Annotated in this window: 209 protein-coding genes, 1 pseudogene and 1 riboswitch (2 of these 211 only partly in view); of the genes and pseudogenes, 108 read left to right on the top strand and 102 right to left on the bottom strand. The window is 60.2% G+C overall.

Annotated elements, in window-relative coordinates:
• Both BJ928_RS10065 and BJ928_RS10060 read right to left on the bottom strand, forming a co-directional pair.
• On the bottom strand, positions 1-94 hold the 5' end (the start) of the coding sequence (locus BJ928_RS10065; RefSeq protein WP_047631905.1) for a choline dehydrogenase. It extends 1523 nt beyond the left edge of the window; only the first 94 of its 1617 coding nucleotides appear in the window; its start codon is at positions 92-94; the stop codon falls past the left edge of the window.
• Positions 95-307: 213 nt separating this feature from the next.
• On the bottom strand, positions 308-1507 hold the full coding sequence (locus BJ928_RS10060; RefSeq protein ID WP_183079386.1) for a LysR family transcriptional regulator: 1200 nt from the start codon (positions 1505-1507) through the stop codon (positions 308-310).
• A gap of 141 nt (positions 1508-1648) precedes the next feature.
• Between BJ928_RS10060 and BJ928_RS10055 the strand changes: the two genes are divergently transcribed.
• The 5 genes from BJ928_RS10055 (at position 1649) to BJ928_RS10035 (ending at position 6908) form a co-directional block, all read left to right on the top strand.
• Positions 1649-3163, top strand: coding sequence for an aromatic amino acid lyase (locus tag BJ928_RS10055; RefSeq protein ID WP_047631637.1), 1515 nt, complete (start codon positions 1649-1651; stop codon positions 3161-3163).
• 9 nt (positions 3164-3172) lie between these two features.
• Positions 3173-4546: a UbiD family decarboxylase gene (locus BJ928_RS10050; RefSeq protein ID WP_245432271.1), complete on the top strand. Its 1374-nt coding sequence runs from the start codon at positions 3173-3175 to the stop codon at positions 4544-4546.
• Between the two features lie 11 nt (positions 4547-4557).
• A complete protein-coding gene (locus BJ928_RS10045; protein WP_047631639.1) occupies positions 4558-5127 on the top strand; it encodes a UbiX family flavin prenyltransferase in 570 nt (189 codons plus the stop codon).
• Between the two features lie 306 nt (positions 5128-5433).
• Complete coding sequence (locus BJ928_RS38520) at positions 5434-5631, top strand: hypothetical protein (RefSeq protein ID WP_147413897.1); 198 nt, start codon at positions 5434-5436, stop codon at positions 5629-5631.
• The gene (locus BJ928_RS10035; protein WP_047631641.1) at positions 5628-6908 is read left to right on the top strand and encodes a lipoprotein-releasing ABC transporter permease subunit; all 1281 of its coding nucleotides are present in this window, start codon (positions 5628-5630) and stop codon (positions 6906-6908) included. The genes BJ928_RS38520 and BJ928_RS10035 overlap by 4 nt, the downstream gene beginning before the upstream one ends.
• A gap of 102 nt (positions 6909-7010) precedes the next feature.
• Here the strand turns inward: BJ928_RS10035 and BJ928_RS10030 are convergent, their stop codons facing one another.
• Positions 7011-7784 carry a FadR/GntR family transcriptional regulator gene (locus tag BJ928_RS10030; protein ID WP_047631642.1) on the bottom strand — a complete coding sequence of 258 codons (774 nt, stop codon included), beginning with the start codon at positions 7782-7784 and terminating at the stop codon, positions 7011-7013.
• Positions 7785-8079: 295 nt separating this feature from the next.
• On the opposite strand from BJ928_RS10030, the gene BJ928_RS10020 reads away from it, so the two are divergent.
• The 7 genes from BJ928_RS10020 (at position 8080) to BJ928_RS09990 (ending at position 16178) form a co-directional block, all read left to right on the top strand.
• Positions 8080-9060, top strand: coding sequence for a substrate-binding domain-containing protein (locus tag BJ928_RS10020; RefSeq protein WP_047631644.1), 981 nt, complete (start codon positions 8080-8082; stop codon positions 9058-9060).
• Positions 9061-9132: 72 nt separating this feature from the next.
• Positions 9133-10662 carry a sugar ABC transporter ATP-binding protein gene (locus tag BJ928_RS10015; protein WP_047631645.1) on the top strand — a complete coding sequence of 510 codons (1530 nt, stop codon included), beginning with the start codon at positions 9133-9135 and terminating at the stop codon, positions 10660-10662.
• Between the two features lie 11 nt (positions 10663-10673).
• A complete protein-coding gene (locus BJ928_RS10010) occupies positions 10674-11678 on the top strand; it encodes an ABC transporter permease (RefSeq protein ID WP_047631646.1) in 1005 nt (334 codons plus the stop codon).
• Between the two features lie 8 nt (positions 11679-11686).
• Positions 11687-12577 carry an aldose 1-epimerase gene (locus tag BJ928_RS10005; protein ID WP_047631647.1) on the top strand — a complete coding sequence of 297 codons (891 nt, stop codon included), beginning with the start codon at positions 11687-11689 and terminating at the stop codon, positions 12575-12577.
• Between the two features lie 21 nt (positions 12578-12598).
• Positions 12599-14224, top strand: coding sequence for a GMC family oxidoreductase N-terminal domain-containing protein (locus BJ928_RS10000; protein WP_047631648.1), 1626 nt, complete (start codon positions 12599-12601; stop codon positions 14222-14224).
• A 19-nt stretch (positions 14225-14243) separates the two neighbouring features.
• On the top strand, positions 14244-15392 hold the full coding sequence (gene dgoD, locus BJ928_RS09995; protein ID WP_047631906.1) for a galactonate dehydratase: 1149 nt from the start codon (positions 14244-14246) through the stop codon (positions 15390-15392).
• Between the two features lie 9 nt (positions 15393-15401).
• Positions 15402-16178, top strand: a complete 777-nt coding sequence (locus BJ928_RS09990) for an SDR family oxidoreductase (protein ID WP_047631649.1) — start codon at positions 15402-15404, stop codon at positions 16176-16178.
• A gap of 130 nt (positions 16179-16308) precedes the next feature.
• On the opposite strand, the gene BJ928_RS09985 is transcribed toward BJ928_RS09990, so the two are convergent.
• Positions 16309-17334 carry a LacI family DNA-binding transcriptional regulator gene (locus BJ928_RS09985; RefSeq protein WP_245432270.1) on the bottom strand — a complete coding sequence of 342 codons (1026 nt, stop codon included), beginning with the start codon at positions 17332-17334 and terminating at the stop codon, positions 16309-16311.
• A 156-nt stretch (positions 17335-17490) separates the two neighbouring features.
• Here BJ928_RS09985 and BJ928_RS09980 point away from each other — a divergent pair, with 156 nt between their 5' ends.
• The 4 genes from BJ928_RS09980 to BJ928_RS09965 all read left to right on the top strand — a co-directional run bounded on the left by BJ928_RS09980 (position 17491) and on the right by BJ928_RS09965 (position 23460).
• The gene (locus BJ928_RS09980; protein WP_047631650.1) at positions 17491-20232 is read left to right on the top strand and encodes a glycoside hydrolase family 2; all 2742 of its coding nucleotides are present in this window, start codon (positions 17491-17493) and stop codon (positions 20230-20232) included.
• Between the two features lie 131 nt (positions 20233-20363).
• Positions 20364-21623 carry an extracellular solute-binding protein gene (locus tag BJ928_RS09975; protein WP_047631651.1) on the top strand — a complete coding sequence of 420 codons (1260 nt, stop codon included), beginning with the start codon at positions 20364-20366 and terminating at the stop codon, positions 21621-21623.
• Positions 21624-21688: 65 nt separating this feature from the next.
• Complete coding sequence (locus BJ928_RS09970) at positions 21689-22582, top strand: sugar ABC transporter permease (RefSeq protein WP_047631652.1); 894 nt, start codon at positions 21689-21691, stop codon at positions 22580-22582.
• A gap of 140 nt (positions 22583-22722) precedes the next feature.
• A complete protein-coding gene (locus BJ928_RS09965) occupies positions 22723-23460 on the top strand; it encodes a carbohydrate ABC transporter permease (protein ID WP_245432279.1) in 738 nt (245 codons plus the stop codon).
• A 636-nt stretch (positions 23461-24096) separates the two neighbouring features.
• Here the strand turns inward: BJ928_RS09965 and BJ928_RS09960 are convergent.
• The 5 genes and pseudogenes from BJ928_RS09960 to BJ928_RS09940 form a co-directional block, all read right to left on the bottom strand.
• A pseudogene (locus tag BJ928_RS09960) lies at positions 24097-24240 on the bottom strand (bifunctional methylenetetrahydrofolate dehydrogenase/methenyltetrahydrofolate cyclohydrolase); the annotation flags it as partial.
• Between the two features lie 3 nt (positions 24241-24243).
• A complete protein-coding gene (purU, locus tag BJ928_RS09955; protein ID WP_047631654.1) occupies positions 24244-25128 on the bottom strand; it encodes a formyltetrahydrofolate deformylase in 885 nt (294 codons plus the stop codon).
• A gap of 40 nt (positions 25129-25168) precedes the next feature.
• Positions 25169-26098: an electron transfer flavoprotein subunit alpha/FixB family protein gene (locus BJ928_RS09950; protein WP_047631655.1), complete on the bottom strand. Its 930-nt coding sequence runs from the start codon at positions 26096-26098 to the stop codon at positions 25169-25171.
• Between the two features lie 24 nt (positions 26099-26122).
• Positions 26123-26872 carry an electron transfer flavoprotein subunit beta/FixA family protein gene (locus BJ928_RS09945; RefSeq protein WP_047631656.1) on the bottom strand — a complete coding sequence of 250 codons (750 nt, stop codon included), beginning with the start codon at positions 26870-26872 and terminating at the stop codon, positions 26123-26125.
• A gap of 25 nt (positions 26873-26897) precedes the next feature.
• Positions 26898-29339, bottom strand: a complete 2442-nt coding sequence (locus BJ928_RS09940; RefSeq protein WP_047631657.1) for an FAD-dependent oxidoreductase — start codon at positions 29337-29339, stop codon at positions 26898-26900.
• Positions 29340-29431: 92 nt separating this feature from the next.
• Between BJ928_RS09940 and BJ928_RS09935 the strand changes: the two genes are divergently transcribed.
• Complete coding sequence (locus BJ928_RS09935; RefSeq protein ID WP_047631658.1) at positions 29432-30373, top strand: LysR substrate-binding domain-containing protein; 942 nt, start codon at positions 29432-29434, stop codon at positions 30371-30373.
• Here BJ928_RS09935 and BJ928_RS09930 read toward each other — a convergent pair.
• The 8 genes from BJ928_RS09930 to BJ928_RS09895 all read right to left on the bottom strand — a co-directional run bounded on the left by BJ928_RS09930 (position 30370) and on the right by BJ928_RS09895 (position 37551).
• The gene (locus BJ928_RS09930) at positions 30370-31653 is read right to left on the bottom strand and encodes an FAD-binding oxidoreductase (protein WP_047631659.1); all 1284 of its coding nucleotides are present in this window, start codon (positions 31651-31653) and stop codon (positions 30370-30372) included. The two genes, BJ928_RS09935 and BJ928_RS09930, sit on opposite strands and share 4 nt — an antisense overlap.
• A gap of 29 nt (positions 31654-31682) precedes the next feature.
• On the bottom strand, positions 31683-32828 hold the full coding sequence (locus tag BJ928_RS09925; protein WP_047631660.1) for an aldo/keto reductase: 1146 nt from the start codon (positions 32826-32828) through the stop codon (positions 31683-31685).
• 29 nt (positions 32829-32857) lie between these two features.
• On the bottom strand, positions 32858-33592 hold the full coding sequence (locus tag BJ928_RS09920; protein WP_047631661.1) for an aspartate/glutamate racemase family protein: 735 nt from the start codon (positions 33590-33592) through the stop codon (positions 32858-32860).
• A gap of 65 nt (positions 33593-33657) precedes the next feature.
• Entirely contained in the window at positions 33658-34497 is an 840-nt protein-coding gene (locus tag BJ928_RS09915; protein WP_047631662.1) for a transporter substrate-binding domain-containing protein, read from the bottom strand.
• Positions 34498-34521: 24 nt separating this feature from the next.
• Entirely contained in the window at positions 34522-35184 is a 663-nt protein-coding gene (locus BJ928_RS09910; protein WP_047631663.1) for an amino acid ABC transporter permease, read from the bottom strand.
• Positions 35184-35828: an amino acid ABC transporter permease gene (locus BJ928_RS09905; RefSeq protein ID WP_047631664.1), complete on the bottom strand. Its 645-nt coding sequence runs from the start codon at positions 35826-35828 to the stop codon at positions 35184-35186. The genes BJ928_RS09910 and BJ928_RS09905 overlap by 1 nt, the downstream gene beginning before the upstream one ends.
• A complete protein-coding gene (locus BJ928_RS09900) occupies positions 35825-36589 on the bottom strand; it encodes an amino acid ABC transporter ATP-binding protein (RefSeq protein WP_047631909.1) in 765 nt (254 codons plus the stop codon). The genes BJ928_RS09905 and BJ928_RS09900 overlap by 4 nt, the downstream gene beginning before the upstream one ends.
• Positions 36590-36912: 323 nt before the next feature.
• On the bottom strand, positions 36913-37551 hold the full coding sequence (locus BJ928_RS09895; RefSeq protein ID WP_348628202.1) for a sulfatase/phosphatase domain-containing protein: 639 nt from the start codon (positions 37549-37551) through the stop codon (positions 36913-36915).
• A gap of 120 nt (positions 37552-37671) precedes the next feature.
• Positions 37672-37785: riboswitch (guanidine-I (ykkC/yxkD leader) on the top strand.
• A 74-nt stretch (positions 37786-37859) separates the two neighbouring features.
• On the opposite strand from BJ928_RS09895, the gene BJ928_RS09890 reads away from it, so the two are divergent.
• From BJ928_RS09890 to BJ928_RS39725, 8 genes are read left to right on the top strand one after another with little or no spacing between them, the layout of a single operon-like run.
• Positions 37860-38933, top strand: a complete 1074-nt coding sequence (locus BJ928_RS09890; RefSeq protein WP_047631665.1) for a putative urea ABC transporter substrate-binding protein — start codon at positions 37860-37862, stop codon at positions 38931-38933.
• 57 nt (positions 38934-38990) lie between these two features.
• The gene (locus BJ928_RS09885) at positions 38991-39809 is read left to right on the top strand and encodes an ABC transporter permease (RefSeq protein ID WP_047631666.1); all 819 of its coding nucleotides are present in this window, start codon (positions 38991-38993) and stop codon (positions 39807-39809) included.
• The gene (locus BJ928_RS09880) at positions 39806-40627 is read left to right on the top strand and encodes an ABC transporter ATP-binding protein (protein ID WP_047631667.1); all 822 of its coding nucleotides are present in this window, start codon (positions 39806-39808) and stop codon (positions 40625-40627) included. Before BJ928_RS09885 ends, BJ928_RS09880 begins: the two co-directional genes overlap by 4 nt.
• 2 nt (positions 40628-40629) lie before the next feature.
• Positions 40630-41448 (top strand): urea amidolyase associated protein UAAP1, encoded by an 819-nt coding sequence (locus BJ928_RS09875; RefSeq protein WP_047631668.1) that lies wholly within the window; start codon positions 40630-40632, stop codon positions 41446-41448.
• A 15-nt stretch (positions 41449-41463) separates the two neighbouring features.
• Positions 41464-42114, top strand: a complete 651-nt coding sequence (locus BJ928_RS09870) for an urea amidolyase associated protein UAAP2 (protein WP_047631669.1) — start codon at positions 41464-41466, stop codon at positions 42112-42114.
• 1 nt (position 42115) lies between these two features.
• Positions 42116-45652: an urea carboxylase gene (gene uca, locus BJ928_RS09865; RefSeq protein WP_047631670.1), complete on the top strand. Its 3537-nt coding sequence runs from the start codon at positions 42116-42118 to the stop codon at positions 45650-45652.
• Positions 45652-47463 carry an allophanate hydrolase gene (atzF, locus tag BJ928_RS09860; RefSeq protein ID WP_047631671.1) on the top strand — a complete coding sequence of 604 codons (1812 nt, stop codon included), beginning with the start codon at positions 45652-45654 and terminating at the stop codon, positions 47461-47463. Before uca ends, atzF begins: the two co-directional genes overlap by 1 nt.
• A 12-nt stretch (positions 47464-47475) precedes the next feature.
• On the top strand, positions 47476-47604 hold the full coding sequence (locus tag BJ928_RS39725) for a hypothetical protein (protein ID WP_281024120.1): 129 nt from the start codon (positions 47476-47478) through the stop codon (positions 47602-47604).
• Positions 47605-47896: 292 nt separating this feature from the next.
• Here BJ928_RS39725 and BJ928_RS09855 read toward each other — a convergent pair whose 3' ends face one another.
• Positions 47897-49951 carry a bifunctional aldolase/short-chain dehydrogenase gene (locus tag BJ928_RS09855; protein ID WP_047631672.1) on the bottom strand — a complete coding sequence of 685 codons (2055 nt, stop codon included), beginning with the start codon at positions 49949-49951 and terminating at the stop codon, positions 47897-47899.
• Between the two features lie 226 nt (positions 49952-50177).
• Between BJ928_RS09855 and BJ928_RS09850 the strand changes: the two genes are divergently transcribed.
• Positions 50178-51158: a sugar-binding transcriptional regulator gene (locus BJ928_RS09850; protein WP_047631673.1), complete on the top strand. Its 981-nt coding sequence runs from the start codon at positions 50178-50180 to the stop codon at positions 51156-51158.
• A gap of 33 nt (positions 51159-51191) precedes the next feature.
• On the opposite strand, the gene BJ928_RS09845 is transcribed toward BJ928_RS09850, so the two are convergent.
• The 5 genes from BJ928_RS09845 to BJ928_RS09825 form a co-directional block, all read right to left on the bottom strand.
• On the bottom strand, positions 51192-52136 hold the full coding sequence (locus BJ928_RS09845) for a sugar kinase (RefSeq protein ID WP_047631674.1): 945 nt from the start codon (positions 52134-52136) through the stop codon (positions 51192-51194).
• A gap of 70 nt (positions 52137-52206) precedes the next feature.
• Positions 52207-53238, bottom strand: coding sequence for an ABC transporter permease (locus tag BJ928_RS09840; RefSeq protein WP_047631675.1), 1032 nt, complete (start codon positions 53236-53238; stop codon positions 52207-52209).
• Positions 53235-54803 carry a sugar ABC transporter ATP-binding protein gene (locus BJ928_RS09835; RefSeq protein ID WP_047631676.1) on the bottom strand — a complete coding sequence of 523 codons (1569 nt, stop codon included), beginning with the start codon at positions 54801-54803 and terminating at the stop codon, positions 53235-53237. Before BJ928_RS09835 ends, BJ928_RS09840 begins: the two co-directional genes overlap by 4 nt.
• A gap of 92 nt (positions 54804-54895) precedes the next feature.
• Complete coding sequence (locus tag BJ928_RS09830) at positions 54896-55894, bottom strand: autoinducer 2 ABC transporter substrate-binding protein (protein WP_047631677.1); 999 nt, start codon at positions 55892-55894, stop codon at positions 54896-54898.
• Positions 55895-55984: 90 nt separating this feature from the next.
• The gene (locus tag BJ928_RS09825; RefSeq protein ID WP_245432278.1) at positions 55985-56929 is read right to left on the bottom strand and encodes an ABC transporter permease; all 945 of its coding nucleotides are present in this window, start codon (positions 56927-56929) and stop codon (positions 55985-55987) included.
• Positions 56930-57275: 346 nt separating this feature from the next.
• On the opposite strand from BJ928_RS09825, the gene BJ928_RS39720 reads away from it, so the two are divergent.
• Complete coding sequence (locus tag BJ928_RS39720; protein ID WP_281024119.1) at positions 57276-57401, top strand: hypothetical protein; 126 nt, start codon at positions 57276-57278, stop codon at positions 57399-57401.
• Positions 57402-57762: 361 nt separating this feature from the next.
• On the opposite strand, the gene BJ928_RS09815 is transcribed toward BJ928_RS39720, so the two are convergent.
• A complete protein-coding gene (locus BJ928_RS09815; protein WP_281024124.1) occupies positions 57763-58719 on the bottom strand; it encodes a LysR substrate-binding domain-containing protein in 957 nt (318 codons plus the stop codon).
• A gap of 113 nt (positions 58720-58832) precedes the next feature.
• Between BJ928_RS09815 and BJ928_RS09810 the strand changes: the two genes are divergently transcribed.
• Genes BJ928_RS09810 through BJ928_RS09800 form a run of 3 tightly spaced genes read left to right on the top strand, consistent with a single transcriptional unit; the run spans position 58833 to position 62329 of the window.
• Entirely contained in the window at positions 58833-60035 is a 1203-nt protein-coding gene (locus tag BJ928_RS09810) for a mandelate racemase/muconate lactonizing enzyme family protein (RefSeq protein WP_047631680.1), read from the top strand.
• Between the two features lie 18 nt (positions 60036-60053).
• Entirely contained in the window at positions 60054-61307 is a 1254-nt protein-coding gene (locus BJ928_RS09805) for an aromatic ring-hydroxylating dioxygenase subunit alpha (RefSeq protein WP_052227707.1), read from the top strand.
• A complete protein-coding gene (locus BJ928_RS09800; RefSeq protein ID WP_047631681.1) occupies positions 61304-62329 on the top strand; it encodes an Ldh family oxidoreductase in 1026 nt (341 codons plus the stop codon). Before BJ928_RS09805 ends, BJ928_RS09800 begins: the two co-directional genes overlap by 4 nt.
• Positions 62330-62622: 293 nt before the next feature.
• On the opposite strand, the gene BJ928_RS09795 is transcribed toward BJ928_RS09800, so the two are convergent.
• Positions 62623-63471, bottom strand: coding sequence for a helix-turn-helix transcriptional regulator (locus BJ928_RS09795; protein ID WP_047631682.1), 849 nt, complete (start codon positions 63469-63471; stop codon positions 62623-62625).
• A gap of 164 nt (positions 63472-63635) precedes the next feature.
• On the opposite strand from BJ928_RS09795, the gene BJ928_RS09790 reads away from it, so the two are divergent.
• Both BJ928_RS09790 and BJ928_RS09785 read left to right on the top strand, forming a co-directional pair.
• Positions 63636-64691: a fatty acid desaturase gene (locus tag BJ928_RS09790; protein WP_082011868.1), complete on the top strand. Its 1056-nt coding sequence runs from the start codon at positions 63636-63638 to the stop codon at positions 64689-64691.
• Entirely contained in the window at positions 64657-65460 is an 804-nt protein-coding gene (locus tag BJ928_RS09785; RefSeq protein WP_047631683.1) for a PhnD/SsuA/transferrin family substrate-binding protein, read from the top strand. Before BJ928_RS09790 ends, BJ928_RS09785 begins: the two co-directional genes overlap by 35 nt.
• A gap of 25 nt (positions 65461-65485) precedes the next feature.
• Here BJ928_RS09785 and BJ928_RS38780 read toward each other — a convergent pair whose 3' ends face one another.
• Positions 65486-65638 (bottom strand): hypothetical protein, encoded by a 153-nt coding sequence (locus BJ928_RS38780; protein WP_156151442.1) that lies wholly within the window; start codon positions 65636-65638, stop codon positions 65486-65488.
• 285 nt (positions 65639-65923) lie between these two features.
• Complete coding sequence (locus BJ928_RS09775) at positions 65924-66652, bottom strand: GntR family transcriptional regulator (RefSeq protein ID WP_047631685.1); 729 nt, start codon at positions 66650-66652, stop codon at positions 65924-65926.
• A 185-nt stretch (positions 66653-66837) separates the two neighbouring features.
• Here BJ928_RS09775 and BJ928_RS09770 point away from each other — a divergent pair, with 185 nt between their 5' ends.
• From BJ928_RS09770 to BJ928_RS09750, 5 genes are all read left to right on the top strand, one after another.
• Complete coding sequence (locus BJ928_RS09770; protein WP_047631686.1) at positions 66838-67824, top strand: ABC transporter substrate-binding protein; 987 nt, start codon at positions 66838-66840, stop codon at positions 67822-67824.
• 88 nt (positions 67825-67912) lie between these two features.
• Positions 67913-68692, top strand: coding sequence for an ABC transporter ATP-binding protein (locus tag BJ928_RS09765; RefSeq protein WP_047631687.1), 780 nt, complete (start codon positions 67913-67915; stop codon positions 68690-68692).
• 7 nt (positions 68693-68699) lie between these two features.
• A complete protein-coding gene (locus BJ928_RS09760; protein WP_047631914.1) occupies positions 68700-69623 on the top strand; it encodes an ABC transporter permease in 924 nt (307 codons plus the stop codon).
• Positions 69624-69644: 21 nt separating this feature from the next.
• Positions 69645-70892, top strand: coding sequence for a kynureninase (gene kynU / locus BJ928_RS09755; RefSeq protein WP_047631688.1), 1248 nt, complete (start codon positions 69645-69647; stop codon positions 70890-70892).
• Positions 70893-70927: 35 nt separating this feature from the next.
• A complete protein-coding gene (locus BJ928_RS09750; RefSeq protein WP_047631689.1) occupies positions 70928-71758 on the top strand; it encodes an alpha/beta hydrolase in 831 nt (276 codons plus the stop codon).
• Between the two features lie 64 nt (positions 71759-71822).
• On the opposite strand, the gene BJ928_RS09745 is transcribed toward BJ928_RS09750, so the two are convergent.
• The 3 genes from BJ928_RS09745 to uxuA form a co-directional block, all read right to left on the bottom strand.
• On the bottom strand, positions 71823-72254 hold the full coding sequence (locus tag BJ928_RS09745; protein ID WP_047631690.1) for a glyoxalase/bleomycin resistance/extradiol dioxygenase family protein: 432 nt from the start codon (positions 72252-72254) through the stop codon (positions 71823-71825).
• Between the two features lie 138 nt (positions 72255-72392).
• Positions 72393-74483 carry a bifunctional diguanylate cyclase/phosphodiesterase gene (locus BJ928_RS09740; RefSeq protein WP_047631691.1) on the bottom strand — a complete coding sequence of 697 codons (2091 nt, stop codon included), beginning with the start codon at positions 74481-74483 and terminating at the stop codon, positions 72393-72395.
• Positions 74484-74667: 184 nt separating this feature from the next.
• Positions 74668-75846: a mannonate dehydratase gene (gene uxuA / locus BJ928_RS09735; protein ID WP_047631692.1), complete on the bottom strand. Its 1179-nt coding sequence runs from the start codon at positions 75844-75846 to the stop codon at positions 74668-74670.
• A 117-nt stretch (positions 75847-75963) separates the two neighbouring features.
• Here uxuA and BJ928_RS09730 point away from each other — a divergent pair, with 117 nt between their 5' ends.
• The 3 genes from BJ928_RS09730 to BJ928_RS09720 all read left to right on the top strand — a co-directional run bounded on the left by BJ928_RS09730 (position 75964) and on the right by BJ928_RS09720 (position 82595).
• Positions 75964-76662: an FCD domain-containing protein gene (locus BJ928_RS09730; RefSeq protein ID WP_245432269.1), complete on the top strand. Its 699-nt coding sequence runs from the start codon at positions 75964-75966 to the stop codon at positions 76660-76662.
• Between the two features lie 28 nt (positions 76663-76690).
• Positions 76691-79159 carry a glycoside hydrolase family 2 protein gene (locus BJ928_RS09725; RefSeq protein WP_047631694.1) on the top strand — a complete coding sequence of 823 codons (2469 nt, stop codon included), beginning with the start codon at positions 76691-76693 and terminating at the stop codon, positions 79157-79159.
• A gap of 175 nt (positions 79160-79334) precedes the next feature.
• Positions 79335-82595, top strand: coding sequence for a cellobiose phosphorylase (locus BJ928_RS09720; protein WP_047631695.1), 3261 nt, complete (start codon positions 79335-79337; stop codon positions 82593-82595).
• 62 nt (positions 82596-82657) lie between these two features.
• Here the strand turns inward: BJ928_RS09720 and BJ928_RS09715 are convergent, their stop codons facing one another.
• Both BJ928_RS09715 and BJ928_RS09710 read right to left on the bottom strand, forming a co-directional pair.
• A complete protein-coding gene (locus BJ928_RS09715; RefSeq protein ID WP_047631696.1) occupies positions 82658-83716 on the bottom strand; it encodes a GSCFA domain-containing protein in 1059 nt (352 codons plus the stop codon).
• Positions 83716-84567, bottom strand: coding sequence for a WcbI family polysaccharide biosynthesis putative acetyltransferase (locus tag BJ928_RS09710; protein ID WP_047631697.1), 852 nt, complete (start codon positions 84565-84567; stop codon positions 83716-83718). Before BJ928_RS09710 ends, BJ928_RS09715 begins: the two co-directional genes overlap by 1 nt.
• 295 nt (positions 84568-84862) lie before the next feature.
• Here BJ928_RS09710 and BJ928_RS09705 point away from each other — a divergent pair, with 295 nt between their 5' ends.
• Both BJ928_RS09705 and BJ928_RS09700 read left to right on the top strand, forming a co-directional pair.
• The gene (locus tag BJ928_RS09705; RefSeq protein ID WP_047631698.1) at positions 84863-85519 is read left to right on the top strand and encodes a DUF2161 family putative PD-(D/E)XK-type phosphodiesterase; all 657 of its coding nucleotides are present in this window, start codon (positions 84863-84865) and stop codon (positions 85517-85519) included.
• Positions 85520-85781: 262 nt separating this feature from the next.
• Positions 85782-87281: a DegQ family serine endoprotease gene (locus BJ928_RS09700; protein ID WP_047631699.1), complete on the top strand. Its 1500-nt coding sequence runs from the start codon at positions 85782-85784 to the stop codon at positions 87279-87281.
• Between the two features lie 161 nt (positions 87282-87442).
• On the opposite strand, the gene BJ928_RS09695 is transcribed toward BJ928_RS09700, so the two are convergent.
• Together BJ928_RS09695 and BJ928_RS09690 are read right to left on the bottom strand one after the other, a co-directional pair.
• Positions 87443-88381 (bottom strand): sugar kinase, encoded by a 939-nt coding sequence (locus BJ928_RS09695; protein WP_047631700.1) that lies wholly within the window; start codon positions 88379-88381, stop codon positions 87443-87445.
• A gap of 3 nt (positions 88382-88384) precedes the next feature.
• A complete protein-coding gene (locus BJ928_RS09690; RefSeq protein ID WP_047631701.1) occupies positions 88385-89404 on the bottom strand; it encodes an SPFH domain-containing protein in 1020 nt (339 codons plus the stop codon).
• A gap of 122 nt (positions 89405-89526) precedes the next feature.
• Here BJ928_RS09690 and BJ928_RS09685 point away from each other — a divergent pair, with 122 nt between their 5' ends.
• The 5 genes from BJ928_RS09685 to BJ928_RS09665 all read left to right on the top strand — a co-directional run bounded on the left by BJ928_RS09685 (position 89527) and on the right by BJ928_RS09665 (position 94778).
• The gene (locus BJ928_RS09685) at positions 89527-90222 is read left to right on the top strand and encodes an NUDIX domain-containing protein (protein ID WP_047631915.1); all 696 of its coding nucleotides are present in this window, start codon (positions 89527-89529) and stop codon (positions 90220-90222) included.
• 188 nt (positions 90223-90410) lie between these two features.
• A complete protein-coding gene (locus BJ928_RS09680) occupies positions 90411-91040 on the top strand; it encodes a DnaJ domain-containing protein (protein ID WP_047631702.1) in 630 nt (209 codons plus the stop codon).
• Positions 91041-91272: 232 nt separating this feature from the next.
• Entirely contained in the window at positions 91273-92763 is a 1491-nt protein-coding gene (locus BJ928_RS09675; RefSeq protein ID WP_047631916.1) for a lipopolysaccharide biosynthesis protein, read from the top strand.
• 88 nt (positions 92764-92851) lie between these two features.
• The gene (locus BJ928_RS09670; RefSeq protein WP_047631703.1) at positions 92852-93667 is read left to right on the top strand and encodes a hypothetical protein; all 816 of its coding nucleotides are present in this window, start codon (positions 92852-92854) and stop codon (positions 93665-93667) included.
• A 40-nt stretch (positions 93668-93707) separates the two neighbouring features.
• Positions 93708-94778 (top strand): acyltransferase, encoded by a 1071-nt coding sequence (locus BJ928_RS09665; RefSeq protein WP_047631704.1) that lies wholly within the window; start codon positions 93708-93710, stop codon positions 94776-94778.
• 13 nt (positions 94779-94791) lie between these two features.
• Here BJ928_RS09665 and BJ928_RS09660 read toward each other — a convergent pair whose 3' ends face one another.
• Positions 94792-96120 (bottom strand): PLP-dependent aminotransferase family protein, encoded by a 1329-nt coding sequence (locus BJ928_RS09660; RefSeq protein WP_047631705.1) that lies wholly within the window; start codon positions 96118-96120, stop codon positions 94792-94794.
• 100 nt (positions 96121-96220) lie between these two features.
• Here BJ928_RS09660 and BJ928_RS09655 point away from each other — a divergent pair, with 100 nt between their 5' ends.
• The 5 genes from BJ928_RS09655 (at position 96221) to BJ928_RS09635 (ending at position 101120) form a co-directional block, all read left to right on the top strand.
• Positions 96221-97198: an ABC transporter substrate-binding protein gene (locus BJ928_RS09655; protein WP_047631917.1), complete on the top strand. Its 978-nt coding sequence runs from the start codon at positions 96221-96223 to the stop codon at positions 97196-97198.
• Positions 97199-97243: 45 nt separating this feature from the next.
• On the top strand, positions 97244-98134 hold the full coding sequence (locus BJ928_RS09650; protein ID WP_047631918.1) for an ABC transporter substrate-binding protein: 891 nt from the start codon (positions 97244-97246) through the stop codon (positions 98132-98134).
• Positions 98131-99075, top strand: a complete 945-nt coding sequence (locus BJ928_RS09645; protein WP_047631706.1) for an amino acid ABC transporter permease — start codon at positions 98131-98133, stop codon at positions 99073-99075. The genes BJ928_RS09650 and BJ928_RS09645 overlap by 4 nt, the downstream gene beginning before the upstream one ends.
• Entirely contained in the window at positions 99072-99863 is a 792-nt protein-coding gene (locus tag BJ928_RS09640) for an amino acid ABC transporter ATP-binding protein (protein WP_245432268.1), read from the top strand. The genes BJ928_RS09645 and BJ928_RS09640 overlap by 4 nt, the downstream gene beginning before the upstream one ends.
• Positions 99864-99938: 75 nt before the next feature.
• A complete protein-coding gene (locus BJ928_RS09635; RefSeq protein WP_047631707.1) occupies positions 99939-101120 on the top strand; it encodes a M20 aminoacylase family protein in 1182 nt (393 codons plus the stop codon).
• Positions 101121-101292: 172 nt separating this feature from the next.
• On the opposite strand, the gene BJ928_RS38775 is transcribed toward BJ928_RS09635, so the two are convergent.
• Positions 101293-101469: a hypothetical protein gene (locus BJ928_RS38775; protein ID WP_183079385.1), complete on the bottom strand. Its 177-nt coding sequence runs from the start codon at positions 101467-101469 to the stop codon at positions 101293-101295.
• A 138-nt stretch (positions 101470-101607) separates the two neighbouring features.
• Positions 101608-102648, bottom strand: coding sequence for a LysR substrate-binding domain-containing protein (locus BJ928_RS09625; RefSeq protein ID WP_245432267.1), 1041 nt, complete (start codon positions 102646-102648; stop codon positions 101608-101610).
• A gap of 341 nt (positions 102649-102989) precedes the next feature.
• Here BJ928_RS09625 and katG point away from each other — a divergent pair, with 341 nt between their 5' ends.
• A complete protein-coding gene (gene katG, locus BJ928_RS09620; protein WP_047631709.1) occupies positions 102990-105188 on the top strand; it encodes a catalase/peroxidase HPI in 2199 nt (732 codons plus the stop codon).
• A gap of 92 nt (positions 105189-105280) precedes the next feature.
• Here the strand turns inward: katG and BJ928_RS09615 are convergent, their stop codons facing one another.
• The 8 genes from BJ928_RS09615 to BJ928_RS09580 form a co-directional block, all read right to left on the bottom strand.
• Positions 105281-106141 carry a hypothetical protein gene (locus BJ928_RS09615; RefSeq protein ID WP_047631710.1) on the bottom strand — a complete coding sequence of 287 codons (861 nt, stop codon included), beginning with the start codon at positions 106139-106141 and terminating at the stop codon, positions 105281-105283.
• Positions 106142-106266: 125 nt separating this feature from the next.
• Complete coding sequence (locus BJ928_RS09610) at positions 106267-106785, bottom strand: DUF992 domain-containing protein (RefSeq protein WP_047631711.1); 519 nt, start codon at positions 106783-106785, stop codon at positions 106267-106269.
• 91 nt (positions 106786-106876) lie between these two features.
• On the bottom strand, positions 106877-107125 hold the full coding sequence (locus tag BJ928_RS09605) for a BON domain-containing protein (RefSeq protein ID WP_052227710.1): 249 nt from the start codon (positions 107123-107125) through the stop codon (positions 106877-106879).
• 48 nt (positions 107126-107173) lie between these two features.
• A complete protein-coding gene (locus BJ928_RS09600) occupies positions 107174-107353 on the bottom strand; it encodes a CsbD family protein (protein WP_047631712.1) in 180 nt (59 codons plus the stop codon).
• Positions 107354-107544: 191 nt separating this feature from the next.
• On the bottom strand, positions 107545-109047 hold the full coding sequence (locus BJ928_RS09595; RefSeq protein WP_047631713.1) for a helix-turn-helix transcriptional regulator: 1503 nt from the start codon (positions 109045-109047) through the stop codon (positions 107545-107547).
• Between the two features lie 111 nt (positions 109048-109158).
• The gene (locus BJ928_RS09590; protein ID WP_047631714.1) at positions 109159-110166 is read right to left on the bottom strand and encodes an aldo/keto reductase; all 1008 of its coding nucleotides are present in this window, start codon (positions 110164-110166) and stop codon (positions 109159-109161) included.
• Positions 110167-110415: 249 nt separating this feature from the next.
• A complete protein-coding gene (locus BJ928_RS09585; RefSeq protein ID WP_047631715.1) occupies positions 110416-111309 on the bottom strand; it encodes a LysR family transcriptional regulator in 894 nt (297 codons plus the stop codon).
• Positions 111310-111563: 254 nt separating this feature from the next.
• A complete protein-coding gene (locus BJ928_RS09580) occupies positions 111564-112553 on the bottom strand; it encodes an aldo/keto reductase (RefSeq protein WP_047631716.1) in 990 nt (329 codons plus the stop codon).
• A gap of 329 nt (positions 112554-112882) precedes the next feature.
• On the opposite strand from BJ928_RS09580, the gene BJ928_RS39320 reads away from it, so the two are divergent.
• On the top strand, positions 112883-113086 hold the full coding sequence (locus BJ928_RS39320; protein ID WP_047631717.1) for a transposase: 204 nt from the start codon (positions 112883-112885) through the stop codon (positions 113084-113086).
• 273 nt (positions 113087-113359) lie between these two features.
• On the opposite strand, the gene BJ928_RS09565 is transcribed toward BJ928_RS39320, so the two are convergent.
• A complete protein-coding gene (locus BJ928_RS09565; RefSeq protein WP_047631719.1) occupies positions 113360-113812 on the bottom strand; it encodes an Lrp/AsnC family transcriptional regulator in 453 nt (150 codons plus the stop codon).
• An 81-nt stretch (positions 113813-113893) separates the two neighbouring features.
• Between BJ928_RS09565 and BJ928_RS09560 the strand changes: the two genes are divergently transcribed.
• A complete protein-coding gene (locus BJ928_RS09560; protein WP_047631720.1) occupies positions 113894-114511 on the top strand; it encodes a LysE family translocator in 618 nt (205 codons plus the stop codon).
• 459 nt (positions 114512-114970) lie between these two features.
• Here the strand turns inward: BJ928_RS09560 and BJ928_RS09550 are convergent, their stop codons facing one another.
• A complete protein-coding gene (locus tag BJ928_RS09550; RefSeq protein ID WP_052227711.1) occupies positions 114971-115906 on the bottom strand; it encodes an alpha/beta fold hydrolase in 936 nt (311 codons plus the stop codon).
• A 61-nt stretch (positions 115907-115967) separates the two neighbouring features.
• Here BJ928_RS09550 and BJ928_RS09545 point away from each other — a divergent pair, with 61 nt between their 5' ends.
• Positions 115968-116588, top strand: a complete 621-nt coding sequence (locus BJ928_RS09545; RefSeq protein ID WP_120296496.1) for a TetR/AcrR family transcriptional regulator — start codon at positions 115968-115970, stop codon at positions 116586-116588.
• Here BJ928_RS09545 and BJ928_RS09540 read toward each other — a convergent pair.
• The 6 genes from BJ928_RS09540 to BJ928_RS09515 all read right to left on the bottom strand — a co-directional run bounded on the left by BJ928_RS09540 (position 116581) and on the right by BJ928_RS09515 (position 121562).
• Complete coding sequence (locus tag BJ928_RS09540) at positions 116581-117159, bottom strand: hypothetical protein (protein WP_047631722.1); 579 nt, start codon at positions 117157-117159, stop codon at positions 116581-116583. The genes BJ928_RS09545 and BJ928_RS09540 overlap by 8 nt on opposite strands.
• A gap of 252 nt (positions 117160-117411) precedes the next feature.
• Complete coding sequence (locus tag BJ928_RS09535; RefSeq protein ID WP_047631723.1) at positions 117412-117762, bottom strand: ribbon-helix-helix domain-containing protein; 351 nt, start codon at positions 117760-117762, stop codon at positions 117412-117414.
• Positions 117763-117782: 20 nt separating this feature from the next.
• Complete coding sequence (locus tag BJ928_RS09530) at positions 117783-118379, bottom strand: DJ-1/PfpI family protein (protein ID WP_047631724.1); 597 nt, start codon at positions 118377-118379, stop codon at positions 117783-117785.
• A gap of 94 nt (positions 118380-118473) precedes the next feature.
• Positions 118474-118866, bottom strand: coding sequence for a DUF779 domain-containing protein (locus tag BJ928_RS09525; protein WP_047631725.1), 393 nt, complete (start codon positions 118864-118866; stop codon positions 118474-118476).
• Between the two features lie 80 nt (positions 118867-118946).
• The gene (adh, locus tag BJ928_RS09520) at positions 118947-120455 is read right to left on the bottom strand and encodes an aldehyde dehydrogenase (protein ID WP_047631726.1); all 1509 of its coding nucleotides are present in this window, start codon (positions 120453-120455) and stop codon (positions 118947-118949) included.
• A gap of 156 nt (positions 120456-120611) precedes the next feature.
• Positions 120612-121562: a helix-turn-helix domain-containing protein gene (locus BJ928_RS09515; RefSeq protein ID WP_047631727.1), complete on the bottom strand. Its 951-nt coding sequence runs from the start codon at positions 121560-121562 to the stop codon at positions 120612-120614.
• A gap of 393 nt (positions 121563-121955) precedes the next feature.
• Between BJ928_RS09515 and BJ928_RS09505 the strand changes: the two genes are divergently transcribed.
• From BJ928_RS09505 to BJ928_RS09490, 4 genes are all read left to right on the top strand, one after another.
• On the top strand, positions 121956-122849 hold the full coding sequence (locus BJ928_RS09505) for a phosphatase PAP2 family protein (RefSeq protein WP_245432265.1): 894 nt from the start codon (positions 121956-121958) through the stop codon (positions 122847-122849).
• Between the two features lie 171 nt (positions 122850-123020).
• On the top strand, positions 123021-123275 hold the full coding sequence (locus BJ928_RS09500) for a hypothetical protein (RefSeq protein WP_047631729.1): 255 nt from the start codon (positions 123021-123023) through the stop codon (positions 123273-123275).
• 228 nt (positions 123276-123503) lie between these two features.
• Positions 123504-123923: a thiol-disulfide oxidoreductase DCC family protein gene (locus BJ928_RS09495; RefSeq protein ID WP_047631924.1), complete on the top strand. Its 420-nt coding sequence runs from the start codon at positions 123504-123506 to the stop codon at positions 123921-123923.
• Entirely contained in the window at positions 123881-125545 is a 1665-nt protein-coding gene (locus tag BJ928_RS09490; protein ID WP_052227712.1) for an SDR family oxidoreductase, read from the top strand. The genes BJ928_RS09495 and BJ928_RS09490 overlap by 43 nt, the downstream gene beginning before the upstream one ends.
• A 76-nt stretch (positions 125546-125621) precedes the next feature.
• Here BJ928_RS09490 and leuA read toward each other — a convergent pair whose 3' ends face one another.
• A complete protein-coding gene (gene leuA, locus BJ928_RS09485) occupies positions 125622-127295 on the bottom strand; it encodes a 2-isopropylmalate synthase (protein ID WP_047631730.1) in 1674 nt (557 codons plus the stop codon).
• Between the two features lie 295 nt (positions 127296-127590).
• On the opposite strand from leuA, the gene BJ928_RS09480 reads away from it, so the two are divergent.
• The gene (locus BJ928_RS09480; protein ID WP_052227713.1) at positions 127591-128400 is read left to right on the top strand and encodes a helix-turn-helix transcriptional regulator; all 810 of its coding nucleotides are present in this window, start codon (positions 127591-127593) and stop codon (positions 128398-128400) included.
• A 14-nt stretch (positions 128401-128414) separates the two neighbouring features.
• Here BJ928_RS09480 and BJ928_RS09475 read toward each other — a convergent pair whose 3' ends face one another.
• The 4 genes from BJ928_RS09475 to BJ928_RS09460 all read right to left on the bottom strand — a co-directional run bounded on the left by BJ928_RS09475 (position 128415) and on the right by BJ928_RS09460 (position 132575).
• Positions 128415-128972 carry a GNAT family protein gene (locus tag BJ928_RS09475; protein ID WP_047631731.1) on the bottom strand — a complete coding sequence of 186 codons (558 nt, stop codon included), beginning with the start codon at positions 128970-128972 and terminating at the stop codon, positions 128415-128417.
• A gap of 2 nt (positions 128973-128974) precedes the next feature.
• Entirely contained in the window at positions 128975-130048 is a 1074-nt protein-coding gene (locus tag BJ928_RS09470) for a serine hydrolase (protein ID WP_082011869.1), read from the bottom strand.
• A 130-nt stretch (positions 130049-130178) separates the two neighbouring features.
• Positions 130179-130751, bottom strand: coding sequence for a hypothetical protein (locus BJ928_RS09465; RefSeq protein ID WP_047631733.1), 573 nt, complete (start codon positions 130749-130751; stop codon positions 130179-130181).
• Between the two features lie 21 nt (positions 130752-130772).
• Positions 130773-132575 carry a diguanylate cyclase gene (locus BJ928_RS09460; protein ID WP_047631734.1) on the bottom strand — a complete coding sequence of 601 codons (1803 nt, stop codon included), beginning with the start codon at positions 132573-132575 and terminating at the stop codon, positions 130773-130775.
• Between the two features lie 739 nt (positions 132576-133314).
• On the opposite strand from BJ928_RS09460, the gene BJ928_RS09455 reads away from it, so the two are divergent.
• Genes BJ928_RS09455 through BJ928_RS09445 form a run of 3 tightly spaced genes read left to right on the top strand, consistent with a single transcriptional unit; the run spans position 133315 to position 136558 of the window.
• Positions 133315-134823, top strand: coding sequence for a DUF4173 domain-containing protein (locus BJ928_RS09455; protein ID WP_052227714.1), 1509 nt, complete (start codon positions 133315-133317; stop codon positions 134821-134823).
• A gap of 17 nt (positions 134824-134840) precedes the next feature.
• On the top strand, positions 134841-135545 hold the full coding sequence (locus BJ928_RS09450; RefSeq protein WP_047631927.1) for a response regulator: 705 nt from the start codon (positions 134841-134843) through the stop codon (positions 135543-135545).
• Positions 135545-136558, top strand: a complete 1014-nt coding sequence (locus BJ928_RS09445; RefSeq protein WP_047631928.1) for a HAMP domain-containing sensor histidine kinase — start codon at positions 135545-135547, stop codon at positions 136556-136558. Before BJ928_RS09450 ends, BJ928_RS09445 begins: the two co-directional genes overlap by 1 nt.
• 85 nt (positions 136559-136643) lie before the next feature.
• Here the strand turns inward: BJ928_RS09445 and BJ928_RS09440 are convergent, their stop codons facing one another.
• From BJ928_RS09440 to BJ928_RS09430, 3 genes are all read right to left on the bottom strand, one after another.
• Positions 136644-140039, bottom strand: coding sequence for an acyl-[ACP]--phospholipid O-acyltransferase (locus tag BJ928_RS09440; protein ID WP_047631735.1), 3396 nt, complete (start codon positions 140037-140039; stop codon positions 136644-136646).
• A 90-nt stretch (positions 140040-140129) separates the two neighbouring features.
• Positions 140130-140411, bottom strand: coding sequence for a YiaA/YiaB family inner membrane protein (locus tag BJ928_RS09435; RefSeq protein ID WP_047631736.1), 282 nt, complete (start codon positions 140409-140411; stop codon positions 140130-140132).
• Positions 140412-140448: 37 nt separating this feature from the next.
• Positions 140449-141138 (bottom strand): PspA/IM30 family protein, encoded by a 690-nt coding sequence (locus BJ928_RS09430; RefSeq protein WP_047631737.1) that lies wholly within the window; start codon positions 141136-141138, stop codon positions 140449-140451.
• A 111-nt stretch (positions 141139-141249) separates the two neighbouring features.
• Here BJ928_RS09430 and BJ928_RS09425 point away from each other — a divergent pair, with 111 nt between their 5' ends.
• Positions 141250-141858 (top strand): TetR/AcrR family transcriptional regulator, encoded by a 609-nt coding sequence (locus BJ928_RS09425; RefSeq protein ID WP_047631738.1) that lies wholly within the window; start codon positions 141250-141252, stop codon positions 141856-141858.
• 31 nt (positions 141859-141889) lie between these two features.
• Here the strand turns inward: BJ928_RS09425 and BJ928_RS09420 are convergent, their stop codons facing one another.
• Positions 141890-142774, bottom strand: coding sequence for an alpha/beta hydrolase (locus tag BJ928_RS09420; RefSeq protein WP_245432264.1), 885 nt, complete (start codon positions 142772-142774; stop codon positions 141890-141892).
• Positions 142775-142922: 148 nt separating this feature from the next.
• Between BJ928_RS09420 and BJ928_RS09415 the strand changes: the two genes are divergently transcribed.
• Entirely contained in the window at positions 142923-143294 is a 372-nt protein-coding gene (locus BJ928_RS09415; protein WP_047631739.1) for a helix-turn-helix domain-containing protein, read from the top strand.
• A gap of 35 nt (positions 143295-143329) precedes the next feature.
• Here BJ928_RS09415 and BJ928_RS09410 read toward each other — a convergent pair whose 3' ends face one another.
• A complete protein-coding gene (locus BJ928_RS09410; RefSeq protein WP_245432277.1) occupies positions 143330-143980 on the bottom strand; it encodes a polysaccharide deacetylase family protein in 651 nt (216 codons plus the stop codon).
• On the opposite strand from BJ928_RS09410, the gene BJ928_RS39315 reads away from it, so the two are divergent.
• Complete coding sequence (locus tag BJ928_RS39315; protein WP_245432281.1) at positions 143903-144337, top strand: hypothetical protein; 435 nt, start codon at positions 143903-143905, stop codon at positions 144335-144337. The genes BJ928_RS09410 and BJ928_RS39315 overlap by 78 nt on opposite strands.
• Before the next feature lie 69 nt (positions 144338-144406).
• Here BJ928_RS39315 and minE read toward each other — a convergent pair whose 3' ends face one another.
• The 4 genes from minE to BJ928_RS09385 all read right to left on the bottom strand — a co-directional run bounded on the left by minE (position 144407) and on the right by BJ928_RS09385 (position 146972).
• The gene (gene minE, locus BJ928_RS09405; protein WP_047631740.1) at positions 144407-144667 is read right to left on the bottom strand and encodes a cell division topological specificity factor MinE; all 261 of its coding nucleotides are present in this window, start codon (positions 144665-144667) and stop codon (positions 144407-144409) included.
• The gene (minD, locus tag BJ928_RS09400; RefSeq protein ID WP_047631741.1) at positions 144664-145479 is read right to left on the bottom strand and encodes a septum site-determining protein MinD; all 816 of its coding nucleotides are present in this window, start codon (positions 145477-145479) and stop codon (positions 144664-144666) included. Before minD ends, minE begins: the two co-directional genes overlap by 4 nt.
• A 29-nt stretch (positions 145480-145508) precedes the next feature.
• Positions 145509-146240, bottom strand: coding sequence for a septum site-determining protein MinC (gene minC / locus BJ928_RS09395; protein ID WP_047631742.1), 732 nt, complete (start codon positions 146238-146240; stop codon positions 145509-145511).
• Positions 146241-146555: 315 nt separating this feature from the next.
• A complete protein-coding gene (locus tag BJ928_RS09385) occupies positions 146556-146972 on the bottom strand; it encodes an organic hydroperoxide resistance protein (RefSeq protein ID WP_047631743.1) in 417 nt (138 codons plus the stop codon).
• A gap of 217 nt (positions 146973-147189) precedes the next feature.
• Here BJ928_RS09385 and BJ928_RS09380 point away from each other — a divergent pair, with 217 nt between their 5' ends.
• The gene (locus BJ928_RS09380) at positions 147190-147378 is read left to right on the top strand and encodes a hypothetical protein (RefSeq protein WP_047631744.1); all 189 of its coding nucleotides are present in this window, start codon (positions 147190-147192) and stop codon (positions 147376-147378) included.
• Between the two features lie 53 nt (positions 147379-147431).
• Here BJ928_RS09380 and BJ928_RS09375 read toward each other — a convergent pair whose 3' ends face one another.
• The 3 genes from BJ928_RS09375 to BJ928_RS09365 form a co-directional block, all read right to left on the bottom strand.
• Positions 147432-148754: a HAMP domain-containing sensor histidine kinase gene (locus tag BJ928_RS09375; RefSeq protein ID WP_052227715.1), complete on the bottom strand. Its 1323-nt coding sequence runs from the start codon at positions 148752-148754 to the stop codon at positions 147432-147434.
• On the bottom strand, positions 148751-149491 hold the full coding sequence (locus BJ928_RS09370; RefSeq protein WP_047631745.1) for a response regulator: 741 nt from the start codon (positions 149489-149491) through the stop codon (positions 148751-148753). Before BJ928_RS09370 ends, BJ928_RS09375 begins: the two co-directional genes overlap by 4 nt.
• 113 nt (positions 149492-149604) lie before the next feature.
• The gene (locus BJ928_RS09365) at positions 149605-150657 is read right to left on the bottom strand and encodes an alpha/beta hydrolase (protein ID WP_047631746.1); all 1053 of its coding nucleotides are present in this window, start codon (positions 150655-150657) and stop codon (positions 149605-149607) included.
• A gap of 359 nt (positions 150658-151016) precedes the next feature.
• On the opposite strand from BJ928_RS09365, the gene BJ928_RS09360 reads away from it, so the two are divergent.
• Entirely contained in the window at positions 151017-152789 is a 1773-nt protein-coding gene (locus tag BJ928_RS09360) for a cytochrome c biogenesis protein DipZ (RefSeq protein WP_047631747.1), read from the top strand.
• A gap of 50 nt (positions 152790-152839) precedes the next feature.
• Positions 152840-153598 carry an alpha/beta hydrolase gene (locus tag BJ928_RS09355; RefSeq protein ID WP_047631748.1) on the top strand — a complete coding sequence of 253 codons (759 nt, stop codon included), beginning with the start codon at positions 152840-152842 and terminating at the stop codon, positions 153596-153598.
• A gap of 45 nt (positions 153599-153643) precedes the next feature.
• On the opposite strand, the gene BJ928_RS09350 is transcribed toward BJ928_RS09355, so the two are convergent.
• Both BJ928_RS09350 and BJ928_RS09345 read right to left on the bottom strand, forming a co-directional pair.
• Positions 153644-154261: a class I SAM-dependent methyltransferase gene (locus BJ928_RS09350; protein ID WP_047631749.1), complete on the bottom strand. Its 618-nt coding sequence runs from the start codon at positions 154259-154261 to the stop codon at positions 153644-153646.
• Between the two features lie 120 nt (positions 154262-154381).
• Complete coding sequence (locus BJ928_RS09345) at positions 154382-155278, bottom strand: LysR family transcriptional regulator (protein WP_047631750.1); 897 nt, start codon at positions 155276-155278, stop codon at positions 154382-154384.
• A gap of 94 nt (positions 155279-155372) precedes the next feature.
• On the opposite strand from BJ928_RS09345, the gene BJ928_RS09340 reads away from it, so the two are divergent.
• Both BJ928_RS09340 and BJ928_RS09335 read left to right on the top strand, forming a co-directional pair.
• Positions 155373-156788 (top strand): aldehyde dehydrogenase family protein, encoded by a 1416-nt coding sequence (locus BJ928_RS09340; RefSeq protein ID WP_047631932.1) that lies wholly within the window; start codon positions 155373-155375, stop codon positions 156786-156788.
• Between the two features lie 174 nt (positions 156789-156962).
• A complete protein-coding gene (locus BJ928_RS09335) occupies positions 156963-157457 on the top strand; it encodes a cytochrome b/b6 domain-containing protein (protein WP_047631751.1) in 495 nt (164 codons plus the stop codon).
• Positions 157458-157477: 20 nt separating this feature from the next.
• On the opposite strand, the gene solA is transcribed toward BJ928_RS09335, so the two are convergent.
• From solA to BJ928_RS09305, 6 genes are all read right to left on the bottom strand, one after another.
• Positions 157478-158623, bottom strand: a complete 1146-nt coding sequence (gene solA / locus BJ928_RS09330) for an N-methyl-L-tryptophan oxidase (RefSeq protein ID WP_047631752.1) — start codon at positions 158621-158623, stop codon at positions 157478-157480.
• A gap of 2 nt (positions 158624-158625) precedes the next feature.
• Positions 158626-160131, bottom strand: a complete 1506-nt coding sequence (hutH, locus tag BJ928_RS09325; protein WP_047631753.1) for a histidine ammonia-lyase — start codon at positions 160129-160131, stop codon at positions 158626-158628.
• Positions 160128-160904, bottom strand: coding sequence for an ATP-binding cassette domain-containing protein (locus tag BJ928_RS09320; RefSeq protein WP_047631754.1), 777 nt, complete (start codon positions 160902-160904; stop codon positions 160128-160130). Before BJ928_RS09320 ends, hutH begins: the two co-directional genes overlap by 4 nt.
• Positions 160905-160926: 22 nt before the next feature.
• Positions 160927-161631: an ABC transporter permease subunit gene (locus BJ928_RS09315; protein ID WP_047631755.1), complete on the bottom strand. Its 705-nt coding sequence runs from the start codon at positions 161629-161631 to the stop codon at positions 160927-160929.
• A gap of 10 nt (positions 161632-161641) precedes the next feature.
• Positions 161642-162367, bottom strand: a complete 726-nt coding sequence (locus tag BJ928_RS09310; protein WP_047631756.1) for an ABC transporter permease subunit — start codon at positions 162365-162367, stop codon at positions 161642-161644.
• 101 nt (positions 162368-162468) lie between these two features.
• On the bottom strand, positions 162469-163308 hold the full coding sequence (locus tag BJ928_RS09305) for a transporter substrate-binding domain-containing protein (protein WP_047631757.1): 840 nt from the start codon (positions 163306-163308) through the stop codon (positions 162469-162471).
• Between the two features lie 193 nt (positions 163309-163501).
• Between BJ928_RS09305 and hutC the strand changes: the two genes are divergently transcribed.
• On the top strand, positions 163502-164257 hold the full coding sequence (hutC, locus tag BJ928_RS09300; RefSeq protein WP_047631758.1) for a histidine utilization repressor: 756 nt from the start codon (positions 163502-163504) through the stop codon (positions 164255-164257).
• A gap of 80 nt (positions 164258-164337) precedes the next feature.
• On the opposite strand, the gene BJ928_RS09295 is transcribed toward hutC, so the two are convergent.
• Entirely contained in the window at positions 164338-164688 is a 351-nt protein-coding gene (locus BJ928_RS09295; RefSeq protein ID WP_047631759.1) for a hypothetical protein, read from the bottom strand.
• 262 nt (positions 164689-164950) lie between these two features.
• Between BJ928_RS09295 and BJ928_RS09290 the strand changes: the two genes are divergently transcribed.
• Positions 164951-165208, top strand: a complete 258-nt coding sequence (locus BJ928_RS09290) for a hypothetical protein (RefSeq protein ID WP_047631760.1) — start codon at positions 164951-164953, stop codon at positions 165206-165208.
• Positions 165209-165263: 55 nt separating this feature from the next.
• Here the strand turns inward: BJ928_RS09290 and BJ928_RS09285 are convergent, their stop codons facing one another.
• A complete protein-coding gene (locus tag BJ928_RS09285) occupies positions 165264-165701 on the bottom strand; it encodes an Lrp/AsnC family transcriptional regulator (RefSeq protein WP_047631933.1) in 438 nt (145 codons plus the stop codon).
• 140 nt (positions 165702-165841) lie between these two features.
• Between BJ928_RS09285 and BJ928_RS09280 the strand changes: the two genes are divergently transcribed.
• Complete coding sequence (locus tag BJ928_RS09280; RefSeq protein ID WP_047631761.1) at positions 165842-166891, top strand: ornithine cyclodeaminase; 1050 nt, start codon at positions 165842-165844, stop codon at positions 166889-166891.
• Between the two features lie 62 nt (positions 166892-166953).
• Here BJ928_RS09280 and BJ928_RS09275 read toward each other — a convergent pair whose 3' ends face one another.
• Entirely contained in the window at positions 166954-168273 is a 1320-nt protein-coding gene (locus BJ928_RS09275; RefSeq protein WP_047631762.1) for an MFS transporter, read from the bottom strand.
• Positions 168274-168510: 237 nt separating this feature from the next.
• Between BJ928_RS09275 and BJ928_RS09270 the strand changes: the two genes are divergently transcribed.
• Entirely contained in the window at positions 168511-169395 is an 885-nt protein-coding gene (locus tag BJ928_RS09270; protein WP_120296490.1) for a LysR substrate-binding domain-containing protein, read from the top strand.
• A 280-nt stretch (positions 169396-169675) separates the two neighbouring features.
• The gene (locus BJ928_RS09265) at positions 169676-171472 is read left to right on the top strand and encodes a PAS domain-containing sensor histidine kinase (RefSeq protein ID WP_047631934.1); all 1797 of its coding nucleotides are present in this window, start codon (positions 169676-169678) and stop codon (positions 171470-171472) included.
• A 33-nt stretch (positions 171473-171505) separates the two neighbouring features.
• Here the strand turns inward: BJ928_RS09265 and BJ928_RS09260 are convergent, their stop codons facing one another.
• Positions 171506-171970 (bottom strand): Lrp/AsnC family transcriptional regulator, encoded by a 465-nt coding sequence (locus BJ928_RS09260; protein WP_047631764.1) that lies wholly within the window; start codon positions 171968-171970, stop codon positions 171506-171508.
• A gap of 124 nt (positions 171971-172094) precedes the next feature.
• On the opposite strand from BJ928_RS09260, the gene alr reads away from it, so the two are divergent.
• On the top strand, positions 172095-173228 hold the full coding sequence (gene alr, locus BJ928_RS09255; protein ID WP_047631935.1) for an alanine racemase: 1134 nt from the start codon (positions 172095-172097) through the stop codon (positions 173226-173228).
• Positions 173229-173258: 30 nt separating this feature from the next.
• Positions 173259-174509 (top strand): D-amino acid dehydrogenase, encoded by a 1251-nt coding sequence (locus BJ928_RS09250; RefSeq protein WP_047631765.1) that lies wholly within the window; start codon positions 173259-173261, stop codon positions 174507-174509.
• A gap of 60 nt (positions 174510-174569) precedes the next feature.
• On the opposite strand, the gene BJ928_RS09245 is transcribed toward BJ928_RS09250, so the two are convergent.
• Positions 174570-175766 carry an MFS transporter gene (locus BJ928_RS09245; protein WP_047631766.1) on the bottom strand — a complete coding sequence of 399 codons (1197 nt, stop codon included), beginning with the start codon at positions 175764-175766 and terminating at the stop codon, positions 174570-174572.
• A 121-nt stretch (positions 175767-175887) separates the two neighbouring features.
• Between BJ928_RS09245 and BJ928_RS09240 the strand changes: the two genes are divergently transcribed.
• The 6 genes from BJ928_RS09240 to BJ928_RS09215 all read left to right on the top strand — a co-directional run bounded on the left by BJ928_RS09240 (position 175888) and on the right by BJ928_RS09215 (position 181176).
• On the top strand, positions 175888-176724 hold the full coding sequence (locus tag BJ928_RS09240; protein ID WP_047631767.1) for a helix-turn-helix transcriptional regulator: 837 nt from the start codon (positions 175888-175890) through the stop codon (positions 176722-176724).
• Between the two features lie 63 nt (positions 176725-176787).
• The gene (cobF, locus tag BJ928_RS09235) at positions 176788-177564 is read left to right on the top strand and encodes a precorrin-6A synthase (deacetylating) (RefSeq protein ID WP_047631768.1); all 777 of its coding nucleotides are present in this window, start codon (positions 176788-176790) and stop codon (positions 177562-177564) included.
• 57 nt (positions 177565-177621) lie between these two features.
• The gene (cobG, locus tag BJ928_RS09230; protein WP_052227716.1) at positions 177622-179046 is read left to right on the top strand and encodes a precorrin-3B synthase; all 1425 of its coding nucleotides are present in this window, start codon (positions 177622-177624) and stop codon (positions 179044-179046) included.
• A gap of 2 nt (positions 179047-179048) precedes the next feature.
• Positions 179049-179681, top strand: a complete 633-nt coding sequence (locus tag BJ928_RS09225) for a precorrin-8X methylmutase (RefSeq protein WP_047631769.1) — start codon at positions 179049-179051, stop codon at positions 179679-179681.
• Positions 179678-180415, top strand: coding sequence for a precorrin-2 C(20)-methyltransferase (locus BJ928_RS09220; protein WP_047631770.1), 738 nt, complete (start codon positions 179678-179680; stop codon positions 180413-180415). The genes BJ928_RS09225 and BJ928_RS09220 overlap by 4 nt, the downstream gene beginning before the upstream one ends.
• Positions 180412-181176, top strand: coding sequence for a precorrin-3B C(17)-methyltransferase (locus BJ928_RS09215; protein ID WP_047631771.1), 765 nt, complete (start codon positions 180412-180414; stop codon positions 181174-181176). Before BJ928_RS09220 ends, BJ928_RS09215 begins: the two co-directional genes overlap by 4 nt.
• Here BJ928_RS09215 and BJ928_RS09210 read toward each other — a convergent pair.
• Positions 181140-181910, bottom strand: a complete 771-nt coding sequence (locus BJ928_RS09210) for a cobalt-precorrin-6A reductase (protein ID WP_047631937.1) — start codon at positions 181908-181910, stop codon at positions 181140-181142. The genes BJ928_RS09215 and BJ928_RS09210 overlap by 37 nt on opposite strands.
• Between BJ928_RS09210 and BJ928_RS09205 the strand changes: the two genes are divergently transcribed.
• From BJ928_RS09205 to nikR, 3 genes are all read left to right on the top strand, one after another.
• Positions 181894-183135, top strand: coding sequence for a bifunctional cobalt-precorrin-7 (C(5))-methyltransferase/cobalt-precorrin-6B (C(15))-methyltransferase (locus BJ928_RS09205; RefSeq protein ID WP_047631772.1), 1242 nt, complete (start codon positions 181894-181896; stop codon positions 183133-183135). The genes BJ928_RS09210 and BJ928_RS09205 overlap by 17 nt on opposite strands.
• 19 nt (positions 183136-183154) lie before the next feature.
• The gene (gene cobM, locus BJ928_RS09200) at positions 183155-183913 is read left to right on the top strand and encodes a precorrin-4 C(11)-methyltransferase (protein WP_047631773.1); all 759 of its coding nucleotides are present in this window, start codon (positions 183155-183157) and stop codon (positions 183911-183913) included.
• A gap of 77 nt (positions 183914-183990) precedes the next feature.
• The gene (nikR, locus tag BJ928_RS09195; RefSeq protein WP_047631774.1) at positions 183991-184428 is read left to right on the top strand and encodes a nickel-responsive transcriptional regulator NikR; all 438 of its coding nucleotides are present in this window, start codon (positions 183991-183993) and stop codon (positions 184426-184428) included.
• Positions 184429-184460: 32 nt separating this feature from the next.
• Here nikR and BJ928_RS09190 read toward each other — a convergent pair whose 3' ends face one another.
• Both BJ928_RS09190 and BJ928_RS09185 read right to left on the bottom strand, forming a co-directional pair.
• Entirely contained in the window at positions 184461-185273 is an 813-nt protein-coding gene (locus BJ928_RS09190; protein WP_047631775.1) for a TIM barrel protein, read from the bottom strand.
• 158 nt (positions 185274-185431) lie between these two features.
• On the bottom strand, positions 185432-186460 hold the full coding sequence (locus BJ928_RS09185; RefSeq protein WP_047631776.1) for a LacI family DNA-binding transcriptional regulator: 1029 nt from the start codon (positions 186458-186460) through the stop codon (positions 185432-185434).
• A 150-nt stretch (positions 186461-186610) separates the two neighbouring features.
• On the opposite strand from BJ928_RS09185, the gene BJ928_RS09180 reads away from it, so the two are divergent.
• The 5 genes from BJ928_RS09180 to BJ928_RS09160 all read left to right on the top strand — a co-directional run bounded on the left by BJ928_RS09180 (position 186611) and on the right by BJ928_RS09160 (position 190924).
• Positions 186611-187699: a fatty acid desaturase family protein gene (locus BJ928_RS09180; RefSeq protein WP_047631777.1), complete on the top strand. Its 1089-nt coding sequence runs from the start codon at positions 186611-186613 to the stop codon at positions 187697-187699.
• 26 nt (positions 187700-187725) lie between these two features.
• Positions 187726-188037 (top strand): MocE family 2Fe-2S type ferredoxin, encoded by a 312-nt coding sequence (locus BJ928_RS09175; RefSeq protein ID WP_047631778.1) that lies wholly within the window; start codon positions 187726-187728, stop codon positions 188035-188037.
• A gap of 10 nt (positions 188038-188047) precedes the next feature.
• Positions 188048-189274 (top strand): FAD-dependent oxidoreductase, encoded by a 1227-nt coding sequence (locus tag BJ928_RS09170; protein WP_047631779.1) that lies wholly within the window; start codon positions 188048-188050, stop codon positions 189272-189274.
• A 71-nt stretch (positions 189275-189345) separates the two neighbouring features.
• Complete coding sequence (locus BJ928_RS09165; protein WP_047631780.1) at positions 189346-189906, top strand: NADPH-dependent FMN reductase; 561 nt, start codon at positions 189346-189348, stop codon at positions 189904-189906.
• Between the two features lie 121 nt (positions 189907-190027).
• A complete protein-coding gene (locus tag BJ928_RS09160) occupies positions 190028-190924 on the top strand; it encodes a DMT family transporter (RefSeq protein ID WP_047631781.1) in 897 nt (298 codons plus the stop codon).
• Here the strand turns inward: BJ928_RS09160 and BJ928_RS09155 are convergent.
• The 8 genes from BJ928_RS09155 to BJ928_RS09120 form a co-directional block, all read right to left on the bottom strand.
• Positions 190921-193269: a polysaccharide biosynthesis tyrosine autokinase gene (locus BJ928_RS09155; RefSeq protein ID WP_047631938.1), complete on the bottom strand. Its 2349-nt coding sequence runs from the start codon at positions 193267-193269 to the stop codon at positions 190921-190923. The two genes, BJ928_RS09160 and BJ928_RS09155, sit on opposite strands and share 4 nt — an antisense overlap.
• Positions 193270-193352: 83 nt before the next feature.
• Positions 193353-194258: a UTP--glucose-1-phosphate uridylyltransferase gene (locus BJ928_RS09150; RefSeq protein WP_047631782.1), complete on the bottom strand. Its 906-nt coding sequence runs from the start codon at positions 194256-194258 to the stop codon at positions 193353-193355.
• A gap of 4 nt (positions 194259-194262) precedes the next feature.
• Complete coding sequence (locus tag BJ928_RS09145; protein ID WP_047631783.1) at positions 194263-195288, bottom strand: glycosyltransferase family 2 protein; 1026 nt, start codon at positions 195286-195288, stop codon at positions 194263-194265.
• Complete coding sequence (locus BJ928_RS09140) at positions 195285-196223, bottom strand: glycosyltransferase family 2 protein (RefSeq protein ID WP_047631784.1); 939 nt, start codon at positions 196221-196223, stop codon at positions 195285-195287. Before BJ928_RS09140 ends, BJ928_RS09145 begins: the two co-directional genes overlap by 4 nt.
• Positions 196220-197194: a glycosyltransferase family 2 protein gene (locus BJ928_RS09135; protein WP_281024118.1), complete on the bottom strand. Its 975-nt coding sequence runs from the start codon at positions 197192-197194 to the stop codon at positions 196220-196222. Before BJ928_RS09135 ends, BJ928_RS09140 begins: the two co-directional genes overlap by 4 nt.
• A gap of 20 nt (positions 197195-197214) precedes the next feature.
• A complete protein-coding gene (locus BJ928_RS09130) occupies positions 197215-198423 on the bottom strand; it encodes a hypothetical protein (RefSeq protein WP_047631786.1) in 1209 nt (402 codons plus the stop codon).
• Positions 198424-198529: 106 nt separating this feature from the next.
• Complete coding sequence (locus tag BJ928_RS09125) at positions 198530-199333, bottom strand: glycoside hydrolase family 16 protein (RefSeq protein WP_047631787.1); 804 nt, start codon at positions 199331-199333, stop codon at positions 198530-198532.
• 4 nt (positions 199334-199337) lie between these two features.
• A complete protein-coding gene (locus BJ928_RS09120) occupies positions 199338-200492 on the bottom strand; it encodes an acyltransferase (protein WP_245432263.1) in 1155 nt (384 codons plus the stop codon).
• Between the two features lie 648 nt (positions 200493-201140).
• On the opposite strand from BJ928_RS09120, the gene BJ928_RS09115 reads away from it, so the two are divergent.
• Together BJ928_RS09115 and BJ928_RS09110 are read left to right on the top strand one after the other, a co-directional pair.
• A complete protein-coding gene (locus tag BJ928_RS09115; protein WP_047631788.1) occupies positions 201141-202100 on the top strand; it encodes a glycosyltransferase family 2 protein in 960 nt (319 codons plus the stop codon).
• A gap of 86 nt (positions 202101-202186) precedes the next feature.
• Complete coding sequence (locus BJ928_RS09110; protein ID WP_047631940.1) at positions 202187-203131, top strand: polysaccharide pyruvyl transferase family protein; 945 nt, start codon at positions 202187-202189, stop codon at positions 203129-203131.
• 12 nt (positions 203132-203143) lie between these two features.
• Here BJ928_RS09110 and BJ928_RS09105 read toward each other — a convergent pair whose 3' ends face one another.
• Both BJ928_RS09105 and BJ928_RS09100 read right to left on the bottom strand, forming a co-directional pair.
• Entirely contained in the window at positions 203144-204154 is a 1011-nt protein-coding gene (locus tag BJ928_RS09105; protein ID WP_047631941.1) for a glycosyltransferase family 2 protein, read from the bottom strand.
• Positions 204155-204244: 90 nt separating this feature from the next.
• Entirely contained in the window at positions 204245-204535 is a 291-nt protein-coding gene (locus BJ928_RS09100) for an exopolysaccharide production repressor protein (RefSeq protein WP_047631789.1), read from the bottom strand.
• Positions 204536-205265: 730 nt separating this feature from the next.
• Here BJ928_RS09100 and BJ928_RS09095 point away from each other — a divergent pair.
• The 4 genes from BJ928_RS09095 (at position 205266) to BJ928_RS09080 (ending at position 209605) form a co-directional block, all read left to right on the top strand.
• The gene (locus tag BJ928_RS09095; protein WP_047631790.1) at positions 205266-205946 is read left to right on the top strand and encodes a sugar transferase; all 681 of its coding nucleotides are present in this window, start codon (positions 205266-205268) and stop codon (positions 205944-205946) included.
• 85 nt (positions 205947-206031) lie between these two features.
• Positions 206032-207306, top strand: a complete 1275-nt coding sequence (locus BJ928_RS09090; protein ID WP_047631791.1) for a polysaccharide biosynthesis/export family protein — start codon at positions 206032-206034, stop codon at positions 207304-207306.
• Between the two features lie 8 nt (positions 207307-207314).
• Positions 207315-208607 (top strand): O-antigen ligase, encoded by a 1293-nt coding sequence (locus BJ928_RS09085; RefSeq protein WP_047631792.1) that lies wholly within the window; start codon positions 207315-207317, stop codon positions 208605-208607.
• Positions 208604-209605 (top strand): acyltransferase, encoded by a 1002-nt coding sequence (locus BJ928_RS09080; RefSeq protein ID WP_047631793.1) that lies wholly within the window; start codon positions 208604-208606, stop codon positions 209603-209605. Before BJ928_RS09085 ends, BJ928_RS09080 begins: the two co-directional genes overlap by 4 nt.
• A gap of 28 nt (positions 209606-209633) precedes the next feature.
• Here the strand turns inward: BJ928_RS09080 and BJ928_RS09075 are convergent, their stop codons facing one another.
• The 4 genes from BJ928_RS09075 to BJ928_RS09060 all read right to left on the bottom strand — a co-directional run bounded on the left by BJ928_RS09075 (position 209634) and on the right by BJ928_RS09060 (position 214472).
• A complete protein-coding gene (locus tag BJ928_RS09075) occupies positions 209634-210605 on the bottom strand; it encodes an ABC transporter permease (RefSeq protein ID WP_047631794.1) in 972 nt (323 codons plus the stop codon).
• Between the two features lie 34 nt (positions 210606-210639).
• Complete coding sequence (locus BJ928_RS09070; protein WP_047631795.1) at positions 210640-212190, bottom strand: sugar ABC transporter ATP-binding protein; 1551 nt, start codon at positions 212188-212190, stop codon at positions 210640-210642.
• Positions 212191-212285: 95 nt separating this feature from the next.
• Entirely contained in the window at positions 212286-213275 is a 990-nt protein-coding gene (locus BJ928_RS09065; protein WP_047631796.1) for an ABC transporter substrate-binding protein, read from the bottom strand.
• A 177-nt stretch (positions 213276-213452) separates the two neighbouring features.
• Positions 213453-214472, bottom strand: a complete 1020-nt coding sequence (locus BJ928_RS09060; RefSeq protein WP_047631797.1) for an aldo/keto reductase — start codon at positions 214470-214472, stop codon at positions 213453-213455.
• A gap of 303 nt (positions 214473-214775) precedes the next feature.
• Between BJ928_RS09060 and BJ928_RS09055 the strand changes: the two genes are divergently transcribed.
• Positions 214776-215687, top strand: a complete 912-nt coding sequence (locus tag BJ928_RS09055) for a GntR family transcriptional regulator (RefSeq protein ID WP_047631798.1) — start codon at positions 214776-214778, stop codon at positions 215685-215687.
• A gap of 28 nt (positions 215688-215715) precedes the next feature.
• On the opposite strand, the gene BJ928_RS09050 is transcribed toward BJ928_RS09055, so the two are convergent.
• Entirely contained in the window at positions 215716-217959 is a 2244-nt protein-coding gene (locus tag BJ928_RS09050) for a glycoside hydrolase family 2 TIM barrel-domain containing protein (protein WP_047631799.1), read from the bottom strand.
• Between the two features lie 194 nt (positions 217960-218153).
• Positions 218154-219023 carry an AraC family transcriptional regulator gene (locus tag BJ928_RS09045; RefSeq protein WP_348628203.1) on the bottom strand — a complete coding sequence of 290 codons (870 nt, stop codon included), beginning with the start codon at positions 219021-219023 and terminating at the stop codon, positions 218154-218156.
• 245 nt (positions 219024-219268) lie between these two features.
• Between BJ928_RS09045 and BJ928_RS09040 the strand changes: the two genes are divergently transcribed.
• The 8 genes from BJ928_RS09040 to BJ928_RS09005 all read left to right on the top strand — a co-directional run.
• A complete protein-coding gene (locus tag BJ928_RS09040; RefSeq protein WP_047631942.1) occupies positions 219269-220735 on the top strand; it encodes an alpha-glucosidase/alpha-galactosidase in 1467 nt (488 codons plus the stop codon).
• 136 nt (positions 220736-220871) lie between these two features.
• The gene (locus BJ928_RS09035; RefSeq protein WP_047631801.1) at positions 220872-222956 is read left to right on the top strand and encodes an ABC transporter substrate-binding protein; all 2085 of its coding nucleotides are present in this window, start codon (positions 220872-220874) and stop codon (positions 222954-222956) included.
• A 156-nt stretch (positions 222957-223112) separates the two neighbouring features.
• The gene (locus BJ928_RS09030) at positions 223113-224123 is read left to right on the top strand and encodes an ABC transporter permease (RefSeq protein WP_047631802.1); all 1011 of its coding nucleotides are present in this window, start codon (positions 223113-223115) and stop codon (positions 224121-224123) included.
• Positions 224123-225250: an ABC transporter permease gene (locus BJ928_RS09025; RefSeq protein ID WP_047631803.1), complete on the top strand. Its 1128-nt coding sequence runs from the start codon at positions 224123-224125 to the stop codon at positions 225248-225250. The genes BJ928_RS09030 and BJ928_RS09025 overlap by 1 nt, the downstream gene beginning before the upstream one ends.
• Positions 225251-225263: 13 nt before the next feature.
• The gene (locus tag BJ928_RS09020) at positions 225264-226934 is read left to right on the top strand and encodes an ABC transporter ATP-binding protein (protein WP_047631804.1); all 1671 of its coding nucleotides are present in this window, start codon (positions 225264-225266) and stop codon (positions 226932-226934) included.
• Positions 226935-226952: 18 nt separating this feature from the next.
• On the top strand, positions 226953-228323 hold the full coding sequence (locus tag BJ928_RS09015) for an alpha-glucosidase/alpha-galactosidase (RefSeq protein ID WP_047631805.1): 1371 nt from the start codon (positions 226953-226955) through the stop codon (positions 228321-228323).
• Positions 228324-228502: 179 nt separating this feature from the next.
• A complete protein-coding gene (locus BJ928_RS09010; protein WP_047631806.1) occupies positions 228503-229645 on the top strand; it encodes a fumarylacetoacetate hydrolase family protein in 1143 nt (380 codons plus the stop codon).
• A 357-nt stretch (positions 229646-230002) separates the two neighbouring features.
• Positions 230003-230686: the 5' portion of a YncE family protein gene (locus BJ928_RS09005; protein WP_147413896.1), read on the top strand. It continues 345 nt past the right edge of the window; 684 of the gene's 1029 nt are visible here — the first part of the coding sequence; its start codon is at positions 230003-230005; its stop codon lies beyond the right edge, outside the window.

Below are 230686 nucleotides of genomic sequence, written 5' to 3'. Positions count from 1 at the left end.
AGGCAACGCTGTATTTACCGCCTTCCGATAGCCGACTTGCGAGCACGCATCCCGCCGACCCTGCGCCGACAATCAGATAATCAAACTCGTCCATTTCCGAACGCCTCTCCCCTTCACTGGTTGTCGAAATGCTATCAGCGAGCGGCATGGCCATCAGCATCCATTTTCAACCGAAGAACGTACCAGTCTAACAAGACCAATGCCGATCGATATCGTTGAAAAATCGATTGTTCTGTCGACGTGAAATCCTGATTCAGTCCTTTGGTGTTTGACGAAATCAACTAATCCTTTTTGCTCTCGAACGGTGCTAAGCCGATAGTGTCAAGGAATGGGCAAGCTGCATTGCAATCCTCTTTGCCGCCTGTGTCCGTCGCCATACCAGGTGGAACCGTACCTGCGGATTTCCCGGCAACCGGGCGACGCTGATTTCGCGCACGAACGAAGGCACGGTATCCATGGGAAGTATCGATAAATAGCCATGATCGCTGACCAGTCGGATGATGATCGATAGCGCGTCGACCTCGACCAGCGACGAGATTCCGCCGTTCGCGCTGTTATCCATCAACGGCCCCAGCGCCTCGCTGATCTGTTGCCGCAATCCACTGCGCACGCTGGGGACAGCCACCAGATTATCGGAGAGCATGGACTCGAGCGAGACGGCTGCGGCCATGGTTTCGGACGGTGCGACCAGCACCAGTTCCGCGGCGAAAATCTCCAGACTTTCGAACTGCTTGTGACGGGTAGCAATATCGATGAGCACGACATCGAAACGCCCGGACTTCAGCCCTTCCAGCAGATCTTCCGCAGTCGTGCTGCTGACAAGAAGATCCGGTCGAGCGTCATCAGCTCGCCATTCCGCGACCAATCTTGCCAGTCGCGCGGCAAGGCGGCCTTCGTGACTGATCGGGATGATCGTACCGAGCTTGACTGTCCTGCTCTCTTGCGCAAACCGCATCTTGGCCGGCGCCGTCAGCTCCGCGATCAGGGCGACCAGGGCAAGCCCTGCCTCGTTCAAGGCCGCCCCTTGCGCCGTCGGGATGCAGCCTTCGCTCGCCCTTACCAGCAAGCGGCAGCCAAGCACTGTTTCCAGATGCAGCATTTGACGCGACAGGTTCGGCTGGCCGATCTCCAGCTCACGCGCCGCTCGCCGGACACTGCCGACGCGGACGACATGGTTGAAATGGGAGAGAGCGCCGACGGAGATCGTGCTGCCGGCCGCCCAGATCAGCACTTCATTGCCACCGACGACAATTTTCGGCTCTGCAATACAAGCAATGGCCCCAAGCCTCTCGACGAAGGTTGCCATTGAACGACCAAAGGTCTCGCCAGCCAATGTAAAGGACAGCGCCCCCTCGACACGCAGGGCCAATTTTAGCGCAAGCGTTGCCTCGAACCGCTCGAAGGCTGCAGCGACAGTCGAGACCGGACGCCCGAGCAAGCGGGCAGCGCCGCGAACGGATCCCTCCTGCATAACTGCAAGCGTCATGGCCAGGGTGGCGATATTCATCCGTTTCGCATCCCATAGCGATATCGGCGCTGCGATGTCGCCGCGCATCCAGTGTCCATATTTTAGCATATCGTCTGGATCGGACATCCGCAATAAAGTTGCCCGAGAAGATCGGCAACGGCGGAAAGGCGGAAGAGCAGAATGCAGTTGAATGGGACGGCACCATCCACGGTCACTCTCGGCGACATGCCGCTGACATTACGGGAGGTCGAAGCGATCGCGAGACAGCGCGCAACCGTCGATCTCTCGCAACAGGGACGCGCGGCGGTCGCTTCGGCGCGGGCCGTTGTCGACAGGCTGGTCGAGAGCGGCACACCTGCCTACGGGATTACAACGGGAGTCGGCAGCCAGAAGGACTTCGGCATCAGCACGGAAGCCATTGCCCGCTACAACAATCTGATGATCACGGCTCATGCGACGCTTGCGCCTGGACGCGATGCGCCGCCGGAGGTCATCCGCGCCGCGCTTGCGATCCAGCTTTCGCTTTTTGCACGCGGGCGCTCCGGTGTCCGCCTCGAATTGGTCGAAAGCCTGCTTGCGCGGCTGCAGACCGACGATCTGCCAGGGGCGCGGCTTGGATCATCGGTCGGTGCATCGGATATCGTCGCAATGAGCCAGCTTGCAGCGCCGCTGATCGGCAATACGGCAATCGGCAACGGCGGCGGAGGTCCCTCGCCTGTCGGAAGCCTGGCCGCCAAGGAGGCCGTATCGCTGCTCAATTCCAATAGCCTGATGCTGGCCGAAGCGAGCCTTGCGATCATGGAGGCAAGAGCGCTTCTCGATGCGGCGACGGCCGCAGGCGCGATGTCGATGGAGGGCTTTCGTGGCAATGTTCAATCATGGAGCGCTCGTGTGGATGCCGCACGCGGACAAGCCGGTCAAACCCGCGTCGGCGTCGCTCTGCGCGCGTCGCTCGCCAACAGCCGGCTGTGGCAGAAAGGCGAGGCCCGCTTCCTGCAGGACCCCCTCAGTTTCCGCTGCATCCCGCAGATCCACGGCGCGGCCGAGGCGGCTTTCGATTTCGCATACGGCATCTTTGAAACCGAGCTGTCGGCGGCCTGCGACAATCCACTCATCGACGCCGCGTCCGGCGATTTCATCTCCCATGGCAACATGGAAACGACAGCCTGCGCGCTTGCCATGGACACGTTGCGTCAGGCGCTCGCCAAGGTGATCGAGGCATCCGGCCAGCGCATCCACAAGATACAGTGGCCGGGGTTCACCGGATTGCCGACCAGCCTTGCCGTCGAACCGGGCGCGATCGGCGGCGTCCAGTTCCTCAATTTAGGCCACATCGCCGGCGCGAATGTCGGCGCAGTCCGTCAGGCGGCCCATCCCGCAATGCTGAACTATTCCGGCCAACTCGACGATGGCGTCGAGGATGTCGCCGGCAATGCGCCGCAATCCGTTGCGGAAACGGTGCGAATGCTGGTGCCCGCCTGGAATGTGGTGGCCATCGAGATGGCCTGCGCGGTCTGGGCGATCCATCGGCGCGCGCTGCCGATCCAAACGCTCGGTGACGGCGTGCGGCCGCTGGTCGAGCAGCTCCTGCCCATGCTTCCGATCGGGACCGAGGGCCAGCGGGTCTTCGATCTGGCTCCGATCGTCAATGTGGTGAAATCCGCCTTCGGCATCAGCCGATCGGTATTCGACTAGGAGATGACAGTGTCCAACCCTTCATCCGATCAGAGCTTCCGCACCGCCCTGCAATATCTGGAGACATCTGGCCAGTTGCACCGGATCGAACGACCCGTCGACGCCCGCTTCGAAATCGGCGCCGTGCTGGCATTGCGGGATCGCGGCCCGGCCCAATTGTTTTCCAATGTCATTGGCCACACTTTGCCGGTGGTCGGCAACATCATGAACTCCCGGGAAAGGGTCGCGGGGCTTCTCGGCGTCGAAAAGGCGGATCTCCAAAAGATGATTCTGAAGGCGCTTGCCTCGCCTATCTCCCCGGTGATGGTTGAAAATGCTCCCTTGCACGAAGTCGTGCATAAGGACCCCATCGATCTCGCCCGCCTTTTGCCCGTTCCGACCTGGTTCGAGCACGAAAGCGGGGCCTATATCACCGCCGGCGTTATCGTCGCCAAAGATCCGGAAACCGGTCACCGCAATGTTTCCATCGCGCGGCTTCGGCTCGACGGTGGCGGGCGCATCATGGTCGGGATCGCCAAGAACCACCATCTCAATCTTCTGGCGGAAAAAGCCCGGGAACTCGGGCAGAAACTGCCGATCGCCGTCGCCATCGGCAATCATCCCGCCGTGCTGCTTGGTTCGCAAATGTACCTCGGCCTCGGCGATGATGAATATGATGTCGTTGGCGGTATGCTCGGTGAGCCGTTGCAACTGACGCGCTGCCTTACGGTGCCTCTAGAAGTCCCGGCGGGAGCGGAAATCGTCCTCGAGGGAGAGATCGATGCCGGCGATCTGATCGAGGAAGGCTCAGTCTCGGAGTTCCACGGCTTTTACGTCAGCTATGGCCCGGGAACGGGCGGCAGGATCACCTGCGTCACCCACCGCCGCGATGCCGTCTATCAAGCGATCCTGCCGGGCTATGCTTCCGAACACTGCCTGCTTGGAGCTATTGCGATCGAGGCGGTCTGCTGCCAGGCGCTGAAGCGGGTCATCCCCGCGGTGCGCCGGGTTCTGGTGACGGACGGCGGCATGGGGCGACTGCATGCGATCATCGTCATGCATCGGCCACGCCTCGGCGAGGGCAAGCGGGCGATCATCCTGGCGATGGGGCAGATCAATCTTTTGAAACACGTTATCGTCGTCGAAGACGATATCGATCCGGAAGATCCCGCTCAGGTCGAATGGTCGATTGCCGCTCGGTTCCGGGGCGACGAGGATCTGGTCGTCCTGCCGGGCATGAAGGCCGATCGCTGCGATCCCGTCCATGAAAATCTGACGATCACCAAGATCGGCATGGTTGCCTGCACCCGACCTGGCGACGGCGAGCGCGGGACATTGTCGGAATTCTGCCGACCGCCCGAAGACGTGATGCGCCATGTGCGTGCGCATATTGAAGACTATTGAGGACAGATCATATGACCGGCGCCAAACGCATCATCGTCGCCATTACCGGGGCCTCCGGCTTCGACTATGGAATCAGGATCCTCGAAATGTTGCGTTCCGAATCCATCGAGACGCATCTCGTCATATCCCGGGCAGCCATGACCGCCATGTCGCATGAAACCGACATGACCGTCGCAAAAGTGAAGCAACTTGCCGACCATTGCCATGACAATCGCGACATCGGTGCGCCGATTGCAAGCGGTTCCTTCCGCACGGTCGGCATGATCGTTGCCCCTTGTTCGGCGAAGAGCCTGGCGGAAATTACCATGGGAACCGGTGGTAATCTCGTCACCCGAGCGGCCGATGTCGTACTGAAGGAACGTCGCCGCCTCGTCGTATTGTTTCGCGAGACGCCGCTGCATCTCGGCCATTGCCGCAATATGCTGCAGCTCACCGAGATGGGCGGCATAGTCATGCCGCCGATGCCGGCCTTCTATCCGAAACCGCAAACCATCGAAGACATCGTCTCCTATACCGCCGCCCGCGTCCTCGACCTGTTCGATCTCGACATCATCGCCACCGGACGATGGAAAGGTGGATAAGGATTGCCTGCAAAGAAGACTCGACGGCGATCGACGCGATGGTGGCAGCGGGCCCAGCGGACCAATGTTCCTTTTGAGTGATGACTGTTCGGAGGAGTGATTCTAATTATGTCGCTCTTGGTTTGAACTGAACAGCAGTCTCGTGATCGGTTCAGAGGGAGTGAAAGGCAGATTGATGACCTCTGGATGCAGCTCGCGCAGTACCGCAATGTTCACGTAATGCATCGCCGCCAACCTTTCCCAGTGAAGATACATGTTGCCGCCGCCGCTCCAGTTCGCGACCATTCAGCTTGCACGACCGCGGGAATGCGGGCTGGCGTTCGTTTGCCGATCTGCATTGGGGGATTGCCGCTGACGTCAGTATTGATTGCGCCGCAGGCGCTTGCGAGACCGATTGACGATAAGGCTCGGCCAGTTTTGGAGAATGCCGATCAGCTTGTGGTGAATACCTTCGACGACCTCCCGCTCGACAATCCGGCCGGCATTACCGGAGCCGCCGCATGAGCGTAGCCGTCTCGAGAAGGGGCGCCCGGCCGTTTTCGGCCTTCGAGCGCATGGTCGCGTGGCGCTATCTTCGCTCCAGGCGCAAGGAAACGATGATCTCGGTCATCTCGATCATCTCATTCATCGGCATCATGCTGGGTGTAGCGACGCTGATCATCGTCATGGCGGTGATGAACGGCTTTCGTGCCGAACTCCTCGACCGCCTCCTCGGCATCAACGGCCATCTGATCGTGCAGCCGATCGAAAGCGGTCTTGACGACTACGAGGAGATTGCCGCGCGCTTCAACCAGATTGCCGGCGTGCGCTATGCGATCCCGCTGACCGAGGGGCAGGTGCTTGCAAGCGGCCAGGCCGGTGCGGGAACCGGCGCGCTGGTGCGCGGTGTGCGCGAAAAAGACATCGTCAAGCTGGCGCAGGTCTCCGGCAATGTCCGCCAGGGTACGCTCGAGGGCTTCGATGCATCGAAAGGAGCGGCCATCGGCAAGCGGATGGCCGACAAACTCGGACTCTCGGTCGGCGATGGCATCCAACTGATCGCGCCCGAGGGCGACGTAACCCCATTCGGTGTCACGCCGCGCCAGAAGACCTATCCAGTGGTAGCAATCTTCGAGGTCGGCATGTCGCAATATGACAGTTCGATCATCTATCTGCCGCTCAGCGAAGCTCAGTTCTATTTCAATTCCGAAGGCACCGTGCAATCTATCGAGGTCTCCGTCGATGACCCGGATGCCGTGGACCAGGTGCGCCCGGCCGTCGAGGACGCGGCGATGCGACCCGTGTTGCTGACCGACTGGCGCCAGCGCAACCAGACCTTCTTCTCGGCTCTGCAGGTCCAGCGGAACGTCATGTTCATGATCCTGATGCTGATCGTGCTGGTCGCCGCGCTCAACATCATTTCGGGACTGTTCATGCTGGTCAAGGAGAAGGGCTCCGACATTGCAATCCTGCGCACGATGGGCGCCACCAGCGGCGCGGTCATGCGCATCTTCTTCATGACCGGGGTGGCGATCGGCGTCGCCGGCACGATCGCGGGCGTCGTGCTCGGCGTCATCGTGTGCATGAATGTCGAACTGATCCGCCAGTTCTTTTCGTGGCTGTCGGGGACGACGCTGTTCAATCCCGAACTCTATTTCCTGAGCCAGTTACCGGCGCGCATGGACATCGCCGAGACCGTGTCGGTCGTCCTGATCGCACTGGTCCTTTCTTCCCTCGCCACGCTCCTTCCGGCCTGGCGCGCAGCCAGGCTCGACCCTGTCGATGCGCTGAGATTCGAATGATGGCGGCGAACGCGGTTCTGTAACTCAAGCAGGTCGAGCGCTCCTGCGAGAACGCATTCGGCAAGCCTGTCTCCGCTCGGCCGGGGCGCCGCCATGCCAGCCTCACTGCACGTCCGCTTTCGATCTCCTGAGCGCTTCGTTGATCTCGCTACGCGCAACGCCGATCAATTGTTCCATCGCGAACTTGGCGTCCTCGGGGCGCCGCATCCGGATAGCCTCGAGAACGTCGTGATGTTTCGTGATCGCTTGTTCGTGCGACTGACTGGCGCGGTTGGTCAGCCGAAAGCTCGCCAAAAGGGCAGCCCTGATGGCCGTTGCGAACTGGCGATAGACCCAGTTGCCACTGGCATCAATGATCGCCGTATGAAACTCAAGGTCGGCCCGGCTCCATGCCTCGTTGTCGCGGGAGTTGGCTTCGACCATATCCTCGAATGCCTTGGAGATCTGATAGAGCTGACGTGCGGTTGCCTTCGCTGCGGCCTGCGCCGCCGCCGCGGGTTCGAGTAACTGCCTGGCATCGATCAAGGAGGCATAGAAATTCTCATCGGCCCCGACCGAGAGTATCGCGTCGAGCACCAGCGGATCCAGATAATTCCAGTTTTCTCTGGGGAGTACGGATGTTCCTGCCCGGGTCCGCGATCGAACCATGCCCAGTGCGGACAGATATTGCATTGCCTCCCGCAGGCTGGTGCGGCTGACCTCGAACTCCGCCGTGAGTTCCGCCTCGTTCGGCAGTGTCGAGCCTTCGGCCAGTTCACCCGAGACGATCTTGTGAACAAATCTCTGGAGAAGGCTCTCACGAACGCTCCGCTTGCCATGTTCGGCAATCGGAGCGCCGTCCAGGGTCAAAATCCGCCCCGCCTTTGCTTTCGTCATCCCTTTTCCTTCCCCACGATCACCGCCTAGCAGCCTTTTTCGATCCACGAACCTGCAGCTCAGACTTGAGACGATCATCCCGTGCGCCGGAAACAAATCACATGCATGCGGTGGACTCTTCCGTCTCCTTCCATTCGCTAGCACAGAAGTCGGTCGGTTTCCATATTTTTGAAAAAATAAATCGTATTTATATTGACATTAATATGATCAAGAATAAGGTTGGACTACAGTGGATGAGAACGGCCCCTGAGCCCTTCACCGCTATTTCGATCATTCAATGAGGAGGGAGGAGCGTATGAAGCTCATCAAGGTTGCCGCCATGCTGACAATGTCGGCCGTCGCCGTAGCGCAGGCGTCAAGTGGCTTTGCTCAGGACAAGGCTCTAAAGATCGGGGCGATCTATATGGATGCCCAGGGTTTCTACGCGGGTGTCCGCAAAGGCATCGAAACCGGCGCGAAAGATGCGGGCGACAAGCTGGATCTGATCGAAACCAACGCCCAGGGCGACGTCAGCAAGGAATCGTCGTTCATCGACTCCCTGATCTCCGCCGGAGTAAAGGCGATCATCGTCTCGCCGGTATCGGCCGATGGTTCCTACCGCGCCATTCGCCGTGCGCATGATGCCGGCATTCCGGTGATCTGCTACAACACCTGCCTGAACGATGCCGACATGAAGTCCTACGTCTCTGCCTATGCGGTCGGGGACCCCTATGAATTCGGTCATAAGCTCGGCGATGCGGCCGGCGACTACTTCCTCGCGGAAAAGAAAACTGCTCCGAAAATTGCCATCCTGAACTGCGAATTCGTCGAGGTTTGCGTGACGCGCCGCAAGGGCTTCGAGGACGCGTTGAAGGCGAAGGTTCCCGGCGCAACGATCGTTGCCAACCAGGAAGGCGCCATCCTCGACAAGGCGGTTTCGGTTGCCAGCACCATTCTCTCCGCCAACCCGGATATTGACGCCTTCTTCGGCGAGGCCGGGGGCGCGACCCTCGGCGCGGCGCGCGCGGTCAAGAGCCAGGGCAAGACCGGCAAGGTCGTGGTGTTCGGCGGCGACATGACCACGGAAATCGCTCAGGAACTCTCCGACTTCAGCATCGTCAAGGCGGTCGTCGACATTTCCGGCCAGGGCCTCGGCAAGCTGGCTTTGGCGCAGGCCGTCAAGGCAATCGATGGTCAGGCGCCGTCCGACATCAAGGTTCCCTACAATATCGATCTTTACAAATCGTCCGACGACGCAAAGGCCTGGCTGAAGGCTCATGCCGACGGTCTACCCTGATTAAGCTCGTCCCGATCTTCGCAAAAGATGCCGCCGGCTGTCCGGCGGCAATATTCAATCTGGAACGTGCCAATGATGTCTGCCAACCACTCCGCCCCTGCGGCATCCGCAAGGATCGTCGCTTCCGTCAAGGGTTGCACGCGCCAATATCCGGGCGTCCTTGCGCTGGATAATGCGACGTTCGAGGTCGCGGCCGGCGAGGTGAGAGCGCTTCTCGGCAAGAACGGCGCCGGTAAATCAACGATGATCCGCCTCTTGACCGGCGCTGAAATCCCGGACAGCGGAACCGTGTCCATCGATGGCATCGAGCTTGGGCAGACTGGATCGGTGCGTGCTCAGGAAGCCTTTGAAAACGGTGTCCGTGTCGTCTACCAGGAACTGAGCCTTGTGCCGGGAATGACCCTTGCCGAAAATCTGTTTCTCGGCCGGTGGCCCCGTCAGGGCGGCGTGATCCAATATGCCAAGATGGAAGCGCAGGCCGCAGAAGCCATGGCGCGGCTCGGGCTTGATCTCCCCACCAACAGGCTGGTCATGAGCCTGAGCCCCGCCGAACGCCAGTTGCTTGAGATCGCCCGCGTCCTCATCGGCAAGCCAAAGCTCGTCATCCTCGACGAGCCGACTAGCTCGCTTGCCGCGGCCGAGGCGGAGAAAGTCATGAATGCGGTAACGCGCATTGCCTCCGAGGGCATCGCGGTTATCTATGTCAGCCATCGCATGAACGAGATCCGCCAGATCGCGCATTCCGCAACCGTGATGCGTGACGGCCGCATCATCGACACGGTCGATGTCAAGGGTGCCGAGACGCGCGAGATCGTTCGGCTGATGTTGGGTTCCGAGGCCTCGCAGGTCGCTTTGCTGGAGACAAATTCCCGCGAAAGGATGGCCCTGGAAGTCAAAGATCTGGCCGTCCTCCCCAAGCTCCGATCGATATCGTTCAAGCTTCGCGAAGGGGAAGTGCTCGGGATCGCCGGCTTGCTCGGATCAGGACGAACGGAACTCCTTCAGGCCATCATGGGAATTCGCTCTTTCTCGCGTGGAGAAATGCAGGTCGACGGATCGGCGGTGAAAACGCCGCGATACAGGCAGATGGTCAGCCGCGGCTTCGGCTATACGCCCGAGAGCCGCAAGGAGGAGGGCATCGTCCCGCTGCTTGGCGTCGACGAAAACGCCTTGGCGACGAATTTCGCCGCCGTCAGCCGCAACGGCATATTATCTACCCGCCTCATGGCAGAGGCAGCGCGGCGCGTCATCGATCGACTGCACGTGAAGACGGCGCGCACCGATACGCCGATTGGCACGCTTTCCGGCGGCAACCAGCAGAAGGTCGTCATCGGCCGCTGGGTGCATGCCGACAGTCGCGTGCTCTTGCTCGACGAGCCGACGCGTGGCGTCGACGTCGAGGCAAAAGCGCAGATCTACGCGATCATTCGGCAACTGGCGGCCGAAGGCCGCAGCATCATTTTCGTTTCAAGTGAAATAGAGGAATTGCCCCTCGTCTGCGACCGGGTCCTTGTCTTGAGGGACGGCACGCTGCAGGAGGAATTCCATTCCCCCAATATCGATCAGGACGCTGTAATGGCCGCCTGTATTACCGGACATTGACGGAGGTTCCGATGGCAATCGACCAGGCTGCAAAATCCGCAGCCGCCAAGGCGGACAAAGGCGGTATCAGTTTCTTCCAGCACATGAACGAGCTCAGCCTGTTCGTGGCAATCATCGTGCTCTACGTCGTGTTCACCTCGACGGCGGGCGGCTTCATGTCGTTCAACAACCAGATCAATATCCTGCGCGATGCGGCGACGATCGGGATCGCTGCCTGGGCGGCAACCCTGATCATCATTGCCGGCGAAATCGACGTCAGTGTCGGTCCGATGGTTGCCTTCATCTCTGTCGTCCTTGCCGATCTCCTGCAATGGGGTGTTCCAACGCCCCTCGCCTTTGCGCTTGCCATCGTGGTCGGCGCGCTTCTGGGCTCAATTCCGGGAATTCTGAGGGCTTATTTCGACGTGCCCTCCTTTGTCGGTACGCTCGGACTTTGGAGTGCGCTGCGCGGCATCGCTCTCTTCGTCACGGACGCGCTTCCCGTATCGATCGGCCGTAACGATCTCCTGGACGCGCTCGATCAGTCGATCTTCGGGGTACCGCCAGCCGCAATCATCATGCTCGTCCTGTTTGCCGTATTTGCCTTCGTCAGCAGGAAGACGGCTTTCGGCCGGTCAGTTTTTGCGATCGGCGGCAATGCGCAGGCGGCATTCCTGAGCGGCATCAACGTATCGCGGATTCGCGTTGCGCTCTTTGCGATCGCCGGAGCAATGGCAGCGATCTCGGGTATCCTCCTCGTATCTCGGCTGGGGTCCGGCAACGCCACCGCCGCAACCGGCCTTGAGTTCGACGTCATCGCGGCTGTTGTCGTCGGTGGGACGTCGCTGTCGGGTGGGCGAGGATCGATGCTCGGCACCCTGCTTGGCGTGCTCGTCATCACCCTGATCGGCAATGGCCTGGTTCTGCTCGGCATCAATCCGTTCTTCCAGCAGGTGGTGCGGGGCCTGATCATCGTCGTTGCGGTGCTCGCCAATATCCAGGCGATCAAGCGCAGCGCGTCACGCAACAAGGGATAAGCTAGTCGATGCCGGTGATTGAACTCAAGGATGGTGACTTCACGCTCCGCGTCTCGACGGCCGGCGGCCTGATCCTCGGATATTGGTGGAACAGAGGTGCCGACAGGGTGGCGCTTCTCAGACCCGCGCCGAATGACGACGCCGATGCGCTGTCGTCCGGTTGCTATCCCCTCGTCCCATTCGGCAACCGGGTCAGGGACAACCGGTTCACCTTCGAGGGACGTTCGTATCACTTTACCGCAAACACCGAGTGGGACCCGCACTATCTCCACGGTGAAGGATGGAACTCGCAGTGGTCGCTGGAGCGGCACAGCGACAGCGAGATTGAACTCAGCCTCGTGCATCGAGGCGGCCATACGCCCTACGAATACCGGGCGCGTCAGCAGTTCCGTCTCGAGGACAACGCGCTTGAGATGGAACTGCTGGTCGAGAACCTCGCAGATCACGCCCTCCCCTTCGGCCTTGGATGGCATCCCTATTTTCCGATGACGCCGCAAACGACCCTCACCGCCCCGGCGCAAAGGTTCTGGACCGAGGTCGAGGGTTGGCTTCCAGGTCACGCCGAGGATATCCCCGACGATCTGAATTTCAGCAAGCCCTCCAGCCTGCCTTGCCGTTGGGTCAACAATGGCTTTGAAGGCTGGTCCGGAGAGGCGCTGATCTCCTGGCCGGAGCGCAAGGCAGCGCTCGAATTGAGCGCCGACCCGCTGTTCAGGCATGCCTTCATCTTCGTGTCGGACTCGGGATTCGATCCCAATTTCAAACGCGATTATTTCTGCTTCGAACCGATGTCTCACCTCGCCAACGGCCATAATCTGCCAGGTCTCGGTGATTTGAAGGTCCTTCAGCCGGGTGATCGGCTCTCAGGCCGTATCCGTCTTCGTCCGCAGGCAATCTGACTTTTTTCACGGAGCATTCCAATGTCCGACAACGGTCGGTTCGACTTTATTATCGTTGGAGGCGGCAGTTCGGCATGCGTGGTCGCTGCGCGGCTGGTCACCGAAGGCAAGGCACGTGTGCTGCTGCTTGAGCGTGGCCCTGCAAAGGCAAATCCGATCATGCATTTTCCAGCGGGCTATATGAAGTTCCTGGCAAAGGACACCTATCTTGCGATGCACAAGACCAAGCCCCAGCCTCAGTTGGATGGCCGCGGGCCGATCGTCCCCCAGGGCAAGGTCCTGGGTGGCGGCAGCACGGTCAATGCCATGGTCTACATGCGAGGGCAGGCGGCTGATTTCGACCGTTGGAACGAGTTGATCTCCCCACCCGGGTCCAATGACGGCGCCTGGTCCTATCGGGACATGCTTCCCTATTTCAAGGCACAGGAAGACAACGATCACCTCGCCGGCGAATTTCACGGCGTCGGCGGCCCGTTGAAGATTTCCCATCTCGGCCATACCAGCCCGATGACACGTACCTATGTGAAGACGCTGCAGGGCATGGGCATCCCCTATAATCCCGACTTCAACGGTGCGCGCCAATTCGGCGTCGGTTTCATGCAGCACACCATCGATTGGAAGACGCATCGCCGCTCGAGCGCCGTCGACGCGTTTCTCGCGCCCGTCATGAACAATCCGTTGTTGACGATAGAGACCGGCGCTGTCGTCACCGGCCTGAAGATGGACGGTGATCGGGTCACGGGCGTCGACTATCTGAAGAACGGTCAGTCGCGCTCGGCATCGGCGGGAATTGACGTCATTCTTGCGGCCGGCGCCTATCAGACGCCGAAGCTCATGATGGTATCAGGCATTGGCCCCGAGGACGAACTCGGCAGGCACGGGATCAAAACGAAGGTCGCATTGCCGGGCGTCGGCAAAAATCTGCAGGATCACTATGAATGCCCGGTCGTTGCGACGACCAGGGGATCGTTCGGCTATTACGGGCAGGATCGTGGCTGGCCGATGATCAAAGCGGGATTGCAATATCTCCTGTTCAAGTCAGGTCCGGTTTCGACGACGGGCGTGGAAACCTGTGCCTTCTACGATCCGGACGGGAACAATGACCAGCCGACGATCCAGATGTTCTGCGTGCCCACCGTCTATCTCGATCGCGATGTCATGGGGACGGAGCCCGGCGATGGCGTCACGATCAATTCGCTTCTCCTTCGGCCGAAAGCCAGAGGCACCGTTACTCTGACATCTGCCGATCCTCTCGCCGATCCGATCATCGACACCCAGATTTTTGGTCATCCCGATGACCTGCGCCTGACAATGGCCGGGTTTCGTTTTGCGCGCACCGTCCTGGCGGCGGCCCCGATGCGGGATCTCATCGACAAGGAGATTTTTCCCGGCGCCGACGTCGTCAGCGAAGAGGCGATCGCGGCACATTGCAAGCGGACGGTCAAGACCGGCTACCATCCGGTCGGAACCTGCAAGATGGGACGGGACAGCGATCCGGAAGCGGTGCTCGATCTCGACCTGAAGATCCGGGGCACGCGTGGCCTGCGCGTCGTCGATGCCTCCCTGATGCCGACAATCGTAAGCGGAAACACCAACGCCGCCGTGCTCGCGGCGGCGGGAAAAGCCGCCGACCTCATTCTTGCATGATACGGGATTCGATATCGCGATGAAAATCACCAAGCTGACGACCTACATCGTTCCGCCGCGCTGGATGTTCCTGAAGATCGAGACCGACGAAGGCATCACCGGCTGGGGCGAGCCCGTGGTCGAGGGTCGCGCGCTGACCGTGCAGGCGGCCGTCCACGAGCTGGAAGACTATCTGATCGGCAAGGACCCGTTCCTGATCGAGGACCATTGGACCGTCATGTACCGCGCCGGCTTCTATCGCGGCGGCGCCATCCACATGTCGGCGCTCGCCGGCATCGACCAGGCGCTCTGGGACATCAAGGGCAAGGCGCTTGGACAGCCGATCCATTCGCTGCTCGGCGGCCAGGTGCGCAACAAGATCAAGGTCTATTCCTGGATCGGCGGCGACCGTCCCTCCGACGTCGCCCGTAATGCGCAGGACGTCGTCGATCGCGGTTTCAAGGCGCTCAAGATGAATGGAGCCGAAGAGCTTCAGATCGTCGATACCTATGAGAAGGTCGAGGCCATCATTGCCAATGTCGCGGCGGTGCGAGAGGCCGTCGGGCCGCATGTGGGAATCGGTGCCGATTTCCACGGCCGCGTCCATCGGCCGATGGCCAAGGTTCTCGCCAAGGAGCTCGAGCCCTACAAGCTGCTCTTCATCGAGGAGCCGGTATTGTCGGAAAACCGCGAGGCGCTGAAGGAAATCGCCAACCATTGCTCGACGCCGATCGCCTTGGGTGAGCGCCTCTATTCGCGCTGGGACTTCAAGTCGGTACTGTCGGACGGTTATGTCGACATTCTCCAGCCCGATCTGTCCCATGCCGGCGGCATTACCGAATGCCGCAAGATCGCGGCCATGGCCGAAGCCTATGACGTGGCGCTCGCCCCGCATTGCCCGCTTGGGCCGATCGCCCTTGCCGCCTGCCTGCAAGTCGATGCCGTCAGCTACAATGCTTTCATCCAGGAGCAGAGCCTCGGCATCCACTACAACAAGGGCAACGACATCCTCGACTATATCTCCAACAAGGAGGTGTTCCACTATGCCGACGGCTTCGTCTCGATCCCGCAGGGTCCGGGCCTCGGCATCGAGGTCGACGAGACCTATGTTATCGAGCGCGCCAAGGAAGGCCATCGCTGGCGCAACCCCGTCTGGCGCCACGAGGATGGCAGCGTTGCCGAGTGGTAGGAGATTGTCATGGTGAACCGTCTTTCCAACAAGCGTATCCTCGTAACCGGCGCGGCGCAGGGCATCGGCCTTGCGATCGCCAAAGCCTGTGTTGCCGAAGGCGCCAGCCTTCTTCTCATCGATGTTGATGGCGAAAGACTGGCCCGCGAAGCCGAGGCGCTGAGGACCGGGGGCGCCAAGGTCTGCCATCAGGCCGTCGATATTGTCGACGCAGCGCAGGTCGCATCCGCCGTTCGCCTCGCGGGCGACGAGCTTGGCCCCCTGAATGCCTTGATCAACAACGCCGGCGTGAATGTCTTTGCCGAGCCGCTGGCGACCTCAGAGGCGGAATGGCAGCGTTGCTTCGACATCAATCTCAAGGGCGCGTGGAACTGCTGCAAGGCGGTCCTCCCCGGTCTCATCGAGCAAGGCGGCGGCGCCATTCTCAACATCGCCTCGACCCATGCGTTCACCATCATTCCCCACACATTTCCCTATCCGCTTGCCAAGCATGCCCTGCTCGGCATGACGAAATCGCTTGGCCTCGAATACGCGGCCAAGGGCGTCAGGGTGAACGCGCTTGCACCAGGCTATGTCGCAACACAGAAAGTCATCGACTACTGGAACAGCTTTCCCGATCCGGAGGCCGCAAAGGCGGAAACGATGAGGTTGCATCCCGGCGGGCGCATTGCGTCGCCGGAGGAGATCGCGCTTGCCGCCGTCTTCATGATTTCCGACGAATGCCCGTTCATGAATGCCACCTGCCTGACGATCGACGGCGGATTGAGCGTGCAGCAACATCCCTGAACAGCCAGCTTGGTCCAATCCTGTGGTTGGGTACGCGCTACTGACTGCTGCCGGAGCCGACCACGACTGAAGCCGGAGCGCGCTCCGGCTTCCCATCATTCACATTCGCTGTCAGATTACGATGCGCCTCTTAACGTGGTGGAGCAATCGAACCGCGTCGGATCAACTGGCACTCCATTTTCAACCGCACCGGCTGCTTTTTAGGCTGCGCCACCTTTTCCATAAGCTCGGCGACCGCCCAACGACCCATCTCCTCATGCGGCAGCTTCAATGTTGTAAGAGGCGGCAGGATTTTTCGGGCGAGGCTTTCATCGTCAAAGCCGACGACGGAAATATCGTCGGGGATTTTCAGCCCGCGCATTCTGATCGCATCATAAGCACCCATCGCCACGCGGTCGGAAAAGCAGAACACCGCCGTCGGCGGCGACGGCAGATCGAGAAGCTGCAACATTTTTTTCCGACCGAGATCGAGCGACCAGGCTTCCGAAAGGATTAATTCCGGATCGACGGCGATATCGTAGGTCGTCAGCGCCTGGCGATAACCGCTCAGGCGGTCCCGAGCCGCCTCCAGTCTCTGTCTGCCTGCATCGATCATGGCGATGCGGCGATGGCCGGCCTTGATCAAGGCCTCTGTTGCCGCATAGCCACCGGCATGATCGCCCGGAATGATTGACGAGAACTCGGCGCGCTGCTGGTGGCAGTTCAGCAGGACGGTCGGATGGTTGCCGAGCTTCGAGGGTAGCACGGGCACGAGCTGGGTAATGAGCGTCGCGTAGATTACGCCGACAATCTGGCGCCGTCCGAGATAATCCAGGATGGATTCAGCAAATTCGATCTGTCCGCCGGTGACGACGGTAAGAGCCGCCAGCCCCTGCTCTTCCGCAGCGCTTCGAACGCCCTCGATCAGTGGCGCGGCATGCTGCGAGGCCATGAGATCATCGATCAGGAGCACGATGATCCCACCGATCGGATCGTTGGCCGGCACGGTCTTCTGGTAGCCAAGTTCCTCGGCGACCGCCAACACCCGCTCGCGTACCTTCTCCGAAACTCTCTTGCCGGGTGCCTCATTCAACACCAGGGAAACCGTCGCATGCGAGACGCCGACCTGCGAGGCGATATCGGACATGGTCGGTCGTTTCGTCGTCTTGTCGTTCACTCAGTTTCTTTCTCGGACTCAAGGGTAGCCAGCACGCACGTTAGAAAATCTGACGGACAATGTGAAGCTGCGGCCCTTGCGGAAGTTATGTTTATAAGTTACGAAACTTATATGTAACTTACTTTGTGACTTAATCCAACCAGAAAGCTTGCGGCTATGACCATCGCTTCCCGCCGTTTCGCCGACACTCATTCCGGGCCGCGTGCGCGCCTGTCTCTCGACGGAACCTGGGACTTTCAGCTGGAAGGAAAAACCCCGACGACGATTGCCGTGCCCGCCCCCTGGCAAGCGCATTTTCCGGATCTGCGGGCAGCAGCCGGTGTCGCAACCTATTCCCGCGGCTTCACTGTGCCGCAGGAGTGGCTCAGCCGTCAGGTTATCGTGCATTTCGGCGCCGTGAACTATTTCGCTGAAGTCTCGATCAACGGCCGCGCTCTCGGTTCTCACGAAGGCGGCTTTCTGCCGTTTGAATTTGTCATTCCCGCCGATCTGCTCACCGGCGAATTACGCCTGGAGGTGAAGGTTACGCTGCCGAGCGCCGATGCCCGGGCCTTCCCGGATTTTCCGTTCGACGAGATCCCGCACGGCAAGCAGAGCTGGTACGGAATGCTTGGCGGCATCTGGCAATCGGTCTGGCTCGAATGCCGCAGCGAGGCGCATATCGCCCATCAGGCTATTCGCGCCGATCTCGCAACGGGGGACGTCGCCATCGATGTCGAACTGGCGGCAGCTTTTACCGGTGCCTTGAAGATCACGCTTCTCGATCGCAATGGTGCGGTGGCAGCTTCGACCGAACTTGCCCTCAACGATGAGGCTCGGACCTCGGCAAGGCTCAAAGTCGCCAATGTGGAGGCATGGTCGCTCGACGAGCCCGCGCTGTATCGGGCCGTTGCCGAGCTGTCCGAGGGTGGCGCCGTTATCGATGCCGCTGAGCAGAATTTCGGCTTTCGCACCTTCGAGGCAAGGGATGGAAAGTTCTTCCTGAACGGGCAGCCATTCTACATGCGCGGCGCGCTGGACCAGGATTATTATCCCGAAGGCATCTACACACCACCGTCTCTGGAGTTTCTGGAGGACCAGGCACGCAAGGCAAAGGAACTCGGCCTCAACCTCCTGCGCTGCCACATCAAGGTTCCCGATCCGCGCTACCATGATGTGGCGGACCGGTTCGGCCTGCTGGTCTGGACGGAAATTCCGAATATCCAGACCTTCACCGAAAAGTCGGCGAAGCGCCTGCTCGATACGATGGAAGGCATCCTGCGGCGCGACGGCAACCATCCCTCCATCGTGATCTGGACGATCATCAACGAGGATTGGGGAACACGCCTTGTCGAAAGCGCCGACCAGCGGGCCTGGCTGGAAAACGCCTATCACTGGCTGAAGAAGAAGGACCCGACGCGGCTGGTCGTTGACAATTCCGCCTGCATTCCGAACTTCCATGTCGTCTCCGACATCGACGACTACCACTATTACGCCTCGGTTCCGGAAATGGCGCGCGAGTGGACTGACTGGGTATCGTCTTTCGCCGCGCGGCCGGACTGGTCCTATTCGCCGAACGGCGATGCGAAGCGGCGCGGCGACGAGCCGCTCGTCGTCTCCGAATTCGGTGTCTGGGGCCTGCCGCATCCCGAAAAACTCAAGAAGGACGGCAAGGAACCATTCTGGTTCATCAATGGCCTTGAATGGGATAGCGACGGCGCGACCTATCCGCATGGGGTCGAGCAGCGCTTCCGCACCTATCAGTTCGATAAGGTCTTTCCGTCCTTTAGCTCCTTCATCGAAGATGCGCAGTGGCATCAGTTCAATGCCCTCAAGTTCGAAATCGAGGAGATGCGCCGCCATGCCTCGATCCAGGGCTATGTCATCACCGAGCTGACCGATCTGCACTGGGAAGCGAATGGCCTGATGGACATGCAGCGCAATACGCGCGCCTATCACCACCGTTTCCACGAGATCAATACCGATGTCGTCATCGTCCCACGCATGCAGCGCTATGCGGTCTGGGCAGGCGACACGGCGAGCGTGGAACTCGAAATCTCGACCGGCGGCAAGGCGCTCCCAGCGGCCGAACTGAGCTGGAGCATCGATGGTGCGACCGCCGGAAGAATGGCGATCCCGGCTGCCAACGCAACATCGGTGCATCATCTGCCGGCACTCTCTCTGTCCTTTGAGCCGGTCATGGCCGGCAGACAGATCAGCATTCAGTTTACGCTGAGCGCTGGCGGCCAGGAGATTGCGCGCAACAGCCTCGACGTCAGCGTCTACCATCGCCGCTCCAAGCCGACGCTTTCCGTGTTCTCGGCGGAACCCGAAATCGCAGAATATCTGACCGTGCTCGGCTATGCGATTGTCGAAGCAGACAAAGCGGATGTGCGGGTTGCATCTTCCCTGAACCAGGCCGATATCGACTCCATGGAGCATGGCGCCCATTATGTGTCGCTCGCCGATGCGCCGCCGCTGCCGTTCGGCAACCTGCGCAACGACCAGCCGAACTGGAATTACCCGACCGGCGGCGACCGTGGGCAATCCATGCCACAGATGCGTGTCACCGAACGCAACGGCACCATCTGGAAAGGCAATTGGGTGACCGGCTTCAGCTGGCTGAAACGCTCGGGAAAATTCGAGCGCCTGCCGGGCGGCCCATTGACCGACCTCTCGTTCGTCGGCGTCAACCCGAACCGCGTCATCACCGGCTTTCGGCCGATCCATTTCGATGGCCTGGTCCACGCAGGCACAATGGTCGGTTGGGTCCACAAGCCATGTGCAACGATTGCCGAACGGCAGGTCGGCGCTGGTCGGATCGTCGCCACGACCTTCGGCCTGATGCGCGAGCCGGCTGGTGTCGATCCGGTGGCGGCAACTCTGCTTGATTGCATCATCGAGACGGCAGCGGAATAGGCAGTGGCGCGATAGCTACGACTGTTAGCGGCAAGGGATATCACGCGGCTCGTTGGCTGCGGCGCAGGGCATAAGGCCACCACGTAACGGGCGGCCCGGGAGGAAAACAAAAAAAGCCTGGAGGAGAGAGAATGCGTAATCTGTTGAGAACATCAATTGCGGCACTAGCCCTCATGACTGCCTTTCCGGCATTCGCGGTCGAAAATGTCGTCTGGTGGGACTTTCTGTCCGGAGGCGATGGCGTGCGCATGAAGGCGCTCATCCAGCGCTTCAACGATGAGCACAAAGACAAGATCCAGATCACGGGCACGACGCTCGAATGGGGTATCCCCTACTACACCAAGCTACAGACATCCGCAGCCGTCGGCCAGGGACCTGATATCGCCACCTACCACCTGTCGCGTCTGGCAGGCGCGGTCGCGGCCAAGACCATCTCGCCGATCGATCCGAAGGAACTCGAGGCCGTCGGACTGAAGGACAGTGACTATCCGCCGAACGCAATCGCGGCCTCGACGGTCGATAATGTGCGCTATGCCGTCCCCTTCGACGTGCACGGAGAAGTGCTCTACTACAACAAGACTATACTGAAAGAGCTGGGCGCATTGGGCACCGACGGCAAGCCGACGGGCATCGACACCCTGGAAGGCTGGCGCGCGGTACTAGCCAAGGTCAAGGACGCGGGCAAGAACGGCGTCGTCATCTCCTCGTCCAACGGCGACCTGCGCGATATCTACACCCTGTTCGGCCAGCAGGGCGGTCAGCTGACCACAGACGGCAAATTCCTGCAGGGCGATAATTTCGACAAGATGGAGAAAGCCTACAACGAAGTCACCGATTGGGTGAAGCAAGGCTGGGCGCAGCCCTATATCGACACAGAAACCATCACCCCCACCTTCATCGCCGGACAGTCCGCGTTCTTTCTGAACGGCAATTGGGAACTGCCGACCATGGAAACGGAGGTCGCCAAGGGCAACGGCTTCGATTATGGCATGGTCAACATTCCGGCCTGGATGGGTAAGCCAGCCAACTGGTCGGACTCGCATTCCTTCGTGATCCCCAACAATGTCGGCAAGACCATAACCCCGGAAAAGCGCGCCGCGGTTCTCGAGGTCATCCGGTGGATGAATGTGAACTCGTTGGAATGGGCCGCTGCCGGTCACATCCCGGCCTATCTGCCGGTTAGCACCTCGACCGCCTACAAGGCGCTCAAGCCGCAGGCGGATTATGCCGCCATGGCGCTCAACGCCTTCTACATGCCGAAGACGCCATTGACGGGTGCGGCCTCGAAATTCGACGACGACTGGCAGAACATGGCCTCCGGCCCGCTCAACGGCGACGGCGATGTGAAGGAAACGCTCGAGAAGTTTCGCGATCATATGAACTCTCAGTGACGTTTTCTTCAGCAGCCCCGAGGCTCCTCCCTGCCCCGGAGCTGCGCTAATCAGAGAGGTGACGGATGGCCGCAGTCAGCAACAGGAAACAGGACAATCTGGTTGCCGCGCTACTGGTCGCCCCGGCGGTCATCGCGTTTCTGGTGATCTTCGCCTACCCGACATGGCGGATGGTGGCGATGAGCCTGACCAATGCGCCGCTGATTGGCCCCGGCGAATGGGTTGGCTTCGACAATTACACACGCCAGCTCTCCTCCCCCCAATTTCAGAGGGCGCTTCTGAACACGCTCTATTTCATCGTCCTGACCGTCGTGCCCGGCACGTTTCTCGCGCTGTTCATCGCGATGGGCATCAACCGCCTGAGCGGGCGCATACAGATGCTGGTGCTCGCGTGCTTTTTCCTGCCCTCTATCCTGCCGGTTTCGGTGGTGACGCAGATCTGGACCTGGATCGCGAACATGCAATACGGCGTCATCCAGACTGTCATCGGGCTGTTTACGGGCGGCCGGCCGCTTCCGGTGCTGCGGTCGCCAAACTATTTTATGCTATCCGTTGCCATCGTCACGATCTGGTGGACTATCGGCTTCAACATTCTTCTGTTCCTTGCGGCGCTGCGCAGCATCTCGCCTGACGTCTACGAAGCGGCCGCGCTCGACAATGCCAACCGCTGGCGGGTGTTTTCGAGAATAACCTGGCCGCTGATCTGGCCTGTCACGGCGCTGGTTCTGACGCTGCAGCTGATTGCGCAGTTCAAGATCTTCGCGCAGCCCTACCTGCTCGGCTATTTCGCCCATACACCGGCGGATGCGCAGTCCGTGGTCATGAGTGTCATCTACGATCTGGCCTTCAAGCAGAACAAGGGTGGCGAGGGTGCAGCCGTCGCGACCATCCTGTTCGTCATCATTCTCATCGCCTCGGTCCTCCAATATCAATTCCTGCGGGCGCGAGGCGAAAAATGAGCGTTCTCACCACAGGCGCGCAAACGGAACTGACCGCGGCAAAGAGCCATGTCGCCTCACAAGGCTGGGGCGGGCGGGCATTGACTGCGCTGACGACGTTCGGCGCCCTCGTCTGGTTCTTTCCGCTCTACTGGGCGGTGATGACGTCGATCAAATCGGACACCGAAGTGGTAAGCCGCTCGCCCGGGCTTTTCCCGAAGGCACCGACGCTCGAACCCTATCGCTACGTGATCGAGCATTCGAGGATCGTGCAATGGTATATGAACTCGGTCGGCACCTCGGCGATCATCGCAGTTCTCGTGCTCGTAATGAGCGTGGGATGCGCCTATGCGCTCAGCCAAATCCAGTTTCCGGGCCGCCGCGTGATCTATGGAGCGTTGATCGCCTCGGTGATGGTGCCGGCGGAGGCGCTCATCATCAACCATTTCGTCTTGATGAACACATTTGGGCTCATCAACACCTGGGGCGGCATCGTGCTGCCACAGCTGGTAGTGCCATCGGTCATCATCATCCTCAAACAATTCTTCGACCAGATCCCAAAGGAATTCCGTGAGGCGGCGATGCTCGACAATGCCGGGCACTTGAGAACGCTCTGGAAGATCTACGTGCCGATGAACTGGGGGGTGATCACTGCGCTTGGCATAACCACCTTCATCGCGGCATGGAACAATTTCCTTTGGCCATTCCTAGTCGCAACGTCGGACAGCACGATCACCATCCCCGTCGGCATCACCCAGGTAAAGGACGTGTTCGGCGTGCGCTTTGCCAAGGATATGGCCGCCGCTGTCCTGGCTGGCCTCCCCGTCGCCGTTCTCTACCTTCTTTTTCAAAAGCAGATTACCCGCGCCATCATGCTTTCCGCCGGCATAAAGGGATAGCCGCCTCTTACCGTCCGCCCACTTACGCTCTTGACGGAATTCGAACCTGCACCTCTCATAACTCTACCGAGATAAGCCGTTCTAGTTTTGGCCTTATCCGTCTAGTCAATTCAGGCGCAGATATAACCCTTGGGGCAATTTAGCTCTCAGCCCGCGACATTGCGACCCTCCCATTATACCCATAGCAAGCTAAGGGCTTCGCTTTCAGAACCAGTCTTGGGCGAAAACGGTGGTTCCGTCTGGCCTATCGTTGCTCAATCTTCAACGATCCCCCGCCTCGATCAGTGTCTGTACAGCGGAATCGAAGTGCGCGGCCATTGCCTGTGAATCGGCACGCGGTTAAGGAGCAAGTCGGCATTACAAGCTATTGAAATTTTTAGGATTGACGGGGTCACTTGGCGCCGCCGGTTCGCACCGCGACAATGAACGGATCGCGCTGGACTATTTCTTTGTCCTGCTCACTTGATGACTTGGTTCGTGCCTAGAAAGGCTTGCGATAGCGATCACGCACCTCCTTGTAGACGTATCTACATACAGCACTGATAAGATCTATGCTTAGCTTTTGAACCAGTTCAAACGTTCGACCCATTCCGCGCGATGTCGGCCGGCTGTTTCACGGCGATGCTGGGCGTTACGGCTGGCCGGATCGTCGCCGACGATGACGACCGCAAGCCCGGTCTTTACGCCGGTCTCGGCCTCAAGCCCTGCCGCCGCAACCTTCACAGCTTCGATCACCGAAGCTGCCGCCTTCTTTCCGTCGATCACTGTTGCAAGCGCCATCTCTCACCCCATGCGCTCGGAGGCGTAGGAACCCGGGCTTGCCGGGAAGACGACGGTTCGGTTGCCGTTGAGGAAGGTGCGGAAGTGGATATGGGCATGGATGGCGCGAGCGAGAACCTGGCTCTCCACGTCGCGGCCGATCGAGACATAGTCGTCGGCCGACTGCGCATGCGTGATGCGCGCCGTGTCCTGCTCGATGATCGGACCCTCGTCGAGATCGGCCGTGACGTAATGCGCCGTCGCCCCGATCAGCTTCACGCCGCGCTCATAGGCCTGCTTGTAGGGGTTCGCCCCCTTGAAGGACGGCAGGAAGGAATGATGGATGTTGATGATCCGGCCCGACATCTTCCGGCACATCGCATCCGACAGCACCTGCATGTAGCGGGCGAGCACCACCAGTTCGGTGCCGGTCTGCTCGACCAGTTCCAGAAGCTGGGCTTCGGCCTGCGGCTTGTTCTCCTTCGTCACCTTGATGTGGTGGAAGGGGATGTCGTGATTGACCACCACTTTCTGATAGTCGAAATGGTTGGAGACGACGCCGACGATGTCGATCGGCAGGGCGCCGATCTTCCAGCGATAGAGCAGGTCGTTGAGGCAATGGCCGAAGCGCGAGACCATCAACAGCACCTTCATGCGCTTTCTGCTGTCGTGGAATTCGGCGACCATCGCAAACTTGTCGGCGATCGGCTTGAAGCCTTCGATGAGCGCCGCCTCGCCGACGCCTTCCTCGGAGATGAAGGAAACGCGCATGAAGAACATGCCGGTGTCGAGATCGTCGAACTGGCTGGAATCGACGATGTTGCAGCCTTGTTCGGCCAGATAGTTCGATATCGCCGCGACGATCCCGCGTGTCGACCGGCACGCAACTGTCAATACATAGCTCGTCATGGCAATTCACCGCTGATGGTCGTCGAAACTGGGCCGCAATCTACGATGCCTTTTGCAGTTCCGGCAGGGCTTCGAAGAGGTCAGCGACGAGGCCGTAGTCGGCGATCTGGAAGATCGGGGCTTCCTCGTCCTTGTTGATGGCGACGATGACCTTACTGTCCTTCATGCCGGCCAGATGCTGGATGGCACCGGAAATGCCGCAGGCGATGTAGAGCTGCGGCGCAACCACCTTGCCCGTCTGGCCCACCTGCCAGTCGTTCGGCGCATAGCCGGCATCCACCGCTGCGCGCGATGCACCGACGGCTGCCCCGAGCTTGTCGGCGACGGGAAGGATGACCTCGCGGAACTTTTCCGCCGAGCCAAGCGCACGGCCGCCAGAGATGATGATCTTCGCAGAGGTCAGCTCCGGACGGTCGGAGGACGACAGCGCATCGCCGACGAAGCTTGAAAGACCGGGGTTGGCAGCAGCGGAAACGCTCTCGATCGCGGCATTGCCGCTTGCGTCCGCAGCGGCAAACGACGCCGTGCGCACGGTGATGACCTTCTTGGCGTCGGTCGACTGCACCGTCTGGATGGCATTGCCGGCATAGATCGGCCGCTTGAAGGTATCGGCAGAAACCACTTCGATGATTTCCGAGACCTGGGCGACGTCGAGCAGGGCGGCCACGCGCGGCAGCACGTTCTTGCCGACCGAGGTGGCGGCACCGATGATGGTGTCATAGGAACCAGCCAGCGATACGATCAGGGCTGCCAGCGGTTCGGCGAGATTGTTGGCGAGGCTCGCATCCTCGGCCACCAGCACCTTGGAGACGCCGGAAAGCTTGGCCGCCTGTTCGGCTGCAGCTTTTGCGCCAGCGCCTGCGACGAGGATATGGACCTCGCCGCCGATCTTGACTGCTGCCGTCAGCGTCTTGGCGGTCTGGTCGGAAAGGTGGGCATTGTCGTGATCAGCCAGAAGAAGAATGGCCATGATGAAGTCTCCTTTTCCTGGACCTTAGAGGACGCCTGCTTCGTTTTTCAGCTTGTCGACCAACTCGGCGACCGACTTGACCTTGACGCCTGCCTTGCGGCCGGATGGCTCCTCGGTCTTCAACACCTTCAGGCGCGGCTCGGTCGACACGCCGAAATCGGCCGGCGACTTCTTGTCGAGCGGCTTCTTCTTGGCCTTCATGATGTTCGGCAGCGAGGCATAGCGCGGCTCGTTGAGGCGCAGGTCCGAGGTGACGACGGCCGGGAGCTTGACCTCGATCGTCTGCAGTCCGCCATCGACTTCGCGGGTGACCTTGGCCTTGCCGTCACCGATCTCGATCTTCGAGGCGAAGGTGGCCTGTGCCGTGCCGAGCAGGGCCGCCAGCATCTGGCCGGTCTGGTTCGAGTCGTCATCGATCGCCTGCTTGCCGACGATGATGAGGCCGGGCTGTTCGGCGTCCGCGACGCCTTTCAGGATCTTGGCGACGGCGAGCGGTTCGACTTGATCGTCGGTCTCGACCAGGATGGCGCGATCCGCGCCCATGGCAAGCGCCGTGCGCAGCGTTTCCTCGGCCTTGGCAGGTCCGATCGAAACGACCACCACTTCCTCGGCCTTGCCGGCTTCCTTCAGACGCAGCGCCTCCTCGACCGAAATCTCGTCGAACGGGTTCATCGACATCTTCACGTTCGAAAGCTCAACGCCAGAACCATCCGGCTTCACGCGGATCTTTACGTTGTAGTCAACGACCCGCTTAACGGGAACCAGTATCTTCATGGGATTCCTCCTGGATTTGGGTTGATCACATACGGCCGCGCAGGGCATCGGGATCATACGGCGATTCAGCAATCACGCGTGCTTTGCGCATCTCACCCAGGATAAGAACTTCCAACTCCGTCCCCGGTTCTCCGAGCTCGACAGGAAGGAGTGCGAAGGCAATATCGCACCCAAGCGTATAGGCATAGCCGCCTGACGTGATGCGGCCGACCAGCTTGCCTGCTTGATAGACGCCCTCATGGATGAACGAACTGACGCCGTCCGTATCGATGGAAATCGTAACCGATCGTTGCTTTACGCCCTCTTGCCTCTGACCCAGCAGGGCTTGCCGACCGATGAACTCGCCCTTGTCCAACCGCACGAAGCGATCAAGGCTGCTTTCCCATGCTGTGAGTTCCGGATTCATGTCGCGATACATGGCGCGATAGGATTTCTCCAGGCGCAGGGATTCCAGTGCCTGAAGGCCGATCAAGCGCATGCCATGGGCGGCGCCTGCCGAAAGCAGCGCTTCAAGAAGATGACGCTGGTAGCAGAGCGGATGATAGAGCTCCCATCCAAGCTCGCCTTCGTAGTTGACGCGCAGCAGCCGCACGTCGCTCGCCAGGCCGACGGTCGCCGAACGCACGCTGAACCAGGGAAAAGCCTTGTTGGACAGATCAAACTCCGTCAGTCCTTGTAGCACCTCGCGCGCCTTCGGCCCGACAATGGTGAAGCAGCCGCGCTCGTTCGTCACATTTCGCAACTGAACCGTCCCGTCCTTCGGGAGCAGCTTTGAAAGATCATCGAAGTTCCAGCGCTCGGCTCGCGGCGTCGAGATCAGATAGAATGTGCCGTCCTCCAGACGGGAGACGATATATTCTGCCTGAACGCCACCGGTTTTCGTCAGATGATGGCTGAGATTGACGCGGCCGGGCTTCGGTAGCCGGTTGGCGAGAATTCCGTCGAGCCAGGCTTCGGCCCCTTCGCCGGAAACCTCGAACTTCGTCATCGGCGTCATTTCGACAAGACCGACGGCGTTGCGCACCGCATGGACTTCTTCGCCGACATATTTGCCTTTTTCCGTCCAGCGCCAGCTATACTGATCCTTCGCCTCGACGCCTTCAGGCGCGAACCAGTTAGGCATCTCCCAGCCGTTGAGCACGCCCCAAACGGCGCCGTGCTTGCTCAAGAGATCGTAGGAGGGCGCGGTCTTCTGCGGTCGAGCCGCCGGCATATCCTGACCCGGATAATGCGGCTCGGCATGGGTTCCCCAGCTTTCGCGGACCTTTTGACGCGTCCACTCCTTGTTGGCATAGTCGCCAAAGCGGCGCGGATCTAGCTCGGACGTATCGAGGCTGTTTGCGCCCTCGACGATGCGCTCGGACAGGTAATAGCCGATAGCGCCGCCCCAGAGGATGCCGCCGGGCACGCCTTCGGCAATCCAGATATTCTCCAGCCCCCAGGCCGGCCCGACGAGCGGCAATTCATCGGCCGTCATCTGGAAGGGCCCACGGACATTTGCCTTGATGCCGACCCTGCCCAAAGCAGGCACAAGCTCCATGGCACGCTCCCAATTCCACGAAACGGAATCGAAATCCTCCTCCAGCAGATCGGCACCGAACCACTCTGGGACCCCGTTCTCGGCAAAGAGCTTCAGGCGCTCGGTCTTCTCATAGGGACCAAACATCAGACCATCGCCTTCCTCGCGCAAATAGCCCTCGAAAGCCTCGTCGCGAAGGATAGGCATCTCAGGCAATCCCTGGCGCTTACGCTCCACGACTTCCGGAACCGCATCGGTGATCCAGTATTGATGAACGATCGGGATTGCCGGAATTTCGAGGCCGAGCATGGCGCCGGTCTGGCGGGCGTAGTTGCCGGTTGCCGAAATCACATGTTCGCAAATGATCTCGCCATTGTTGGTGAGGATTTTCCATTCGCCACCCGGCAGACGTTCAAAGCCGCGAACTTCGGTGTTGAGATAGATCTTGGCACCACGGTCGCGAGCACCTTTCGCCATCGCCTGAGTGACGTCGGCCGGCGCAATGTGGCCGTCATCAGGGTGATAAAGCGCGGCCAACATCTCATGATTGTTTTCGAGCAACGGCCAAAGCTTTCGAGCCTCTTGTGGCGTCACCAGTTCGGCGCGGATACCCTGAACGGCGGCGACGCTCATATAGCTCTTGTACTCGTCCAGCCGGTCGCGCGTATTGGCGATGCGCAGCTGCCCGCATTTATGCCAACCCACATGCTGGCCAGTCTCCGCTTCCAGACCTTCATAGATCTCGATCGTCTTGGCAATCATCCGGCCGATATTGATGCTGCGCGCATAGGAAGGAATGAGGCCGGCGGCATGCCATGTCGACCCTGCGGTCAGTTGCGTGCGTTCCAGCAGTGCGACATCCGTCCAGCCACGTTTGGTGAGTCCATAGAGGATGGCGGCACCGACACAACCACCACCGATAACGACGGCGCGAGCATGAGTTTGCATTAGGATTTCCCAAGTTGATTTCCGACGAGACTAACGGCGGCAACGGCGGTTGTGATGTTGCAAAAAAATGCAAAGGGTCATAACTTCAAATTATGCATAGACTTCGATCGCTCGTACCCTCAGCCAATTATCTCTTCGTCTTCGAAGCTGCCGCACGGCGGCGAAGTTTCACGGCGGCTGCCGAGGAGCTGAATGTGAGCCAGCCGGCCGTCAGCAAGACGATCAAACTGTTGGAGGAAGCGACAGGGCTGAAATTGTTTCACCGAGAACATACTCGGCTGGAACTGACGGCCGAGGGACTGAGGTTCTATCGCGAGACCCAGCAGGCCTTCGACCATCTCCATATGGTTCTGACTTCCTTACGCAAGAAGCATTCAAACGATACCGTCAGGGTGTCGTTCTCGGCGTCCTTCGTGCAGCTCTGGCTTCTTCCGCGGCTCAAGGATTTCAAGGCGAGATACCCCGATATTTCGCTGCGCATCGAGGAGAGCAGCCGCGACGATCAGGATCTGAACGAGGAAAACATAGATCTTTCAGCGCGGCTTGGCGCCGGCAAGTGGCCGGGCATACATGCATGGCATTTCGTGACGGAAGAGGTCATTCCGGTATGCAGCGCCGAATATCTCAGGGAATACGGCCCGATCAGCGATGCCGCTGATCTGCTCAACCACCGACTTCTGCACTTCGAGGAAAAACATCGCGTCCGGCTCGGCTGGCATGAATGGCTGGCCCAGCATTCCGTTCCAGCTGGCCGCATCAACCAGGACTTCATCTTCACCGATGCCCTCAGCTCGATCGAGGCGGCCGTTTTCGGACAGGGTATCGCGCTCGGCTGGAAGCATCTTGTTCATGATCATGTCCAGGCCGGCCGGTTGGTCTATCCGCTCGATGCAGTCTATCGCTCCGGCCAAGTGATCCATCTCATCATGCCTGCCCAGCGCCCCGCGAAACCCGGCGCCATGCTCTTTCGCGATTGGCTGCTCGAACAGGGAGCTGATGCTCCCGTCTTCGAGGTGGGCACCACACCTGCCTAGAGCCTTTCGCCGGCGAAATGCGCGATCTGGGCACCGACTTCATAGTAAGCCTCCTTGAGGCTCCGTAAGGACGGCTGCTCAGTATCGGTCACGGGAAGCGGAAGATCGTCTTCGCTCAGCTCTCCAAGAATATGGCCCGCCAGCGTCCGTCCGAAAACCGTGCCCGGCGCTATGCCGCGGCCATTGTAGCCGGAAAAGCCGATGACGTTGCGTTCGAAGCGATGGAACCGCGGCAGGGCGTTGTCCGTCATGCCGATCTTGCCATACCATTCATGCTCGAACTCAACCGGCCCCAATTGTGGAAACAGCCGCGCCAGCGACCGCTTCGCCCAGCCGACATGCACCGCTTGGCCGGTGTTGCGCAAGGCGCCGACGCTGCCGAAAACGAGACGACCCGCGCTGTCCATGCGAAAGGAGGACAATATTTCCTTGGTGTCCCACACGCCTTCCCGACCAGGAAGGATGGAACTGCGCAGATCGGGCGGCAGCGGCCGGGTGGCGAGATTGAAATACGGAAGATGCACCTGCTCGCGGCGAACCTTTGCCCAAGGTCCCTTGCTATAGGCGTCGGTCGCGACGACGACCCATTCAGCACTCACGAATCCGCCGGGAGTCGAGACCTTCCAGCCAGTTCCGTCGCGCGTACATGAGACAACGGGCGACCCTGTGTGCAACGTGGCTCCGGCGCGCACCGCCGCGTGCGCGAGCCCCCGCACATAGGCGAGCGGCTGTAGCGTCCCCGCCCGCCGATCAAGGAGCGCACCCGCATAGACCTTCGTACCGATGCGGGCCGCCGTCTCATTCGCATCCAGCAGTTCGACCGGCGCTCCGCGCTTCTGCCATTGCCGCGCGCGCTCCGTAATTTCAGTCAAGCCGGATTTGCCGACCGCGCAGTGCAGAGTGCCGTTGCGCTCAAGTTCACACGCGATGCCGTGCTTGTCGATGATCGACATGACGACTTGCGGGCCATTGCCGAGAAGCTGGAGGAGCCGCTCGCCATAGACATCGCCAAGCTCGCCCGGCAAGTCGTCGGGCATCACCCACATGCCGGCGTTGATGAGGCCGACATTGCGGCCCGATCCGCCAAAGCCGACTTCAGCACCCTCGAGCACCACGACGCTTCGGCCGGCCTCGGCAAGATGCAGGGCCGCCGAAAGTCCGGTGAAACCGCCGCCGACAATCACCACGTCTGCAGCGAATTGGCCGGCCAAGGGAAATGTCGAAGGGGGCGCGATCGCCGTTCTTTCCCAAAGACCATGGGAGCGTGGATCATTCAACATAACATGGCTCCTTCCAACCAGTCGCCCATTCAATCGAGAGTCTTGTTCTTCGGTTGGCCGAATGCATAGTCGGTGACCTTGGGCAGCAGGATCTCCCTGCGATAGTTTGGCGGCTTGTCGCCGACAGATGCACCGGCATTCAGGATCGCGGCCTGATAGTCGTCGGCGAACAGCGCATAGGGATAGGGCGCATCGATGGCGGTGACGCGATCGAGTTCCGCGCGGAATTCAGCCGGGATCTCAAACTCGAGCGCGGCGAGATTGTCGTCGAGTTGCGAAAGCCGGCTGGCGCCGACGATCGCCGCAGCGACCCCCGGACGGTTGACGCACCAGTTAAGCGCCACCTGCGCCATGCTGCGCCCCATCTCGTCGGCGACCCTTTCCAGCACGGTGAGGATGCGCGTATTGCGCTCGGTGAACAGTCCGAGGCCGCCGCCTGATGTGTCCTGCGAAAGCCGTCCCCCTTCAGTCGCGCCGGGGCGATATTTTCCGGATAGGAGCCCCATGGCAAGCGGGCTCCAGGCGGTGATGCCAAGACCGAGCGTCTCAGCGAACGGCACGAATTCGTGCTCGATGCTCCGCTCCACCAGCGAATAGGGCAATTGCAGGCAGATCGGCTGGGTGAGCGTGTGCGCTTCCGCCCATGTCTGGGCACGGGCTGCGTACCAGCCGGGCACGTCCGAAAGCCCGGCATAGCGGATCTTGCCGGCACGCACGAGGTCGTCGAAGGTCCGCATGACTTCTTCAGCCGGCGTCATGCGATCCCACGTATGGAGAAGATAGAGATCGATATAGTCGGTCTTCAAACGCTTCAGCGACGCATCGACGGCCTGCATCATTGCCTTGCGGCCGTTTCCGCCGGCATTCGGGTTACCAGGAGACAGGCTGTTGGAGAACTTTGTGGCAATCACGACTTCATCACGCAAGCCCGCTTCTGCCACGAAGCTGCCGACAAGCTTTTCGCTCAAGCCGCCGGCATAGGAATTGGCCGTGTCGATGAAGTTGCCGCCCGCTGCGATATAGCGCTCGAAAATCGACCGCGCCGTCTCTTCATCCGCGCCCCAGCTTCCACCGATGCCGCGAATGCCGCCGTTGCCGAACGTCATTGTGCCCAGGGCCAGACGGCTGACACGCAGCCCCGAGCGTCCAAGCAGATAATATTGATCGACAGACATGGCTGCTCTCCCGGTCGAAGCTGCCCGCGTCACATGCTGCCGGCATAGGGCCGACGAGCGATGCTCTGCTGGACGTAGTTGATCATGGTGATGAAGTCGAAGACGGGGCGGCCCGTCGCGGCCTGGACGGCATGCGCATAGGGCGGCAGATCGCTGCACTCCAGAAGTATGGATCGGACATGAGGATGTTCCTCCACCAGACGGCGGGCAACACGCGTCACCTCGCGCTCAATCTCGGCCGAATCCAGCGTTCCCTTTTCTTCGAGGATAGCCTGGCGAAATTCCGTCTGATCCTCCATGCCGGCGATCGCAAGTGAAATGCCGTCCGGCACATTGCAGGCCGCAAAATGTCGGGGCGTCAGCCGCGATGCATTGGCTGTGATGACGCCGACGCTACCGCCGCAAAGCGCGTGCATGAAGGGAATTTGCATCAGGCTCGACAGGAAGACCGGGATGTCGAGCGCCGCTGCCACCTCCTCCTGAAAATAGGCCATGAAACCGCAGGCACCGGTAATGGCCTTGACGCCGCGGCTTTGCAATTCCAGGGCAGCTTCCACGAACGCCTCCTTCAGGGCGGGATCTCGCTGGTTCAAGAGCCGGTCGATCGACGCCCCGCGTACCTCCTGAAACCGGACCGGATAAGTGTAGGTGGTGGCATTGCCGACATTTCCTGGAACGCAGGGATAGGCGGCATCGAGGATCAGAATGCCGATCTGCTCTCCATACCATGACTGCGTCCTGCGTGTGACCGTATAGACCGTCATCGCCATCTCTCCCAATGAATGTTCGCGCGAAGCGGGAGAGATAGCCTCTCCCGCCCGGCAAAACTTTACTGCACCAGACGCGGAGCACCGGTTTCGGCTGCCGTTCCGTCGAGACCGTAGGATTTGAGGATCTTGACGATCGTTCCGTCCTTATGCATCGCCTCGATATTGCTATCGAGCGCCTCGCCGAATTCCTTTGCCTTCAATGAATATGGAAAGGCAGCCTGCGCCGCTTCCTTGGTCGCCTTCACGCGCGGATCGGCGGCGGCAACGGCGACCTTGACATCCTTCAACGCGCCCTTCTGCGCAGCAACGACGCCCGTCGAATAGCCGTCCACGGCGACATCGATGCGTCCGGCGAACAGATCCTGCTGCATGTTGACGGAATTCGGATAGAGCTTCAGCGACGCACCGAGCAAGGTCTTCAGATCGGCAACCCAGAGATAACCCTGGACCGTACCGACCTTCTTGCCTTCAAGATCGGATACATTCTTGAAGCCTTGCTTGGAGTAGATCGCCATCTGGTCGGTATAAAGCGGCGCGGACAGGTTCATCGCCTTGGCCCGCTCCGCGGTGCGATACCAGTCGCCTGTGGTGATATCCGCCTGGCCGGACAGAACATATTGAATTGCGGCAGCCGGATCGACCGCGACCGCCTTGACCTGCAGGCACTCACGCTTGGCGAATTCGGCGGCAATATCGCCGTCGATCCCCTTCATGTTGCCGCTATCATCCATGTAGGAATGTGGCGCATAGGTCGTTACCGCGACCGTCAGCGTACCCGGTTCGATAGTGCTGAATTTATGCTTCGGCGTGCAATCGGCGGCAAAGGTCATCTGGGCCGACAAGAACAATCCAGCAATGCCGGACACGAGGAGGAAAGCCTTGGACTTCAATGCAGGCATGCCGGAATTCCTTTCAGTGGAAAGTTAGCGTTGAGCATAGAGGCCGGCACGCTTCTCGACATAGCTGACGAGACATGCGGCCGGTATCGAAATGCAGGCGTAAAGAGCGCCTGCGCAAAGCAGAACCGGAAAATAGCGGAAGGTGTTGGAGCCAATTTCGTAAGCCCTGCTCACAAGCTCGGGTAAGGTAATCGTGAAGCACAGCGAAGTACCCTGGAAGATCAGGATCGAGAAACCGAGAAGCGCCGGCAGCGCCACACGCAAACCCTGCGGCAGCAAGACATAACGCAGCTCGTCGGTACGGTTGAGACCGAGCGCTTCGGCGGCCTCGCGTTGGCCCTGCGGGATCGATAGCAGGCTTGCTCGAATGATCTCGCTGGTATAGGCGCCCGTATTCCAGGCAAGCGCGATCACCGCCGCCGCGAAGGATTCGATCGTCAAGCCTGCGCTGGGCAGTCCGAAATAGATGAATTGCAGAAGTACCAGCGCCGGTGCTCCGCGCCCGATTTCGACAAGCAAAAGCGAAGCGATCCGCAGTGTCCTGTTGCGCGCCAACACACCCAGCGCCAACAAAAGTCCGAAGGGAATACCAAGCAGAAGGCTAAGCGCGGTAACCTGAAGGCTGATTGAAAGACCACCGAGAAGGTCAGGCGTCCAGGAGGCAATTTCTTCAAAGGTCGGAAACATCAGCGCGCCACCTTGGATCGGAGATGAGCGTCGGTCAGCCGTGACAACCAGGCCACCGGCAAGCTGAGGAAGATGTAGAAAAGTCCGACGACGGCGAATATTTCCAGACCTCGAAACGTCAGTTGCGAAAGCTGGTTGCCCTGGTAGACGAGTTCCGTCACCCCGATCGTCGAGGCAACTGCCGTCTCCTTCATCAGACCAATCAGATAGCTTGCTGCCGACGGCAGGGCCACCCTGAATGCCTGTGGCGCCACGACATCCCTCATCGTGTACCACCGGCCAAGGTCGAGAGCAGTCGAGGCCTCCCATTGGCCGTGATGAATCGAGCTTAGGGCGCCGCGGTAGATTTCGGCCATGTTCGCTGCAGCGATTAGGCCAAGACCGGACAGGGCAGCAACAAAGGGATTGATCGGGAAATAGCTCATTCCGAGGCCGAAGAAGATGATGAACAACCACAGGATCGGCGGAATGGCGCGGATGATCTGTATGACGGCCGCGGCCAGGAGACGCGCGGCAAGAAATCGGCTTCGGCGTGCCGCCAAGAGCGGCACGGCAAGCACGGCACCGATGGCGAAGGAGCCGATCGTCAAGGCGACCGTCCAGGCGAGCCCCCGAAAGAACATGAAAAAGTCGGCAGCACTCATCGATCATGCACCGCGCGAAGGAAGCGACGCGTCCGCTCGTGCTGCGGATTGCGCATGACCTCAGTCGATGGGCCCTTTTCCACGATTTGCCCGTCCGCCATGATCATCACCGTGTCGGACACGTTTTCGGCAAACCCCATCTCGTGGGTCACGACGATCATCGTCATGCCGCTTTCGGCCAGCTCCCGCATGACCGCCAGCACCTCTAGCCCAAGCTCCGGGTCGAGCGCGGATGTCGGCTCGTCGAACAACATGACCTCGGGATCGAGCGCCAGGGCTCGGGCGATGGCGATTCGCTGCTGTTGCCCTCCCGAGCAGCGACCGGGAAACTGCGCTGCCTTTTCGGCAAGTCCGACGCGGTTCAATAGTTGCATCGAGCGCTCGTCTGCTTCAGCCCTGCTGCGGCCAAGCACCCGTTCCTGCGCAAGGCTGACATTGCGCAACACCGACATATGCGGAAAGAGATTGAACGATTGAAAAACCATTCCAACACGCCGACGCAAGCTCGAAAGCTCGCTGCGAGATACCGGTTGCGCCGCGTTGATCGTCGTTGGGCCTATGGTAATGGTACCGCCGGATGGCGGCTCGAGATAATTGATGCAGCGAAGAAGCGTGCTCTTTCCCGAACCGCTGGGGCCAATGATTGCAAGAACTTCACCTGAACCGACTTCAAGATCGATCTGGTCCAGAACAATATGCGTTCCATAGTGCTTGCTGAGCGAGTGCAGACCGATAAGGGTCTTGCCGGACGTGGCTTTCATATAATTCCGAACCTCTCGCGTGAAGTGGATATGAAAATCCAAGTTCTCGCTCTTGCCGACGATGCCGTCAGTGCCATTCGACCTCCGAGAAGACGCACACACCCACGCGAGCGCATCCTGCCTTACGACGACGTGATGTTTGCTTTTCGGCTGCTTCGCTTTTTGAAGCAGCTCCGTTCCCATCTTTATTTGCCTAAACTTAGCATCGTGTCGCGGCGACGGGACTGCAAAAAAAATGCATGGCAATATAACTTGAGGTTATGAGGTGCGATCGGAGTGTCGGTGGTCAATTTTACAACCGCGACCAGGGCCTGCGAGATCCCTTATTCTATATCCCCGATCGGTCGTTCCCGATCCCTGGCATCGATCAAATCAGATGCGCGAAGGCGGTACTGGCGAGGATATCTTGGTTTGGCATCGCATATCTCGGGCTTTTGTCCGTCTTCGATCCGGTCAATCCAATCGAGGAGCCGAGCCTTCAAATCATCTGCAACCTCCCGAAACGACGTTAAGCCGATGAGGTTCACCATTTCGTAGGGGTCGTTGTCCAGATCGTAGAGATAGCTTTCCCTATAGATATTCGAGCTCGGAAGATCTTCGTTGTATTGGGATGTCACTCCATACTTCCAGCGATGGGTACGAAGAGCCCGGCCGGTCTCCGTTTCTGAGATCTGAAAAAATACGTCCCGCCGCCATGGCGCCCGATGATCGCGGATGACAGGCATGATCGAGCTACCCGCCATTTCTGCCGGCACCGGAATTCCCACCGCATCGAGTAATGTGGGAGCGACGTCGACTGTGCTGAAAAGCGCGCGCACCTGCCCCCCGGCGACAAAGCCCGGCCCGGTTATCATGGTGGGAACACGAACGGCACTATACCTATCCGGGATCGCTCCGCGTGGTAGCTCCGCGGACTTTTCCTTCCGGCCGGATGGACATTTGCGTGATGATCCACGCGCCACCGAAGCGTATAATTTTTATGCAACTATATTGGCTGCTGATTTTATCAGCAATTCATCTCCCCAACTACTTTAACAAAATCAATGCATTAGGATTTGGCACGCCGCTTGCTTCGATATCAGCGAGTTGGTGGCTAGGGTTCCGGCGCTTCGTTGAAAGCGTGGCTGGTCCGAGAGCTACCACCGGATGGGGGAGAAATCCCACCGGATGCACGGCGGGATAAAAGCCCGGGAGACCTCGTAAGCCAAGGGATTGGCGGCGCGATGGTCTTTGCCGATCCCTTTTTGACAAAAGCAAAAGGGGAATTTCAATGCAGACTTTTTCGAAAATCCTTTCCGTCACAGCCCTGTCGGTGTCGCTGGCCCTGGGGCTCGGCTCCGTCGCCAGCGCCGCGCCGAAGACCAGCTTCAAGGTCGCCTGGTCGATCTATGTCGGCTGGATGCCGTGGGGCTACGCCGCCGATCATGGCATCGTCAAGAAATGGGCCGACAAATACGGCATCAACATCGAGGTCACCCAGTTCAACGACTATGTCGAGTCGATGAACCAATATACGGCCGGCGCCTTCGATGCGGTGACGCTGACCAATATGGACGGCCTGTCGATCCCGGCCGCCGGCGGAGTTGACACGACGGCGGTCATCGTCGGTGACTTCTCCAATGGCAACGATGCCGTCATCCTCAAGGACAAGGCCAACCTCGCCGATATCAAGGGCCAGAACGTCAACCTCGTCGAATATTCCGTCTCGCATTATCTGCTCGCTCGCGCGCTCGACAGCATCAAGCTCACTGAGCGCGACGTGAAGGTCGTCAACACCTCTGACGCCGATATGGTTGCGGCCTACAAGACGCCTGATGTTTCCGCCGTCGTCACCTGGAACCCGCTGGTTTCGACCATTCTCGAAGACCCAACGGCAAAGAAGGTTTTCGACAGTTCGCAGGTGCCGGGCGAAATCATCGACCTGATGGTCGCCAACAGTAATGTGTTGAAGGACAACCCGAATTTCGGCAAGGCGCTCGCCGGCATCTGGTATGAAACGGCCGCGCTGATGAAGGCCGACACGCCGGAAGGCAAGGCGGCGCGCGAGGCCATGGGCAAGGCGTCGGGCACCGACCTCAAGGGCTTCGAAGCGCAGCTCGCGGCAACGCGGCTTTTCGACAAGCCCGCCGACGCGCTCACCTTCACCACCTCGCCGAACCTGCCGAAGACCATGGATCTGGTGCGCAACTTCCTCTTCCAGAAGGGACTGCTCGGCAATGGCGCGGCTTCCGCCGATGTCATCGGCATCGAGATGCCCGACGGCAAGGTGCTTGGCGACAGCAAGAACATCAAGCTTCGCTTCACCGACGCCTACATGAAACCCGCCGCCGACGGCTTGCTCTGAGCCTTCTTGAACGGCGGCGCGCCAGCGCCGCCAGCCATTCCTTCCGCGGAGCCTTTCATGCGTTGGATCAATACCAAGCCAAGTCCCGGTGCGCAGCTTGCCTTGACACTTCTGCCTTTTGCGCTGCTGATCATCGCCTATGCGATCGGCTCTGCCGCAAGGCTTGCCGAAAATGCCAATGACAAGCTGCTTCCCAATTTCGCGGGCTTTGCCGACGCCATCAACCGCCTGGCCTTCATCGCCGATCCGCGTACGGGAGACTACCTGCTGTGGTCGGATACCGGGGCAAGCCTGGTGCGACTGCTTTCCGGCCTTGGCATATCGACGGCGATCGCGCTTTGCCTCGGCATGCTGATCGGCATGCTGCCTTATCTGAGAGCCCTTCTGTCACCCTTCGTCGCCGTCATTTCCATGGTGCCGCCGCTGGCACTGCTGCCGATCCTCTTCATCGTCATGGGTCTTGGGGAAACCTCGAAGATCGCGCTGATCGTCATCGGCGTCGCGCCGACGATGGTTCGGGATCTGGCCCTGAAGGCGCTGGAACTGCCGCGCGAACAGATCGTCAAGGCCGAGACGCTCGGCGGCTCCTCCTGGCAGATCGCCCTTCGTGTCGTGCTGCCGCAGATCCTGCCGCGGCTCATTACCTGCCTCAGGCTGCAGCTCGGCCCGGCCTGGCTGTTCCTGATCGCCGCCGAGGCGATCTCTTCCGACGCGGGCCTCGGCTACCGTATCTTCCTCGTGCGCCGCTATCTCTCGATGGACGTGATCTTTCCCTATGTCGTCTGGATCACGCTGCTCGCCGTGCTGATGAATTATCTGCTCGATCGCGTCCGCATCGTCGTCTTCCCCTGGTCCGAACTGGAGAAGCAGGCATGAGCGAGCTCAAGATAGAAAAGGTCTGGAAGGAATATGGCGACCAGATCGTGCTCGAGGATGTCTCGCTGACCGTCGCTTCGCGCGCCTTCGTCGCGCTGGTCGGTCCCTCCGGCTGCGGCAAGTCCACCTTCCTGCGCATGCTGCTCGGGCAGGAACAACCGACGCGGGGCACGATCCTTCTCGATGGCACGCCCCTTCCCTCCGAACCGTGTGCCGACCGTGGCGTGGTCTTCCAGCGCTATTCGGTCTTTCCGCATCTGACAGCACTCGGCAACGTGCTACTCGGCAAGGAGCTTGCCGCCTCGCGCTACAAGGCACGGCTCTTCGGCCAGGCTCGCCGTAACGCCATCGATGAGGCACGCACGCTTCTCGCCGAAGTCGGCCTTGCCGGCGCGGAGACCAAATACCCGGCCCAGCTTTCGGGCGGCATGCAGCAGCGCCTGGCATTGGCGCAGGCGCTCATCATGCGCCCCAAGGTGCTGCTGCTCGACGAACCTTTCGGTGCGCTCGATCCGGGCATCCGCGCGGAAATCCATACTTTGATGAAGCGCCTCTGGCATGAGACGCAGATGACCGTGGTCATGGTGACCCATGACATGCGCGAGGCCTTCACGCTTGCGACCCGCGTCGTCGCCTTCGAACGTCGACGCGATCGACCTGAAGAAAAAGAGCGCTACGGCGCCACCATCACCAAGGACATCTCCATCTGGCCGCCGCGCATCGCCGGCGCGACCTCGATCTTTGGCCCCGACCGGGACGGCCCGGTCTCTTCCCTGGGGCACAGCCGGGACGACCTGGCACCGTCGGGAAACTTTTAGCCATGCAGCACATCAGACGTTCGCCGGAAGAAATCGCCGCCAATCGCGCGCGATATCAAGACCATCAAAGGAAGGGGCTGGAGTTCGCACCCAAGGCATTGCCGACGCCAAGCCCGCTTCCCGCCAGGGAGATCGACCCCGCCCTTGTCGTCCACCAGGAGACCCTGCCCGGCGGCTGGTACTGGTCGACACGTGTCACGAAGGGAGAAACGCTGCGCATCGCGCAAGAACAAGGGTTCTCCAGCATCGCGCTCGTCGCCTGGAACGAGACCGACCAGAGCGAACGGCTGAACCTCGTCGATACCGTCAAGATGCAATGGACGACGGCGCTGTCGAAGGGCCGCGTGATCTTCTCTGACATGGGCCGCGTCATGTTCTCGGTGACGGAAGATTCTTCCGGCGCTCATGATTGCCTGATGGGCGGCTCTACCGCCGCCTCGACCCTCGCAAAATATGGCGAAGGCAAGCGCAACACCCGCGACAACCTCGTGCTGCTTGCCACCAAGGCCGGGATGGACCGGCGTGACATTCCTGCTGCGTTTTCGCTTTTTGCCCCTGTCCGCGTCGACGCGGACGGCAAGTTCGCATGGCGGCAGGAGCTTCTGCATGATGGCGACTATGTCCACCTTCGCGCCGAGATGGATATGATCGTCGGCTTTTCCAATTGCCCGCACCCGCTCGATCCAAATCCGCATTACGCGCCGAATCCGGTCGTCATCAGCCGCCTGGCTTCCCGGCCCATCGTGTCCGACGATCTCTGCCGGACTGCCACCGCCGAAGCCGTGCGCGGCTTCGAAAACAACGCCTTTGCCAACCTTTGAGCCGGGAGAACGATCATGAGCGATTTCATCCAGACCGCGCCTTCCCGCACGCTCGATAAGGCTTTGCAGGATCATTTCATCGCCGCCGAGGCGCCGTTTTCGACCATCGTGCGCAAGGGCCAGACGCTGCGCATCGAGGACAGCTACGGCCAGCAGGCGATCGACACGCTGTTCTACAATGCCGGCGATTATTCCGAGCGCTATTCCAACCAGGACACGATGCGCGAACAGGGCGCCGCCTACATCACCACGGGCACCCGGATCATCTCCAACGAGGGGCGCGTCATGCTGACCATGACAGCCGACAGCTGTGGTCGGCATGATACCTCGGCCGGCGCCTGCTCCTGCGAGAGCAACACGGTGCGTTTCGGCCATGGCACGAAGTATCTTCACGCCTGCCGCGACAATTTCGTGCTCGAAGTCTCCAGGCACGGCATGGGCAAACGCGACGTCGTGCCCAACATCAACTTCTTCATGAACGTGCCGATCGAACCATCAGGCGAAATGACGATCGTCGACGGCATCTCCGCTCCCGGCGATTATGTCGAGCTGAAGGCCGAGATGGACGTACTCCTCGTCATCTCCAATTGCCCGCAGATCAACAATCCCTGCAACGGCTTCGATCCGACGCCGATCCGCGTACTCGTATGGGACGGTGAGGCTTGAGATGTTCAAGAAGATATTGATCGCCAATCGCGGCGAGATCGCGGTGCGGATCATCGGAACGCTGCGGCGCATGGGCATTGCCTCTGTTGCGGTTTACTCCGATGCGGACCGCTTCTCCAAGGCCTCCCTGATCGCCGACGAAGCCATAAGGCTCGGCCCGGCGCCGGCTCTCGAAAGCTACCTCAATGTCGACGCCGTCATTGCCGCCTGCAAGGCAACGGGTGCCGAGGCCGTACATCCCGGCTACGGCTTCCTTTCGGAAAACATCGGTTTTGCCGAACGGCTGGCAAGGGAAGGCATCGTTTTCATCGGGCCAACGCCTGATAATATCGCCGCCTTCGGGCTGAAGCACACGGCGCGCGAGCTGGCGCGCAGCAGCGGAGTACCGCTGCTTCCCGGCAGCGATCTGGTCGAGACAAGCGAGGCAGCGCTCACCGCGGCCGCCGAAATTGGCTACCCGGTCATGCTGAAATCGACGGCCGGAGGCGGCGGTATCGGCATGCAGCTCTGCGAGGATACTGATAGTCTCCAGGCTGCCTTCGACAGCGTGCAGCGCACCGCCAGGGCGAGCTTCGGCGATGCCCGTGTCTATCTGGAACGCTTCGTCGCCAGGGCGCGGCATGTCGAGGTGCAGATCTTCGGCGACGGCAAGGGCCGCGTGATCGCGCTCGGCGAGCGCGACTGCTCGCTGCAGCGCCGGAACCAGAAGGTGATCGAGGAGACACCCGCGCCCGGCCTATCGCCCTCCGTGCGCGAGCGCCTGCATGGCGCAGCGATCGCGCTTGGCACCTCCGCGCACTATCGCTCGGCCGGTACGGTCGAATTCCTCTATGATCCCGCACGCGAGGAGTTCTACTTCCTCGAGGTCAATACGAGGCTCCAGGTCGAGCATCCCGTCACGGAGGCCGTCTACGGTATCGATCTCGTCGAATGGATGATCCGTCAGGCCGCCGGAGAAGAGGTGATATCAGGCAATGAACGGCTTGTTCCGAAGGGAGCGGCGATCGAGGCGCGCGTCTACGCCGAAATGCCACATGCGGGCTTCCGGCCGAGCGCCGGTCTTTTGACGGAGGTCGTCTTTCCGCAAGACGCGCGCGTCGACGGTTGGATCGAGACGGGCACGGAGGTCACGCCCTTGTACGACCCGATGCTCGCCAAGGTGATCGTCGCTGCCGAAGACCGGCCGGCCGCGATCGAGAAACTCAAAACCGCGCTTTCGCAAAGCTCCATCTCCGGCATCGAAACCAACCTCAACTATCTGAAGGCGATCGCCGGATCGGATCTGCTTGCGAGCGGCAAAGTGGCGACGACAGCACTCAAGGATTTTGCCTTCGTGCCCGATGTGATCGAGGTGGTGGCGCCCGGCGCACAGTCGAGCATCCAGGAGCTCCCCGGCAGGCTGGGACTCTGGCATGTCGGTGTGCCGCCCAGCGGCCCGATGGACGAGCGCTCGTTCCGCCATGCAAACAGGCTGGTCGGCAACGCCGACGAGACTGCCGCACTGGAGCTGACGGTCTCGGGACCGATCCTCAAGATCTTCTCCGACGTGACGATCGCGCTTGCGGGCGCTCGTATGCCGATGACCCTCGATGGCGTTCCGTTACCCCATGATGAAGCCATCATCGCCAAGGCAGGGCAGACGCTTGCCATTGGCGCCATAGACGGCCCGGGCCAGCGCTCCTATCTCGCCGTTGCCGGCGGCTTTGCTGCACCGATCATGCTCGGCTCCAGGGCGACCTTCGGCCTCGGCCAGTTCGGAGGTCATGCGACGGGCACGCTGCAGACCGGCCACGTCTTGCGGCTGGCACGTGCGGCTCAGTTGCAGGCCAGGCCGGCGGCAATGCCTGCCGCCCTCACCCGGATCTGGGAGGTCGGCGTCGTCTACGGACCGCATGGCGCGCCGGACTTCTTTCTGGACGACGATATCGAGACCTTGTTCGCAGCCGAGTACGAGGTGCATTTCAACAGCGCCCGCACCGGTGTGCGCCTGATCGGGCCTACACCCAAATGGGCACGCAGCGACGGCGGCGAGGCCGGCCTTCACCCCTCCAACCTTCACGACAACGCCTATGCGATCGGCGCGATCGATTTTACGGGCGACATGCCGATCATTCTCGGTCCCGACGGACCGAGCCTCGGCGGCTTCGTCTGCCCGGCCGTCATTGCGCGCGACGAGCAGTGGAAAATGGGGCAGTTCAAGCCGGGCGACAAGATCCGCTTTCACCCCATGGCGCGCCGTGAGGACGCCATCGCCGGCCCGACGGTTCGCCGCGCGCCAAAAGAGACCGGATCGGCGATCGTCGGCCAGAACCGGGACGGACCGGTGCCCGTGGTCTATCGCCGGCAGGGCGATGATAATCTGCTGATCGAATACGGGCCGATGACGCTCGACATCGCGCTGCGTTTGCGTGTCCATCTGTTGATGCAGGCGATCGTCGATGCCCGCCTACCCGGCATCATCGACCTGACGCCCGGCATCCGCTCGCTGCAGATCCACTATGACGGGACGACGCTGACGCGAAACCGCTTGCTTGGCCTTCTGACCGAGATCGAGGCGAGCCTGCCAACGGCAGATCAGGTAACGGTCCCAAGCCGGATCGTACACCTGCCGCTCTCCTGGAACGATCCGCAGGCCGAGCTTGCCATGCGCAAATATCAGGAACTCGTACGCCCGAACGCGCCATGGTGCCCTTCCAATATCGAGTTCATCCGCCGCATCAACGGCCTGCCCGATGAGCAGGCCGTCCGCGACATCGTCTTTGACGCCAATTATCTCGTGCTCGGCCTTGGCGATGTCTATCTCGGTGCGCCTGTCGCAACGCCGATCGACCCGCGCCATCGGCTGGTGACGACGAAATACAATCCGGCGCGCACCTGGACACCGGAAAACGCCGTGGGGATCGGCGGCGCCTATATGTGCATCTACGGCATGGAGGGACCGGGCGGCTACCAGCTCTTCGGCCGCACGATCCAGGTGTGGAACAGCTGGCGTCAGACGCCGGCCTTCGCCAAGGGCAAGCCCTGGCTTCTCAACTTCTTCGACCAGATCCGCTTCTTCCCCGTCAGTCACGAGGAGCTGACCGAAGCGCGCGCCGCCTTCCCGCACGGCGGTTATCCGGTCAGGATCGAGGAAGCGGAGTTTTCCTATTCGGCTTACGAGGCGCAGCTTGCCGGCGAGGCTGGCGCAATAGGCGCCTTCAAGTCGAAGCAGCAGGCGGCTTTCGAAGCCGAGCGGCAACGCTGGAAGGAACTCGGGCTCGACAGCTTTTCCGTTGACGAAGGCTCAGTGCCCGGTCTTGGTGGAGACATCCCCGAAGGCTGCTTCGGCATCGAAAGCGCGGTGCCCGGCAATGTCTGGAAAATACTCGTCGAGGAAGGCCAGCCGGTTGCAGCCGGCGATACTTTGGCCATCATCGAGTCGATGAAAATGGAAATCAACGTCACCGCGCACGCGCCCGGACGGGTCCGCGATCTGCGCGCTGGACCGGGACGCAACGTCAAGGCCGGCGACGTGCTCGTCATTCTGGAGGAAATCTGATGCTGCCCACCATTCTCGATCTCACCTCGGTCAAGGACGCCTACAAGGCAGGCCTCTCGCCGCTCGACCTGGTGGAGGAGATCATCGAACGATGCAACGCATCCGACGATCCGGCTGTATTCATCACCCTGACATCTCCCGAGGCCCTGCGGCAGGCCGCCCGGGATTTGCTGGCAAAGGCACCCGAGCCCAACAGCCTGCCGCTCTGGGGCATACCTTTCGCAGTCAAGGACAATATCGATGTTGCGGGCCTGCCGACGACAGCTGGTTGCCCCGCCTTTGCCTATCATCCCGAGGCAGATGCGGCGGTGGTCGCGCGCCTCAGAGCAGCCGGCGCGATCGTCATCGGCAAGACCAATCTCGACCAGTTCGCAACCGGCCTCAATGGCACGCGCTCGCCCCACGGCGCACCGCGCTCGGTTTTCGATCGCGCCTATGTCTCCGGCGGCTCCAGTTCCGGTTCGGCGGTTGCCGTGGCCGCCGGTCTTGCGAGCTTCTCGCTCGGGACCGACACGGCGGGCTCCGGCCGGGTACCGGCTGCCTTCAACAATCTCGTCGGCATCAAGCCGACGCCAGGGCTCGTTCCCAATGTCGGCGTGGTGCCGGCCTGCCGCAGCGTCGACGTCGTCACCGTCTTTGCGGCAACCGTTGGCGATGGCGTTGCCGTCCGCAGGATCATGGATGGGTACGATGCCCGCGACCCGTTCTCAAGGCGGGCGCAGCCCGCCCATCTGCCGTCGACGCGCCTGCGCATTGGCGTGCTCGAAAGCTCTGAGCGCGAGTTCTACGGCAACAGCCAAGTCGAGGCCCTCTACGACGCCGCCATCGACAGGGCGAGATCGCTTGGCGCAGAGATCGTGCCCTTCGATTATGCCCCTTTCCGGCAGGCGGCCGAACTGCTCTACAGCGGCCCCTGGGTTGCCGAGCGTCTGGCGGCGGTCAAGGATTTCCTCACCACCAATGCCGGCGATTTCGATCCGACGGTCAGAACCATCATCGAAGGGGCAAGAGGCTATGACGCGGTCGCTGCCTTCGAAGGCAGGTACAAGCTGGAGGCATTGCGGCAAAGGACAAGAACGGAATGGCAGAAGGTCGATTTCTTGATGCTGCCGACATCGCCCACGACCTATACGGTCGAGGAAATGCGGGCCGATCCGATCGTCAGGAACAGCCATTTCGGTCGCTATACGAATTTCGCCAACCTGCTTGATTGCGCGGCAATCGCCGTTCCCGCCGGCTTCGATGCCGAAGGCCATCTGCCCGCCGGTGTGATGCTGGTCGGACCGGCTTTCACCGATGACGCGCTGGCACCCTTTGCCGACGCCATGCATCGAACACTCGGCGCCGGAATGGGCAAGGACCGCACCGCCGCCCTGCCCGAGGCAAGCCGCGTCGAGCCCTTGGCCGACGACATGCTCCCGATCGTCGTCGTTGGCGCACACCTGACCGATATGCCCTTAAATCACGAATTGACGGGCGTCGGCGGATACAGGCTGAGGACCTGCCGGACCGACAAAAGCTACCGCCTCTTTGCGCTCCCTGGCACAGTCCCACCCAAGCCGGGACTGCTGCGCGATCCCGGCTTTACCGGCAATGGCGTCGAAGTCGAAGTCTGGGCCTTGCCGCCCACCGCATTTGCCAATTTCGTTCAAAAAATTCCGGCACCGCTCGGCGTCGGCAAGATCATGCTCGATGACGGCGATTGCATCACCGGATTTTTATGCGAAGCCCATGCGGTCGTGGGCGCACCAGACATCACCGAATTCGGTGGCTGGCGCCATTTTGTCCTTTCCCGCAATTCAGCCATCTGAAAAGGAGAAAAAATGGGGCTTCTGTCAAAGGCAATGAAGCTGGTTCGCCAAGGTCTGATCGCCAGAACCGGCGCCATCGGCATAGATTATTCCACCAAACGCGATTTTCCACCGAAGGTAACCCAAGCCGATAGTTCTTGACGCTTTTGAGATCCGCTCAGTGGCGAGTAGCGGCCCGCATCGTGTCAGATCGAGGTCGCCGGCAAGCTCGTGGAGGTCGATCATGCAAAGGACGGCAGATAAGACCCAGGTACAAACTGCTATCATATTGACTTTTATGCAATTTTGTCTCGTTGGAATTGAATAAATCGCCTAGGCTGGTGACCGCTTTGCCACCAGGAAGCAATGCCACTGTATTCCCAGAGCAAAGCCAGGCTGACGGATGAGTTTGCGGGGCCTCGCGGTTATGTCGACGCGAAGCCCCGTATGGCTATCAGCGCATCATCGCCGCCACATTGCCACCGTCGACTGTGATCACCGCGCCGGTGGATGTGCGCGCGTGAACGAGATGAAGCACGGCCTCGGCCACGTCCTCCGACAGAACTTCCCGCTTCAGAAGATTGCCGCGCATATAGACTTCCGGCGTCACGCCGCGCGCCCGGGCACGCTCCTCCACCATTTCATCCGTCATCAGGCCGGTTCGTATGCGGTCCGGATTGACGGCATTGACAGTGATGCCATCGGCGGCATGCTCCAGCGCATATTGCCGCATCAGCGCCATGAGAGCTGATTTCGACGTACCGTAGGGACCAAAATCGGGACCAGGATTGACGGCCTGCTTGCTCACATTGAAGACGAGCGATCCACCGGTGCCTTGCCGCTGCATGACCCCGATCGCCGCGCGAGCGATGTAATGGTGGCTCCAGAAGTTCAGGTCGAAGGCAGCCCTGAAGAGGGCATCGTCCACCGCCGTCAAGGCTCCCTGGAAGGCAGCCCCGGCATTGGAGACCAGGATATCGATGCCGCCGAATTCCTCGGCAATCCGCGCGATCGCCTGCTCGGCAGCGGCGGGATCGGTCAGATTACAAGAGATGGCAAGACCACCCAATCGCTTGGCTTCGGCCGCCACACGCTCCGCATCGATGTCGATCAGCGCGATTTCCGCGCCCTGGCTCTTCAACATTTCTGCAATCGCAAGACCAAGGCCACCTGCTCCACCAGTCACGGCCGCCACCTGGCGTGTCAGCGGCTTCTCCGTCTGTTTGGTGAGCTTCACCTGCTCCAGCGACCAGTATTCGATATCGAAGAGATCTTCTTCGGACAGCGCCGCGAACCGACCGATGCCTTCGGCACCGCGAATGACTTCGATGGTCGCCTCGGCGACATCGGCGCAGATGCGCGCCGATTTCTGCGTGGCGCCCGCTGCAAAGAGGCCGATACCCTCGACATAGAAGACGCGCGGCATCGGGTCGAGCATCTTCTTGCCACCGCCGACACGCGCATTGTTGCGCTCGAAATAGGCCTTGTAGTCGGCGGCATAGGACGCCACGGCCTCCTTCACCTGCTTCGCCCAGAGATCGACCCCATTCGCCTTCGGCGCGGGCAACGCCACCCCGTAACGCTTGATGTGGATGACATGCTCCGGTGTCGCATTGCCGCGACGGACGAGAGCGGCCGCATTCGGCGCACCACAGAAATCGAGGATGTCATCGCTCGAGCGGTGTTCGATGACGAAGCGGCGTGGGCGCCCTTCTCCCGTACCAGGCAGAGCAATCGCGCCACGCAATATCGGCGCGATATCGGCGATGGAGGCAAGCCCTGCAGGCAGTTCGGCGCTTGCATTGCCAAACGGCCGCGGGCGTCCTTGGGCAATGCGCTTCTCGGCGCGATCGATGGCTGCGATCATGTTTTCATAGGCTTCGCGCGGATCGTCCGACCAGGTGAAGATACCGTGCTTGAGCAGGATCATGCCCGGTGCATCCGGACGCTCGGAAAATGCCTTCAGACACGCCTTGGAAAGGTCGAAACCCGGCATGACATAGGGAACGACGATCATTTCCGGAAAGAGTTCGCGAATGATGTCTTCGCCGCGCGGCTGGTTGGTCAGCGCCACGATGGCATTGGCATGGGTATGATCGACATGCTTGAAAGGCAGGATCGCGTGCAGAATCGCCTCGACCGACGGATTTGGCGAGGCCGGGTCCAGCAGCAGGCGGCGCTGCAGCATGACCATGTCATCGTCCGAGAGAGATGCGTAATTCACCATGGCTTTGAGCGGCGCCAGGTGTAGTGCCGGCAGACCAGCCGGCTCAATCTTGCCCATGTCCCATCCGCTGCCCTTCACGCAAAGTACTTCGACCGGGCTGCCGTCATGATCGATCAGCGTGGTCTTCACCGACGTATTGCCGCCGCCATGCAGAACGAGCTTCGGCTCCGACCCGAGCAGTCGGGTCGTATAGGTACGGATCGCCACGTCGCGACTGACGCCAGCATGTTCGTAAGCGCCAACAATCGAGGCGAAATCCGCTTCGGACCATTTTGATTTCATCTGCCATTTCCCCAGCTGACAGTCTGCGGCCGATGGCGGCAGACATGAAGATGCGTTCACGGAAACCCTCAGTTTTCCGTGCTATAACAAAGACTTCCGGAGGTTCCCCCTCGCGTGATATACAATTGACACCATCAATTGACATTCGTCAACACGATTAAGCGACTTGTTGATTAAAAGCATTTTCTGTGCAACTCAGGCACATCACTGACATCAGGAATTGAATATGACTTCGGACGATCTGACGCCGTCTACACGTGCCATTCCCGCCGAATTCGATGACGCTGTCGTCTGGGCCGCCTGGCTCTATTACGAGAACCAGCTCACGCAGAACGAGATTGCCGCGATGATCGGCGTCTCGCGCGCCACGATCGTCAATTACCTGCAGGAGGCGCGGCAGCGGGGCGTCGTCAGGATTCTGATGAATTCGGAGATCCTCGCGCGCACCAGCATCGCGCGAAAACTGGCCGCCAAGTTCGGACTTGCGGAGGCACTGGTCATTCCGACGGAGAAATCCGCAACGCCGGATGCGAACCTCAAGTCGCTAGGCGCCGGCGGGGCGCGCTTGATAGAGCGTATGGTCGCTCCGGGCGAAACCATCTGTGTTTCCTGGGGACGGACGGTGCTTGCGATCGCCGATGCGATTGCCCTTCCCCGGCCGGTCGAGGGATTGACCGTGGTTCAGGTCACGGGCTCGTCGAGCGGCAAGCGAGAGTTTTCAGCTGAACTCTGCACTTCGATCATGGCACGCAACATGGGCGCAACCAGCATCAACATGCTTGCGCCGACCGTGTTGAGCACAGCAGCGCTTCGCGATGCCCTCATGGGAGAACCGGTGCTCAAGCGGCAATTCGAACTGATCGGCCAGGCCGACATGATCGTATACGGCGTCGGCGGACTTGCCGCTGAAAGCACGATGCGCATCGCCGACGTCACCACCGACGAGGAAATCGACGCCTATGCGCGGGAGGGCGCGGTCGCCGTCCTAATTTGTCGCTTTCTCGATCGCGACGGCAAGCAGATCGTTCGCGATTTTGATCGTCGCATCATCGGTATCGAGCTCGATGAATTGCGCAGCGTTCCGCGCAGACTATGCGTGGCAGGCGGAATCCAGAAAGTGGAAGCGATCCGCGCCGTCCTAGCGGGCGGTTATGCAACCCATCTCGTCACCGATGCGCAGGTCGCGGAACGCTTGCTTGCTGATTGAGGAAAGGGGCGGCCAGAATGCCCGCCCCTTTCCTTACTGCCTGATCGGCGCGCTGTTCATGAACGCGAGCGTCTCTTCAAACGACCGGATACCGGCATCGGAACCGAGGCCGGTCGCCACGAGAGCCGCGGATGCCTGGGCAAAGTTCAGCGACGTTTTCAAATCCATCTTGTGGTGCAGGGCCGTAATGAAGCCTGCATCGAATGCGTCGCCGCAACCCGTCGTATCGACGACATCGATCTGAAACGCCGGCTGCCGTACGATTTCGCCGCACGCTTCGGCGAAGCAGACACCATCCCCGCCAAGCGTGAATACGCAATATTTGACGCCGCGCTGCAGGAAGAAGCGGCTGGCGCCCTCGACGTCGGAAGCGCCAGAGATCTGGCGCGCCTCTTCGATCGACGGCATGAAGTAATCGATATAGGGAAAGAGCGGCGCAATGAGATCGAGCGTTCCGTCATTGGCTCCGAGAAGATCGAAGGTGGTGGTGCGTCCCTGCGCCTTAGCCGCGGCAAGCAGCCTGCGGCTCGGCTCCCCATCGAGCTTCGCCAGCAATCCCGTCCCGCCGAGATGAACGATCGGAGGCGCGAGCACGGCATCGAGAACGCTGTCTGCAATCTCGAAATGATCGGAAGCGCCACGCGCGTGCAGCGCCGGGCGATCGCCATTTCGCCGAATATTCAAAATGGTCGAGGACGTCGGCACCCCTTTCAGCCGTTGCATCTGCGCGGTATCGACACCGAAACGCTGAAGCGTCGCGAGCACGAAATCCGCCTTCTCGTCGTCGCCGACAGCGCCGACAGCGAGACAATTCAAGCCGAGCTTGGCAAGATCGACCACCGTTCCGCCGGCCGTACCCGCAACGGTCAACCTGATCTCGTCGATGAACTCGACGTTGCCACCGGGCGGAATGGCATCGACCGGCCGCCCGAGTACATCCAGAATGTAAAGCCCGATGACCGACACGTCATGAGACATAGAGAACCTCCCCTAAACAGGCCCATACTACGCTATTTCCACAGTGGGAAACGGCGGAACAGGCGCCCCACTAGCTACGATTGCGCAAGGCGAATATCCCGCCTGCAAGCAGAATGAAAATGCCGACGATGGCAAGCTGCAGCGTGCTTGGAATTCCAACGAAGATCAGCACGTTGCTGACGAGCGTTATGAGGAGCACGCCGAGCAGCGTTCCGATCACCGAGCCCGAGCCGCCCGTGATGCGCGCGCCTCCCAGAACCACCGCCGCGATGATCTCGAGCTCCATGCCCGCTAGATCGAACGGGTTGGCAAGACGGTTGCTTGACACATGGACGACACCGGCGATCCCCGCCAGCAACCCGGCATAGGCAAAGACGAAGATTCGCACGCGGAAGAGATTGATGCCGAGCCGCTCGGCGATCGATGGATTTCCACCGACGGCGAAGATGGCCCGGCCCATCAAGGTCCGTTCGAGAATGAACCATGTCACGACAGCCGCAATTACCAGCACCAGCACGGAGGCGGGCAATACCGATACGACGCCGTTCGACGCGTGATGGGTGAAAAGCGAGGCTTTGCCAAAGGCATCCATCGCCGATGGAATGTTCATGAAGAGCGCAGTGCCGACAAACGTCAGCAGGAAGCTGCGGATGACGTATTGCGTACCGATAGTAACGATCAGAGACGGAGCCTGCAGCGTCTGCACGAGAACCCCATTGAGCGCGCCAAAGGCAGCACCGCCGACAGCGGCGAGGATCAATACGATCGTCATCGGCATATCGGGGAACCAGTTCGTGATCAGCATCGTCAGCGCGTACATCACAAAAGCGGCGATCGCCGTAAACGAGACATCGATACCACCAGAGGCCAACACGACGAGCACGCCCATGGCAAACAACCCTCTCACCACGGAGGCGCGCAGGATGTCGACAATGTTGCTCATCTGCAGAAAGTCGGGATTGGCGGCAATCACGACGAGGCAGGTGACGATGGTCAATAGCAGAGTGAAAAGCTCCGGCCGGCGCCCGAACAAATCCCACAGGCGAGGTGCAATACCGTTACGTTGCTTTTTGAAAGTCGTCGCGGATGCGATATCGCTCATTGCGCGATCTCCTTCGAAGTGCTGGCCATGGAGCGATAGACGACATCCTCTGTCAGCCCGTCAGCTTCAAGCGTGGCAACGATGCGGCCCTGGCGCATGACAGCGATGCGATCACAGTTCTGCAGAAGCTCCGGCAGATCGTCGCTGATGATGATGACCCCCATGCCGTCATCGGCAAGGCGCTGAATGATGCGGAAGATCGTGTCCTTCGATCCGACATCGACGCCGACGGTCGGCCCGTGTAGGATGAGCAGTTGCGGATTGATGGTAAGCCATCGCCCGATCAGCACTCGCTGCTGGTTGCCGCCGGAAAGCGACTGAACCGGGATTGCCACATCCGGCGCCACGATCTGCAGATCGGCAACGCTGGTTTCAGCAACGCGCCGCGCCTTGCGGCGGCTGATCATGCCTAGGGCGTTCCGCAGGCGATCGAGGATCGGCAGCGTGATGTTGTCCTGTATCGGCTTCTCGAGGAACAGCCCTTCGGTCAACCTATCCTCGGGCACATAGCCGATGCCGTGTCGGATCGCCTCGGCGGCCGACCGGGGAGCTATTTCCCGGCCGTTCAGGCGGATTGTGCCGTGGCCGGCCGGCCTGATACCTGCGAGGGCGAGAGCAAGTTCATTGCGGCCGGAATCCAGCAGGCCGGTAACGCCCAGTATCTCGCCCTTTCTCAAGCTCAGCGAGATATCATGGAAAGTGCCATCGTCTTCGAGCTTCTCGACCTCGAGCATCACGTCGCCGAGCTTCGGGTCCGTTCTATACCGCGTTTCGCTGATCTCGCGACCCGTCATCCACCGGCTGAATTCCGCCTTGCTGTGACTGGCAACATCGAGTTCCGCGACCTTCAAGCCGTCCCGCATGATGATTGCACGGCCTCCGAGCGATTTGCATTCGTCGAGCTTATGGGTGACGAACAGCACAGCCACCCCGCTGCTGCGCAGCCGCTCGACGACGCCAAGCAAATTCTCCACCTCCTGTCGCGTGAGCGATGTCGTCGGCTCGTCCATGATGACGAGTCGCGCTTCCGAAGCGACCGCTCGGGCAATCGCGATCAACTGACGCGTGGCGAGCGGCAGCCTATCGGTCCTGCAGGTTAGGAAGGCGCAATCCGTCGGCAAATGCACCTCGGCAAGCGCGCGGCGCGCCGTCTCATGGAGCGCTACCATATCCAATCTGCGTGCGAGGCGGCCGGATGCCGCGACGAGTTGCTCGGTGAAGGCGACGTTCTCGGCGACGGAGAGATTGGGCAGAAGCGAGAGATCCTGATAGACGGTCTCGATGCCGGCACGCAACGCCCCGATCGCACCCAAGTCGCCGGCACGCTCGCCCGCCGGCTGGCCATCGATCAGAATCTGACCCTCGTCCGCAAGCTGGGCGCCTGAAAGTATCTTGATCAGCGTACTCTTGCCGCAGCCATTTTCGCCCATCAGATGATAGATGTGTCCGGCCTCGATGACGAGGCTGACTTCCTTCAGAGCCTTGACGCCACCGAAGGATTTCCTGACGTTTCTAATCTCCAGAAATGGCGGCGGAGCTGCAGAAGAGGCATTGGTCGTAAGCATGGCGAATTCCTGGAACCCGAAGGTATTTGTCTTCCGAGGTGGCGGTGGTGCGCGCATCCCCGGAAGACGGCCTCAACGAGTTATGCTCGTGATCAGAAGGGGAAGTTCTTGTAGTTGGACTTGTCTACATCAACCCAGGCCTGGCCCTGCATGATGATGCCCTTGCCGGGTCCCTTAATGACGGTCATCTTCTCGTAGCCCGGAACGCCGAGATTGACGCCATCCTTGATCTCTTCGCCCTTGAGGACCATGTCGGCGACCTTGTTCATGACGTAGCCGGCGTCCTTCGGATCCCAGAAGAAGATCTGGTTGACGGCACCGCTTTCCAGATAAGGTCCCGTGTCCTTCGGAAGGCCAAGACCGTAAACGCAGGTCTTGCCCTGCAGCCCCGCTTCTTCCACGGCACGGCCGATACCGATGACGTCGATGGCGGAAGAACCCTGGAAGCCCTTGATATCGGGATACTTCCGCAGGATTTCCTTGGCTTTTTCATAGGCGCGGTTGGCATCGTTGAAGGATTCGTTCTTCGCCGCCACCAGCTCCATGCCCGGATATTTCTTGGCGTTCTCGGCGCCGGCATCGACCCATTGATTATGGGTCAGGCTACCCAATGAACCGACGAAAGAAGTCCACTTGCCCGTCTTGCCCATGCATTCGGCAAGCTTTTCGTTGATGCGCGCGCCGAACGCCTTGTTGTCGAAAGCCTCGATATCGACATCCGTGTTGACCAGGCTGTCACCCTCATGGGTGATGACCTTGATGCCTCGCTGGGAAGCACGACGCAACACGCCTTCCAGCGCCGAAGGGTCCATCGGAACGACGGCAATTGCCGAGACATTCTTGGCGACAAGGTCTTCGATCAGGCGCGTCTGCTGTGCGGCATCCGCCTTTGCCGGGCCGATCTGGCTGGCGCTGACGTTGGGATTGTCCTTGCCATAGGCCGTCACGCCCTCGTTCATGCGGATGAACCAGTTTTCGCCGGTAACCTTGACTACCGTGACGATGGACGGCTTGTCCTTGGCGATGGCCGCTCCGGCGACTACCGCGCCAGCAAGCATGGTGCAGGCGATCAGTTTGGAAAATGTGCTCATATTTTTCCTCCGTTGATATAAGCAGATTGTTTTTTGGTGATGGATGATTTCGGCAGTGCGGGATTGCGGCACTGAAAGCAGGCAACCTTGCTATCGGCGCCTTGGCTGCAGCCAGTAACCGAGATGCACGCGCGCCGAGGCCAGCAAAGCCAGAAGCAGGACGCCCCATGCGAGATCGCGAAAGAAATTCGAGATATTCATGAAGTTGAAGAGGCTCGAAAGGATCTGAAGAGCCGTTGCAGCCAGCAGCACGCAGATGACCTTTCCATATCCCCCTTCCGGTTTCACGCCGCCGAGAACGGCAATCAGAATGGCAATCAGGACATAGGAGCCGCCGTAGTCCCATTTGACCGAGGAATTGCGCGCGGCAATGATAATGCCGGCAACCGAAGCAAGAACGCCGCAGAGCGTGTAGGTAACAAGCAGCATGCGCTTCTCATTGATGCCGCCATAGCGCGCGGCCTTGGCATTGCTGCCAAGCAGCATCAGCTTCACGCCGAAGGGCGTATATTTCAGCAAGAATGCGAGAGCAGCCGCTATAGCCAGAAACAGCGCAAAGCACATTGGAATGCCGAGGATCGGCATGTTGCCGAAATTATCGAGCGGTTCGATATAGCCTATGCCGATCGCCGAACCATTGGTCAGAAACACGGCAACGCCGGTGAACAAAAGCTGGGTTCCCAATGTGGCAATCAGCGGCGTCAGGCGCGCATACGCAATGACGATGCCGTTCATCAAACCGCCGATGAAGCCGACGGCAAGCGCGAGGCCGGCAAAGACCCACGAAAACAGAAGCGGCGCATCGGCGACCGGAATGAAATGACGGATCAGCAGGAAAGCGATGATGCCAGCCAGATTTGCCAGGGCAATTCCAGAGAGATCGATACCGCCATTGCCGGAAATCATCGCAAGCATGACACCCAGCGCCAGAAGTCCAAGCTCGGGCACCTGCGCCGCCATGGATTGCAGATTATAGCTATCCATAAAATTGGCGCCGGCCAGCAAGCCGCCGGCAGCAAGCACGGCACAATTGATCAGCGCTAGAAAGAGCGTTTGCCGATCCAAACGATGCAAGGACACGTCTTTTTCCTCCTACCCCAAGGCGTTTTTTCGCGCCTCCAACGGGTCCGCTACCCCTTAGCAGACTGGCCGCTTGAATATTGCCACCCGTTATTGACATTTGTCAGAATGGACTGTCGCTTGTCAATATGTTTCGTCGGACAGCGGCCAAAACTTTATGGATGCGGATAGAAAACCGGCTAACTGGTCGAGGCGAATGCGCGGGACGATGCTCACATTGTTGATGGCCACCGAGAATTACCCCTTGCATTCTTTCCGGGGCTGCTTGGTAATGAGCTGTTATCGCAAACAGGAGGAATCGATGGCCAAGGGTCAAGTTAAAACCAACAAAGAGGTCCGCAAACCCAAGAAGGACAAGGCCGCGCCTGCTGCCGCACCTACTCTTGGTGCCAAGGCGGTCGAGTCTAGCAAGCAGAAAAAGCCATGAACTTCAGCCTTCCCGATATCGCTTCGGGGAGGCCGAAACCCATGAGCCTCGCCGTGGCGAGTGCGGATAGATGTCACCTCTTCCCGAGCTCGTTGCCTTTCGGCGAATTGTCATGGCGTAGGGCAACGCCACCCCCAGCTAGGGGAACGACTGGCCTCTAGAAATTCACGGAGGTTCAAATGGCTATCATATACCTCGCCGACATTGCCCCATCAGACTATGAAGCGATTTGGCGATTAATTCCCAATGAATTGCCTGAAAGCTGTGAAAGTCTCGCAGGGCTGTGGCGCTTTGCGGAGGAGAAAGTCGACCTCGATTGGTCAGCGTCCGCCCATTCCTTTAACGAGGATTCCGCCAACACTCATTCTTTTGCCGCAACGCTTACCAGTTTGAGAGAGGAGTAAATCGTGCGCTGGTTTCGCGCCGCCTCCTCGAGCCACTTCGTCAGCGCGGCAATCTTCGGCAACTGACCTCGAATTTTGGGGAACACCAGATAGTAGGAGATGCCGCGATCCAAGACGACATTGAAAGGCCGCACGAGAACACCGTCACGGAGGCTCTCCTGTATCAGGTTGACGTCACCTAGCGCCACTCCTTGACCCCGCGTCGCGGCCGAAAGCGCAAGCTCCAGCGTATCAAATATCTGACCTCGATGTGAATGAACTCCTTGCACCCCTGCCGCGTCCAACCATAGCCGCCAACCATTCAGCGGATAGCAATGCAGAAGGGGTTTTTCTCGCAGGATGTCGGGCTCGGCAAGTTGGTGAGCGAGGGCGGGCGAACTTACTGGCGTCAGCAACTCCGGAAACAAAAGTATCGACTCTACATCTGGCCAGTCACCATTACCTTGCACGATGGCGGCATCGATATCGCTCGACTCGAAGCTCGGTTCCCAGGCGTCGTATGTCGTGAGGCGAACATCCACATCCGGCAACGCCGATTGTAGTGAAGGAAGGAGTGGCAAAAACCAACGGGTCGCCAAGGTCGGTGGCATTCGAAGAGTTAACACTTGTCCGGAATTTCGCAGGTTGCCGCAAGCCCTGGCGATCCGCGTGAAGGCGTCTTCAACCACCGGCAACAGAGATTCTGCCTCAGGCGTCAACCGCAGACCGCGCTTGTGACGGATGAAAAGCTGAACGCCGAGATTGTCTTCAAGCTGTTGGATTTGCCTACTTATCGCGCTCTGCGTGACGAATAGTTCAGTGGCGGTCCGACTGAAGGTTCCACAGCGCGCCGCTGTCATAAAAACCTCCAGCGCATGTAGCGGCGGCAGTCTCCGACTGAAGGACAGACTCTCCAACACATGAGTATTAAGCATGGATCTCATGAGAATAATCCTCTTTTAAAAAGTAAAATCAGTGTCTTAATTTGATGGCAGAAGAGCATTCATGCTTGGAGAGCACTCTAGATGCACTGCAGGAAATCGTCATCATGAAAATCAGGGCCATTCGAGCAACACCCATCAATCTTGTCCTCGAAGCACCCTATGTCTGGGTTTTCGGCGAGCTTCCCGGCTTTTCGACAACGATCGTCGAGGTCGAAACCGAAGACGGCCTGGTTGGCTATGGAGAGGCGCCAACGCCGCAGGCGGCGACAGTCATTCGTGACCAACTTGCCCCGACGCTCATTGGTCGCGACGCCTTCGATATCGCCGGTGCGGAATATGCGTGTTTGCCATTCTGGCGCGGCGTTCAGAGTATCAATGATCCGCTCCGCATCACGTCCTTCGGAGCTATTGAAACAGCACTTTGGGATCTGAGAGGCAAAGCCTGGAATATGCCGCTTTACCAAGTGCTGGGCGGGGCTGTGCGCAAGGATATTCCCTTTACTGACTATTTCTCGCTGCGCTCGCAAGGTCCTCTTCTGCCTGACGGACGCAGATTGCGCGGAGAGCGGACACCCGAGGAGATCCTCGACTATTGCATCTATCTCCATGAGACCTTCGGCACGACCTATTTCGAGGGCAAGTTCTCAACGACAGACACCCGCATCTCGTTGCGTATGCTCGAGCTCATCCGCAAGCATTTCGGCGAAGACGTGATGCTACGCATCGACTCCAACCACGCCTACTCGCTTTCGACTGCCCGGCGCCTCGTACGGCCGCTCGAAGAACTCGGCGTGCGCAACTGGGAGGACCCGGTCGCAACTATCGAAGAAATGGTGGAATTGCGCCGGCATTGCTCCATTCCCTTTTCAACACACAACATCGACATTGCCCGGGCGATCGCCCTGAAGGTGCCGGATGCGATCTGTGGCAATCCGACCGTCGTCGGCGGGATTGGCCGGCTCACGCGTTTCGTCGGCGCCTGCGAGCATGCCGGCATCGACTTCTGGTGCTACAGCGGCGATTCAGGTGTCGGCAGTGCGGTTTACCTGCACCTTTGCGCGGCGCTCGGCTGGATCCGTGAGCCAAACCAGTCGCTCTTCCGGATGCAGACCGCTGACGTAATAGAAGAAGGACCGTTCGTACCCCGCAACAATGTTGTTCGAGTACCGGAAGGCCCTGGTCTCGGCGTCACCTTGTCGGAAGAAAGACTGGAATGGTGCCACCGTCACTTCTTGGAACACGGTCCCATGAACAAATATCACGACCCGGAGCAACCTGGCACCTTCCGACGCTTACCGCTCAATTGACCCGCTGGACCTGTCGCCATGAAACAAAACACTATAGATCACGCCCACCGGCTCTTGACCGCCCGTAAGCCGGACTGGAGTCTCGACCAGCCCTTCTATGTCGACAGCGATTTTTTCGACATGGAGATGGAATTATTTTTCAACCGGCAGTGGCTTTTTGCAGCCATGACCTGCGAAATTCCGACGCCTGGGGATTGGGTGCGCGTCGATATCGGCCGCGAATCCATCATCCTGCTGCGCACGAAAGACGGCGAGATCGCAGCCTATCACAATACCTGCCGTCACCGTGGCTCGCGCATCTGTCTCGCCGAAAGTGGGCATGCGACGCGCCTTGTTTGTCCCTATCATCAATGGTCCTACGAGTTAAACGGGAGACTCCTGCGCACGCGCCTCATGGGCGATGCGTTCGAAAAGGATGGCTTCAGCCTGGCACCCGTCGCAGTCGGCGTCGTTGGCGGCTATATTTTCCTGAACCTCTCGGAAAACCCGCCATCATTCGAACCGTTCCGTGCATTGGTGGAAGCGTATTTGTTGCCGCATGGCCTCGATAACGCCAAGGTCGCACACACCCAAACTCTGGTGGAAAAAGCAAATTGGAAGCTCGTGATAGAGAACAATCGCGAGTGCTATCATTGCGCCGGATCACATCCAGAGCTGATGCATATCATCACCGAGTTTGATGATCCGAACGACCCCAATGTCAGCCCGGAATACAAAGCACTCCTGAAGAAGAAGGACGCGGAGTGGGATTTGCTTGGTCTGCCGCATGCCCATACCGAGAACAACCTGCAATACCGCGCCGTGCGTCTGCCCTTCACCGGGGGCATGCTCTCCATGACGATGGACGGAAAACCCGGCTGCACCAAGCTTCTCGGGGACCTGACCAACGCCGATCTTGGTTCGGTTCGTCTTCTTCATCTTCCCAACACCTGGAACCACATTCTCGCCGACCATGCCGTCACCTTCCGTGTGTTTCCGATCAATGCCGAGGAGACCCTGGTGACCACGAAATGGCTCGTCCACAAGGACGCAATTGAAGGCGTCGACTACGATGTCTCGAGATTGATCGAAGTGTGGTCGGAGACCAATCAACAGGATCGGAAGCTCGCCGAGAACAATCACCTTGGCATTCGCGGACGCGCCTATCGCTCCGGGCCTTACTCAGATGTCATCGAAGGCGGTACACGCGATTTCGTGCGGTGGTATTCGGAGCAGTTGCTCACCGCCCTCGATCCAATTGTGACAGATCAAGCAATGGAGCAGTCAGCATGACCGATACCGTCAACGTCTCCCTTTCCGAGATTGAGGCGCTTGCCATCGCGGTCTTGAAGGCGGCGAATGTGAGCGACGCCAATGCAGCGTCGGTCGCCCGCTCCATCGTATCAGCTGAACGCGACGGCCAGCAAATTGTCGGCCTCTCCTACCTGCCATTTTACTGTGAGCACGCTGCTTGCGGTAAAGTCGACGGCCATGCGGTCCCGGTGCTTACCCGACCTGCACCGACGGCCGTCGCAGTCGATGCAGCGACAGGCTTTGCGCACCCCGCCATCGACCTTGGCCTCGGACCGTTGGCAGAGGCCGCTCTACAGTCGGGTATTGCCATACTAACCGTTGGAAACTCATACGCCTGCGGCTCGCTCGGCTACTTCGTTGAGATGCTTGCCGAGCAAAACCTGATCGCCTTCATGACAGCAAACGCGTCACCCTCCATTGCGCCACATGGCGGAAAGGTTCCATTCTTCGGCACGAACCCGATTGCCTTTGCCGCCCCTCGCGCTGGCGGCCCTCCCCTTGTGATAGATCAGTCTTCGAGCGTCGTTGCAAAAGTCGCGATCATAGAAGCACACCGTCGCGGCGCTGATCTGCCGAGCGGCTGGGCCCTCGACAGAGATGGTCAGCCGACCACCTCGGCAGCGGCAGCAATGGATGGGAGCCTGATGGCGATAGGAGGCTACAAGGGCGTCGGTTTGGCGTTGATGGTGGATCTCCTGTCCGCAGGACTGAGTGGGAGCCACTTTTCCCACGAAGCTTCGTCCTTCGGCGATTGCGAGGGCGGCCCACCGCGCACCGGTCAGTGCATCGTCGCCATTAGCCCAGAACGGCTTGGGATCGGGGACTTCGCAGCACGCAGCGACAGCCTGCTGACCGCGCTCGGGCGTGAACCGGGCGCACAGCTTCCCGGCGCACGGCGGCTCGCGGCCCGAAGGCGCAATGGCACGCGGATCGAGGTTGATCGCGAGCTTTGGGCCATGCTCGAAGCGCTCGCAAACGGGACGCGAAAGGTTATGGAATGACAGTGCATCAGCGCTATGATTTCCATAAACCAATGTAATTGTTCAATTTTTAACAATCACATTTAGTGGTGCCGACTATTGGGATAGTGCGACAATCCCATACGTGGCCATCGCCCATGATCATCCGCTTGCTCGATCATCCGCTTGCTCGATCAGCCGCCTTGCCGACGTAACGAGCAGCGGTCCGGCACACATCCCGAATGTCGAGTTTGCCGTCACCTGTCGGGATGCCGCATCAACTCCTCATGCCGGAGAAGGAAGCGCCGGCGAAGAGGCATGCTTTGAGCACAAAGCTAACGGTCCGAGACGCGGGCAAGAGCCTTTACAAATTCCGCCGCCTCGTGGGGATGGATTCGGGTTGTCCTTATCAAGCCATCGAAATGAAGCTGCATCTTACGGATCGCATCGGTGTTATTGAGAATGAGGTACATACTTCCAACGAAGATCGCCGCTCGCAGTGAGCCGAATATCGTATAGGGGACCGAGAATTTTTCTTTTTCATCAAATAGAAAAAGACGAAAAGACGGATAAAGTTCGTGAATGAGATTGGCCATGTGGCCAAGCTGCCGTTGTCGCGTGTTCCCGTCGAGCCCGCTCCACATGCCGTGTCCGTGGGCAAGGGCTTCAAGCGTTTGCATCGGCATACAGACTTCCATATCGGTCCCGGGTTGACGGTTGTAATCAAGCCGAAACAATGTCTCGTTTGACTGGCCCGCAATGCTTTGATGCGCGCTTCTGGCCTCATAGGCGATAATCTCGGGAGTACGCAGAAGGTCAGGAATGCGCGCCGGCACGTAGCGCACCTTTGAGCCCGCCGCCTCGGCATGCCATTGCATCAACAGGGTCGTATTGGCTTGGCCCTCCACCCGCTCCTCTATCTCGAAACTCGGATGCAGTTCGCCGATCAGGCCCTCGTCGTGAGACAGGCCGAGTAGCCAGTCCAACGACACCGAATAGCGCTCGGCGATGTTGAGCAGGGTCTCAATGCGGGGTAGCCGAACCGATTTTTCCGACAGGAGTTGCGAGAGCGCGGAACGATCAATACCGACTTCCTTGGAAAAGGTCGACTGATTGTCACCGCTTCGCTGCAGGAGCTGAACAAGCCGGTCGCGAAATAGCCGGGTGAGAATCCTCTTGTCCACAATAGTCTCGTTCCGTGATAATTATCACCACTTTATCTAAACGGTTCGCATAATCAACACTCTGTCTGCAAAGTCACGTTGCTCCGCCCCTGGCCGAATGACAGGATGGTTCCGGAAAGGGGCCTGATTTCAATATATTAGCGGGGCCGTAGAGACGATTGGACATGACAACTTTTCCTTCCGACGGGGCGACAGGGCGGTTCCCGCGCAGCAAAAGAAAGCGGTTCGCAATTGAATGGCCGACGCTGTTTATGTTGATCGCCTGTTACGCTACCTGGTTCGCGGCCGGTGTCTATCTTTACCCCTCGACTCCGATTGTGGCGCTCGTTGTTCTCGGCGTGGCGATCGCTTTGCATTCATCGCTTCAACATGAGGTGCTGCATGGACATCCCACTCGTTTCGCGCGCGTGAATGAAGCTCTCGTCTTTCTGCCGCTCGGCCTCGTTTACCCCTATCGAAGCTACAAGAAGTTGCACTTGCAGCATCACGCCGACGAGCGGCTGACTGATCCCTACGACGACCCGGAGAGCTTCTACAAGGCGACCGACGACTGGAGAACCCATCCTGTCGTCCTGAGGAAGCTGCTGAGCTGGAACAATACCCTGCTGGGTCGTGTCACTCTAGGGCCGCCGCTCATGGTCATCGGATTTACGATGGCGCAATGGAGAGCGATCGCCGGCGGCGACAGAAAGGTCGCCTCTGCCTGGCTGCTCCACGCCGCGGGCCTCCTGCCAACGGTGCTGATAATCGAATTTGCCTTTGGCATTCCACTCTGGCTTTACGCCTTGACATCAGCCTATCTCGGCATATCCCTCATCTCGGTTCGCTCGTTTTGCGAACACCAGTGGTCGGAACGCGCCGACGGACGGACGATCATCGTGGAGACATCCATCCTCGCACCACTTTTTCTCTACAACAATCTCCATTTTGTCCACCACAAGCTGCCGAATGCCCCTTGGTACAGATTGCCGATGCTATATCGGCAGCGGCGCGAGGAGTGGCGCCTTATGAACGAAGGATATGTCTTTCGCAGCTACCTCGACATCTTCAAGGCTTTCCTGTTTCGTTCTAAAGAACCAGTTGTTCATCCGGGCCTGAGGCTGGGCAACACCCATCTAGTCACGACAGTCATGAAAACGAGCCCCGGCCTTCCACCCCTTAGCGAGATCTCTTCACCGGAGCAGCATGATGACATTGATCGCCGCCCTGCCGATGTATGACTGGCCCGAAGTCCGGCACGAGACGGATGCACGCTGGCGCGTCATGCGCGAGCAACTAAGTAAGAACGGCATGGAGGCGCCGGAGCGGCTGGTGCGACGGAACGACGAAATGCCACCGGTCCCGGGCGGCATCCGGGATAAGGATGGCACGGTGATCGCGCCTGATCCGGCAACGCTGCCGCCGGGTGAACTGGATCTCGCCGTCCTGTGGCGCCACCCCACGTTGCTCCTGGCGGAGACTTGCTGGGGGCCGATGGGACTTGGCCTTAGCCAGCACGTCAGCGTCATCGGGCAAAGCAGCTATGACGCCGTCCTTGGCGGAAGCGGCGTATATTACCGAAGCGCCATTATCGCCCGGAGACGCGAGGGTGGACAAATCGCGCCCTCGGTCGACGGCTCCGCTATGCTCCCGATTTCCCGCCTGGCGGGCCAACGCTTTGCCTACAACGAGAGACAGTCGCTTTCCGGCTATCTCTCACTGAGGGATGACCTGCAAGCAGCCAGTGAGACGTTGGCGATTTTTTCGGAGCATATCGAGACCAATGCGCATCGTGCGTCGATCAAGGCAGTCGCCGAGGGCGTCGCCGACATCGCGGCGATCGACTGCCGGTCATTGATGCTAGCGCAGCGTTTTGATCGGGAAGCGCAGGAGGTGGAGATTATCGGCTGGACGGCGTCTCGCAAGGGAATACCCTATGTTCGCGCCGCGTCCCTCCCGGCAGGCACGAGGCTCGCTTACCAGGGGTTGGAAGGGATGGGAAGTTGGTAACTGTGGCCATCGATCTGCCGGCGGCTTACAACGTTTCCCGGAATGGCTTGCTGTCATAACCCTTGTCGGCAATCAGCGTCCGCATCAGCCTCGATTTCGACCGCTGCGCCTTGTCGGCATCGCGATAGTCGGACACGATCTTGCTGTACCTCGCGCAGTCGTTGATATCGACTTTCAACGTCCCTGCTTTGATCAAGGCGGGCGCGAGGATGATCGAACGACACGCCGAACCGAAAGCCGACTGACTTGAACCGCGACGAATAAACAGAAGCGCCATTGCTTGATGGCGAACAGGGCTTTAGCCGGTCGGTCAGCCGCCACAGGAAGCGAGTGTTCGTCTCGTCCTGCCAGCCTAGCCAATTCTCATTCATCCGACGCGAGATCGGCATCCAATACCAGCGACAGGCCGCTATCACGGGCAATCTCGAGTAGGCGGAAGCCCTCGTGGATCTGGCTGGAAGCATTACGCCATTTCATCCTCCGAGCGGATATAAACCTGCAACGTATAGCCGACATGTTCGGTCATCAACTCTCTGGCGCGCTCGAGATCGCGATCGAGGGCTGCCTCCATCAGAGCCGTGTGATGCTCGATCGCCATGGCGTCCTGCAAGGCAGCAACGGCCTTTTCATAACCCATCGAGAGACCGGCTGCAGCGCGCTGTGTCGGCGCCAGGCCGAGAAAGCGATGGTGCCGGCGAAGCTGGTCCGAGATGGTGGATTGAAAACGCTGCAGCCAGTTCGATGTCGCCGCACTGACAAGCGCGGCATGAAACGCGCTGTGCTTCTCGTCCCAATCGTCAGCCATTTCCTCCGAGGCGGAATCGGCAACGATCTTGCAGCGTGACAGACGATAATGCGCGGTGACAACGGCCGACTCCCAATCCGGCCCGCCCTTCTCGATCGATTCCATCAGGAGCGGCAGCTCCACCACCATGCGCGCCCGCGTCAGATCCTCCAACTCGGCGCGCGATACGGGAGCGACCGCAAAGCCGCGATTGCTGATCGCGGTGACAAGTTTTTCTGCCTCCAGCCGCGACAATGCCTCACGCAAGGGCGTCCAGCCGACACCATAGCTGTCGCGAAGGGCGCTGAGCCGCAGGGATGCGCCCGGCCTAAGCTTGGTATTGAGGATGTCGCGTCGCAACAGCCAGTAAGCTGCCTCCGTCTTGCTTAGGGCATCCTTGTCCTGCATGGTCCTCGTCCCGATCCTCCCCAGATCCAGATTATATATAAAATCATCCTGTCGGGAAATTATATATTATATATGCCCATCGTGAATATCATATATCGCAAATTGACAGGCTTGCAGCAGTCGCTATGATCCCTCCCCAAGAGAGCCGACGGAACACGGCTCCTTGTCACATCCGGGAGGAAAATATGCTGAGATCTACGTCCAAATGGCTGTCCGGCCTCGCTGTCGCCGGCGCCTTCATGGCCAGCGTCGCCACGGCATCGGCCGAGCCCATCAAGATCGCGATCGCCAACTTCGGCGAGCATCCGCAGCTCAACGCTTCAATCGCCGGCTTCAAGAAGGCTCTCGCCGACAACGGCTTCGTCGAAGGCAAGGATGTCGTCTATTCCGAAAGCAATACGAGCTTCGATGCATCGCTCGTGCCGCAGATGATCGCCAAGCTGCAGTCCGAACATCCGAAGCTGATGTACACGGTGACGACGCCCGTGTCGCAGATCGCCAAGAAGGCGCTCGCCGGCTCCGGCATCCCGATCGTCTTTACCGCCGTCACCGATCCGGTTGCCGCCAAGCTCGTTCCCTCGTGGGATGCGGGTGGCGATGGCATCACCGGCTCTAGCGACCTGCAGGACATCTCCGCCATCCTGACCTTCACCAAGAAGCTGCTTCCGAATGCCAAGCGCATCGGCGTGCCCTACAATCCGGGCGAAGCCAATGACGTCGCCCTGATCGACAAGGTCAAGGCCGCCGCTCCGGCAGCCGGTTTCGAAGTGGTTCCAGTCGGCGTCGATAACGTCAACGACATCCAGCAGCGCATCGCATCGCTCGCCGGCAAGGCAGACGTGATCTACACGCCCGCTTCCAACCTCTTGCAGCCGGCAATCCCGGCCGTTGCCGCCGCCGCCCGCCAGGCGCAGATCCCGATCGTCAACTCCGACGACGCGGCTGTCCGCAACGGCGTCGTGCCGGCAAGCTTTGCCGTCAACTACGAGCAGGTCGGCGAAAATGCCGGCAAGATCGCCGCGGAAATCCTCAAGGGTGCCGATCCGAAGACGATCAAGCCCTCGGTTCCCGCCTATAAGGATCACGCACCGCTGATCAACAAGACCGTGCTGAAGGCTTTCGGCGCCGAAGTTCCGGCTTCGCTCGCCGATTGCAATTGCTTCACGAAGTGATAGGCGGCATCTTCTAGGGATCAATCCGATCCATGGCGGCGTCACAGACGCCGCCATCTCATAACCCTACACTTCAGGGGAGGCACGGATGCTTGACATCAAATCCGCGCGCAAGGTTTTCTACAAAGGCCAGCCCGACGAAAAGATCGCGCTCAATGGCCTGACGCTCTCCCTCAAGGCTGGCGAATTCGGCGTCGTCATCGGCTCCAACGGCGCCGGCAAGAGCAGCATGCTGAATGCAATTTCGGGCGCTCTCAGCCTCGATTCAGGCCAGGTCCTCATCAACGGCAACGACGTCACCAACATGCCGGTCCACAAGCGAGCCGCGCGTCTGGCCCGCGTGTTTCAGGACCCGATGAAGGGCACCGCCGCCAGCATGACGGTCGGCGAAAACATGCTTCTGGCGGAACTGCGCGGCAAGAGCCGCGGATTTCGTCCCGGCCTGAATGCCGCTCGTCTCGCCGCCTACAAGGAACGCCTCGCCGTTCTCGGGCTCGGCCTCGAAAACCGGCTGGATACCAAGGTTGAACTGCTTTCGGGCGGTCAGCGCCAGTCGCTATCGCTTATCATGGCAGTCGGCGGCTCGCCCGACGTGCTTTTGTTGGATGAACATACCGCCGCACTCGATCCGCGCACCGCCGATATCGTCATGCAGGCAACCGTGCGCACCGTCCAGGCGCTGAAGCTGACGACATTGATGGTGACGCACAACATGCAGCACGCCGTCGATTTCGGCGACAGTATCATCATGCTCGACGCCGGCCGCGTCCATCTCGAAATTACCGGGGATGGCAAACGGCGCATCACCGTGCCCGAGCTCATCGGCCACTTCGCCGTCAAGACCGACCGAATGCTGCTGGTGAGCTGACATCATGATGGATTTCATTCAGACAACCGCTTCGAGCTTCATCTCGCTCATCCCAGTCACTCTGGCGCAGAGCTTCATCCTAAGCTTCGTCGTTCTCGGGATCATGATCCCCTTCCGGATGCTGAGTTTTCCGGACCTGACGAGCGAGGGCGCTTTTCCGCTCGGCGGCTGCGTCTGCGGCATATTGCTGGCCGCCGGCGTCGCGCCGCCGCTCGCGATTGCCGTCGCCTTCGTCGTCGGCCTTGCGGCTGGCTGCTGCACCGCCATCATCCACCTGCGTTTCCGCATTCATACGCTGCTCGCCGGCATTCTGATGTCGACCATGCTCTATAGCGTCAATCTCGGCATCATGGGCAAATCGAACCTCTCGGTCTTCGGCTCGCCAACGGTATTCGACTGGGTGCCCTTCACCGAGGCAGGCTTCCCGGCAAGCAAGATCGTCGTTGCCGGCCTGCTCGCCGTCATCGTCCTGATCGCCCTCAATCTCTATTTCAAGACGGAAAAGGGCACGGCCATGCGTGCCGTCGGCTCCAATCCCGACATGGCCGAGGCGCAGGGCATCAATGTCTGGGCAGCCACGATCGGCGGCGTCGGCATCGCCAGCGCCTTTTCCGCCGCCGGCGGCGCGCTCATGGTTCAGTCGCAGGGCTTTGCCGACGTCAACATGGGCATCGGCATCCTGATCAACGGCCTTGCCGCGCTCATGATCGGAGAAGCCTTCACCGGTAAGCAGACCGTGCTCCGGCAGTTACTGGCGCCCTTCGTCGGCTCCATCATCTATTACCAGCTCGTATCGCTCTGCCTTGCCGCCGGTATGCCACCGCCGAATCTGAAGCTCGCAACCGGCCTGTTCGTGCTCATCATGCTGGCGCTGCCTAGCATCCGCCGCAGCCGCGGCGGGGCGGCCACCAGAGAAACCATTCGCGAATAAGATTTAAGAGGCAACGACATTATGGATAGCCTACCCGATCTCGCCGCCGTCGAGGCCATGGACGAGGCCGACCCGATGCGCGCCTTTCGCAGCCGCTTCGCCCTGCCCGCCGGCGTCATCTATCTCGATGGCAATTCGCTTGGTGCCGCCTCGCACGAGGTCTTTGCCGAAGTGCGCCAGGCCGCCATGGAGGAATGGGGCAATGGCCTGATCCGCAGCTGGAACAGCGCCGGCTGGTTTCATTTGCCGCTCGAGCTCGGCGATCGCATCGGCCGGCTGATTGGCGCAGCCGAGGGCCAGACCGTTGTCACCGACTCGACCTCGATCAATATCTACAAGACCCTGCACGCCGCGCTGGCAATGCGTCCCGACCGCAACGTCATCGTCGCGGAAGGCGATAGCTTCCCGACCGATCTCTACATGGCGGAAGGGGTTGTCTCGACCCGGCCGGGCGTCACCCTCCGCCTCGAGGGACGCGATGCCGGCACCATCGAAGAGCTGATCGATGACAACGTCGCCGTGGTCCTCATCAATCACGTCAACTACAAGAGCGGCGAACTGCGCGACATGGCGGCGCTGACGAAGCGCATCCAGGCGGCGGGTGCCCTCGTCATCTGGGATCTGTGCCACAGCGCCGGCGCCCTGCCCGTCGATCTCGACGGCGCGGGTGCTGATTTCGCCGTCGGCTGCACTTACAAATATCTGAATGGCGGTCCGGGTGCGCCGGCCTTCATCTATGCGGCAAAGCGCCATCACGCATCGATCGTCCAGCCGCTCAGCGGCTGGTGGAGCCATGCCCGCCCCTTTGCCTTCGAGCGGAGTTTCGATGGCGACGCCGGAATCAAGCGCTTCCTCTGCGGGACGCAGCCGATCCTGTCGCTGCGGGCGCTGAAGGGCGCCTTATCGATCTGGGACGAAGTCGACATGAACGCGCTGCGCCGGAAGAGCATCGCGCTTACCGATCTCTTCATCCGGCTGGTCGAAGCGAAATGCGGCCAATATGGCGTCGAACTGGAGACCACGCGCGACAGCGAGAAGCGGGGCAGCCAGGTCTCTTTCATCCATAGCAATGCCTATGAGGTCATGCAGGCGCTGATCGAGCGCGGTGTCATCGGCGATTTCCGCGCCCCCTCGACATTGCGCTTCGGCTTCACGCCACTCTATGTCTCCTACCGCGATGCCTGGCGGGCGGCTACAGTATTGGAAGAGATCCTCAGCAGCGGATCGTGGAAGGAAGCACGCTTTGCGGTGCGTTCTGCAGTGACCTGACATCGAATATCGGCAGTCGGAAACGGGAGGCGGACATGAGCTATTTCAAGGTCACCGATTGGGAGAGCGCCTATACGAACGGCGCCTATATCGTCGACGGCGACCGATGGCCGGCAGCCTGGGTCGAGCCCGCAAAGTCCTTCCGCGACGGCCTGACGGCGGCCGGACGCGCAAGGCTCGATCTCGCCTACGGCCCAGCGGAGCGCAATCGCCTCGATCTCTTTCTGCCCGAAGGTCAACCGAAAGGATTGGTGGTTTTCGTCCATGGCGGCTATTGGCTGCAGCTGGACAAGAGCTACTGGTCTCACCTTGCCGCCGGCTCGATCGCCGCCGGCTATGCCGTCGCAATCCCCTCCTACACGCTTTGCCCGGACAATCGCATAGGTGGGATCGGCAAGGAGATCGCGGCAGCGATTACCACAGCCGCCGGGCTGGTCGATGGCCCCATTGTGCTGACGGGGCATTCTGCCGGCGGCCAGCTCGTCGCCCGCATGATGACGACGACAACGCCGCTTGGCGAACCGGTCATCAAGCGCATCCGCCATGTGCTTGCGATTTCCGGGGTGCATGATCTGCGCCCGATTATGAAGCGCAAGATGAACAAGGAGCTTCGGATCGACGATGCCGAGGCAGGGGCCGAAAGTCCGGCGTTGCTGGAGCCAATCGCCGCCATCGGTCTCACCTGCTGGGTCGGCGGCGCCGAGCGAGCCGAATTTATTCGTCAAAATGCTCTGCTCGCCAATATCTGGACCGGTCTCGGCGTCGCGACGGAGGCGGTGGTCGAGCCCGACAAGCATCATTATACGGTGTTGGACGGCCTTATGGATGCCGGCCATTCCCTGACCCGAACCCTGCTCGCGGAATAGAAATCCCGAAATCATATCGAGGTGATGTCCTCGGCGCATTCTCCGCACCGAGGACACGACGGCGTCAGCCGTTGACGGGCGCGTTCATGGCCCAGGTAACGCCGAAGGGATCGCGCATCTGGCCCCAGCGATCGCCCCAGAACATCACCTGCGGTTCGACGACGACTTCCAGGCCCGCGTCGACGGCGCGTTTCCACCACGCATCGAAATCTTCGACAACAAGCTGCATCACGAAGGACTGCGGCTTTTCCAGTGCATGTCCATATTCGGGATAGGCGTCGCCAAGCATGACCGAGCTGCCGTTGATATAAAGATGGATGTGCATCGTCCGGCCCTTTTCATCGACCGGGAACATGAAAGCCTCTTCTGCCCCAAACGCACGCTTGTAGAATTCCGCCGCCTTCACAGCACCATCGACCGTAAGATAGGCCACTACGCCGCCGCGCACCGGCACGCGGGGTTGCTGGGACTGCGTTTGATCTGCTGCATCACTCATATTCGTCTCCTTGAGAACGGTTTTCGCATTGCGCCTTGTCGGGGGCTGACCCAAGGACGCGGATAGATAGCGCGATCCGACAACAGGAGTCGATTTTTCTGAATTATTTTTTTGCCGCGCAAATCGGCCGTTTCAAGCTCAGGCGTGCGCCGACTTTCGGGCGCGCGAAGTCCGGACGGAAGGGATTTCGCAGAGAATTCGCGCCAGAGCATCCTCCTGCGACATTGGACGTCCAAGCAGGAAGCCCTGCACCTCGTGATAGCCCTCGGCCCGCAATTTCGCCAATTGCGCCTCCGTCTCGATGCCTTCGGCCAAGGTTACGGCATTGAAGCCGGAGGCAATGCCGACCACAGCCCGGACGATTGCGAGGTTACCTGGATCGGCATCCATGCCGGCAACGAAGCTACGGTCGAGCTTGATCTTGTCGAAGGAGAAGGAGCGCAGATAGCTGAGCGAGGAATAGCCCGTGCCGAAATCATCGATCGCGATGCGGATGCCAAGCTCCTTTAAGGCACGCAACAGCGAGAGGCTTTGCTCGACCTCGGAAAGCAGGATGGATTCCGTGACCTCGATCTCCAAGCGCCCAGGGCAAAGGCCCGTCTCCTCCAGCGCCGAGACGACGGTGGCAAGCAGGGCCGCATGACGAAACTGATAGACCGAGAGGTTGATGGCAACCCTCAGGTTTCCAGGCCATTGCGTGGCAGTCCGGCAAGCTTCCCGCAGCACCCAGTCGCCGATCGGCACGATCATCCCCGTTTCCTCGGCAACGGGGATGAATTCCGCCGGCGAAATGAGCCCACGCTTGGGATGGCGCCAGCGGATCAGCGCCTCGAAGCCGGAAAGAGCATCCTTGTCCAGCCGGATGATCGGCTGATAGTGGAGCTCGAACTCATTGTTCTGCAGCGCCTCCCGCAGCTCCAATGTGAGCTGGTAGCGCCGTTCCGCCTCCAGCCGCATTTCCCTCTGATAGAAACGATAGGTCGACCGGCCGCTGCCCTTGGCCGCGTAAAGCGCAAGATCCGCATCGCGCATCAGGACATCGGCATCGGTCCCGTGTTCGGGCGCCATGGCAATGCCGATGCTGCAGGTCACATGTTCCCGCACGCCATCGAGATCGAAAGGCGCCGACAGCGAAAGCAGCAGCAGATCGGCGAAGCGCTGCGCCCGCCCTTGATCCGTCATCCGCAGAACCAGCGCGAACTCGTCGCCGCCGAGGCGCGCGACCAGATCGCTCTTCTCCGCGAGCTGCTGAAGACGCTCGGCGACCTGCCGCAGGAGCATGTCGCCCGCCGCATGGCCCTTGCTGTCGTTGATATGCTTGAAGTGATCGACATCGATGTAGAGCAGCGCGATCGGCCTTTCCGGCGTCGCGGCCGCCACCTGCCGCACGATACTCTCGGAAAAGAACGCCCGGTTCGGCAGGCCGGTCAGGGAATCATGCATGGCGAGATGCGCGAGCCTCGCCTCGACGCTGCGCTCCTCGGTGACATCCTGGGAAATACCGAGAAGATAGCGCAACGCTTGCCCCGACGGTGCGGGAAGCGCCCGCTTCGCCGTCTTCAGGATGCGTGTGGCTCCATCCACCGTATGGATGGTTTCCTCGAAGTAGACGGTTGCCTCCGTCTCGAAGGCAAGCTTGTCCTGTTCTCGGAAAATCGCCGTCTGCTCGTCGGAAAATATGGCCCTGTCGGACATGCCGATGACATCCTTGGCCGCCTGCCCGACGATGCCGCCACACGCCTCGTTGAACAGGATATAGCGGCCATCCCGCTCCATGTCCTTGACGAAGACACCGACGGGGAGATTGTCGACGATGCTGTCGAGCAATGATTGAGTGGCGTCGACCTGTCGCTGCGCGGCATTGACCTCGGTACGGTCCTGCACGATCGCCAGGATCGCCACCTTGCCGTCGAAGCGGATCTCGCGCCCATAGGTCAGAACCTCGAATGTCCCGCCGTCGGCCTTCAGGTGTGTCCAACGTTGCGCCGTCTCCATGTCGGTGCGGTGCTGTACTGCATCCAGCATGCGCTCCCGCTCCCCGGATGGCCTGATGTCGAGCACGGTCATCTCCGCAAAGGCGGCATGGCTATAGCCGTAGAGATCGCGTGCGGCGTCGTTGACGATCAGAAATCGCAACGTCTGCGGATCATAGACCCACATCGGCGACGGATGCGTCTTGAATAGCGACCGAAAATCATCGTTCGGGGCGTCGAGCCAAACGGAATGCATAGGAAGGTCGACCTTGCCAATTCGAGTTCAAAGACCTGAGAATTGGACAGTAATAGACGAAAAAGCTAAATAAAATCAAAATTATAACAAGACTAAACTTTAGGCAAAAGCCTACCGCGTGTGCAACGGCAGGCTTTATTCCTGATACCAGGTATCGCCAAAATCACGAGATGCGCGCCGAAATTCAAAACCCCGCTTTGCCGATCGCGTGAATGATGCCATGAAGCTCGCCAAGCCCCTTCAGCCGCCCGATGAGGGAATAGCCGGGGTTGGTCGGCTTGTTGATATCATCACCGATAAGATGCCCATGATCCGGCCGCATCGGGATCAGATGATCCTCGCGGCCCTCTCCGCGGCGACGCGCCTCCTCGGCCAGCAGCACGCGAAGAATGGCAAACATGTCGCTGCGCCCCTCCAGATGGGAAGCCTCCACGAAGGAACCATCGGCTTCGATCGCAACATCGCGCAGATGCGCGAAATTGATGCGCGCGGCGAATTCGCGGGCTATCGCCAGCACGTCATTGTCGGCACGCGAACCAAGCGATCCCACGCAGAGCGTCAGGCCGTTGGCAGGATCATCGACACAGCCAAGGATGCGGCGCAGATCCGCTGCCGTCGACACCACGCGCGGCAGGCCGAAAAGCGAAATTGGGGGATCGTCGGGGTGGATCGCAAGGCGGGCGCCAAGTTCAGCCGCCACCGGCACGACCTCCTGCAGGAAAGCATCGAGATTGGCTTGAAGATCGTCAGCCGCCATGCCGTCGAAGAGCGCGATTGCCGAACGGATGGCTTCACGGCCATAACTGTCCTCACCGCCGGGAAGGCCGGCGATGATATTGTTCTCCAGGGTCTGCACGGCTTCCGGCGTAAACCCCTTCAGCCGCTCCTCGGCGCGCCGCACCAACTCCGGCGCATAATTTCCTTCGGCGCCCCTCCTGCCCAGTACGAAGACGTCATAGGCAACGAACTCAACCATATCGAACCGCAGGGCAAGAGCGGTGGTCGGCATTGCAAAGCGCAGATCGGTGCGCGTCCAGTCCACGACCGGCATGAAATTGTAGCAAATCGTCCTGATGCCGGAGCGTGCCAGATTGGCGAGGCTATCCTTCCAGACGCCGATCGCCGCCTTTGCCCCGGCGCCGCCAAGCTTGATGGCGTTGGGAACAGGGATCGATTCGCAGACGCTCCAGCGCAGTCCGGCCGCCTCGATCAGCGCCTTTCGCGCCTCGATTTCGGCCGGCGTCCAGACGCGCGAATGCGAAACTTCGTGAAGCGCGGTGACGATGCCAGTCGCTCCCGCCTGGCGGGCATGCGAGAGTGGAACGAGATCCTTCGGGCCAAACCAGCGCCAGCAGCTTTCCATGCGACATCCCTCCATTTGTCGGTCAAAATACCGCCGAAAGGGGAAAAGTCTATGATGTTGTGTCGCTTGACACCCTTTATTGACCAACAATATGATTTCACCAACGGAGGAATGCCGGTGGCGGAGACTGCTGACATCGAGGATAAAGGGTCCGCAGTCGATCACGTCGTCGACGCGCTGCGGCGGTTGATGCGCGAGCGCAATCTCGGTCTTGGAGACGCCCTGCCTTCGGAAGCCGAGCTTGCCTCCATGTTCGGCGCCAGCCGCAACACGGTGCGCGAGGCGATCCGCATCCTGAAGGCCTATGGCATTGTCGAAAGCCGCCAGAAGGTCGGCGCGGTGATTACCGACCGTCGCCAGCAGGCGCTGATGGATCTCTTCTCCTTCGCCATCGACATATCGGCGGAAAGCTTTCTCGACATTCAGGGGTTTCGTCGCCTGATCGAGGTCAATCTCAGCGACCTTCTGTTCGAAACCATCGATAATGCCGCCATCGGCAAGCTCCATGCGATTAACGATCGGATGAGAGACGCGCCGGAACTGGCTGAGGCTGCCGAACTCGATTTCACATTTCACGCCACCCTTGTCGGCTTTGCCCGCAATCAGACCCTGTCACAAGTCTATGGCATTCTGCAGCCATTGTTGCAGCGGCTGATGGAGGCAGGCAAGCGCTCTCGCGAAGCGGTGGACAGCGCCTATGATGAACATCGCACCATCATCGAAGCGTTGGAACAACGGGATCGAATCGCCTACGCCTATCACATGAACCGCCACCTGCAGGCAGGCCTGCAATTCATCGCGCCAAAGGCTGTTTGAGGCATCCATTTCATAACGGACACATGACATGAAAAGACAGACGCTCGACACCGGCTGGACCATCTCGCGGCTGCGCGCACCCTCCAGCGCTCCTTCGCTCCCCAATTCGATCCCCGCCACAGTCCCGGGCAACGTTCATCTCGATCTGATGGCCGCGCAGTTGATCACCGACCCCTATCTCGACGTCAACGAGATCTCGCAGGACTGGATCGGCCGCTCCGCCTGGCGCTATCGCCTGCCATTCGACTGGGACGGCGAGGACGCCGAACGCATCGATCTCTCATGCCTCGGCCTCGATACGGCGGCGCGCCTGGAGCTGAACGGCACGGTGCTTGGCGAAACGCGCAACATGCATCGCAGCTATCGCTTCGACATTGCCGATCACCTGAAAAATGGCCGCAACGAACTGATCGTCGATTTCCAATCGGCCTACGAGCATGGCGAGGACGTGCGCAAGCAGCTCGGCAGCGCCGCCGATATCCCGCAGAATTACCCTGGCCCGAGCAATCTTATCCGCAAGATGGCCTGCAATTTCGGCTGGGACTGGGGTCCGACCGTCGTCACCTCGGGTGTCTGGAAACCGATCGTCATCGAGAGCTGGTCGAAGGCGCGCCTCGGAGCCATCCGCCCGGAAATCACGCTGCAGGGCAGTCAGGGCGTTGCCCGTCTGCATGTCGAGGTCGAATGGGCGGAGACGGGCACGGACAGCGTAGCGCTCGTCTTGTCCATCGGCGGCAAGCGCGCTGAGGTTCGCGTCGCGCAAGGGGAGACCCATGCCCTGATCGAATGCCGCATCGACAATCCCCAGGTCTGGTGGCCGTACGGCATGGGCGGCCAGCCGCTTTACGATCTCGATCTGCAGCTGCTCGGCTCGGATGGAGCAGCACTCGATGGCTGGAAGCGCCGCGTCGGTTTCCGTTCCGTGCGGCTCGATACGACGCCGGACGAGATCGGCTCCGCCTTCACCCTCGTCGTCAACGACGTGCCGGTCTTTGCCCGCGGCGCAAACTGGATTCCGGACGATTGCTTCCTGCCGCGTGTCACACGCGAACGCTACCGGGAACGGATTGCCCAGGCCCGCGACGCCAATATGAACATGCTGCGCGTCTGGGGCGGTGGCATTTATGAGACCGATACCTTCTACGAGGAATGCGATGCCGCCGGCATCATGGTCTGGCAGGATTTCCTGTTTGCCTGCGCCACCTATCCCGAAGAAGAGCCCGTCTACAGCGAGATCGAGGCAGAAGCGCGCGAAGCGATCGCCAGGCTCATGCCCTATGCCTCGCTTGTCATCTGGAACGGTAACAACGAAAACATCTGGGGCTATTTCGACTGGGGCTGGCAGGATGTGCTCGGCAACCGCCCCTGGGGCGCCGGCTATTATCTCGACCTCCTGCCGAAGCTGGTGGCCGAGATCGATCCGACCCGCCCTTATTGGCCCGGCAGCCCCTATTCCGGCTCGATGGAGATCGCGCCGAACGCCGACGAACATGGCTGCAGACATATTTGGGATGTCTGGAACGAGGTGGGATACGAGACCTACCGCAATTATTTCCCGCGCTTCTGCTCGGAATTCGGATGGCAGGCGCCACCGACCTTTGCAACGCTCGCTCAGTCTGTGCGCGAAAAGGACCGCGCGCCGGCCTCTCCTGCAGTCCTGCATCACCAGAAGGCAACCGGCGGCAACGACAAGCTGCTGCAAGGGTTGGAAGGCTGGTTTCCTCACCCGCAAAATTTTGACGACTGGCTCTTCGTCACCCAACTCAACCAGGCACGCGCGATCAGCTACGGCATCGATCACATGCGCTCGCATCGGCCGACCTGCATGGGCACCATCGTCTGGCAGCTCAACGATTGCTGGCCCGTCACCTCCTGGGCGGCCGTCGATGGCGCCGGCCGGAAGAAGCCGCTATGGTATGCCCTGAAGCATAGCTATGCGCCGCATCTTCTCACCATCCAGCCGCGCGGCGATGGCCTGGCTGCGGTCGCCGTCAACGACGCAACCCTGTTCTGGCGCGTGCCCTTCACCGTCGAACGCTTCGATTTCAACGGCACGCTGCTTGCCCGCCACCACGTCTGGCGCATCCTGTGCGATCGCTTCGAGAACACCGATATCGAGATCCCGGCGGAGGTTGCGACCCCTGGCGACCCACGCCGGGAATTCCTTCGCGCTCGCCTCGGGGATGCCGAAGCCTGGTGGTTCTTCGAGAAGGATATGAAGCTGCAATATCCGAAGCCGCGCTTCGACATCGAGAGCGCCCATACACCGGATGGGATCACCGTCACCATCACTGCCCAGTCACTTCTGCGCGACGTCTGCCTGTTCGTCGACCGCATCAGCCCGAATGCCGAGGTCGACGACATGCTCGTCAATCTCGCACCCGGCGAAAGCAGGAGTTTCAAGGTGAAAGGCATCTCCAAGGACGCCTTCGACGACGCCGACCTGTCGACCGTCCTGCGGACGGCCAATCAGATTGCCGAGCCTCCGCATCACTGAAACTGGAGATCCCTTCGATCAGTATATCCGGCGCATCGCGCCGGATATGTCCCGATATCGTCCGCACGCCATCGCCGGTGATCGCACGCGCGAATAGGAAAATGCCTCCTATGATCTGGCACCGCCTTGTGATCTAGTGCCCTCATCCGACCCATGAATCAGCGAGACCACGCTTATGCCCTCGGAAACCAATCGCAGCTTTCAAACGCCTCGTCGCGAAGAACTTGGCCTTGTCACCCTTGGCAACACAGCCGGTCTTTCAGCGTCGGTTCTTCCGAACGGTACGCTGTTTTCGATCGATTTTGCCGACCAGCAGGGCGGCATCATGATCAATCAGGTGCTCGGGTCGCCTGTTTACGGCGGCATCGGCCGGCTCTATCTGCGCGTCGGCGGTGCCACGCCGGCAACGGCTGAAATCGTCGGTCCAAAGGCTGCGGTAGAGTTCGCGCATGGCAAGGGTGGGTTTTCCTGGAGCGGAGGGACGGCTGGCGTCCGGCACACGGTCAGCCTGCGGCTGCATCCGAGCCAGACCGCATGGTTCTGGCAGGTGTCGCTGGAAAACAGCACCAATGCAGCCCTTTCCGCCGATCTCGTTCTTGTTCAGGATGTCGGCATCGGCGACCGCGGCTTCCTCATGAACAGCGAAGCCTATGCCTCGCAATATATCGATCATCACATTGGCGACCATGTCGCCTTCGGCCCTGTTATTATGAACCGGCAGAACCTAAAGCAGGGCGGCGGACGAAATCCGTGGCTCGCACAGGGCTGCCTTGAAGGTACCGCGGCTTACGCCACCGATGCCATTCAGCTCCTCGTGCCGTCCAAAGGCAATGATGGCGTCATGGTGCCGGATTTCGGCACCAGCCTGCCGAGCACGCGCCGCCAGCACGAAGTCGCCTGCCCGGCAATCCAGTCGAAGCCGCTTTCACTTGAACCCGGCGCATCGGGCACGACGACCTTCTTCGGCCTCTTCATCGCCGATCATCCGGCTGCCTCCAGCGATGCCGACCTTGCCCACCTCGACGACTTGCCGAGGCTACAGGACGAGTTGGCAATTGGCACGATATCAGCCGCGCCGTCGGCGCGCAGCCTTATGCAGGATGCGCCGCTTGCCGAGAGTGACGGCCTGGACCAAGCCGCGATCGATGCGCTCTATCCCAAACGCATGCTGGAAGAACATGTCGACGGGAAGCTGATTTCCTTCTTCGTGTCGGATGGGCAACACAACAGGCATATCGTGCTGCGCGAAAAAGAGCGGCTTGTGGCGCGCCGTCACGGCGCAATCGTCCGCAGCGGGCAGAACATGCTGCTCGACGACCAGACGCTCGCCGCTACCTGCTGGATGCAGGGCATATTCGCCGCACAGCTGACCATCGGCAATACGTCCTTCCACAAGCTCTTCTCGGTTTCCCGCGATCCGTACAATCTGACGCGGTCGAGCGGCTTGCGCATCCTTGTCGACCTCGGCGATGGCTGGCGCCTGCTTGGCGTACCCGCCGCCTTCGAGATGGGCTTGAGCGATACGCGCTGGATCTACAAGCTTCCCGGCCGAACCATCACGGTATCGGCAATCGCCTCCGGCGATGACCCGGCCATGCAATGGAGCGTTTCGGTCGACGGCGATGCCTGCCGTTTCGTCGTGTTCGGCCACATCGTGCTCGGCGAGCGCGACTATGAGGCCATGGCGAACATAGCGATCGATACGGCCGCCAAGCGCATCTCCTTCCGCCCGCAGCCGTCCTGGCTCTGGGATCGCTATCCGAAGGCCGGCTATCACCTCGTCACCTCGACGCCGGATGCATTCGAGGCCATTGGCGGCGACGAACTACTTTATAGCGACGACACGAGCCGCAACGGCCCGTTCATCGCCCTGAGATCGCACCCGACGAAGGCCCTGCGCTTTGCCGTGACGGGATCGATGACCGATCCGGACGCCGCAGAAGCGCTTGCCGCGCGCTACAGCGCCGGTGTCGAAAGCGACGAGATGCTGGCGCCGGCGCATCGCTTCTGGAGCCACGTGACGCGCAATGCGCGCATCGAAGGCGATGGTCGCGATGTGGTGGCTCAGGCCGTCATGCTGCCCTGGATCGCGCATGACGCCATCGTCCACCTGAGCGTGCCGCACGGGCTCGAACAATATACAGGTGCTGCCTGGGGAACGCGCGACGTCTGCCAGGGGCCGATCGAATTCCTGCTCGCCTACGAGCATGACGAAGAAGTCCGACAGATACTCTCCACGCTCTTTTCGGAACAGTACCGCGATCGCGGCGACTGGCCGCAATGGTTCATGCTGGAGCCCTACGCCAATATCCGCGCCGGCGAAGCACATGGCGATATCGTCGTCTGGCCGCTGAAGGCGCTCTGCGACTATATCGAGGCGACTGGCGACATCACCCTCCTCGCCGAAACGGTGCCCTGGCGCGCCGACGACACCATGCAGTTGACCTCCGAGCACGCCACGATCTCCGATCACGTCGAAAAGCTGCTGGACACCGTGCGCAGCCGCTTCGTGCCCGGCACAAGCCTCATCCGCTACGGTGAAGGCGACTGGAACGACAGCCTGCAACCGGCCGATCCGCATCTGCGCGACTGGATGGTGAGCAGCTGGACCGTATCCCTGCTTTACGAACAGCTGGTGCGCTATGCCGGCATCCTGACGCTTGCCAGCCGCAATGAGGAAGCGCAGTCGCTGCAGGCGACCGCGGTCGCCATGCGCGCCGATTTCAACCGTCTGCTGATGCGCGACGGCATCGTCGCCGGCTATGGCGTCTTCGATCCGAGCCATGACGGCGTGGAATTGCTGCTGCATCCCGAAGATACCAGGACCGGCCTGCACTATTCGCTGATTGCCATGACGCAACCGATGATCGGCGGCCTATTCACGCCCGATCAGCGCCACGCCCACATGAAGCTCATCCGCGAAAACCTGCTCTTCCCGGATGGTGTGCGGCTGATGGAAAAGCCGGCGACCTATTCCGGCGGCCCCGAAAAGCTCTTCCGACGTGCCGAATCCTCGTCCTTCTTCGGCCGCGAGATCGGGCTCATGTATGTGCATGCGCATCTGCGCTATTGCGAAGCCCTCGCGCTCGACGATGATGCCGAGGCTGTATGGGCGGCCCTGGCGCTTGCCAACCCGATCGCCGTCAGCGGCCGGGTGGAACACGCGTCGCTGCGCCAGCGCAACACCTATTTCAGCAGCAGCGATGCCGCCTTCGCCGACCGTTATGAGGCTTCGTCGGAATGGGCGCGCGTCAAGGCGGGCGATATCGCCGTCGACGGTGGCTGGCGCATCTATTCCAGCGGTCCCGGCCTCTACACCAAGAGCCTGATCGGCAACGTCTTCGGCTTCAAGCGGCAGTTCGGTCAACGCATCCGCAAACCGCTGCTGCCGGCCTCGATCGGCGCTTGTGAGGCCAAGCTGGATTTCAAGGCCTGAACCAATCTCGATAGCAAGAGGGCCACATATTCGGCCCTTTTTCCCGCCACAGGCTATCGGCGCTAGGCACGGATTGCGTCGATTGCTTCCTCGTCGCAGATGATATCCCGACGTGTCGGCTCGATCGTCATGGCTGGCGCCTCGGCGTCCCGCCGGGTCGCCGCCGATAGATCGGATGTGTAGTTCTTAACGAAACAGCGCATCGCATGGGCGACGCCGCGCGAATTCACCTCGCGATAGTCGGCCTCGTAATAAAGGCCACCGGCATAACTCCCCGTGATGATTTCGTAGGACGGGAAATAATCGACCCATTCGAACCGCGAAACGACCTGATCCGCTACCACCCGCAGGACCGATTTGCTGTAGGTCGTCGATACCAGCACGCTTCTATTCTCGTAGGTGGCAATAAGTGGAACCGGAGAAACGGTCAGCAGCAGCTTGATGCGTGGATTCTTATCTTTGAGCTTCCCAAGGAAAGTCAGGAGATCGGCTTCGACGTCGGCAACACTAAAGTTGACGAATTCATGCCGCTCGGGATCGAAGGAACCAGCTACAACGCCAGGTGCGAGCGGAAACACCGAACCATCAACCTTGGAGCGCCATGCTTCGGTAAGACCAAGCGTGAAGACCAGCACATCAGCCTGCGTGAAGACCGAACGAACACCGGCGAGATGAAGGCTTCGCGCCTCCGCCACTGCTTGGGCCGACTCAAATCCATCCGGCTCGATCTGCGGCCGATAGGGATCGACATAACGTCCATCCGCCCGAAGCCAGGCCCGTTCCACCGGCTCTCTTCCTTCGAAAGCTTCTTCGAACAGCTGGAGCAATTGTCGGGCGGTGTAAAGATTGCCGTAGCGCCCGGAAAAAACACCGAAATTCCGGCGGACGCGCTCACTTTCCGGCAACCCTTCACCATTCTCGGGAACGAAGTAGTGAAAGCCTATGTGCTGGAGCTGCCGCGAAATGTGCTGAGCGAAGCAGCTTCCTGCCGTCGCGATCCTGGTTGCCCTGTCAAGATGGAATTTCGGATTGACCACCGGATCGAAAAGATGCGTCTCGATCCGCGCCACGGATCGCCGCCAAAGCTGGTAGCTCTCGATGTCGGCATAGGGATTTGTCATCAGGCTGCCTCCGCCACGACTGCTTTGACATTTTCATAGCGTGCATGAACCGCCCCTTCGACGAGAATGGAGCGGGGCGGGCGCCGCGAATAGACGGCGAAGCTGAACTCGATGAACTGCTCCAGAGAGATGAGGCGGTAGTCATTCGGCAGCTTGAAAAGATACGAACCACGGGCTCCAAACGCCTCGGCGATCTCCGGATAGACCGGATAGCATGGTCCGTTCACGAGATTATCGGCCGGCATGATCTCGCTATCGGTAGGATCGACCCCCAGCCGCGTCAGGAAGGCTCGGGCAATGTCATGGATGCAATGAATCTTTGGATGGTTCACGGAATACATGAAGGCATCACCACGAGACCATTGCGTAAACGAGGACGCGATATCTAGGCCATGGTCCGCAAAGTGCGCCAGAAGCTGCGTCCGCTCTTGTTCCCAGCGTCCAAAAAAGCCGCAGCCCTCGAAGACATCGCGCCGGAAAAGCTTGCGGGTTGCCTCCACGCCGAGCCCGGCTTCGTATGCCGCCAGAACGATCATGGAATGATAGGAACCCATCGGTCCTTCGAGCGGACCATCAGAAAAGGCGTAGCAGATATCCGGATGGTAGGCGTCGAAATTGATCGAGGGAATGAAATCGAGATTTTGGGCGCCGCTGAAATCGAGAGCGATATTGCGGAACTGCGGATGAAGGACGACCCTGAAATAGTGGGGCAGCTGTTCTTTATATTTTTCGATGTTCTTCCTGAATGCCCATATGTCCATGGCATCGATATGGAAACGTGGTCCAAGAAGCTTCAGGGAATTCGCAAGACCGAATGTCTGACAATTCGAGACCACAAGCCATGTTTCCATCCGAAAACCACCCCAACAAGCTACACGGTTACATCGTGCTATCACATTGAAATACTGCAGAATTACGCGGCCGGAATCTTCCCGGCACTGGGGCAAGGCAACGCGGCCATTGTTTTACGGCAGGTCTGGCTTGTCTATATCGATGGCGTCAGGCTTGCGCGAATTGCGGCAGGAAAGGCATCTGCATCGCGGGATCCTCCGGCCTCCGGCACGCCCTTGCATCAACAACGCTATCGACGTTCTGGTTAACCGAATCGGCTAATCTCCTTCGGATGTGCAAGGCACGGAGGCAGATTTGGAAACGGCGCTCTATCACCCGATCAAGGCGTTTCTTGAAGCGGCCGGCTATGCGGTCAAAGGCGAGATCGGCGGCTGCGACCTTGTCGGACTGACCGACGCCGAGCCCCCCGTGGTCGTCATCTGCGAACTCAAAATGACCTTCAACCTCGAGCTGATCCTGCAGGCCGTCGATCGCGCCGCCGCCAGCGACGAGGTCTGGATCGCCGCCCGTGTCTCGGCAAAAGGCAAGGGGCGCGAAGGCGACCGTCGTTTCCGCGATCTTTGCCGCAGGCTGGGCTTCGGCATGTTGACGGTATCGGACAACGATCTCGTCGATATCGCCGTCAGCCCCGTTTCCCCGATGCCGCGCAAGAATGTGCGGCGCAGATCACGCCTTGTTGAAGAACATCGGCGGCGCAAGGGCGATCCGGCCCTTGGCGGCAGCACGCGCAAGCCGATCATGACTGCCTATCGCCAGCAGGCCCTTGCCTGCGCTGCCGCCATCGAAAACGGCGTTCAGCGCCCGAAGGACATGCGCGCAGAAGCGCCAAAGGCTCCGCAAATTCTGAGGGATAACGTCTATGGCTGGTTCGAGCGCATCGACCGGGGCATCTACGCCCTGACGGAGCTTGGAGCGGAAGCGCTCAAGCGGTGGCCGATACCGCAGAGCTGAATATGGAAAAATTCCGGCTGAACAACATTAAATTCATGTAATATCTTAACATTTTGCAATAAAAACATGATCGATATTTAATTTGTAAAAGTCGATTGGCGGATCATATTACCAACAAGCGCCAATTCAGTTTTATACTTCGCCTCTAGCAGTAAAGACGAAGCTCAAAGCCTCCCGGAGCAATTGACGCGGACCATTCGACACCTGTCCTGGACATGGACAGGGCGCCATAACGTCAACGATCTCGTAAGGGACTTCTGTCATGCCATCTCTCCTCCGCAAACATCGTACCGCAGCCATTGTCGGCGCCGCCATTATCGTCGGCGCAGGCGCGCTGCCCTTCGCTTTCAGCACATCGGCGTCCGTAGCTTCTGCTGCCGAACCGGCCGGCATCATCGCGCCCGGCGGCTCCTTCGCACCGATCGTCGATGCCGATAAGCCGGCCGTCGTCACCGTCACCACGACCATGAAGGCGACCGACACCAGCGCCGACAGCAACTCGCCGATGGACGAGCAGTTCCGCCAGTTCTTCGAAAATCAGGGCATCCCCTTCCCCAAGCAGATGCCGCGCCAGCAGCAGAGCCAGCGCGCCATGGCGCTCGGCTCCGGCTTCATCATCAGCCCGGACGGCATCATCGTCACCAACAACCATGTCATTCAGAACGCGATCGACATCAAGGTAACGCTGGATGACGGCACCGAGCTTCCGGCCAAGCTGCTGGGCGCCGACGCCAAGTCGGACCTTGCCGTCCTGAAGATCAAAGCGCCGAAGCCGCTCGCAACCATCGCCTGGGGCGATTCCGACAAGCTGAAGCTCGGCGACCAGATCCTCGCGATCGGCAATCCCTTCGGCATCGGCACCACCGTTACCGCCGGCATCGTCTCGGCTCGCGGCCGCGATCTGCACAGCGGTCCCTATGACGATTTCATCCAGATCGATGCGCCGATCAACCACGGCAATTCCGGCGGTCCGCTGGTCGATCGTGAAGGCAATGTCGTCGGCATCAACACTGCCATCTACTCGCCGAATGGCGGCAGCGTCGGCGTCGGCTTCGCCATTCCTTCCGACGAAGCCAAGGCGATCGTCGCCAAACTGGAAAAGAACGGCTCGATCGATCACGGCTATCTCGGCGTCGCCATCCAGCCGGTGACCCCCGATGTTGCCAATGCCATGGGGCTCTCGGAGGCACAAGGTGCGCTCGTCGCTAGTGTCAACGACGATACGCCGGCTGCCCGTGCCGGCATCAAGAGCGGCGACATCGTCACCGCTGTCGGCAACGAGACGGTCAAGACGCCGAAGGACCTGTCGCGGCTGGTCGCCGATCTCTCACCCGGCGACAAGCGTGCGGTCACGCTGTGGCGCGATGGCAAGAGCATGGACGTCAATGTCACCATCGGCGGCAATGACGACAGCAAGCAGGCCGCCAACGATAGTGGCGACGGCAAGGTCCAGCCGTCCAACCAGCCGAGCATCGGTGTCGGCCTTGCCAACCTCACGCCGGATGTCCGTCAGCAGCTGAACCTGCCGCGTGGCGTCGAGGGCGCTGTCGTTGCCAGCGTCAACCCGGACAAGACGGCTGCCGCAGCCGGCATACAGACCGGCGACATCATCGTCTCGGTCAACGATCAGCCGGTGCGTAACGCTCACGAAGTGCAGACGGCAGTCGCACAGGCCGGTAAGGATGGTCGCAAGTCCGTCCTGCTGCTGATCGAGCGCAATGGCGACAAGACCTTCGTCGCCGTGCCGTTCTCTGCCGCCTAAGAGCATGTCGCGCAAAAGTGCGCAGCGGTTTTGCGAGAACGACATGCGCAAAATCAAGAGCTTAGAGCGCAAGGAGCGAATCTGAAAGATCGCGACGCGCTTTAAGAGACTGAAACGTCCTGCAATCGGCCCGTTTCCGGAAAGGAAGCGGGCCGATTGTCTTATGTCACCAGCAATCCCTGCCGCTCTGCAAGCCCGATGCTTGCGAGCGTCCCGGCATTGAACGGCAGAAAGTCCGCCTCGATGCCGTCGCTGAAGATGACACCATGCTCGGCCATCTCGGAGACGACCGTCATCGGCATTTGCGGCCCAATCTCTCCCGAAACCAGCGAAACGCCGGTCGTGCGGCTCGGAAAGGGCTCCCGTACGAAATAGTGCAGGAATTCGGCATCCCAGCGAAATGAGGCGTCGGCAATCCCCGCCGGTAGCTCGACGCCGCAGCTTACGGCCGCTCCCGCCCAACCCGCATAAAGGCTCTTCAGCCATCCCGTCGATCCCATGCCCGTCGACACGATGATGCCGCTCGACGATTGCCGTTCGTGCCGCTCGCCGACCCGCAGATCGTAGCGAGCCGAAACATGGCTGCGCGGACCGATGAAGAGATCATTGACGGCATAAAGCACCTCGCCGGTATTGAGCGAAGCCTTGGCCATGCTGACGCGCTTGAGCGGCCGGCGCTGCGCCAGAGCTTCCGGCAGGAGCCTGCGGATATCGGCCACCTGAAACGGCAGCAACACGCCGTCCCAGCGCTTCGGATCGGGGTTGACCCCGAGCACATTCTGACCGTCGAGATATTTCAGCGTATTGGCGACCAAGCCGTCCTGCCCCAGCACGACGACGAGATCATCGACGCCGAAGATGAAGTTTGCGAGATAACGCCGGTTGAGCGTCTGCACCCTCGCGACGGAGCGCAGGCCGGCCTCGACATCGCGCACCGCCGCCCGGTAGTGCTGCTGTTCCGCCAGATAGTCGCCGAAATCAGCACCCAGATGTTCGACATAGAACTGCGCCTGCTGAACCGTGTTGAAACGCGCCACCAGCTCGTCGAGACGGGTATCGCGGACGATCAGCACGATCTTTCTGTCTTCAGTGCCCGGCATGGCTTATCCCCTTGTCTGCGGCTGCAGCATTTCGCGCAGGAGATCGGGGGTAACGTTGAGCTGGCCGATCTTGGTGGCGTTGTCGGCGAGATCGCGGAAGGCGAGCGCCATCAACTGGCCGGGGTCCATGCCGACCGAGGCGAGCGCCTGCAGCATCTTGGGATCGGCATCGCCGAACGACTTCATCATGGCGGCCAGACCATAGGCCTTGGCGTCGGCTTCCTCGCGGGCGTTGCCCGAAGCGAGGGCGACAAGCGCCTTGTTCTGCTCTTCGAGCGCGATCTTGCCGGTCATCTCCTCGCGACGGATCTGCAGTTGCCGCTCCTGCACCGAGCGTTCCGCATCCATCTGCGCCTCGCGAACCTGGCGCTTCTTGTTCTCGACGGCGATTTCCGTCGCCAACTCGTTCTCCTTGATGGTCCGCTCCTGTTCCACGCTTGCGTTACGGCGCGCATAAATCGCCTCGTCGGCGCCGCGCAGCAGGGCTTCTCGCGCACCGGCCTCCAGCGCCTTGGCGGTCTCAGGCTTCGGCTTCACCGCCAGGATCGACAGGCTCAGGAGTTCGAGACCCAGTGCCTGCAGCACCGGATGATCATGCAGCGCGGCGGCAACGCGGCCCACGAGCAGTTCGCCGGCAGCCAGCACGTCCTTTAGCGACAACGCCTGCACTTCCGCGCGCATGACGACCTGAACCTGATCGATCAATCGCTGCGACAGTTTCTGTGGATCTTCCGAGCCATAGACCCCTTTGGCGTTGAGCGAGAAGTCGAGCAGCTCCGCAGTCCGCTTCGGCTCGGCGATGCGATAGGTGATCTGCCCCTGAACGGTCACCTCCTGGAAGTCCGAGGTCACCTCGGGAAAAATGAACGGCTCATTGACGCTCGCCGTCGGCACCACGACCAGCGAGGTCGACGGCGCGAAGTACCAGAACGAGAGCCCGGCTCCCTCCCGCTGCGGCCGGCCGCTCTGATACTGAATCACATATTGGGTCGGTTGAGCCTTGATGAAACGAAATCCGAACATGACTGCCTCCTGAAAGTGGCGTTGCAAACTGCGATGACGCGAACAAACACCACTTATTGTATTTTGTCAACTAAGTTAGTTGAAACTTTACACTAAGGGACGTCTGCGGTATGTTCGAGGGCATGAACAAACCGGAAAACCTTCATCAAAGACCGATCGTTTCGGTCGATCTCGCAATTTTCGCGCTGGCGCCGGATGGACTGGAGGTTCTCCTGGCACAACGCGGCACGGAACCGTTTGCAGGAAGCTGGGCCTTGCCCGGCGGCTGGATTCACGTCGAGGAGGACGAAGACCTCGAAGCCGCGGCGCAGCGCGTCCTGAGCGAGAAGACGGGTGTCGCAGCCCCTTATTTCGAGCAGGTCGGCGTTTTCGGGAATGCGGCGCGCGATCCGCGCGGCTGGAGCCTGAGCGTGACCTATATGGCATTGATCGCGCAGGATGCCGTCATCCTGCAGCATGGCGGCAATGTCACCGACGCCGCCTGGCATCCGATCGATAGTGAAACGGCAGCAAAGCCTCTTGCCTTCGATCATGCTGCCATTCTGAAGGCAGCGGTTACGAGATTGCGCAACAAGGTCGAATATACGACCCTGCCGGTGCATCTGCTGCCGGAGGCATTCACACTCAGCGAATTGCAGGCCGTCTACGAGCGGCTTCTCGGTCGCATGCTTGATAAATCGGCCTTTCGCAAACGTATCGCCGAAGTCGATTTCATCGAGCCGATCGCCGGTGAAATGCGCCGCGCCAGCAATCGCCCGGCCCAGCTCTACCGGCTGAAACAGGCACGCTCGACAGTCTTCTTCGACCGGACGATCTGAAGCAGCACATTTCCGCGCAAGAGGCAGTTCGTCTTTGACATGGAACTCTTTTTGTCCAAACTCTGCCTTTGTGATGGTACAAATAGCGCGGAACCCGATTGAAACAGGCAGACGGGACGTTTAAACCGCGCCGGCAATATCGGCGGCAAGGGCCTTAGAAACAGGAATGAGCGGCGGCAGGAGTTGGAGTGACTGATCCATACGATATTCTCGGCGTTGCGCGCGATGCGGGCGAAGAGCAGATCAAGGCGGCCTATCGCAAGCGCGCGAAGGCGGCCCACCCGGATTCCGGCGGCGATAGCGATGCTTTCGCCCGATTGCAGAAGGCCTATCAGCTGCTTCTCGATCCAGTGCGCCGCAAGGTGTTCGACGACACCGGCTACGATGTCGAACTGACCGATGCCGTCGACCTGCAGGCGCTGGTCGCAATCGAAAAGCTCATCACCGAGATGGTGCTGGACGAACGCGAGCCGGGCAGCTTCGATCCGGTCGCCAAGATGCGTGCAAGCCTGCTGGAGGAAATCCGCAAGGCGAATTTCAGCAAGAGCGAGCTCGAACGTCACTCGAACCGCATCGGCCTTCACCTCGACCGGCTGGGCAAGCGCCCCGGCAAGGACGTGGTCGGCCATATGCTGCGCGCCCGCATCAAGGCGATCGCCACCGCAATCAGCGAAACGGAAGCCAAGATCGGTGCCAGCGAACGCGCCTGTGACATGCTCGAGGGTTACCTTTACGAACTGGACGAGCCGCAGGATGAAGCGGATGCAGCTCCCGAAATCGAGTGGGACGAGCCACGGGTCCGCTCGGCCGCGCAATAGCAGCGGCGCGTTGCGCGCCGTCCTCCGCGTTCAGATTTCGCGTTTGCCTTGATCGCGAGATCACTTTCGGCAACGCTATGTTGCAATGCAACAATCGTCCCTAGACAAATCGAGGTGCTGGCCTAGATCAAGCATCCGACACGCTGTCTTGTTCCATCGAATGATGGCGAGGCGGCAATGACGGACGCCGGAATTCCGGTGCCGATGACGGTCTATATGGCGAGGTATGCGTTTGCTGGTTTCCAAAGCGGATGAAATCGTCTTTGAACATCTGAGCGAAAACCGATCGCGGGCCGCATTGAGGGGTGCCTTCTGGTCGGCGCTGGATACGCTGATCCCGACGGCGCTCAACAGCCTGGTTTTCGTTGTCACGTCGCGTTTTCTGCTACCGCAGGATTTCGGTCTGGTCGCACTCGCCTTCGCCATCGTCAGTTTCGCCGCCGGCTTCGGGCCGACGGCATTCGGCGAGGCGCTGATCCAGCAGAAATCCATTCGACGCAGCCATCTCGATACCGTCTTCTGGCTGTCCTTCGTCTCCGCGGCCATTCTTTATGCCGCGCTATTTCTGCTTTCGCCGTTTCTCGCCCATTGGGTCGGACATGACGACATCGTCAAGCTGCTGCTGATTATCGGCCTCAAGATCTTCTTCGACATGATGATTATCGTCCCCAACGCCCTCATCGGCCGGACGATGTCGTTTCATCTGGCGGCGGCCCGCACCGCGATCGCCACCTTCGTCTCGGCCGCCATCTGCCTTTCGCTGATTTTCGCCGGTTTCGGGCTTTGGGCGCTTGCGATCGCCCAGATCGCCGCGCCGGCCGCCGCCTGCATTGCAGCTTTCTGGGGCGCAAAATGGCTGCCCGGTTTCAGGGTCAAGCTCTCAAGCCTGCGCGAACTGTTGCATTACGGCGCCTTCGCCTCGGGCAACCGCTTTCTCCAGACTATGAATCTCGACCAGTTGATCATCGGCACGCTGGTCAGCCCGGCCGCTCTCGGCATCTATAATTTCGCGCGGCGGCTCTACGAAATGCTCAACAACGTCGTGGCGGGCGGCCTGAATTCGGTGAGCCACGTCCTGCTCTCCTCCCTGCAGCACGACAAGGACAAGGTGCGGGAAGCTTTTCTCATGGCGACCTTCGGCTGCTCGCTGGTGTCCTTCCCGGCCTTTATGGGACTGGCAGCGGTCGCAGACGACGCCATTCCGCTGATCTTCGGCCCACACTGGGCGGCCGCCATCTGGCCGGTTCGCTTCTTCTGCGTGATCGGCCTGATGGCTGGCATCGGCGTGATCCAGGCATCGCTGATCACCAGTCAGGGCAGGTCCGACTGGTGGTTCTATTATCAGCTGGTGCGCAACGTCGTCTCGATCCTCACCGTTTTCATTCTCCACAAATATGGCGTGTCGACCGTCGTCTTCGGGCTCATGGTCGGAGTGCTGCTGCTTTGGCCGGTGACGCTTTGGATGGTCTCGCGATTGATCGGTCTCAGCATTTCGGAATATTTCGGTCAGTTCCTGCGACCGATCGCGGCCTATCTCGGCATGCTTGTCGTCGTTCTGGCAGCCTCGTCAGCCTTGTACGACCGCCCCCTCGCGGTGCGTCTGATCTGCGAAGTGCTGGTCGGTGGCCTCACCTATTCGGGCCTCATCCTTCTCTTGTGCCGGGAAAGGGTCCTCTTCCTCGTGCGGACGACACTGCAAGGTCGCCGCGCCAGGACACAGTAGAGCCGTCGCGACCACCGGACTGGAGCGGCACCCATACGGGTCCCTTCGACCGTCGCGATGGCAATAGCAAATGTCGGAAAGGTGCCTCATGACACTGGTTACGTTCATCATACCCGTTCGCCATCAGGCCAATTCCAAGGATTGGCCATCGCTGAAACGACGGCTTGCACAGACGATCGCCTCGATCTCCGGGCAATCCAACAGCAACTGGCGGGGTGTGGTCGTCGCCAATGAAGGCGCCGATCTGCCCGAGATGCCGCCGAATTTTACGGCGGAGCGCGTGACCTTCCCGCCGAACCAGCTGCACGACATCGATGGCGCCGACCGCGAGAAGGTCTATGACGCCTTCCGCCTGGACAAAGGCCGCCGCGTGCTGAGCGGCATGCTTGCAGCGCGCGATACCCGCTTCTTCATGATCGTCGACGACGACGACTTCGTCAGCTCGAACATCGTCGATTTTGCCGCTGGAAATAGCGATGCGAACGGCTGGAAGATCGACCGGGGCTATCTCTGGAACGAAGGCGGCCGGCTGCTTTTGCATCACAACGATTTCGCCAATTTCTGCGGCACGTCACTGATCATCCGCTCCGACCTCTACCGACTACCGACAGCCTTCGAGAATGCCGAGGTCGATTACATCAAATCCATGCTCGGCAGCCACGTGCGCATCGGCAAGCTGCTGGCCGACGCCGGCTCACCGCTCGGATCGCTGCCCTTTCGCGGGGCGATCTACCGCGTCGGCCATGCCGGAGCGCACAGCAAGTCCTCCAATCTGATCAGGACCCATTTCCTCAACCGATCGGTGCTGACAAGCCCCCGCCAGTTCCTGGGCAACCTTTCGCGGGTGCGTCCGCTCGATCGAAACTTGAGAAACGAATTCTTCGGCGCGCGCGCAGCCGGATAGCGCGGGCTCATCCCTTCCGCTCAACGAGAGGCTTCGATCAATGCCGGCTGATGCAACGAGACATAGATATGCCGCGCTGGATGCGATGCGCGGCCTGGCGGCATTGGCCGTCGTCGTCTATCACCTCGACAGGCCCTATGCGCCCTCAGCCTATATCGCCGTCGATTTCTTCTTCGTGCTCAGCGGCTTCGTCATCGCCAGGGCCTACGGAGAGAAGCTCGCGAACGGCATGACGGTGCTCGCCTTCATGACGGCGCGCTACGTGCGCCTCTATCCGCTATTTCTGATCGGCAGCGTCTACGGCCTAGTGCAATTGCTCCTGCATTGGCAGGCATCCGGTGTCGGACGGACCGATCTTGCAGCAAGCATCGTCTCGACTGTCTTCATGCTGCCCTCACCGAGTTTTCTCACACGATCGGCCGGCGACATATGGGCGCTCTACCCGCTGAATGGCCCCGCATGGTCGCTGTTTTGGGAATTGCTTGCCAATCTGGTCTTCGCGCTCGTGCTCTTCAGGCTGAAAACGCGGAGCCTCATCCTCATCGCCGCGGCTTCGCTTGTCATGCTGATCGGCTCGGTCTTCTACCACAAATCGCTCGATCTCGGCTGGGAATGGCGTTCCGTGGATGGCGGCTTTGCCCGCGTCTTCTTCTCCTTCACGCTCGGAATGATTATCTATCGGCTGCGAAACACCACCGCGCTTGGGAGGACCGTGAACAGCTATGCGGCCCTGCTGCCGATCGCGGCGATCCTGACCTTGCTGTTTCTCCCCACCTATTCGCTGAAATATGCGCTTGTCTTCTGCATCCTGATCTCGCCGCTCATCGTCCTTGCCGGCACGATGCTGGAGCTGCCGGCCAAACTACAGAAGCTCGGCATCTTTCTCGGTTATCTCTCCTACCCGATCTATATGTGCCATCGCGGCTTTACCGAGGTCTACGGGCATCTGATGCGCAATGTTCACTTGCCGCATCCCATCTATATCGGGATCTATCTCGTCGCGATTTCAATCATCGCGCTTATCTCGGCCAAGCTTGCCGAAGTCGTGGTTCGCTATGCCGGCTCCTCGAAAAGCGGCGCCAAAGGCATCGAGGCTAGCCAACGCGGCTAGCCGGTTCAGATGGTCACGTGTGGACGGCGGCAAGGGCGATCGCGTCCGCGACCTCCTCAAGCCGATCCGAGAGGTTGGCTGTGGCGACGCGCAAATGGGTACTGGGCAGGATCGAGAATTTGGCGCCCGGATGCACCGCAATGCCCCGCGCAGCCAGGGTCACCATCGCAAAGGGTTCCGACGAGACCGGCACCCAGGCGCACAAACCCTCTCCATGTCGCGCGTTGACGCCGCGCTCGCCGAGCGCATCGATGAGGCCCGCCCGGCGCTCCCGATAGGTCCTGCGGGCGTGATCGAGGCAGGCTTCCGTCTCGGGGTCGCGCAGCAGCCAGGCGGCTGCGGCCTGCAGGATTCGGCTCGTCCAGCCGGCGCTGAAACTACGGTAGGACTGGATCTGGTCGACGATCGCTCGCGAGCTCGACAAGACCGCCAAGCGCAGGTCCGGCCCATGCGTTTTCGAAAACGACAGGATATGGATGACGCGATCGGGAAAGAGATGCCCCATCGAATGGCGCGGCGCCGTCGAGATATCGGCGACGCCATCGTCCTCCACGATCAACGTATCCTTGTCGCGAAGGATTTCAGCCATGTGTGCCATGCGCGCCGCGCTGACGCTTTGACCCGTGACGGAATGGATACGAGGCTGGAAGATGAAGGCGACCGGGCGGTATTTCAGCGCGTCCTCCAGCGAAGACGGCAACGGCCCTTCCTCGTCGCATTTCACCGGTATAATGCGGGCACCGCGATCCTCCAGAATATCCAGAAGTCGCATGCCTGTCGGGTCTTCTATCGCGACGGCAGCGCCCGGCATGACCAGGGCATTGATCAGGGTGTAAACGGCATTATAGCCGCCATTGGTCGCTAGAAACGCCTCCGGCTCATAGGGCCAGCTCTTCCTGACCTCTCCCTCCAGCTCCGGCAGGATACGGCTGCGCTCGTAGCTGTTGAGATTTTCAGCCGATGCACCATAGACCATCGCCGCCTCAAGCCTTGGCAGAAGCTGCACATCGGGAACGGCGGCTGTCAGGTTCAGCGCGTCACCACCATAGTCACCGACACTTGCAAGCCGCGCCGGCTTGGCGATGAAGCGATCCCCGCTGACCCATGTGCCATTCCTCCCGCGCCCGCTGATGATCTTCTGGCGTCGAAGCTCACTCCATGCCTCGGATAGCGTTGCCGGGCTCACACCAAGCACAAAGGCAAGATCGCGGATCGGCGGCAGCTTGGTGCCGACCGGCAGGGCGCCGGCGCGAATGAGCGCGCTCGTTTCAAGCGCAATGCCGCGGATGGTTCGATCGCTCAATTTTGAGGCAAACCATTTCGCATCCCGATCTTCGCTCATTTTCGCACCATTTTTAATGTTCAATAACGTAATAACATTTGATCGACCCATATTGAACATTTAGTCGTTGAGAAAACAAGTTTTCCCGCGAGTGAATTTCATGCCTCTTACTCTTCGACTTGCTCTCCGTGACTGGGACTATATGACGCCATTGGTCCTGGGCGACGTCTCTTCTCCTAAGCTCGACATCAAGGTGGATCGCGTCGGTACGCTGATCTCCCATGTCGGCAAGAGCGGCGCCTATGATGCTGCCGAAACCTCGTTCAGCCGTTACACGCAGATGCGCATCGATGGTGACGAGAGCGTGGTCGGCATACCGAACTTTATCATGCGCGGCTTCCGCCATCGCTGCGTCATTACCACCAAGGACAGCCCGATCACGAGCTTCGCCCAGCTTGCCGGCAAGCGCATCGGGGTCACCGGCTGGCGCGACTCCGGCAACACTTGGACGCGGGCAGCACTCCGGCGCGAAGGCGTCGGCGTCGAGGATGCCATGTGGTATGCCGGCCGCCTCACGGAGGCCCATCCGATCACCGATCGCCTCGACGGCTTCGGCCGCCCCGGCCGCATCGAGGCGGCTCCCGGCGAAAGACCGATGATGGATCTGCTGAAGGAGGGGCTGCTCGACGCGATCTTCACGCCCTTCATGCCGGACGGCTATTTCGCCGGCAATTCCGGTTTTCGCCAGGTGCTTTCGGATTTCCGCGGCGCCGAACATCGCTATTTTGCCGATGTGGGCTATGTACCGGGTATGCACCTGATCGGATTGAAGGCGGAGTTCGTCGCCGAGCATCCCTGGGTCATGGCCGAACTCAGCGCCCTCATCGATGAATCGCAGCGCATGTGGCTCAGCAAGCGGCGCAAATATGCCGACACCACGCCCTTCATGCTCGACGAGCTGTTGAAATCGGCCTCCGAATTACCCGAAGGTTGGGACGCGAGCGGCTTTGCCGCCAACCGCAAGATGATCGGTGATTTCGCTTCGGAATTGCATGTGCAGGGCATCCTGCCGCGGCTGATGACGCCGGAAGAGCTGTTTCCATTCGACGTCGACGGCAGCCGGACGACCGCTGCCTGACCATCGCTTCAAATCAGAGACACAAAGCCAAAAAGGGGAATGAACATGTCGCTGAAGAAAATGACCTATGTTGCCATGGCAAGCCTGATGATGTCGGGCGCCGCCTTCGCTGAGGATGCTAGCCTGCCGAAACTGTCGGTCAACAAGGACCTGCAGGCCAAGCTGCCGGAAGCTCTTCGCACATCGGGCAAGATGATCTCCGTCAACAACGGCTCCTTCCCTCCCTATGAAATCGTCACCGGCACCAAGCTGACCGGTGCCAGCGCCGATCTGACCGACGCGATCGGCGAGGTGCTTGGCGTGAAGATCGAGCATGAAAGCGTCAGCGGCCTGCCCGCCATCCTCGCTGGCATCAATTCGGGCCGCTACCAGTTCGCCTTCGGACCGATCGGCGATTTCAAGAGCCGCGAGGAAGCCAACGACTTCGTCGACTGGGTGCAGGAATTCGTCGTGTTCGCCGTCCAGAAGGGCAACCCGAAGGGCATTACCTCGCTCGACAGCGCCTGCGGCCAGCGCATTGCCGTCATGGCCGGCGGCTCGGCCGAAAAGGTCATCCAGGTTCAGGCCGAAAAGTGCAAGACCGACGGCAAGGGCGCGATCGAGGTCCAGTCCTTCACCGACCAGCCAAGCTCGATCCTCGCTGTCCGTTCCAAGCGTTCCGACGCCTTCTTCTCCTCGCAGGCCCCGCTCACCTATTTTGTATCCCAGGCGAACGGCCAGCTGGAGCTGACCGGCGTCGGCCAGAAGAACGGCTTTGAAGATCTCTATCAGGGCGCCGTCGTGCCGAAGGGCTCGCCGCTCGGACCTATTCTCAAGGATGCCGTCAAGGTTCTTATGGACAACGGCACCTATGCCGCCATCATGAAGAAATGGGGCCTTGAGAACAACATGATCAAGGAACCGGGTATCAATCTTGGCGGGATGTTGCCGAAATGAGCACGAATGCCAAAGATATCGCATCGCCATCCGGCGATGCGTCGGAACGGGATGTGGCGAATGCCCACACACCGTTCCCGAAGGGCCGTGTGGCGGCCTGGGTCATTACGCTTGCGATCGCGGCCTATTGGGCGTGGTCGGTCGCCCACAATGAAAACTTCGGCTGGCACGTCGTCGGGCAGTATTTCTTCGATCCCGTCGTCATCAGCGGCCTTTATGTTTCGCTTGGCCTCACCGTCGTCGCCATGGCGCTCGGCATCGTGTTCGGCCTTTTGCTCGCAATCGCCAGGCTGTCGAAGGACACGCTGGCAAGCACGCTCGCGTCCCTGTTCATCTGGTTCTTCCGCGGCACGCCGCTGCTTGTGCAACTGATCTTCTGGTACAATCTCTCGACGCTCTTCCCGACGCTATCGATCGGCATCCCCTTCGGCCCGACCTTTATCAGCTGGGACACGAATTCCGTCATCAGCCCGATGACGGCAGCAATCGCCGGCTTGGCGCTTAACGAAGCTGCTTATATGGCCGAGATCATTCGCGGCGGCCTGCTTTCCGTCGACAAGGGCCAGTTCGAAACCGCCGAGGCCTTTGGCATGACGCGCATCCGCGCTCTGCGCCGCATCATCATCCCGCAGGCCATGCGCTCCATCGTGCCGCCGACGGGCAACCAGCTCATCAGCATGATCAAGGCGACCTCCCTCGTCAGCGTCATCGCCATGGCCGATCTGCTTTATTCGGTGCAGTCGATCTACAACCGCACCTTCGAAGTCGTCCCGATGCTGCTCGTCGCCGTCATCTGGTATCTGCTGATCACCTCGGTGCTGAACATCGGCCAGAGCTATATCGAGCGCTATTATAGCCGCGCTGACCGCCGCACCGGCACCACGAAGGCAGCAAAGGACAGCGCGCCGGCGCTCGTGCCTGCACAGGAGACGGGACAATGAACGCTCCTGTGAACTCAATCGTCAATGTGAGCCCGCTGGTGCAGGCCCGCAACGTCCACAAGTCCTTCGAAAATCTCGAAGTGCTGAAGGGTATCGACCTCGATGTGACGCCGGGCGAGGTGGTCGTCATCCTCGGCCCCTCCGGTTCCGGCAAATCGACCTTCCTACGCTGCATCAACCATCTGGAATCGATCAATCGCGGCTCGATCGAAGTCGATGGCGAGCAGATCGGCTACCGGCTGGACAAAGGTAGATTGGTAAAACTATCCAATCATGCGATCGCGTTGCAACGGCGCAAGATCGGCATGGTGTTCCAGCAGTTCAACCTCTATCCGCATATGACGGCGCTGCAGAATGTCATCGAGGCACCGATCGGTATCCATGGCGAAAGCCGCCGCCAAGCGACCGATAACGCAATGGCATTGCTCGACCGTGTCGGGCTTTCGGCCAAGGCCAACAACTACCCAAGGCAGCTTTCCGGCGGCCAGCAGCAGCGTGTGGCGATTGCAAGAGCGCTCGCGATCAAGCCGAAGCTGATGCTGTTCGACGAGCCGACCTCCGCGCTCGATCCGGAATTGGTCGGCGAGGTGCTGTCGACCATGCGCGATCTCGCCAGCCAAGGCCTGACGATGATCGTCGTCACCCACGAGATCGGCTTTGCCCGCGAAGCGGCCGACCGCGTCGTCTTCATGGATGGCGGCAAGATCGTCGAGCAGGGCAAGCCCGAGGATGTGATCGGCAATCCCCAGCATCCTCGCACCAGAAGCTTCCTGTCGCGCTTCATCTAGCGCGACAGCTCCATCATCAGTGCAGCCTGCACGCTCTATGGCGGATGGCGGCTCAAGCGAACCATTGGAATAGCCATGACCCTCGACAACGATTTCGCCCGCCTTTCGGACTTCGAGCCGATGAAGGCCGAACTGACCGGCATCCGCCAGCATCTGCACGCCAATCCCGAACTTTCCTTCGAGGAGGCGGAAACCGCGCGTTTCGTCGCCGAGAAGCTGGAGGGCTGGGGTTATGATGTCACGCGCAATGTCGGCGGGCACGGTGTCGTCGCGCGCATGACTGTTGGAGCCGGCAAGAAGAGCATCGCGATCCGCGCCGACATGGACGCCCTGCCGATCACCGAGCAGACCGGCGCCTCATACGCCAGCAAGACGCCTGGCAAGATGCATGCCTGCGGCCACGACGGCCATACGACCATTTTGCTCGGGGCCGCCGAATATCTCGCCCGTACCCGCCGCTTCAACGGCACTGTGAACCTGATCTTCCAGCCGGCCGAAGAGGCGGGTGCCGTCAGCGGTGCCCCCGCCATGATCAAGGATGGCCTCTTCGAACGCTTTCCCTTCGACGTCATTTACGGGCTGCACAATCACCCCGGTGCTGCGGAAGGCACCTGGCTGTTGCGCTCCGGCCCGCTGATGGCGGCAGCCGATACCGTCGAGATTACCATCACGGGCAAGGGCGGCCATGCGTCGCGCCCGCATCTGACCATCGATCCAGTTGTTGTCGCCTGCAATCTCGTCGTCAGCCTGCAGACGATCGTTGCCCGCAGCATCGACCCGACGCAGACGGCCGTGGTGACAGTCGGCGCCATCCATGCCGGCGAGGCTTCGAACGTCATTCCGGAAAGCGCGAAGATGTTGCTCACGGTCCGCTCCTTCGATCCGAAGGTGCGCGAGCTGCTCGAGGCCCGCATCCGCAAGCTGACGGAATCGATCGCAGACGGCTATGGCGCAAGCGTCGACATCGACTATACCTACGGCCACCCTGTTGTCGTCAACTCCGAGAAGGAAACGGAATTTGCCCGCATGGTGGCTGAAGAACTGGTCGGCGCCGACAAGGTCACCACCTGCGGCCTGATCCCCGGAAGCGAGGATTTCTCCCACTATCTCGAGCACAAGCCCGGGAGCTTCCTTCGTCTCGGCAATGGCGTGAATTCGGCCATCCTCCACAGCGCCAAATATGATTTCGCCGACGAAAGCCTCACCACCGGCGCCGCCATGTGGGCACGGCTGACCGAGCGCTATCTCGACGCCTGAGGCAACTCCACAAGGTTGCCTCTCCAGCAGACAGCCAAGCAACCGACAGCCCGGGCGATGAGCCGGGGCTGATCCGTTAGTGGCTTATGATGGGAGGAGCAGAGTACCCTTATCGACCTCGCCAAAGTCTCGTCATCAAATGAGCTCGGCGCGATCCGGTCTCCGCAAATGATTACTTGTCGAGGGATGCCAGCTTGTCGGATGCGACAGGCGCCGTCTTCGTGGCTGCCTCCGAAGACACCCCGGCCTCCGCCTGCGCGCCCTGGGCCTGCACCAGCCGCCATTCATTTTCCAGGCGATCAATCACGTAAGTAGGAATTTCATTTCTTACGTTTTCAAACTCTTGCATCACGACCTCCATTGTCATGCGGTATTGGCATGACATGGAAGAGTTTCTTTGTAAATCAAGGCATTAAACTATTTAAACGATTAAAATTTTTTCAATCGTTTGAAATATATCCGCCTGTGGAAAAAGCTGCAGACAGCGTTAATTAGAACGCGCGGAACTATCCGCCGAGGGCAGAACATCGGCCGCACCGGACGAAACACCCTTGCCTAACGGCGCTCCGACTATCCGCCGTGGGCGACTGCCGAGTTCCAGATCCTGTGCGCGCCAGATTGAATCGTGCTGCTCGCGCATCGCGTCCGCGGCCTCGCGCACCACCTCGGAAATCTGCAGGAGTTGCTTTGCGAGAGGGCTCGTTCTGCGCCAGATCATGCCGATCGTCCGCGACGGCTGCGGGCTTTGGAAGCGCACTGTCGAGACCGGGGCCGAACGGGTTTCCACCGCCACGGCCATCTCCGGTATCAAGGTGACGCCTATGCCGGCGCTGACCATCTGCACCAGTGTCGACAGGGAGCTGCCATCCATCAGTTCGCGCGGCAGTGCCGATTGTATGTTGCAGAAGGAAAGCGCCAGATCGCGGAAACAATGGCCCTCCTCCAGCAACAACAGGCGCATCTCGCGAAGCGCCTCGCGGTTGGGAACCGGCTTGCCCTCGTCCTCGCTTGGTCGCACCAGGACGAAATTTTCCGCAAACAGCGGCACTTCTGTCAGAGACGCCTCGGAGATGGGCAGAGCGACGATTGCCGTATCCAACCTCCCCTCCTCCAGCTCGTCGACAAGTTTCGAGGTCAGGGTCTCGCGCACGTGAATATCGAGCCCCTCGTAGATGCGTGTGAGATTGCCGATGATGCTCGGCAGCAGGTAGGGAGCGACCGTGGGGATGATGCCGATGCGCAGCCGGCCGACGGGCTGATTGTGCGATGCACGGGCGAGATCGCCCAACTCGTCGACGGAACGCAGGATATCGCGGACACGGACCGCGAAGGCCTCACCGAAATTGGTCAGCCGCACCTGCCGCGCACCTCGCTCGAAGAGCTCGGTACCGAGCTGCTCCTCCAGTTCCTTGATCTGCATCGACAGGGCCGGCTGGGAGATCGCGCATAAATCGGCGGCGCGCCCGAAATGGCCGTGTTTCGCCAAGGCCTCGAAATAGCGCAGCTGTTTGAGTGTGATGTTTGTCATAAGTTTATCTTATCGCAGCAATCAGGAAATCCAACTTAAATTAATGAAAGGCCTTAGCTATAGTGCCGCCGCAGAGATGAGATGCGGCCGCCAGTCATACGAAGCTCATATTGCGAGCGTTGACTGCGTTCGGTTCATCGATGTGCGGGGCGTTGTAAGGCAGAGAACCCAAGCTTTGCCTGTTTCCACGCTCTCGTTTCGTGCGAGGCCAGAACAACGAGAGATTCATGCGTCTGACATGTCGCCGCCATGCCCGCCTTCAAGCCGGACCATTTCCCGGAGGGCTGGCAAAACTCCATCTCCGGTCGTCACAATTCAAATCATCGTAAGGGAGAAAAATTATGGATAACAAAGTCGAGAGCACCGGCAAGTGTCCGTTTCCGCACGGAAACACCAGCGTTTCGGCCCGTTCGAACCGCGACTGGTGGCCGAACCAGCTGAATCTCAAGATTCTTCACCAGAATTCAGCACTGTCCAGCCCGCTGGGCGCGGCATTCAATTACGCCGAAGAGTTCAAGAAGCTCGATCTGGAGGCCCTGAAGAAGGACCTCACCGCCCTTATGACGGATTCGCAGGAGTGGTGGCCGGCCGACTTCGGCCATTACGGCCCGCTCTTCATCCGCATGGCCTGGCACAGCGCCGGCACCTATCGCACCGGCGACGGCCGCGGCGGCGCCTCCTCCGGCACGCAGCGTTTCGCACCGCTCAACAGCTGGCCGGATAACGTCAACCTCGACAAGGCCCGTCGCCTGCTGTGGCCGATCAAGCAGAAGTACGGCAACAGCATTTCCTGGGCCGACCTTCTGATTCTCACCGGCAATGTCGCGCTAGAATCCATGGGCTTCAAGACCTTCGGCTTCGGCGGCGGCCGCGAAGACATCTGGGAGCCGGAAGAAGACATCTACTGGGGTGCGGAAGACACCTGGCTCGGCGACAAGCGCTATACCGGCGACCGCAACCTGGAAAACCCGCTCGCAGCCGTGCAGATGGGCCTGATCTACGTCAATCCGGAGGGCCCGAACGGCAATCCTGACCCGCTTGCCGCGGCACGTGACATCCGCGAAACCTTCGCCCGCATGGCGATGAACGACGAAGAAACCGTCGCCCTCATCGCCGGCGGCCACACCTTCGGCAAGACGCACGGTGCTGGCGATGCCGCCAACGTCGGCCCCGAGCCGGAAGCAGCCGGCATCGAAGAACAGGGCCTCGGCTGGAAGAACAGCTTCCGCAGCGGCAAGGGCGGCGATGCGATCGGCAGCGGTCTCGAAGTCACCTGGACCTCGACGCCGACCAAGTGGAGCAACAACTTCTTCTGGAACCTGTTCGGCTACGACTGGGAACTGACGAAGAGCCCGGCCGGCGCGCATCAGTGGACCCCGAAGCATGGTGCAGGCGCCAACTCGGTGCCCGACGCGCATGACAAGTCCAAGCGTCACGCTCCGTCGATGCTGACGACCGACCTCGCCCTGCGTTTCGATCCGGCTTACGAGAAGATTTCTCGCCGCTTCTTCGAAAACCCGGACGAATTCGCCGATGCCTTTGCCCGCGCATGGTTCAAGCTGACCCATCGCGACATGGGTCCGCGCGTGCGCTATCTCGGCCCGGAAGTGCCGAGCGAAGAGCTCATCTGGCAAGACCCGATCCCGTCTGCCAGTCATGCGTCGATCGATGCCAACGATGTTGCCGCACTCAAGGGCGAGATCGCCGCATCGGGCCTGACGATCCCGCAGCTGGTATCGACTGCCTGGGCTTCTGCCTCCACTTTCCGCGGCTCGGACAAGCGCGGCGGCGCAAACGGCGCCCGCATCCGCCTTACGCCACAGAAGGATTGGGAAGCCAACCAGCCGGCCCAGCTTGCCTCCGTTCTGCAGAAGCTCGAAGGCATCCAGAAGAAGTTCAACGATGCCCAGACCGGCGGCAAGTCGGTATCGCTTGCCGATCTGATCGTTCTCGGCGGTTCCGTCGCTATCGAACAGGCTGCGAAGAAGGCCGGCCGTGACGTCGTCGTGCCCTTCGCTCCCGGCCGTACCGATGCGACGCAGGAACAGACCGATGTCGAAGCCTTTGCCGTTCTCGAGCCGATCGTCGACGGCTTCCGCAACTATCAGCGGCAGGCCTACACAGTCTCTTCGGAAGAGCTGCTGATCGACAGGGCCCAGCTGCTGACGCTGACGGCACCGGAAATGACCGCCCTCATCGGCGGCCTGCGTGTGCTGAACGCCAATGTCGGCCAGAGCCAGCACGGCGTCTTCACCAAGCGCCCGGAAAGCCTGACGAACGACTTCTTCGTGAACCTGCTCGACATGGGCACGGAGTGGAAGGCGGTCTCCGACGCCAAGGACGTCTTCGAAGGTCGTGACCGCGCAACCGGCGACGTGAAGTGGACCGCAACGCGGGCCGATCTCGTCTTCGGCTCGAACTCGCAGCTGCGCGCGATCGCCGAAGTCTACGGCCAGGCCGACGCCGAGAAGACGTTCGTTCAGGACTTCGTTGCCGCCTGGACGAAGGTCATGAACGCAGACCGCTTCGACATCGCTTGATGTAACCAAGCAAAGCGCCCGGACGCGATCTGTTTCAGATCGCGTCCGGGCGCACCGTCTTGTCTGCTCTTAGAACATGCTCTCTTAGCGACCTAGTATTGGTTGCGATTGGCAGAAGCCCCGAGAGCCGCACCAATACAAGACGCAACAATCGCCAGGACGAGAGAAATGCACGCAACGAATGCGCCAACGGAAATGACCTTCGCGGTGACCGAGGCGGCCTGAAGCGCCTTGGCCTTGGCAGCATCGACAGCCTGGTGGTATTGCAGTTCGTATTGAGCAACTTCATTCTTTGCCTGGTCAGCCGGAATATTCTGTGCGCGAGCCAATGCATCGGCGGCGCGAGCGCGCGCTTCGTCAGCCTTCGAGGGATCTCCGGTCAGGACGGCCTGAACCGAGACAACAGCCGCCTGACGCAGCTCCTGCGGATCATTGCCGCTATTGCGGATCTGTTGCGTGATCGTATCGATTGGATTGGATATCTTGCCGATAGCTGGCATAGCCGCCGCTTGCGCCGTCTTGCCCGCTCCCGACAACAGTTCCGTCACCCCGTTGAATGCACCGCCGACGACAGCCCCCGCGGATGTGGTCAGCAGATAAACGACGAGAAGGGTCGAGACGGCCCAAGCTGCAGCACCATGCAGGATTCCGATCGCAGTCGATATTGATCCGGAAAGACGGCTTGCGGCGTAGCCGCCCACGAAGGAAGCAAGCAGACCTGAGCCGATGAACCAGGCAGCCCCGGAGAGTGAGGCAGCGAGCCCAGGCGCATTCTGGCCGCTGGCCGGGTCGGCGATTGCAGCGCCGATACCGACACCTAAGAGATTGAGCACAATCTGGACGCCGAGAGCAGTGGCGCTTGCGGCAAGGATGGCACTCAAGGATGCCTGCCGCAAAGGCACGGCATCCGGGAAGGACGAAAAGCCATTGTTGTAGCTAACGGATTCACTCATGGAACTAACCTCATGACAGGTTTACACGAGCCGGCCGCATATCGCTGACCAGCCGACGTGGAATGAAAGCACCTAGGATGGGCGGCAGCGACACTTACAGATGGCAATGTCGCTGCCTGTTGATCTCAACGGGTAGACTGCAATTGCAGACGCGAGACGCCGGCCGCCACATTCAGGCCAGTGCCCGCCTCCGCACTCAGAGGCTGGAGAGCGAAGTTTTTGGAATTACCACCGACGAGAACGTTTGCTCCAAGCCCGAGACCGACAGAGGCACCCGCCGACGCTCCGACATAAGTACCCGCCAGAGCGCCGTCGCCAATGCGTGTGGGCGCAGTGTTGACAACGACCCAGCTCAGATAGGTCTTGCGGGTGATGCCGATGTCGATGCCGAGCTTGCCGATCGAGCCCGTATAGCGCTCGACTTTGCCCGTTCGCTGCTTGAACGTACAGCTGACTGCCTTGTTCGAGCCGATGATCATACCGACGCCGCCCGCAACTTCGCAGGAAAGCGTTCCGAGGCGCTCCTTGGGCTCGGATGCAACCTGCCCGGACTGCTTCTTCGGATGATGTTGGCTATTGGCGGCGAAAGCCGCGGGAGCAAAAGCCGCAGCGACGATCGCAGCCGCAATGATAGTGTTTTTCATGATGTCTCCTTCGGTCGTCTCAGCACCGTCCCAAGGCGGTCGGCGCCAGAGCGGCCACACGTCAATCTCGCCCTACTTGGACGGTTCGAGATCAACTTGGACAAACGATATTGTTGATGATCCGAGTTCCGGCATATTCGCCGGCAATCGAGATGGCGCGTTGCCGAGCCTGATCAGAGGCCGCACTCCCGGACAGGACGATTGCGCCTTCGGTGACGCTGACATCGATACGGCAATCCTCCAGCCCCTCCGCATAAGCGATCAGGCAGCGGATCGCCGCGCAGGTTGCGTAGCGATCCGACGATGTCGTCAGCGATGAGAACCTGGCCAGGAAAAGCATTGGAAGCCTCGACAAATCGCAGGGTTGGGTTTCGCGCGCCCTTTGGCGTCAGCGAAGCGCGTTCTTGATGGCGTCCTTGGCCTTGCCGACTTGCGTCTGGATCTTGCCTTCGATCTTTTCGGCCGCACCTTCCGCTCTGAGCCGATCGTTTCCCGTCAGCTTTCCCGCAGCCTCCTTGAGGGAGCCGCTTGCTTCCTTGACTGCGCCTTTGACACGGTTCTTGTCCATTTCTTATCTCCTTGAGTTTTCAAAAGAGCAGGCGCCGGCGGTTCACCGGGGCCATGAACAATGAAATAGGGCGGTAACGCATGGCGCGCAGAGCAGAAAGTACTATTGATGCTAGTAGAAAATAGCCTTTTTGAGGCTGTCCGACGCGTTGATCCATGGATGAAGGCAACCGTAAGCGGATTGGCGGCAACTCATTTCGATTTCCTCCCCCGAGAGACCGCAGAGATACCCGTGAAACCGCGTTCCCTTGCCCAGATCACCGCGGCCGAGCGCCGGTTGACGCCGATCTTCGCATAGAGCGATGCGACATGGTTGCGGATCGTGTTTTTGGAAAGATGCAGCGTATCGCTCATTTCTGCATCGCTTTGGCCACGGCAGATCAAGGCGAGAATTTCCCTTTCGCGGTCGCTGAGATCGAGAAGCTGCGCCGACGGCACCTTGCCGTTGGAAACCTGTCGCAGGGTCGCGAGACGATCGACGATGGAACGGCTGAACCACGAGGTATCGGCCATCACGCTTTCTATGGCTTCGATCAGCTCCGTCTCACTTCGCCGGCGCTCCGTGACATCCTGCACCGACCAGATGACGCATTGCTGATCGCCGATCTCCACACGCTCGGCGGAGACGAGGCAATCCGCAAGACCGGCGTCCTTCTGCCGCATCCGCATCGCCTCGTCGCGAAGCGGCATATTATCCGTCAACTTCCGTTCCATCGCCCGCCGGGCGGCAAGATCGTCCCAAAGGCGCAACTCGCCTGCCGTCTTGCCGATCACTTCCTCAAGACTGTAGCCGGAGAGTTGGACAAAGGCGTCGTTGACCTCGGTGAAGACGAAATCGCCCAGGCGGGATATCGCTGCCGGCGCCGGCGAGAGCCGGAATGACTTGGAGAAGCGCTCCTCGCTCTGGCGCAATGCGTTCTGCGCCTTTCGCCGCGCATCGAGATCGGCAAAGGTGAACAGCATGCAAGGCTCCTCACCGACAGCGATCGGCTCGCCGGCGATGATGGCAAGCCGATCGCCGCCATCAGGCAGCGGGATCAGCGTCTCGCGCTGACGGATCAACCGACCGTCCGCGAGCTTTGCGAGCGCATCCGCGCCCGTATCGCAATTTGCAAACAGACCCATCTCGTCGACTGTCTTGCCGATGACCTCTTCCTTGGCATAGTTGGTCATCTCGACGAAGCCCTGGTTCACCCGGATAAAGCGGAGATCGTCGAGCCGGCAGATCAGGCCCGGGGCAGGATTGGCGTTGAACGCCCGCTCGAAACGTTCCTCCGCCTCGAAAAGCGGCGTCTCGTCGCGAATGATGAGGGCAAGCACGTCCGGGCGCGCTCCGGCATCGGCGATGACGAGGCTGCGAACTGTGTGAACCCAGACAAGATCGAGATCAGCCGCGGGCGATATCTCGACCGTCACCTCGTCAACCGTCTCTCCCTTCAGCAGACGCTCGCCGGGATATTGGCCCTCTTCCAGCGGATGGTTGTTGCGGTACCGCAGCGTGAAAGCCTGCCTATAGCCGGTGGTGTCGCCGCCCAGTTCCTCGATGGCGGAAACCCTGTGCATCTGCAATGCGGCATCGTTCGCCCAGGAAATCGTGCCTTCAGGGTCAAGCAGGATGATGCCGTCGCTCAATCCGGCAACAAGTTCGCGCAATACGTTCCGATTGACATTCGGTGGCTGCGGCTCCCCGCTCATGCAATACCTCATGCAGACAACTGGCACCTTAGATAGGGGTGCCAGTCGATAAGGGAAGCTATTGCGAGTGTCGACAAGTGCCGGCACCGGCAGCCACTCGCAAGCAACGGCTCAATCGACGCAGCACAGTGGCGCCGCATTCTGCAGCGGCAACGGCAGGGCAACGACCGGATTAGGGATCGTGAGCGCGTCGAGGGTCGCCGTCTGCTCCGGCGAAAGCCGGACCTGAAGCGCATCGATGTCCTCATTTAGCTGCTCCAGCGTGCGAACGCCGATAATCGTCGAGGATACTCCGAGGCGCGCCATTGCCCAGGCAAGGGCTACGCGTGCAGTCGTTGTTCCGAGCTCTTCGGCGACGCGGAACAAGGCATCGACGATCTCAAGATCCTGTGCGTCGGGCCTTTGCGCCAATTGCGCCGCATGTCCCGTCCCGATGCCTGCATTGTTGGCACGGGTATATTGGCCGCTGATCAGACCGCCGCTCAACGGCGAATGCGAGACCACACCGAGCCCCAGTCCGCGCGCCAGGGGGATGAGCTCGATTTCGAACAACCGGGCGGCCAGCGAATATTCTATCTGCAAGCCGATGAACGGAGCCCAGCCGTTGGACTGCGTCAGCAGATGCGCATGCGCCACCTTCCAGGCCGGCGTATCGGAAATGCCGAAATAACGCAGCTTCCCCGACTGAACGAGATCGTGGAGCGCCTCGAGCATTTCTTCCAGAGGCGCCCTTATATCCCAATTGTCCAGCCAATAGAGATCGAGATAATCGGTGCGCAACCGTCGGAGAGCCTGCTCGAAACCGGCAATGATGGCTTTACGGCCGAGCGCTTCGCCATGTCTCTCGACATTGAATTTGGCGGCGATGACAAGACGATCGCGTCTGATCGAATTCTTCGCGACATAGCTGCCGACAACCGTCTGGCCACCCGCTTTGGCGGCTCCATTACCGGTATCGAGATAATTGCCACCGAGTTCGAGATAGCGCGCCAGGACGGCATCGGGCTGATTTTCATGCGACTGTCGGCGGAAACCCTCGTCGAGAGTCATGGTGCCAAGCGCAAGCGGACTGACGCGCAACGCCGAGCGGCCGAGTGCGGCATAATCTTCAAGATGCATGCATTATCCCCCAGCCGGCCTGCAAGCCGCTACATAACTTTACACGCTATGTAAGAGCATCAAGGAAGGAATTAAGCGGCAATTTGCAATTTTACAATTCGGAAATCCGGATAATCGGCAACGGATGGATCAATTTTCCGCCGATATGGCCATGGAGGCATCGGTTCGCTGCCGCTGCGGTGCGTACTGACCATATGATAGCATCATTCATGACCTTAGCTGCCTCCTGCCTAGCCTTCACCGGTGCAGTCAACCACGATACCGCAAAGCATCGACCAGCAGCGAGAACGCCGCCGAAGGTTGCCGTCGGCTCGGATAGTAGAGATGATAGCCGGAAAACGGCGCGCACCAGTCTTCCAGCACGCAGACCAGCCGCCCCTCCGCCACATCGGCGGCCACATGGTCTTCCATGACGAAGCCAAGACCCAATCCCGCCTTCACGGCCCGCAGGATCATGCCGACATTGTTGACGGTGAGTTGCCCTTCCACCCTGGCGCGAAGCTCCCGCCCATCCTTCTCCAGCTCCCATGCATAGAGGCCACCGGAACTTAGCAAACGCAGATTGATGCAATTGTGCTCGGCAAGCTCGTTTGGCGTTTGCGGCGCGGGATGTCGGGCAAGATAGGCCGGAGAACCGACGATGACCATGCGCACATCGGGACTGATCCTGACCGCGATCATATCCTTGGCAAGCGCCTCACCGAGCCGGACGCCCGCATCGAAACGATCGGCGACGATGTCGCGCAAGCCGGAATCGATGCTGAGTTCGATATGAATGTCCGGGTATTGTGGCAGGAGCCTTTCAAGAGCAGGCCAGAGAATGGTGGCAGCCGCATGCTCCGAGCTGGTGATGCGGATGGTTCCCGCGGGCTTTTCGCGCAGCTCGCGCAAGGAGGCAAGCTCGCTGTCGATGCTTTCAAGCGCCGGGCGGAGAGTGGCGAGCAGCCTTTCACCCGCTTCGGTCGGCGCCACATTGCGGGTGGTGCGCGTCAGCAGGCGCACGCCGAGACGCGCTTCCAGACGCCGGACCGTATGGCTGAGGGATGATTGTGACGTACCGAGCTTGGCCGCAGCACGCGTAAAATTCCTCTCTTCCGCCACGACGGCAAAGGCGTTGAGATCGACCAGTTCCTCGCGCTGCATTCATGAACCCCGGATATAATTAGGTGCCGATTATATTGTATGGCCCCAATCATGCGGCAAGCCGAAGCATCATCAAATAGGACGAAGAAGATTTATCCTGGAGGGTCTGGCACTCATTCAAGACGGCGGCGGTCGGCTCATCGAGCAATTCATCCACGCCATCCGACTACGCATGGGAACGCCGGTGAGAGGGGTCACATCGGCAAATCCAGATCGGCGTATGGCCGCCAATCGACGGCCACACGATTGCCTTGTCAGCGGCCCGTGGCCTTCAGCAATTGTTCCGGATAGCGCTCGCCTTCGATTGCGATCTCCGCCGCGGCGCGCTGGATCTCCGCAAGGTCGGCAGGGCTCAGCTCGACATCGGCGGCGCCAAGATTTTCTTCCAGGCGATGCAGCTTGGTCGTGCCGGGGATCGGGACGATCCAAGGCTTCTGCGCCAGGAGCCACGCAAGCGCGATCTGAGCAGTCGTCACCTGCTTTTGGACCGCAATCTGCTTCAGAAGGTCGATGAGCGCCTGGTTCTTCTCCATCGCCTCCGGCGTGAAACGTGGCAGGATGCGGCGGAAATCATTCTCGCTGATCTTCGTGTCCTTGCCCATCGCGCCGGTCAGGAAGCCCTTGCCAAGCGGGCTGTAGGCGACGAGGGCGATGCCCAATTCCTCGCAGGCCTGCAGGATGCCGTTGGTTTCAGGTCCACGCGTCCAGAGGGAATATTCGTTCTGCAATGCCGTCACCGGCTGCACCGCATGGGCACGGCGCACGGTCTGCGCACCGGGCTCGGAAAGGCCGAAATGCCGCACCTTGCCGGCGGCGATCAGATCCTTGACCGCACCGGCCACATCCTCGATCGGCACCTCCGGGTCGACACGATGCTGATAGAAAAGGTCGATGACCTCGATGCCCAGCCGCTTCAGCGAGGCATCCGCAACGGCGCGGATATTCTCGGGGCGGCTGTCGAAGCCGTTGGACTTGCCGTTTTCGATCCTGAAGCCGAATTTCGTAGCGATCACCACCTGGTCGCGGACGGGCCTCAGAGCCTCGCCGACGATTTCCTCATTGGTAAAGGGGCCATAGATTTCCGCAGTGTCGAAGAAGGTCACGCCACGTTCGACGGCATCGCGCACGAGCTTGATACTGTCATCCTTGCTCAGTGCATAACCGTAGCCGAAGTTCAGCCCCATGCAGCCGAAGCCCAAGGCCGAAACTTCAAGGCCGTTCTTTCCAAGTACACGCTTCTTCATTGCATCTCTCCTGCTATCACAAGCGTTTCGGGTTCGATGCGCATAAGGTATGGCCACCGGCACCTAACGATTAGACGGCATAATCGGCATGAAGCTATATTTGACATTCATAAATGGACCATGCGTATTTCGCACCGATCTGAGAATCCATGAAACATGTTCTAAAGTCATCGAAACGACCCAAGCACAGATGGAGTGAAATCCCTCACAAAGGAGTTTTAGGGCATGCGTGAAACCGGGTTGAGCGTTCCGCCCGCTTGGACCGCATCAAACTGAATAGCTCCAGAGATTTGTAGACGGCTTCTTTCATGAATTGAGGCAAGAAGAGCATTAAGAGTAAGTCGAATTTCAGCGAAGATTTTAAGCGCGACGCTGTGCGTCAGATCACGGAGCGCGGCTATCCGATTGCAGAGATTTCGCAGCGGCTCAGGGTCAACCAGCACTCGCTCCACGAGTGGAAGAAGAAGTTTGCTGCGCCGAACGCTAAGGGCAATGACGAGACCGAGGAGCGCGGCATCTTAAGGGAAGCTTGACGCCGACGGCGCTCCCTGTGGAATCAGAGAATGCCGCATTCGGTTGCCAAAATCCTGACATGCCTGGAGGAAGGCGTGCGTCCGACCTTTGAACTCACTTTATTAGAGACCTCCCAAGTTGGGCCCTTCGAAGCGTTCTTGTTCTCGAAGGACAACATATGGCCAAGGCTGAAACTCCTCGGCGAGACCGTTGGGTACGAGGAGAGAATTGTGCTCCTTGTCGATTTCGTTGGATTTAAGGTTCATGGGGATCGGACTGTTTCCGCAAGAGCCCTAAAGCGGCAGTGACCTGCTTGGCACAACCGTTTTCATCACCAGGGTGGATGTCAATCGCTGCACGCTCGGCAGTTTCGACAGCCTTTCATCGTAGAACTGCTGAAAAGCCGGAAGATCAACGGTCACGACATGAAGCATGAAGTCCGGGTCACCGAATAGCCGGACGGCCTGCACAACCTCGGGAAGCCTTGGAACAGCCTTCTCGAACGCGGCCACGCTCTCGCTGTCGGTCTTGGCAAGGGTGACGAAGATGACGGCTGCAAAGCCCAATCCCACGGCACTTGGCTCGACCACCGCGCGATAGCCGGTGATGATGCCTGCATCTTCCATGGCCCGAACCCGTCGATGGGCCGGGGAGAGAGAGATTCCGACACGCTCTCCTAATTCTGTGAGAGATTGTCTCCCATCTCGCTGCAATTCAGCAAGGATTTTTCGATCTGTTTCATCCATGCAGAAGATGTTGCCTCAAAATGCTGTTCGTTGGCAAGAGATAGGAAACACCTTGCGAGCGATCAGCGCTAACTTGTCGATATGGACACCAACACGCTCTTGCTCTTTTCGATTACCGTTCTGCCGCTGGTCTGCACTCCCGGCCCGGACATTTTTTTTGTTGCCTCGCAGGCTTTATCCGGGGGCCTCAACGCAGGTCTTCGCGCCACGACCGGAGTAATTCTGGGCTACTGTGTTCATTCTTTGCTCGTCGCCCTTGGGCTTGCCGCCGTGGTCGCAGCATCGCCGGTCTTGTTCGAGGTGATCCGTTGGCTCGGCATCACTTATCTCGTCTATATCGCCTACAAGCTCATACGCGCGGCGTTGAAGCGGGGACGAATTTCTGTCGCACATGGACCGGTCAAAGATCAGCTCACCAAGGGCTTTTTGACCTCGCTGCTCAACCCCAAGGGCATGATGGTCTACATCGCGATCCTACCCCAATTCATGGACCACAAGAGCGGCAATGCCACCGCTCAAGCGGTGGTCTTGTCGGTCGTGTTCATGTTTTGGTGCACGGTTGTCTACTCAGCGGTCACCATGGCCTTGAGCCGCATCGGCGGAAGGGAGTTGAACGATGGTCGCCGCAGGCTTGTCGACGGCATGGCCGGAGGAATGATCCTTGGTGCCGCAAGCTTCATGGCGCTTGCACAACACTAGACGTCAAGGTGACAAGGTAGCGAAAGCGGCTTCGTCCCGCTCATCTATTATCGGGGGCAATTCTGAAACGACGAAAACCACACCTGAGGCCGCTTTCCGCCTGTGCCAACGACTCCATGGCCCCCTCACTGGTAATTCTCAACAGTGCCATCCGAAAACACGGCTTTGGTCACCAACAAAGAAGCCTTACCAACACCAGTCGAGGCTGGTCCGTAGAGACGATCATAAGGCTCACCGGAAATGAATGGATGTCCTCCCAGAGGTAATAGCTGTCACTCTCAGCGGTTTTCCCTGGGGCTATTTTGATGTCCAGCTTTGACAAGCCATCTACGACCTTTTCGCCAAACACGTCGGTTAACTGCCACACGGAAATAGGGGGCAAATCGGGACAAAATTCAACAGCGACATCTTTGAATAAATTCCTACTCTCAACTCGCTGCCATTCCTGAATCTACTAGGTCATTCTATTTGAGTTTCCATAATCTTGGCTGACGACCAAGGATTGAGACCTTCCCGAAGCCAGGAAAGCGTATCGGTCCAGAAGCTGCTTTTAAAACTATCGTGAAACAGGCCAAAATGGCCGATCGCATCCCGGCCGAAATCAGCCGGGTGAAGCAAAACCGATTGGCGTTGCGCGCCCGTATAATAGCCCAGCGTACGGCGAATGGCCGGCACAGTGCCGAGTTCATCGTCCGAAACGGCAACGGCGAGGATCGTCGCCTTGACGGCGGCCATGCGCCGCAACGCTTCCGCCCGCTCGCTCTTTGGATGACTGCGCTCGAACCGCGGTCCGCGAAAGCTCCATTCGTTTGCGACGCCTTTCGGCAGGTCCTCCAGCCAACCAAGCCGGCGGCCTGGGAAATAGCCGCAGAACGCCGTCAGCGCCGGCATGGCGACATGCCATTTCAGGAACAGGGTGGCCCGCCTGCTCGGCATATAATCACCCCACCAGGCATATTGGGCACCAACCGTCAGCATTCTATCGATCATCGGTGCGTGTTCGGCCAAGCCAGGCAGGAAGCCGCCGACGCTATGGCCAACCACCATCAGCGGATCGCTGCGACGATGACTGATTAGCCATTGGAGCGCGGCATCGAAATCGCGCTCGCCCCAATCCCGCCAGCGATAGCCAGCTCCCCGCAACTTAACCGGACGCGACTGGCCAATCCCCCGGTAGTCGAAGGTCAGGACATCAAAGCCATGCCGGACCAGGAATTGCGCGTAGCGATGATAATAGCGCGCAAGAACGCCTGTCGCCGGATTGACGATCACGCTGCCATGCGGCTTGGCCGTCTCCGCCGTCCAGATATGACCGCCGAGGATCACACCATCCCGACAGGGAATGGAAATCGGCAGGCTGCTCGTATTCGGGATCGTAAGTGCTCGCTCGCTCATGGCCGCCAAGATGAAGCCATTCCCGCGTTGTGTATATTCACTACCCGGTATACATTTAGCCATGAGAGACAGTGCACAGTCGACACGCGAACGCATTCTTCAGGCCGCCGGGAAACTCTTCCATCGCGACGGTATCCGCGCGATCAGCGTCGACGCCATCGCCGAAAGGGCGGGCGTTACCAAGCGCACTCTCTACTATCACTTCCGCAGCAAGGACGATCTGATCGCCGCCCACCTGCAAGCGCGCGACGAGCCGAATCTTGTGGTCTTCAAGCGCTGGTTCGCGGAGACGGACGGCGATACCGCCGAGAAGGTCGCCGGCATCTTCCGTCAGCTGGCGCAATCGGCGCGCAACGCCAAATGGAAAGGTTGCGGCTTCCTGCGCACCTCAGTCGAACTCATCAACCTTCCCGGTCATCCGGCACTGGTAGCGGCACGCGCCCATAAGAGGCGCGTCGAGGACTGGCTGGGCTCGATCTTCTCGGAGGCAGGAGCGGGATGCGATGCCCTGCCGCTCGCACGCCAGATCATGCTGCTCCTCGACGGCTCCTTTGCCGTCGTTTTGCTCCATCGCGATCCCAGCTACATGGACGCTGCGGCGGATGCGGCAGCCGATCTCGTCAGAAACCGCCTCACCAGTTCAGGCAGGCTTGCCGCAATGGCCGCAGACCAAGTTAATTGAACGAAAGCAGGCCATAGAGATTAGCGGCTGCCGAGTCGATCTCGACAGCCTGATCCGATCCGGTGGCATTCGTCTCGTCCTTTGCCTTCTTCGTCTGCCTTTCGAGGGCCTGCGTTACCTTGTCGTTACTGTCGCCATCTCCAGCGCTCTCAATGACGTCTTCGATCGACAGGCCAAGCTTGTCGAGACCGAGCTGCCTCTCAAGCGCGTGAAGCGCACCCGTTCCGCCCGATTGTACCTTAATCTCACCAAAGGCCTTTTTCATCGCAGCAACAAAGTCACTCATGGAGGAGTAGTTGTTGCGTTCGACGCCGAGAGCCCTACCGGTACGCACGATGAGGTCGAGCTTCTGCTTCGCGATACTGTCGCTGCTCATGCTGAACATGGCCTCGGAAACATTAGATTGCGCCTGTGTCGGCTGCTTGGAAACGGCCACTTTATTCGCCTGACCGGTCGCGACCGCGATGAGACTATCAGCGGCGGATTGAGGCTGCTGCGATACCGTCGCCCCCTTATTCAGCTGCTGGAGAATGGCTAAAGCCGCCGAGGGCACATTTGAAATCGAAGTCATCGCTTATCCCCCACGCGCCTCGGCCTCTCCCTCATGGAAGCCTGACGCAAAGCTCTATGCCTCATGCGATAGTCGATGACTCAACTACTACCTGAAGTTAGTTAAAGCTTGAATAACCCAGGATATGCGCCAACGCAGAATGGGCTCCATAAGTTGTATTTTACTATAAAAATGATGCTCTATGCTGCCAACGACAGAGACCCGAATACCCGGCGAACGCTCTTCGATACCGGTACTGCCTTGCCGACACGATCAATGATACTTCAGACGCTCTCGGCCAAGAATGGCCGGAGCGTCAACGCCGGCGATGGGCTGGGAGAGGTCGCTCGAGATATCGCCGGCAAGCTGCAGGTCGAGATAGCGCGCGCAGCAGACCCGCAGGAACGAGGTGAAATTGCCGAGATCGTGGCCGGCGTCGATCGATTCGTGGTGCAGCTTGGTAATCAGCTGCACCACGTTCATGCCGTCGCGCCGTGCGATCTCTTCCAGCTTCGACCAGAAGAAATTTTCCAGCCTGACGCTGGTCACCATGCCGTCGATGCGCAGGGAGCGCGTCGTGCTTTCCCATAGTTTCGCATCGGCCTTGATGAACAATTCGCACATGCGCGTCCCCTCTTTCAGTTTCAGGCGGCGTTTGCTTCCGACAACGCTTTGGCGTCGAGCACGGCCATGAATTGACGCAGCCACGACGGATGTGCCGGCCAGGCCGGTGCCGTGACAAGATTGCCGTCGGCGACAGCGTCGTTGATAGCGATATTGGCATAGATGCCACCGGCAAGTTCCACTTCGGGACGGCAGGCGGGATAGGCCGAGCAGGTGCGTCCCTTGAGAACGCCGGCCGCCGCCAGCAGTTGCGCGCCGTGACAAATTGCGGCGACAGGCTTGCCCGTCTCGAAGAAGTGCTGAACCGCCTTGATGACCTCGGGATTCAGGCGCAGATATTCCGGCGCGCGGCCGCCCGGAATGACGAGCGCGTCGTAGTCTTCGGCGCGGATGCTGGCGAAAGTGGCATTGAGCGCGAAATTGTGGCCACGCTTCTCGGAATAGGTCTGGTCGCCTTCGAAATCATGGATGGCCGTTGCCACCGTTTCGCCGGCATTCTTGCCGGGGCAGACGGCATGGACCGTATAGCCGCAGGCAAGCAGCGTCTGGAACGGCACCATGGTCTCGTAGTCCTCGGTGAAATCACCTGTAATCATCAGAATCTTTGCTGCTGGCATCGTCTTCCTCCCTTGGAACCAACGGATGGCACTTTAGCAAAGCACCTGAGGTCACGGGTATTAGGCGAATACTACACGCCATTTATGACCCTGCTTACGGCTTTGGCGACGGCCGGATATCCGGGATTGCACAGGCCTCACCGCCGCCGAACAGCCGAGAACGGGTCAGGAAGCGCTTCTCTCTCCCGTTGTCGAGGGAGAACATGCCGCCACGACCCGGCACGACGTCGATGATAAGCTGCGTGTGCTTCCAGGCTTCGAACTGGCTGCCGCTGATATAGACGGGCACGCCGCCGATTTCGCCAAGCTTGACGTCGTTATCGCCGATCATGAATTCGTTGGCCGGATAGCACATCGGAGAGGAGCCGTCGCAGCACCCGCCCGACTGATGAAACAGAATATCGGGGTGGTCCTGCTGTATCTCGCGGATAAGTTCGAGCGCCTTGTCGGTCGCGAGCACCCGAGGCTCCGATCCACCGTCATCCATGATGATCCTCCATCACCGTCCGAAAATGCTTGAAGGCTCCCGGCCGCAACCGGGAGCCTTGTTGGCTTCGTTGGGAGAACTCAGAAGAAGCCGAGCGCCTTCGGGCTATAGCTGACCAGCATGTTCTTCGTCTGCTGATAGTGATCGAGCATCATCTTGTGATTCTCGCGTCCAACGCCGGATTGCTTGTAGCCGCCGAAAGCCGCATGGGCCGGATAGGCGTGATAGCAATTCGTCCAGACACGACCGGCCTGGATCTCGCGGCCGAAGCGATAGGCGCGGTTGCCGTCACGGGTCCACACGCCGGCGCCAAGCCCATAGAGCGTGTCATTGGCGATTTCGAGCGCTTCCTTCTCGTCCTTGAAGGTCGTCACGGAAACGACCGGGCCGAAGATCTCCTCCTGGAAGATGCGCATCTTGTTGTGGCCCTTGAAGATGGTCGGCTTGATATAGTAACCGCTCGACAGCTCGCCGCCGAGATCGGCGCGCGCGCCGCCCGTCAGTACTTCCGCGCCTTCCTGCCTGCCGATATCGAGATAGGAAAGGATCTTCTCCATCTGCTCGCTCGATGCCTGGGCACCGATCATGGTTGCGGAATCGAGCGGATTACCTTGCCTGATGGCTTCGACGCGCTTGACGGCCCGCTCCATGAAGCGATCGTAGACCGATTCCTGGATCAGCGCGCGACTGGGGCATGTGCAGACCTCGCCCTGATTGAGAGCGAACATCGCAAAGCCTTCGAGCGCCTTGTCGAAGAAGTCGTCGTCTTCGGCCGCGACATCGGCAAAGAAGATGTTCGGCGACTTGCCGCCAAGTTCGAGCGTCACGGGGATCAGGTTCTGGCTGGCGTATTGCATGATCAGACGGCCCGTCGTCGTCTCGCCGGTAAAGGCGATCTTGGCGATGCGCGGGCTGGTCGCCAGCGGCTTACCGGCCTCAAGGCCGAAGCCGTTGACGATGTTGAGAACGCCGGGCGGCAGGAGATCCCCGACGAGTTCGGCCCATACCAGCAGCGAGGCAGGCGTCTGCTCGGCGGGCTTGATGACGACGCAATTGCCGGCAGCGAGCGCAGGTGCAAGCTTCCAGGCCGCCATCAGGATCGGGAAGTTCCAGGGAATGATCTGGCCGACGACGCCGAGGGGCTCATGGAAATGATAGGCGACGGTGTCGTGATCGATTTCGCCGATCGAGCCTTCCTGGGCGCGAATGCAGGAAGCGAAATAACGGAAGTGGTCGATGGCCAGCGGAATGTCGGCCGCCATGGTTTCGCGGATCGGCTTGCCGTTGTCCCAGCTTTCGGCTTGCGCCAGCACTTCCAGCTTGTCTTCCATACGCTGGGCGATTTTCATCAGGATATTGGAACGCTCGGTGGTAGATGTCCGGCCCCACTTGTCCTTGGCCGCATGGGCGGCATCGAGCGCGGCGTTGATATCCTTCTCGTCGGAGCGTGGTATTTCGCAGATCTTGCCACCGGTGATTGGCGTCAGGTTGTCGAAATACTTGCCGGCGATCGGCTCACGCCACTCGCCACCGATATAGTTGCCGTATTTCAGCTTGAACGGAGATTCGACGATCTTCTGATGCAGCATGCCATCCTCCCTTGGTCGGCAGGTTCGATAAGCGAACCGGATGGGAGAAGTCTGGGTGCATAAAGCTGCGGGCGATAGAGGTGGCCTTACGTGCTGCAGCGCACAGTGTCGCAACTCTGCGACAGCTGCCTCGCCGAAAATGCCCGACCGCCAAATTCAGTGCAGATTGAGCCGCTTCATTTTCCGATGCAACGTCGAGCGGCTCATGCCGAGCGCAGCCGCTGCCTGGGATACGTTACCGTTAGCGCGGGAAAGCGCCCTCAGAAGAGCGGCCCGTTCGGCCTCCGCGAGATCTTCGCCCACCGCCGCTTGCTCGCGAAGAACGTCGGACGCGGGAACTCCGGCAGCAATGCTGTGATCGTCGAGCTTGAGTGCGAGGCGCGCGGCCCGCGTGGCTCCGAGCACGAGGTCGTTACGGTCGACCGCGAGCAGCGCCGAAGTGGATGCCGTATCCGTCGGCACCATGACGAAACGGGCGCCGGCAAAGGCGCTGCGGAACAGATTGAGCTCGATGCGCACCGCCGCGTCGCGCACCGTCTGCGACAGGATCGCCAAAGTCGCGTCGTTCACATCGTCGCGGCAGGTGGAAATGTCGAGCGCGCCAGCAAGCTGGCCGCGATGGTCGCGGATCGGCGCCGTGGTGCAGCTGAGGTTGATGTTCGAGCAGAAGAAGTGCTGGTCACGAAAGATAGCCACCGCCCGCTCGTCGGCAAGCGCCGTGCCGATGCCATTGGTGCCGATGCTCGCCTCGGTCCAGATGGAGCCGGTCCATAGGCCCAGGTCGTGAAACTCCTTGTCGTCAGCCGTCGCACCGCGACGCTCAAGCGCAATGCCATCCCGATCGGTCAGAAGCAGGCAGCAACCGGCCTTGCCGACCGCGAGGAAAAGACGATCGAGTTCGTTGCTGGCTTCGGCGACCAGCCGGTCCGAGCGTTCCAGCGCCGCTTGAAATTCCTGACCGGTCAGACGCATCGGCAAACGCGTCTCCTCGGGCGCAAGACGATGCATGACCATGCATCGTCGCCAGGAGGCAACGACCGAAGAACTCGCCGCCGCCGATTGCGCCGACGCGTACACTTGGTCCGCATGCGCGGAATATTCTTGCATTTGGCTCCTCCCACCGAACGCTGCCCCAATTGTCGCTAAAAATGGCGGCCGAAGCAATCCTCCCAAAGGCCCTTGCCCGAGATCGCGATATTCCGAAGCTACCTCGTTGGCGGCAAAGTCTTTTTCGGCGCCACGCAGCGCGCCAGGCCCCAAACAGCACATTCTGAAAGCGGATCTGACCCGCAGGCCTTCCATTTCGGCTTGCCATCCCGGCGACCGATGTCCGACCCGTCAATCGCAGCCTTTCAGGCGACTGTCAGCGAGTTGCTGTAGCAGCCCTTTTCAAGGGAAACGGAGCGGAAGGTGATTGGTGAACCCAGCTCCACGCGCGGCGGCATCGGGCCGCATTGGAAAGTCGGCTTAATGCGGGCATGGCAGCGAGGCCGACAGGCTATGAAAGAAATGCTGGGGCGCTCCGCCGATACCGGCCGCAGGCGCATGACCGGCGGCCTTCGCTGCTTCTTCAACAGCCCGACTATTGAACCTCCGGCAAATCGCGCTTTTCTCGAACGTCCGCTTGTCATTATCGCCATCTTCCTTGCCTTGTCCTTACTCGTGATGTGGACGGCCGATTACCCATTGGGCGTGTGGATGAAATCGTTTCCCGCACAGCTGCGAGGAATAGCAAAATGGATCAGCAGTCTCGGTACCGGGCTATTGGTGCTCTCGTTCAGCGGTGCCGTGTTGATATTTGCGATCTTCGCACCGGCGCATAAGTTGCGGAAATCCATGCGGCGCGGTGCAGATCTCATCGCCACCGCAGCCGCCTTTGTCTTCCTCGCGGTCGCCGGCGGCGGCATCGTCGATTCGCTTGCGAAGAACATCATCGGTCGCGCCAGACCGGAACTTCTGGATACGCACGGCGCCTTTTTCTTCAAACCGCTGGCTTTCCATGCAAACTTCGCGTCCTTCCCCTCCGGGCATTCGGCAACAGCCGGCGCCATGGCGATGTCGCTGGCGCTCGTCTTACCCCGCCTCCGCCCCGTCTTCATGCCTATCGGCGTTCTGATCTGCCTGTCGCGCCAATGGGTCGGCGCACATTGGGCAAGCGACACACTGATGGGCTGGGGCGTCGGCGTCGCCTTCGCCTTGTGGCTGGCCCACGCATTCGCGCGGCGGCGGCTCCTGTTTGCCTATGATTCCGATGGTCACCTGTGCCCCGGCGAACAATACAAGGCGATCCTCGCCATTCTGCGCGCCTTCATGCGACGCATGCCCGTCATCGGCAAAAGGAAGGCACCCAGCGTAAAATCGTGTCCGGCAAGGGCTCTCGAGATTCGATCCTGATCCGGCCGCCAGCGCAATTCTCCCGCGTCGCCGGGTGACTTCTACGCGGCAAATCCGCCTTTTTCATCCAAATGCAAAATGATCGATGTCCAGCGACGGATTTGCCGAGCGTGGGCGTTTAAGCACTGAAGGGATAACAGCGTAAGCTCTTCAAGGACGAACGAGGATATCATGAAAAAGATCATTTTGCTGGCTTTTGCCGCGACCGCCTGCTTTGCAGCCATCTCGCCGGCCGAGGCACGTGACGGATGCGGCATCGGCTTTCATCGCGGCCCCTACGGCTATTGCCGCCCGAATGGGCGGCCCGTCGTCGTCGTGCCCGCCGGTCCGGCAGTCGGCATTTTCTATCCCGGCCGCGGTTACTGGGATGGTCGCCGTTATTGGGTGCATCGCGAGTGGTGGCATGGTGGCTGGCGTTATCGCTAAGCCGCCCTTATGAGCGACACGAGGCCCCGTCCAAGAAACCGGGCCTCGTGTCGACCTGCTGATTGATCGCCATGTGTCTTGCGATCTTTCTGCTGCCGGTCCTGCGCCACCAAGCAGGCGGGCTTGCGTCAATCTGACATGACAGCCCCCGAAAACGGACAATTGACGGCGGAAGCTCAACCGGGCAAAGCTGCGGGCAGACCGGTTTACGGAAGCGCCGACGCCAGCATGAGCAAAAGCAGTATCAGCGACGATCAGGGGCCTGTCATCGTATTCGATGCCATGTGCGTCCTGTGCTCGGCCAACGCTCAATTCGTGCTGCGCCACGACCGTATCGGCCGCTTCCGGCTGGCCTCCATGCAGGGAGAAGTCGGCACGGCCCTCTATCGCCGCTGTGGAATGGACCCCGCCGATCCCGACAGCATAATCATCGTGGATGGCCCAAAAGTGCTGCGCGACAGCGACGCCGTGCTCGGCATCTATGCCGGGCTTGATTGGCCCTGGAAGGCAATCTCCTTGTTGCGCCTGGTTCCACGCGTGCTGCGTGATCCCGCCTATCGCTGGCTTGCCCGCAACCGTTATCGCATTTTCGGCAAACGCGAGACATGCTGGTTGCCGACGCCCGAACAGGCGAGCCGCATCCTTTGACGAAGATCCTCGTGCTTGGTGGTTATGGCGGGTTCGGCTCGCGCCTGTCGCGGCGTCTCGCCGGCGACGGTTTCCAAGTTCTGATCGCAGGTCGTAATCTCGAAACCGCGCAGGCACTCGCCCGCCATTTACCGAATGCAATGGCGCTGCAAGCCGATCGAAATGGCGATATCGCTACAATTCTCGACGAGCACAAGCCCTTCCTGTTGATCGACGCGGCAGGCCCCTTTCAACAAAGCGACGACAGGGTCGCGCGAAGCTGCATAGGGGCCGGCGTTCATTACATCGATCTTGCCGATGCCCGCGATTTTGTCGGCGCGATCGGCCGCCTCGATCAACAGGCCAAGGCTACAGGCGTCGCCGTCATTTCCGGCGCATCGAGCGTGCCGGCGCTGTCGAGCGCCGTCGTGGCCGAGCTTGCCAGGGACATGCAGGAGGTTCGTTCGATAGAGATGTCGATCAGCGCCTCCAATCGCGCGACCGCAGGCGCATCGGTCGCATCGGCGATCCTGAGCTATGTCGGCAAGCCGGTGCGGCTCTGGCGCGGTCGGCGCTGGCGGAACGTAATCGGCTGGCACATGCTGAAGCGCGAGACATATGCGATTGCAGGTCATCGCCCGTTGCGTCGGCTGGTGGCGCTCGCCGACGTGCCGGATCACGATCTGCTGGTCGAAGGCATCGTCGGACGCCCGAGCGTACTTTTCCGGGCCGGACCTGAATTTGCGTTTCAGACACTCGCACTCTGGCTGCTGTCCTGGCCAGTTGCCTGGGGATGGCTGACATCGCTCAGCGAGATCAGCCGCTTTCTGCTGCCACTGCAAGGTCTGACAGCAAGACTTGGCACCGCACGCTCTGCCGTGACGATCGAAATCAAGGGAACGGAGCAAGGCGCCATGCGAGCGCGCCGCTGGACGCTTATTGCCGAAAATGGCGACGGCGTGGAAATCCCGACCCTTCCGGCGCAATTGCTGGCGCGCGCCCTGCGCGACGGCCACATCTCGCCCGGCGCCCGTCATGCCGGCGGGCTTCTGGCGCTTGCCGATTTCCGGACCTTGTTTCGTGATCTGGCAATCAGCGAGGAGGTGACGGAAGCGCCCTATACGCCGCTCTACCCGCGCGTCATGGGTTCTGCATTCGCGCATCTGGCCAAGCCGGTGCGCGCCATGCACGAGGTCTTCGGCGATGGCGGCGCCAAGGGCGAGGCCGTCGTCACCCGAGGACAGTCCCTCGCTGCTCGGCTGGTCGCCAAGGTGTTCGGTTTTCCCGCCGCCGGGAAGCACGTGCTGCACGTCTCCTTCGTGGAACGCAATGGCGTCGAGCAATGGACCAGGGACTTTTCCGGCCAGCGCTTTCTCAGCCATCTGAGCAACGAGAACGGTCACCTCGTCGAGCGCTTCGGCCCCTTCCGCTTCTCCTTCGATCTCCCCATGCGCGACAACGGGTTTTGCATGGAGATACGGCGCTGGTCATTCCTGCGGCTTCCACTCCCGCTTTTTCTTGCTCCGCAAAGCGTCGCCCACGAATGGGCGGACAACGGTCGCTTCCAGTTCGACGTGCCCATTGCGCTGCCGTTCATCGGCTCCGTCGTCCACTATCGAGGCTGGCTCGAGCCGATCGACTGAGCCGATCTGGATTCTTCGCATGATGCCAACGCTATCGGCCAATATACGGCCGATAGCGAACGCAGGAGAACGATCGTCAGCCAGCAGCACTTGCCGCGCTAAGGACCGCCTTGACGGTTGCGGTTGCAACATCATCATCGATGCCGACGCCGAAGACCTGCCCACCGTCCGGCCGGACGCATTGCAGATAGGCGGCCGCCTTTGCATCCGTTCCGCGACGAAGGGCGTGCTCCTGATAGTCCATGACGTTGAGCGTCACGCCAAATGCATCGGAAATCGCGGCGAGCACGGCCGAAACCAGGCCATTGCCGCGACCAATGACGGTGACGTCTTGGTCCCGGTGCCGGATACGGCCGGCAAAGACCCGTTCGGTGCTCGAACCGCGGCGAAAGCCTCCTTCAAAGTCGACAAGCGCGAAGCGCTCGACATCATCGACATGATAGGCGCCCACGAATGCCTCCCAGATATCTTCAGCCAACAGCTCCCGTTTGGCCTCATCGGCGAGGAGCTGTACGCGCCTGCTGAAATCCACCTGCATGGCACGCGGCAGCTTCAGGCCCTTGTCCTGCTCGATCACCCAGGCGACGCCCCCCTTGCCCGACTGGCTGTTGACGCGAATAACGGCCTCGTAGCTCTCGCCGATATCGGCGGGATCAACCGGCAGGTAAGGCATTTCCCATACGCCGTCATTGCGTCGCTCATGGGCGGCAAATCCCTTGCGGATCGCATCCTGATGCGAACCGGAGAAGGCCGTATGCACGAGTTCGCCTGCATAAGGGTGGCGCGGATGGATGGGCAAGCCGTTGCAATATTCCACCGTTTTCACCACGTTACGGATCGACGGAAAGGTCAGTCCGGGATCGATGCCCTGTGTGTAGAGGTTCATAGCCAGCGTCACGAGATCGACATTGCCGGTGCGCTCACCATTGCCGAAGAGGCAGCCTTCGACACGATCGGCGCCGGCAAGGAGCGCCTGTTCGGCCGAGGCCACCGCCGTACCGCGATCGTTGTGCGGATGAACACTGATGATGACGGCTTCGCGCCGCGAAATATGGCGGCAGAACCATTCGATCTGGTCGGCATAGATATTCGGCATCGCCACTTCCACCGTTGCCGGCAGATTGAGGATGGCTGGCCGCTCCACGGTCGGTTGCCAGACATCAAGCACACGCTCGCAGATTTCAAGCGCAAAATCCGGTTCGGTGAAGCAGAAAGTCTCCGGCGAATATTCGAAGGTCCAGTCGGTCTCCGGCCGCTTGAGGCTTTCCTTCAGCATCGCGGTGACGCCGCTGATAGCGAGATCGACGATCTCGTGCCGTTCCATGCCGAAGACGACGCGGCGGAAGAGCGGCGCCGTCGCATTGTAGAGATGGACGATGGCTTTGCGCGCACCATTGAGGGACTCGAAGGTCCGGGCGATGAGATCGGCGCGCGACTGAGTGAGGACTTGGATCGTCACGTCGTCGGGGACGCGCCCCTCCTCGATCAATGCCCGCACAAAGTCAAATTCGATCTGCGAGGCGGACGGAAAGGCGACTTCGATCTCCTTGAAGCCGCAGGCCAGCAGCATGTCGTAGAAGCGCAGCTTGCGCTCGACATCCATGGGATTGGCAAGCGCCTGATTTCCGTCGCGCAGATCCGTTGAAAGCCAGCGCGGCGCCCTTGCGAGCCGCTTGTTCGGCCACTGCCGATCCGGCAATTCGATGGGCGAGATAAAAGGACGATATTTGATTTCAGGATTCTTCAGCATGATCCGTTCCGTTGCATGTCGATCAATTCAGGGAAAAAGCAGACAGCAGCCTACGGTCGCCGGGATGCCGTCAGGCCCGACGACCGCAGCTAAGTCGCAGTGCAACGGAAAGCTGAAGGGAAGCACGCATACAGGACCAAACTTCGGCCTCCATCCGCCCGCGCAGCGATACGGCAGCAGCGCGAAGCGGCCGATCTGATCGATGCAGATTGTGGGATGGGGCAGACACGAAAGGAGATATCCTGCTTGAAAGGAGTTCTAGGCTAACGCCAAGGGCTTTGATATTCTCACGTGTATGGATCAATCATCGTCGCAAAAGGATCAAGCCTATCTGCAGCACGGCACTGATGTCGCCGAGGGCATTGCCGTTATCACGCATGACGACCGCCGCTTTACCAGCGCTCGCCACAGCCATAGGCAGGCACAGCTGCTCTACGCCGTCAACGGCGTGATCTCCCTGACCACGGATAGCGGCACCTGGGTCGTGCCGCCAAGCCGCGCTGTCTGGCTGCCGCCGAACCTCGAACACGTGACGGCGAGCCATACGAGCGTGCAGTTTCGCTCGTTGCTGCTCGATCCCGATGGCAAAGACGCGTTGCCGAAAGAGTGCATGGTGGTGGAGGTCACGCCACTGCTGCGCGAGCTCATCCTGCGCCTCACCGGCCTTGTCGACAAACCCGATCACAAGGAGGTTGCAGAGGCGGTCATTCGGCTGCTGCTTCTCGAACTCACCTTCCAGCCTGCGCAGCCACTTAACTTGCCGCTGCCGAAACATCCAGCCCTTGCGAGATTCTGCGAAACCCTGCTCGGCAATCTTACAAGCACGATCTCGATCGAAGATGCGGCAGCCGGACTTCATATGAGCCGGGCGACGCTCATGCGGCTGTTTCAACGCGAGACCGGCTTGAGCTTCGGCCGTTGGCGGCAGCAGGCACGGATGCTGAAGGCCCTGAGCTTGCTCGCTGAGGGCCGAAGCATTCTCGAAGTCGCAATGGATTGCGGCTATGAGAGCCCGAGCGCCTTCTCAGCGATGTTCCGGCGCTCGCTTGGTCGCTCACCGCGGGATTATTTTCAGTCTGTCACACGCCCCGATGCGGCCGGTTAGCTGTCGACTAGGTGCTAGTTCTGCCGGTCGTCGGCCAGACAACCAAACATACGGAAATCATGGAAGGCCTCCTTGAATCGTGCCTTCTGTCGAAGCGTACCCTCATATTGGAAGCCCGCCTTTTCAAGCACCCGGTCGGAGGCGGTATTTCCCGGGAGCGTCCAGGCCTCGATGCGATTGAGCGAAAAATCGTCGAAGCCGCATCGGACGACTGCTCTCGCCGCCTCACTCATCAGCCCCTTGCCCCAGGCCGAGGGATGCAGCTCATATCCCAGCTCGGCACATCTGGCGTGCCGGTCGATACTGTTGAAGCGGATAGCGCCGAGCAAACGGCCGGAACCCCGATCCTCGATGATCCATGAACAGCCCTTCCCCTTGGGATAGATTTTGATCATCCATCGCAAGGAACGTTCGATCTGCGCCGTCTTCGGTGCATCAACCCAGTTCGAGAACCGCGTGACCTCCGGTCTCGAAATCAACGCATGGAAATCGTCGCGATCGTCCATGCTTGCTTCACGAAGCCGCAGCCGTTCCGTCAGAAGCGTGGGAAACTCGCTCTTGAAGGAAGCCATCTTCACGCTTTCAGGACGTTGGCAAGAATGATCTCGCGCCAGACGCGGGTTGGCGTAATCCAGGCATCCCATAAATTATACTTGCCGGAGTAGATGACGGCGGCGATGTCCGCATCGGGCATCAGCCAAAGTCTCTGGCCGCCGTTTCCGAAGCCGGCATACCAGGGGCGCGGACTATCAAACGCCGGCACCGGCGCGTCGCCTGAGAACCACAATCTGCCATAACTCAAACCGTCCCCGGTCGAAATCGCCGGCGCGAGGGATTGGACGATCCACTCCTCCGAGACGATCCTTTGGCCGTTCCACACGCCTTTCTGCAGGAAAAGCATCCCGACCTTCAACAAATCTGGGGCAGTCAGGCGCAAGCCGGATGCCGGTGATGCCACGCCGTCATGGCCGGCCGACCAGTGGAACTTCGCAATGCCGAGCGGCTCGAAGAGAACCTCTCGTGCGAAATCAGGCAAGCGCTTGCCGGTGCCGCGCTCGATGATCGCCCCCACCAGCGCAACACTGCCGCCGGAGTAAATCCAGCGCGTTCCCGGCTCGGCGATCACCGGACGCTCCAGAACGAAGCGATATCGGTCCGGTGCATTCTCCATCGCAATTTCGCTATTCAGCGGATCGGTATAGGGGCGATCCTCGTCCCACTCCATGCCAAGCGTCATCGTCAGGGCGTGGCCGACTGTGATCTTGGCACGCGCGGGATCCCTTGCGAGGTCATCATATTGCGGAAACTGCTCATAAAGAGGGGCATCCACCGGCGGCACCAACCCCTTGTCGAGCGCGATGCCATAGAGAAGACCGGCTATGCTCTTGGTGACCGAGCGCAGATCGTGCAGCGTATCAGCGTCGAAGGCGACGTCTCCGAGCGGCGCTCCCCAATTTTCGTCGGGGCCAACGGCATAGTATTCCAGACATAGGCTCCCCGAACGGGCGGCAAGCACGACATGCAGATCGCGCAGAAGGCCGGATTCGACACCGGCTTCAAACTTGCGGCGGAGCCCGGGGTCGAAGCCCATGGCCTGCAAAGTTTCGCTACCCGGTGGCAAGGGTGAAGTGCTCTGCGTCACGGCCATGAAATCACGTCCCTCCGTTATGCGACTTTCAACGCAGGCTACAATCTAAGCATGTGTTCAGCAAGGCGATCGCACTGCATTTCGGTCCTCCCGTTCGACCATTGCAAGGCAGTCGCTGATCTTCGGCCATTTACGTCTTTAACAGCATACCCAAGAGCTCAATCACACGATCACTGGTCTGCTCGTCATTGTTCTCGATGTAGGAACAACGAAGTCCGCGCAATTGCGTAGCGTCCAGCCAAAGCGCAAGATATGTCTTTAGGATTATCTGCCCGTCACTGACATCGGATGTCGAAGAGAGGATATCAACGTCGAGAATTCTAGACGAATGAAGCGCGAAAGGCGTCGAAGGCTGCAAATCCGTGCGTCCGTGCAGAATATCCTCGCGCTCCTGCATGATGCTGGCCGCCATCCAGAAATTCAGTTGGCCCACGGGGAATTTTTCCGGGTTGGCCAGCGACTTGATGTCTGAAAGACCAGCCGGAGCATCGAGGTGAAATGCCACACATTCGAGCGTGTCCTTCGCACACCCCTCGCCCCTGCAACGCAGAACCAGATCGGAAACGACGTCGCCGGGCTTTGACGCAGCCGAAGTTGCGCCCCATCCCGGATAATCCCGATGCAGTGGTTCAGCATAGGCTTGCGTATTGATGAAAACGACAAGCGCCAACGGAAGAATTCTATCAATCATCCCTTTCATCATAGTCACAGACGCTCCGCCGACCTATCCCCTCTTCAGCTCCCCTTCTGCCTCCTTGGCAAACGCCGCCTCCGTTCTGTTGCGGCCGTTCAGCTTTGCCTTCAGCAAGGCCCCATCCGCCCGGTTGATCAGGGTCGTGGTCGGCCCGGAAACCGGAGAAGAGGCGATGCCGACGGAGATGGATAGCGGGCCGACAATCCGCGCGCGATAGGAAAAGGGCGTGCCGAAGACCCGCGTGCGCAGCTTCTCGGCAAGCGCAAAGCCCTCCTCGTCGGCGAGATCGGTGGCGATAACAGTCAACTCCTCTCCGCCGAAGCGGTAGACCGTGCCGGCTTGGCCGATCGTATCGGCGGCGATCTGCCCGACATGCCGCAACACTTCGTCGCCGGCATCATGGCCGAACTCGTCGTTGAAACGCTTGAAGTGATCGATGTCGATCATCATGCAGATGACCGTGCGGGCGGATTGATCCCTGTGGAGATTATTGAGCGCTTCGTCCAGCGAGCGCCTGTTGAGCAGCCCTGTCAGGGCATCGCGCACGGCGAGATTGATCAATCGGTCACGCAGCTGCAGGTTCGCGATCGCAAGGCCGATATTTTCGGCGATCAGTTCCAGATAGAGCCGCGGCGCATCGGCGGCGGTCGCATCCTTCGTGCGGTCCTCGAAATAAAGCAGGCCGATCGCTTCGCCAAGCGCGGTCAGGGGAACGCAAAGACCCGGCACGCCGGAGTGATCCAGATGCTGGCAGGGAATATCGGTATCGGCCACATGGCTGACATGCGGGCGGCCGCGGCGCAGGCCCCAGCAGGCGGCGGCGGCAAAGGAAGGCTCGGTATGCTCCGGCTCCAGCCAACGGCTGACTTCGCTCAGCGTCGTCCTGCTCTCATTCATCGTGTAGAGGCAGCCCGCGACGCCGGGAAAGATCTGCGGCACGAAGAGTGCAACGACTTCGGCAAGCTCGTTCTGGGCGTAGCACGCCTGCAGGCGGTGCATCATCTGCAGGATGAGATCCTTTGTCTCCAGATCGCGCTTGCGCTCGGCGTCGAGACGGTTCCGCTCCAGGCCGTTCTCGCGGAAGATCTGGATTGCGTCGTTCATCTCGCCGATCTCGTCACGGCGGCGGTCGGTCGGTACTTCGACGGCATAATCCTGCCTGGCAAGCCGGTTGACGATCCCCGTCATGCGGACGAGCGGCAGGGCAACCCGGCGCCGCAAGATGAAATAGAGGACGCCGAGAAAGATCACCGCGGTCAAGGCGAGCATCACCTTGGCAATATTGGCCCAGAGATCGCTGCGTGCCTGCGCGGAGCGGAAAGCCGCTTCGGTGCGCGCCGTTGCCAAAGTGCGAAACTGGTTGACGCTGTTGAGGAGCGCGGTCTGGACGCGCTCGTGTTCGGGGCCGAACAGCGCGTCGCGCGCGCCGGCCTGATTGCCGCCGGTATAGGAGGTGACCGCAGCTTCCTCTACCTTGTCCAGCGCCTGCGCATTGACAGCCACCTCCTCGACCACCTGAAGCTCGGCATCGGGCAGACCAAGGCCACGCAGGGCGTTGATGGCCGTGTCACGGCGGCGTTCTTCGTCCTCGTCGACGGTGAAGGCATCCAGGTGTCTCTCCTCGCCACGCATGACATAGAGACGTGCCTCGTCCGTCGTTTCCTCCGCGCCAAGCGCAAGCTCTTCGCCCATGCTGTTCAGCAGCAGATGCTGCTCCACAGCCTGCCGTTCCTGCGTGGCGCTTCGGGCCGAGAGGATGAAAGCGACGGCAGACAGCACGGTCAGGACCACGGTGATGCCGTAGGCCCAATTCGTAATCGTGGTAATTCTCATCTGCCGCCCTCTGCGCCTTTTCAGGCACTCCTAAACTACATGCGCCACCAAGCCCTCAGTTATGACATCCAGCCGTGGGATCAAGCGAGAATATGCGGCGTGGAAAGCTTATTCCAGGCTTACAGACGCGAATCCTCCCGCATCCCTCGACAGAGCGGCGCATTCCGGTGCTTCCTCGCGTCCGCCTGTATCGCACGAAACGGAGCGCCATGGGCGTCGCCTGTTTCTGACGGGAATCTCGGTCGTAGCCGAATGACCACTTCCGAGATTCCCGGCTGTCGTCAGGGGTGAGTACGACAGCCGGTTCAACAAATCGATTTTCAGACCATCAATCCATAGGCTGACTGGAAGCTGGAAAACATATGCTTAAGTTCCACAAGTGACTGCCCCGTTTTGAGACATCCATTATGCAATGCTAAAATTTATGCTGCCAAGATTGGCGCTGCCCTCGGCACTTGTTGTGCAGATCTCATACAACGCAGATAATTCGAACCTTCCAACTTGACAGATTTTCCTGAATAGCTGCTCGGGCTCTGCACAGATTCTGCAAAGGCGCGCGCCATCGTAGCGCCATGAACAACACGCCCGAAACAATCAAAACGCCGCCCGTCCGCCTGCCACGCAGTCTCCTCAAGGAGGGCTGGTGGCTGGAGGACGGGCGGCACCCCCAAGCCGATCAGCCCGCTCAGGCGGCCAGGATCATATCCTTCGCCGAACATCTCGCACGGAGCCGATACCGATGAGCCTGTCCAATACCCGCGCCCTTCCTGCAAACGCCACAAGCAACTCCAATCGCAAATTCCTCACATTCATTGCCCTGGTCGCACTGGCCGACCTTCTGCTCTTCGACAGGGCGCCGGGCCTCAATCTCTTCCTCTTCGCCAATATCATAGCCGTCAACCTGCTGATTTCCTCTCGAAGAAGACAATCCATTCCAAAGGTTGCGGCATTTCTGCTCCTCTGCCTCGTTGCATCGGCACCGCTTGTCGAGGCCGCGTCCTGGATGGGCATGACTATCGGCCTGCTTGGCCTTTGCCTGATATCGCTCGGCGTCAGCGGATTGATCCCGCGTCAATGGATCCGCCTACCGCCCGTGCTGCTCCGCTTCCTCGTGGACGTGCCCACGCGGCCTTTCCGCAGCGCAAGCTATCGCTGGCTGCACCGCCTGAGAAAACCGTCTCCGCGCGGCGTCCGCCATCACCTTCGCGGCTGGATCATCCCGCTTGTTTTTGCCGCCGGCTTTCTAGCCCTTTTTGCAGCGGCCAATCCATTGATCGACAAGACGCTGCACAGAATCGACCTTACCTTCCTGCTGCAATTGCTGGACGCATGGCGGATCGGCTTCTGGCTGGTCGTTGCAGCCTCCCTGTCCCTGCTGCTTCATCCGCGTCTGAGGCAAAGACGCTCACGTCGAGGCGAAGTCCCCGATATTGTCACGAGAACCGAGGATCTGCTGTTCGGCCATGATGCTCTGCTGCGCTCGCTGCTCGTCTTCAACGCCCTGTTTGCCGTGCAGACGCTGCTCGATCTTACCTATCTCTGGGGCGGAGCTAGCCTGCCCGATGGCATGTCCCATGCCGAATATGCCCATCGCGGTGCCTATCCGCTGATGCTCACCGCAATCCTTGCCGCCATCTTCGTGCTTGCCGCCATGCACCGCGGCGGGCCGGGCGATCGAAGCCCTCTGCTGCGCGGCCTCGTGCTTCTGTGGATCGCGCAGAACATCCTGCTCTGCTTTTCCTCCATTCTGCGGCTCGATCTCTATGTCGAGGTTTATTCGTTGACCGAACTGCGCGTTGCCGCCGGCATATGGATGGGTCTCGTCGCGATCGGTCTCTTCCTCATTCTCCTGCGCATCCTGCTTCACCGCTCCAATGAATGGCTGATCGCACTCAGTTCCGCAACGCTCGTCGTCACGCTTTACGCCGCCGCGCTGATCGACATTCCCGCCTTCATTGCCCGCTTCAATGTCACTCACAGCCGCGAGATATCGGGCGAAGGCGTTGTGCTCGACCTCGACTATCTCTCGACACTGGGTCCCGCAGTCATCCCGGCGCTCGATGCCTACCTGGCCTCGCTGCCCGCCGACGGCGATGTCCGCCGGGTACGCGAAGCGCTCCAATGGCAGCACATAGGACGCTCGCGCGACTGGCGAAGTTGGACTTATCGCACCGCCCGCCTCGACGACTACCTCAAGAAGATGCAACTCTTGCAAGACGAGACGGAAACGAAGAAAACGAACGGGTGAACCAGGACCTCTACAGCATGGCCCAACGCATCCTCGTTGCCGACGACGAACCCAATATTCGCGACGTGATCTGCTTCGCGCTCGATCGCGCCGGCATGAAGACGACGACCGCGCGCAATGGCACGGAGGCCATGATGGCTTTTCACAAGGGCGGTCTTGATCTCATCGTCCTTGATGTCGGCATGCCGGAGATGGACGGGCTGGAGGTCTGCCGCCGCATCCGCAAAACATCGAACCTCCCGATCCTGTTCCTGTCGGCGCGCGACGAGGAAATCGACAGGATTTTGGGACTGGAGATCGGCGGCGACGATTATGTCACCAAACCTTTCAGCCCGCGCGAACTCGTCGCGCGGGTCAGAACCATATTGAAGCGCAGCGGCCATGGTTCGGCGCCGGATGCAACCAGCGGCTCCGCGTCCGTTGGGTCGCTACGGCTCAATCGAGGTGGCCGTACCGCGAGTTTTGCCGACATGCCCCTAAGCCTGACGGCGCTCGAATTTGCGATCCTCGATACACTGCTTACCCGGCCCGAGATCGTCTTCAGCCGCGATCAACTGATGGAGGCAGCCTATGGCGCCGACATGCAGGTGGCCGACCGCACCATCGACAGCCATATCCGCAATCTCCGCGCCAAGCTTTCGGCAGCCGGCGGCAAGGGCGTCATCGTCACGGTACATGGCATCGGCTTCAAGCTGACATCGGCCACGGAAGGAACCGCATGATGCGCGCGCCACGGGTGAGACCGAAATGGCGGCCGCCGCTCGCCCTCATCGTCTATGCCGTACTTCTGACCGTAATGACGCTGCCGGTGTTGACCGTCATCTGGTTTCGCGTCGTTCGCGCCGCCTCAGGCGCGATGGCACCGGCAGAAATTGCGACGCTTGCCGTTGTTCTGATCCTGACCCTGTTCGTCGCTTATGTCCTGACGCGGACGCTGACCGTGCCGATCAACGCACTGATCGCCCGTACGGACGAGATCGCCCGCGGCGGGCGCTCCGCCATCCGGCCGCTCGAAATCTACGGCACGCGCGAGGTCGCGACGCTCTCCCAGAGCTTTCTCGATCTCGCCGGCAAGCTGGTCGACCATTCCGACTACGTCCGCTCCTTCGCCACCCACGTTTCCCACGAACTGAAATCGCCCTTGACCTCGATCAAGGGAGCGGCGGAACTGCTGCGCGACGATGACGACAGCAATCCGATGAGCCCGGAGCAGCGCAGCCGCTTCCTCGGAAACATCATCGCCGATACCGAGCGGCTGGATCGGCTGTTGTCGCGTCTGCGCGAACTCGCGAAAGCCGAACTGCCATCCGAGCAGGGCTCCAGCAGTCTTCGCGACATTGTCGCCCAGCTGGAGATGCAGTTTCGCCAACTTTCCATCATCAACGAGGAAAGTGCAGAAGAGATGATGGCTCTGCCCAACGAGGCGGCTGGCATCATCTTTGCCAATCTGGCCGAGAACGCCTTTCAAAGCGGCGCTATGACGCTTGCAATCGAGGCAAGCAACGAGGGACGAAGGACGACAATCCAGGTGCGCGACAATGGCTGCGGCATTGCCGACGGCAATCGCGACCGTATCTTCGAGCCGTTCTTCTCGACACGGCGCGACAATGGCGGCACAGGCATGGGCCTCGGAATCATCAGGGCGATGCTCGCTTCACATGGGGGCAGCATCGAATTGCTGGAGAGTAGCCCGGCTGGCACGACGTTTCAGATCGTCCTGCCGCGCATTTCCTAAGCCAATCCACAACATCAGGCTTCGGCAACAAAAGGCGGCCGCTGGCTCTAACCATCGGCCGCTTTACTACTTCAGCATCTATAGCCTACGCCGCCTGTGACTCAGACTGAGCTTCCAAGGCCATCGCGCGGGCTGTTACGAAATCGACCTTGCCGGAACCGAGGACCGGCACCTTGCCGACGGTCACTTCTGCCGGAACCATCATTTCGGTGGCACCCTTCGATTTGGCGAAGGCCAGGAAATCGCTTCGGGTCGCATCCGGTGCATCGGTGAGAAGCACGAGACGCTCGCCCTTCTTGGCGTCTGGCACGGAGGAGACCACGCTCAAGGCGCCGGGCCAGAGTTGAGCGGCAAGAGTTTCCACAGCAGCCAGCGAGATCATTTCGCCGCCGATCTTGGCGAAGCGCTTGGCGCGGCCGCGGATCTTGACGAAGCCGTCCTCGTCGATGGTAACGATGTCGCCGGTATCGTGCCAGCCTTCCGGCAGCGGCTCGAGAACGCCGGGATTGTCGGCGCGCAAATAGCCGGCCATGACGTTGGCGCCACGGATCATAAGACGGCCGCCCTCGTCGATGCCTGGAACCGGCTCGAGCTTCCATTCCATGCCCGGCATGATCTTGCCGACCGTTCCCGTACGATTGTACATCGGCGTGTTCAGCGAGATCACCGGGGCAGCCTCGGTGACGCCGTAGCCTTCCAGGATGCGCAGGCCGAATTTCTCCATATAGACTTCGCGGGTCGATGCTTTCACCGGCTCGGCGCCCGAGAAGATGTAACGGATCGATCTGAGGTCATAGGGATGGGCGGTGCGCGCATAGCCGTTCAGGAACGTATCCGTGCCGAAGACGATGGTCGCATTCGAGACATAGATGAGTTCCGGCACGATGCGATAGTGCAGCGGCGACGGATAGAGGAAGATCGGCACGCCCGAGACGAGCGGCAGGATCGTACCCGCCGTCAGGCCGAAGGAGTGGAACATCGGCAGGACATTGAACACCTTGTCGCCGGGGTGGAAATCGATACGCGAGGCGGCCTGGGCTGCGTTCGACAGGATATTGCGGTGCGTCAGCACCACGCCCTTCGGCGCCCCTTCCGAACCGGAGGTAAAAAGGATCACCGCCGCGTCATCGGCGGTGCGCTTCACCAGCGGCCGATACTTGCGCATGAGGCCGACGATCTTGTTGAGGAAGGTTATCTGCGTGCGCAATTCGTCCAGCCAGACGAATGTCACCTGCTTTTCGAGTTCCTCGACGACAGGACCGAGCTTTGCCTGTGTAATGAAGGCACGCGAGCAGAGCACATGCTTGACCTCAGCCGTCCGGCAGGCGGAGAGGATGTTGGCAGCACCGGCCGTGAAGTTCAGCATGGCCGGAACCTTACCCGCCGACATCACGCCGAGGACAGTCGCGGCCGTGCCATTGGCGTTCGGCAGCATGACGCCCAGCGTCTTCTCGTTCGGGAACATCTTCTTGAACTTCGCGCCCAACACCGCAGCGCCGGTGAGAAGCTTGGCATAGGAGAGCTTGCCGGCAATCGGGTCCTCGACGGCGAGTTTCTTGCCACCATATTCGTGGGCGCTTTCGATGACGCGGCCGAGGACCGTATTGTTCGTGTCGGCGGTGCGGAACATCAGCGCCGACATGATCTGATAGAGAGCGGCGCCGGCGGCGATACGGCGCTTGCGACCCTTGAGTTCTGCGGGAACGTCGAGCTTGACCGGCTCGAGGATCGTCACCTTGACCTTGGGGAAGAGGCGGCGGCGCACATGGCTCGAGGTCAGGTAGGAGGCATAGCTCTTTTCCAGACCGTCTATACGGACAGGCACGATCATCGCGCCGGTCTTGTCGGCGACCATGGCCGCACCGTCATAGACCTTCATCAGTGTACCCGTGACTGTCAGGCGACCCTCGGGGAAGATGCCGACCGGGCTGCCATCCTGGATCACCTTGATCAGCGAGCGCGTCGCCATCGGTTTCGTCGGGTCGAGCGGCAGGAATTTGCACATCTTCAAAAGCGGCCGCACCCACCATTTTTTGGCGAATGCAGTGTCGATCGCAAAGACTGGCTCTTCCTCTGTGATGGCGAGCGCCAGGGCGCCGTCGAGCAGGCTCACATGGTTGAGCGCGATGATCGGTGCGGGACCTGCCTTGCGGATGTTTTCCAGGCCTTCGACTTCAAGCCGCATGAAGGCGCGGAAGATGATGGAGATGAGGTCGCGGAAGGCATTGGTCGGCAGCATTTTCAGCATGAGCCAAGCAATCGCGATGTTGAGCACGGAGATGCTGAGGATGATAACCGGGATCGACAGGCCCACTGCCTGCAGGACGGCGACAAGCGCCAAGCCCACGGCGATGAAGAGAGCAGAGAGCACATTCGAGGCGCCAATGACGCGGGCGCGGCGATCCTCGTTTGCCCAGCTCTGCATGGCAGCAAACGTGGGGACGGCGAGGAAAGCACCACCGATCGCCATGCCGGCGAGATCGATAGCGACGCGGATGGTTTTCGGCCCGGCGAAGAAGGCAAGAATGGTTTCGGCATGACTGGTCGACTGAAGGCCCCACAGGTTCCAGCCGAGATCGAGACCGAAGAGCGCGACGATCAGCATGCCGATTGGCGCCGGCAAAAGCACGATGCGGCCGGCAGCCATCCATCCGGCAATGGCCGAGCCGATGGCGACGGAAATGGCGAAGATTGCCAGATAGGCGGGAACAACGATTTCCGAGCCACCGAGAATATCGGTGACCATGACCGGCAGCATCGACATGATGAAGGCGCCGACGAACCAGAACCAGCAGTTCATCAGCGAGGCGCGCCAGATGCGGCTGTCGGCGCGAAGCTCGTTGACCAGCCTGTAGCTGGAGCGCACGACATTCTTGTCGACGACGAGGTCCGGCGCCTTGGAACCGGTCGCGGGGATCATGCGGGCGGAGAACCAGCAAAGGAGGGACAACCCCATCATCATCGGTCCGAAGATCCAGACATTCTCGCCTTCGCGGAAAGCGACCGCTGCGACCATGGTGCCAGTCAGAATGGCGATGAAGGTGCCGCCCTCGATCCAGGCATTGGCCTTGGGAAGATCCCGGTTTTCCAGATGATCCGGCAGGATGCCGTATTTGATCGGCCCAAAGAGCGAGGAAATGACGCCGAAGCCGAAGAGGGCAAGCATCAATATCCAGATGGAGGAGAAGGCAATGCCGACGACCGAGATCGCCGCCACGAGAAGCTCGCAGCGCTTCAGAAGCTCGGCCAGCTTGGCCTTGTCGTGCTTGTCGGCGAGTTCGCCGGCAATCGCCGACAGGAGCAGAAACGGCACGATGAAGATGCCGCCTGCGAGCGTCACCAGGGCCGCTCCCTCCGTCGCCATCTGGGCGAGAATGACGAAAACCAGAGTCTGCTTCAGAAAATTATCATTGAAGGCGGTAAGGAACTGCGTCCAGAACAGCGGCGCGAACTTCCTCGATCTCATCAGGTGCTTTTGCATGGCGTATCCCTCATTCAGCCAACAAGACGCCACAGAGTTGTTACGCAAAGGTTGAGCGCGGATACAACTCTGCAGCGTCGTTAATAAAGATTAGTCCTGACCGTCACGATTGAACTTAACCAGAAGCTTTTCCGTGCGGGCATCCTCCACCTTGCGGATCAGCTTCTCGGCTTCGCTGTTGTCGCGGATCGTCTTGGTAACGTTGACCGCCGTCTGCACCAGCATCAGGATGCCCATGGCAAGGTAGCCTTTGCCCCAAAGATCGATCGGCATCATGTAAAGGCCGACCAGGAGCATAAATGCGGCGGCGGCGAAGGAAATATAGGAAAAGCTGACCCAAGCCTGGGAATGTTTCTGGAAGCTGTCGTTCATGATCGTATCCTCTCTCGTTTGTCTGGTGTGTTCGGTTTCAGGCTGCTGAATTCATGCGCTGACGCAGGCGGGCAAGCACCTCGTCGGCCGAAGGGCCGAGTGGTGCGCCGCAGCCGGCATTGGCGAGTTTTTCGATGATATGTGCCTGCCGGCTGGCGGCATCCATTTCCTTCATGGCCGAAGCTGCGATCTCGCAGCGGCTCTGATAGGCCTGAAGGCGGGCAAGCGTTTCCTCGGCGTCATCGAGCGTCGCAAGGCCGGAATTCTCGTCGCAGACGGCGTTGAGCTTCTGGGTTTGCTGGGTCGCGCGCGCCAGACGCTCACCGCGCTGCAATTCCTGCAGCCGCGCTTCCGATGCGCGAACCGTTGCCTTCAGCTTGCCGATCGTCTGGTTGAACTGCGCCTGCGCCTTTTCGGATGCGTCGCGCTCGGCTTCGAGCTGAGCGATCGCTTCGGCCGCTTCCCGGGCGAGTTCGTCGCTGCCCTTGTGAAGCGCGGCAACGGCCCGGCTCTCCAGATCCGCAATCCGGCCGACGATGGCTGCATGCCGGTTCTTCTCCTGCTCATTCTGCGCGATGGCGATGGCCACTGCCCGGCGCGCCGACTGGATGGCTCCGGCCGCGTCGCGGATCTGCTGCGCCAGCAGGGGAACCGCATTGCGATCGATGAACGCCTGCTCCGCCTCAAAGGCCCGACCGCGGATCAGAGTCAGAATTGAATTGAACATTTGTCGTCTCCCGTTTATGAACACTGTTCATGAACTGATGTATGCCAGAATCATGAACGGCGTTCAAGAAAAATTTTGAACAACGTTCAAAAAATCGGATTGGAATAGTTAATGGCGAAAAAAACCCTGGAGAAGCGCGAGGATCTCAAGCAGCGACTGATCGAGGCGGCGCGCAATCGCATAGCGGCCGATGGCCTTTCCAACCTCAGGGCGCGGGATGTCACGCAGGATGTCGGCTGCGCCCTTGGTGGTCTCTATACAGTCTTTGCCGATCTCGACGATCTCGTCATTCACGTCAATTCGGCAACGCTGAAGGGGCTCGAAGCCTCCCTGACACTGGCGGAGGTTAAAGATCACACGCCGACTGACCGATTGCGCAACCTCGCCCGCGGCTATCTCAGATTCGCCGTCACCCATCGCAATCTATGGAAGGCCCTCTTCGACCATCGACCGCCGAATGACCGCCCCAGCCCCGAATGGCACCTGGAGGAGCATATGTTCCTGATGGGCGTCATTGCCGAGCCACTGGCCGAATTGCAGCCGAACATGTCGGAGACGGCCCGCGCCATCCGCGCCAGAACCCTGTTCGGCGCGGTGCATGGTGTCGTCAGCATCAGCCTCGAGGGGCGGTTCGTCGGCCTGCCGATCGAGAGCTTGGAACAGGAGCTCGACGACTTCATCCTGACGGTTGCGACCGGGGCCGCGGCGAGACAAGGCTAATACCTGCTGTAAAGGAAACTCGCCTCGTCGTTCATAGCGCCTCTACCCAAGACACGATCGCCGAGTTCACATCGTCCTTGCGGTCCTGCATGATCCAGTGCCCGGCGTTCTTCCAGACGTCGACCTTGGACTTCTCGTTCGAGAACCATGTGCGCATCCGTGCGGCCTGGCTCTCGTCCCGGCAGAGATGATAGAAAGGAACTGTGATCGTCTTGCAGAAGGTTTCGCTATTGCTGCCAAGACCGACCTGATCAGATCCGAAGAATAGCGGTCCGAAGGATTCTCGAACAGGATGCTCGGGTGTTCCCTGAAGTCGTCTTGCATGCCAGCGCTTGAGTGCGGGATCGGTCGATGGGTCGTAGACACTTTCGAACAGGGCCGGACCAACAACGCCAGGATTCTGGGTCTTGAGACCGTCGACGGTTTTCTTGAAGATCGGCCCAAGGCTGTCAGCAAAGCCGAGGGAGCCATCGACGGACACGACCGCGTCGATTAGATCAGGCCGCTTTGCCGCAAGGCGTGCGGCGACCTGCCCACCCATGGAATGTCCTATCAATATGAATTTCTCACCCTCGAATTTCCTTTCGATCAGTGCTTCGATGTCACGGACATAGTCGCCAGGCATGTAGCTGCCTGATGGCATGATCTCGGACCGACCATGGCCGCGTAGATCGACGGCAACGACCCGATAGCGGCTTTCAAGCGCGGGCAATTGCCAACTCCAGTCATGGGAATCACACGTCCAGCCATGTAGCAGCATGACGTTCCGGCCCTTTCCCGAGACCGTGTAGAAAAGATTAGCGGTGCTCGCCGGCACAGCGAGGGCGGGATTGGGGCCCGCCGCAACCGCCGCCACCGTCATTCCAAGGATGGTCATCAGACCCCGCCGCGATAGATCGAAGTTGCTCTCTGCCACTGATTGTCTCCTTTGAGATCTCTGGCACGTCCGCCGGCTTGCCGCTCGGCGGCCCGGCGTTGATGGCTCGGTGACTTCTAGATATACGTTGTAAATCTACGATCAATTACGCACCTTAAAGTGCGTAGATATACCGGAGGATATCCAGATGCCTGGAAAGGTAGACAACGTCTTCTTCGCGGACTGTGCGGCACGCTCGTTCTTCGATCAGGTCGCCAACAAATGGTCCGTCATGATACTGACCGTGCTTGAGGAAAAGCCGACCCGCTTCAATGAGTTCATGCGCAGGCTGGAGGGAATTACGCACAAGGCGCTGACCCAGGCATTGCGACGACTTGAAAGAAATGGGCTGATCTCGCGCAGAGTGCTGGCGACGTCACCGGTCGCGGTGGAATATTCGATCACCGATCTTGGCCGGACGCTTCAGGTGCCGTTCGGCGCGGTCTATGAATGGGCGATCAACCATCTGCACCACATCGAAGAAGCACAGGAAAGCTATGACGCTCGCGCGAATATGTAAGGCAAGCATATTCGAAAATGACGACGCAGGGGTATTTACGGGTTCGAGGGCGCATAATTTCTGATGTCGCCGAAAGCGTAACCACGATCACGTAGCTTGCGGATCAGCGACTGCAGGTTTTCGCGGCCGTTGAACTGGTCCTGAAACATCTGATCGTGCATGAGCAGGATCATCTTTCCGCGTTGCGTGAAGCGGCCATACTGAAACAGATGGTCGATTTCATTGACGAGATGGTCCACCGATTGAACCGGCTTGCCATCATCGCTGTGCACCCATTCGAAATCCCAGCCGTAGAGATAGAAGCCCGCCTCGGCGACAAGCTCGTAGTCGAGCCACTCGCGCTCCCATTGGGCGACATTGATGGAGAGATCCTCTCTCGACACGGTCGGCAGCCGAAAGACGTCCCTGCCCGGCAGCCGCGCATTCACCATCGGCGTCAGGCCAAGTACTTCATTGGCGTGCAGCATGTCGGCAACCACGGCCTGTGTATTGGAGTAGTAGCGCCGATAGCGGTTGTTCGCATGGCTGTAGCTATGGTTTCCAACAGTCACCAGCGGCATCGCCTTGGCTTCGGCCAGAAGGTCACGACCGGCAGGGATGGTTTCGACATGCAGGCCGACCATGAACATGGCGGCTGGAACATTTTCCTCGCTCAGCACGGAAAGGACATTTTGCGTCCCCGGCAGGGGACCGTCATCGAAAGTCAGATAGATCGTCTTGTCCGCCGCCTGGGCAGAGATGGCACAGACAATCAGGAAGAGGCCGCCAAGCAAGCATCTGAAGACAGCATTCCACTGATGATTCAATCCGTCCAAGCCAGCCGCCTCCCGCATTATCGCTGCAAACTGGCATATCGCATTGGACAAGAAAAGCGCCGCGAATGCGACAAAAGCAAAGGGCGCTCTACCCATTTCTGGGGAGCGCCCTTGCTTTTTAACCCGGACAGCGAACACCGGCTCGACACAGAGATGTCAGCACGGCAGGCCATCGATACAGGTGATGGCGTGCAGATAATCTCGAATCATCGTCTTTGCAAGGGTTAACTTCGAAAAAATTCGAAGTTCTGCCACATGGAAAACCCATGTGGCACCATTCGCACATATCAGTGACCGTCAGGCGGCCTGCAAGCTCGCGTCGCGCGGGATCTCGACGTCGATCTCCAGCATGGAGACGTCCTTGTCGCGATCCATCTTTACCTGCACCTTGTCGCGATCGACTTGGACATGCTTGGCGATGACAGCGAGAATTTCCTCCCTCAGCACGGATACGAGATCCGAGCCTACCGAGGCGCGCTCGTGGGCAAGGAGGATCTGCAGGCGCTCACGCGCCATCGGTGCAGATCTCTGCTTGCGAAACAGTCCGAAAATGCTCATGCGGCCCTCCTTGCGAAGATTTTGCCGAAGATACCCCGCTTTTCGCCGGGAATGGTGATCGGCACCTGTTCGCCGGCAAGACGGCGTGCGGCTTCGAAATAAGCAAGCGACGGCGCGCAGCGCGCATCGGCAAGCGTCACAGGCGAACCGAGGTTGGAAGCGCGCAGGACGTCGGTGCTTTCCGGAATGATGCCGAGCAGCGGAATGGAGAGGATCTCCAGGACATCATCGACCTTCAGCATGTCGCCGCGTTCGGCGCGGGCGGCGTCGAAGCGGGTCAGCAGCAGGTGCTTTTCCATGCGCTCGCCACGCTCTGCCTTCAGCGTCTTGGAATCAAGCAGGCCGATGATGCGATCGGAATCGCGCACCGACGAGACTTCCGGGTTGGTAACGACGACAGCGACATCGGCGTGACGCATGGCAAGCGTTGCGCCGCGTTCGATGCCGGCCGGGCTGTCGCAGATGACCCAGTCGAAATAGTTCTTGAGTTCGTTGATGACGCGCTCGACGCCCTCCGGCGTCAGGTTGTCCTTGTCGCGGGTCTGCGAGGCCGGCAGGAGGAAGAGCGTCTCCAGCCGCTTGTCGCGGATCAGCGCCTGCGGCAGCTTGGCATCGCCGTGAATGACATTGACGAGATCGTAGACGACACGGCGTTCCGCGCCCATGACCAGATCGAGGTTGCGCAGGCCGACGTCGAAATCGACCACGACGACCTTTTCGTTTCTCTGTGCCAGAGCCGCCCCCAATGCGGCCGTCGAAGTCGTCTTTCCAACTCCGCCCTTGCCTGATGTGACGACGATTACCTTGCCCATCTTGCTCTCCTGTTTTGGCCGGCTTCGGCTCAGATTAGTTTTTCGGCCATGATCGTTTCACCATCCAGCCAGAGCTGAACGGCTTGCCCCCTGAGGCCGGGTGATACGTCTTCCGCCATTTTGTAAATTCCATCGATCGCCAAAAGCTCGGCCTCGAGCTTGCGGCAGAAGATTCGCGCCGAGGCATTGCCGATCGAGCCTGCCATGGCGCGGCCGCGAAGGGCGCCGTAGATATGGACCGATCCGCCCGCGATGACCTCAGCACCGGATGCCACCGAACCGATGACGGTGACATCGCCTTCGGGAAAGATCACCGACTGGCCGGAACGCACCGGCTCGCGGATGATCAGCGACTGCGTGACCGGCCGGATTTCCGGCGGCGGCGCCTTGGGTTCGCTGTTGCGGCGCTCCACGACCGGCTCGGCCTCGGAAACCTCGAAATCAGCGGCAGGGCGCCCGCCCTTCAGGATCGGCGGCATACCAGGCCCTGATATCGACGGGCGGCCGCCCTCGATGCCCATGATGCTGACATTGCGGGCCGAAAGCTCTGATATCAGCTCCTTGAGCTGCGCCTTGTCGATCGGCAGATCAGTAATGTCGAGCACGACCGGCCGCCCCAGAAAGAAGCCGGCCGAACGGGCTGCTAGATCGTCAAGCCTTGTCAACCACTGATCCAGCGGAAGATCCGGCGAAAGCATGACCGCGAGAAATGAGCGGCCCTTGATACGGATCGAACGAGCGTCTGTTAGCACTTTGGTCATCTATGTGAATAAATCGTTGATCTTGTGTACCGTTGATATGGTTAACAAGTGGTTAACGCGGGACTCCATTCGAGCCCGGAGCGCCCCATAAAACAGCGATGCTTGCAAGCGCCGAAGGCTCGTTCGAACCGGGGTCGTAGACGCATGGAGCGGCGAAAATCGCAGCTCCTGCAAGGAGAAGAATGATAGCCTTCATGTGATCCTCCATGCGCAAGGCATGACCTGCCCTGCCTGAAATTCGATGTGATAAAAATTAACGATTCTGCGCGCCGCACCTTTCTGGCGCGGCGCGCAATGTCGATGCACGGGTGATTCTCAGGCGAGCTTCAGCTCGACATTGATGTTGCCGCGAGTCGCCTTCGAATAGGGGCAGGTCTGGTGAGCTTCCTCGACCAGCGTGCGGGCGAGTTCCGGCTCGATGCCGGGCATGCTGACGGTCAGGCGCGCCTGCAGGAAGTAGGCGCCTTCCGTGGTGCCGAGATCCACTTCCGCATCGACAGCAAGATCGGCCGGAAGCTTGATCTTGCGCTTGCCCGCAGCCAGACCCATTGCGCCTATGAAGCAAGCCGACCAGCCGGCCGCAAAGAGCTGCTCGGGATTGGTGCCGGCATGGGCGCTGCCCGGAGGTGAAAGCTTGACATCCAGCTGGTTGTCATCGCTGCGGGCAGAGCCATCGCGGCCGCCGATTGTGTGGGTCTTGGCGGTATAGAGAACCTTGTCGATCTTGGTCATGGAACACTCCTTTGTTGCGTTGCCCGCTCGATGGGTCGTGAGAGGCAACGTCTGTTGACGGAGTTGTTTTTGATCGATCGACGTATCCGGCATGTTTCCGGAAAAGCCGGAAGTGTCACAAAACGTAGGGCCTAACAAGCCGGATACAAACGCTTACAAAGATCCTGGTAAGTGTCAGTAGAGTAAAAAGGCGAATAGATGATCGGAGATACGCCTGATGCAAAGCGAGACGAAACAACATTTCGAGACGCGCGATCTCGACGGAGACGCGCAGAGGACTCGGATGGAGGCCTATCAAGTTGTTTCCAACGAGGATGCCAAGCGGTTATCCAACGAGCGATACCTGCTTTGGCTGGCGCTAGCTGTGGTCCTGTTGCTATTAGCTTGGCTACTTGGCTGGATTTAGCTTCCATCCAGCCAACAGAAGGCCAGCTACCTAAAAATCCTTTCCGCGAGCGATCAGGAGATGACGACCTCGGCCGCGAGACCACCGCCATCACGGTTATAGAGCCTCACGGAACCGCCCAGTGTCTGGGCGAGCTGCTGGGCAATCGCCAAGCCAAGCCCGGTGCCGCCTGTATTGCGGTTGCGCGACTGTTCCAGCCGGAAGAAGGGCTGCATCGCCGCCTCGATCTGGTCCTGCGGAATGCCGGGACCGCGATCCAGCACCGTTATAGTGATCTCACCCGTATCCCTGCGCTCCACGGCGATTTCTGCTGCGCCGGCGAATTTCAGGGCATTGTCGATGAAATTGGTGAGGATGCGGCGAAGCGCATGCGGCTTCGTCGTCGCCGTCCCCTGGATGAGGCCGAGAATCTCGACGGATTTGCCGGTGTCCTGATAGTCGTAGCTGATGCTTTCGATGAAGGATGCAAGATCGATGCGCGCGCTCTTCTCGCCATTGCCATGGGCACTGCGCGCATAGGCGATCCCGTCCTGCACCAGACGCTCGATCTCGCCGAGATCCTGCAAGAGCTTGGTCTTCTCGGGCGAATCGTCGGCGATATCGGCACGTAGGCGCATACGGGTGATCGGCGTCTGCAGATCGTGCGAGATGGCCGCCAGAATCTGCACGCGTTCCTCGAGATAATGCGCGATCCTGTCACGCATCGCGTTGAAGGCCTTGGCCGTGTGCGCGACCTCGCTCGGCCCCCGATCGCTCAATGCCGGCCCCTTCTTGTTCGGGTCGAGGGCATCGGCGGCGGCGGCAAATTCGGCGAGAGGCCGGATCGCCTGGCGCACGGCGAACCAGGTGCAGAGAATGATCAGCAGCATCTGGACGACGAAGACATAGGGTAGCCACGCCGCGATCGGCATGATCCCTTTCGGCGTGACGTCAATCGTCAGCGGACTGCCATCGCTCAAATTGAGATGCGCCTGCAGCCGCGAGATCGGACCCGGTATCGATTCCATGCGGATAGGAAATCGATGGCCGACGGCATCCTCGATCTTCGCCGCAATTTCCGCGCCATGCTCGGAGGTATCGGGCACGCCGGGCAGGCCATTGCCCAGCTCGAAAGTATAGTTGCCGCGGCTCAGCCAATCGACGAAATTTGCCCTTTCATCGGCCGGCAGGCGATCAAGCACGGCGATCGAGGTCGCGACGTCATTCTCCAGTGTGCCGAGCATGATGGCCTTGGCCGACATGTAGCGCTCGAGGTAGAGTACGCTGAAGGACAGGCCGTAGGCGATCGCAAGCCCGGCAAGCAGAATCAGAAAGATGCGCGAGCGCAAGGTGCTGGGCCACCAGAAACCCCGCGCTGACAAGCCCGCCATGCTCATGAGCGAAGCTCCGCGATCTCAACCGGAACGGAGAAGACATAGCCTTCGCTGCGAACCGTCTTGATGTACATCGGCTCGCGTGCATCATCCCCCAGACGCTGGCGCAGTCGGCTGACGAGCAGGTCGATGGAGCGATCGAAAAGATCGGCGTCACGCCCTTGCGTCAGGTTCAGCAATTGATCGCGATTGAGCACCCGCTGCGGGTGATCGATGAAGACGCGCAGCAGGCGATATTCCGCGCCGCTGAGCGTGATCTCCGTTCCATCTTTGTCGAGCAGATGGCGGCCGACCGTATCTAGTCGCCAATCCCCGAAGACCAGCATCTGGCCGGCTTCGCTGATCTGCAGGTTCGGTGGTAGCATGCGGGTGCGGCGCAGAACCGCCTTGATACGGGCAAGCAGCTCTCGCGCGGCGAAGGGCTTTGCCAGATAGTCGTCTGCGCCCATTTCAAGGCCGAGAATGCGATCCATTTCATCATCGCGCGCCGTCAGCATGAGGACGGGTGTCGCCTTGTGCTTTCCGGAGCGAAGCTCGCGACACAGCACAAGGCCGTCGTCTCCCGGCATCATCACGTCGAGCACGATCAGATCGACCGAATTGGCCTCGAGAAAGCTGCGCATCTGCCGGCCGTCGGCAGCCGTCGTCGCCCGCAAGCCATTCTTCTTCAGATAGCTCGACACCAGCTCACGGATTTCCCGATCGTCATCCACGATCAGAATATGGTCGACATGTTCCATTTCGAATTCCCACTCACCATCGTAAGCATCAAGCTACGAATATTCTTCCCTTACGGCGCCAACAGCTAAAGGCGCCAGCTTACGCCGGCGCCTTCCCGCGCGCTACCGCCGAACTAGAAACGATCAACATCTATCACGGCCTGGGCGAAAGCCTGCGGGGCTTCCTGAGGCAAGTTATGGCCGATGCCGCCGGTGATGGTGCGGTGCTCGTACTTGCCCGAGAACTTGCCGCGATAGGCCGACGGTTCCGGATGCGGCGCGCCATTGGCATCGCCTTCCATGGTGATCGTCGGGATCGAAATCACCGGCCCGGTGGCAAGCTTCTTCTCATAGGCATCGAACTTCGCTTCGCCCTCGACGAGACCAAGCCGCCAACGGTAATTGTGGATGACGATCTCGACATGGTCGGGATTGTCGAAGGCTGCAGCCGAGCGATCGTAGGTCGCGTCATCGAACGCCCATTGCGGCGAGGCGGTGTGCCAGATCAGCTTTGCAAAATCGTGGCGGTTTTCCTGGTAGCCAAGACGGCCACGCTCGGTGGCGAAATAGAACTGATACCACCAGGCAAGCTCGGCCTTCGGCGGCAACGGCTTGCGGTTGATTTCCTGGCTGCCGATGAGATAGCCGCTGACCGAAACCAGAGCCTTGCAACGCTCGGGCCAAAGGGCGGCCATGATATCGGCGGTGCGGCCACCCCAGTCGTAGCCGGCAATGACGGCCTTGTCGATCTTCAGCGCATCGAGAAGATCGATCATGTCGGCGGCAAGGGCTGCCTGCTGGCCGTTGCGCGGCGTGTCCTTCGAAAGGAAGGTGGTGGTGCCGTAGCCGCGCAGATAAGGAATGATGACGCGATAGCCGGCACCGGCAAGCAGCGGCGCCACATCGACGAAGCTGTAGATGTCATAGGGCCAGCCATGCAGCAGCAGCACGACCGGACCGTTGGCCGGGCCGGCTTCCGCGTAGCCGACATTAAGCACGCCCGCATTGATCTGCTTCAGAGCGCCAAAGGAAGTGTGGGTGCCGGCATTGACCCCGGGGAGCGTCGAAGCGGAAGCCTTTGTTTCCGCAGCATCGGCGATGGCAGGCAGGCCGAATTCGGCGGCGGCAACGGCGATTGCAGCAATGCCGAAAAAGCGGCGGCGGGTGTGGTTGATTTCCTCGGACATTTGTCTCTCCTGTCGATTGGATTGTGAGGCTGACAAAACCAGCCGCATGTATCGCCGATGTGTCGCAGGCGGCAGCCTTTTGAATGCCTGTGTAGCTTCAGGCCGCACAGATACAGTCTGATACAATCCGGTCCCTTTTCTCCCACCGCGTCGGCAGGCAGCTGAGCCACTAGCGAAATCGCATCCAAATCGCCCAGTTTGTATCGCAATGTATCGAAGCCGCAGGCACAGACGTTTCGGTACATTCTCCCGTTCCGCCGGACACATTCGAGATACGTCGTCGACGGCAGATGGCGTCACTGCTGAGCACGGCACGTCGCCGTTAGCAGCCGGTCAATCGCTTCTAAAGGAACAAGACGATGACGCTTCTCATCATTGCCTATCTCGGCGGTGCGCTGACGATCCTCAGTCCGTGCATCCTGCCCATCCTCCCCTTCGTCTTTGCCCGCGCCGGACAGCCCTTCGTCAGAAGCACGCTGCCGATGCTTGTTGGCATGGCGTTTACCTTTGCCGTTGTCGCAACCCTTGCCGCGGTCGGCGGCGCCTGGGCCATCCGCGCCAATGAATATGGTCGCCTCGCAGCAATCGTCCTGCTGGGGCTCTTCGGCCTGAGCCTGATATCGCCGCGCATCGCCAGTGCCCTGTCCCGGCCGGTGGTCGATCTCGGCAACAATCTCTTGAACGCCGCCGGCGCTCAGCGCGCGACTGCGAGCGTCCGCAGCTCCTTCGTGCTCGGTATTGCAACCGGCCTGCTATGGGCGCCTTGCGCCGGCCCGATCCTCGGGCTTGTCCTGACGGGTGCCGCCTTGAAGGGTGCCAATCTGCAGACGACATTCCTGCTGCTTGCCTATGGCGCCGGTGCCGCGACCTCGCTTGCCGTCGCACTCTTTGCCGGCGGCAAGATCTTTGCCCGTATGAAGCAATCCCTCGGCGTCAGTGAACGCATCCGTCAGCTTGCAGGAGCCGCCGTCCTCGCGGGCGTCGCGACCATCGCGCTTGGCCTCGATACCGGCCTGCTCGCCCGCCTTTCCTATGCAAGCACCGGCTCGTTCGAACAGGCTTTGCTCGAGAAGCTGCATAGCAAGGATATCGCTCCGGAAACCGAAGTTGCCAGCAATGGCGCTATGAAGGTTGCAACCGACGCGACCCGCCCCTTCCACAGCGACCTTCCGATCGAAGGCCCAGCCCCTTCCCTCGATGGCGCCGTCACCTGGCTGAATTCGCAGCCGCTGACCACAGCTGAACTGCGCGGCAAAGTCGTGCTCGTCGACTTCTGGACCTATTCCTGCATCAACTGCATCCGCACCATTCCCTATGTTCGTGCCTGGGCGGAAAAGTATAAGGATCAGGGTCTCGTCGTGATCGGCGTCCATGCTCCGGAATTCGCCTTCGAGAAGAACGTCGATAACGTCAAGAAGGCGATCGCCGACTTCAAGATCGGCTATCCCGTCGCGATCGACAACGACTACCGCATCTGGCGCGCCTTCGAAAACAACTACTGGCCTGCCCATTATCTGATCGATGCCAACGGGCAGATCCGCTACCAGCATTTCGGCGAAGGCAACTATCGCCAGACCGAACAGGCAATCCAGGATCTGCTGCGCGAAGCCGGCAGCGACATGGCTCAAAGCGGCACGGTCGCGCCCGATGCGAAGGGTGCGGAAGCAAGCCCCGACCTCGGCCATATCCGCTCCGGCGAAACCTATATCGGCTATAGCCAGGCCACAGGTTTCGTCTCCCCGGAAGGCCTGAAGGCAGGTACGGCCGCCGACTATTCCGTTGCCAATCCCGGCCTGAACCAATGGGGCCTGACGGGCACCTGGACGGTCGGCCCGGAAGAGGCATCGCTCAGCAAGGCAGGCGGCGGCATCACTTACCGTTTCAGCGCCCGCGACCTGCACCTCGTCCTCGGACCCTCGGCTGACGGCAAACCGATCCGCTTCCAGGTGACCGTGGACGGAAAGGCGCCCGGCGCCAATCACGGCTCCGATATCGACGCCGACGGCAATGGCACCGTGACGGCAACCAAGCTCTACCAGCTCGTCCGCCAATCCGGTGACGTCACTGCACGCAACTTCGAGATCCGCTTCCTCGACCCCGGGGTCCAGGCCTACGCCTTCACCTTCGGCTGAAATTCCCCCTTCACCCCAAGCATGAACCTCAACGGACAGGAGTTACTTTCATGAAGACCCGTTTTCTTTCCATTATCGCCCTCGGCCTTGCCGCAAGCACTATCGCATTCGCGGCGCAGGCAGCCGAGATCAAGAACATCGTCATCGTCCACGGCGCCCTTGCCGATGGTTCGGGATGGCGCAAGGCAGCCGATATCCTTGAGAAGGACGGTTTCAAGGTCACTGTGGTGCAGGAGCCGATTACTTCGCTTGCCGACGATGTCGCCGCCACCAACCGCGTGCTCGACCTTCAGACCGGACCGAGCCTGCTGGTCGGCCACAGTTATGGCGGCATGGTCATCACCGAAGCGGGTAATCGCCCGGATGTTGCCGGCCTCGTCTATGTGGCGGCGTTTCAGCCGGACAAGGGCGAGAGCCTGATCAGCCTTGCAAGCTCGAAGCCGGCGGGCAGCATGAACATTCGCGAGACCAAGGATGGCCAGTATCTCTACCTCGATCCGGCGACATTCGCAGCCGACTTTGCCGCCGACCTGCCGAAGGACGAGGCCGCCTTCCTGGCTAAATCGCAGGTCTTTGCAGCGAAGGCCGCCTTTACCGCCAAGGTCGGCGATCCCGCCTGGCGGGCGAAAAAGAGCTGGGTCGTCGTTGCCACCAACGACCGCTCGATCAACCCCGAGCTTGAGCGCAGCATGGCCAAGCGCGCCGGCAGCGACGTCACCGAAATCAAGGGTAGCCATGCCGTCTTCGCCTCGCAGCCGGAAAAGGTCGCAGCCGTGATCGAAAAGGCTGCCAAGGAAGCCGGCAAGTAAGGTTAAACGGGCGGCGGCCTCACAAAGGAGGCTGCCGCTTGCCGCTTATACGGGATCGTAGCGGCTGACTTCGATGCCGGAGCCGACGGGCAGCAGAACGGACGTGATACCCGGTTTTGCGCGAACGGCCTCGCCATAACGCTTCACATCCTCGTTGCCGGGCATGAACATATTGTCGGCAACAATGATCGCACCCGCATTGAGCTTCGGGTAGAAAGCTTCCAGGCAGGGGATGTAGAGATCCTTCCATAGGTCGACGAGCACAAAGTCGACGCCGACTGGAAGCGCTTTGATCATCTCAACGGCATCGCCGATCTGAAAGTCGATATGTTCTGACAGCCCTGCCTTTCCGGCCATCTCCCGCGCAAATTCGGTCTTATAGGCGTGCAGCTCCATGGAGACGAGCTTGCCGCCGCTGACGCGCGCAGCTTCCGCAAGCCAGATGCCGGAATAGCCGAAGGACGTGCCGAGTTCGAGAATGGTCGGCGCCTTCAGGCTCTTCGCCAGAATGTTGATGAAGCGACCCGTCTCCGGTCCGACCGCCCTCAACCGGCGATCCTGGCCGCCATCGCGCCCGCCCGGCGGCATCTCCCTCGGACTACTCTGCTCCTCGCGGATAAGCTCATGATAGGCTTCGAGAACGGCTTCGATCTTCTGATCCATAGCAAACTCACCTTCCCTGCAATCGTCTCGACGATATCTCAGCCAACATGGCTACATCCCGATACGGCGCCACTCAAGCGCCAGGGACGTTCCTGTCTGAAACTTAATCTTCGACGCTGCTCAGCGGGACGCATTCTGCTCGCGGATCAGCTCGATCAAGGCCCGCAGCCGCGCCGGCATCTGGCGTCGCTGGGCGAAATACAGGCTAAGCCCGGAATAAGGCGGGCTCCAATCTTCCAGCACGGAGATCAAATTGCCTGCGGCTACGTGTTCGATGATGGACGCCTCGCTGATATAGGCAAGCCCCGCTCCGTCGAGTGCCGCGCTCAGCATCAGGTCGGAAGCATCAAGGGTCAGGCTTCCCGGCGCATCGATGAGGATGGACTGTCCATGTCGCTCGAACTCCCAACGGTAGAGCCGGCCGCTCGCCATGCGGGCGCGGATGCAGCGATGCTGATGGAGATCGCCGGGGACACGCGGGCGCGGCCTGCTGCTGAAATAAGCGGGCGAACCGACGACGAGCGAGCGTACCCTTGGAACGATGGGGATTGCGACCATATCCGTCGGAACCGCATCTGCGAGACGCACGCCGGCATCGAACCCCTTGCCGATGACGTCGACCAAGGCATTATCGGTGACGATCTCGATCTCGACATCGGGATATCGCCGGCCATATTCGAGTATCAGCGGCACCATTAGCATGCGGGCGGCGCCGGGCGCCATGTTGAGGCGAAGAGTGCCCGATACCGCGCTGGAAGACATACCGGCATTTTCGATCGCCTTGTCGATCGCTGCTAGCGCCGGCCCCACTTCAGCCACCAAACGCTCGCCGGCATCCGATAGGCTTACGCTGCGCGTCGTCCTGTTGAATATTCGCACGGACAGTCGCTCTTCCAGTGCGGCAACCGCATGGCTGAGTGCGGAGGAAGACATGCCGAGCTCGCGTGCGGCCGCCCGAAAGCCGCCATGACGCGCAACGGCGGCGATCGCCTCGAGTTCTGCCAGGCTGGCCTTCATTGCGCAATTTCCCTTATCAAGCTGTCAATTTTTGTCCTGCTAGATCGAACAAATAGCGCATCTTATCTTGGCCGTGAAGACAAAGGAGACGCTCGTGCGCATCATCGATACCATCTACATCAACGGCAGCTTCGTTCAGCCTCACGGCAGGGAAGAAGCTCCGCTCTTCAACCCGGCCACCGAACAACAGATCGGCATCGTACGTCTCGGTGACGAACAGGATGTCGACAATGCCGTCAGCGCCGCCAAGGCGGCATTTGCCGGCTTGTCGCACAGCTCGAAGGCCGACCGCATTGCCATACTGCAAAGCCTGCATGATGCCGTCGCCGCGCGCGCGTCGGATCTCACCGACGCCATGCGCGAGGAATATGGCGCGCCGGCGCCCTTTATCGGTTTCTCGGTGCCACACGCCGCGACCAGCTTTCTCCAAATGGCGAAGACGCTGGAAGATTACGAATTCCGCCGCCGCATCGGCCACGCGGAGATAGAAATGCGCCCGGCCGGGGTCGCTGCCGCCATCACGCCCTGGAACAGCAATTACGGCTTTATCTGCAACAAGCTTGCGACCGCCATCGCCGCCGGCACGACCATGGTCATCAAGCCCTCCGAGATGAGCGCGATCCAGACGCAGGTCCTAACCGAATGCCTGCACGCTGCCGGCCTGCCGAATGGTATCTTCAACATCGTCAACGGTTACGGCCATGTGGTGGGTGCAGCCCTCAGCGCCCATCGCGATATTGCAAAGATCAGCTTCACCGGCTCGACGGCAACAGGGCAGGCGATCCTTCAGGCCGCGTCGGCGACGTTGAAGCGCGTGACGCTCGAACTTGGCGGCAAGAGCCCGAACATCATTCTGGACGATGCCGATCTCGATGTCGTCATTCCGCAGGTACTCGGCGTCGGCCTTGCCAATAGCGGTCAGGCCTGCATCGCTGGCACCCGCATCCTTGCACCGGAAAAGCGCCTCGCTGAAATCCACGAGAAATTAGAAAAAGCCATTGCGGCGCTGAAGGTCGGCGACGCCATCGATCCTGCCGTCAGCGTCGGCCCGATGGTCAGCCAGAAGCAATGGGATCGCGTGCAGTCCTATATCCGCCTCGGCCAGGAGGAAGGCGCCCGGCTTGTTGTCGGCGGAGAAGGACGCCCGGACGGCGTCGATCACGGCTGGTTCGTTCGCCCGACGATCTTCTCCGGTGTCAACAACGACATGCGGATCGCACGCGAGGAAATCTTCGGACCGGTGCTGTGCGTCATCCCCTACCGCGATGATGCGCACGCCCTCGAAATCGCCAATGACACTGTCTACGGCCTGCAGGCCTACATCTTCTCCTCCGATGTCGGCAGGGCAAAGCGGATGGCGGATCGCATCGAAGCAGGCCGCGTCGTCATCAATGGCGCGCCGCATGAACCGCTTGCCCCCTTCGGCGGCTTCAAGCAGTCCGGCGTCGGCCGCGAATTCGGCGTCTACGGTCTCGAATCATTTCTTGAGCCGCGCGCCGTGTTGAGCTGATATCATCATAAGCCCCGGAGGATCTTCATAGGGTTGTCCGGGGCATGCTTGCGAACGCCGATGGCGGTTCTGCCATTCAGACCACCGGGCGATCCGGCACAGCCCGCGGCAGCCTTCAGGTTCTCGTTAGAATCATGCTCTACCTTTAGAACAATTCCAATCTAAGGAGAGCCGATGCCTGCAAGATCCACCTATTCCGTTCCGCAACGCGTCCTGCACTGGCTTATGGCCGTACTCATCTTCTTCAATCTCCTGTTTCCCGATGGCATGAATGCCTGGCGTCGTCTTGTGCGCCATGGGCAGACGCCGACGCCGGCCGACATCTCCAGCGCCAATATTCATGCCTATGCCGGGATCGCTATCCTGCTCCTGGCTATCGTTCGCCTTGGCTTGAGATTGGTGTACGATGTCCCCCCGCGCCCGGACGATCAGCCTGCGTTCCTGCATCACATTGCCAGCGCGACACACTTCCTGCTCTACGCGCTGATCTTCGCAATGCCGCTATCGGGAGTCGCAGCCTACTACCTCGGGATAGATCCTGCCGCCTTTGTCCATGCCGGCCCGATCAAGATCCTGCTCTGGGCTGTGATCGTGCTTCATATATTCGGCGCCTTCGCACAGCACTTCTTCTTCAAGTCTGATGTACTGCGACGCATGACGATCGGTTAGCGCGCCCAAGAGATTGGCGACTATGCCTGGCCGCCAAAGTGCTTTTCGAAGGAAAACAGCGCGGTCGGCAATGCGCTCCCGCCGTCAAGCGCCAGGTCCGCAAGGATTTCGCCGACAACACTGGTGAACTTAAAGCCGTGGCCGGAGCAGGCCGAGGACACCACCACATTCGGCTGTCCCGGTATGCTGTCGATGAGAAAATCCTCGCTCGGCAGCATGGTGTAACGGCAGGTCGTCGCCCGTACGCGGAACGAGGCTGCATTGGGCAGACGCTTGCGGGCAAAGCTGTCGAGCAGATCGGTGTCGGTGTCATTGACCGGTGGATTAGGCGCGGTGGGGTCGATCGGCTCCCGAAAATGCGCATGACGGCCGATTTTCACACCATCGATGCCGATCGCCGGGAAGCCGAAATAGGAACCTTCAGCCCCTTCGTCGCGCAGGAAGCAGGGCATTCGTCGCGGTTCGGCGACAAAGCCGTCCTTTGGCTGATACCAGGCGACCACCTGCCGGATCGGCTGCGCATGTGCCTTCAATTGCGGCACAAGCTCGGCAATCCATGCGCCGGTTGCGACGATCACCTTGCGGGCGCGATATCGTCCCGTCGAGGAAACCACGGTTACACCCTTGTCGTCGGGTTCGATGGAGATCACACGCTCGCCGAAATGCAGGACCGCGCCATCTTCCGCGGCAAGCTTCAGATAACCCATGATCGCCGCTTCCGGGCGAACGTAACCGCCTTGCGGATCGAGCAGCCCGATCTCACCCTCCTCCAGTGCGAAGGCAGGAAAGCGGCGCTTCATGGCGTCCCGATCAAGGATCTCATGCGGCAGGCCGTGCAGGTCGCAGGAGGCGCGCGTGCCGCTGACGATCTTGCTGTCCGGTGCGCCGATCTGCAGAACGCCGGTCACCGTCAGGATCTCGGCGCGCAGCCTCTCCTCAAGCGAACGCCAGTTCTGATAGGCGCGCTTCAGCAGCGGCACATAGGACGGATCCTCGAAGTAACCGAGGCGGATCAGACGGCTATCGCCATGCGAGGAGCTGAGCGCATGGGCCGGGAAATGCGCCTCGATGCCGATCGCCTTTGCGCCGCGCGCCGCGGCGAAAGACAAGGCAGCACTGCCCATCGCGCCAAGCCCGATGACGGCAACGTCGAATTCCGCAGACATGTTTATGCTCCACTCTCGATTTCGGCGGGCGGCGCGAACCCCGCAATCATCGTCCGCAACGCTTCCATATCCGCATTCAAGGGACGATCGTCGCCATAGATCGGCAGGCACGAACGAACAGCAGCATAGATGCGCCCGGTTCCCGGCGCCCTTGTGCCCTGCGAGACGAGAAAATCATGCGCCTGCGCCGCCGCCATCAGTTCGATCGCCAGGATATATTCCGCATTGTCGAGTATCGCGAGCAGCTTGTTCGCGGCAGCGGTCGGGTGCGCGAGAAAATCCTCCTGAAGACCGGAGGTCAGACCGCCGTCGAGCGATGCGGGCGCGGACAAACGCCTGTTGTCGTTGCTCAAGGCGGCAGCCGTGTATTGCGCAATCATGAAGCCTGAATGGCTGCCGGCGTCGCTCGCAAGAAACGGCGGCAGGCCGCTGACCAGCGGATTGACAAGACGGTCCATGCGGCGCTCGCTCATCGCCGATATCTGGGCGATGGCGATCGCCAGACTATCCGCCGCCAGTCCAAGGGCCGGGGCCACGGCGTGCGCTTCGGAAGAGACGATCGGTTGCTCGGGAGTACCCGAAACGGCTGGGTTGTCCGTCACCGAAGCAAGTTCCTGATCGACGATGCGCGCCGTCTGTTCGAAGACATCCCAGGCCGCGCCGTGCGCGTGGGGCACCGACCGCAGGCTCAAGGCATCCTGCGTCCGCCGTCCAAGGGCGGCAGCGACGAGGCCGCTGCCGTTCAGACGATTGCGCAATCTGCGGCCAACCTTGGCGATGCCCGACGATGGGCGCAGCGCGAGCACGTTTTCATCGAAAGCCGCCATTTGGCAGCCCACGGCTTCGAGCGTCAGGGCGGCGATGGCATCGGCCCAATCCAGCAGACGCTCGGCGCGGGAAACGGCAAGCGCGGATAATCCGGTGGCGCAGGCCGTGCCGTTGACGAGGCTCAGTCCTTCCTTGGCGCCGAGCACCAGGGGGCTGAGGCCGATCGCTGCAAGCGCTGAGGCACCGCTCATCGACTTGCCCTTCACGACGGCCCTGCCCTCACCGATCAGGACGAGCGCCACGTGAGCGTTGTGCGTGAGGTAGCCGGCAGATCCCTTCGACGGGACCTCGGGAATGCAGTCATGTTCGAGGAATGCAGCCAGATGCCGGACAATCTCGGGCCGCACGCCGGAATGGCCATGAGCGAAATTGGCAATCTGCGCCGCTATGATCGAGCGCACCTCACGGGCCGGCAACAGCACGCCGACACCGCAGGCATGGCTCAAGATGATGTTGCGCGACAGCCGGCTCTGCGAGTCACGGTCAACAACCGTATCGGACAAGGCGCCGACACCGGTATTGACGCCATAGGCACGCGCGCCCGTTTCGACGATCCGCTCGACAATGCGGCTTGCCTGGGCAACACGCTCCCAGGCAGCCTGCGAGAGGGAAAGCGGTTCGCCACCACTAACGCGCGCGACATCGCGCCAGGATAGAGGCTTGTCGATGGTGACTGTCATTGTCCGTTTCCGAAATGGCCGATGAACTGGCGGAAGGCCGGCGAGGCACCGCCACCGAACATTTCGTCCGGCGTGCCGCTGCTTTCCACGAGGCCTTCCTTCATGAAGACGACGCGGTTGGAAACGTTACGGGCAAAGCTCATCTCGTGAGTGACGACAAGCATCGTCGTGCCTTCTTCGGCAAGCGAACGCATGACGCGCAGCACTTCGCCGACAAGCTCCGGATCGAGCGCCGACGTCGGCTCGTCGAACAGCATGAGCTTCGGCTTCATGGCAAGCGCGCGGGCGATTGCCGCGCGTTGCTGCTGACCGCCGGAGAGATGGGCTGGATAGGCATGGCGCTTGTCGGCAATCCCGACCTTCTCCAGAAGCGCTTCTGCCTCGGCGATGCATTCGGCGCGCGGCCGCTTCAGGACATGCACCGGTCCCTCGATAATGTTTTGCAGGATGGTCATATGGGACCAGAGATTGAAGCTCTGGAACACCATACCGAGTTCCGAGCGGATATGATCCACCTGCTTGTGGCTTGCCGGATAGCTGCGACCGTTCTTGTGGATCATGCGGATCTGCTCGCCATCCACCCAGATCTCGCCATCCGTGGCAATTTCGAGGAGGTTGATACAGCGAAGGAAGGTCGATTTGCCCGAGCCGGAAGCACCGAGCAGCGAAATCACATCGCCGTCCTGGGCATCGAGGGAAATGCCGCGCAAGACTTCATGGTTGCCGAAGCTCTTGCGGATGTTGCGGACGGAAAGTCGGGTGACACCTGGCATGATTTGCCTGCTCCAGTAAGCTTTAGGCCTTCAGCGCCGGCGGAACGGCACGGCGATGGCGGGACAAGGAATATTCCAGCAGAGCCATGGCCTGCAGAATGACGAAATTCAGCACGAGGTAAATGATCGCGGCGCAGATGAAGACTTCCATCGTGCGATAGGTCTGCGAGATCAGACGCTGGGCAACGCCCGTAACCTCCCAGACCGTGACGAGGCTCGCAAGCGCCGTCGACTTCATCATCAGCACGATCTCGGTCGAATAGGCCGGCAGCGCGTGGCGGAAGGCGATCGGCGCAATGATACGGCGAACGAGCAGGAAACGTGACATGCCGATGGATCGCGCTGCCTCGATCTCCTTCGGCGAAACGGCGCGGATGCCGCCACGGAAGATTTCGGCAGAATAGCCGGCGGTGCAAAGCGCCAGCGACAGGATCGCGCAGACCACTGGCTCGCGCAGGAACGGCCAGAGGAACGAGTAGCGAATGATGGAGAACTGCGCCAGCCCGTAAAAGACCAGGAACATTTGGATCAGCAGCGGCGAACCGCGGAACACGAAGATGTAGCCCTTGGCAAAGCCGGACAGGATCGGGTTGCCGCTGACGCGCATGGCGACGATGACGAGCGCCAGAAGGCCGCCGAAGAAGATCGACAGGAAGAAAAGCAGAAGCGTCATTGGCACTGCCTTCAGCAGCGTGACCATCGTGCTCGAAAGGAAATCGAAATCCATGTCTTCCTCCTCAGGCCTGGCCGATCGTCGCAGCCGGCATGCTGCGATTGGCGCGACGTTCGGCCCTGTTGAAGATGCGATCCGACAGGCTGGTCAGGATGAGATAGAGAATGCCGCCGGCGATGAAGAAGAGGAAATACTGGCGCGTGGAACCCGCCGCTACCTGGCTGGTGCGCATCAGTTCGGCAAGACCGGTGACCGAGATCAACGCGGAATCCTTGAGGCTCAGCTGCCAGACATTGCCAAGGCCAGGAATGGCGTAGCGTATGACCTGCGGAATGATGATGCGCCGCAGGCGCAAGCCGCGATGCATGCCGATAGCCGAAGCCGCCTCAAGTTCGCCCTTGGAAATGGCAAGATAGGCGCCGCGGAAGACCTCCGCCTGATAGGCGCCGGAAATGATGCCGACGGCGAGCGCACCTGCTGCAAAGGATGGCAGGCCGAGGAAGCCGTCATAACCAAACCACTTGCCAATCGATGTCACCGCCGACGAGCCGCCGAAATAGATCAGATAGATGATCAGAAGCTCGGGAACGCCGCGGAAGATGGTGGTGTAGATATTGCCGAGTGTTTTCAGCACCAGGCTTCCGGAAAGTTTCGCGAAAGCAATGATCGCGCCCAGCACGGCCCCGATGGCCAAGGCGCTCGCGGTGACGGCAAGCGTCATCAAGGTGGCGACGAGCAGCAGCGCACCCCACCCGTTCGAGCCGAAGCCCAGCAGTTGCAAGCTTGCCATAGATCCAATCCCTGTCTGTGGCAGTTTCAAGCGTCAGGATATCATGCGGTCCCCGGCCGCAAAGCCGGAGACCGATAGTAAGGGCCCGAAGGCCGCTCCTATCATTGCGGGCTGACGTCGACCTTGAACCACTTCATCGACAGGGTCTTGACGGTACCATCGGCAAGCGCCGACTTGATCGCTTCGTTGAACTTGTCGCGCAGATCGGTGTCAGCCTTGCGGACGCCGAGACCTTCGCCCTCGCCCCAGATGGAGCCGACGATTTCCGGGCCGGTGAAGGCAAGCGTGTCGTTTGCACTGGCGAAAGTATTGCTGAAGTACACGGCATCGTCGAAGCCGAGATCGATACGGCCATTCTGCAAGTCGAGATCGCGGTCTGCGCCGGTCTTGTACTCGCGGATCGTGGCGACCGAACCGAAATTGTCATAAATGAATTTCGCATAGATCGTCGCGGCCTGAATGCCGATGGTCTTGCCCTTGAAGGCCTCTTTCAGAGCGTCGACTTCTTTGACACCGGTCTGGCCGGGAGTCATCTTGATCGTGGCGCCGGTGCCGGCGGCATTGGCGAGCGGGCTATCCTTGGCGGTTGCGAAGGCAGCAGGCGTAGCAGCGTAAGGGATGGTGAAGCCTATGACTTGCTTGCGCTCATCGGTAATCGACAGCGCATCCATGATCACATCGAACTTGCCGGCGTTGAGAGCCGGGATCATGCCGTCCCAGTCGGAAGCGACGAGCTTGCAGTCGATCTTGGCGCGCTCGCACAGAACCTTGGCGAGTTCCGGCTCGAAGCCGCCGAGCGTACCGTCGGCATTCGTCATGTTCCAGGGGGCGTAGGCACCTTCCAGGGTGATTGTCGCCGTCTTCCAGTCCTTGGCAACTGCCGGAGCCGCAAGAGCGGCCGCAGCCATGACGCCTGACAAGAGAATTGCACTGAATTTCATCGTGTAGAGCTCCTCTGAGGTTAAAGTAGGCCTTGCAGCACTTCCTACCGATCTTCGCCGGCTTGCCCGCTATCCCAACTAATTTTTAGGATTGATTGCGAGGTTGTATAGGGTACCATATGAGATAATTTATGATATGCAAGTGGGAAAGTTGTTTTCGAAGCAGATTCACCCGGTGCAAAGGGAATAGGCAATGAAGCGTTCCGGCGAGATGAGACGCGAACTGGCGGAAAACGATGCCGCGCCCCTTTATGCCGGCGTCAAGCAGATGATACTCGATCGCATTCATAGCGGTGAGTGGCCTCCAAAATATCGCGTTCCATCCGAAAACGAATTGGTGGTCGAGCTTGGCGTCAGCAAGATGACGGCCAATCGCGCCCTGCGTGAACTGGCCAGTGAGGGTGAGCTTGTCCGCATCCAGGGCGTCGGCTCCTTCGTCGCCGAGCGCAAAGGCGCATCGGCCCTGTTCGAGGTCCGCAACATTGCCGAGGAAATCGCCGAACGCGGCCATTCCCACCAGGCAAAGGTGATCGTGCTGGCGCGGGAAGCCGCATCACCCGACGTTGCCGACGCATTGGAACTCGATATCGGATCGCCGGTTTTCCATTCGCTGATCGTCCATAGCGAGAACGGCGTGCCCGTACAGATCGAGGACCGGCATGTTCACCCGGACGCCGCACCCGACTATCTGCAGCAGGATTTCACCGACATGACGCCGAACGCCTATCTTTCGTCCGTCGCCCCCTTGAGCGGCTCGGAACATGTGGTCGAGGCCATCATGCCGCAGGCCTGGGAGTGCAAGCTGCTGACGATCCTGAAGACCGAGCCCTGCCTGACGATCAGGAGGCGCACGTGGTCGGCGCGCGGCGTCGTTTCGACCGCAAGGCTGGTTTATCCCGGACATCGCTATCGACTGGAGAGCCAGAGCGGCAAGCCCGCGGATCGGTAAGTTGTATATGGAAGAAAAGCATACTGCTCTTCTGTCATTCGCAACGGCACGCCCGTTTCGCCACGTTTCGTCTGCGGCAACTACGAGATAAGGTGCTGCACGAGATCCATGAAGACCGCCCCCGACAGCAGGCCCGAAACCGTGGCGAGCACTTTCAGGATCGCACGCTCGATCCGCACATTCTTCGTCGGCAAGACCAATGCAAGCGCTTCACTCGCCGCCGCAACCGCTATGCACACCAGGGCGACGATCCGGCGGTCGTCCGGATAAGCCATGACGAACAGGAAACCCAGCAGGCCAAACGGAACCATGCTGTCGATGCTGGCCAGCGCCATGAACGGATATCGCGTCCTCACCGGCACGACTGTTGTCACGACAACCAGGCCGAGAAAAATCCATGCAAGAGTGTGAGCTAGCAGTGTGAGGTCCATGCGAAATCATAACAACAAGCCGCGAGTTTTCAAGCTGGTCGGCACGACCTGCGTCACGTACCGCACGGCTCTGTTGGCTGATGATCCATCTTCGTCTAAAAGAACGTCAAAATAGCGCCCAGTATCCAGCCATACCTCAACAAGGACAGTGTCTACCGCGAATGACAAAGCCAGGCCGCATTGGATATATCCGTGGCGCCGGCAGCTAACAGCGTAATATACTTTTGCCGACATCCCCCAACAAACGCCACAGGGTCAAACAATGTCTGATACCAATTCAGCGCCGCAGCCAGCCACCTGGCGCATCGTAACGGCGGCCGTCCTCGATTTCCTGACCGCATTCTTCGTTTTTGGCTATGGCATTGCGTCGGTCCTCGGCGGCAGGACGGAGGGCGGCTTCCAGCTCAACGGCCTTCCAGCCCTGCTGCTCTTTGCCCTCATCATCGCCTATTTCATCCTGTTCAACCGCTTTCTGGGCGGTACCCTATGGAAGAGGATACTACGCGCGCGCCGCTCGTAAACAGGCCCTGCACCGACCAACCCGTTACGATCGGCAGCCTTGAAGCTGCAGCCGATCACAGGCTGCTGAGCAACAGGCTGGTTTCGCTGTTGGCGACACCATCGATCATCCGCACCTCGCGTAACACACGGTCGAAGTCCGACAGGCTGGTTGCGCGGATATTGGCGACCAGATCCCAATTGCCGTTGGTCGTATGCAGCGAATAGATTTCCGGCAGGCCGCGCAGCTTGCGGATGACCTGGGTGGTCGATTTTCCGACTACTTCGATCATCATGACGGCGTGAACCGTCTGCTCGTCATAGTCTTCGCGCACCCGTACGGTGAAGCCGAGCAGCGTGCCGGTCTCGATCAACCGGTCCAGCCGGTTCTGCACCGTGCCGCGCGCCACCCCCAGGGCATCCGACAGTTTGGAGAGCGAAGCACGGCCATCGGCGCGCAGATGGGCGATGATACGCCGGTCGAGGTCGTCGGGAATATATTTGGCGAGGGTCATCGCAATCCTGGTCTTGTCTATTTCGTCAAAATTTCTGGGCAATTTGTGCAAACCCATACCAGAACTGGCACAGTTTTGCGATTTCAGTCAATCGATCCGCTTGGTACCCTATGGGAAATAATCTTATCGAGGATACGAGAATGCCCGCACCGCTCCCATCGGAAAGAGCTTTCATCCCCTTCGTCAGTGTCGAGAACATGATGCGGCTCGTGCATCACGTTGGCATCGAAACGGTGCTCGTCGAACTCACGGACGCCGTCGAAGCGGATTTTCGTCGCTGGGACCTGTTCGACAAGACGCCCCGGGTCGCCTCCCATTCGCATGACGGCGTCATCGAACTGATGCCGACCTCGGATGGGGCCGTCTACAGCTTCAAATATGTAAACGGCCATCCGAAGAACATGGCGCAGGGGCTGCAGACGGTAACTGCCTTCGGCCTGCTGGCGGAAGTCTCGACCGGCTACCCGGTGCTGCTGACGGAAATGACGCTGCTGACGGCACTGCGCACGGCGGCAACCTCCGCGATGGCGGCAAGACATCTGGCACCCGCCAATTCGCGCCGCCTCACCCTGATCGGCAATGGCGCGCAGGCCGAATTCCAGGCGCTGGCGATGAAGGCGGTGCTCGGCATCGAGGAAGTCCGCCTCTACGACATCGACCCGCGGGCGACGGAAAAGACCCTTCGCAATCTTGCCGGGACGGGACTGCGGCTCGTGCCCTGCACTTCGGCCCAGGCTGCCATCGAAGGCGCCGACATCATCACGACCTGCACGGCCGACAAGCAGTACGCCACGATCCTCACCGACAACATGGTCGGCGCCGGCGTCCACATCAACGCCATCGGCGGCGACTGCCCCGGGAAGACGGAACTTCACCGCGACATCCTGCTGCGTTCCGATACCTTCGTCGAATATCCGCCGCAGACCCGCATCGAAGGCGAGATCCAGCAGATGGACCCGGACTATCCCGTCACCGAACTCTGGCAGGTTGTGAGCGGCCGTGCCAAGGGCCGCAGCAGCGACAGGCAGATCACGCTGTTCGACAGCGTCGGCTTTGCGATCGAGGATTTTTCCGCGCTGCGCTATGTCCGCGAAAAGCTTCAAGGCACGGACTACTTCCAGAAGCTCGATATCATCGCCGATCCGGACGACCCGCGCGATCTCTTCGGCATGCTTCAGCGCGCAGCCTGATCAAAAGCAGTGGCGGCCGCCTTCGCGCCGCCACCACCTGTCATTCTTCACATCGGCTGATTTCAGCCCTTGCTGCCGGAGGCAACGAACTCCGGCTCGCGCACGCGGCCGTTCAACGAGAAGGCCAGCAGGGCCGACAGCAGCATCAACGCCCCGACGATGAACATCGGCAATTCATAAAGGCCGGTCGCATCCTTGACGACGCCGGTCACATAGGGTGCGGCAAAGCCGGCGATGTTGCCGATCGTGTTGATCAGGGCGATACCCGCCGCAGCCGCCGGCCCGGTCAGAAAGCGGGAGGGAATGGCCCAGAAATTCGGTAGTGCTGAAAAGATCGCGCAGGCCGTCAACGTGATCATGACGATCGTCGCCTCAGGCGAGCCCATATAGAGGGCAGCCGGAATACTGAAGGCGCCGATCAGGGCGGGAATGCCGATATGCCAGGGCCGCACGCCGCGCCTTGATGCATCACGGCTCCAGAAGAACAAGGCAACCGCCGCCGGCAGATAGGGAACGGCGGTAATCAGCCCCTTGTCGAAGACATCGAATTTGGCGCCGAATTTCGTCTCGAAGCCGGCAATGATCGTCGGCAGGAAGAAGGCCAGAGCATAGAGGCCGTAGATCAGGCCGAAATAGATGACCGATAGCAGCCACACCCGACCATCCGTCAAGGCAAGACCGGTCATTTTGCCATGCGCGGCCGCCTTTGCCTTTTCCTCGCCGGCAAGCTCCCTGTTCAGCCAATCCTTCTCGGACTGCGTCAACCACTTCGCATCATCGGGCCGATCTGCAAGATAGAACCAGGTGACGATACCGATGACGATGGCCGGGACTGCAACGCCGAAGAACATGACGCGCCAGCCTTCCATCCCGAACAGGCCGTGCATCTGGATCAGCATTGCCGCAAAGGGTGCGCCGATGACCGTCGTGAGCGGTTGGGCGAGATAGAACAGGGCCAGGATCTTGCTGCGATGCTTGGCCGGCACCCACATGCTCAAGAATAGAATGGCGCCGGGGAAGAAACCGGCTTCGGCAACGCCGAGCAGGAAGCGCAGTACATAAAGCTCCGTTGCGCTCGATACCCAGGTGAAGAGCAGCGCGACGATGCCCCAGCTGACCATGATGCGGGCAAGCCAGCGGCGCGCACCATATTTGTGGAGCGCGAGATTGCTAGGAATCTCGAGAACGATGTAGCCGAAGAAGAAGATGCCGGCGGCAAAGCCGAACTGCGCAGCCGTCAACGCCAGATCCGTCGTCATGCCGTTCGGCCCGGCGAAGGAAATCGCCGTGCGGTCAAGGAAGTTGATGAAGAACATTAAGGCGATGAACGGCACCAGCCGTTTCGAAACCTTTGATATGGCCGAGCGCTCGACCTGTGACATTTCCTGAATTTTGGGCTGCAATGGAAATCCCTCCCCCGTCCTCAAATCTTCGCGGCACAGCGATCCGCTTGCGTCGCGGACAGAACGGAAACTCCGATTTCCCCTCCAATTCCCGCCCACGGCCGCATGCGCCTTCGAGTGACCTTGATCTCTAGCGGGATGGACAAGCCGCAAGCAAACGATTTAATCTCCCCATCATGTGAGGAAAAATCACATCACCAATAGCGGAATCGAATAGTGAGCGGCCCTCTTCCATCATTGAACGCACTGAAGGCATTCGAAGCGACCGCAAGGCACAGGTCGATGAGCTTGGCGGCCGACGAGCTCTGCGTCACGCATGGCGCAATCAGCCGGCACATACGCGGCCTCGAGGAGACGCTCGGCGTCATCCTCGTCACCCGCCGGGCGCATTCGACGGAACCGACTCCCGAAGGATTGCGGCTGGCCGAAGGGCTTGCGAGCGCTTTTGGCCTGATGCAGGCAAGTGTCGAGCGCGTCCGCCCGAGCCCGCTGACGCTCTCCTGCTCCTCCTCGATCATGATGGGCTGGATCATTCCGCGCATCGGACAGTTTCATGAACGGCATCCGCACATCGCCCTTCAGTTCAATATGAACTACGATCAGATCGATTTTGTGCGAGACAAGATCAGCCTTGCGATCCGCTCAAGCGTCATCGACCCGCCGAAAGATGCGATCATCCGGGAATTGGGTGGTGAGGCGATCGGCCCGGTCTGCTCGCCGGAATATCTGAGCCGCTCCGGCATTCTCTGTCCCGATGATTTGCAGCGTGCGGCGATTCTTTCCACGCAAACGCGGCCGCAAGCCTGGAATGACTGGCAGACCATTGCCGGACAGGCGGACCTGCATCTGACGCCCCAAGCCGCATTCGATCATTTCTATCTTCTGATCCAGGCAGCCGCCTGCGGCCTCGGCATGGCGGTGGTGCCGCAGATGCTGGTCCTGGATCAGCTCGCCTCCGGACGGCTGGTGGCGCCTTTCGGCTTCCTACCGGGCCCCCGTCGCATGGTGCTCTGGATCGCGCCGCATATTGCCGGCAGGCCGGATGCCCTGGCGCTCGAAAAATGGCTGACAGCGGAAATGCACGCACGACCGGACACCTGATCGCTGCGGGCAGACCGGCAGCAAATCGATGCTCATGCAAAGTCAAAACGGCGATTTACTAGGGCTTGCGATCGCAGCGAACGATCTACTGTAGTATCTTCTTATGTTATTTAAAATACTTTAGAATCGGCGAATTTTCTCTCTGCACTCCGCGACGGGGAATATGCTATGAGTCCTCGCGAGCATGGGCGGAACCCAAGCATCCTTTAAAGGATGACTGTCGCTCAAGAGAGGATGCATGCTGAATATCGTGCCCGAACTGGCAAGTCACACCAACGAGATGGCAGCGCTTATCTCTGGCTTCGACTGGGCGGCGACCAGTCTCGGGCCAAAATCGGCATGGCCCGCATGCCTGACAGCAGCCGTCGATATCATGCTCTCCGCCCAAGCCCAGATCGTCATGTTCTGGGGCGAGGATTTCGTCGCTCTTTACAACGACGCCTATGCACCGACGATCGGCGACAAGCATCCTCAGGCCCTGGGGCATCCCGCACGAGAAAACTGGGCTGAACTCTGGAGCGATCTCGAACCGCTTCTGCGCTCCGTGCTTCATGAAGGCCAGACGGTCGTTGCCAAGGATCGCCCCTTCTACATCGAGCGTTACAGCTACCCCGAAACGGTTTACTTCGACATTTCCTACTCGCCCGTTCGCGATATCGACGGCAAGGCGCTGGGCGTCTTCTGTATCGTCAATGAAACGACGGAACGTGTTCGGTCGGAACAGGCGCTGCGTGAAAGCGAGGAGCGGTTCCGCGCCGTCATCTCGCAATCGGCAACGGGAATTGCGCAATGCGAGCTCGATGGCCGCTTCGTTCTTGTGAACGAGCGCTTCTGCGAGATTGTCGGCTACTCCGAGACCGAACTTCTCGAAATGCGGATGCACGACATCACCTATCCGGACGATCTGCGCGAGAACAACCGCATGTTCGAAACGATGATGGCGACCGGCGAAAACTTCGAAATCGAGAAACGCTATGTCCGTAAGGACGGTAGCCTCGTCTGGGTAGCGAACTCCGTTTCCGGCGTGCGGGACAGTTCGGGGCGCATCGAACGGGTCGCCGGCGTCATAACCGATATCAGCGAGCGCAAACGCATTCAGGAGGTCGAACGGCGGCTGGCGGCCATCATCGCCTCGTCGGACGATGCGATCCTCAGCACCGACCTCAAAATGGTGATCACCAGTTGGAATATCGGGGCCGAACGGCTTTACGGCCATTCGGCCGAAGAGGCCATCGGCCAATCGGTGATGATGCTCGTTCCGGAGGATCGTAGCGAAGAGGAGCCGGCAATCCTCGCCCAGATCCGCGCAGGCCAGAAGGTCGAACCCTACGAAACCAAGCGCCGCCGCAAGAATGGCGAGCTTGTCGACGTGCTCCTCAGTGTTTCCCCGATCTACGACGCCTATGGGCGCATCATCGGGGCATCGAAGATCGCGCATGACATCAGCGCCAAGAAGGAAGCCGAACGCCTGCAGACGGTGCTGGCGGGCGAGCTCAATCATCGCGTCAAGAACGTGCTTGCGACCGTCATGGCCATCGCACGTCAGACCCTCGGCCGAGACGACGTGGACAAGACATCCGTCGAGACATTCGAAGCAAGGCTCGCCTCGATGGCGCGTGCCCATGATCTGCTGATCCACGGCCAATGGGAGCAGGCGGAATTGACCGCTGTCATCGCCCAGGCATTGTCTCCTTATCCGAAGGATCGGTTCGAGATTTCCGGACCGGCGATCAAGCTTGCGCCAAGAGCCGTCGTCTCGATATCGCTTGCGCTGCATGAACTTGCGACAAACGCCGCCAAATACGGCGCACTTTCAGTGGCGGATGGGCGCGTTGCGATCACCTGGTCCGTGGAAACGGGCGAGGCCGACCGTCTCAAATTGCGTTGGCAGGAAACGGGAGGGCCGATCGTACAGCCGCCGACCCGCAAGGGCTTCGGCTCCCGGCTGATCGAAAGCCTGCTGGCGGCCGAATTGAACGGCAAGGTCCATATCGGCTATGAGCCGAGCGGCTTGATCTGCGAGGTCGATGCTGCCGCAGGCATCGGCTGGGATCAGACGCGCAACACGGCGGAGTGAGATCGCCCCGGGCCCTGACACTATAGGCAACATTTAACGCGGCCCCTTGGGCCGCGTCGCCAGTACATTGCGGATCGAGAAGCTCGAATGTATCCGCAGCACTCCGGGCATGGTCGACAGAATATCCTTGTGAATGCGCTCGAAATCGCCGGGATTGGCAACCTCGACGCGCAACAGATAGTCGGAGCCGCCCGTCATCAGAAAACATTCCTTGATCTCGGGATGCTTGCGTACCGCCGCCTCGAAGCGATCAAGGTGTTCCTCCGTCTGCCGCTCGAGCGTGATGTTGATAATGACAGCAATCGACGCCTCCGCCTGGGAAGTGTCCACAAGCGCCGTATAGCCCCGGATCACACCCGCCTGCTCCATCAGTTTGATACGCCGCAGGCAGGCCGATGGCGACAGCCCAACCTCACTTGCAAGTTTGGCATTGCTGACGCGAGCATCAAGGCGAAGCAGGCGGAGAATATTGCGATCGATCGCATCGAGAGCAGCCATGCAGATTCTTTCAAAAATTCGCCGATAATTTCAATATGAACGCAACTACACAATAATCAATCACTATTCGCTAGGCAATTTCACGATCGTTTCAATAATCTGCGCCGGAAAGATGGAGGTTGATATGAACGGCGGCATGATGGATTTCCGGGCGCCCAAACTGGCGTTGGAGAGCGGGGCTTGTGGTTATCTGACCATCGATCTCGACGCTTTGTGCCGCAACTATGAGACGCTTTCCTCCATCGTCGCGCCCGCTCGCACAGCCGCGGTCGTGAAGGCCGATTCCTATGGCCTCGGCGCCGCGCAGGTCTCCAGAACCCTTTATGATCGTGGCTGCCGGCATTTCTTCGTCGCTCATTTCATCGAGGCGTTGCGGTTGCGTCCGCAACTGCCTGGCGACGCAACGATCTTCGTGCTGAACGGCCTGCTGCCCGGCAACGAAGCCACATGTGCCGATGGCGGCATTGTGCCTGTCATCAACTCTCTCGAACAGCTGCAGCAATGGGCCGAAACCGCATGCGCGCTGCGGCGCAAGCTTCCGGCGGTCTTGCAGTTCGACACGGGCATGTCGCGACTTGGAATACAGCCGGAAGACAGAAACGCGGTCGCGGATCATTTGCGGACATCCGAGCATCTCGAGATCCTGTTCATCATGAGCCATCTCGCGTCGGCGGATGAAGTCGACAACACGCAAAATGCCGACCAGCTTGCCGAAATGCATCGCGTCTCGGCCGAATTCCCCGATTACGATGTCTCCTTCGCGAACTCAGGCGGCATTTTCCTCAGCGAGGATTTTCACGGCGTGCTGGCCCGGCCGGGCATCGCTCTTTATGGCGGCACCGCGACGAGTGACGTTGCCAACCCTATGGAAGCCGTCGTTCGGCTCGATGTCGCCGTCGTGCAGACGCGAACCGTTCCGGAAGGCGCCCGCGTCGGCTACGGCGGCGTGCATGTGACGAAGGGCGAGACCCGGCTTGCGACGATCGCCGCCGGCTATGCCGACGGCCTTCCGCGCAGCCTCAGCGATCGCGGCGCGGTCTATTACAACGGCGTTCGCCTACCGATCGTCGGCCGCGTGTCGATGGACAGCACAACAATCGATATCAGCGCTCTGCCCGAAGGCACTCTCTCCTTCGGAAGCATGGTGGAGGTTCTCGGAGACCATCAGACCCTGGATGATCTCGCGCGCGATGCCGGCTTGATTTCCTATGAAATCCTGACCAGTCTCGGCCATCGCTTCCACCGTCAATATCGCTGACCTTCCAAAGCTCATTTCTCTGAGGACATCATGAAAGTCGTCGTTCTGGGTGCCGGTATCATCGGCGTGACATCTGCGTATCAGCTTGCCAAGGCGGGCCATGAGGTCACGGTCATCGACAGGCAGCAGGGGCCGGCGCTGGAAACGAGCTTTGCCAATGCCGGCGAAGTCTCCTTCGGCTATTGCTCGCCCTGGGCCGCTCCCGGCATTCCGATGAAGGCGATCAAGTGGCTGTTCATGCACCACGCGCCGCTCATCTTGCGCCCGAAGGTCGATGGCGCCATGCTGTCTTGGCTCGTCAAGATGCTGTCGAACTGCACCTCGGAGCGCTATGCGATCAACAAGAGCCGCATGCTGCGCCTTGCCGATTACAGTCGCATTTCGCTCGCCCAGGTTCGCGAAGAGACCGGCATCGCCTATGACGAACGCATGCAGGGCACGCTGCAGCTTTTCCGAACGCATCATCAGCTCGACGCGTCGGCCAAGGACGTCAAAGCCCTGGCCGCCGACGGCATCCCCTATGAAGTGCTCGATCCCGATGGCTGCATTCGCGTCGAGCCGGCACTCAGGCATGTCCGGGAGAAAATCGTCGGCGGCTTGCTGACGCCGAAGGACGAGACCGGCGACTGTTTCAAGTTCACCAACGCGCTTGCGGCAAAGGCGGTCGAGCTCGGCGTGAATTTCCAGTACGGCACGACGATCAAGGCGCTCGACATCCAGGGCGGGCAATCGCGCGCCGTCATGACCGATCGCGGACGCGTGGACGCCGATGCGATCGTCGTCGCTCTCGGCAGCTATTCGCCGCTCCTGCTGAAGCCGCTCGGCATCAGCCTCTCCGTCTATCCGGTCAAGGGCTATTCGCTGACGATCCCGATCACCGATGCCTCGCGCGCACCGGAATCGACCGTCATGGACGAAACCTACAAGATCGCGATCACTCGCCTCGGCGATCGCATCCGCGTCGGCGGCATGGCGGAAATCTCCGGCTATACCAACGATCTCGGCCTTGCCCGACGCCAGACGCTCGAACATTCCGTCACCGATCTCTTCCCCGGCGGCGATGTCGCCAAGGCCTCCTTCTGGTCGGGCCTGCGGCCGATGACGCCGGATGGGACGCCGGTCATCGGGCCGACGAAGATCAAGGGGTTGTTCCTCAATACCGGCCACGGCACGCTCGGATGGACCATGAGCTCCGGCTCGGCGCGCGTCATCAGCGACCTCGTCAGCGGCCGCAAACCTGATATCGACGCGACCGACCTCGCCATCAGCCGCTACGCCTGACAAGCAGGATTTTCGATGAGCCATGAGAAAGGCGGCGGGCCCATTGCCCGCCGCTTTCGATCAATGCCGCGGAATTCGCGGCAGGAAGATCGTGAACAATCCCAAGAGCGGCAGATAAGAGCAGATCGTGTAGACGAACGGGATGCCGCGCGCATCGGCAAAATCGCCGAGCCACGCCGCGCCAAGCCCGCCGGCGCCGAAGGCGAAGCCGAAGAAGATGCCGCCGATAAGGCCGACACGGCCGGGGATCAACTCCTGCGCAAAGACCACGATCGCCGGGAAGGCCGAGGCAAGCACGAGGCCGATGATAACGGTCAGGACGCAGGTCCAGAACAGGTTCGCATAGGGCATCAGCAGCGCGAACGGGATGACGCCGAGGATCGAGAACCAGATCACGAAGCGCGCACCCAACCGGTCGCCCACCGGACCGCCCATGATCGTGCCGACAGCGACGGAGCCGAGGAAGAGGAACAGCATCAGCTGCGCGTCACGAACATCGAGATGGAACTTGTCGATAACGTAGAAGGTGAAGTAGCTGGAGATGCTCGCCATATAGACGTTCTTCGTCGCCGTCAGCAGGATGAGGATCGCGAGCGCCCACATTGCCTTGTTGCGCGCGATCGGCAAGGCGCGGCTCGGTGCGGGGCGAGCCGATTGCTGACGTCGATGATTGATGAACCAGGTGCCGACCCAGCTCAAAACGATGAAGCCGATAACGGCAAGCACGGAAAGCCACGCCACACTCTTCTGACCGTGCTGGAGAACGAAGAAGGCGGCAATCAACGGCCCGATTGCCGAACCGGCATTGCCGCCCAGCTGGAAGAGCGATTGCGCCAGACCGTGGCGCCCGCCGGACGCCAGACGGGCCACGCGCGATGCCTCCGGATGGAAGATGGCCGAGCCGAAGCCGATCAGGCTTGCGGCGATCAGAAGCACGCCGAAACTGCTGGCGTAACCGAGCAACAGCAGGCCCGCAAAGGTGCTGACCATGCCGGCCGGCAGCGAATAGGGCATCGGCCATTTGTCGGTAACGATGCCGACCACCGGCTGCAGCAGCGATGCCGTGATCTGGAACATCATCGTCAGCAGGCCGATCTGCACGAAATCGAGCGCATAATTCTCCCTGAACATCGGGTAGAGCGACGTTAAAAGCGACTGCATCGTGTCGTTCAGCAGATGGCAGGTGCTGACCGCCATAACGATCGACATCGTCGTCTTTTGATATCGGGCCTGCGTGCCCGAAACTTCCGCAACCATGAGGGGGAATCCTTCCTGTGCCGGCAAGATTTGCCAAGCATATGACTTGCTCCGCCTTTAACACGTCTTGCGAGTGTCCTTCTTTCGTGTTTTGGTCCAATAGTTTCTCGATTGGGCCAAAATGGAAAAGCTATCGAAACAGTTGCTGGCGACCCTCGACGACGATCATGTTCGCAACATGCGCTGGATGGAGGAGTCGCCTGCCGATGTGCTCGTCCATAGTGCCGAGCCGCCGCAGGGCTACATCGTTCCCTGGCATCATCACCGCCGCACGCAATTGCTGTGCATTTTCTCAGGCGTCGCGCTGATCATGACAGCGCGCGGCCGCTGGATGGTGCCGCCGGGCCATGCCCTCTTCATCCCCGTTGGGCTCGAGCATTCGATCGAGATTCTGAGCGATGTCAGCATGAAATCCGTCTACGTGACGCCACGCAGCCAGCCGCCGAAGGATGAAGCGCCGCGCGTCGTCGAAGTGACGGATCTCGCGCGCAGCCTGCTGCTGGAGGCCATTCGGCTGCGGGAAGCACCCGTCAGCCATCGCAAGGCCAAGCTCGTCCTCTCCCTGCTCGTCGAAGAGATAGCAACCCTGCAGGAACGTCCGCTCGGCCTCCCCTTCCCGTCCGATCGCCGTCTAACGGCACTCTGCCGAGACTATCTCGCCAATCCATCGCCCAACGCCAGGCTGGACGACTGGGCCGAGAAGCTTTCCGTGAGCCGCCGCACCTTCACCAGGCAGTTCCGCAAGGAAACCGGCATCAGCTTCACGACATGGCGCCAGCAGGCGAGCGTCTTTGCCTGCCTGCCGCAGCTTGCCGAGGGCCAGCCCGTGACCAATGTGGCCCTCGAAGCCGGCTATGAAAGTGTGGCCGCCTTCACCACCATGTTCCGGCGCATGCTCGGCACCTCGCCGCGCACCTACATGGCCAATCGCTGGACCTTCGACCGGCCATCCGCTTGAACGGCCGCTCTTGAAATGATCGGGCGCTTCCGGCAAACAGCGCCTAGGAATGAGGGGAAGCATATGCGGCATATTCATATCGTCGGTATCGGCACGGGAAATCCCGAACATCTGACCGTGCAGGCGATCAATGCGCTGAATACAGCCGATGTCATCCTCATCCCCAGCAAGGGCGCAACCAAGAGCGAGCTTGCCGATGTCAGGCGCGAGATCTGCCAGCGCTATGTCACCAATAAAGCCACGCGCTTCGTGGATTACGATGTGCCCTTGCGCCAGACGACGGACCGCAGCTATGTGCAGAGCGTCGATGAGTGGCATGAGGCGATTTCCGCGACCTACGAGCGGCTGTTTCTGGAGCACCTGACGGAAAGCCAGAGTGCTGCCTTCCTCGTCTGGGGAGATCCGGGCCTTTACGACAGCACGTTGCGCATTCTCGAGCGCGTCGTCGCTCGGGGAAATGTTGCCCTCGATTACAGTGTTGTTCCCGGCATCACCAGCATCCAGGCGCTGACAGCGAGCCATCGCATCCCCCTCAACCTCGTCGGCAAGCCGGTGCAGATCACCACCGGCCGGCGCCTGGCCGAGAGCTTTCCAGGCGTTGCCGAAACGGCAGTCGTCATGCTCGACGGCGAGCAGGCCTTCAGCAAGATCGAAGACCCCGACGCCTATATCTATTGGGGAGCCTATCTCGGCACCAAGGATGAGATTATTATCTCTGGCAAACTTGCCGACGTTTCCGAGCGCATTCTTGCTGTTCGGGCAGAGGCTCGCGCCCGGCACGGATGGATCATGGATATTTACCTCATGCGCAAGGGGCAGGATTTCGACGACCTCGCATAAAAGCCAAATGCCAAATCGTTTGCCCGCCGATCCGGTTTGTGCAAGGAAATGTCCCTTATGAAGGGCAGTCTTATGGTTGCGGCCGATGCTGAGACAATGATGGAACAGGTGAGCCTCTCGCGGGAGAAGGCCGATCGTCACGGTGTCACATCGGCTCTGCCTTCCACGGTTCGCGGTGCCTGTCCTTCCTTGAGCGCACCGATGCAGACGGGCGACGGTCTGCTGGTGCGCCTGCGGCCATCGACGCCAGGCCTGACGGTTCAGCAGTTTCGCGCCCTGGCCGAAGCGACCGAAAAGCACGGTAACGGCCTGATCGAGATCACCGCTCGCGGCAATCTCCAACTGCGTGGCATGACACCCGACAGCATGGCCGGACTGGCTGCCGACATCGACCGAACCGGCATCGTGCCGGAGAGCGGCGTCGCCATCGAAGTCCCGCCGCTCAGCGGCGTCGATCCCTCGGAAATTTCTGATGCGCGCGCGCTGGCTCAACGCCTGCGGAACGCCATTGACACTCTTCATCCCAAACCGCTGCTGGCGGCAAAGCTCGCCATCATCATCGATGGCGGCGGCCGGCTCACGCTCGACGAACTTACGGCGGATATCCGACTGAAGGCCATCGACATCGCTGTGGGTCAAATGTGGACGCTCTGCATCGCTGGGACGCAGGCATCCGCAACCCCGCTTGCCACTCTGTCCCCGGAGCAGGCAATTGCCGGAGCCGTCGCGCTGATCAAGGCTCTCGCCGCAATCGGACCTCGTGCCCGCGGCCGCGATCTCGATGCCGCATCCCTGCAAGCACTGTTTTCCGCCCCTCCCGGCCCTACCCACCACGAAACCATCCCGCTTGCTTCACCTGTCGGCATCATCCCGTTCGGCAAGGAACAATTCGCTCTTGGCCTACGTCCCGCCTTCGGTCAGATCCACGCCCAAGACCTCGTCCGCTTTCTCGACGTAGCCGAGCTGGCCGGAGTGCACGAAATCCGGACGGGACCCGAACACAGCCTGTTGCTGCTCGGCCTGCCCCGTAAGCGCCTTGAGGACATCGTGGCCGTCGCAGCCGCCTGCGGTTTGCAGACCCGTGCAGACGATCCCGCAAACTATGCGATCCCTTGCGCGGGAAGCGGTGCGTGTGCCTCGGCCCACTATGCAACAAAGCAGGCAGCCGTCGATCTGGTCGATGTAGGAGCCGAACTGCTTGACGGTTCGCTCAAGGTGCATCTGTCCGGCTGCATGAAAGGCTGCGCCCACCCGTCCCCGGCAATGCTCACCATCGTCGGTGCTGCAACAGGCTATGCTATTGTCGTAAATGGGTCATCATCATCAGAGCCCGTGGCTTACATCGGCAAGGAAAGACTGAAATCGGCACTGGCCACGCTCGGGGAACTGGTACGAAACAACAAAGCTGCTGGCGAATCGGCGCAGCAGTGTCTTAAACGGCTCGGCCGGGACGCAATCGCGACGGCTTTACGACAGGGATAAAAATGCCTGACTATGACTATATCCGCGAGGGAGATGCGATCTACGAACGCTCCTTCGCGATCATCCGCAGCGAAGCCGATCTCCAGCGTTTTCCTGAAGCCGAAGCCGATGTCGCCGTCCGTATGATCCACGCCTGTGGACTGGTGGAAGCGGCAGAGCATTTCCTGTTCTCTCCCGATTTCGTCGCATCGGCCCGCAAGGCGCTGGCCGAGGGCGCGCCGATTTTCTGTGATGCTGAAATGGTCGCTCGCGGCGTCACCCGTGCCCGCCTGCCGGCCGCCAACGAGGTGATCTGCACCTTGCAGGACCCGCGTACGGCGGATATCGCCAAGACCATCGGCAACACGCGTTCTGCCGCAGCAATGCATCTGTGGACGGACCGGCTTGCCGGCTCGGTCGTCGCCATCGGCAATGCGCCGACGGCCCTCTTTCACCTCCTGGAAATGCTGCGCGACGGCGCGCCGAAGCCTGCCGCCATCATCGGCATGCCCGTCGGCTTCGTCGGCGCGGCGGAATCGAAGGATGCGCTCGCCGAGAATTCCTATGGCGTCCCCTTTGCCATCGTCCGCGGCCGGCTTGGTGGTAGCGCGATGACGGCAGCCGCGCTCAATGCCTTGGCGAGGCCGGGCATATGAGCGCGCCATCCAATGGACAGCTGATCGGCGTCGGCACCGGGCCCGGCGATCCCGAACTGCTGACGGTCAAGGCAGTCAAAGCGCTGGAGCGCGCCGATATCGTCGCCTACTTCGCCAAGCAGGGACGAGGCGGCAACGGCAAGGCCATCGTCGGCGAGTTTCTGAGAGCAGATGTAAAACTGCTGCCGCTCTACTATCCGGTCACGACGGAGATCGACAAGGACGCACCGGAATATCTTCGTCAGATCACCGCCTTCTACGACGCCTCGGCCGAGATGGTGGCGGCGCATCTGCGCGAGGGAAAGACGGTTGCCGTGCTCAGCGAGGGCGATCCGCTGTTTTACGGCTCCTATATGCATCTGCATGTGCGCCTTGCCGAGCGCTTCCCGACGGAAGTCATACCGGGCGTGACGGCCATGTCCGGCTGCTGGTCGCTCGCCGGATTGCCCATGGTGCAGGGAGACGATGTGCTCTCCGTGCTGCCGGGAACGATGGCTGAAGCCGAGCTTACCCGGCGTCTTGGCGACACACAGGCCGCCGTCATCATGAAGGTCGGCCGCAATCTGCCAAAGATCCGCCGCGCGCTTGATGCTGCCGGCCGGCTGGAGGAAGCGATCTATGTCGAGCGTGGCACGATGGCGAATGGCGCCATGACGCCGCTTGCCAGCCGCGACGATGCCGAGGCGCCCTATTTCTCGCTGGTTCTTGTCCCCGGTTGGGAAAACAGGCCATGAGCGGGCGTCTTTATGTCATCGGCACCGGTCCCGGCAAGCCTGAGCAGACGACGCCGGAGGCACTCGCTGCTGTCGCGGATTCCCATGAATTCTACGGTTACGGTCCTTATCTCGACCGCCTGACACTGCGCGACGACCAGATCCGCCACGCCTCAGACAATCGCGAGGAACTAGACCGGGCCAAGGTGGCGCTGCGGCGGGCGGCGGCCGGTATCAATGTCTGCGTCGTCTCCGGCGGCGATCCCGGCGTCTTTGCCATGGCGGCCGCCGTCTGCGAGGCGATCGATCACGGCCCCGCTGAGTGGCGCTCGGTGGACCTTGTCATCGTACCTGGTATCACGGCCATGCTGGCGGTGGCTGCGCGCATAGGCGCCCCACTCGGGCACGATTTTTGTGCTATCTCGCTATCGGACAATCTGAAGCCCTGGCCGCTCATCGAAAACCGGCTTCGTGCGGTCGCCGATGCCGGCTTCGTCATTGCGCTTTACAATCCGATCAGCAAGGCGCGGCCCTGGCAGCTTGGCAAGGCATTCGAAATCGTCCGTGACATCCTGCCTGCCGACACGCCGATCATTTTCGGACGCGCCGCCGGCCGGCCCGACGAGCGTATCACGGTGGCACGACTTGCCGATGCAGAGGCCTCGCAGGCCGATATGGCAACCTGCGTCATCATCGGCTCGGCCGAGACTCGCGTCATTGCGCGCGAAGGACGCCCGGATCTCGTCTATACCCCGCGGTTCATCAGGGAAGAGACGAAATGATCGATCCGATCGAGCGCAGCCTCCACTGTTTCGACCACCGGCAGGCCGGCGGTCTCCGCGCGCTCGACCATGATCACCTTGATGCCGAGCTGCCTTGCCGCTTCGATCTTTCCGTAGGTCGCGTCACCGCCGCTGTTCTTGGCGACGACGACCTCGATCCGATGGTGTTGCAGCATGTCGAGTTCGTCGGCCAGTCGGAACGGACCTCGGCTGTGAATGTAGCTGACATGAGGCACCGTCAGCGGCGGTTCGACGGGATCGACGCTGCGGACCCAGTAATGATGCTGCGGCGCCGCGTTCGCCTGATGCGCCTCCCGCCGGCCGGTTGCCAGGAAAACGCGCAACGGTGCGGCGCCAAGCGCGGCGATAGCCTGCGAAACGCTATGCACCGGGAGCCAGTCATCGCCCTCGACCGGCACCCAGGCCGAACGGCGCAAGGCAAAGGCGGTCGCATCGCATTGATCGGCCGCCCGCGCGGCATTGGCGGAAATGCGGGCGGCGAACGGGTGGGTAGCATCGATCAACAGGTCGATTGCTTCATCCCGCAGATAGCGGATAAGCCCATCGACACCACCGAAGCCGCCGCTGCGAACTGGAACAGGCTGAGGCGCCGGATCGGCGGTTCTGCCGGCGAGCGACAGGACGACGTCAAGTTCGGCGCGAGTTGCAAGCGACACGGCCAAAGCGCGAGCCTCCGTCGTGCCGCCAAGGATCAGAATGCGGATCTTACCCATGGCTGAGACACCTTCCGTTCAACGCTGGCTCACTCTTATCGGCATCGGCGAGGACGGTCCAGCGGGGCTCGGCGACGAGGCCAAGCGGTTGATCGCTACAGCGCCAATGGTCTTTGGTGGAGCGCGACATCTTGACCTGATGAGCCCATTGATAACGGGCGAAACGCAGGCCTGGCTTTCACCATTCGAAAAGTCTGTCGAGACAGTGTTCGCCCGCCAGGGCAAGCCGACGGTGGTTCTCGCTTCCGGCGATCCCTTCTTCTACGGTGTCGGGGTAACACTTTCACGACGCATTCCAGTCGCTGAAATGACCGTCATTCCGGCGCCCTCCTCTTTCAGCCTTGCCGCATCGCGCCTCGGCTGGCCTCTGCAGGAAACGACGGTCCTGTCGGTCCACGGGCGACCGATCGATCTTATCCGGCCGCATCTCCATGCAGGCCGCAAGATCCTGGCGCTGACATCCGATGGCAAAGGCCCCGCCGACTTGGCCGCCTTACTGCAAGGCTCAGGCTTTGGCCCCTCTAAGCTTGCGGTTCTGGAGGCGCTTGGCGGCCCGCACGAGAGGATCTCCCGACAAATTGCGGCTGATTTCACCCTTTCATGCGTCAACGATCTGAATATTTGCGCAGTCGAGGTCAAGGCGGAAGCCGGAGCTCGGATCTTGCCGCTAAGCGCGGGGCTGCCTGACGAGCTTTTCGAACATGACGGCCAGATCACCAAGCGCGAGATACGCGCGATGACGCTATCTGCTCTTGCACCGCGCCATGGCGAGCTGCTCTGGGATATCGGCGCCGGCGCCGGTTCGATCGGCATCGAATGGATGCTGGCCGATCCTTCGCTGCGCGCCATTGCCATCGAGGCATCGTCTGAACGTGCGGCGCGAATCCGCCGCAATGCCGCAATTTTCGGCGTGCCGGGCCTGGTGATTGTCGAAGGCGAGGCGCCAGCGGTTCTTCCCGGTCTTGCGGCACCGGATGCGATCTTCATCGGCGGCGGCGGCAGTGATGCCGGTGTGCTCGACGCCGCAATCGGCCAATTGAGAAGCGGTGGCAGGCTCGTTGCCAATGCCGTCACGACCGAAATGGAAGCGCTGCTGCTGGCCGAACAGGCGCGCCGGGGCGGTTCGCTGATCCGCATCGATATTGCCCGCGCCGCCCCCGTCGGCCGCATGACCGGATGGCGGCCAGCCATGCCGGTGACGCAATGGTCGTGGGTGAAACCATAATTTAGAATGAGGTAGAGCGATGACAGTGCATTTCATTGGCGCAGGCCCAGGAGCCGCCGACCTGATCACGGTGCGCGGCCGCGATCTGATCGGCAAATGCCCGGTCTGCCTCTATGCCGGCTCGATCGTTTCGCCGGAACTGCTGCAATATTGCCCGCCTGGTGCCCGCATTATCGACACGGCGCCGATGTCGCTCGATGAGATCGAGGCGGAGTATCTGAAGGCGGCCGCCGCGGGCGAGGACGTCGCGCGCCTGCATTCCGGCGACCTCTCGGTCTGGAGTGCGGTCGCCGAACAGATCCGCCGGTTGGAACAGCATGGCATCGATTATACGCTGACGCCAGGCGTTCCCGCCTTTGCAGCCGCAGCCTCGGCACTTGGACGCGAGTTGACCATTCCGGCGGTTGCCCAGAGCCTGGTGCTGACCCGCGTTTCTGGCCGCGCCTCGCCGATGCCGAACAATGAAACGCTGGAGAAATTCGGGGCGACCGGCGCAACGCTTGCCATCCATCTGGCGATCCATGCGCTTGAAAAAGTCGTCGAAGACCTGACGCCGCTCTACGGGAGGGATTGCCCGGTTGCGATCGTCGTCAAGGCTTCATGGCCAGACGAGCGGATCATCCGGGGCACGCTCGCGACGATCGAAGCGCAGGTGGCCGCCGATCCGATCGAGCGCACCGCCCTGATCTTCGTCGGGCCGTCGCTTTCCGCCAGCGATTTTCGAGAAAGTGCGCTCTACGATCCCACCTACCAGCGTCGTTTCCGCGGCCGGCAATAGTGCCGGGAACCATTGCAAATCCCCTCGAAATTTTCTCTAGTCGGTGCCAACAAACCGCGGGGAACGAGGATCACGACATGCAACGGATTACCATCACCATTGACGACGATCTCTTGGAGACGATCGACAAGATCAGCGCGGAGCGCGGCTATGCCAGTCGCTCGGAGACGTTGCGCGATCTCGTCCGCGATGCCGTCACGCGCGCGCAGCCGACGGTGGACGGCGAGACCAGATGCTACGCAGCGCTGACCTATGTCTATGAGCATGAAACCCGCGACCTGTCGCGTCGGCTGACGATCGCGCAACACGATCACCACGATCTTTCAGTCTCGACACTTCATGTCCATATCGACGGACATGATTGCCTCGAAGTTTCAGTGCTCAAAGGCAAGGCCGACGAAATCAAGAGTTTTGCCGACAGCGTGGTAACGCAGCGCGGCGTGCGTTTCGGCAACCTGCACCTCATCCCGTCGGATCATGGCGCAAATCATCCCGAAACGCATTCGCACGATTGAGCAGGTAAGTTGCCCGCGGACTACTATGTCAGTCAGAGCTGACCGGCGATATAAGCCATACTCTCCCTGAGAGCAGCGACCGGTTCCTTCAAGGCATGCACCGTCGGAGCAAAGGGCTCGAAAGATGCGGGGCCGGTATAGCCGGCTGACAGCAACGCCCTCAGTTGCCCGAGATTGTCGAGACGATCCTTCGCGTCGACCAGAACGCGATGCGGATCACGCATGTCGGCGACGGAAACCTCGGGATCGCTGACACCGGAAATGTGAACCAGTCCGGTCAATTGCGGGAAAGTTGCAGTCTCGCCTGCAAGATGATGATGGAAAGTATCGTGCACGAGACGGAAGGTAGATTTTGCGCCAAGCTCCTCGATCGCATCAGCCGCTTCGCTCTTCAGGCGCAGTGAGCAGATCTCGAAGCCGAGCGGCTCTACGAGGCCGATAATGCCGGCCGCGTCCAGCATCGGCTTCAGGGCGGATAGCGCCTTGCGGAGATTGGCGCGGCGCGCCTCCGGCTCACGACCGCTGCCGTCATTGACCGGAACGAGGACAAGGGCCTTGGCGCCGCAATCGCGCGCATAGTCGATCAACTCAGCCGCTTCGCGGGCGCGCTCGTCGTTCCATTCGTTGAAGCGCTGCAGCGCGTTGATGGAGATGATCGTCAGCCCCTGGCGCTCGGCCAATTCCCTGACGGCTTTTGCCGGCGTGCCATCCAGTATCGCATTTCCGGCGAGATCGTTGCGGATCTCGACGCTGTCGATACCGAGCTCCTTTGCGGCAGCAAAGAACGATTCGAGCTTCAGGGACGGCGCACACATATGATTGAGCGCGAAACGAATGGAACTCATGATAGGCACTCCTCCTCAAGGCGTTCGGCCGCAGAGACATTCCAAATCCGCCGCGCCTGCTTGCGAAGGACTAGCGATATTCATGCCCTTCTTCCATCGGCGTCAGCCATCATTCCTGATAGAATTCTCGGTTGAATGATAGAATTACATCATGCCAGTCAGATGTTTTCCGAGAGGAAGATTTCAAACGGCAGGAAGCTTTGTCCGGGAACGGCGGCCTCGTCGCTCTCGACCGATTTGATCATCAAGTTCATCAATTCATTGCAGAGCGCCGGCAACGGCGTGCCGATTGCCATGGTAACGACATCATCGGCGAGCGCTGCCCTCGATTCCGGTGTCAATTCGTTGACGACGGCGATCAGCTTGCCTGATAGACGCTCCTCGCGAATGGCAGAGATCGCCCCCTCCATGCCGCCGCCGCAGACATAAAAGCCGATGAGGTCGGGATGCTTCTGCAGGAGATCGAGCGTCGCCTCATGGGTGATCTCCGGCGTGTCGAGATTGATAAGCGTATCCAGCACCTCGAAGTCAGGCGCATTTTCGCGGAAATAGGAGCGAAAGCCGATTTCGCGCAGCTCGTGACCCAGGAAACGATGGCTGCCGACGAAGCAGGCAACTTTGCCCGGGCGGCGCGCCGAGCGCGCGATAATCCAGGCCGCCGTGCGTCCGACCTTGCGGTTGTCGACGCCGATGTAGCCCTGACGCGCCGTGGTGGAGAAATCCGAGAGCAGCGAAAAAACCGGAATACCTCTTTCCTTCAATTCCTCGATTGCAGCCGTGACTGCCGGATAATCCGGCGCGACAAGCGCGACTGCCTGGCTTCGTGCGGCGACCATTTTCAGCTTCTCGACAATCGCCGTCGGCGTGGAGGCCGCGACAAAATCGATCTGGGCATTGATCCGCGCTGTCGTGACCGCTTGCGCCGCCACGGCGATCTCCCTGGCAAAGGCCTGGTAGAAAGCCTGAACAGGCTTCTGCAAAACGAAGCCCAACCGATATTGCGGCAGATCTTCAAAGACCCGCTGACGCAGGAGACCAACGGCATGATAGCCGATTTCCTGCGCGGCATCGTAGACGCGGCGCGCCGTCTCTTCCCGCACGCGATGACGTCCGTTCAACACACGATCGATGGTGGCAACGCTGACACCGGATGCCTTGGCAAGATCCGCAATTGTGGGCCGACGCATGGCTGCTCCTGAGATATGCCATCATTGGTGACATCAGAATTTGATAGGTTTTGATAGATTCCATCATTCATGCATTGAGGCAAGCAAAAAGTCGATCTATCGTTTCTGACATCGAGGGCGGCGTGCTGTTGCACATCGCGGGAGGCAGGGATGACGACGACAATCAAGCGTGATTATGATCTGCTAGGCGCAAGCGGCAGGCTGGCGGTGGAAACGGGGCTTGCCGCCGCCGAATGGTATCATACGGATATCACGCGCAAGGACATGAAGGCGCTGATGCAGCGTTCGGACGCGCCGGCGATCCGCGACACCATCATCTGGCTCGGCAGCATGGTGGTCTTCGCGGCACTCGGCATCTACTTCTGGGGGTCGTGGATTTGCATCCCCTTCTTCCTGGTCTATGGCGTGCTTTACGGCTCGGCTTCCGACAGCCGCTGGCATGAATGCGGCCATGGCACGGCATTCAAGACGCGCTGGATGAACGACGCGGTCTACCAGATCGCCTGCTTCATGATCATGCGCAATCCGGTGACCTGGCGCTGGAGCCATGCGCGCCACCACACCGATACCGTCATCGTCGGTCGTGATCCGGAAATCGCCGTCATGCGGCCGCCGGACCTTTTCCGCCTCATCCTGAACTTCTTCGGCATCCTCGATGCCTGGTACGCGATGGTCGATATGCTGCGCAATGCCTGCGGCGTTGTCAGCGCCGCGGAAAAAACCTTCATTCCCGAGATGGAGCAGCCGAAGGCCATCCGCATCGCCCGCATATGGCTTGCCATCTATATCGTGACCATTGCAGCGGCAATTGCCATGGGTTCGATCCCGCCGCTGATGCTGGTCGGCCTGCCCCGGCTCTACGGCGCCTGGCATCACGTGCTGACCGGGCTGCTGCAACACGGCGGCCTTGCCGACAATGTCATCGACCACCGGCTGAACAGCCGCACCGTGATGATGAACCCGATCAGCCGCTTCATCTACTGGAACATGAACTACCATGTCGAACATCACATGTTCCCGATGGTGCCCTATCACGCACTGCCGAAGCTGCATGCGATGATCAAGCACGACCTGCCGGCACCCAATCCGTCCATGTGGTCGGGCTATCGCGAGATGATCCCGGCGTTCCTGCGGCAGCTACGCAACGAGGATTATTTCCTGAAGCGCGAGCTGCCGCCGACGGCACGGCCCTATCGCGAGGAATTCCACGGCGAACTGCCGGCGGCAGCCGCCCAATAACACCGACAGCGTAAAGGGAGGAAAACATGAGCAACTGGATCGAAGTCTGTGCCGCTGATGCGATCGACGAAGAGGATGTCATCCGCTTCGACCATGGAGGACGGACCTTTGCCGTCTACCGCAGCCCCGAAGACGATTATTTCGCGACCGACGGCCTGTGCACGCACGAGAAGATCCATCTCGCCGACGGCCTTGTCATGGACAACATCATCGAATGTCCCAAGCACAATGGCCGCTTCGACTATCGCACCGGCGAAGCCAAGGGCGCGCCGGTCTGTGTCAACCTGCAGACTTATCCGGTCAAGGTCGAGAACGGCACCGTCTTCATCGGGCTCTGAGGAGGCAAGCATGGCGCATTTCGTCATCGTCGGGGCCGGAGAGTGCGGTGCCCGCGCCGCCTTTGCGCTGCGCGAAAAGGGATTTGACGGCGATATCACCCTGGTCGGAAGCGAGCCGCTCGCCCCATACGAACGTCCGCCACTCTCGAAAGGCGGATCAAATGCGGCACCGGAACCGAAATTCATCGCCGCATTGGAGCGCTATCGGGAGCAATCGATCGACCTGAAGCTCGATACGACTGTGACGACGATCGATCCCGCCACGAAGACGATCGGCTTTTCAGAGGGACAGACGCTCGCTTACGGCAAGCTCCTGCTCACAACCGGAGCATCGGCTCGCAACCTTCCCGGCGCCAATGGCGCCTCCCACCGCATCCGCATGCTGCGGACCCACGCGGATGCGGTGGCCTTGCATGCTGCGCTCCACCCCGGACGCCATATCGCCATCATCGGCGGCGGCTTCATCGGTCTGGAGTTGGCGGCAACGGCGCGCACACGCGGTGCGGACGTCACCGTCATCGAAGGTTTGCCGCGCGTATTGAAGCGCGGCGTGCCGGAAGCGATCGCCGAAGCGATTACCGCACGCCATCGTCTGGAAGGCGCCGATATACGCTGCGGCCAGGCCATCGAAGCTGTTAGAGAGGAGGGCAACAGGGCGGTTGTTCGTCTCGTCAACGGCGAAGCCATCTCTGCCGACCTGCTGCTCGTCGGCATCGGTGCCCAGCCGAACGTCGCACTTGCAGCGGACGCGGGACTTACACTCGATAACGGTATCGCCGTCAACGAGCGGCTGGAGACCTCCATTGCCGATATCTATGCGGCAGGCGATTGCTGCTCCTTTCCACTGGCGCTCTATGGCGGGCGCCGCGTCCGCCTTGAATCCTGGCGCAATGCGCACGAGCAGGCCAATCTCGCCGCCGCAAACATGCTGGGAGAAGGTGCCGAAATATCGGCCGTCCCCTGGTTCTGGTCCGACCAATATGATCTGACGCTGCAGATCGCCGGCCTGGCCGACGATGCAACCGTTCACGTCAGGCGCGATCTGGACGATGGGGCCTTCATCCTCTTCCATCTAGGTGCCGATGGGCGGCTGCTGGCCGCGAGCGGGATCGGGCGGGGCAATGCCATCGCGCGCGACATTCGCCTCGCCGAAATGCTGATCACTGCCCGCGCATATCCGGATCAGACCGCCCTTGCGGCGAGCAGCGTCAAACTGAAATCGTTACTCGCCGCATAAGATCGCCCTCAGACCTTGACGCAGGACGCCGAACCATAAATGTCTTCGAGTCATGACGAATGGGGGAAATAATGAAGATACTCGGCATATCGGGCAGCCTGCGCAAAGGCTCCTTCAACACGGCCCTGCTGCACGCGGCCGTCGAACTGGCGCCGGATGGCGTCGAGCTGATCGCCCGTACCATCCATGGCGTGCCGCTCTATGACGCTGATCTCGAGGCGGCGGACGGTATTCCGGAGAAAGTGCAGGAACTCAAGGATCTGGCCACATCGGCCGATGGATTAATCCTGTTTACGCCAGAATACAACAACTCGCTTCCTGGCGTGTTCAAGAACGCCATTGATTGGATGAGCCGCCCCTCCACCGACATCGCCCAAGTCTTCGGCGGAAAGCCGATCGCCGTTCTCGGCGCATCGCCCGGCAATTTCGGCACCATCCTCAGCCAGAACGCGTGGCTGACCGTATTGCGCACGCTTGGCGCCGAAGCATGGTTTGGTGGCCGCCTGATGGTGTCACGGGCCGGCAGCGTTTTTGATGCGAACGGCTCGATCGTCGACGAGAAAGTAAAGCACAATCTCGCGGCCTTCATCGAAGGGTTCAGTGCTTTCGTGTCAGATCACAAAAAGGGCTGATGCGCGCTGTCCGGATAGGCCGGAGCGCAGGCCTGTGATTGAATCGATGAACAGCTTAATGTGAGTGCGGCGCCGGCATCCGGCGCCTTCGGCCCCCCTACATCTTCTTCCTTGAAAAGCCATGAAATCCAATAGTACCGGTTACGTCTTCACGCTGTTGGCAATCAGCATATTCGCCATACAGGACGGCATATCCAAACACCTCGTCAGCGCCTATCCGCCGCTTCTGGTGGCGATGATCCGCTATTGGGGTTTCATGCTCTTTGCCGTCGCAATGGCCGCGCGCGCGCCGGGCGGCCTGCGGAGCAATGTCAGGACCAAGCGGCCCGCCCTGCAAATCGCCCGTGGCCTGCTCCTCGCCGCACAGATCGTCGTCGTCATTTCGTCCTTCGTCATCGTCGGCCTTGCCCGCTCGCAGGCAATCCTGTCATCGGGGCCCTTGATGGTGGCTTTGCTCTCGATCCCGATCCTCGGCGAGAAGGTCGGCTGGCGGAGATGGTTGGCGATCAGTTTCGGCTTCGTCGGCGTTCTCTTGATCCTGAAACCCGAGAGCGGCATCTTCGATGCGAAGTTCCTGATACCGCTTTTCGGCGCGCTGCTATTTTCGCTCTACGTCGTCCTTACCCGCTATGTCAGCCGCGAGGACGGCGCCATGACCAGCTTTTTCTATACCGGTGTCGTCGGCGCGGTCGCCATGAGCTGTATCGGCCCATTTTTCTGGACAACGCTTGCGCCACATGACTGGATCTTTATGGGCATCCTCTGCCTGACGGGCGTTTCGAGCCACTATTTCCTCATCCGCGCCTACGACATGCTCGACGCGGTGGTCATCCAGCCCCTGACGTATCTGCAGCTCGTCTTCTCCGCCATTATCGGCGTTGCCATATTCGGCGAAAAGCTGAGCGCGCCCATGATCCTGGGCGCGCTCATCGTTGTTGCGGCGGGCATATTCACAATCTGGCGCGAACATGCTCTGGCTAGGGCCCGACTTAAAGCCGGCAAGGCATCGGCAGCCTAGGCGTCCACCTCAGCGCGGGGCTGCGCTTCGGTGTAGTAGCTGACATATTTCTGCCGGTAGCGTTCCGTGCCACCGAAGTCGCTGTAGCGGGGCAATTCCGACATGTCGGTCTTGTTGAGGATGACACCGAGGACGCGCGAATTGATCTGCGGCTCCTGCTCCAACACGTGGCGCACGAGGTTGGTGGGGGTCGCTCCCCATTCTGTTACGAGCAGGAAGGCATCGACCTGCGGCGCGAAGGCTTTTGCGTCGATGACCGGACCGAGAGGTGCCAGATCGACGATGATATAGTCGAACATCTTGCGCGCATTTTCCATAAGCTGCTGCATGCCTTGCGACGAAAGAAGCTCGCTGGTGTGCAGCAGTTGATCGCGCACCGCAACCGGCAGGATCGCGAGCTTGGTACGCGGATCGACCTTGACGACATTCGTCCACGGAACCTCGCCGAGAACGGCCTCGATCAGGCCCGCCTGCGGCGGCGTCTTCAGCGTCCGGCTCAGGCCTGGATTGCGCAAGTCGGCGTCGATCAGCAGCGTGCGCTTGCCGCTGCTGGCGAGCAGGGCGGCAAAATTCGCAGCCGTCGTCGACTTGCCTTCGCCCGGCAGCGCCGAGACGACGCCGATAACGCGGTCGGCACGGCCCTGCAGCATCACGTCGCTGGCAAGCTTGGCGTTCCTCAAGGTTTCGGCAAAGATCGAACGCGGCGCTTCGACCGAGATACGCATCATGCGCTCGAAGGCGACGCCGCTTTCGCCATCCTCCGCCGTCATGGGTTCCGCTCCCGCATCAGACTTGCGTGACTTCTTCTTGCCCTTGTTCTTGCCTTGCTGGCCAAGCAGCGGCAGGTAACCTAGGAACTTCAGCCCGAGCGCGGCGCGCACATCGGCCTCGACACGGAAGTATCGGTCGCGGAATTCCTGGAAAGCGGCAATACCGGCGCCGGCCATCAGGCCGAGGATCACCGAAAGCGCCATTACGAGCGTCTTCTTCGGGCTCGACGGCGAGGTCGGCACGCCGGCAACCGAGATGACACGCGCCTTGGCGATCGGGAACGAACGCTGCTGGGTCGCTTGTTCGAAGCGGCCAAGATAGGATTCATAAAGCGTCTTCAGCGCCGATGCCTTCTGGTTCAGCTCATTGAGGTGAACCAGCGACTTGTTAGCCTCGGAATTCTTACCGACGACCTTGTCGATACTTTCGCGCAGCGATTCCGCGCGCGACTGTGCGACATCAAGCTCGTTTTTGTAGCTGGCAGTCAATTGCTGAAGTACCTGATAGATCTGCCGGGTGATGTCCTGCCGTTCGGCACGAAGCGCCACGGCTTGCGGATGGTCGGCACCGAAATTCTGCGTGACGTCCTGCTCGCGCTTTTCGACGGCGAGATATTTCGTCTTCAGATCCTGCAGCACCGAGTTGTCGGTCGTGTTCGACGAAATGGTGGCGTTCTTGACGGCGTTGTCGGGGCCTTGATCGATGATAGACTTGTACTGGTTGTAGCGTGCGGAGGCGCTGGCCGTATCGGCCTGGGCGATAATCAGCTGCTTGTTTAAGTCGGAAATCTGCTGCTCCGACATCAGCTCGCCGCCGGTCGAAGTCAAGCCATTGTCGGCCTTGTATTTCTCGACTTCGAGCGAAGCCTCCTGCGCACGCTGACGGAGATCGTTCAAGCGTTCCTGCAGCCAGACGGAAGCGCGTTCGGTCGCATCGAAATTGGCGTTCAACTGATCGGTCAGATAGGCATCGGCGTAAGCGCGCGTGACCTTGGCGGCGAGACGCTTGTCGGTCGAGCTGTAGGAAACGGCAACGACCGAGCTTCGCGTCACGCGCTCGACCTTCAGATTGTCCTGCAGGACGGCGGCAACCTTCTGGCGCTGGGCTTCGCGCTGCTCCTCAGGCGTCATCGGCGGCCGGCCAGGCGTGAAGGCGCTCGCAATCAGGCTGACGCCGGATTTGAGCAGTGCAGCCGGAGACATCGGCGGGTTAAGCAACGTCTCGTTGTCGGCAAGCCCTGCCGTATCGACAACACGCAGCGCCATCTCGTTCGATTTGAGGATTTCGACGGCGCTCGCGATCTCCATGTCCGCCTGCTGGCTGCTGGCCACCGGCGGCTGGTCCTCGGCATATTTCGTCATGCTTTCGTCGAGCAATATCTGCGTCATCGAGGTGTAGCTCGACGTGGCAGTCAGCAGATAGGCGACAGCCAGAATGACGAAGGCGGCCACGGCAAAAATGATGGTGCGGATGCGCCGGACCACGACGGCCATGAGCCTGTCGAGATCGATAAAGCTATCCTGCGCTTCCTCTTGCGGAAGAGCGCTGTGGAAAGTGAAGTTCTTCTGATGCATGGCGACCACCTTGTCGGAGAAGCCCGAATGAACAATAGCCATGACCCGCGGCCTTGCCGGCCGCAGGTCACAATGTGACAGGCTTAAGCAGCGGTCATCTGCGATTCGTGCGAGACGACCAGGTTGCGGATCGAGTCATAGACCAAGCCGCCGATATCGGAGCGAGCAAGCGCGAAGGCGACATTCGCTTCGATGAAGCCGTGCTTGGACCCGCAGTCGAACGTGCGACCGTTGTAGACCTGGGCATGGAAAGATTGCGTCTCGGAGAGGCGCAGCATGCCATCGGTCAGCTGGATCTCATTGCCGGCACCGCGCTCCTGGCGGGCCAGAATGTCGAAGATCTCGGGCTGCAGAATATAGCGGCCATTGAGGTAAAAGTTTGAAGGCGCCTCGGAAGGATGCGGCTTTTCGACCATTTTGGTCACGGCAAAGCCATGGCGCACGGCCTCGCCCTTGCCGATAATGCCGTATTTCGAGGTCTCTTCCGGCGCGCATTCCTCGACGGCGACGATATTGCCGCCGGTCTCGTTGTAGAGCTCCATCAGGCCGGCCATGCAGCCGCGCATGCCGTAGCAGAGCATGTCGGGCAGAAGCAGCGCGAAGGGCTCGTTACCGATCAGATCGCGGGCGCACCAGACGGCATGGCCAAGGCCGAGCGGAGCCTGCTGACGGGTGAAGCTGACAGCGCCCGGCCGCGGCAGGAGGCGTTCCAGCTCGCTGACCTGATGGCTCTTGCCGGCCAGCCGCAGCGAGGAAATCAGCTCCGGCGTGTCATCGAAATGATCTTCGATCGCCGACTTGTTGCGGCTGGTGACGAAGACGATGTGCTCGATACCAGCCTCGATGGCTTCATCGACGGCATATTGCACGACCGGACGATCGACGATCGTCAGCATCTCCTTTGGCATCGCCTTGGTGGCGGGCAGGAAGCGCGTTCCATTGCCGGCAACCGGGATGACTGCTTTTCTCACGCGATGTTTGGGGTCCATGGCTCTATCCTTTGTTAGAGTGAGGGCCTGCGCCGATATTTGGCAGGGGGGAGGAAAGTTGAGAGGTAGACGTCGGTTGGCGACCGCTCCTGAGTGAAGCGGCCAGGCGACGGAAACGTGCCGCGATCGGCATGCTGAGATGGCGCACCGCCCGCGGATTGAGGCATGCGATCTTCAGCATCGCCTGCAATTCGCGTTCCTTGATGCTGTCGACCAGCTTCAGGAATGCGATGACATCCTTCAGATTGCGTGTGCGCCGCCGCTGTGCGGCAAGGGCAGCGGCACCGAAGGGATGTTCGGCAAAGAATCTGGCATCGGCGGCAAGCATCGCCTCGACATGATCCTGTCTGAGGATACGGGAAATCGATCCATCGCGAATATAATAGAGGTAGCCTATCGTCGGCTCGACGACGCAGACGCCGCCCCGGGCAAGTGCGGAAGCGAGGAAGATGTAGTCCTCGCCAATCCGCAGGGTCTCGTCGAAGCGCAGGCGATGCTTCTCGACAAAGGCACGCTCGAAGACGGGCTTCATGTAGCCGAAATTGTGCTCCGACTGGAAAATCATGTTCGAGGCGATGAACTTTGCCAGCGTCAGCAACGGCATGCGCGTGAGCATGGGCTCCGGGAACATCGGCAGCATCGTGCCGACGTCCTCGCGGATGACGTCGAGATTATCGACGGCAATCTGTGCTTCGGCCTTTTCCGCCCGGGCGATCAAACGCGCCATGCGATCCGGGCGTAGGGCATCGTCGGAATCGAGCACGGCAACCCACCGACCGCGAGCAGCATCAAGTCCGGCATTTCGGGCAGCGCCCGGTCCGCCGTTGCGCGGCATGGCCACAAGACGGACACGGGGATCGGGATGGCTTGCGACAATCTCGCGCGTGCCGTCCGTCGAGCAATCGTCGACGATGATCACTTCCATGCTGACGGCACCTTGCGCCAGTGCGCTGTCGATGGCGCGCTCAAGCGTTTCCTCGGCATTATAGGCAGCAATGACGAAGCTGACGTCGGGGATGAAATCCGTCATTGCGGTGCCTTCTCCAGGTTTCCGTATTGTTCGATTTCGCGAACTCCAAAGAGACCGCTGACGACGCCGGCATGCATGACGCCGCGCAGGCCATAGCGATGGCGCTTGACGGGAGATGCGGAGAGCAGGGCGGCGGCGACAAAGCAATAGGCTGATTTCGTGCCCGCAAGCGCGATTGCGCACCAGCGTCCGAAGCCACCCTTGGCTTCCAGCAGCATGCGGCCATGCGTCTGGCCCATGCGATACCGCCGCTTCGAAAGCCAGGAAACCGTGGCGCGCTTGTTGGGAACGGGTTCGTAGACCAGCGCATCCTCGGCATAGGCGATCTTGCCGCCGGCCTTGTGCATATGGCTGAAGAACTCGGTATCCTCGCCGCCACTGCGCCCAAGCGCGACATTGAAGCGCCGCCCGGCAAGGCAAGGTGCGCCTCGGCGCAGCAGCACATTGCAGGTGTAACCGGTCAAAATTTCCCCGGCGACCCAAACTGGCAACGTCGAATGGAAATCGCCACGCTGCATCCAGGCTGGAGCGACATTTTCGTAGACCGCCTGAACAGGGCCGAGAACGGCGTCGGCACCGGTCGTATCGGCCATGATCAGCATTTCCGTCAGCCAGTCTTCCGATGCCGTCTCGTCATCGTCAATGAAGGCAAGGAAGTCGCCGCTCGCCTGATCCAGGCAGGCATTGCGGGCAATCGAGATATTCGATGCCGGGCAATGGACATAAGCGATCTCGAAGGGCACGGCAGAACGCATGGCGTCGACACGGCTGCGCGCGCTCGGCGCCACGTCATTGTCGGCAACGATGATCCGGACGATCGCGCCTGTGGGGATGCTGAGCACCGCAAGCGACAATAATGTCTGATCGAGCTCTGCTCGCCTGTACGTGCAGACTGCGATATCGATCTTTATCGGGCGTCGATGGACTTGTGTCATGACGCAACCCTGCGATTGCGGAAGCTTAAGACCTCCATCCAGAACCCCATCGACCAGGCGAAATGCATGACCATGGCGGAGATGGCGGCGAGCGGGCCGTAGGGGTTTTTCTGGCCAAGCGCGATCCAGAAGCCATAGGCTATGCAGGCAACGGCCCAGAGGCCGACGGGAATAACCGCAATCCAGTTGAGGACAGCCAGGAAGGCACCGATGAAGATCGGCACCACCGCCAGCGGCAGCATCTGGCGCAGGCTCGGCATGCTGCGATGCTTGAGGATATTGCGGGCGCGGCCGCGGCCGTAGCCGAGATACTGCTTGAAGAGCGTCGGGATGCTGGAGCGGGGATAGTAGGTCATCGCCGTCTTGTCGGTGAGCCAGATCCGATACCCGGCCTTGTGCAGCCGGTAGTCCAGCTCGGCATCCTCGTTGTGACTGAAGGTTTCGTCATAGCCGCCGACGGCGCGGAAGGCGGCGACGCGCATCAGCGCATGATGCCCATGCTCCGCCCAATGGCCCTTCGCTCCCTCTCTATGCTTCGAGCCGCCATTACCGAGCTTGGAGTTCTGCGCCACGGCCGTCGCCTTCTGGAAGGCGCTGAAACCCATGGTGCGCATGGCAACGACAACGGAATCCGCGCCGGTCTCGCCGGCCTCCTGAACCAGCGTCTGGCAGTAATCGTCGGGATAGTCGCCATGGGCGTCGATGCGGATGAAATACTCATGATCGTCGCCGAAGGTCTCGATGGCGAGGTTGATCGCAGCGCTCTGCAACCGCTTGGGATTGTTCAGCAGCAGAACCCGCGGATCTCTGACGGCTATATCCCGGACGATCTCGCGCGTGCGATCGGTGCTGCCGCCATCAGCTACCACGATCCTCGCATCGAGTGCGTCCAGAGCCTGTCCGAGTTTGTCGATCAGCGGCTCGATATGCTTTTCCTCGTTGAGGCAAGGAATAATAATTATGCAACGCATATCCCCTGAACTTACGGTCGTCATTGCAATCCACCTCTATTGCGATGCAGTTGTGGGAGGGCCTGTATTTCGGCAATCTGCTCGTTGGCGCGCGTCAGCGACGCGAGCCGCTGGACCAGCCCCTGACAATCGGCGCGATCCATCATCCATTGCTTGCGATCCTGGGACGCAACGGCCTCGAAAGCGGCGAGATAGCGCGTCTCGTCCATCGCACCCAGAAGCGCGGTCAAACGTCCGGCATCGGCCGCATCGAGCATGAGCCCGATCTTCCGGCTTGTCAGAAACCGTGCCGTCTCAGTGCCGTCGATCGCGATCGGCACGGCACCATAGAGGCCGCCCTCGTAGAGACGGTTCGGCAGCAGCCAGCTCGAATTCAGCCCCTCTTCGAAAAAGTCGATCGCCCAGGAGAACTGGACCTCGTTGTAGATCGTCGCAAGATCCTCAGGATTCTTGTAGGCGCCGGCGAAGTGCATGAAAGGTGCATCGCTGACGGTGCGATCGAAGTCGTCAAATTCGGAGTAAGCGGGCCGGCCACGCAGAACGATCTCGAAGCGGCCTTCCATGCGGCGAGAGAATTGATCGAGCATTGCCAGCGACTTGCGGCATCGAAGCGCGCCGAACCAGCCGATCTTCCATGGCTTGCCCGGCGCAGGCAGCCTGGCGCCCGACGCGGCGGCGCGGGCCGCGGGCTCAAGCGCCAGCACTTTGTTTTCGAGCAGCATGACAGGCACGTCGAGACCGGAGCGTGGACGGAAATAACGCTCGATGAAAGCAGGCGAACTGGTCATCAGCAATTCCGCCTCGGAGCCGAAGTAGCGCTCCGCGCTGCGAAGTGCGCTGCCCACCACATCGTCGCGCAGCAACAGCCGGTGGATATCGAGGCATTCATAGACGATCGGCATATCGCCGCCGAAAACGGACTTGGCGCGATTGGCCAGCGCCAGCATTTCGAGATTGCGGCCGATGATGACATCCGGTCTTGCGACCGCACGCAAGGCGGTGCGCAGCTTCGCCGCCGATCTGGCCACCGCCGCGATACGCTGCGCAAACTGGGCATCCTGCGTCTTGCCAAGTTCGATCGGCTCGACGCCATGGACAGCAGCCAGCGCATTGTCGTCGCGACGGAAACCCGCGAGCGTCACGATTGCCCCGCCGGCCTGCAGCATCAGCACCCGCCTGCGCACGGCCGGATCGGCAAGATCATGGACGAAATACAGAATATGCAGCATCAAAACTTCCGCTTTTGCGCCCGGCCGAAACCGGGCGCCTTGTGTGGTCGGTGTTGCATGGTGGCACTACAGCCAGCCGCGAGAGACGCCGCGCGGCCGGCCGGCTTCAATCGAGCTTGCAGGTAATCGATTCCGGGAACAGGCACTTCTGGCCCGGTGCGGTATAGGCGACGCGCTTGATTTCCATGGTCGCGGGCTCGCCGCGATAGGCAAACTTGCCCATCCAGCCGCTGAGGGTATCGGTGCCCCAGAGGCTGAAGAAGATCTTCTGCGCATTCGTCGGTATCTTCGAGGGATCGGTGACTTCCTGGACGAGCTTGCCGTTCACATAATAGCGCAGCCGGTCCTTTTCCCAGACGAAGGCATAATCGTTGAAGCCCTGATCGGCGCCGCCTGAAACCGGCGCCAGCTTCTCGTTGCCGCCCTTGGCGGAGATATATTGGTTGACCTGAACCTGGCCGGGATTCTTGCCGAGCACTTCGAAATCGATCTCGTCATGCGGCTTCTTGTCGGTCGGTCCGATATAGGTGAAGAAGGCGGAGTTTAGGCCAGGACCCGTTGCTGTGCGATAACGCGCCTCGTAAGTGCCATAGCCATAACGTTTCATCGTCTGGATTTCGCCGCAGGCATAGTTGCGCTCACCCAACTTGGACTGGATGAACTGTAGTTGCAGCGCTCCGTCCTTGATGTTCACCTGCTTCTTCGACCAGGTGCAATTCTGATGCGGCCCGTTGTTCCAGCCATCGGAAATATACCAGCGGCTAGTGTCCAGGTGCTCGAAATTGTCGACGAAGGACCCACCCGTCGCCTGGTCGTCCTGTGCGGAGACGATTTGCGGCAGGAAGCAGATGCTCATCAGAGCGATTGAGACAAGACCAAGTCTTTGCTTGCAGCTTTTCGATGTCGTCATGGCATCACCTTTGCTCGGAACGCGCTTGCCGATCCTCGGCGGCGCGGTTCTGGACAGCACGGCTTGCGGCTTGCGGGCGAGCCCGACTGCCGGTCAGCAGGTTATAGAAGCTTGGCAGGGCGTGGCGCGCCATGCCGTTGGTCAAGGGCAGCAGCGACAGGGCAAGCGCCGCCGCCAGGAGATAGAAAATCGGATAGAGCTCGCTGCCGCCGCGATTCCACAGCACCCAGAGACAGAAGAGTAGTGGATAATGGGCGCAGAAGATCCAGAAGCTGAGGCTGCCGGTTCCCGCCAAGCCCTGACCGATCCGGCTGCGGATGAAGATCGCAGACAGCGCCCAGAAGCCGGGAATGCCCACGAGCACCATCAGATTACGGCAAACTTCGAGCCACAACGGCAATCCAGGCCCCGTCATATAGGCAGCTGTTGCCAGAAGCGCCGCGAGCGCCACGAAGGCAGGCGCGATCAAAGCGGCATACCGATCCATGATCGTCACGTCGATACGGTAGAGGCTCAGATAGATTCCGAAGCTGAAGCTGAACAAAATCGAGTTACGCAGCACAATACCGATAGATACTGGCCAAGCTGCGAGCAAAAGCAAGAAGACCAAGGTCGGCAACGGAGCTTGACGAATAAGAAAAGCCAAGGCAGGAGACAACAAAATACAGACGAAGAGATCGCGCAGGAAATAAAGTGGCAGATTTATCGGCTCACCGTTGATGGCAAGTAGAAGATTTGAGAGCGTATGCGGATTTGCCTTCGACAAATCCGGCAGATATCCGTCGCCTATACCGTAATACTGAAGAAGAAAAACAAACAGGAAGAATGCGCCATTCCATAACATGAATGGCAAAACAACGGTCTTTGTCTTCCGGCTAATTGTCTTTGTATAGCTTAGTGGTGCCGCTCCATTACGAAAAAGCAAGTAACCAGAGATCACGCTCAAGCAAGGAACACCCACACGGAACAAACTGTCACGCAGGAACACTCGCAGCCAATCAAAGACGCCATAGGCACCATTGAACGGGCTGGTATGCGGATCAAACGGTATGTGGACAAAAACTATGCCCGAGATGAGCACGATACGCATGAGGTTTATCCGCGAAGACACGTTGGCAGTCACATTCACGATGTCTGTCACCCCTTCTTCGGGCTGCATTCCCCCCTCGCAGCCATTTCAAACAGAGCAAAGCTCGCAGAGATAACCTAGGGCACTCTTCGGAAAGGGAATACGGCAGCGCAGCAAAAATAAGCGAAATCCGATATGCCATCCTGCTCGAAATCGACCGCTTCGCGTTGCCTGAAAGGTGCAACAATCGATTTAGACGCAAGAAAAGCGCTTTAACGGAAAGCACTTAGATACCCGCGCGCACTTTCATCGCCAGCATTCGGCGGGCGGCTCAACTTGCCTTGGATTTTTCGCTGGAGGGTGAAGATTTTTTGCAGCGCAGCAGAGTTTGACAGGCGAACCATGACCAAAATGCGACAGTATTTCAATCGTTGTGAGAAAGGCGATCCGCTGCGCTCCTCTCATGGCTGCGACGATGTGCGGGCACGATCCGCAATGTGTCACAATGGCTCAGCGACGGGATGGTCTCAGGCTCGCGCTGCCGACAGATAAAGTTTCAGAAATCTCATTTTCCAACATTGCTCCGCATCGATTGGACGCTACCTGTTGGCGTCACGGCGGCGTCCACCGGCGGGTCAATCGACCCAAGAATTGCCGCGGATGTCGCCGCAAAGCCAATAGTCATGCCTCCGGGGATGAAACCGCAAGCCCTTGAATCAAAACCGTAAAGGCGGGAAAATGGCATCTATCACGATTGTTATTCCGTTCTATCAGAAGCAAACCGGCGTTCTGCAGCGCGCTTTGGCATCGATATCCCGGCAAACATTTCAGGATTTCGATGTGCTCATCGTCGATGATGAATCACCGCTTCCGGCAGAAGGCGAGCTGCAATCGCTGAGCAGCGAGGAAAGAAAGCGCATTCGCGTGATCCGCCAGGCGAATGCCGGCCCCGGCGGTGCACGCAATACCGGCCTTAACAGCGTGCCGGCCGAAAGCCGGTTCGTCGCATTCCTGGACTCCGACGACGAATGGGCGCCCGAGCATCTCAGCAACGCCTTCGGGACGCTGACCCATTACAACGCCGATTGTTACTGGGACTCCATCGATGGGGGCAAGGAGTTCTACTATCACTTCAGCATCGCGGAACTCGGGAAATCGACCGACACGGTGCGCCTGTCGGACAGGCCGGCCGTCGTGGAAATCCCCAACATCGCCAGCGTCATGCTGCAGGACTGGAGCTTTCTGCACATGTCTTGCATGGTGGTCGGGCGCTCGCTCTTCGAAAAGATCCGCTTCGAGCCGTCATTGCGGCTGGCCGCGGAAGACGTCCTGTTCTTCTGCGACTGCATTCTCGGAGCCAAGCGCGTCTTGCTGTGCGAGAATGCCGGCGCACTGCGCGGCGAAGGCGTGAACATCTTTCACAGCATCGACAACGATTCCCCGCAGTTCCTGCGCCAGCAATTCAATACCTGGACGGCGCTGAACACTCTGGAACAAAGGTTTTCGCGCCGGCCACAGGATGTCGAGTCTATCCGTCGGTATAAAAACCGTGCCCGGCAGCAGGCGCTCTGGAGCCAGGCGCGGCAGATGCGGCAACGGCGTATGCCTCAATTCGGATTGCTGGCGAAATGGGCCTTGCGCGACCCGGCAATTTTACAAAGCGCGATGCAGCTTGCCGTGGGCAAACTCGCGCCCTAGATTTTGCAGCGCAGCATAGACTGCGCATGCCGCCCCAGGAGCCACGGCATGTTCCCCTTTTCGTTTGGATCAGCAAGGAGTCCTGCATGAAGCCGTTCCACTGGGAATCCACCCATGGCAATTTCGGTGACGATCTCAATCTCTGGCTCTGGGATTTCCTACTTCCCGGCCTTCGCGAGGCTCACGAGGAGACATTGCTGGTCGGCGTCGGAACCGTGCTCAACACGGAGATCCTGCCCGCCGATGGACGCAAGCTCGTCATTGGCAGCGGCTTCGGCTACGGCTCCCTTCCCGACATGCGCGACACCTCGCTCTGGGATGTCCGCTGCGTACGCGGCCCGCTGACGGCCGAGAAAGTCGGCCTGCCCACCGAAATGGGCATAGTCGATCCCGCCGTATTGGTGACGGAAATGCCTGAATTCCAGAATGTTTCGAAAAATGGCAAGCGCACCTTCATCCCGCATTGGGAGTCGGCTGCTGCCGGCCTCTGGCCTGAGATCTGCAAGACCGTCGGCCTTTCCTATCTTGATCCGCGCGGCGAAGCCAAGGCTGTGATCCGCGAGATTGCCGCCTCCGAGCTGATCGTTGCGGAATCCATGCATGGCGCCATCCTTGCCGACGCATTCCGTGTTCCGTGGATTGCGGTCAGTTCGTCGCGCTCCATCAACAGCTTCAAGTGGAACGACTGGGCACGCTCGCTCGGCGTCACCTACCAGCCGAGGCATATCCCCGTCTCTACCCGCGCCGAGGCGATCGCCAAGGGCGCCAAATTCTGGGGCGTCGGCTTCGAACGCAGCAAGCAAGCGGCAGCAGAACTCGAAAAGCAGCGCTACGGCGAAAACGTCATGCTCGCCGATCCCGAGCAGACGACGCTCCGCGTCATGGCCAAACAGGCGCTTGCCGCGCCCTCGGCCCTGGCCTTGTGGCAGGCGAGCAAGGCCAAGCCGCAATTGAGCAAGGATGGAGCGCTCGCATCCTGCAAAGAGCGGCTCTTGCGTGTGATCGACGGCATTCGCCGCGACTATCTGTAGGCTGAGAGACCTCTATTTCGGCGCGGCCTGCAGAAGATAGCGCAGGCCGTTTGCACCGGAATGGGCGATGGGCGCGCCGTCCCGTTTGCGGAAGCGCTCGCTCTTATCCGCCAGAATACCGCCTGCAATCGCCGGAACGGCGAACGGATGCGAAAGCGCGTAAGCCGCTGCGGACAAGAGCCCCGATTGTGACTTGATATCAAGGAAATGCCGCAGCTCGTAACGGTCGCGGATATGTTGCTCGTGGCGGCCGATCACCATTGCGTCTCTTGGTGCAAGCCCACCCTTGGCCAGAATGGCGCGGTCAGCCTCATAGAGGCGGCGCAGATCCTCTGTCCTGTGCCGGCCGCTTAAGGAATCGCTGCGGACGACCGCGCCATAGCCGCAGCTGTGGATGATCTTGTAGCGGGCGCGCTTGGCCAGCGCGCGGACATAGAGATCGTAATCCTCGCCGAGGCGCAGCGCCTCGTTGTAGCGCAGACCATGCGCATCCAGAAAAGAACGCCGCATCAAAGGTTTCAAGAAACCAATCTCGCCCCGGCGCACGCCACGCTTGGAAATATTACCTTCGACGAAGGCAACGAGATCGAGAAAGCGCGGCTTCGCATCGAAGTGATCGAGCCTTGCATGGGCATCGGGAACGGTATCGGCGCTGACGAAGGCGATGTTGTCGGCCACGAAATCCCAATCATCATCGGCCAGCAAGGCGGCGAAACGACCCGGAAAGAAGAAATCGTCGGCATCGAGAATGCCGATCAGCGGGGCTTTGGATACCTCGATTGCATGATTACGCGCTGCGGCAGGACCGCGGTTCTTCTGGAACTCATGGATCGACAGCCTGCCGCTGCCGTCATCAGCCTTGGCCGCAGCCGCGGCCGTCCCATCAGTGGAACCGTCGTCGATAACCACGACTTCAGCCACTTCCGGCTCCCGGAGGGCCGAAGCGACGGCCAGTCCAATGGTGCCGCTGGCATTCTTCGCGGCAATGATTACGCAGACGCCTTTTTCTGCACTGTCGGTCACGTCAGCCTCCAATGGTTCTGCCGGAGACTTAGGACATGGCACCAATCCGACAACCATCGGACCGTCAAAAGATCTGGCTGCCGATCCGGCCTAAGGGTTGAAAGGCTCGGATCGATTGAGGTTGGGCGCGGACAGGCCGCCGACCTTGCTTTCTTCCTGGCCCGTCGTCGTCGCCTTGTCTTCATTCAGCAAGGCATCGCGCGACTTGCGCTCTTTCCAGACAAGGTAGAGCACGCCCAGGAAATAACCGATCTGCAGGAGAACGGCACAGATGACCGTTTCGATCAGAGTGGTCGAAAGAGAATTCGTCAGAGAATATGTTGCGATAGCAAATACGATCAGCGTGCCCAGCATGCTGATGAAGACGCGCGGCGCATACATAATCTTACCTCGCCCGCTCAACCATCACATGAAAAACGATCAAGGTCTTTCCTCCCTTATCAGACCTGAAACTCAAATATATTTTATGATTCATTGAGATTCAACCAAGTTCAGACGATCCGTTGCGATTTGAGACGACCCTACCGCCGGGCCTGTTAAAACTACACCTCGATTATAATTACAATTGAATTTGTTCATCTTTCTCTTTGCAATTATATGGAGATATAATGAAATGATGCAATCTTTGCGACATGCGGTGTCAGTGCGAACCCTCTCGCTTCACCATCAATTCAATCAACTTTTATTACAAAGTCCTGAAAAACCAGATCCCAGTATGTGCGCCGCAAAATCTTGCTGCAACGCAATATATCGTCTGAAGAAATCGAGACGCCGGGTAGCTGAAGGGAACCGGAACAGAGGCTATCGAAGCCGATGATAATGAACAACTTAGCCTTCGATGCCTATAACACCCTTGGAAATCGTCGACTATGACACGGCGGAGCTACCAACCCTGCCATTATACGCAACGCGATACAGTAGAACCCACCTATAGTCGCTCACTGATTTAAACCAAGTCACCATTGATGCGGTAAATGTATACCGTCATGTCATATCGCTACAAAAGTTTGGCTTAAAAAGTCCAAATCCAAACCTACACTCCCACCATCCCGGCTCTAATTACGCGTCCGAGAATTTCCGACCAATCGTCAACATGAATGGAGTTTTCTCTATGAAGTCTGCGACGAGATCGGCCACATCGGCTTTTTTCAGCGCCGCGGAAAGCGACGTCTTTCCGCCCACTGGTGGAGTACTGAAGCGCGTTTTCGACGTCTCTACCGCTTTGACCGCTTTGGTTTTCATCAGCCCGCTCTTTTTGATGTTGATGCTGCTGGTGAAGCTTACAGACCGCGGTCCTGCCTTTTACGGCCATCGCCGTATCGGCCATAATGGCAAATACTTCCGTTGCCTGAAGTTCCGCACCATGGTCGTTGACGGAGACAAGGTCCTGCATGCCTATTTGCAGGCCAATCCGAAGGCGATGGAGGAGTGGCGAGCGACGCGCAAGCTGCAGAACGACCCCCGCGTCACCGCCGTCGGCGCCGTCCTGCGCAAACTCAGTCTCGATGAACTGCCGCAGCTCATCAACATCATCCGCGGTGAAATGAGCGTCGTCGGCCCGCGCCCCGTCGTCGAAGACGAGCTTGAGCTCTATGAGACGGCTGCGATCTACTACCTGCAATCGCGTCCCGGCCTGACCGGCCTTTGGCAGGTCAGCGGCCGCAACGATGTCTCCTATGAAAGCCGTGTCGCTTTCGACACGCATTATGTGAAGAACTGGTCGCTCAGCAGCGACATGATGATCATCGCCAAAACCATTCCTGCGGTCTGCCTCTCGCGCGGCAGCTATTGATGATGACTGGCAGATACCGCGGGATATCTCCTGCGGTTTTCCCGCGCCTTGCGGGATTGCCTACCAATAACAGGGAAGATCCTGCATGATTGAATTTCGGCCTTCCAAGAGGCTTGTTCGCGTCAACACGTCGCTGCGGTGCGCAACCATCGTTGCTCTTGCCCTTTGCACCGCTTCCGTCTCGGCCTCGGCCGACAATCTCCCCGGATATCATCTGGGCGTCATGGACAAGCTGCATGTGCGCGTTGCCGAATGGCAGACCGCCGAAGGCACCATCCGCGACTGGTCGGTGATTACCGGCGACTATACCGTGGGGCCTTCCGGCTCGATCTCGGTTCCTTTCATCGGCGACATGCCTGCCGTCGGCAAGACCACGGATCAGATCGCCGCCGCGATCGGCCTCGGGCTGCAGAAGCAGTTCGGCCTGCGCGATCGCCCCTCGGCCTCCGTCGAAATGTCCCAGTTTCGGCCGATCTACCTTTCCGGCGAAGTCCAGAATCCAGGCGAATATCCGTTCGCACCGAACCTGACCGTGCTCAAAGCCGTCAGCCTCGGCGGCGGCATGCGCCGCGCCGATGCCGGACAGCGCTTTGCACGCGATTTCATCAACGCCAAGGGCGACGCCGTCGTCTATATGGCCGAGCGTGGACGCCTGCTGATGCGCAAGGCACGCCTGCTCGCCGAATTGGCCGGCAAGGACGAGATCGACGTCCCGGCGGAGCTCAAGCAATTGCCGCATGTGGCGGATCTGCTTGCAAGCGAAAGGGCGCTGATGGATACGCGCAGCCAGCGCATGAAAACACAGCTGCAATCGCTGGAAGATCTAAAGACACTCCTGCAGAACGAAGTCGAGGCGCTCTCGAAGAAGAACGACACGCAGAGCCGTCAGCTCGATCTCGCCAAGGCGGACCGCGACAAGGTCGAAAGCCTCGCCGAACGGGGACTGGAACTTGCCTCCCGTCGCATCTCCGCCGAACAGCGCGCCTCGGATCTGGAGGCGACGCTCCTCGATACGGAGACCGCGTCGCTGAAGGCCAAGCAGGATATAAACAAGGCCAACCAGGACGAGATCACCCTGCACAATGACTGGCAGAGCTCATTGGCACAGGACATGCAGGATACCGACACGCAGCTGGAAACGCTGCAGCTCAAGCTGTCAACCAGCCAGTCACTGATGCAGGAAGCTGTGGCTCAATCGGCTGATGCCAGCAACCTCGATCCCAGCGGACAGAGTGTGAGCATCTCCTACACGATCGTTCGCGACGAGAACGGCCAATCGAAGGAAATCCAGGCTCAGGAAAACACGCAGGTATTGCCGGGCGACCTCATCAAGGTCAATACCGGCCTTGCCATGCGATAGGAAAGTCGATGCGGATAGCCAAATCGATTTTTGTCCGTCCAGGCAGCAACGCCACCTATGGCATGGTGGCGATTGCTCTTTCCTTTTTTGTCTTTGCCTACTCGTCCCGCTTCGGCCAGCCTTCCATTCTGCTTTACTACGCCTTGTGGTTCCCGCTCGTGCTGATCGACTATCGCAACGTGCTCGGCAGCTATCACAGGCAGCTCTGGCTGTTCGCCTTCGGCGTCTTCACCTGCCTGTCGATCTTCTGGTCCGTCGTTCCCGCCGTGACGGCGCGCGCCGCAGTCCAGTATACGACGCACATCTTCTGCGCCCTCGTGGCCATGCGCACGCTCGACATCCGCACACTGACCCGCGGCGCAATTGCCGGCACCGGCATCGTGCTCATCTATTCGATGTTGTTCGGCTACTATGCCTATGATCCCATCGATGGGACCTACAGCTTCGTCGGCGCCTTCGATTCCAAGAACCAGCTCGGCTTTTATGCCTCGCTCGGCATCTATTTCGCTTTTGCCGCCGTCTTCGTGCTCGGTGAACGGCGGATCTGGATGCTGGGCGCGGGATTTGCCGGCCTGTTGTCCGCCTATTGCCTGCATGCTTCATCTTCGGCAACGTCGGTGCTGACGACGGGACTGGTCGTAGCGCTATGCATAAGCCTGCGTGTCATCCTCTATCTATCGCCCAAGCAGCGTAAAAGACTGTTTGTGACAGTGGCCGTCTGCGGAACCATCCTTGCGGTCGCCGGCGTCTATCTTGGTGCGGTCGACCTCATCCTCGGCGCCTTCGGCAAGGATTCCACGCTCACCGGGCGAACCTACCTCTGGCAGCAGGGGATTGCGACCGCGCAGCAGAATCCATTCTTCGGCGTCGGCTATCAGGCCTACTGGGTCCAGGGCTTTTCCGAGCCCGAGCGACTGTGGGAGGAATTTTACATCGCCTCTCGCGCCGGTTTCCATTTCCACAATACCTATATCGAAACCGCGGTTGAAACCGGCCTCGTCGGTGTATTCCTGCTTGCTTCGATCCTGCTGACGGCCGTCGTCGGCCATATCAGCCGCTTCCTCAGTGATATCAGAAATGACGAGTCCTACGTCTTGCTGGGTGTCGCGACGCTGTTGCTGATCCGATCATTCGTGGAGATCGATATTCTCAATCCATACCACGTCGGCTCCTTCCTGTTCTATTTCACGGCAGGCAAGCTTTCCATGCGAGTGCGCAGGCCCGCCAAGACACCATTGCGAACGGATGCCCCCTTGCCATTCGCGCCGCCTGTCAACTGGGAGCCGCGAACGGGTCAATGAAGACACTTTACGGTATCCAGTATCTGCGCGCCCTTGCCGCCCTCGCGGTCGTTCTCTTCCACGCTACCGAGCGTAGCGGCGGTCACTTCCGTATCGGTGCAGCCGGCGTCGACGTCTTCTTCGTCATCAGCGGCTTCATCATGTGGACCATGAGCGAGCGCCGCCCCGTGACGCCGCTGCGCTTCGTGCTGGACCGGCTGCAACGCATCGCGCCGTCCTACTGGATTGTCACCGCCATCATGATCGGCGGCGCTGTTGTCGGCCTGTTTCCAAACATGAAACTGACGGCAAGTCATATCTTCGGCTCGCTACTGTTCATTCCCCTCCGCTCGCCCAGCAATGGCGAGATTTGGCCAGTTCTGGTGCAGGGATGGACGCTGAACTTCGAGATGTTCTTCTATGTCATCTTCGCAGCCTGCCTGTTTCTGCCGCGACGCCTGCGCCTCGGCGGCCTGATCGGCGTGTTTATCGCCTTCGTCATCGCTGGCGTCATCATCGACCCGCAATCGGCGTTGCTCATGACCTATACCAGACCGATCATTCTTGAATTCGTGGCAGGTGCCGTCCTCGGGCAATTTTGGCTGAAGGGGAATGTTGCCGGATTTGCACTCGGCCTCGCCCTGATAATTGCCTCGATCGCCGGCTTCGCCGCCATCGAGGTTCTAGGCCTGGAATTCAACGAGCTGACCTGCGGACCCCTCGCCGTTGCACTGGTACTGGGCATGGTTTCCGTCGAGCGCAGCGGCAGGCTGCCGGAGATTGCGCCGCTTACCTATCTCGGCAACGCCTCCTATTCGATCTATCTCTGGCATACGCTGGCGATATCAGTGATCGTAAAACTTGTCGCGACGATGCCGATCCCGTCCGACGTCGTCGCCTTCATCGCCATGATATCAGGCACCTTGCTCGGCGTCTTTGCCTATGAGTTGGTCGAAAAGCCGCTGCGCAACCTGTTGCGGAACTTCAGCTGGCGAAGAGCTCGCCCCTCGCCAGCTTGAACGGAACGGGCTTCGCTCCGGAGCCCGATTAGGCCCGGCGGCGGCGCAGCTGATCGAAGTAGACGATGACGATGATCAGCACGCCTGTGATGATGCGTTGCCAGAAGGAATTGAGGTTCAGCAGATTGGCGCCGTTGTTGATGGTCGCCAGGATAAAGGCGCCGATCAGCGGGCCATAGACCGTGCCAATGGCGCCGAAGAGGCTGGTTCCGCCGATAACCGACGAGGCGATCGCCTGCAGCTCCCAGCCATCGGCCTGGGTGGCATTGCCGATGGCGATGCGCGAGGCAAGCAGGACGCCGACGAAGGCCGCGCAGGTTCCCGACAGAATATAGGCAAGGTAGATCATACCGTTGACGTTGACACCGGAGAGGCGTGCCGCCTCGCGGTTTGAACCGACCGCGAAAAGATACCGACCCCAGCGGCTGAGATGCAGGAAGATCACGGCTGGAATCGCGACCACGATCACCATCCAGAACAAGCTTGGGATACCGAGGAAATCGGCAACGGCAAAGTTGGTGAACCCCTCATTGACGATATTAATGGTCGAACCGTTGGTAATCAGCAGACCGATACCGCGCAGCGAGGTCAACGTGGCGAGCGTAATGATGAACGGCGGCAAGCCCATGCGCACGATGCCGAAGCCGTGAAACGCGCCGATCAACACCCCGAACAGCAAGGTTATCAGGATAGCGGCCCAAACTGGAAACCCGGCCTGAAGCAGCCAGGCGATGATGACGGTGCAGAAGCCGACGATAGCGCCAACTGAAAGGTCGATGCCAGCGGTGATAATGACGAAGGTTTGCCCAAGCGCGAGGATGGCCGTCATCGACCCTTGCCGCATGAGATTGGTAATATTGAGCTGTGTCCAGAACACGTCGGTCCACAATCCGAGCACGATCCACAGCGCCAAGAGGAGCAGGATCAGCGTCAAGCTGAAGAGGATGTTCATCTTGCGCTTGGGCGCAACGGTCGGGCCTTCAGTCGTATTTGCGGCCATTTTTGCTCTCCCTCTTTCGACTTGTTGTTGTTGTTCAGACGCCGATCGCTTCGCCGAGGACTTCCTCATGCGTGGCGGCATGGAAATCATGGCTGGCGACCAGCTGGCCGTGGCGGAAAACATGCAGGCGATCGGCAAGCTCGTAGACCTCGGGCAAATAGGATGAGATCACGATGATGCCGGCGCCATCGCGAAGCAGCTTGGCAAAAAGCCGATAGATCTCCGCCTTTGTACCGACATCGACGCCGACCGTCGGCTCATCGAAGATGAAGAGCTTCGCGCCATGGCTCAGCCACTTGCCGATGACCACCTTCTGCTGGTTGCCGCCGGACATGGCCGAAACCAGAACCCGCCGGCTCGGCGTCTTGATGCTGAGATCGCGAATCTGCTTGTCGGCATTGGCCGCTTCGCTCTTGTTGTTGATGACCGGACCGCGGCTCAGCCGCCTGAACACCGGCAGGTTGATATTGAGCCCGATCGGCAGATTGAGGCAGAGCCCCTGATCGCGGCGGCTTTCCGGCGCCAGCGCAATGCCGAGATCCATCGCGTCACGCTCGTTGCGGATGTCGACCTTGCGCCCCTGCCAATAGATTTCGCCCGCGGAGAGCGGCTGGCGCCCGTAGAGACCGAGAGCGAATTCACTGCGGCCGGCACCGATCAGCCCGTAAAGGCCGACGATCTCGCCGGCACGAACGCTCAGCGAGATATTCTCGAAGCCGGGACCGGACAGGCCCCGCGCTTCGAGGATGGTATCGCCGATCGGAATCTCTTCCTTGTGGTAGATCTGCTCGATGGAGCGATTGATCATCAGCTTGATCAGTTCGTCCTCATTGGTTTCGGCGATCGTGCGGGTGCCGACATGGGTGCCGTCGCGCAGGACCGAGACGCGATCGGCAAGTTCAAACACCTCTTCCATGCGATGGCTGATATAGACGATCGTCACGCCCTCGCCCTGCAGGCGGCGAATGAGCTTGAACAATTGCGCCGATTCCTGCCGGGTGAGATAGGCGGTCGGCTCGTCGAAAATCAGAAACTGCGTGCCGCGCATCGCGGCTCTGGCGGTCGCGACCAACTGCTGCTGGCCGATTGTCAGCGAACTCAGGAGCTCGCCGGCCGGCAGTCCGAAGCCGAGATCGTCAAGCACGGTCTGCGCCATCGCCACCATCTGCTTCTTGCGCATCAGGCCGAAACGATTGACTTCGTCGCCCAGGAAGAGGTTGGCGGCAACGGTCAGGTGCGGGCAGAGCACCACCTCCTGATGCACGGCATTAATGCCGCGGGCGATTGCCTCATTGGGCGTTGCGAGCGCCACGGGATGACCGCACCAGAAGATTTCGCCTGATGTCCTCGTGATGACGCCGGTCAAAAGCTTGATGAGCGTCGACTTGCCGGCACCATTTTCACCGACGATCGCATGGATCTCTCCGGCCAGAAAGGTGACGGTCGCGGGCTTGAGCGCCTCGACAAAGCCATAGCGCTTATGCAGCCCTTTCAGTTCGAGGATCGGCGAGCCCGCCGGAATGCGGTTTGCTTCCGTTTTGACGGTGTCGTCATGCCGGTGGCTGATTTCTTCAAGGCTCGTCATGAGGTCTCCTCCCTCTCGCATCGCCGTAGAACCGCCTCCAAAGAGGCGATCAGACGAAAAGGCCGCGCCCGATCACCCGGACGCGGCCTCAAGCCTTACTTGACCTTCGGGTTCAACAGGGCGTCGATCTTCGGATCGCTCATGTTCGCCTTGGTGACGAGGTTGGCGCCGGTGTCGACATTGGCCTCGACCTTTTCCTTCTTGGAGGCGGCGAGCGCCGTCTTGATGCCGTCATAGCCCATGCGATAGGGGTCCTGGACGACGAGACCGGCAAGAACGCCCGACTTCAGGAAGCCGACGGTCTTGTCGTCATTGTCGAAGCCGATGACCTTGATCTTGTCGCCCAGCTTGTTTTCGGCAATCGCCTGGCCGACGCCCTGCGCCATGATCAGATTGGAGGCGAAGACCCCGACGAGCTTCGGATTGGCCGTAATCAGGTCGGTCATGATGTTAAGGCCGGTGGTTGCCTGGCCGTCGGCATATTTATCGGCAACGACCTTCAGGCCCGGATACTTGTTCTTGACCTCTTCCAGGAAGCCCTGCCGACGCTGGTCGAGAGAGCCGACGCCCGGGAGGCTGGTGATGATTGCGATTTCACCCTCTTCCTTGCCGGTCATGCCCTTGATGGCAGCGGCAAGACCGTCAGCAGCGATGCGGCCGCCCTGGACGTTGTCGGTCGTCAGGAACGAGACGAAGGACTTGGAATCGGCGGCAGAGTCGATGCCGACGACCGGCACGGACTTCGCGGCTTCATCCACCGGCTTGCCGAGCGCCTTGAACTCCGTCGGCGAAATGACGACGGCGGCCGGCTTGCCGGCAACGGCGTTTTCGAGAATGCTGATCTGGCCGTTGATATCGGATTCCGACTGTGCGCCGAGTTCCGGCACCTTCACGCCAAGATCCTTGCCTGCCTGGCGGGCACCGGCAAGAACGATCTGCCAGTAGAAGGATGTCGTATCCTTGACGATGATCGGGATGGTCACATCGGCCGCGAAGGACTGCACGGGCATCGCCATGGCGATGATGGCAGCGCCGGCAAGACCGGCAAAGCTGCGGCGGGACAGAAGTGACTTGGCAATTTTCATCTGCTTCTCCTCTCAACGCGCTCTGCTTCCTGCACACCGGCCGTTGAACGCTTACGGCTCGGTATCGCGACACTTTGCGGCATCACGCATCGCGCGGCGGAATGACCACCGACGCCAAAACAGGCTTTCCTCCTCTTCGAAGCCGCCTCTCCCGACGGCTCGATAGCTCCCAAACTGTTAGACCCGGACCGCCTCGTCTCCCAACGGAGGCGCGACCACAGTCAAACCCTCGAATTCCGCATAGAAGCTGTCGGGAAGCCTTGGCTCCACGAGCTGCATGTTACGGACAAGACTTTCGGGCTTTGCCGTACCGATCAGCACCGAAGCCACGCAAGGGCTGTGCAGCGGAAACTGAAGCGCCGGCTGGGCAAGCGGTACGCCATGCTTGCGGGCGATCTCCTCCATCGCCCCCACCTTGGCCAGGATATCCGGCGTTGCCGGCAGATAATCGAAATGGGCACCGGGCACCGGTCCCGTCGCCAGAATACCGGAGTTGAAGACGCCGCCAACGACCAGCGACGTTCCGTTCTTCTCGCAAAGTGGCAGCAGCTCGGCGACCGCCGAACGGTCCAGCAACGTATAACGGCCGGCGAGCAGGATGCAGTCGATATCGGCCGCATTCATGACGTCGAGGCAGACCGGCACCTCGTTGACCCCAAGACCGTAGGCCTTGATCGCTCCCGATGATTTCAGCTCGTCCAGAGCCTTCAATCCAGAGCCGAGAAGCTGACCCAGATACCGCTCGTTGAGCGCCTTGCCGTGGGTATAGCCACCGATATCATGGACATAGAGGATATCGATGCGGTTGAGCCCAAGACGGGCATAGCTGAACTCGACCGAGCGCATGATGCCGTCATAGGAATAATCATAATCAGCATCGAAAGGCAGAGGGTCGACATAGCCGTAATTCGGCACCTTGTCGGTCGGCACCGGCCGCATGAGGCGACCGACCTTCGTCGACAGCACATAGCTATCCTCGGGTTGGTCGCGAAGGAAATCGCCGACACGACGCTCGCCGAGACCGAAGCCGTACCAGGGGGCAGCATCGAAATAGCGGATGCCGCTGTCCCAGGCTGCCTGTAGCGTCGCCATTGCCTGATCACGAGGGCAAGTACGATAGAGGCCGCCCAGCGCCGCGGCGCCGAAGCTGATTTCGGTGACCTCCAGGCCCGTCCTGCCGATTGCTCTTCTTCGCATCACCTCTCCCTTGTGATGACTGTCATTCAGTGTCTGCTGGCGCTAGATCCTCATCGGAGCGACCGAACCGGCCGCTCCATCTCCTCTTTTGTCATTGGCGACGGCCGGCTCTCGATAGTCCATCCGCCAATTGATTTTGTTTTTTATCTACAATAAACATTTTGGTGTCAACGAGCAAATCGCCTCATGCCCTGGAGGAAGGCAGCCGGCGCGGCTTCGTCAGCACTCCTACAATTGACTGCCATTCGATCATGGTTCAGACAGCGCCGCCGGTAAAGAGCAGCGACGATACGCGAGGGGGAAATGGCAAGGCAAAACACGCTCTTCAAGGAGGCGTATAATCGCTATACGGCGCGTCTGAAGCCCGATACCGAGCTGCCGAGCGAGCCTGAAATCGCAGCCGAACTCGGCGTCAGCCGCAGCACGGCGCGGGCGATCCTGATGCGTCTCAGTGACGCCGGCATCATTCTTTGGAACAAGCGGCAGAAGACCGTGCTGCGCCTGCCCACTCAAGCCGATTTCTTCCCCAAGGAAGAAACTGATTCACTACACGATATTATCGAGCGCAGCTTCATGATGCGCATCATGTCCGACGAAGCGCAGCCCGGCATGCAGATCAACGAACTGGAACTCGCACGCGAAATCGGCACCGGCACGTCGGTCGTACGGGAATTTCTCATTCGCTTCAGTCGCTTCGGCCTGATCGAGAAGCGACCGAACAGCCATTGGATCCTGAAGGGTTTCACCAGCGAGTTCGCGCTCGAACTCGCCGATGTGCGAGAAATGTTCGAACTGCATTCAGCGGCTGAATTCGGCCGCCTGCCCGCCAATCATCGAGCCTGGGACGACCTCAAGGCGATCGAACGGGAACATCACGAGCTTTTGAAGGATTTCGACGCGCACTACCGCGATTTTTCGCGGCTCGACGAGAAATTCCACCTTCTCATTCATCGCGCCTCGAAGAACCGCTTCATTGCCGATTTCTACGATGTCATCGCCATCGTCTTTCACTATCACTTTCAATGGAACAAGGCGTTTGCGCGCGAGCGCAATGCCCGTGCGGTGGCCGAGCATCTCGACTATATCGCAGCATTGCAATCGCGCGATCCGCAGCGGATCGATGCCGCCTGCCGCACACACCTGGCCTCGGCGCGGCAGACGTTGTTGCAGTCGATCCCGCAGGGTGCAGGGGAAGCTGCCGGATCCGCCGCCTAGGGAGCCGGCCGGATCACCAAATCCGGCGTCATTCTGCCTCTAGACGAAGGCTCTGGCTCGCAAAGCGCGGCGAGGATATTTCGACGGCGATCGCTCCGACCTCGCCTGTCGCCTGCAACCAGAAACCGGTGGTTCCACCCTGAAATGCCACCGTCTCAGGCCCGACAACCTTCGCCGGTCCATCGACCTTGATCGTGATGGCTTCATTGAGGAAAGCCAGACGCGAGCCAGCCTGATCGAGCGCGCGAACGATGACGCGAACCGTGTCATGCTCACCTGCCTGCAATGTTTCGGCATCGGCCTCGACCTGCAGCGACGTCGGTAGCGGATTGGCGACCATGTGCTGCTCAGCCACCACCTTCCCATTGATATAGCCGGTGAAATGTACGTCCTCCCACTCCATGCCCCAGACACCGAGTTCATCCGGGGTGAAGGAGCGGTGATCGAAGACGACGGGCGGATGCGGCAAATGCGGGAAGGTCTCGCGATCCGGGCCGAGGCGCTTGGTCAGCGACCCATAGCGCAGCTCGACCTCATCGCAATTGGTGAGCACGATCAGCGGCAGCGCGCCGCCGATATTGCGCTCGCCGCGCGCCCAGATCGTTACCGGCTTCATGACGATCTCGTCGGAAGCTTCGCACTGGCTGGCATAGACGTAAGCCGCAAATTTCGGCTCGCGGAACATGTCCATCACGCCGTGGTAGCAGATGCGGTCGCCCGAGCCGAAATCGCTGTGGGTGTTATAGTCGAACATGCACCAGCCGATGGCGCCTGAAATCGACGGATCGCCATACGCAGCATTCAGCACGTCCAGATGCCGGCGCACATGCTCGGCCTGCCGCTGTTCCTGATCGTAGATTTTCGTCGGGTACATATGACCGCCGAATTCGGTGATCAGATAGGGCACGTCCTTGGACAGGCCGGTATTTTCCTGTTGCGGCCTCAGCGGCGTGCGCGGCCGATTGGCGCCGGGCAATTCCTCGTTGCCGAGGATGAAATCATTCATCGTGTAGACGTCCTCGAGCATCTCGCTCTCGGTGATGTAACGAACGCCGCCGGTCTGGCGCGTTGGGTCGAGCTCGCGCGCCAGCCGATTGGTTTCAGCGTAGAAGTTGTGAGAATCCTGGGATTCGTTGATGCGCACGCCCCAGATGACGATCGAGGGGTGGTTCCAGTCGCGCTCGATCATACGGCGGACGTTACGGATCGATTCCTGCTGCCATTCCTCATCGCCAATATGCTGCCAGCCGGGGATTTCCTCGAAGACCAACAGGCCGATGCGGTCGCAATGGTCGAGGAACCATTTCGACTGCGGATAATGCGAGGTGCGCACGATGTTGCATTTCAGCGTGCGCTTCATGATCTCGGCGTCGCGCTCCTGAGCCGAGCGGCCCATCGCATAGCCGACATAGGGGAAGGCCTGGTGGCGGTTGAGTCCGCGCAGCTTCAATGCCTTGCCGTTCAGGAGAAAACCTTCAGCAGTAAAGCTCGCGGTGCGGAAACCAAAGGTCGCGGCATGACGATCCGCTCCGTGATCGGTCGCAAGCTCCACCTCGGCCGAATAGAGGACGGGATTGTCGAGTTCCCAAAGCGAGAGGCCCGAGAGACCATTGAAGCTGAGCTTTACGCTCCCGTCGGAAATATCAGCGTTTGCCGAAGCGATGGCCGTGCCATCGATGGACCTTAGGGTAACTTTCACGTTGCCCTTGAAAGCGAGGTTCTGCGGATTGGCGATGTCGCAGCGCACAGTCGTGGATTTGCGGTCGGAAAGGACATCTGCCGTTTCGACCTTGATATTGGCGATCGAGATCGGATCGGCCAGCTTCAGCCATACATCGCGATAGATCCCGGCATAGGTCAGATAATCGATGCGGCCGCCGAAGGGCGGGATCTCAGGGTTCTCGCTGCCGTCGATCTTGACGGTGATGAGGTTCTCACCGTCAAGCAGGCGGCCGGTCAACCGTGCCTCGAACGGCGTATAGCCATCCTTGTGAGCAACGATCTCCTCACCATTCAGATAGACGACGGCGTCGGCCATGGCGGCATCGAAGATCAACGATACCTCGCGCCCGGCAAACGCCTCGTCCCAATCGACTATTTTCTGATAGGTGAAAGCACGCTGATAGGATTTCTCGTCGAAATAGTTGAACGGCAATTCAACGGCGGTATGCGGGAGCGTGACGCTCTGCCCTTCCTGCAGACGGGCGGCATCCTCGGGCGAAAACCCTTCATGAAACGTCCAGGATTCGTTGAAGGCGACAACAGAACGCATATCCAATCCTATCGATTAAGCCCGTTGCATCAGGGCGAACACAAACTGCTTGGAAAATCAGGCGCGCGGCAAGGCAGGCATGAACGCCGCGGGGCGATATCTATACAGGCTCGCCACAGTCGCGCAATGCGACCGGTTGGCGGATTTCGACTTTTTGCCCCGAGCAACAGTGACGGCAGCCTGTTCGCCCGAGCCTATCGGTTGCGGCTGCCCTTCCCGTCCTCGACCGGGCTGCGCACTGCGGCATACATGCCCGTTGTGCGGAATTCCGTGGGATTGATGCCGTAGATGCGGCGGAAGACCTTGGAAAAATAGTTGGCGTCATCGAAGCCCGACATGATCGCCACTTCCTTGACCGGAATGAAGGCTGCCTTGGTCAGCAGTTTTGCCGCGCGCTGCATGCGCTGCTGCAGTACGAACTCAGCTGGCGGCACGCCCTCGCTCTCGGCAAAGACGCGCGAGAAATGCGCACGGCTGAGGCCGCTCACCTTCGCAAGCTCATCGACGGGAAGCGATTTGTCGAGATTGGCGTTTATGTGATCGATGACGATCTGCATGACGGAGCGCTCCGCGGCAAAAGCATGAGAGCCGAAGACATCGTCGTAAAGCGCCATCGCAGCCTCATAGGCGATAGCCGATGCTGAAGCGGGTGTTCGGGCTCCCTTGACGAGCCGCAGGCTGCAATCGGCCAGATGATCGATCGTCGCCTGTTGAAGCTTCAAGACCGGACCGGCCGCGGCCAGGATCAGGCGATGGATGCGCAGCGCCTCCTCGCCATTCATCGAGATCCAGAAATACTCCCAGCGCTCCCCCTTCTCCAGCCAGTAGCGATGATTGTGCGGAACGAGGACCAGCAACGTATCGCCGGCGTTCACGCGGTAACTGCGATTTTCATAGCGCAGCCGGCCAGTGCCGCTGATGGTGTGCTGAAGCACTGTGAACGGCGTCTGGCCGCGCCGGCGTCCATCCCAATCATAGGGCTCGTCACGCCTCACTTCGTAGCCGGCGCTGGTCGGCATGGCATGCAGCCGATGGCGTCCGCGCGGCAGGGAAACCGTCCGCATGACCTGTCCGTTGTCGATCAATTCCTGCAGCACAAAATTACCCTCAAAAGCATAATAGTTCTCTGTTCGCCTCGGTGATTATAGGCATAATCCCGCCCAGAAAACAGCGCTTGTCCGCCGACGAAGATCGGCGATTGGAGGAAAACCCACGATTTCGGCCTGTTTCGCTACCAGTGCGATCACGGGACGAAAATGCGGTCATCTCCCCTGCCGTTGCGCGTTCGATTGACTTGAAGGTGAGGATCATGAGTTTCAAAATCGCTATTATCGGCGCCGGCAGCGTCGGCTTCACGAAAAAGCTGTTCACCGACATTCTCTGCGTGCCGGAATTTCGCGACGTTGAATTTGCGCTCACGGACTTGAGTGAGCACAATCTGACGATGATCAAGGCGATCCTCGACCGGATCGTCGAGGCCAACAACCTTCCGACGCGCGTCACCGCCACCACAAATCGCCGCCAAGCTTTGGAAGGCGCGCGCTATATCATCAGCTGCGTCCGCGTCGGCGGCCTGGAAGCCTATGCCGAAGATATCCGCATTCCGCTGAAATACGGCATCGACCAGTGCGTCGGCGATACGATCTGCGCCGGCGGTATTCTCTACGGTCAGCGCAACATCCCGGTCATCCTCGATTTCTGCAAGGATATCCGCGAGGTTGCCGAAAGCGGCGCCAAGTTCCTGAACTATGCCAACCCGATGGCGATGAACACGTGGGCGGCGATCGAATATGGCAAGGTCGATACGATCGGCCTTTGCCACGGTGTCCAGCACGGTGCCGAACAGATCGCCGAAGTGCTCGGTGCCAAGGACAAGAGCGAACTCGACTATGTCTGCTCGGGCATCAACCACCAGACCTGGTTCGTCGATCTGCGTCTCAACGGCCGAAAGATCGGCAAGGACGAGCTGATCGCTGCCTTCGAAGCGCATCCGGTATTCTCACAGCAGGAGAAGCTGCGCATCGACGTGCTGAAGCGTTTCGGCGTCTATTCGACGGAAAGCAACGGCCACCTGTCCGAATACCTGCCGTGGTATCGCAAGCGTCCCGACGAGATCAACAAATGGATCGACATGTCGAACTGGATTCATGGCGAGACCGGTGGCTATCTGCGCCACTCCACCGAGACCCGTAACTGGTTCGAGACGGAATTCCCGCAGATCCTCGACAGCGCATCGCAGCCCATCGACCCTGCGCGCCGCTCCAACGAGCATGCCAGCCATATTCTCGAAGCGCTGGAAACCAACCGCGTCTATCGCGGCCATTTCAACGTCAAGAACAACGGCGTCATCACTAATCTGCCTGCCGATGCCATCATCGAATCCCCCGGCTTCGTCGATCGCTTCGGCATCAACATGGTGGCGGGCATCACGCTGCCAGAGGCCTGCGCTGCCACTTGCATTTCTTCGATCAACGTCCAGCGCATGTCTGTTCATGCAGCCATCAGCGGTGACATCGACCTGCTGAAGCTTGCCGTCCTGCACGACCCGCTGGTCGGCGCTATCGCCACGCCGGAGGAGGTCTGGCAGATGGTCGATGAAATGGTGGTCGCCGAAGCTCGCTGGCTGCCGCAATATGCCCATGCAGTGGCAGACGCCCAGGATCGCCTGTCGCGCAGCAAGGTCAAGACGCGCGACTGGAAGGGTGCGGCGAGCCGCAACGTCCGTTCGATCGAGGAATTGCGCGCGGAAAAGGCCGCTCTGAAGCAGGCAGGCTGAAAGACATGCAGGCCGAAAGATAAGGGTTGAGACGGGATCTTAAGGGGATATCCCGCCTCGACCGGCCATCTTTCGTTTCAAGGGAGGAACGCGAGGCCTCGAACGGAACGCTCGCGAATTTGGGAGAGAGAACAAGATGAGACATTTTCGACCGATCGGCCTTCTGGCCGCGTTGACGATTGCCACATCCGCAATCGCGATCAGCGCCTTTGCAGCCGAGCCGACAGTGCCGCCCGTCCCACCGGTTTTCCCGGCGGAAGGCAAGATCAAATATGTCGCGCGCAGCTCCATCCTGGAGTTCAAGGCGCTGCCGGACTATCACGAGCCTTCCTGGGTCACCGACAATTTCGTCAAGACCGGCAAGCTGCCGCCCGTCAAGGATCGCCTGCCGAAAGAGCCGCTGGTCTACAAGACCGGCAACATGCCCGACGGCGTCGGCGTCTATGGCGACACGCTGCGCCATGTCATCGGCGGCCGGCCGGAAGGCTGGAACTATGGTGCCGGCCAAAGCCAGGGCTGGGGTGGCATCGACATCGGCCTGTCCGAATGCCTGACGCGCACCGCGCCGCTCTTCCAGGTCGAGGCCAAGGATACCGAGCCGTTGCCGAACCTTGCCAAGAGCTGGGATTGGTCACCGGACGGCCACAAGCTCACCATGCACCTGATCGAAGGCGCCAAATGGTCTGACGGCGTGCCTTTCAACGCCGACGACGTGATGTTCTATTGGGACGACGAAGTCCACGATCCGAACGTTTCGCCGTTGAACGGCGCGAGCCCGGAAACCTTCGGAGCCGGCACGACGTTGAAGAAGATCGACGATTACACCGTCGAATGGACCTTCAAGGACGCCTTTCCGAAGCAATATCTCTATGCCATGGCCTACGGCACCTTCTGCCCCGGCCCGTCGCATATCCTGAAACCGCAGCATCCGAAATATTCGAAGAACACCTACGAGCAATTCAAGAACGCCTTCCCGCCGGAATTCATGAACATGCCCGTCATGGGCGCCTGGGTGCCGGTGGAATACCGTTCCGACGATATCATCGTCATGCGCCGCAACCCCTATTACTGGAAGGTCGACGAAAAGGGCAATCAGCTGCCTTATCTCAACGAGCTGCAATACAAGCTCTCGACCTGGGCGGATCGCGACGTGCAGGCGGTCGCCGGCTCCGCCGACCTTTCGAACCTGGAGCAGCCGGAAAACTTCGTCGCCTCGCTGAAGCGCGCCGCACAGCCGGATGCCCCGGCTCGTCTCGCCTTCGGCCCTCGCCTCATCGGCTATAACCTGCAGATGAATTTCTCTGCCAATGGCTGGGGCAATCCTGATGCACGCGCCCAGGCGGTCAGAGACCTGAACCGCAACGAGCACTTCCGCAAGGCCGTCAGCATGGCGCTGGACCGCAAGGCGATCGGCGAGTCGCTGGTCAAGGGTCCGTTCACGGCGATCTATCCGGGCGGCCTGTCGTCCGGCAGCACCTTCTACGACCGCAATTCCACGATCTATTATCCCTTCGATCTCGCCGCCGCCAAGGCCGAACTCGCAAAGGCCGGCCTCAAGGACACCGACGGCGACGGCATCGTCAACTTCCCGGCCGGCGTTAACGGCGGCAAGGATGTCGAAATCACCCTTCTGGTCAGCAACGACTACACCACCGACAAGAGCCTTGCCGAAGGCGTTGTCGCCCAGCTGGAGAAGCTCGGGCTGCGCGTCGTCATCAATGCACTCAGCGGCAACCAGCGCGACGATGCCAACTACAGCGGCCGCTTCGACTGGATGGTACGGCGCAACAGCACGGAGCTTGCCTCGGTCGTGCAGAATACCGAACAGCTTGCACCGGTCGGTCCGCGCACGAGCTGGAACCATCGCGCCGGCTCGGATGGCAAGGTAGATCTGATGCCGTTCGAGAAGGACATGGTCGACATCGTCAACAAGTTCACGCAGACGCAGAACAATGACGAGCGTGTCGCTCTGATGAAGCAGTTCCAGAAGATCTCGACCGAGAACCTCTACAATATCGGGCTGACCGAATATCCTGGGGCTCTGATCATCAACAAACGCTTCTCAAACGTTCCTCCGGGCACCCCGATCTTCCTGTTCAACTGGGCGGAAGATTCCCTCATCCGCGAGCGGCTGTGGGTCGCCGCGGACAAGCAGGGCAAGTACGAACTGTTCCCCAACCAGCTTCCCGGTGCTCCGGGCAGCGCCGGTCCGATCAAGTAAGATCGGAGGAACCTCTCCCTTCAGCCGGCATGACGTCGGCTGAAGGGAACCGAAGCATCCCAGCGACCAGCTGTCGCCGGACAAGAATGAACCGCTGACGCATATCGCCTTCAAAAAGCGAGACTGCCGGCAGCATCAAGAGAAGCGAACCGTTCCATGTTACGATTCCTGCTCGTTCGCATAGCCTCCGCGATCCCCGTGCTCTTCGTCCTGAGCGTGGTGACGTTTGCTATCATCCAGGCACCGCCGGGCGACTATGCCGATTACATCCGTTCGCAATTGATGAACCAGGGCGGCGCATCCTTCGAGCAAGCCGATGCGCAGGCGCAGGCCTACCGCAAGGAACATGGCCTCGATAAGCCGATGATCGTGCAGTATTTCAACTGGATCGGCGGCATCGTCACCAAAGGCGATTTCGGCTACAGCATGGTCTATAACAAACCCGTCGCCGACGTGGTCGGCGAGCGCCTGCCGCGGACGCTCGCCCTAGCGCTGGTGTGCCACATTCTGGCATCCATCCTCGGCATCGGCTTCGGCATCTGGGCGGCGACGCGCCAATACAGCTGGATCGACAATCTGCTGTCCGGCGTTTCCTTTCTCGGCATGACGGTGCCGCGCTTCCTGATGGCGTTGATCATCGTCTATATCCTCGTCTTCCAGCTCAACGTTTCGGAGATCGGCAGCTTCTTTTCGCCGCAATATGGCGGCGCGCCCTGGTCCTGGGACAAGTTCGTCGATCTGGTCAAGCATATCTGGCCGGTCGTCGCGATCGCCACATTCGGCGGCCTCGCCTACAATATGCGCGTGATGCGCGGCAATCTCCTCGATACGCTGAACGCGCAATATGTGGAAACGGCGCGCGCCAAGGGCCTTTCGGGCGGCGCCGTCGTCATGCGTCATGCCGTGCCCAACGCGCTGCATCCGCTCGTCATGTATCAGGGCGTCGCCCTGCCCTATATGCTGACGGGCGAGATCGAAACGGCGATCATCTTCACGCTTCCGACCGTCGGTCCCGCAATCGTTGGCTCCATGGCGGTCGGCGACGTCTATGTGACCGCGACCTTCATGATGGTGCTTTCCGCAACCCTCATCGTCGGCAATATCATCGCCGATATTCTGCTTGCGCTGCTCGATCCGCGCGTCCGTCAACAGGGGGGGATACACTGATGCTCGCCTTCAGCAATACCGCACCGCCGCCGGAAGAAAAGATCAGCGAAAAGAGCGGCAATGAAAGCTATATCGCCCTCGTCTGGCGGCGCCTGAAGCGCTCGTGGACTGGTTTGAGCGGCCTCATCCTCGTCATCTTGCTCCTGCTGATGGCTGTCTTCGCGGAGTTCGTCGCACCGCTTGACCCCAAGGCGACAGACACCGGCTTTGCGCCGCCGCAGGTCATCAGCTTTCACGACAAGGACGGCAATTTCGTCTTCCTGCCGCGCGTCTACGCGCTCGTCGAGACCACCGATCTCGATCCCGTAACTTTCCAGCCGATCGTCGGACCGGACTACGATCATCCGCGCCTGCTTGGCCTCTTCGTCAAGGGCGACCCCTATTATCTCTTCGGGCTCATCCCCGGCAATCGACATCTCTTCGGCGCCACCGACGGCGGCCCGGTGCATTTCCTCGGAACCGACAAGTTCGGCCGCGACGTGCTGTCGCGCGCCATCTACGGTTCGCGCATCTCGCTGATGATCGCCCTGACGGTCGTTGCCATCGTTACGATCGTCGGCACCACGGTCGGCATGATATCGGGCTATTTCGGCGGCGTGCTCGACACCTGGATTCAGCGCTTTGTCGAAATCGTTCTCGCCTTCCCGCAAGTGCCGCTCTATCTGGCTTTGACCTCTCTGATCCCCGTGACGGCGCCGACCAATGTCTTCCTTGCCTTCGTCATCGTCGTCATGTCTGCACTCGGCTGGGCGCAGATGTCGCGTGAGGTGCGTGGCAAGACGCTCGCCCTTGCCCGGATCGATTATGTTCGCGCCGCGATGGCGGTCGGCGCAAGCGACCGGCGCATCATCCTCCAGCACATCTTCCCGAACGTCATGAGCCACGTCATCGTCGCCGTGACGCTTGCGATCCCGAGTGTTGTATTGCTCGAATCCTTCCTTGGTTTCCTGGGTTTTGCCGTCAAACCGCCGCTGATCTCATGGGGTCTGATGCTGCAGGACACGTCGACCTATTCGGTCATCGGCTCCTATCCCTGGATTCTCTCGCCCGTCGCCTTCGTTCTCGTCACCGTCTTCGCCTTTAATGCGCTCGGCGACGGACTGCGCGACGCGATCGACCCCTATTGAGAGGAGAACGGACATGGCCCTCGCACTCGTCAATCCCTTCGCTCCCGACGTCAGGCACGATGTTGGTGAAAAGACAACTTCGCCCGTCATCGATGCCCGGAATATCGCCGTCAAATTCAAGGTCGAGGACGGCATAGTCGATGCCGTCAAGGACATTACCTTTCAGCTCTATCGCGGCGAGACCATCGCAATCGTCGGCGAGTCCGGCTCGGGAAAATCGGTGACGGCCCGCACGGTCATGGGGCTGCTCACCAAACGCGCCGTGGTTTCCGACAAATCCGCCGTCCACTATGATGGCAAGAATGTGCTGAAATTCTCGGAGCGAGCACGCCGGCAGCTGCGCGGCGACCGCATCTCGATGATCTTTCAGGAGCCAATGAGCTCGCTCAATCCGATCTATACGATCGGCAGCCAGATCATCGAAGCGATAAGGGTTCATCGCAAGGTCAGCCGGCGCGATGCCGAAAAGCGGGCGCTCGATCTGTTGAAGCAGGTGCAGATCCCCGATCCCGAGGCTCGGCTGAAGCAATATCCGCATCAGCTCTCTGGCGGCCAGCGCCAGCGCGTGATGATCGCCATGGCGCTCGCCAATGATCCTGACGTCTTGATTGCCGACGAGCCGACGACCGCGCTCGACGTGACGGTGCAGGCACAGATCCTGAACCTCATCCGCAACCTGCAGAAACAGCTCGGCATGGCCGTCATTCTGATCACCCATGACCTGACGGTCGTGCGCCAGTTCTCCGACTATGTCTATGTGATGCAGCATGGAGAGATGCGCGAGCACAACACCGCCGAAGCACTCTTCGCCAATCCGCAGCATCCCTATACGCGGCATCTGTTGACGTCGGAGCCGCGTGGACGGGCGAAGCCGCTGCCGCCGAACTGCGACACGGTCCTCGAAGGCAAATCCGTCAAGGTCGCCTTCATGCTGCGTCACGGCAGCTTCTTCAAGCCGGAAATGCGCGAACTCGTCGCCGTCGACAGCCTGAATATCGAGCTGCGCCGCCACGAAACGCTCGGGCTGGTCGGCGAATCCGGCTCCGGCAAGACCACTTTCGGACAGGCGCTGCTGCGCCTGATCGATGCCGATAGCGGCCAGATCTACTTCGACGGGCAACCGATCCATGCCCGGTCGCGCGCAGAAATGCGGCCGCTGCGTTCGCGCATGCAGATCGTCTTCCAGGACCCGTTTTCGTCGCTCAATCCGCGCATGCCCATCGGCCAGATCATTGCCGAGGGGCTCGTGGTCAACAATCTCGGCGCCAATCGGGCCGAACGCCTGGAGCGCGTCAAGGAGGCGCTCGTCAGCGCCGGCATGCCCGCCAACATTCTCTCGCGCTTCCCGCATGAATTTTCCGGCGGCCAGCGCCAGCGCATCGCGATCGCCCGCGCCATCGCGCTCGAGCCGGAATTCATCCTGCTCGACGAGCCGACATCCGCCCTCGATCTCTCCGTCCAGGCTCAGATCCTCGATCTCCTGCGCAAGCTGCAGGACGAGCGGGGCCTGAGCTACCTTTTCATCTCACACGACCTCAAGGTCGTCCGCGCCCTTTGCCATCGCGTGATCGTCATGCAGCACGGCAAGATCATGGAGGAAGGGCCGGTCGAAGAGGTTCTGTCGCATCCCAAGACCGCTTACACCGAACGCCTTGTCAGAGCGGCGTTCGAAGTAGCTTCATAGCATTCAGGAGATTTTTAAATGACAAGCACTCCCAAGATCACCTTCATCGGCGCCGGTTCGACCGTCTTCATGAAGAACATCATCGGCGACGTCCTGCAGCGACCGGCACTCGCCGGCGCCAGGATCGCGCTGATGGACATCAATCCGCAGCGGCTCGACGAAAGTGCGATCGTCGCCCGCAAGCTGGCCTCGACACTCGGCGCTTCGGCAACGGTCGAGACTTTCACCGATCAGCGCAAGGCGCTCGATGGCGCGCACTTCGTCGTCGTCGCCTTCCAGATCGGCGGCTACGAACCTTGCACCGTCACGGATTTCGAAGTGCCGAAGAAGTATGGCTTACGCCAGACGATTGCCGACACGCTCGGCGTGGGCGGCATCATGCGAGGCCTGCGCACGGTTCCGCACCTCTGGAAAATCTGCGAGGACATGCTCGCCGTCTGCCCGAACGCGATCATGCTGCAATATGTAAACCCGATGGCGATCAACACCTGGGCGATCGGCGAGAAGTATCCGACGATCAAGCAGGTCGGGCTTTGCCATTCCGTGCAGGGCACGGCGATGGAACTGGCGCACGATCTCGACATTCCCTACGATGAAATCCGCTATCGTTCGGCCGGTATAAACCACATGGCCTTCTATCTCGCATTCGAGCATCGCCAGCCGGATGGTTCCTATCGCAACCTCTATCCGGATCTCGTGCGCGCCTATCGCGAAGGACGCGCGCCGAAGCCAGGCTGGAACCCGCGCTGCCCGAACAAGGTGCGCTACGAGATGCTGACGCGCCTCGGCTATTTCGTCACCGAAAGCTCCGAGCATTTCGCCGAATATACGCCCTACTTCATCAAGGAGGGCCGCGAGGATCTGATCGAAAAGTTCGGCATCCCGCTCGACGAATACCCGAAGCGCTGCATCGAGCAGGTGGCGCGCTGGAAGAACCAGGCGGAAGAATACCGCACGGCAGAGAAGATCGAGGTCAAGCAATCGAAGGAATATGCGTCTTCGATCATCAACTCGGTCTGGACGGGCGAACCCTCCGTCATCTACGGCAACGTCCGCAACAATGGCTGCATTACGTCACTGCCGAACAATTGCGCCGCCGAAGTGCCTTGCCTTGTCGATGCGTCGGGCATTCAGCCCACCTATATCGGCGACCTGCCGCCACAGCTGACGGCTCTCATCCGCACCAACATCAACGTGCAGGAATTGACAGTGAAAGCCCTGTTGACCGAAAATCGCGAGCATATCTACCACGCTGCGATGATGGATCCGCATACGGCAGCCGAGCTCGATCTCGACCAGATCTGGTCGCTGGTCGACGAATTGCTGGTTACGCACGGCGACTGGCTGCCGGAATGGGCGCGCGGCAATCGCAAGGTTCAGGCCGCCTAAAGCCACTCTCTCCCGGCTTGCGGCCCAAAGGCCTCGCGGCGACGCCGCGGGGCCTTACATTTTTACCGTGTCGAAGAAAATGAAAATCCATAACGCGGGCGAATGTCGCATCGATAACCGATGGCAAACCACATTCGCCTGGGTTAGAAAACACTCGCAGTTTGGAGGAGACGAACGACATGACGAGCTCGGAAACATTCACCACCGGAACATTCGTCGGCCGCATATGGCGTCCGGATGTGGAAGGCCCTGCCCTCGTCACCGTCCGCGACGGCACCCTCTACGACATCACGTCGAGGGAAGCGCCGACCATGCGCGACCTCCTGGAGATGGACAATCCGGTTGCTTTTGTCCGCGCACAGAAAGGCGAAGCCGTCGCAAAGCTCGACGATCTGCTTGTCGGCAAGGCCGATCGCTCGGCCGTCCACCTTCTCGCGCCGATCGATCTTCAGGCGATCAAGGCCTGTGGCGTGACCTTCGCCCGCTCGATGCTCGAGCGCGTCATCGAAGAGCGCGCGGCCGGCAATCCCGATCTTGCAGAAGCGATCCGCGGCAAGGTGACTGCGCTCATCGGCGACAGCCTGCGCAACCTCAAGGCCGGCTCGCCCGAGGCCGCCAAGGTCAAGGCCGCGCTGATCGAGGAAGGCGTCTGGTCGCAATATCTCGAAGTCGGTATCGGGCCTGACGCCGAGGTCTTCTCCAAGTCACAAGCGATGTCCTCGGTCGGCCTGGGCGCGGATGTCGGCCTGCATCCGATCTCGAAGTGGAACAATCCCGAGCCAGAAATCGTGCTGGCGGTCGACAGCCAAGGCCGCGTCAGGGGTGCGACGCTCGGCAACGATGTCAATCTGCGAGATGTCGAGGGGCGCTCCGCGCTATTGCTAGGCAAGGCCAAGGACAATAATGCCTCCTGCTCGATCGGTCCCTTCATTCGTCTGTTCGACGAGACTTATGCTCTGGACGACGTACGCAATGCCGATCTCGACCTGAAGGTCGAAGGCGCGGACGGCTATGTGCTGCATGGGCGCTCGTCTATGAAGGAAATCAGCCGCGATCCGCTCGACCTCGTGTCGCAGACCATCGGCCGTCATCATCAATATCCCGATGGCTTCGTGCTGTTCATGGGAACGCTTTTCGCCCCCGTCGAGGACCGCGACACGCCCGGTCAGGGCTTCACCCACAAGGTCGGCGATATCGTGACGATCTCCAACGACAAGCTTGGAGCGTTGCAAAACCGCGTGCTCTTGTCGACCGAATGCCCACCCTGGACTTTCGGCTCGTCGCATCTGATGCGCAATCTCGCTCGGCGTGGCCTGATTTAAGGCCTCGCTGGAATCCGGATTGCAGGGGTTCAGCCTGCCAGGCACGCTATGGTGGGGTTTCTTTAATTTCCGTAGTGTTCGACAGTCGACGGCACACGGGATTGTCAGATGGTCCACGGTTGATCCGCTATGATTGCGCGCTTGATCGTCTCGGTCGAAGGCGGAGGATCGCGCGCGCCCGAGAACCATCAAGCCGGGCATTTGGACGCGATGGGGCACCCGAGGACTCCTCGATGAAAGCTGGTTGAAAGCTTCATTTGTTAGTTTGCGGAGCCCGGGGGGAACGGCAAACTTATCAGGAGGAATAGGATGATAAGGTCGCGCTTGGCAATTTCTACGACTGCGCTTGCATTAATCATGATGACGCCGGCATTCGCATTCGATGGTTGGCACCAGCAACATGCCACAACGATCGAAGGCAAGGGCTCGGGCTATGACTATGTCTCGGTCGATTCAGCCACGCATCACGTTTTCCTGGGTCATCGCAAGGAAGGTCTGCAGGTCTTCGATCCCGCTGCCGACAAGGTCGTCAAGGTGATTGACAAGACTGCCACCGATAGTTCAGACGGCGCCGTGCTTATCCCCGAATTCGATCTCGGCATTTCCAACAACGAAGACGGCACCATCACGCCCTTCAAGCTTTCGACGCTAGAGGCTCAGGCGCCAATCAAGGTTGGCGAGGACCTCGACACCAGTCATTATGATCCCGTCAGCAAGCGTTTGGTGCTCAACATGGGCGCCGGGCAAGACGGCACCGAACTCATCATGCTGGATGTCCCTTCCCTCAAGGAAGTCGGTCGTCTGAAAGTACCAAGCAAAAAGGTCGAAGGTGCCGACAGCGACGGCAAGTCCGCCTTCTTCCTCGCCGCACAGGACCTCGACAAGGTCTACAAGATCGACACCAAAGCCGGAAAGATCGTTGCTACCTATGACACCGCCCCGGCCTGCGGCCATCCCACGGCAGTGACCGTCAATGCCGCTGACGAGCGCGTTTACATCAGCTGCCGCGGGCACGACGCCATCAAGCCCTCTTTCACCGTA

Source organism: Rhizobium sp. WW_1 (genome assembly GCF_003610155.1).
Lineage (GTDB): Bacteria > Pseudomonadota > Alphaproteobacteria > Rhizobiales > Rhizobiaceae > Rhizobium > Rhizobium tropici_A.
The sequence above is the reverse complement of the archived record's forward strand: the minus strand, read 5'-3'. Positions and strand labels throughout refer to the sequence as shown.

Excerpts from the sequence above, each read along its gene's own strand:
- BJ928_RS10060 (WP_183079386.1), bottom strand. The coding sequence starts at position 1,507 with ATGAATATCGCCACCCTGGCCATGACGCTTGCAGTTATGCAGGAGGGA.
- BJ928_RS10055 (WP_047631637.1), top strand. The coding sequence starts at position 1,649 with ATGCAGTTGAATGGGACGGCACCATCCACGGTCACTCTCGGCGACATG.
- BJ928_RS10045 (WP_047631639.1), top strand. The coding sequence starts at position 4,558 with ATGACCGGCGCCAAACGCATCATCGTCGCCATTACCGGGGCCTCCGGC.
- BJ928_RS38520 (WP_147413897.1), top strand. The coding sequence starts at position 5,434 with ATGCGGGCTGGCGTTCGTTTGCCGATCTGCATTGGGGGATTGCCGCTG.
- BJ928_RS10035 (WP_047631641.1), top strand. The coding sequence starts at position 5,628 with ATGAGCGTAGCCGTCTCGAGAAGGGGCGCCCGGCCGTTTTCGGCCTTC.
- BJ928_RS10030 (WP_047631642.1), bottom strand. The coding sequence starts at position 7,784 with ATGACGAAAGCAAAGGCGGGGCGGATTTTGACCCTGGACGGCGCTCCG.
- BJ928_RS10020 (WP_047631644.1), top strand. The coding sequence starts at position 8,080 with ATGAAGCTCATCAAGGTTGCCGCCATGCTGACAATGTCGGCCGTCGCC.
- BJ928_RS10015 (WP_047631645.1), top strand. The coding sequence starts at position 9,133 with ATGATGTCTGCCAACCACTCCGCCCCTGCGGCATCCGCAAGGATCGTC.
- BJ928_RS10010 (WP_047631646.1), top strand. The coding sequence starts at position 10,674 with ATGGCAATCGACCAGGCTGCAAAATCCGCAGCCGCCAAGGCGGACAAA.
- BJ928_RS10005 (WP_047631647.1), top strand. The coding sequence starts at position 11,687 with ATGCCGGTGATTGAACTCAAGGATGGTGACTTCACGCTCCGCGTCTCG.
- BJ928_RS10000 (WP_047631648.1), top strand. The coding sequence starts at position 12,599 with ATGTCCGACAACGGTCGGTTCGACTTTATTATCGTTGGAGGCGGCAGT.
- dgoD (WP_047631906.1), top strand. The coding sequence starts at position 14,244 with ATGAAAATCACCAAGCTGACGACCTACATCGTTCCGCCGCGCTGGATG.
- BJ928_RS09990 (WP_047631649.1), top strand. The coding sequence starts at position 15,402 with ATGGTGAACCGTCTTTCCAACAAGCGTATCCTCGTAACCGGCGCGGCG.
- BJ928_RS09980 (WP_047631650.1), top strand. The coding sequence starts at position 17,491 with ATGACCATCGCTTCCCGCCGTTTCGCCGACACTCATTCCGGGCCGCGT.
- BJ928_RS09975 (WP_047631651.1), top strand. The coding sequence starts at position 20,364 with ATGCGTAATCTGTTGAGAACATCAATTGCGGCACTAGCCCTCATGACT.
- BJ928_RS09970 (WP_047631652.1), top strand. The coding sequence starts at position 21,689 with ATGGCCGCAGTCAGCAACAGGAAACAGGACAATCTGGTTGCCGCGCTA.
- BJ928_RS09965 (WP_245432279.1), top strand. The coding sequence starts at position 22,723 with ATGACGTCGATCAAATCGGACACCGAAGTGGTAAGCCGCTCGCCCGGG.
- purU (WP_047631654.1), bottom strand. The coding sequence starts at position 25,128 with ATGACGAGCTATGTATTGACAGTTGCGTGCCGGTCGACACGCGGGATC.
- BJ928_RS09950 (WP_047631655.1), bottom strand. The coding sequence starts at position 26,098 with ATGGCCATTCTTCTTCTGGCTGATCACGACAATGCCCACCTTTCCGAC.
- BJ928_RS09945 (WP_047631656.1), bottom strand. The coding sequence starts at position 26,872 with ATGAAGATACTGGTTCCCGTTAAGCGGGTCGTTGACTACAACGTAAAG.
- BJ928_RS09940 (WP_047631657.1), bottom strand. The coding sequence starts at position 29,339 with ATGCAAACTCATGCTCGCGCCGTCGTTATCGGTGGTGGTTGTGTCGGT.
- BJ928_RS09935 (WP_047631658.1), top strand. The coding sequence starts at position 29,432 with ATGCATAGACTTCGATCGCTCGTACCCTCAGCCAATTATCTCTTCGTC.
- BJ928_RS09930 (WP_047631659.1), bottom strand. The coding sequence starts at position 31,653 with ATGTTGAATGATCCACGCTCCCATGGTCTTTGGGAAAGAACGGCGATC.
- BJ928_RS09925 (WP_047631660.1), bottom strand. The coding sequence starts at position 32,828 with ATGTCTGTCGATCAATATTATCTGCTTGGACGCTCGGGGCTGCGTGTC.
- BJ928_RS09920 (WP_047631661.1), bottom strand. The coding sequence starts at position 33,592 with ATGACGGTCTATACGGTCACACGCAGGACGCAGTCATGGTATGGAGAG.
- BJ928_RS09915 (WP_047631662.1), bottom strand. The coding sequence starts at position 34,497 with ATGCCTGCATTGAAGTCCAAGGCTTTCCTCCTCGTGTCCGGCATTGCT.
- BJ928_RS09910 (WP_047631663.1), bottom strand. The coding sequence starts at position 35,184 with ATGTTTCCGACCTTTGAAGAAATTGCCTCCTGGACGCCTGACCTTCTC.
- BJ928_RS09905 (WP_047631664.1), bottom strand. The coding sequence starts at position 35,828 with ATGAGTGCTGCCGACTTTTTCATGTTCTTTCGGGGGCTCGCCTGGACG.
- BJ928_RS09900 (WP_047631909.1), bottom strand. The coding sequence starts at position 36,589 with ATGAAAGCCACGTCCGGCAAGACCCTTATCGGTCTGCACTCGCTCAGC.
- BJ928_RS09890 (WP_047631665.1), top strand. The coding sequence starts at position 37,860 with ATGCAGACTTTTTCGAAAATCCTTTCCGTCACAGCCCTGTCGGTGTCG.
- BJ928_RS09885 (WP_047631666.1), top strand. The coding sequence starts at position 38,991 with ATGCGTTGGATCAATACCAAGCCAAGTCCCGGTGCGCAGCTTGCCTTG.
- BJ928_RS09880 (WP_047631667.1), top strand. The coding sequence starts at position 39,806 with ATGAGCGAGCTCAAGATAGAAAAGGTCTGGAAGGAATATGGCGACCAG.
- BJ928_RS09875 (WP_047631668.1), top strand. The coding sequence starts at position 40,630 with ATGCAGCACATCAGACGTTCGCCGGAAGAAATCGCCGCCAATCGCGCG.
- BJ928_RS09870 (WP_047631669.1), top strand. The coding sequence starts at position 41,464 with ATGAGCGATTTCATCCAGACCGCGCCTTCCCGCACGCTCGATAAGGCT.
- uca (WP_047631670.1), top strand. The coding sequence starts at position 42,116 with ATGTTCAAGAAGATATTGATCGCCAATCGCGGCGAGATCGCGGTGCGG.
- atzF (WP_047631671.1), top strand. The coding sequence starts at position 45,652 with ATGCTGCCCACCATTCTCGATCTCACCTCGGTCAAGGACGCCTACAAG.
- BJ928_RS39725 (WP_281024120.1), top strand. The coding sequence starts at position 47,476 with ATGGGGCTTCTGTCAAAGGCAATGAAGCTGGTTCGCCAAGGTCTGATC.
- BJ928_RS09855 (WP_047631672.1), bottom strand. The coding sequence starts at position 49,951 with ATGAAATCAAAATGGTCCGAAGCGGATTTCGCCTCGATTGTTGGCGCT.
- BJ928_RS09850 (WP_047631673.1), top strand. The coding sequence starts at position 50,178 with ATGACTTCGGACGATCTGACGCCGTCTACACGTGCCATTCCCGCCGAA.
- BJ928_RS09845 (WP_047631674.1), bottom strand. The coding sequence starts at position 52,136 with ATGTCTCATGACGTGTCGGTCATCGGGCTTTACATTCTGGATGTACTC.
- BJ928_RS09840 (WP_047631675.1), bottom strand. The coding sequence starts at position 53,238 with ATGAGCGATATCGCATCCGCGACGACTTTCAAAAAGCAACGTAACGGT.
- BJ928_RS09835 (WP_047631676.1), bottom strand. The coding sequence starts at position 54,803 with ATGCTTACGACCAATGCCTCTTCTGCAGCTCCGCCGCCATTTCTGGAG.
- BJ928_RS09830 (WP_047631677.1), bottom strand. The coding sequence starts at position 55,894 with ATGAGCACATTTTCCAAACTGATCGCCTGCACCATGCTTGCTGGCGCG.
- BJ928_RS39720 (WP_281024119.1), top strand. The coding sequence starts at position 57,276 with ATGGCCAAGGGTCAAGTTAAAACCAACAAAGAGGTCCGCAAACCCAAG.
- BJ928_RS09815 (WP_281024124.1), bottom strand. The coding sequence starts at position 58,719 with ATGCTTAATACTCATGTGTTGGAGAGTCTGTCCTTCAGTCGGAGACTG.
- BJ928_RS09810 (WP_047631680.1), top strand. The coding sequence starts at position 58,833 with ATGAAAATCAGGGCCATTCGAGCAACACCCATCAATCTTGTCCTCGAA.
- BJ928_RS09805 (WP_052227707.1), top strand. The coding sequence starts at position 60,054 with ATGAAACAAAACACTATAGATCACGCCCACCGGCTCTTGACCGCCCGT.
- BJ928_RS09800 (WP_047631681.1), top strand. The coding sequence starts at position 61,304 with ATGACCGATACCGTCAACGTCTCCCTTTCCGAGATTGAGGCGCTTGCC.
- BJ928_RS09790 (WP_082011868.1), top strand. The coding sequence starts at position 63,636 with ATGACAACTTTTCCTTCCGACGGGGCGACAGGGCGGTTCCCGCGCAGC.
- BJ928_RS09785 (WP_047631683.1), top strand. The coding sequence starts at position 64,657 with ATGATGACATTGATCGCCGCCCTGCCGATGTATGACTGGCCCGAAGTC.
- BJ928_RS09775 (WP_047631685.1), bottom strand. The coding sequence starts at position 66,652 with ATGCAGGACAAGGATGCCCTAAGCAAGACGGAGGCAGCTTACTGGCTG.
- BJ928_RS09770 (WP_047631686.1), top strand. The coding sequence starts at position 66,838 with ATGCTGAGATCTACGTCCAAATGGCTGTCCGGCCTCGCTGTCGCCGGC.
- BJ928_RS09765 (WP_047631687.1), top strand. The coding sequence starts at position 67,913 with ATGCTTGACATCAAATCCGCGCGCAAGGTTTTCTACAAAGGCCAGCCC.
- BJ928_RS09760 (WP_047631914.1), top strand. The coding sequence starts at position 68,700 with ATGGATTTCATTCAGACAACCGCTTCGAGCTTCATCTCGCTCATCCCA.
- kynU (WP_047631688.1), top strand. The coding sequence starts at position 69,645 with ATGGATAGCCTACCCGATCTCGCCGCCGTCGAGGCCATGGACGAGGCC.
- BJ928_RS09750 (WP_047631689.1), top strand. The coding sequence starts at position 70,928 with ATGAGCTATTTCAAGGTCACCGATTGGGAGAGCGCCTATACGAACGGC.
- BJ928_RS09745 (WP_047631690.1), bottom strand. The coding sequence starts at position 72,254 with ATGAGTGATGCAGCAGATCAAACGCAGTCCCAGCAACCCCGCGTGCCG.
- BJ928_RS09740 (WP_047631691.1), bottom strand. The coding sequence starts at position 74,483 with ATGCATTCCGTTTGGCTCGACGCCCCGAACGATGATTTTCGGTCGCTA.
- uxuA (WP_047631692.1), bottom strand. The coding sequence starts at position 75,846 with ATGGAAAGCTGCTGGCGCTGGTTTGGCCCGAAGGATCTCGTTCCACTC.
- BJ928_RS09725 (WP_047631694.1), top strand. The coding sequence starts at position 76,691 with ATGAAAAGACAGACGCTCGACACCGGCTGGACCATCTCGCGGCTGCGC.
- BJ928_RS09720 (WP_047631695.1), top strand. The coding sequence starts at position 79,335 with ATGCCCTCGGAAACCAATCGCAGCTTTCAAACGCCTCGTCGCGAAGAA.
- BJ928_RS09715 (WP_047631696.1), bottom strand. The coding sequence starts at position 83,716 with ATGACAAATCCCTATGCCGACATCGAGAGCTACCAGCTTTGGCGGCGA.
- BJ928_RS09710 (WP_047631697.1), bottom strand. The coding sequence starts at position 84,567 with ATGGAAACATGGCTTGTGGTCTCGAATTGTCAGACATTCGGTCTTGCG.
- BJ928_RS09700 (WP_047631699.1), top strand. The coding sequence starts at position 85,782 with ATGCCATCTCTCCTCCGCAAACATCGTACCGCAGCCATTGTCGGCGCC.
- BJ928_RS09695 (WP_047631700.1), bottom strand. The coding sequence starts at position 88,381 with ATGCCGGGCACTGAAGACAGAAAGATCGTGCTGATCGTCCGCGATACC.
- BJ928_RS09690 (WP_047631701.1), bottom strand. The coding sequence starts at position 89,404 with ATGTTCGGATTTCGTTTCATCAAGGCTCAACCGACCCAATATGTGATT.
- BJ928_RS09685 (WP_047631915.1), top strand. The coding sequence starts at position 89,527 with ATGAACAAACCGGAAAACCTTCATCAAAGACCGATCGTTTCGGTCGAT.
- BJ928_RS09670 (WP_047631703.1), top strand. The coding sequence starts at position 92,852 with ATGACACTGGTTACGTTCATCATACCCGTTCGCCATCAGGCCAATTCC.
- BJ928_RS09665 (WP_047631704.1), top strand. The coding sequence starts at position 93,708 with ATGCCGGCTGATGCAACGAGACATAGATATGCCGCGCTGGATGCGATG.
- BJ928_RS09660 (WP_047631705.1), bottom strand. The coding sequence starts at position 96,120 with ATGAGCGAAGATCGGGATGCGAAATGGTTTGCCTCAAAATTGAGCGAT.
- BJ928_RS09655 (WP_047631917.1), top strand. The coding sequence starts at position 96,221 with ATGCCTCTTACTCTTCGACTTGCTCTCCGTGACTGGGACTATATGACG.
- BJ928_RS09650 (WP_047631918.1), top strand. The coding sequence starts at position 97,244 with ATGTCGCTGAAGAAAATGACCTATGTTGCCATGGCAAGCCTGATGATG.
- BJ928_RS09645 (WP_047631706.1), top strand. The coding sequence starts at position 98,131 with ATGAGCACGAATGCCAAAGATATCGCATCGCCATCCGGCGATGCGTCG.
- BJ928_RS09640 (WP_245432268.1), top strand. The coding sequence starts at position 99,072 with ATGAACGCTCCTGTGAACTCAATCGTCAATGTGAGCCCGCTGGTGCAG.
- BJ928_RS09635 (WP_047631707.1), top strand. The coding sequence starts at position 99,939 with ATGACCCTCGACAACGATTTCGCCCGCCTTTCGGACTTCGAGCCGATG.
- BJ928_RS38775 (WP_183079385.1), bottom strand. The coding sequence starts at position 101,469 with ATGCAAGAGTTTGAAAACGTAAGAAATGAAATTCCTACTTACGTGATT.
- BJ928_RS09625 (WP_245432267.1), bottom strand. The coding sequence starts at position 102,648 with ATGACAAACATCACACTCAAACAGCTGCGCTATTTCGAGGCCTTGGCG.
- katG (WP_047631709.1), top strand. The coding sequence starts at position 102,990 with ATGGATAACAAAGTCGAGAGCACCGGCAAGTGTCCGTTTCCGCACGGA.
- BJ928_RS09615 (WP_047631710.1), bottom strand. The coding sequence starts at position 106,141 with ATGAGTGAATCCGTTAGCTACAACAATGGCTTTTCGTCCTTCCCGGAT.
- BJ928_RS09610 (WP_047631711.1), bottom strand. The coding sequence starts at position 106,785 with ATGAAAAACACTATCATTGCGGCTGCGATCGTCGCTGCGGCTTTTGCT.
- BJ928_RS09605 (WP_052227710.1), bottom strand. The coding sequence starts at position 107,125 with ATGCTTTTCCTGGCCAGGTTCTCATCGCTGACGACATCGTCGGATCGC.
- BJ928_RS09600 (WP_047631712.1), bottom strand. The coding sequence starts at position 107,353 with ATGGACAAGAACCGTGTCAAAGGCGCAGTCAAGGAAGCAAGCGGCTCC.
- BJ928_RS09595 (WP_047631713.1), bottom strand. The coding sequence starts at position 109,047 with ATGAGCGGGGAGCCGCAGCCACCGAATGTCAATCGGAACGTATTGCGC.
- BJ928_RS09590 (WP_047631714.1), bottom strand. The coding sequence starts at position 110,166 with ATGCATCTTGAAGATTATGCCGCACTCGGCCGCTCGGCGTTGCGCGTC.
- BJ928_RS09585 (WP_047631715.1), bottom strand. The coding sequence starts at position 111,309 with ATGCAGCGCGAGGAACTGGTCGATCTCAACGCCTTTGCCGTCGTGGCG.
- BJ928_RS09580 (WP_047631716.1), bottom strand. The coding sequence starts at position 112,553 with ATGAAGAAGCGTGTACTTGGAAAGAACGGCCTTGAAGTTTCGGCCTTG.
- BJ928_RS09565 (WP_047631719.1), bottom strand. The coding sequence starts at position 113,812 with ATGGATGAAACAGATCGAAAAATCCTTGCTGAATTGCAGCGAGATGGG.
- BJ928_RS09560 (WP_047631720.1), top strand. The coding sequence starts at position 113,894 with ATGGACACCAACACGCTCTTGCTCTTTTCGATTACCGTTCTGCCGCTG.
- BJ928_RS09550 (WP_052227711.1), bottom strand. The coding sequence starts at position 115,906 with ATGAGCGAGCGAGCACTTACGATCCCGAATACGAGCAGCCTGCCGATT.
- BJ928_RS09545 (WP_120296496.1), top strand. The coding sequence starts at position 115,968 with ATGAGAGACAGTGCACAGTCGACACGCGAACGCATTCTTCAGGCCGCC.
- BJ928_RS09540 (WP_047631722.1), bottom strand. The coding sequence starts at position 117,159 with ATGACTTCGATTTCAAATGTGCCCTCGGCGGCTTTAGCCATTCTCCAG.
- BJ928_RS09535 (WP_047631723.1), bottom strand. The coding sequence starts at position 117,762 with ATGTGCGAATTGTTCATCAAGGCCGATGCGAAACTATGGGAAAGCACG.
- BJ928_RS09530 (WP_047631724.1), bottom strand. The coding sequence starts at position 118,379 with ATGCCAGCAGCAAAGATTCTGATGATTACAGGTGATTTCACCGAGGAC.
- BJ928_RS09525 (WP_047631725.1), bottom strand. The coding sequence starts at position 118,866 with ATGGATGACGGTGGATCGGAGCCTCGGGTGCTCGCGACCGACAAGGCG.
- adh (WP_047631726.1), bottom strand. The coding sequence starts at position 120,455 with ATGCTGCATCAGAAGATCGTCGAATCTCCGTTCAAGCTGAAATACGGC.
- BJ928_RS09515 (WP_047631727.1), bottom strand. The coding sequence starts at position 121,562 with ATGCAAGAATATTCCGCGCATGCGGACCAAGTGTACGCGTCGGCGCAA.
- BJ928_RS09505 (WP_245432265.1), top strand. The coding sequence starts at position 121,956 with ATGAAAGAAATGCTGGGGCGCTCCGCCGATACCGGCCGCAGGCGCATG.
- BJ928_RS09500 (WP_047631729.1), top strand. The coding sequence starts at position 123,021 with ATGAAAAAGATCATTTTGCTGGCTTTTGCCGCGACCGCCTGCTTTGCA.
- BJ928_RS09495 (WP_047631924.1), top strand. The coding sequence starts at position 123,504 with ATGAGCAAAAGCAGTATCAGCGACGATCAGGGGCCTGTCATCGTATTC.
- BJ928_RS09490 (WP_052227712.1), top strand. The coding sequence starts at position 123,881 with ATGCTGGTTGCCGACGCCCGAACAGGCGAGCCGCATCCTTTGACGAAG.
- leuA (WP_047631730.1), bottom strand. The coding sequence starts at position 127,295 with ATGCTGAAGAATCCTGAAATCAAATATCGTCCTTTTATCTCGCCCATC.
- BJ928_RS09480 (WP_052227713.1), top strand. The coding sequence starts at position 127,591 with ATGGATCAATCATCGTCGCAAAAGGATCAAGCCTATCTGCAGCACGGC.
- BJ928_RS09475 (WP_047631731.1), bottom strand. The coding sequence starts at position 128,972 with ATGGCTTCCTTCAAGAGCGAGTTTCCCACGCTTCTGACGGAACGGCTG.
- BJ928_RS09470 (WP_082011869.1), bottom strand. The coding sequence starts at position 130,048 with ATGGCCGTGACGCAGAGCACTTCACCCTTGCCACCGGGTAGCGAAACT.
- BJ928_RS09465 (WP_047631733.1), bottom strand. The coding sequence starts at position 130,751 with ATGATGAAAGGGATGATTGATAGAATTCTTCCGTTGGCGCTTGTCGTT.
- BJ928_RS09460 (WP_047631734.1), bottom strand. The coding sequence starts at position 132,575 with ATGAGAATTACCACGATTACGAATTGGGCCTACGGCATCACCGTGGTC.
- BJ928_RS09455 (WP_052227714.1), top strand. The coding sequence starts at position 133,315 with ATGAGCCTGTCCAATACCCGCGCCCTTCCTGCAAACGCCACAAGCAAC.
- BJ928_RS09450 (WP_047631927.1), top strand. The coding sequence starts at position 134,841 with ATGGCCCAACGCATCCTCGTTGCCGACGACGAACCCAATATTCGCGAC.
- BJ928_RS09445 (WP_047631928.1), top strand. The coding sequence starts at position 135,545 with ATGCGCGCGCCACGGGTGAGACCGAAATGGCGGCCGCCGCTCGCCCTC.
- BJ928_RS09440 (WP_047631735.1), bottom strand. The coding sequence starts at position 140,039 with ATGCAAAAGCACCTGATGAGATCGAGGAAGTTCGCGCCGCTGTTCTGG.
- BJ928_RS09435 (WP_047631736.1), bottom strand. The coding sequence starts at position 140,411 with ATGAACGACAGCTTCCAGAAACATTCCCAGGCTTGGGTCAGCTTTTCC.
- BJ928_RS09430 (WP_047631737.1), bottom strand. The coding sequence starts at position 141,138 with ATGTTCAATTCAATTCTGACTCTGATCCGCGGTCGGGCCTTTGAGGCG.
- BJ928_RS09425 (WP_047631738.1), top strand. The coding sequence starts at position 141,250 with ATGGCGAAAAAAACCCTGGAGAAGCGCGAGGATCTCAAGCAGCGACTG.
- BJ928_RS09415 (WP_047631739.1), top strand. The coding sequence starts at position 142,923 with ATGCCTGGAAAGGTAGACAACGTCTTCTTCGCGGACTGTGCGGCACGC.
- BJ928_RS39315 (WP_245432281.1), top strand. The coding sequence starts at position 143,903 with ATGCAGGCCGACCATGAACATGGCGGCTGGAACATTTTCCTCGCTCAG.
- minE (WP_047631740.1), bottom strand. The coding sequence starts at position 144,667 with ATGAGCATTTTCGGACTGTTTCGCAAGCAGAGATCTGCACCGATGGCG.
- minD (WP_047631741.1), bottom strand. The coding sequence starts at position 145,479 with ATGGGCAAGGTAATCGTCGTCACATCAGGCAAGGGCGGAGTTGGAAAG.
- minC (WP_047631742.1), bottom strand. The coding sequence starts at position 146,240 with ATGACCAAAGTGCTAACAGACGCTCGTTCGATCCGTATCAAGGGCCGC.
- BJ928_RS09385 (WP_047631743.1), bottom strand. The coding sequence starts at position 146,972 with ATGACCAAGATCGACAAGGTTCTCTATACCGCCAAGACCCACACAATC.
- BJ928_RS09380 (WP_047631744.1), top strand. The coding sequence starts at position 147,190 with ATGCAAAGCGAGACGAAACAACATTTCGAGACGCGCGATCTCGACGGA.
- BJ928_RS09375 (WP_052227715.1), bottom strand. The coding sequence starts at position 148,754 with ATGAGCATGGCGGGCTTGTCAGCGCGGGGTTTCTGGTGGCCCAGCACC.
- BJ928_RS09370 (WP_047631745.1), bottom strand. The coding sequence starts at position 149,491 with ATGGAACATGTCGACCATATTCTGATCGTGGATGACGATCGGGAAATC.
- BJ928_RS09365 (WP_047631746.1), bottom strand. The coding sequence starts at position 150,657 with ATGTCCGAGGAAATCAACCACACCCGCCGCCGCTTTTTCGGCATTGCT.
- BJ928_RS09360 (WP_047631747.1), top strand. The coding sequence starts at position 151,017 with ATGACGCTTCTCATCATTGCCTATCTCGGCGGTGCGCTGACGATCCTC.
- BJ928_RS09355 (WP_047631748.1), top strand. The coding sequence starts at position 152,840 with ATGAAGACCCGTTTTCTTTCCATTATCGCCCTCGGCCTTGCCGCAAGC.
- BJ928_RS09350 (WP_047631749.1), bottom strand. The coding sequence starts at position 154,261 with ATGGATCAGAAGATCGAAGCCGTTCTCGAAGCCTATCATGAGCTTATC.
- BJ928_RS09345 (WP_047631750.1), bottom strand. The coding sequence starts at position 155,278 with ATGAAGGCCAGCCTGGCAGAACTCGAGGCGATCGCCGCCGTTGCGCGT.
- BJ928_RS09335 (WP_047631751.1), top strand. The coding sequence starts at position 156,963 with ATGCCTGCAAGATCCACCTATTCCGTTCCGCAACGCGTCCTGCACTGG.
- solA (WP_047631752.1), bottom strand. The coding sequence starts at position 158,623 with ATGTCTGCGGAATTCGACGTTGCCGTCATCGGGCTTGGCGCGATGGGC.
- hutH (WP_047631753.1), bottom strand. The coding sequence starts at position 160,131 with ATGACAGTCACCATCGACAAGCCTCTATCCTGGCGCGATGTCGCGCGC.
- BJ928_RS09320 (WP_047631754.1), bottom strand. The coding sequence starts at position 160,904 with ATGCCAGGTGTCACCCGACTTTCCGTCCGCAACATCCGCAAGAGCTTC.
- BJ928_RS09315 (WP_047631755.1), bottom strand. The coding sequence starts at position 161,631 with ATGGATTTCGATTTCCTTTCGAGCACGATGGTCACGCTGCTGAAGGCA.
- BJ928_RS09310 (WP_047631756.1), bottom strand. The coding sequence starts at position 162,367 with ATGGCAAGCTTGCAACTGCTGGGCTTCGGCTCGAACGGGTGGGGTGCG.
- BJ928_RS09305 (WP_047631757.1), bottom strand. The coding sequence starts at position 163,308 with ATGAAATTCAGTGCAATTCTCTTGTCAGGCGTCATGGCTGCGGCCGCT.
- hutC (WP_047631758.1), top strand. The coding sequence starts at position 163,502 with ATGAAGCGTTCCGGCGAGATGAGACGCGAACTGGCGGAAAACGATGCC.
- BJ928_RS09295 (WP_047631759.1), bottom strand. The coding sequence starts at position 164,688 with ATGGACCTCACACTGCTAGCTCACACTCTTGCATGGATTTTTCTCGGC.
- BJ928_RS09290 (WP_047631760.1), top strand. The coding sequence starts at position 164,951 with ATGTCTGATACCAATTCAGCGCCGCAGCCAGCCACCTGGCGCATCGTA.
- BJ928_RS09285 (WP_047631933.1), bottom strand. The coding sequence starts at position 165,701 with ATGACCCTCGCCAAATATATTCCCGACGACCTCGACCGGCGTATCATC.
- BJ928_RS09280 (WP_047631761.1), top strand. The coding sequence starts at position 165,842 with ATGCCCGCACCGCTCCCATCGGAAAGAGCTTTCATCCCCTTCGTCAGT.
- BJ928_RS09275 (WP_047631762.1), bottom strand. The coding sequence starts at position 168,273 with ATGTCACAGGTCGAGCGCTCGGCCATATCAAAGGTTTCGAAACGGCTG.
- BJ928_RS09265 (WP_047631934.1), top strand. The coding sequence starts at position 169,676 with ATGGCAGCGCTTATCTCTGGCTTCGACTGGGCGGCGACCAGTCTCGGG.
- BJ928_RS09260 (WP_047631764.1), bottom strand. The coding sequence starts at position 171,970 with ATGGCTGCTCTCGATGCGATCGATCGCAATATTCTCCGCCTGCTTCGC.
- alr (WP_047631935.1), top strand. The coding sequence starts at position 172,095 with ATGAACGGCGGCATGATGGATTTCCGGGCGCCCAAACTGGCGTTGGAG.
- BJ928_RS09250 (WP_047631765.1), top strand. The coding sequence starts at position 173,259 with ATGAAAGTCGTCGTTCTGGGTGCCGGTATCATCGGCGTGACATCTGCG.
- BJ928_RS09245 (WP_047631766.1), bottom strand. The coding sequence starts at position 175,766 with ATGGTTGCGGAAGTTTCGGGCACGCAGGCCCGATATCAAAAGACGACG.
- BJ928_RS09240 (WP_047631767.1), top strand. The coding sequence starts at position 175,888 with ATGGAAAAGCTATCGAAACAGTTGCTGGCGACCCTCGACGACGATCAT.
- cobF (WP_047631768.1), top strand. The coding sequence starts at position 176,788 with ATGCGGCATATTCATATCGTCGGTATCGGCACGGGAAATCCCGAACAT.
- cobG (WP_052227716.1), top strand. The coding sequence starts at position 177,622 with ATGAAGGGCAGTCTTATGGTTGCGGCCGATGCTGAGACAATGATGGAA.
- BJ928_RS09225 (WP_047631769.1), top strand. The coding sequence starts at position 179,049 with ATGCCTGACTATGACTATATCCGCGAGGGAGATGCGATCTACGAACGC.
- BJ928_RS09220 (WP_047631770.1), top strand. The coding sequence starts at position 179,678 with ATGAGCGCGCCATCCAATGGACAGCTGATCGGCGTCGGCACCGGGCCC.
- BJ928_RS09215 (WP_047631771.1), top strand. The coding sequence starts at position 180,412 with ATGAGCGGGCGTCTTTATGTCATCGGCACCGGTCCCGGCAAGCCTGAG.
- BJ928_RS09205 (WP_047631772.1), top strand. The coding sequence starts at position 181,894 with ATGCGGATCTTACCCATGGCTGAGACACCTTCCGTTCAACGCTGGCTC.
- BJ928_RS09210 (WP_047631937.1), bottom strand. The coding sequence starts at position 181,910 with ATGGGTAAGATCCGCATTCTGATCCTTGGCGGCACGACGGAGGCTCGC.
- cobM (WP_047631773.1), top strand. The coding sequence starts at position 183,155 with ATGACAGTGCATTTCATTGGCGCAGGCCCAGGAGCCGCCGACCTGATC.
- nikR (WP_047631774.1), top strand. The coding sequence starts at position 183,991 with ATGCAACGGATTACCATCACCATTGACGACGATCTCTTGGAGACGATC.
- BJ928_RS09190 (WP_047631775.1), bottom strand. The coding sequence starts at position 185,273 with ATGAGTTCCATTCGTTTCGCGCTCAATCATATGTGTGCGCCGTCCCTG.
- BJ928_RS09185 (WP_047631776.1), bottom strand. The coding sequence starts at position 186,460 with ATGCGTCGGCCCACAATTGCGGATCTTGCCAAGGCATCCGGTGTCAGC.
- BJ928_RS09180 (WP_047631777.1), top strand. The coding sequence starts at position 186,611 with ATGACGACGACAATCAAGCGTGATTATGATCTGCTAGGCGCAAGCGGC.
- BJ928_RS09175 (WP_047631778.1), top strand. The coding sequence starts at position 187,726 with ATGAGCAACTGGATCGAAGTCTGTGCCGCTGATGCGATCGACGAAGAG.
- BJ928_RS09170 (WP_047631779.1), top strand. The coding sequence starts at position 188,048 with ATGGCGCATTTCGTCATCGTCGGGGCCGGAGAGTGCGGTGCCCGCGCC.
- BJ928_RS09165 (WP_047631780.1), top strand. The coding sequence starts at position 189,346 with ATGAAGATACTCGGCATATCGGGCAGCCTGCGCAAAGGCTCCTTCAAC.
- BJ928_RS09160 (WP_047631781.1), top strand. The coding sequence starts at position 190,028 with ATGAAATCCAATAGTACCGGTTACGTCTTCACGCTGTTGGCAATCAGC.
- BJ928_RS09155 (WP_047631938.1), bottom strand. The coding sequence starts at position 193,269 with ATGCATCAGAAGAACTTCACTTTCCACAGCGCTCTTCCGCAAGAGGAA.
- BJ928_RS09150 (WP_047631782.1), bottom strand. The coding sequence starts at position 194,258 with ATGGACCCCAAACATCGCGTGAGAAAAGCAGTCATCCCGGTTGCCGGC.
- BJ928_RS09145 (WP_047631783.1), bottom strand. The coding sequence starts at position 195,288 with ATGACGGATTTCATCCCCGACGTCAGCTTCGTCATTGCTGCCTATAAT.
- BJ928_RS09140 (WP_047631784.1), bottom strand. The coding sequence starts at position 196,223 with ATGACACAAGTCCATCGACGCCCGATAAAGATCGATATCGCAGTCTGC.
- BJ928_RS09135 (WP_281024118.1), bottom strand. The coding sequence starts at position 197,194 with ATGCGTTGCATAATTATTATTCCTTGCCTCAACGAGGAAAAGCATATC.
- BJ928_RS09130 (WP_047631786.1), bottom strand. The coding sequence starts at position 198,423 with ATGCTGCATATTCTGTATTTCGTCCATGATCTTGCCGATCCGGCCGTG.
- BJ928_RS09125 (WP_047631787.1), bottom strand. The coding sequence starts at position 199,333 with ATGACGACATCGAAAAGCTGCAAGCAAAGACTTGGTCTTGTCTCAATC.
- BJ928_RS09120 (WP_245432263.1), bottom strand. The coding sequence starts at position 200,492 with ATGCAGCCCGAAGAAGGGGTGACAGACATCGTGAATGTGACTGCCAAC.
- BJ928_RS09115 (WP_047631788.1), top strand. The coding sequence starts at position 201,141 with ATGGCATCTATCACGATTGTTATTCCGTTCTATCAGAAGCAAACCGGC.
- BJ928_RS09110 (WP_047631940.1), top strand. The coding sequence starts at position 202,187 with ATGAAGCCGTTCCACTGGGAATCCACCCATGGCAATTTCGGTGACGAT.
- BJ928_RS09100 (WP_047631789.1), bottom strand. The coding sequence starts at position 204,535 with ATGTATGCGCCGCGCGTCTTCATCAGCATGCTGGGCACGCTGATCGTA.
- BJ928_RS09095 (WP_047631790.1), top strand. The coding sequence starts at position 205,266 with ATGAAGTCTGCGACGAGATCGGCCACATCGGCTTTTTTCAGCGCCGCG.
- BJ928_RS09090 (WP_047631791.1), top strand. The coding sequence starts at position 206,032 with ATGATTGAATTTCGGCCTTCCAAGAGGCTTGTTCGCGTCAACACGTCG.
- BJ928_RS09085 (WP_047631792.1), top strand. The coding sequence starts at position 207,315 with ATGCGGATAGCCAAATCGATTTTTGTCCGTCCAGGCAGCAACGCCACC.
- BJ928_RS09080 (WP_047631793.1), top strand. The coding sequence starts at position 208,604 with ATGAAGACACTTTACGGTATCCAGTATCTGCGCGCCCTTGCCGCCCTC.
- BJ928_RS09075 (WP_047631794.1), bottom strand. The coding sequence starts at position 210,605 with ATGGCCGCAAATACGACTGAAGGCCCGACCGTTGCGCCCAAGCGCAAG.
- BJ928_RS09070 (WP_047631795.1), bottom strand. The coding sequence starts at position 212,190 with ATGACGAGCCTTGAAGAAATCAGCCACCGGCATGACGACACCGTCAAA.
- BJ928_RS09065 (WP_047631796.1), bottom strand. The coding sequence starts at position 213,275 with ATGAAAATTGCCAAGTCACTTCTGTCCCGCCGCAGCTTTGCCGGTCTT.
- BJ928_RS09060 (WP_047631797.1), bottom strand. The coding sequence starts at position 214,472 with ATGCGAAGAAGAGCAATCGGCAGGACGGGCCTGGAGGTCACCGAAATC.
- BJ928_RS09055 (WP_047631798.1), top strand. The coding sequence starts at position 214,776 with ATGGCAAGGCAAAACACGCTCTTCAAGGAGGCGTATAATCGCTATACG.
- BJ928_RS09050 (WP_047631799.1), bottom strand. The coding sequence starts at position 217,959 with ATGCGTTCTGTTGTCGCCTTCAACGAATCCTGGACGTTTCATGAAGGG.
- BJ928_RS09045 (WP_348628203.1), bottom strand. The coding sequence starts at position 219,023 with ATGCGGACGGTTTCCCTGCCGCGCGGACGCCATCGGCTGCATGCCATG.
- BJ928_RS09040 (WP_047631942.1), top strand. The coding sequence starts at position 219,269 with ATGAGTTTCAAAATCGCTATTATCGGCGCCGGCAGCGTCGGCTTCACG.
- BJ928_RS09035 (WP_047631801.1), top strand. The coding sequence starts at position 220,872 with ATGAGACATTTTCGACCGATCGGCCTTCTGGCCGCGTTGACGATTGCC.
- BJ928_RS09030 (WP_047631802.1), top strand. The coding sequence starts at position 223,113 with ATGTTACGATTCCTGCTCGTTCGCATAGCCTCCGCGATCCCCGTGCTC.
- BJ928_RS09025 (WP_047631803.1), top strand. The coding sequence starts at position 224,123 with ATGCTCGCCTTCAGCAATACCGCACCGCCGCCGGAAGAAAAGATCAGC.
- BJ928_RS09020 (WP_047631804.1), top strand. The coding sequence starts at position 225,264 with ATGGCCCTCGCACTCGTCAATCCCTTCGCTCCCGACGTCAGGCACGAT.
- BJ928_RS09015 (WP_047631805.1), top strand. The coding sequence starts at position 226,953 with ATGACAAGCACTCCCAAGATCACCTTCATCGGCGCCGGTTCGACCGTC.
- BJ928_RS09010 (WP_047631806.1), top strand. The coding sequence starts at position 228,503 with ATGACGAGCTCGGAAACATTCACCACCGGAACATTCGTCGGCCGCATA.